We start from the raw sequence: 230686 nt of genomic DNA, 5'->3' as shown, positions 1-230686 counted from the left end.
AGTAACGTTTACACTTATTATCTCTTTTAAGATTCTCCATTCATGCGGGAGCTATGTGCATGAGACGAAACTTGGCGCAGAAGTAGTGGTTGAGGTTCCTCGACAAGAAGCGTACAATTAGTACGAATTGAAAGGCCTACAAGCAATGACGTGCTTGTTCTTCATAGGAGAGCGCACCGATAAAAGGAGTCAATCATCATGTTAAACGACTGGCGTATGTATACAGATGGAAGTGGAATGGAGCAAAAGCATGTAGCTTGGCATGAAGTGTTGAAGGAAATCGCTCAATTGGATGGAGTAACGCGGACATTGGTTCACGCTGCATATGGAGACCATGTGGATTTGGTCGTGGCAGGCGGGAACAACGGCAAAGTATTGGTGCAATGGAAAGAACACGAGCCGGCGGAGCAGCACTTTGTCCTTGCGGCAGACAAACAATCGGCGGTGATGTCCACGCTTGTCATCGAGGGTAGTGAAGTTGCCTTTCCCCTTTCCTGGTGTGTTCCGCTTGAGCAGGTTGTTCCTTTGTGCGGAGATTTGCTACGAACATGTGAAAAAGGGGAGCCGACCGAACTCGAATGGCTTCCGGTAGAAATGTAGGCAGGAGGGCAGCATGGAACTACAAACGTTGCAGCAGTCCATCCTCATCATGGCCGTCATCATTGGGATCGGTAGCTTAATCGGCTACCGGCAACCCTTGACTGCGGACTCTCGCCAACTCGTCATCACGATTATTGTAAACGTAGCCATGCCGTGCATTATCTTAGACGGGATCTTTCAGACAACCATTGATCAGCAAATTTTATACCAAATTTTTGCAATATTCTTCATTTCGATTATCCTGAACTGCCTGGGCATTTTTATCGGCTGGTTAGGTGCGCGTGCACTACCTCTTCCGGTGAAAAAACGTCGGGAGATCGCGCTCTTGTCCGGCTTGGGGAATACAGGCTTCATCGGTTTGCCGCTTTGTGCCGCATTGTTTGGGCCAAAAGGGGCGCTCTTGGCAGCTATTTTCGACGCAGGCGTGGATGTCGTGCTATGGACAGTAGGAGTGATGATGCTCCAGGAAAAAGGAAGCTTCTCCTTGAAAGGGCTCAAGACACTCATCAACATTCCGATGATTGCGATTGTATTTGGACTGGGTTCTGCCATCATCGGGTTTGTGCCGCCTGAGCCTGTGAAGCAGCTGTTTGGAACGCTGTCCAAGCTCGCCTCTCCGTTAGCCATGATGTACATTGGTATGCTCTTGCCGATGTTTTTGCGCAACAAACCGCAAGTGTCATTGAAGCTTTTAAGTATGCCACTCACGTTTAAATTAGTTGTTTTTCCGCTGATGACGGCGGTTCTTTTGTCCGTTTTTTCAATCGACAGCGATATCGTCAGCGTTTCCCTTGTGCAAGTAGCAATGCCCACCCTGACATTGGCCTCGATCTTGTTCGGGCGCTATGCGGCGGATGAGGAGATGGGCGCCATGACAACGGTTTGTTCCACCTTGCTGGCGCTCTTGTCTATCCCGGTTGTTCTGGTCATGGGAAATTGGCTTTTGCACTAATCTCTCGCCAATCTCAGTCATAGTGAAACGAATCAGAGGAACCCTATGTCTAACAAGTAAAGAATGACGAAAATGATGATCAGGGATGGAGGAACAACAATGAAAGGCAAATCGATTTTGGCTGTTGCCCTGACACTGCAAGTGTTGGCGGCTTATCCTGTGCAGGCGGCAGTGTCTAGCACACCCCAAACAACGACTGCTCCGATACTGGTAAACGGAGAGCAATCTTCCTTGGCAAAAGCACCGATTCTCGTCCAGCAGCGTACGTATGTCTCCGCTGAGGATGCGAGCCGGATTTTAGAAGGTACTTGGAAACAAGATGCAACGAATGGAGAAATGAAGCTGGCAAAAGGTACGCTGACGTTCCACCTCGTTACAGGAAAAGTAGCGTTGAATGGCAAGTGGCTACTAGATGGGCAGGGCGCAATCGTGCGTGACAAGCAAGTGTATCTGCCGTTGAGATGGATGGCAGAGCAGGCCGGACATCAAATCACGTGGAATGCCGAGAAAAAGGCGGTGGAAATTGTGATGGCTGGGGAAGAGAGTACGTTTACGCTTGTCGATGCCGATAAGCTGACGGAACAGGAACGTACGTTTATTGACTCGGTAAAAGAACAGCAAGGCATTCACAAGCAGGGAGATCTTTACGTCATCGCACGCGGGGCCTCACCGAACCCTGGCTACGGACTGCAAGTAACCAAAGTCGAGCAGGGCTGGGAGCAGCTTTTTGTGTATGTCAAACAAACGTTGCCTGATCCGGGCAGAATGTACCCGCAAGTGATTTCCTATCCGTATTTGGTGGCAAAAGTAAAGCTGCCGCCTTACACGACGATTGTATTCCTGGATGCAGAGACGAAGAAGCCGTTGTTTGCCACAGAAGGCAACGGAAGTCGATAAAAAAATCGGGTAAAAGATGTAGAGGGCCTGCTAGCGAGGAGCACGTAGCAGGCCCCCTTGTTTTTGTGTGACGCCTGATGTAAGATATGGTTGTGATTTCCTATCCCTTGAGAAATGGAGGTGTGTGTACGTGTTCGGAACTCTGCAAGCATGGTTTGTGGTAGAAACTTCCAGTATGACGCATGATTTTGCATTCAACGGGACCAGTCTGTCCTTTTTTGCGCATACAACTGAACGGAGTTTCCATAGGCGTACCATGCATCGATCAGGGGCGGTTTGTTCTTGTCTATAATGGGTAACTGACGTAAGGTCGGTCCCTTTCACGATGCCGCAGGTAATGGCCTGCGGCTTTTTTGCGTCCACTCGCACGTGCGGTGTGGTCTTCAAAATTGTGCCGGGGCCACCAGGAAATCCATTGTTTTGAACCGTTACCAACTTTTCAAGGAGGAAATAATCATGATTATTGTCGCGACACAGCAATTGCAGAAATCGTACGGAGCAGATCCGGTTTTACAAGATATCACATTGGAAATCAAAGTAGGAGAACGCGTCGGGATCGTCGGACCGAACGGAGCAGGCAAAACCACGTTGTTCAAGCTGCTGGCAGGCATCGAAAGCCCTGATTCTGGTGAGCTTTTTCGGGCAAAAGGAACGATATGGGCGTACCTGCCGCAAACGCCGCAGTATCCGGCTGAATGGACGGGGGCGGATGTCGTAGCCAGCGCGTTTGCCGATGTCATCAAGCTGCAAGAGCAGATGCGCGAGCTCGAGCAACAGATGGGATTACTTTACGAGAATGAACAAGAGCTAAACCGCCTCATGCTGCGCTATCAAAAGCTGCAAGATGAATTTGAACAACTGGATGGCTATCAGTGGGAGACGAAAATGACCCAGGTGACACAGGGCTTAGGGGTTAGTTCAGAATTGTTAGCGACACCTTTTGCCCAACTCAGTGGTGGGGAAAAGACAAAGGCTGGCCTTGCCAAGCTACTCTGCCAACAAAGCGATGTTCTACTTTTGGATGAGCCGACCAACCATCTGGATGTGGAGTCGATGGAGTGGCTGGAGGAGTTTTTAAAAAATTATCAGGGCACGATCCTGATCATCTCCCATGACCGTTATTTTTTGGATGCCGTCGTCACGTCTGTCTATCATGTGGACGGAGGAGAAGCCGAATTTTATATCGGCAATTACAGCGCGTTCGCTACGGAGCGTGAAGAGCGCTTGCTACGCCAGTTTGCCGCTTATCAGGAACAGCAAAAGCAAATCAAGAAAATGAAAGAGACAATCAAACGGCTCAAGGAGTGGGGCAATCGCTCCAATCCGCCAAACGAGGCTTTTCACCGAAGGGCAAAAAGCATGGAAAAAGCGCTGGCGCGAATTGAGCGTATCGAGCGACCGAAAATGGAAGCGGATCGCATGGGCTTGCAGTTTATGAAGACCGACCGAAGTGGGCAGGATGTGCTGAAAGCGACAGGGGTACAGAAAACATTTGGCGGAAAACAGTTGTTTGCGGACGCTAGCTTTTTATTGCGCTACGGGGAGCGAAAAGCGCTGCTTGGACCAAATGGCTGCGGTAAATCTACGCTGATTCGTATGCTGCTTGGTGAGTTAGAGCCAGACGCAGGTACGCTGAAAATTGGTAGCAGCGTTAAGGTAGGTTACTTGTCACAGCAGGCTTTGGAAGGGGATCAAAATCAGCGGCTGATTGACGTTTTCCGTGAAGTAGCCAGAGTGACGGAGCCAGAAGCACGACATTTGCTGGCACGGTTTATGTTTTACGGCGAACAAGTTTTTAAGCGGATCGGGCAGTTGAGCGGTGGAGAGCGGATGCGACTGCGCTTGGCGCAAATGATGCATCAGGAAATCAACCTGCTCATTCTGGACGAACCGACCAACCATCTGGATATCGAAGCGCGAGAAACATTGGAGGAAGCGCTGGCAGATTTTCGCGGGTCGTTGTTCATCATCTCGCATGATCGCTATTTCCTGCAAAAGATGGCAGATGGTGTGTTTTGGGTAGAAAATAAGCGGTTGGTTCACGATGTGGGTTCCTATGAGGAAGCAAGGGAAAAGCAAAAACAGCGGATCGCTGCTCGTGCCAGTAGGCCGGAGGATATAGAGCGAAAGCAGCCAGCCATCAAGCAAGTCCAAGAGACGGCCGTGACGAATGCGACAGCCAAACGTCCGAATCCATATAAGCTGGCAGAGCTTGAACACAAAATAGCTTCATTAGAAGGAAGAAAAGGTGAACTGACGTCCTTGCTCCAGAGTGAAGGCGCCGATTACGAGCAGTTAGTGGCTTGGCAACAAGCGATCGATCAGGTTCAGCAGGAGATAGAGGTAACCTTTTCGGCATGGATGGAGCTACAGGAACAGTAGGCTGCCATAAAAATAGCACCGCCAGCAAAGTGTAGAATGCTGGCGGTGCTGCCATTTGTATGGCTTACGATTGCACTTGTGTGCCTGGTTCTGGCAGGCGACGATAGCTGCTAACGAACCAGAGGAGGAGAAGTACCATCAAGACTCCTCCGAGGAAGAACGGACCGCTGTGCGAGACTTGGTAAACCGCTCCACCAGCTAATGGACCCAAGATGCGTCCAAGGCTGTCCATCGAGCTGATTGCCCCACTCGTCACGCCTTGGCCTTGCGTGGTTCGTTGAGTGATCATTGCTGTAGCTGTCGCTCTGATCATCCCTTGACCCGCTCCGAATAACGAGAGAATCAGCGCCAGCACCCAAAAGTTACCCGACAGTGGAATGGCAAAAAAGCCAATACCGTAAAGTATCATCCCAATGACGAGGACACTTGCTTCCCCTAGCTGTTTGACCATTCTTCCGATGAGTCCGCCTTGTACCGCGGCAGCAATCAAGCCCATGACGAGAAACATATAGCCGAGGTCTTTGGAGGTAAAGCCGTACAAATCACTTATGTACAGGGCAAAAGTCGTTTCCAGTCCGGAAAAAGCAAAGGAGACAGTGAACAAAATACCGTACAGCAAGGACATGGAACCAAACAAAGAGACAAGTGGATTTTGGCGCTGTTCTTTTTGCAGATTCGCCCGTTTTTCTTTCGGCAAGCTCTCTGGCAAGGCAAACAGGATCAGGAAAAACGTAAGCAACGCCACGATACCCGAAGCATAGAAGGGAACGGCAAAGCCGAATTCACTGAGGAGCCCACCAATTACCGGACCGAACACAAAGCTAAGTCCAATCCCGGCGCCAATGACTCCCATCCCTTTTGCCCGTTCCTCTGAAGGGAAGAGATCCGCCACCATAGCGGTTACGGTTGGCAATGCGGCAGCCGAGACGATCCCACCCAAAATGCGATACAGGAGCATTTCTGTATAACTGTCAGCTAGTCCAAACAGGATAAAGGTGATGGAAAAGCCGAACAGCCCGAATGAGATGAGTGGCTTTCGCCCGATTCTGTCTGAAAGTGCTCCCCAAATCGGTGCAAACACCAGCTGCATAATATTGTAGCTGGCAAAAAGCACGCCGATTTGAAACGAAGTCGCACCCAATTTTTCCGCGAAAAAGGGAAGAATGGGGATAATGATGCCAAAACCGAGCATGATGAAAAAAGCAATAAAGAACAAGAGGGCAAGGTGCTTCTTATTCACTACGTCTACCTCTTTTCGCACAAAAATCTGTTCAAGCGGATTGTTTACTTTTTCCACCTTACGTGAAGGAAAAGGCGAAGTCAAGCCAGCAACGTGGGCAGTTATTGCGAGACGTGCTATAATAGAAAAGAAATAAGAATGGCTACCTATATTGTCAAGTATATATCCATGAGGTGTTTGTTACATGTCTACTGCGATGCTTTACTACCTGGCCTGGCAAGAAGATGATTGGCTAGATGAAGTGCTCGATCGTTTTCCTGAGATCAATGCCATTGTTCCTTCAGTCAAAACGTTTGAGTTGCTGGCTAAACAAAGAGAGTCCGGAGAAATTGAGAGAGCTGTCCTCGTTCTGAATGCGGCTGTCGAACAGGAGAGATGCAAGGAGTTTTTACGCCTGTGTCAAGAACACCCGCAGTTGTCCGCGGACCCTTTGTATATCGTCGGATTGAAACCGGAAGAGGAGGAGGCGTGGCAAGAAGCGTATCCACACGCGAAGATCATCGTCATTACCGGCTTTGCTGTCGAGTTTGATTACGATGCCGTCCTCGCAAGGATGGAAATCGATCTGGAGGGAGCTCATTGAAAATAAACCCGAATGAATTCGATTTGAAGGCGTTTCTGCACCGTTTCGGATTGGTTATTTATACAGGCGATCCTGAAGGGGATTTGCTGTTGATAGAAGATGAAATTCGGGAGCTATATGAGCTGAATGTCATTGACAAGGAAGAGTTCATTGAAGCCATGTCAGCGTTGCGCAGCAAGCGTAAGGCTGAGGGAAGAGAATAGAATAAAGAGTAAGAACGTGTTTGCCAAGCCGTGTGTATACGGGAGATGGTAAACACGTTTTTTTATTGGCGATATCCAATAGTGAAATGTAATTTCGCAACTTTCTACCTATTTTTTCTAATTAGTTCAGTGTCCGATATCTATTATGTGGGCATTATTTCCTTATTTATATATAGATTGGATTTCGGTCGTCATCTCTTAGCACAAGCATCTTCCATCTGTATAGGAACCCTTACAGAGAGGAGGAGACTGTATGCCCAATATTGAAGGTATCTCTGTCCAGAAATCGAATGCCGAACGTAAGAGTTATGTGGTTGTTGGTGCCATTTTATCATGCAGCAGCGGAAGTCAGTTAAGTCGGCTGAAAATGCCATTCAGTCATGGTGTTTTTGTAAAAGGGAAGCCGCAAATGAATATCATGGACTTCGTTTCCAACGTTAATATCATGCCATTTGGAAAGTGCAGCAGCCTAAAGAATCCCGCTGTAGCCTCAGCCACCGCTGCCAATAACGGTGTACTCACGCCAATGCCTTGCACACCAGTGATGACGATGCCATGGATGGATGGAAAAACGGACAAAGTAGTCGGTGGACACCCCGCATTGCTGAACAAATCCACGAATATGTGTTTCCATTGTGGACTGATCAAGATTGAAGATGATGGGCAGGATTTAGGTGGTGTAACGATAGGGAATCAGTCGTCAGCAAACAGTAGACCTTCAGATGTCGGTTTTGGACAAGGACCAGCTTGCGAGAAGCCTCAGGAAAAGCCAACCATGTGGGACAACTTCGTCAAAGGGATATCAAAGCTGGGAGACGTTCCTGCTGCAATGCAAAAAGCGGCAAGTGAGCTACCAGGGGCTTTGGAGAAAGCCGCAAATGATTTGCCAAAAGGTTTGCAAAAGGCGGCAGAGGATTTACCTAAAGGTGTTAACGTGTTTGTGCAAGAAAGCTATGTTAAGCCAATACAGGAAGACTGGAATACGTTGCGGGATGATCAGCTAAATTTCGCCGATGCCGATGCAGTCGGTGGGATTGTTTTAGCGGCACTTACGGTGGGAAGAAGTAAAAATGCTGAGGATTTATGGGATGGGTTAGCGAATGTAAATAAGAGGAAGGTTAATGTTAATAAGAATACTAAATTTTCCGAGATGGGCGAAGAGCAACAACTTAATATAGCAAAAGAGTATAGAAAGAATGCACCAATCGAAATACCTGAAAATGCAAATATGAAAGCAAAGTCAATGAACGATGGCTACGAACAAATAACTTACAAGTGGAATGACGGAACATATAAATATGAAGTTAGGTGGCATACAAGAACCTCTGGAGCGCCGGTTGAACAAGGAAACACCTGGGTAATTCAAAGAACTATTCCTGGCAGTGGAGGACAAAAGCCAAAGTCATTTTATAAAATTGGAGAAAATGAATGGGTGGAAGGGTACAAGTGGTATGAAGCAATAGCTGCTAGAAAAGCGGGAACCGCTACACCTGAACAAGTAAGAATATTAGATCAAGGTCATTGGAAGGAGTAATATCATGAAATCAGAAGTGATAAATGATTTATATTATGTTGGATTTGAAGGAGAGCCTGAGATAATCTTTATGTATGAAAAATCAACTGAAGTTCAAGTGCTCAAGCTTTGGAATGGGTATTTTGAATCATTGCTAGATTGCTTGGTTCAACAGCGTCCCGTTCATGATGGAATTTTACATGAATATTACTTTCATGAAGGATGGTATGAAGAAAGCCCTTGGGAAATCAAAGATGTTGAAAAAGCAATACAATTGTTTAAATCATTTGATGTTAAGAAAGTTACAGAAAAAGAATCGAGTAATATCATTCCAGTTCTCCCTGATATTACAATGAATATTATTAGCTTTTTAGAGCAAGCAATTCAAAGTGGAAATAGAGTGTTTATTGTGTACGAATAAGTGAATTTCTATCATTTTATGTAGATCAGTTTATACAATCCAAACCAAACAAAAAACTTGAAAACCCCTCATGATTCACCTAAAAAGCTCATTCCACTTTAAACACAAAGGAGGAATGAGCTTTTTTGCACACTTCGTAAGAAATTCTTCAGAAATACTTATCCTTTTCTTAAGGATTTCTGTCTTCTTTTGAAAGGTTTACCCGTTAGGATAGAGTGCAGAGAGAAAGGAGGCGGCACAAGTGGAGCTTACAGGGTATTACGAGCTATTCCGGGAGATGGTTACAGGCATGCTGGGAAAATTCATTCCTGATGAGATTACGGTCATGACCGTGGGGGCGCAGGTTGCCAATACAGGAGCGGACTTTTTTACAGCATATGCCGTCATATACCCCGTTTTTTTCATCGTTTCTTGCACGGGGTACTTGCTGGGAGCGAAGGCATTTGGCTGGATGGCCCGGAATCTGGGCTTTCGTGCTGATTTGCTGTATGCATTACGCGGGTCAATGGGCTGGCTGCTTGCTTTTGGTATCTTTCTCCCGATTATTCGTCATATCGTGCCGATCCTCGCCGGTGCTAGCCGAATGCCGTTTCGGCAGTTCCTCCTATTCTTTTTGCCGAGCAGTATCGTTTGGACCTTGCATTACTTTGTGGCAGGCTATTGGTTCTTCGATCAACTGGAAATAATGGTTGGGGGAGTTTATCAATATAGCAAAATTACGTTGACGATTGTTTGTTTCGCAGTGTTTTCGTTCCTCATGATTCGCCAATTGCAGCGTCTTGCTGAAATGAAAGAAGCGAGAACGAATAAGCAACCACCTGTTTCGTAATCGATACGAATTCCTAGAGTGCGGCGTCTACTATCCACGAGCTTTTTGGATGGGAGGTGCCTTTTTGTTATGTGGATGGATTGTCGTTATGTTCTGATGTTTTGAAAAGTTTGTAAAGAAGTAGTTTACAAATGGTAATAATGGGGTAGATTACCAAATGTCGTCGTGTTATAGATTTCCATTTTTTCAAACTGTGTGATTGGAGGCTTTTGCATGAGGAGCATAAAAAATGTGTTGGTAACCATTTTGGCTGCCATCACCATCGGTATTTTTATTCTTCAGCTAGTGTTTGGTTTTCTCCAGTTTGAGCAAATTATCTCGAATGAAGTAGAAGCAAAGCTACAAATGCAGGTAGCCAAAGAGGCGGCTTATCTGAATGGGATGCTGGACAAGACAGGCAAGCTCTCGGAAACACTCACTTATTCTGTCTCGCATGGCTCCAAGGAAACAATCAAGCAAATGGAAGGGACGCTGGTCGATGTCGTAGCATCTGAACCTTTGATTGTGGGTGGTGGATTTTGGATGGAGCCATACAGCTTCGACAGCTCGCAAAAGCTGTATGGCAGGTATGCTATCCGCAATAACGACAAGGTAGAGCTCGATCCGGCTTACAGTGACGGCAGCTATGATTATCTCGCACAGGATTGGTACAAGGCGGGGATGGTGGACAAACCATATGTGTGGACAGAGCCGTATGCCGACCCCATTTCCAAAGTTCCTATGGTTACAGCAATTGCGCCCATTAAAGTGGGAGGAAAGATCAGTGGTACGACGACATTGGATATCGGGCTTACGGAGCTTAACAAAAGCATCGAAAATCTGAAGGTTGGCGAAACAGGTTATGGTTTTATCGTTTCCAAGTCGGGTATTTACGTTTCTCATCGCGATGCACAAAAGAACTTGCAGGTGAAAATAACGGACGAGTCTGAAACGGGATTGCGGGATATTGCCAATCAAATAACAGAAGCAACCGCTACGGGTATGACGCAAGCAACCATGGCTGGACAAACGCAATATGTTACCTTCGCTCCAATCGGGGAAACAGGTATGACGCTAGCTACTGTCATGCCAGCAGCAGAGATTAACGGACCGATTACCCAATACTTTTACATCAGCCTGATTATTTTTGGTGTCTCCATCAGTATTTTCCTCGTGCTCTTGTATTGGTTTGTCAATCGACAGGTAGCACGTCCACTGTTGCAACTGAAAGCAAGCATCGTGAACTTGGTGGAGAAAAAGGATTTAACCCAGACGATCCCAATCCGGCGCAAGGATGAGATTGGCGACGTAGCGACAGCGGTGAATGCATTCATTACAGATCTGCACGGAATGATGCAAAATATTAACGGCTATACCGGTCAAGTAGGAACAGTCTCGGAAACCTCCGCGAAGAAGGCCCACGAAGCCCGACTTGCCTTTGGTCAGGTTGCCTCGTCGTTCCAAGAGGTAGCAACCGGCACGGAGAATCAACAGCATAGTGCCGAAGAAAGCGCCCGGGCTATGGAAGAGATGGCGATCGGTATTCAACGTATTGCCGAAGCTTCCTCCACGATGGCCGAGTCATCGAAACATATGGCAAACGAAGCAGTGGCGGGCAACCAATCCGTAGAAAAGGTGTCAGGACAGATGGATTCGATCAACCGATCTGTAAGCCATTCTGCCGATGTCGTTCGTTCGCTGGATAGCCGCTCAGCAGAAATCTCACAGATCGTGGAAGTAATCGCAAGCATCGCTTCCCAGACGAATCTTTTGGCACTCAATGCGGCGATTGAAGCTGCACGTGCAGGTGAACAGGGAAGAGGTTTCGCAGTGGTAGCAGATGAAGTGCGCAAGCTGGCAGAGCAGTCCAACGACTCGGCCAACCAAATCGCCAACCTGATTACCGAAATCCAACGGGAAACGACTTCAGCGGTACAAGCCATGGATGAGGGAACGCGAGAGGTCGAAGCTGGAATCCAGATCGCCCATGAGACAGGGGAAGCATTCCGCCGGATCATGGATTCTACCCAGGATGTAGCCGATCAGGTTCAGGAGATTTCCTCCGTTGCGGAGCAAATGTCAGCGGCAACGGAACAGGTGACGGCATCTATTTTGCAGTTGTCCTCGATTGCAAAGGAATCTGCCGAAAGTGCATCGAGTGTGGCCGCTTCAACGGAAGAGCAACGCATCTCGATGAACCAGCTCTCTACATCCGCAGAGCAGCTAAACCAGATGGCAAAGGAATTACAGCAAATGATCAACCGTTTCACCCTCTAACCACTTGTTTGTTTGCAAAAAAATGCAAAATGATGAACTGCTGCTGTCATGCGATGGGAGCAGTTCATTTATTGACAGAAAAATACAAGTCGGAATATAATGAATACTACACAAAGCAAACTAAAGCAATATTTTGCAAACAAAAAATCCGAGGCTGGTGGAACAGAATGCAAAACCATAAGTATGACGTTGTGGTGATTGGTGGTGGAGTAGTCGGTACAGCCATATTACGCGCCCTTTCGTTTTATCAACTGAGACTGCTTTTAATCGAGAAGCAGCCTGATGTTTGTGAAGGGACAAGCAAGGCGAACAGTGGGATTGTTCATACCGGGTTTGATGCAAAGCCAGGCACGGTTGAGGCAGAGTGCCTTCGCCGCTCCCGCAGCTTATGGCCGATGTTGGTTGAGAATCTGAGAATCCCCTTCCTTCCATGTGGCGCCGTCATGGTGGCGACAAACGAAGAAGAAAAGCAGATCATCGAAACCACCTATGTTCCCCATGCAAAGGCGAATGACGTAGATGTTCACTGGATGTCTGCTGAGGAGATTCTGGAGATGAATCCCGCTGTGACAAGCAACGTAACAGGCGGATTGGCAGTACCGGGTGAAGCGATCTGCGATCCATTCTGGGCCACCAGAGCCTTCGGAGAGATAGCAGTGCTAAACGGTGCGGAGGTTGTGCTAGGGCAAGGCGTCTCCCGCATCGAGACTGTACCGGATGGAGAGGACTTGCTCCTTACGCTGGAAAATGGTGAAACGGTCACGACCCGTTATGCGGTGAATGCGGCCGGATTATGGTCCGATGAAATTGCCCGGATGGTGGGAGATGAGAGCTTCTCGATTTCACCGCGTAAAGGCCAGTTTATCCTGACCGAAGAGGCGGTATCCATCTCCTCAATCATCTTGCCTGTTCCTACGAAAACCTCCAAGGGCGTGCTGGTTTCGCCAGTCGTGTTCGGCGGTTTTCTGCTTGGGCCAACGGCGGAGGATCAAGCAGACAAATGGGATCGTTCCACTTCACAGGCAGGCATGGAATCGGTACTGGCAGGCTGTGAGAAACTGGTTCCCGACTCTCGAAAGTTTTCTACGATTCGTCAGTTTGCCGGGGTCAGGGCAGTTTGCAGCGAGGGAGATTTTATCATCCGTCCATCCGCTGTACAGCCACGCATGATTCATGCCGCCGGGATTCGTTCCACCGGACTCTCTGCTTCTCCTGGCATCGCAGAGCTGGTAGCGGAAACTCTCCAGAAAGCCGGGCTTGAGCTGCAAGCAAACGAACAGGCACAGCATGCCCTGCCGGATCTTTTTTCAGAGGAGCAGGAAACAGGAGAAATCATTTGTCTGTGCCGCTCCATTACCCGGAGTGAGATCGTCCAATCCTTGAAGCGTCCCCTCACCCCGCAGACCATTGATGGAGTAAAGCGACGGACGGGCGCCACCTTAGGAGAATGCCAAGGAAACTGCTGTATTCCCAAAATCATCGATGTTATGGCCGAGACCTATCCTGAACACACCGGGAAGCAGCCTTTAAAAGGAGTAAGAAACTCTTATCTAGCTGTCGTACAAGGAGAGAAGCGGGCATGAGGTATGATTTGGTGATCATTGGAGCAGGAATCTCGGGATTGACGGCAGCCCTTTCAGCGTGGGAAGGAGGAGTCAGCTCTGTTCTGATGATCGATTACCAGAAGAGAAGAGGTGGCTTCACCTTACCGTATTGGAGCTCAGACGAGTTTGCTCCAGAACGGGAGCTTCTGGATAAAGCCGCGTCGCTTCCCTACGAGATTCACGAACAATCAACAGTCGTCGGTTTTTTCCCAGGCGGAAACGGTCAATTGCATCAGTTGTACGTCCAATCGCCGATGGGCACCTATTCTATTGAGGCAAAAAAGGTACTGATCGCCTCAGGCTCACTGGAAAAACCGCGTGAGGCGCATAAAATCCCGGGGACACGTCCGGCAGGAGTCATGACCCCGATGATGGCGATGCAGCTGATAGAGCGAGGATATCAGCCGGGGCGCAAGATTGTGTTGATCGAGAATGGCAGAATCTCTCGCAGTACAGCGACCCTTCTGGAAAAAGAGACGAGCAATCTGGTCAAATATGCTGAGTCAGATTGGGAGCTTACCTCTATCAAGGGATTGTCTCGGGTAGAAGGAGTACAACTGCGGAATCGGATGACGGACGAGATAGACGAAGTGGCGTGCGATACGCTCATTTTTGCAAAGGGTCGGGTGCCTTGCACGTTTTTCTTGAAAGGAACACCAATCGAGCGAGATCATACCGGTGCGATTATCGTAGATGCCACAGGGAAAACGAATCTGCCAGATATTTATGCAGCAGGAAGCTGTACCTGCCTTGGCGACGATGATCACACGAATTCGTTGGAATGGGCAAAAGAAACAGCCAAGCACCTCTTGTAAAACGAGCATCAGAAGGGAGAGTTTACGATGAAGCTATCCGACTCGTTTACGATTCAAGCAAGTAAAGCAGATGTATGGTCCGTCTTTATGGATGTTGAAAAGCTGTCAGGTTGCGTACCAGGCTGCAAAGAAGTAAAAATGAGCAGTCCCACCCGTTATGAAGCGAACATGGAAGTGAAGATACAGTTTATGACGATTCAATTCCGCGTGACGGGGGAATTAAAAGAAGCGGTAGACGGAGAAGCGCTGCAAGTGGAGATGACCGGACAACCGGTAGCGTTGGCAGGCGTTTTCCGCAATCAATTGCACCTTCAGCTAAAAGAGGAGCAGCCTGGAACCACACGAGTGCAATACGAGATGGATTTGCAAATGACAGGGCGACTGGCATCGTTAGGAGATATACTAATGAAGGGGACTGTGAAGAAAAAGGCAGAAGAATTTGCGACGAACGTCCAGACCCTGTTCCAGTCTAGTCAGGAGATTTACAATTAAGAGAAGATGGTGATCATCCATGCTACAAGAAGAAAGACAGCAGCTAATCCTGCAAATGCTACAAGAAAATCAATCCGTTCGTATTGCAGAGCTATGCAGCCGATTAACGGTGACACGCGAAACAATCAGGCGGGATTTGTATGAAATGGAGCAGCAAGGACTACTCAAGAAGGTGCATGGTGGCGCTATTCTGAATAAAACCAACGTGGAGCCTCCTTATGCCAAGCGGAGTGGATTAAACTTGGCGGAGAAGGAGGCGATTGCGGTCGCCGCAGCCTCCTTGGTGGAGGACGGCGACGCAATCTATATTGATTTGGGCACGACGACACAATTGTTCGCCAAACACCTTTATCATAAAAAGGGGATTACGGTGATAACCAATGCGCTATTGGTGGCATTGGAACTATCTCATCACCCGGATGCGAAGGTGATCATGAGTGGAGGTGAATTGCGCGCAGGGGATCTGGCCATGTCCGGTCCGATCGCCAGGAAAAGCCTCGAGGGCTTGTTTGTGGACAAAGCGTTTATTGGTGTGGGGGGATTGGCAGCAGAAACTGGTTTTACGGATTACCATGTGGGCGAGTCAGACATCAGGCAGTTGATGCTTACAAACGCCAAAGAAACATATGTACTGATTGATCATTCCAAAATAAATGTAACCGCTTTTATGAGGGTGGCAGAGCTATCCGACATCGACGTAGTCATTACAGATGAGGAACTACCCCAATCTCTTGCTGGGCGACTCGCTCAGGAAGGATTGCAAGTCATCGTTGCTAAGACATCCGTGTAAAGCAAATGGTGAGGGAGGCAATCCATGGTGAAACAATCGGTACAAGCAAATGATTCGCAAGATATGCAAACGTATCATTATAAGCAAGAATTGAGACGGACATTAAAACTGTTCAGTTCGTTTGCCGTCGCGTTTTCTTTTATTTCCATTACCACAGGCATTTTTAGCAATTATGGATTTGTGCTTAGTACAGCTGGGCCGGCTGGTATCTGGACCTGGCCGATTGTAACCATTGGGCATTTGTTAGTAGCCATTATTTTTGCAGAGCTGGCTGGACGAATTCCATTGAGCGGCTATTCCTATCAATGGGTGACACGTCTCGCTAACCCGGGGCTGGGTTGGTTTGCTGGCTGGATTGCCTTTTGCTTTCTCGTTATCGTAGTTCCAACCGTCGACTATGCGCTGGCTCCCATCATTGCCGAGATGTTTGGCTGGGATACAGGCTCCAAGACACTAGTCTGGATCGTGATTGGTACGCTAGTCGTACAAGCCTTATTAAACATTTTTGGAGTGAAGCTGGCTACTCGCATTAATGATATCGCCGTGTACACCGAAGTGATCGGTATGGTTGGGATCGTTGTGGTGCTGGGAGCAGTTGTGATGTACAACGGGGCAAATTGGAGCATGCTGACCGATATCGGTACGGCTGCGACTCAATCGGACGGCTCGTACCTAGGTGCTTTTATCATGGCTGCCCTGATGGGTTCCTTTACATTGGTAGGCTTCGAGGCTGCTGCGAATCTCTCCGAGGAGACGATCAATGCGAAGAAAACGGTGCCTCGTGCCATGATTTTATCCGTATTACTGAGTGGTGTGATTGGTTTCTTGCTGTTGATCGTGATTTCTGTTGCCATTACGGATCTGCCGACTGTACTCGGTGCAGCGAATCCGATTCCGTACATATTGCAAACAAGTCTTGGCTCCGCTGTATCCAGTTTCTTTCTGGTGCTTTGCCTCATTTCCATCTTCGCGTGCGGCTTGATCATCATGGCTTCCGCTTCCCGACTCATCTATGCGTTGTCACGCGACAATGTATTCTTCGCTTCCTCCGTCTTCAAGAAGGTATCACCTCAGACTTCCGTACCAACAAACGCCGTTTTACTCGTTTTAGTGCTAGGCATTCTCGCTGTATTATTCGCCGATTCCCTGACCCTTCTGGTAGGAGCCACCTCGGTACTGCCAGCCCTTCTCTATCTGACAACGATTGCTGCTTATGCATGGAAGCGCAAGGAACTGCCCAAATCGAAGTACTTTGACCTGGGCAAGTGGCGCACACCGCTCACTTTCCTTGCGATCGCATGGCTGATCTTTGAAATTGGCATCCTGACCATTCCGGAAAATTTCCATAGCGTAGCGATCGTGGCAGTTACCTTGCTGGCTATAGGTGTCATTTTGTATCATCTGCTGTTCCGCAAAGGGATTATGGAGGGCCGTATCGGCATAAAAGACAGAACATTCGGATTTGATGAAGAGAAAGAAGATCATTCCGCCTAGAATAATGAAAAAGGAGCCTGCAGTATGGAGAAGTATTTGCTGTCGATTGATCAGGGGACAACTGGGACCAAGGTGCTGCTGGTAAATCACCATGGACGGGTTGCTGCTGAAAGCTATCAGAAGCACACGCAATATTATCCACAGTCCGGATGGGTGGAGCATAACCCGGAGGAGATCTGGGAAAAGGTCTTGATGGGAGTGGCCGACGTGCTGCTCAAGGGACGTACCGAACCTGAGCAGGTGGAAGCGGTAGGCCTGGCCAATCAGGGGGAAACGGTCCTCTTCTGGGATTCGGTAAGCGGAGAGTCGCTTTATCCGGCTGTTGTCTGGTCCTGCCGTCGCTCCGATCAAATCGCAGAGCGTTGGAAGGCGGATGGCGAATGGGCACAGAAGGTGGCCGAGAAAACGGGACTTTTGATTGACCCGTATTTTTCTGCGACGAAAATCAGGTGGATGATGGAGGAAGTGCCCCTGGTGCAAGAAAAGATCCGACAGCGGCAGGCTTATTGCAGCACGCTTGACTCTTGGCTGATCTGGCAGATGACAGGAGGCGCCTCGTATGTAACGGATGCTTCCACTGCTGCCCGAACGCTGTTGTTTGCTCATCGGCAGGGGAAATGGGATAAGGAAATATTGCGGTATTTGGGAATAGAGGAAGACTGGCTGCCGCAGGTTCGTCCAACAGTTGGTTCTTTTGGTAGGACGAATCCGGATAAATTTTGCGGCATCCAAGCACCGATTCTTGTCAGTCAGGTGGATCAACCAGCGGCCCTTTACGGTCATCTCTGCATTGAGCCGGGTATGTCCAAATGTACGTATGGCACGGGCTGCTTCGCTTACATGAACGTCGGAAACGAGACGCCTGCTACGAACGGGAGCGGACTTTTGACGACGCTCGTCTGGAAACGCGGGGCGCAACATACTTATGCACTTGATGGCGCGATTTATGCGGCGGGGTCAGCCGTTGAATGGGGAAAAGAGCAGCTTGGGCTGTATCAGGATATAGAAGAACTGCAACGATGGTCGGAGCAGTGGTATGAAGAACTGCACAAGGGAGAAGCCCCAACCAACCTTTTATTTATCCCGGCATTGAATGGGATCGGCACACCGTACTGGAACTCGGAGGCGAGAGGGGTGTTTCTCGGACTCTCCCAGCATACTGACCGACCGCTACTGGCAAAAGCGATGCTGGAAGGGATCGCTCACCGTGTAGCGGATGTGTTTGTCACAATGGAACAGGCAGTCGGACAAAAGATTTCCGTTTTGCGGGTAGATGGCGGCTTGACGGATAATCCGTATTTAATGCAGTTTCAGGCAGACCTGCTGGGTGTTCCGGTGGAGGTGCCGCAGATCAATGAAACAACAGCGATGGGGATTGCGTTTCTACTCGGGGAAGCGTGCGGCTGGTGGTCGGTGAAAGAATTGGAAGCGCGAATGAAGGTAGGGCGTCGCTATGAACCGACACTTGATGAAGCAGTGAGGAATAGACTGCGTGGGCGTTGGAACAAGGCGGTTCACCTTCTGTTACAGGTAAGCGAAGGATAACGTAAAAAAAGCAACCAACTGCCAAAGCGAGCATAATGCTTTTGGCGGATTGGTTGCTTTTTTTACTTCTTCAACTCGAACGCAGGCTCCCAGCCAAAGCTGTCAAACCACTGCTTTCGTCTAAAGTTCGAGAGAGCTTGTCTCACATAAGGAATGACGTTCGGGGGTAATTTATCCATGTCCACCCATACGAGCTCATCGCATTTATTCGGCTCGGCATTGATAATTTCTCCGCGCCATTTTGTGGCGGCGACAAAAAAATCGATGCGCTCATCATTGGAGCGGCGATGCATGACGCCTACGATCTCCAAGCTCGCTGGATCGATGTCAATTCCGCATTCTTCTTTAGCCTCGCGGATCGCGGCAGTCTTTACTTCTTCATTCCCGTCCAGATGTCCAGCGGGAACACTGTAATTGCCGTCTTCGTAGCCGGTATTGTAGCGGCGTAATAACAAGACCTGCGCATCCTTCACCAGGAAAAGGTGAACGGCTACCTGCATCGAGAAGCGCTCTTTTTGCATGCGAATTCTCCTCTATTAATGATATTCTTCCGGGCGATGATTCTCGGCAGCTTGTCTACGGCGTTCCATTCTGTTTTTTTTCAAAATCGGAGAGCTGGTCAAGGCAAAGAGCAGCATACCAATTCCAGCAACACCTAAAACGATCCCGATAGTAAGATACAGCCAATTCATTGAAAAAGACCTCCTTAATTCATGCAAAGCGAACATGATTATGAATGGGAACTATGCTATAATGGCACAGTGTGTTTTTACCTGATTCTCGGTAGTAATTTCTAGAAAACGCAGGGAGGATTTTGCGAGATGACTCAGCAAACGTCTGTTGATCAGCTATCCATTAATACCATCCGCACGCTGGCGATTGATGCCATCGAGAAGGCGAATTCCGGTCACCCGGGAATGCCGATGGGTGCAGCTCCTATGGCACATGTACTGTGGAGCCGCTTTATGAAAGTAAATCCGAGCAATCCAAAATGGATTGACCGTGACCGTTTTGTCCTCTCAGCTGGACATGGCTCTATGCTATTATACTCGATGTTGCATCTGATGAAATACGATGTTTCACTGGAAGACCTACATAACTTCCGTCAATGGGGCAGCAAAACGCCTGGTCACCCTGAGTTTGGACACACGGCGGGTGTCGACGCGACAACGGGTCCTTTGGGACAAGGGATCGCGATGGCTGTCGGTATGGCGATGGCGGAAAAGCACATGGCAGCTGTTTACAACCGCGACAATTTTGACATCGTTGACCATTACACATACGTAATCTGCGGCGACGGTGACCTGATGGAGGGTGTATCCAGCGAGGCTTCTTCTCTGGCTGCTCACCTGAAACTGGGCAAAATGATCGTGCTCTACGATTCGAACGATATCTCTCTGGATGGCGAGCTTTCCCGTTCCTTCTCTGAAAACGTAGCGGGTCGCTACCAAGCGTATGGTTGGCAATACATTCGCGTAGAAGACGGCAATGATCTGGCTGCTATTGACGCGGCTATCGCAGAAGCGAAAAAAGATTTGGATCGTCCTACCTTGATTGAAGTAAAAACCGTCATTGGATACGGAAGCCCGAACAAAGGCGGCTCCAGCTCTTCTCACGGCGCTCCGCTTGGAAAAGACGAAGTGAAGCTGACAAAAGCAAACTACGAGTGGCACCATGAAAGTGAGTTCCACGTACCACAAGAAGTGACTGATTTCTATGCTGGCTTGGCTGACGCTGGAGAAAAAGCAGAAGCTGCTTGGCGTGACCTGTTTGCTGCATACGCAAAAGCGTATCCGGAACTGGCACTGCAATTTACGACTGCACAAGAAGGCCATCTGCCTACTGGTTGGGACAACCATATGCCAACGTATGAAGCTGGTGCGAAGCTGGCGACACGCGTTGCTTCCGGTAATGCGATCAATGCATTGGCAAACAGCGTTCCATTCTTCCTAGGCGGATCTGCTGACTTGGCACATTCCAACAACACAGTGATTAAAGAAGCGGGCAACTTCCTGCCAGGTTCTTACGATGGCCGTAACATTTGGTTTGGTGTTCGCGAATTCGCGATGGGTGCAGCCCTCAACGGTATGGCTCTCCACGGTGGCGTTAAAGTATACGGCGGTACATTCTTCGTGTTCTCCGACTACGTGCGTCCGGCGATTCGCCTTTCTGCACTGATGAAGCAGCCAGTTGTCTACGTATTTACACATGACTCGATCGCAGTTGGTGAAGACGGACCGACGCATGAGCCGATTGAACAACTCGCTTCTCTGCGTGCGATGCCAGGCTTGACCATTCTTCGTCCGTCTGATGCAGTGGAGACGAACGAGGCTTGGAAATATGCTGTATCTCGTACAGATGAGCCAGTCGTTCTGGTACTGACTCGTCAAAACCTGCCAGTTTTGCCTGAGACCTTGGAGAAAGCGGCAGAAGGCGTGAGCAAAGGTGCGTATGTTCTAGCAGACGCGCCAAGCGGCAACCCGCAGCTCATCCTGTTGGCAACGGGTTCTGAGGTATCCCTCGTGATGCAGGCGCGTGAGCAACTCCTCGCGAAAGGTATTGAAACACGCGTTGTTTCCATGCCGAGCTGGAACCTGTTCGAGCGTCAACCGAAAGAGTATCGCGACACTGTGATTCCACCGGCTGTAAAAGCACGCGTGGCAGTAGAAATGGGCTCTCCAATGGGGTGGGAGCGTTACGCTGGCGATAGCGGTACAGTCATCGCAATCGATCAGTTTGGCGCATCTGCACCAGGTGAGCGAATCATGAAGGAATACGGCTTCACGGTAGAAAACGTTGTGGCTGAAGCAGAAAAGCTGCTGAAATAAATCATAAACCTTTAGGAAAAAGCCTATCTTCTGTTTCAGGAGATAGGCTTTTCCAGTGACAAATAAAGTTCAATATGGAATGATAGACTACGACCCAAAACAGAAACTTTTTTGAAATGGGACCGTCTATATAAGATGTGGGGGAGAGAGAGAAAATCAGGAGGTAAATAATGGCAACAAAGGCCAAGAAGAAAGTCAGGAAGAAAAAGAACAACTTGCTGATGATTGCCGTATCGTTTGCAATATTCCTTTTCCTTAGTGTGATCGGAGGCTACTTCGCCCTGTTGTATGCGGGAGACCGGATGATTGAGCAAAACGTACAAAAGCTACAGGACTTGAAAGCAGAACCAACTGTCATATACGACAAAAACGGGAAAGAGATGACGAGTCTGATTCGTCAGAAAAACCGTGTATACAAACCGATTAATGAAATGCCAAAGACTTTGATCAATGCTTTCCTCGCTGTTGAGGATAAGCGCTTTTACGAACACAAGGGCGTCGATATGGTTCGGATCGGTGGCGCCATTGTCAATGATATTAAAAAAGGATCGTTAGCTGAAGGGGGAAGTACCATTACCCAACAGCTAGCAAGAAACGTCTTTCTCACCCTAGACCAAACGTTCTGGCGTAAAACAAAAGAAATGAGTATCGCGATTGGCTTGGAGCGCAAGTACTCCAAGGATCAAATTTTAGAGATGTACTTGAACCGCGTTTATTTGGGCGAAGGGGAATTTGGGGTAGAGGATGCTGCCCAGTATTACTTCGGTAAATCGGTAAGCGATGAGAACTTTACCGTTGCGGAAGCAGCGATGCTGGCAGCTATTCCAAAAGCACCGACCACTTATTCACCTTTTAACAATCCAGAAAAGGCGAAACTGCGTCGAGATACGGTCATTCGTCTGATGCATGAGCAAGGAATCATTACCGATGAGCAAAAAGAGGCAGCACAAGCAGAGCCGTTGCCGAAAGAGCCGCATGAAGTAGCGGGTGCGAGCTTGAAAAAAGGCTATCGCGCGTTTTTTGACAATATGGTAGAAGAATCCGAAGCCAAGTTCGGCGTGACAGAAGAAGAACTTTACCGCGGGGGCTGGAACATTTACACGACCTTTGACCCGAAAGTACAGGATGCCATGGTAGAGGAATATGCCAATGCCAAAAACTTCCCGAAAGATGGCGCCAAGCGCGGTGTAGAATCATCGATGATTGTCATCGACGCGAAAACAGGCGGAATTGCCGGGATGATGGGCGGACGCAACTATGCGCCAAAAGGCTTTAACTATGCGACAGACATGAAGCGTCAACCGGGCTCCAGCTTTAAGCCGATTGCCGTGTTCGCTCCAGCAGTCAATAAAGATATCAACAAATGGAACGCGAATTCGCAACTGAGCAACAAAAGGCAGAGCTTCAATGGCTATGAGCCGCGCAACTACAATAACCGATACACGGAAACAATGAGCATGAACCGGGCGATGATCGACTCCGCGAATATCCCGCCGGTTTGGCTGTTAAATGAAATTGGTGTACCAGAAAGCTTGGAATACCTCAAGAAAGTCGGTATTGAGCTGACTCCGAACGATCGAAACCTGGCAATCGCCCTTGGGGGATTGAGTGTAGGTACGTCTCCGTTGGAAATGGCTCAGGCGTACACGCCTTTTGTCAATGGAGGGGTAGTGTCTGAGACGCACTCGATCACGAAGGTGGAGAACAAGGACGAGGGTGTTGTCCGTGAATATAAGCCTAAACAAACTGAGGCACTGAAGCCGGAAGCAGCTTGGGAGATTCACACCATGCTGGAGAAAGCGGTCCAGGAAGGTACAGGGAAGGCAGCGCGTATCTCTGGCCGCCATGTTGCAGGTAAAACCGGTACGACACAATCGATTGCAGGAGATAGCAAAGCAAACAAGGATGCTTGGTTCGTTGGATATACTCCGGAATATGTCGGTGCCGTTTGGATGGGCTTCGATCCGGAGGACAAACAGCATTTGATGCACCAAGGAAGTAGCATGACGGCACAAATGTTCTCCAAAGTGTTGGCAACAGCGTTAAAAGGTGTACCGTCATCGGACTTCGTTCGACCAGAAGGCGTGGTACAACATAAACAAGAGGAAGTTGAACCAGAGCTTCAAATGGCTGCAGACATGTCATTGGACCCAAGTACGAATAAATTGATGGTCGTGCTTAGCTGGATTGGTGGAGCTGACGGCAATACGTACGATCTGTACCGCATTAGCGAAAACGGCGAAAGACAGCTCATCTCTGCGGGTATGAAGGAAACCTCTTATGTAGATGTCCTGGATAGTCCGAAACAGTATCGTTATCAAGTCGTGCCGCGAAATGCACAAGGTGAGGAAGGCACACCTTCAAAAGAAGTCCCAATCGACTCCAAAAAGCTGGAGAATATGCTTAATGGAGATCCTGGTCATAACGAGGAAGGCAACGATCAGGGGCAGAATCCGGGTGGTACCGAAAATGGAAACGGTGAAAATCCACCTGACCAAGGTACCGGAGAAGCTGGTGAGCATACAAATAATGGAGATGGTGGGCAATCGCCAAATCCGGGAACAGGTGAGGTTCCACCGGACATTGTGAATCCAGATCCTAGTCAGACAAATGGTTCCTCCAATGAAATTCAATTACCGCCACCTCCACAAGAGGAGGGGCAGAACCAGTTCCCAGATGCATCAAACGGCTAAAGATTAGCCCAGCAAGAACGATTCAAAACCGATTCGACTATTTGCACAGCTTCTTTCGCGTGGTACAATACCAGTAAATCGGGAGACAGGGGGGACAGTCCATGTCTGGCTACGCACAAAGAGATCTACCCACATTTTTCAAAGAACAGTTACGACAAACCAAGGTGAATTTTGAGCGAGCTCTTGACTGTAAACACACCGATTTCGATGATCTTTACCCATACATGAACGAGCAGCCACAGTTCTTCTGGTACAAACGCTACGTGGCTTGGTCAGAATTGTTGACCGTCGTACGTCTAGCTGAACAATTGGGTATTGAGTGGACAGAGGATTTCAGTGAGCAGCAGGTAGAATTCATTCAAGGCAAGGTTCTGCAAGGAAAAGTGCTCGATTATTGGAACCCGGAAGAAGGACAAGAAGAATCGATGAGAGAATTGGAAGAAGAAAAATAAATGTGATCGTAAAAACATGGCGCGTTCCCACTTGCGGGAACGCGCTTTTTTGCGTGCGCTAAGCAAAGCTCACTTTTGATAGTCACAGTGTCTAACGTTTCATACATGTTCATGAATTTTTGTAAAAAAATGTATACATCTTCCCTCTTCTTTTCAGTAATATGTATTGGCACCATAATTGCAATTCTAACAACGTGTATTTTATTACATTCCAAATGGAGAGAAGGTGAACTTGGCCCACTCCAAATACGGCTTCCACGCAACAAACGAAAATACGGTTTCCATTCAAAGGAGGTTTGCTCATTCATGAAGAAAAAGCGTCACACAGTACACACAGGCCGCATAATGGCTGGTGTCCTTCTCTCGACATCATTTTTATTGGGGACGGTTGGAACTCCTGTCCAAGCCTTGGCAGTCAAAGATTATTCAAGTGCGCTCGCTAGGGATGGGAGTCAAAACGTTCCGCCTTCTGGAAAACCTGTGGAGAGAAAGCTGGACCCAATCACCTCGTTTCAGCATCAATCCAGTGATGAAGCAGGGGAATATCCTCATCCAGTAGAGCCGACCTGGAGTGTAGAGGAGCAAGAGTCTTCTAACGAACAGCAGCGGAGCATGAAGGCAAATGTCGAAAAGTACACGATGTCCGATTTGAATAAGCTCAGCTACGACGAATTAGTCAATGTACTGGTGACAATCAACTGGGAGCAGATTCCTGAATTATTCGACTTTACTCCTGATTCGTATGCCTTTTATAACGATCGTCAGCGCGTTCAGGCCATCATTGACGCATTGCAAGTCAGAGGCACACAATACTCCAGCAGCGATTCTAAAGGAATTGACACGTTGGTTGAGGTGCTTCGCTCTGGATATTACCTCGGGTACTACCATCAGGAATTATCCTATCTCAATCAGAGAAGCGAGCATCAAAAAGTGTTCCCTGCTCTGCATGCCATTGCAGACAATCCGAATTTCAAATTAGGGACAGATACTCAAAATGAGGTGATAGGTGCATTTGGTGGACTCATCGGAAACACTTTTGTAAGCGCTTCCCTCGTAGAGAAAGCTGCACCGATCATCCGTCAATACGAGGAACAAATGGACACTTTCATTCATCAGCGCAGTGCAGGTGATGCTGTTTTCCGTATCATGAGCCAGTTTAGCTATATTTTAATGTGGAGAGTGGATGAACCAACCAAACAACAGGAGTTTTACGGCAAAATAGATACGTATTTGAACGGGCTGGGAAATCTCGCCTTGCATGGCGATACAGATGAAGCGAAAGAATGGGTCCTCGACAATGGTTTTTATCACAGTGCTTATTTGGGAGAATACCATTCCAATCCGAATAAGGGCAACGAGGTGCTCACAGAAGCGTTAAAGCTTTATCCGTATGTGGGACTTCAGTATATGCAGGTAGCGAAGCTGATCCAGACGGTCTATGGCGGAAAAGATGCGCAGGGAAGGGACATTCAGTTCAACAAGATTCGTGAGGATGCCATGGAAAAGTATCTGCCCAAAGAGTACACATTTGATGACGGGAGCGTCGTCATGAAAACAGGCGGAGATGTCACAGAAGAAAAAGTCAAACGGTTATATTGGGCGGCAAAAGAGGTAAAAGCTCAGTTCCATCGGATGGCAGGACGAGATGAACCGATGGAGAAAGGGAACCCCGACGATATTTTGACCATTGTCCTTTACAATAGTCCTTCAGAGTACAAGATGAACAACCCCCTGTACGGCTATGAAACGGACAACGGAGGCATGTATATCGAGGGGAAAGGAACCTTCTTCACCTACGAGCGAACACCGCAGCAGAGTACGTACACACTGGAAGAATTGTTCCGCCATGAATTCACGCACTATTTGCAGGGGCGCTACGCTATCCCTGGTTTGTGGAATGAAGGTCCGATTTACCGAGACGAGAGACTGTCGTGGTTTGAAGAAGGCGGAGCGGAACTTTTTGCAGGCTCCACGCGAACAACAGGTGTTCTGCCTCGAAAATCCATGGTCAACAATTTGATTCGCTTTGGACAAAATAATTGGTATACGGCGTCTCAAACTTTGCACGCACGCTACGGCACATGGGACTTTTATACGTATTCATACGCCTTGCAGTATCACATGATGAAAGAGGACTGGAACAAGCTCGATGATATCATGGATTACATAGAGGCCAATAACGTGGATGGTTATGACCAGTTAATCCGTACGCTCAGCAATGATTCAGAGCTGAATCGGGATTACCACCGTACCATGGAATCGTTGGTAGACAGCTATCCTGATCTGACCGTGCCGCTGGTGTCGGATGACTATCTGGTCACGCCAGACCCCAAAGCAAGTGCAGAAATCTTTCAGGAAATAGAAGATGTCACCGGATTGCAAAATGTATCTACCAAAAGGCACGATTCAGAGTTCTTCCAAACCTTTACGTTAACAGGCACGTACACGGGTACGCAGGCAGAAGGGGAGAAGCAAGACTGGGAGACGATGAGTCGCATCACAGACGAGTTTTTAACCACGCTTACTTCCCATCCATGGAACGGCTACAAAACCGTAACCGCCTACTTTACCAACTACAGAGTAAATGCGTCCAATCAGTTTGAATATGATGTCACGTTCCATGGGGTATTTCCAGAACAAGGAAATGGAGAGAATCAGCCGCCTGTTATTGTCATGAACGGCCCGGCAAAAGCAGCCGTAAACGAGGAAGTGACGTTTAGCAGTACCGGAAGCTCCGATCCGGATGGCAGCATCGTATCTTATCTGTGGGAATTTGGAGATGGCAAAAGCAGCAGTAATCCCAATCCTACGCATGTCTACGAAAATCAGGGAGAATATACCGTGAAGCTACGAGTAACGGATAACAAAGGAGCCGTTACTGCGAAATCGATTACAATTACGATCGAGGAGCAGGGTGGAGAAATTGGGGAAAAGGAACAAGAGCCAAACAACAGCTTTTCAGAGGCAAATCGGTTGAAAAGCAATGTGGAGTTGAGTGGTCAAACAAGCAAACAAGACGACAAGGACATTTTTGCCTTGAAGGTATTGAGCAACGGAGCGGTGAAAATCAACGTAACGAGTGAGCACGATACCGGTTTGAACTGGGTCGTTCACCACGAGGATGATCTGCATAATTATTTCGCTTACCCCAAAACCTCAGGAAAAACGCTTTCCGGTGAGTTTGAAGCAACTCCGGGCACCTATTATTTGTCCGTGTACAACTTTAACGGTGAAACCATTCCATACAAAGTTACCGCGGAATTGCCAGAAGAAGAAACAGAACCAACCGAAACGGAGCCGAACAATTCATTCGATGACGCGAATGCGCTACAGTTGGGCGAAGAGGTAAGTGGTCAAACCGATCGTACAGATGACAAGGACACGTATATCATTCAGGTTGAAGAGGAAGGGATCGTTCAAGTTACGGTAAGCAGCGAGAAGGACGAAGGCTTAAACTGGGTGGTGTTTCATGAAGATGATCTCGAAACCTATTTCGCCTACCCCGAAAACACAGGTAAGAAACTGACGGGAGAATTTGAGGCAAAACCAGGGAAATACTACTTGTTGGTCTACAACAATAACAACACGAAAATTCCGTACAAAGTGATCGTGAACGCAGAGTAATCTCTCCATTCAAAGGAAAAAGCCTTTCTACCCCTTTTTTAAAAACGGGATAGAAGGGCTTTTTTCGTTTGATAAGCGTCTGGTAAAAATCAGTGCGTAACGGTATGGCGTTCTGCACGTCTTTTCTTTACGTAACCCAAGAATTAATGGAGCCAATTGTAAATGACTTGTGGCGTCTCTTCCTCAGGGCCAGCCGGGAGAACGAATGGAACAGGATTGCTCCAAGGCTGGGCAGAGGACGGGGCATTGGAGATAATGAACTCTGTCCCCAATGAAACAAAGGTGTACAGCTCCTCGACAGCGGCATTGTACAAGCGAACACATCCGAGTGAAACAGATGAGCCGATGCTCTCGGGATGGTTCGTCCCGTGGATGGCATACCCGCTCTCCTGAAAGACCATCCCCCTCGTTCCATAAATATTGTCATGTCCGCGAGGCTGATTGATTTTTTGTTGAATGGTATAGTAGCCTTCGGGTGTTGAACCGTTTTTGCCTATGGCGACGGGATAGCTGCGCACCAGATGGGAACCGCTGATGAGCTGCATCGTATGTGTCGAGGTAGTCAAGTGAAGCTGTAACGGTTCGAAAGGCGCCACTGGCTCCGGATAGCTGGGAAGCGGCAGCACATTGCGCAAGCTGTCCCATGCGGACTCTGGCGAGAAGGCTTTGGGATGATACGGATAGCTTTTTAACAAAAGTCTTTTTGGTGGTACTGGAATTTGCGGCAAATAATTGCCTGGATAAGCGCCAGCCAGATCAGACAGTTGGGCAGGCAATGTACCCGTTTGCTGATAATAGCGGTACAAGGCGTTTCGCAAGATCAGTACATGCTGGAGGGTTAGCTGCTCATCCGTGAGTTCTGCCTTACCTGTGGCAAGTGTCGGTTCTCGTTCCAACTGCACAGGTTTATCCCACCATTTTTCACTGAGAACAGTCCGACTCGTCGGATTGTAACGCAAGATGCCTCGGACTTCGCGCGGCTGATAAAACAGCAAGGGACGGAACAACGGCGAACCAGGTACTTCTGGGACAACCATCACCGTAAAAGGCTGCGTAAGAGCAGGACGCCGGGACTCTACATAGCGCCGGACCTGTTCAGATAGCTCACGGGCACTGAGTGTAGGAGGGACTGCGATGACCTCGACATGTGGCTGCGTTTGAGCTGTTGTCGGTACGGGCTGTTTGGCAGCTTGCGGCGTTGTCTTGGGTGACGCATCTCTCAACGGTCCGGGCGAAAAAGCGAATTGAAAATAGAGAAACAAGAGCGAAGCCAAGAGTAAACGTGTTCGATTGCCCAAGGAATTGCGCTGTCGCTCCCGCAGCAGTCTTTGATAAGCGTCACGCGTCTCGTTGTAATACGAGCCTTGCTTGGATACGAGACCACGTCTGTACGCTTCGAGAGCCTGTTTTGAGTTGCCTTGTGCTTCTCGTTCTTGGCCAAGGTGAAACCAGCCGATGGCTTCGTTTGGATACTGAGTCGTATACCACCGGTAAAAGGCGAGGTCGCTCTGATCCGGATATTTCATATGAAATGTACTTTTTTCCTGAAGAAAGGAAACCTTGTCCACGGATACTTCTCCCCCAAATAAATGAGCGTTTAAAAAGGCGCCCTTATAAGGATGTATCGGCGGGAGACGGGAAAATAATGAGAGTGGAGGTCAAAAATGGTTTATTTACGAACGATCAAGCTGCTGAGAGAGGATTTTCCGAACACGAAAGAATATCCTTTTCACCTGCCTTCCTTGCGTAAGCTGGAAGCAATCGAGCTTGATAGCAGTGTCACTTTTTTTGTAGGAGAGAATGGCTCGGGTAAATCTACGTTGCTTGAGGCTGTTGCCTATCAATGTGGTTTCCATACGGCTGGCGGATCGCGTAACAATTTTTATGAAGTGCATCGCTCGGAGGCGAGTCTGGGTGACTACATACGCCTCTCCTGGCTTCCCAAAATAACGAATGGCTTTTTCTTACGGGCAGAGAGCTTTTATCAGTTTGCCAGTCATATAGATCAGACGGGCTCCGAAAGCTATAAAAACTACGGCGGACGCTCGCTGCATGAGCAGTCGCACGGAGAATCTTTTTTCGCGCTGTTTGCCAATCGCTTCAACGGCAGGGGAATCTACCTGCTGGATGAGCCCGAGGCTGCTCTTTCACCCAAGCGCCAGATTGCTTTTCTTTATCTCATGCGTGATTTGATAGAGGAAGGCGCCCAATTCATTATTGCGACGCACTCGCCGATTCTGTTGGGTTATCCCGGAGCGACTATCCTCAATTTTGACGAATCGCCCGCTCAAGAGGTGAAATATCGGGATACAGAGCACTATCAATTGACGCGTCGTTTCCTGGAGAAGCCCGATCTATTTTTCGATGAAAAATAATTTTCATTCTTCCTGTCACAAAAATCTCCTTGGCGGTTTCTATTAGATGAACGAAGCAGTAGAGGCATTCGTCAATAGCGCACGCAGGAAGGAGGAATCCAGTGGAGGTGCAAGCAAACCTGGTGATGAACCATGCTCGAGTAGAGGATCATACAGATTCCTTTCAAGAATTGTTTACGACCTATTATCCGTTTGTGGTCAGACAGATCATGCGAATTGTGAAAGATCAACAGACGGCAGAAGATATTGCACAGGATGTATTTCTCTCCTTTTACCATACCGATCGCACGGTGATCGAACATATCCCGGCATGGCTGTCCAAGTCCGCACTCTACGCAGCGTACAATTATCTTCGTTCAGAAAAACGCAGGTACGCAAGACAAGAGCGAAGTGCATCTGAGCAAGAACATGTCAGCCCTTCTTCAGAAGAGATGTGGCTTGCAAAAGAGTCCCAGAGTGTCGTCCGTGATGTGCTAGAGCAGCTAGACGAGCGGGAACGAACCTTGCTGGTCATGAAATATTCCGGATTTCCTTATGCGGAGTTGGCGAAAGCGACCGGCACGCAGATCAGCTCGGTGGGAACACTCCTCGCGAGAGCGAAAAGTAAATTTCGTACCATATATGGCCGGATGAGGGGGGAAGAGGAATGAAATGTGCCGATACAGGCTTTATCCAGGCGTTCTTAGACGGTGAGTGCAGCTCAAAAGAAAGTGAGCAATTCCTGCTTCATCTGGAGTACTGTGTAACCTGCCGCACACAGCTAGACGAACTGTCCGCTTTGGATAGCTGGACGCGTGAGAAGATGGAGCATGCTTTTTCCGAGACAAACGATGTGAGGGTCAATACGGAAGCAGCGTGGCAGCGTTTTTCGCAAACAATCGAGAAACCGACGAACACAAATGCACAAGATCGACAAGCGATAACCAATCGAGCAACAATCAGAAGGAGCTGGAATCAGATGAACAAGCAAACCAAAAGATGGGTGACAGGTGCTTCGGCAGCAGCAGTATTAGCTGTGTCCCTGTCTTTCCCACAAGTACAAGCAGCAGCGAACGATTTTCTGTCCATTTTCCGCATGGATAAAGTTGAGTTTGTCAAAGTGACGCAAGAAGATATGCAAGAGCTGGAACAATGGATCGCAAACGGCAATTGGGGCGAGACGGAACTGCCTGGGATCGGAAAAATCTGGATGGATGAAAGCGATCAAGAGAAACTTGAGCAAAGAAGCTATTATTACAACAACAAGGAATCCGCTGAAAAGGCTGGCGTGAAGCTGCCACACCTGCCGCAGGACGTCACGGTAGATAGTGTAAACATCCAATCTCCTTTTACCATGCACATGGAGATCGATGCCGATCGTGCAAACAAGCTACTGGCGCAATTGCAGGTAGAGGCGCGCTTTGATGAAAAGCTGAGTGGCAAACGCTTCTCCTTGAAGATTCCACAGATGCAGCAGGTCTGGATGATTGTCGGAAAAGAAAATATTGGCTACTCTGTCGTAGACGCTCCTGAGCTAAGCGCACCAGAGGGAGTCGATCTGGCACAGCTTCGCGAGACACTCTTGGCCCTGCCGTTCATTCCAGATCAAGTGAAAAAGCAGATGATTAGCATCGAAGACTGGCAGCATACCCTCCCTGTGCCATACATGGCAGACGGCGAGAGCCAGATGAAGGAAGTAAAAGTGAACGGTCAAAACGGCATGCTGATCACAGGTAAATACAATACACATCTGATGTGGCAGCAGGATGGACAGATTCACATGCTGGAAGGCAGCGAAAAGAACGCGGATGGGCTGTTGGATTTTGCAAATCAACTGAAATAAGTAAACAAATAGTGGGGTATTGGCAGAGTTTTCCTGAAGAAGGAGGGCTCTGCTTTGTCCCGTTTGCAATGGGGAAAGTGAGGTAAGCGATGTCAGATTATGTGATAGAGACCTGGGAGTTGACCAAGCAATATAACGGGAAAGCTGGCTGCAAAAATATTACACTACAAGTACCGCGCGGCTCCGTATTTGGTTTCCTCGGGCAAAATGGAGCGGGTAAAAGTACCTTTGTCCGAACGATGCTCGGGTTATTGCACCCAACGAATGGCAAAGCGGTTATGCTTGGGCAGCCGATTGGCAGTGTAGAATCGCGAAAAAAGGTAGGGTACTTGCCAGAGCTGTTTCGCTATCCAGATTGGTTGACGGGCCAGCAGCTCTTGGAACATCATGCCGAGTTGTGTGGATTAACATATCGTGAGAGCAAATCCGTGATAAAAAATGTCGTTGAGCTGGTTGGAATGGCTGGACGCGAGCGTGAACGTATTCGAGGCTATTCCAAAGGCATGCAGCAGCGTATCGGGATTGCCTGCGCTCTTTTATCCGATCCAGAGCTGATCTTCCTCGATGAGCCGACCTCCGCGCTGGACCCAATCGGGCGGAAAGAAGTACGCGAGCTGATTGCGCGGCTGCGTGACCAGGGAAAGACTATTTTTCTCAACAGTCATCTACTGAGTGAAATGGAGAGCGTGTGCAACTACGTCGGGATCATTCACCGCAGTGAGCTGGTCGTACATGGCGACTGGCGCAAGCTGAGCAGCGTCCAACCACAAATTGAATTGACAGTGGACAAGGATAGCGCAGGTTTTCATAACGAGCTTCCTTCCTTCGTCACAGAGAGTCGTCTCGTAAGACAAGAGGAAGACCGTGATACATGGTTAATGACGCTGGATCAGGACGATCGGGTACCCGCTCTGTTGCAACAGTTAATTGCATCCGGGGCTGGGGTACACGAAGTCGTGCGCAAGCAGCAATCACTCGAAGACGTATTCCTGTACTGGGTGCAGAGAAAGGAGGGGGAACGACATGTGGCCGATCATCAAAATCACGTATAGAGAAATGATCTCCAAGCGTATTTTCACGATTACGCTGATCATGTCGCTGGCCTTCCTATTGCTGTTTGGACTTGCCACAGGCTATGCGGTTAAAGAAATGAAAGATATGTTAGGGGACGCGGGCGTGGAGAGATTGTTGGAAAAGCAGGTTCTCTCCACGCAGATGCTGGGCATGGGCTTGTACTTTGGCTCTGTCATTACGGCACTCCTGGCAATTTTGAGCAGTGTAGGAAGCATTGCCTCTGAAATCGAAAGCCATCAAATCGATACGTGGCTGGCACGCGCACTCCCTCGCTACAAATATGTGCTGGGGAAATTTTTCGGGTTGGCGAGTATGCTGGGGTTGTACGCACTCCTGATGTTTACCGGATTATTGGCGATTAACCAATGGGTGGGGGAAGGTATGCTGGCTGTTCAGGTGGATGCTAGCCAAATCCTGAAAGCAGGTGCTTTCTTCGTTAGCATGCCGATCATTCTTGTCTGTGTAGCTATGCTTTTAAGCAGTATCACCACCACGGTGACGGGTGGTATTATCCTGATCATTCTGTACGGGATCAGCTTCGTTGGCGGCTTTATTGAGCAACTTGGTGCGGTCTTTAGCAATAGCTCGCTTACTAACATCGGGATTATTTCCAGTCTGCTCTTCCCAGCAGATTCATTGTTCAGGCAAGCGACACTTTCGTTATTTGATTCGGCTGACGATCCGCTGTCCTTTGCTTCGCAAGGCATTTTCGGTACGACTTCGCCTCCAAGTACTGCCATGCTCATCTACACCATTCTTTATGGCGTCGTAGCGTTGGGGCTGTCCATTCGGGTTTTTCAAAAGAGAGATGTATAAAAAAACAAGAGAACGGCTGATTCGTGCCGTTCTTTTTTTTTCGCCCTTTCATGGGCGATCACCATATGCGCATTTCGTAATTTTTATGATGTTAATAGAGGAAATGCGGTTAAAACAGTTTATGCGCATATTCTATTCGGATTTTTACGAACATTGTTATAATGACAGCACAATATGAAAGCGCATTCGTCATGGTTGCTACAACATCATTGTAAGCGCATTCTTGCAAGGGGGAACTAGGATATGCTGGCATTACTTGGATTTCTCATGGTAGCCGTTTTCATGTACTTGATTATGTCGAGACGGCTTTCGGCATTAGTTGCTTTAATTGTTGTTCCTGTTGTTTTTGCGTTGATTAGCGGATTTGGTACAGAAATTGGCGACATGATGCTTGCAGGCATCAAAAAAATTGCGCCTACGGGAATTATGCTGTTGTTCGCCATTCTATACTTTGGAGTCATGATGGATGCAGGTCTGTTTGACCCATTAATTAAGAAAATCGTGAAAATGGTGAAGGGTGACCCACTGAAGGTTATTGTAGGTACAGCGATTCTCGCTACCTTGGTTGCACTGGATGGAGATGGGACCACGACTTATATGATTACCGTTACGGCGATGCTGCCTTTGTATCGCAAGCTGGGAATCAGACCGATGATTTTGGCGGTCATGCCGATGCTCGCACTCGGTGTCATGAACATGACGCCTTGGGGTGGACCAACAGCACGTGTCATGAGTGTACTCCATATGGATGTTTCCGATATTTTCGTCCCTGTTATTCCTGTGATGATTGGCGGAATTGCGTGGGTGATGATCGTAGCCTGTATTCTGGGCAAACAAGAGCGTAAGCGTCTGGGGATTATGGAGATACCAGATGAAGATTTGCAATCGCTTGCAGGACAAGAAGTAGCGGCGACGGATGAGACTGCTGCACTGAAACGTCCGCGACTGATCTGGTTCAATCTGTTGTTGACAGCAGCCTTGATGGTCGGTCTGATTACGAGCTTCTTGCCATTGCCGACGATGTTCATGCTCGCTTTTGCCATTGCCCTGTTTATTAATTATCCGAAAATGCAAGATCAGAAAGAGCGAATTGCAGCCCACGCAGCTAACGCACTGGCTACCGTGTCCATGGTTTTCGCTGCGGGAATCTTTACAGGCATCCTGACCGAAACGAAAATGATCGATGCGATGGCGAGCACACTCGTTTCCTGGATTCCGGATTCACTTGGTTCCCATATGCCTCTACTCGTAGCGCTGACAAGCATGCCATTCACCTATTTCATGTCAAACGATGCGTATTACTTCGGGATCGTTCCAATCCTGGCGAATGCAGCAGCAGCTTACGGAATCGATCCTGCGGAAATTGGTCGCGCTTCCATCCTGGGTCAACCGCTGCATGTACTCAGCCCGTTGTTTGCAGCACAATACCTGTTGATCGGAATGGTTGGGGTCGATTATGCGGAAACCCAAAAGTTCATCCTGAAATGGGCGTTTGGAACATCGATCGTGATGATTGCGCTTGCTCTTCTTACCGGAGTCATCTCGTTCTAGTCAACTATAAAAAGGAAGAAATAAAGAAGAGGCCTGCTCATGGCCTCTTTTTTCGTCATCGAGCGAAATGAGATACAATGAGAAGAAGAGGAGGGAACGATGTGCGTTTTCACAGCAAGCTGATGTTGATTATTTGCTCGCTCCTTTTTGGCGTGATTGTCATACTCGGTACGATGTTTGAACAGATGCTGGCGGGCGTATTGGAGCATGAGATCGGGACGCGCGCACTGCATACCGCCAAGACCGTCGCGCAGATGTCCGAGATCAAACAGGCGTTTGACGCAGAAGATCCTGCCAAGATTATCAATCCAATCGTGGAAAAAATACGCGTGGACACGAATGCGGCATTTATCACCGTAGGAAATTTGCAAAGCATCCGCTATTCACATCCTGATCCAGAGCAGATTGGCAAAAAGATGGTGGGAGGCGACAACGAAGCAGTATTTGAGGGGCAATCCATCATCTCTGAAACAGTCGGTTCGCTTGGCCCCGGATTGAGAGGAAAGACTCCGATCTATGATGAGGAAGGAAAGGTGATGGGGGTCGTTTCTGTCGGCTTTTTGTTTGAGGATATAAATGAAACGATCGAATCGTATCGCAATCGAATCTTCGTCATCGGCATCGTCACCTTGCTCTTGGGTGTGGTGGCTACGCTCATTCTTTCACAAAATGTAAAAAAAGCGATATTTGGTTTGGAGCCTGAACAAATCGGGCGATTGTATCAGGAAAATCAAGCTGTACTGGAATCAATTCGCGAAGGCATTGTGGCAGTCAATAAGGAAGGAGCGATCACGCTCGCAAATCAGACCGCGCTCCATATGCTGGGGAAAGCGAAGGATAAAGACAGTATCATGGACAAACAGGACGAGCTGGTTCGTTCGCTGGGCCTTCATGAGGTGATTGAGACAGGGAAAGCCGAATTTGACCGCGAAACGAATGTGGACGAGCATGTATTAGTCGTGAACCGGGTCCCGATTATGGATAAGGAGCGCCATGTAATGGGTGCGGTAGCGAGCTTTCGCAATCGGTCCGAGCTGTTCGAGGTCACACAGGAGCTGTCGCGCGTGAAGGAGTACGCGGAAGTCCTTCGTTCCCAGACGCATGAGTATTCCAACAAACTGCATCTCATATCGGGCCTCATCCAGCTTGAATCGTACCAGGAAGCCATTGAAACAATCTCTGCTGAGTTGAATGTACATGTTCACAATACGACGTTTATTATGCAAGAAGTCCCCGACCCGCTGATAGGTGGCTTATTGCTCGGGAAGCTGAACCAAGCCAACGAACGCAAAGTGGAATTGAAAATTGATCCAGAAAGCAACTTCCGTGACATTCCAGCCTCGATTGATCGCTCGCAACTGATTGTCATTCTTGGCAATTTGATAGATAATGCGATGGATGCTGTAAAAGCGCCAGGTGCATTTGCACCAGAAATCACGATCTTTTTGCTCAATATGGAAGAGGTCTTGCTTATAGAGGTAGAGGACCGAGGACCAGGCATCTCCGAAGAAAATGCTGAACGAATCTTTGAGCTGGGCTTCTCTACCAAACAACAGCAGAATCATGGCTACGGATTGCACTTAGTCAAACATGCTGTTTTACATGTACACGGCAGTATTTCGCATACGGGAAATCCGGTAGGCGGAACGATTTTTACTGTGACGATACCAAAGGATGCACGCACGGCAGAACGGAAGGAGGCCGTAAGAGGTGATACGGGTACTCATTATTGAAGACGACCTGAGAATTGCAGAAGTAAACCGACGCTTCGTGGAAAAAGTAGAGGGGTACGAGGTGATTGGCATTGCCACGAATGGGCAAGAGGCCAAGGATCAAATGGAAATTTTGCAGCCTGATCTTGTGTTGCTCGACATTTATTTTCCGGATATGGACGGCCTCGATTTTTTATCGATCATAAAGGAGCAGTTCCCTACAACAGATGTCATCATGCTGACTGCTGCCAAAGAAGTGGATGCGGTTGTAGAGGCGATCCGCTATGGCGTATTCGATTTTATTACCAAGCCACTTATCTTTGCGCGCCTGCAACAAACGTTACGGAATTATCAGGAGTTCAGGCAAAAGGTAAGCGATTGGAAAAAAGACACCGATCAGATCAGTCAAGCCCAAATCGATGAGCTCATTGCCCGGACAGGCCAAAAAAAGACAACCGAGACAAGGGCAGTTAAAGGGATCGACCAAATTACCCTGGACAAGATTTCAGGTTTTCTCATGCAGACACAGGAGGCCACGACCGATTTGGTCAGCAAAGAAACAGGCATTAGCCGTTCAACAGCAAGGCGATACCTAGAATATCTGGTAGCCAAAGGAGACGCCATCGCAGACCTTTCGTACGGTGTCGTCGGCCGTCCAGAGCGCGTATACAAGAGCGTCGGGCGGCAAAAAGAATAAAAAAATAACCCTTCGCGCCCGCAAAAGTAAGGTTCAAAGCCTACTTGAGAGAGCGTGAAGGGTCTTTTTTTATGATACGCATTTAAAAGGTTCCGATAAACCAACAAAGCTGGGCGAGAAGAAAAAGCACAGATCTCGCAGACCTTGACAACGCCTACCCAGTCGGAACTTCAAAAAGGGGACCACGCTTGTCGAACACTTCTTCCTTGAGAAACTTCCGCCCGTAGGGTGGCTTTGGCTCGACGGGCCCCTTTTTGAAGTGGAGACGGACATTCAATCCCCCTTGCGGGCGTGTCAGAGTCGAAGAGAACTGTGCTTTTTCTTCTCCTGCACTATGTTGACTCAAACACTTACTTAATCACACAGCTCGCTTCCACCCGATAAATGCGCTGCCCACGAGAAGAAAAGCGCTCCTCATACTCCGTCATCACATTATCCGCCGCCAGCTTGGAATGGTGCAGGTCAAAGGTGATATTGCGCATCTGGAAGCGCTCCGCAGCGAATTGGTTGAGTGAAAACTCAAAAAGGTTCTCATTGTCTGTCTTCATATGAAGCTCACCGTCTGCCACAAGCACCTGACGATAGGTGTTCAAGAAGCTTTTGTAAGTAAGACGGCGTTTCGCATGACGGGTTTTTGGCCACGGATCACTAAAGTTCAGATAGATGCGAGAAATTTCGTGATCGGCAAACAACTCGGTCAACTTGGAAGCGTCGAACTGGACAAAAGCCAGATTCGGAACAGCTTTGTACTCCGTACGCTGGACAGCGCGCAGAACGACCTCCGCCTTCAGTTCAACCGCAATGAAATTGATGTCAGGGTGACGCTCGGCCAATGTATTAATGAAACGTCCTTTTCCGCAGCCGATTTCCACGTGAATCGGATTGTTGTTCCCGAAGCGTTCCTTCCAATTTCCTTTATAGGAAAGGGGATTGTCTACGAACGTCGGATATTCTCTCAGGGCCGCTTCGGCACCTGGAATGTTACGCAGTCGCATATGTGCCTCCTTCAAAACGAACTCCTATCTACTTTACGATGACTCCCTGCTAGTTGCAAGTAGAGAGAGAAGAAAGGGAAGAGAGATTCCAAATGCAGATTACGTGAAAAAGGAGGGAAAAGGGGTTTTTTGTAAATGAGACTAGGACAAAAGTCGCATAGAACACGGGTTTTAACAAATGAGGGCTGGATAAATTTTGCCAATTTGCGAGGGACATTCTGGTAAGGAAATAGACTGAAAATTTGAGGAATGCCTGTTAAATCAAGCGTGAAGGCGTCAAGCGGTAATCGTATCCAGTTGAGAAAATAGTTTTTGGTAAGTTTTTGGTAATTTCATAGAGGGTGAGCTTTGGTAAAGTAGAGAACAAGTGAGAGGTCAGCCAAACTTTGCATAAAATGGTCCCTTGTTGAGCAGGGATCTTTTTTCAAAAGAAAAGGGAGGATGAACAGCATGAAATTACAGAAAGCCCTCATAGGAATCGTAATGGGAGTAACATTGGGAGTCACAGCGATTGTCGCTCCACTGCCAGGAGAGCAAAATGTAGCGGAGGCTGCATGGACGCAATCCAAGGCGGACAAGGTCATTGCCACGGGAAGAAAGTATATGGGTACTCCTTATAAATTCGGTGCGAGCAGTAATACCACAGCCGTATTTGATTGCTCTTCCTTTACAAAGCGCGTTTTTAAAGTCGCAGTCGGCAAGAGCTTGCCACGCACTTCTCGCGATCAAGCCAAGGTAGGAACGAGTGTGTCCAAGTCGAGCCTGAAAAAAGGAGACCTGGTGTTCTTCAAGGCGAGTACAACGACGACGTCCAAACGGATTACACACGTGGCGATTTATGCAGGCAACAACAAACTCTTACATACATATGGAAAACCAGGAGTGACGTATTCGACCTTTAAGGGTACGTCCTGGGAGAAACGCTTCGTTTCGGCACGGCGAGTCTTGTAATCTACTCGTTTGGCTCTCTACTTACTAATACGTCTCGCAAACTGTAAAGTTGCGATGAGCGAAGAGGCAAGTTTTGTAAACATGATAGGAAAAAGGGATGATCCATTGCAGATCATCCCTTTTTGCTTTCGCGCAAAACTCAATCGGATCTCTTTGCAGGCCGAGCGTACTTTTGCCGCCAATAAAAGAAACAGGAAGCAAGAAAGAGGGGGATGGAGGCAAGCAGCATCACTTCCTTGGCCGTAAGTCCGCATGCGATCAATAGACTCGTCATCGCCTGTGAAATCGGCTGCAAGCCTAAAGAGGAGAGCGAGACCAAACTCATGACTTTCCCTAACGAGGCTTGTGGCACCTTTTCCTGAACAAAAGAGAGAATCGGAATATTAATGAGAGAAAATGTGACGCCGAGGGTAAACAGAATAAGCAAGCTGAGCCAGAACTGTTCGGTGAGACTAAAAGCAAAGAAGACAAGCGCTTGCATCATCATGAAAAGAAAGGCGATCTGCAACCTGTTTTGGCCCAGTGTCGTGAGTGCGAGCACGATTGCCCCGGCAAGCATGCCAAAAGCGAGTGCCCCTTCCAAAAAGCTGTACTGCAGGGTAGAGCCAGACAACACCTGATCTACAAAAATCGGCAAGCCGATGTATAAGGGGCCCATCAAAAATACGTTCAGGCAGATGATGGAGGTCAATAGCAAAGGAAGGAAATCCGATTGTCTGACATAACAGAAGCTTTCCTTGATAGATTCCTTGAGCTTTTGCTGTGGTTTGGAAAGAACGGCTGGTTCTTGTTTCGGCATGCACCATGCAGATACACTTGCAACCAGAAGAAGCAAGCCAACAAAGGCGTATAAAAGGGGGTAACTTCCCCACTCAATCACAAAACCGGCAAGAATAGGACCGAGGAGCTGTGAGGTTTGGCTTGTCGTTTGCAGCACAGAATTCGCTCGCAAAAGGGAAGAAGAGGGTACGATTGACGGTATGAACGAATTTTGAGCTGGCCAATAAAAGGCATCAATGGTACCGAAGAATAGAGCGAACCAAACAAACAGCGTAAGCGAGGAATACCCCGACCAGATGATTCCTCCAAGCAACAGCATCAAAAATGCTTTCAGCATGCTTGTGATCGACAGGATTCTCTTTTTGCTCATCCGATCAGCGAGCGTTCCGCCTATCAGCATGAAGACGATTCTGGGAATCGTTGCCGCCATAAATACGAGGCCTAATGAGGCCTCCTGAGATAAGACCTGGATGATATACCAGGTTTGCGAGAAAAGAAAGAGTGAGATACTGAGTCCGGAACAAAGGGCGGACAACCACAGAAGGGTAAAAGGTTTCGTAAACAAGCGGGATGTATCCGCTGAGGGAAGGCTAGATTGCTTGGGGACAGCTTCCATGGAAACTCACTCTCCTTATTATTAACCGGTTAAAAAATATTAACTGTATGTCCGAAAGAAAAACCTACTCGAATAGGCTTTTCATACACATGTGGACTTATGGTCTTACATTTTCCTTTGTTACTCCTGTCCATCCCTTTTGAATAATGGTTCATCAATTTGAAATCCCGTAATCATCAGGTAGTAATCCTGCTTCGAAGATGGGTCATCCAGGGAGCTTTGCTGCAATTCGTGGAGCAGGCTCCGGTATTTTTGCAAAAAGGACACAAACGCTTGCTCACTGACTCTGACTTCAGACTGTAGGGAGATGCGCGGCCATTTCTCGACTTCCGTTGATGTCAGTGCAAAGGCTTCATCAGGAGCACAGAGCGCTCTTGTTTTCGCCCGTTGCAACACTTCGACATAGGATTGTCTGGTAGCCTCCTTCGACTCCGTATACGTGAGCAGATGATCAGCGGGTATGAAGCCTCTTGCCACAGCCTGATAGTATTTGAGAATGTTGCCGCCCTTTTCTTCTTTTTTAACCAACTGGATGATGCCATGCTTCTCCAGCTCACGCAGGTGGTAAAGAATTTTCGCGCGGGACAGTCCAAAAAGTTGGGAGAGTTGTTGCCCCGTGTGCGGCTTTTCTACCAGATGCATCAGCATTTTCGTGCGTAACGGGTCACTGATCACTTTTAGTTGATCGTAGTTTTCGATGATAAAAATCGACTTTTGCTCCAATATCTATCACAATCCTTTTAACCAGTTAAAAATTATTAACTTGATTGTAAAAGGGGATAGCTGGAAAAGTCAATACAAAAACCCTTCCTGAGTGAAGGTGATTCACAGAGGAAGGGTTTTACCTTTACTTGTAACACTAGATTTTCAAAATACCACCCATGCTCGCATTCGTTACCATCTTGGAGTAACGAGCCAGATAGCCTGTTTTTACTTTTGGCTCGAATTCTTTCCAGCCTTCTTTGCGGCGAGCCAGCTCGGCTTCATCCACCTGTAGCTGGATCGTGCGCTCCTCGAGGTCAATCGAGATGATATCTCCGTCCTGTACGAAGGCAATTGGACCGCCTTCTGCCGCTTCTGGAGAGACATGGCCGATACTGATCCCGCGGGAAGCACCGGAGAAGCGTCCGTCTGTAACGAGAGCGACTTCTTTACCAAGGCCCATACCCACGATTTGCGAGGTAGGAGCCAGCATTTCTGGCATGCCTGGACCGCCTTTAGGTCCCTCGTAGCGGATGACGACAACATGACCGGATTTGATTTTGCCAGCAGCGATTCCTGCCAGAGCATCCTCTTGGGAGTCGAAGCAGATGGCTGGACCTTCGTGCTTTTTAATAGAAGGATCGACACCGCCTGTTTTGATGATCGAGCCTTGCGCAGCCAGGTTGCCGAACAGAACAGCGAGACCGCCGGAAGCGCTGTACGGGTTGTCCAGACGACGAATGACTTGATCGTTTTTGATTTCGGCGTCAGCGATGTTTTCGCCAAGGGTTTTGCCCGTGACAGTGATACGGTCTGGATGGATCGCGCCTGCTTTTTTCGCGATTTCTTTCAAAACTGCTGATACGCCGCCTGCCTCGTGGCAATCCTCGATATGATAGTCGGAGGAAGGCGCCAGCTTGCAAATATGTGGAATACGCTTCGCTACTTCGTTGATGCGCTCGATCGGGTATTCGATGCCTGCTTCTTGTGCGATAGCCAGTGTATGGAGAACGGTATTGGTTGACCCACCCATCGCCATGTCAAGTGCGAATGCATCGTCGATTGCCTCGAGTGTCACGATGTCGCGTGGCTTAATGTCGCGTTCAATCAGATTTTTCAGTTTTTCAGCAGATGATTGTACCAGCTCGCGACGTTCAGGAGAGACAGCGAGTACGGTACCGTTGCCAGGCAGAGCCAAACCGATGGCTTCAAGCAGACAGTTCATCGAGTTTGCTGTAAACATGCCGGAACAGGAACCGCAAGTCGGGCATCCATATTGCTCCAGCTCTTCGAGTTGCTGGTCGTTGATCAAGCCTGCTTGGTGAGCTCCGACACCCTCAAATACGGAGGAAAGTGAGATGGAGCGGCCATCACTCGTTTTTCCGGCTTTCATAGGACCACCGGTTACAAAGACGGTTGGAATGTTGACACGAAGCGCACCCATGATCATCCCAGGCGTGATCTTGTCACAGTTCGGAATACAGATCATGCCGTCAAACCAGTGAGCAGCGACAACGGTTTCCAAGCTGTCTGCGATGATCTCGCGGCTCGGGAGGGAGTAGCGCATCCCGATATGTCCCATAGCGATTCCGTCGTCAACACCAATCGTATTGAATTCGAATGGAACCATGCCAGCAGCACGAACGGCTTCTTTGACCAGTTTTCCAAACTCCTGCAAGTGCACGTGACCTGGAATAATGTCGATGTACGAGTTGCAAATGGCGATAAACGGTTTATCGAAATCCTCATCTTTTACACCTGCTGCACGGAGCAAGCTGCGGTGCGGTGCGCGGTCGAATCCTTTTTTGATCATGTCACTTCGTTGTCTGGCCAATTTGAAAAACTCCCTTCCAATGCGGAAATGCCTGTCTTATATTTTGAACTATCTTATCAATTTTTAATAACAGAAACAACTGTAAAAGTCTGAACATTTGCTCAGTCTCGAATGATTCGGACAGCTGCTCTCGATTGCCATAAGCTTAGGAATCATAGCGAAATCAGCTTGTTTGGGATAAAATAGAAGAATCGATTCTATTTCGGTTGGAGTGAACAAAATGTTAGATGAATTAAAAAATATCTGGTCGGACGGGAATGAAGAGGAGCGCCGCATTCTCGAGCTGGCTGTTGCTGCCATTCATCAAAAGCGGGAACGGAATAGCGCGTTTATCTCTGGATTTCTTGGATTAAAGGGAGAATTCATAGACGAAGAAAGACAGTCGTATCGCTTCGAATTGCCTCTGACCCCTTTCATGCACAATTCAGGGCGAGTTGTTCATGGAGGAATTCTCGCGACCTTGATCGATTCAACGATGGGCTCCTTGATCAATCGGTCCTTGCCACCCAATCAGTATGCAGTGACGACAGAGCTAAAGATCAATTATTTGCTTCCGGGAATCGGGGAGCGGCTTCGCGCAGAAGCGAGCTTTTTACACCGCGGAAACACGCTGGTCGTCATGGAGAGTAGTGTCTACGATGATCGGGATAGGCGGATCGCTCACGGTACAGGAACGTTCATTGTGCTATCCAAAAATGATCGGAAATAAAAAACCCTTGCTCCACACCAAACAGGTGAGAACGAGGGTTGACGGTGCTATTTGATGATAACAAGACCGCTGTATTCCGAAATATACGTGAGCATTTTGGTGGAAAGCGGCACGATAAACTCCATGTCTTCTTTTTCGACGATACCGGATCGCGAAACAATCCGCGCCCACTTGACGGTCAGCTTGTAGTAATCGGAACCAAACGAGGCGTGAACCGTCTCACTCTGATGCCGAAACGTGACAGGGCTAGCGTCCAGCTTCAGCGGAACCATGCTGATGATATCCTGCAAAAACAAATGGTAGGTCATGTGTGGCTTGAAAAAAACGAGCTCCTTTGTGGTGACAGAGAAGCCGTAGCTATTGTTCATTTGGGTGAATTTGAGTTCACCTTCCATATTTTTCAGCCGAATGAAGTCGGTGTTCATGTTTATCCCCCCTCCTTCGGGTGTCTTTCTATATTAGTAATGTTTCCTAGGCAAGTGCAAGTGGAAGGTTGTTCAAAAAAGTGTTTCAAAGAGAAAAAGGAGCGAAATGTCATGATCGAAATTGCTAAAGAAGCAGCAAGTGTCGCGGGAGCGTTTTTGAAGGAACGTTTTCTCGAACAGCTCGTGCCCGATGAGGAATTGCATAACGACGTGAAGCTGCCAGAGGATAAAGGCAGTGAACAGCGCATCATTGAGGTACTGCATCGCCACTTCCCGACACATACCATTTTTTCAGAAGAGGTCGGTATGGTTCCCCGCGAGGAAGAGTATCTGTGGATTATCGATCCGTTAGATGGAACGAATAACTATTTTATCGGCTATCCGTATTTCTCGATCTCGATTGCGTTGCAGCACAAGGGCGAGCTGGTGCTAGGCGTCGTCTACAATCCGGTAGCGGGTCAAATGTTTTGGGCGGAGAAAGGAAAAGGAGCCTATTTGAACGGAAAACGATTGAATGTCAATCACCGCCAAGACCTCACTCGTGCAGTCGGTACATACATCCGTGGACGTGACACGGTAACGAAGGAAGAAGAGATGGCGTTTACGGAACCGTTTGTATTCCAGACCAAGCGTCTCATGCGAAATATTGCGCCTGCACTGGACTGGTGCTTGCTGGCAAACGGATGGCTCGATTATATCGTGATGCAACGATCCAATATTATGGATGTGGCTGCCGGAATTGTCATCGCCCAGGAGGCGGGTGCAACGATTACGGACTGGTCTGGAAAACCGTATCAGCATGAGCCATTCCAGCAAGATCACACTCCTTCATTAGTGGCGAGCAACGGACCTTTGCATGAAACGATTCGCAGTATGATTCGACAGTAACGGGTACAAAAGAAGTAGGACGAATGTAGCGGTTTATGGCTCTGCTGGATTTCTTTTCATTTATTGGCAACCAAATGTTTCAACGCACGTATAAAATTGTTGCGAATGATTTGCTATTCTGTGATAGGTAAAAGAGGTGAGAAAAATGGCACGAATGGAATATCGGCTGCTGGATGAGGCGAGAGGATACCCTGTTCAGTTTTACTACGACAACGTGAACAAAGATGAGGTCTCCTTGCGTTTCGCTTGCGATTATTTGGTGAAGGGGCATGTCGTTTATGAAAAGACGTCCTGTGCAATCGAGAACGGCACTTATGTCATCTACGTCAAGCGCTCAACAGAAGAGCAGGCTGTCGATTACGCGGAGGCTGTGACTGCACGCTGGGGCAGCATCCAGATCGAAATGCGTGAATATCAAGAAAATGCAAGCGTTTATCCGCTCGTACACACGTTTTACTTCAAGGACGATGACGATGCTCTCTTGCATTTGCAAAGTGACTATTTGTACGTGAATGGACGCGAATGGGAGAAGACATCAGCCGAGGTGGATGAAGATCGGCAGGTTTATGTTTACTACGCGAAGCCAGTGTAGGAGGAAGAAAAATGGCACAAACGAAATCGAAGAAAGTAGTCGGTCTGTTCGTCGCAGCCGCACTTGCGATCAGTGGTTGTTCTTCCGGGGATGACTATGATGATGATTGCTACGATAACGACAATGACGGCTATTGTGACGATAGCAGCAGCGGTGGGGGTTCGAGCTCTACTTACAGGTCTTACAAGGGCAAATCCGGAGTATCGAGTGGGATAAGCACGAGCAGCTCCAAGGGCGGTATCGGCAGCTCGGGCTATTCCAGCTCCGGGTGAGGTGAGGGAAGTGGAAGACCATAACCGACGAGAACGAGAGGCACTGTATGGCCCGATGCGGGAAGAGGGCGTTTTTACCTGGGATTGGATGTATGGCGAGGAGTATGCGCTTTATGATATCCACCTGATCCCTTCCTCCTTTCGTGAGGAAATCAAGAAGGCAACCGAGCGGCTTGGGCAAATCTTTACCAAGGTCGTCCCGGTATTGCAGCGAGCAGAGGACTCCCTGTTGTTGGAACTAGGAGTGCCAAAGCAGGCATTGCAGGCAGTCAGGGTCGTCGTTTCCCAAACAGTGCCGACTGTGATAGGACGCTTTGATTTTGCCCAGACGACAGAAGGTTTGAAGATGCTTGAGTGCAACAGCGATACCCCTACAGGAATCGTCGAGGCTTTTTATGTGAACGGTCGTGCTTGTCGTCATTTCTTGCGTGAGGACCCGAATGAAGGGATGGAGCAGCAGTTGCGTTCAGCGTTCAGCAAGGTGATCGACGCGTATCGGGCGCAGGGCTATGACACGGATTCTGTCTGGTTTAGCTCGCTCGACTGGCATGAAGAAGACAAGGGAACGACCGTGTACTTACTGAACCAATCGGGTCTTTCTGCCCGGTTTGCCGCTTTGGAGCATTTGCGTGTTTGGCAAGATCGTCTCTATGTAAAGGAGAATGAGGAGCTACTGCCAGTTGATGTGCTGTACCGTCTGCATGCTTTGGAAAAGCTGGCGGTAGAACAGGATGAAGATGGCTACCCAACTGGTGAGCATGTGCTTTCGTTGATTGCCCGCAAAAAGCTGGCCATTATTAATCCTCCTTCTGCGTTTCTCATTCAGACGAAGGCTTTGCAGGCGCTCATCTGGAACTTGCACGAGGCGAATGAATTTTTCACTGAAGAGGAGCACGCGATCATCAAAGCTTACATGCTGCCGACTTATTTTGAAAATCGGTTTGCAGGCAGGGAGGACTACGTCACGAAGCCGATTTTTGGACGGGAAGGTGGCGGTGTCATGCTTTTTGCGTCAGATGGTACGCTGCAAGAGAAGGATCAGGAAGAGTTCTACTGGGAGCAGCCGATGATTTATCAGAAACGGGTGGAGCTTCCAGAGATAACAGTTCAGACGATGAAGGGAGCTTATGCTGGACGGCTGCTCTGGGGGTCCTTTTGGATCGGTACAGAGGCATCAGCAATTGTGGCCCGTGTCGGGGGACCGATTACAAACAACCTGTCATATTATTTGCCGGTCGGCATAGACAAGTAGCGAAAGGAGAGGACAACTTACATGTTGGGACAATTGGATTACGTAGTAAACTTTTTAGCGTATTTGGCAGTGACCATTCCGATATTGGCTGTGGGGATTTTTGTATTTACGATTACAACTCCTTACAAGGAGTTTGATCTGATCAAGCAGGGAGCACAGACTGATGATCCGAAGAAAATGGCAGCGGCAAAAGCAGCCTCGCACGATTTGGGAGGGAAAATCATCGGTTTGGCAATCGTCCTCGCTTCGGCTGTATACCACTCCGTTAACTTGTGGGATTTGGTCATCTGGGGTATTGTAGGAATGGTATTTCAAGTCATTATTTTTTATTTGTTCGAATGGGTCACACCATTTAAAGTCGTGTCTGAAATTCCGAACGGGAACGTATCCGTCGGTATTTTCGCTTCGCGGTTGAGTATTGCTGCGGGCTTGTTGATGGCTGCGCTGATCAGCTACTAAGCATGGAAAGAGGCGTTCACCTTCGAAGTCTGGTGCTCGTGTAGGTTCTCTACATTTAGCTCCTCCCGCTTCAGGTTCTCGCCTCTTTTTCGATGCAAGAACAGATCAATTTTGAACAAGCACTTATGAGCACAGGGAGGAGTCTTTTTGTTCTGGCGCGTCATGTATGAGATTTTTATCATTATGCTAGTGATTACGTATGCGATCCTGTTGTTCGCAGACTTCTCTAATCACCCTCTGCTGACTGATGAATTGATGGACAAGGTAGACAATGGACTGATCATCCTGTTGATTGCCGAGTATTTGTTCCGGCTATGGAGGGCGAAAGACAAGCGAAAATTCGTTTTTGCTAACTGGTTTGATCTGATCGCAATGATTCCATTGGACTCTTATTTGTATTTAGCCAGAATCATGCGCGTGCTTCGGCTGGTGCGCATCGTGCGTGCTTCGCCATTTTTACTGGGAATTATTCGATCAGGCCCGATGCGTCAAGTATTTGGCGTCGTCACGATCATCATGCTGTGGAGCTCGACTGCTATTTATTTGCTCGAATATGGTGTGAACGAGAATATCAAAAGCTTCTCTGATGCGTTGTGGTGGTCGATAGTGACAACCACGACAGTCGGCTACGGTGATATTTCGCCTGTGACGGCAGGTGGAAGGATCATGGCGACGATCTTGATGATAACGGGGATCGGGATGCTGGGAGCTTTGACGGCGAATTTTGCTACGCATTGGACAGAGACACATGAAAGCAAAAGCCAGAATGAGAAAGATCGTTTGACCGAAGAGATCAAAAAGCAGTCGATCGCCAATATCCAACAGATCGAAAACTTGACCGAGCGCGAGTATGAGACACTCAAAGAAAGTATGGATTTGCTGTATCGTCGAACGAGGAAAAAGAGTGAGGAATAAGGGGAGAGCTGTCAGGTAATAGGCCTGGCAGCTTTTTTCGTGTGAGTAAGAGTTCCGCGAACGCAGGATGTACACTTATTGTTTTGCTTGAGCGTAATGCTGCACGACGAATTCACGAAAAGCCTGTGCAGCAAGTGACAAGTAGTGTTTTTCATGCCACAACAAATGAGGAGTCCATTGGCAAACAGGTTCCTCAATATGAAGGAGCGTAAGCGGTGGCAATTCCTTTTTGGCGTCGACGGGGATAAAAGCAACACCAAGACCAGCTCGTACCAAGCCGCTGATGGCAGCAGGTTCGTCCCCTTCACATACGATTTTAGGGATAAAACCAGCCTCTCGACAGAAAGCATCGGTGATCTCACGGAAGCTGTACCCCGGTTTTAAACTGATGAACGGATCATGTGCTACTTCACTGAGACGGATACGCTGGCGGCCTGCGAGACGATGTGTACTCGGCACAGCCAATACAATTTCTTCCGTCAATAAGGATAGATTACAGATTCCCGGCCGATCAATTGAGGAAGAAGTGAGGCAAAAGTCGATTTCCCCTTTTTCGAGCAGTTGAACCTTCAATTCCTCTGTTGTTGCTTGGGTTATGCGAAAATTGATGTGAGGATATAAGGAAAGAAAAGGTGCTAGCAATGCAGATACCCGATTCAAGGTTGTTGTAGCCAACAAAACACTTCCACGTTCCAATCCAGCCAGGTCTGAAATTTCGCGTTTCCCGTCTTCTAATGCCCCAAGAGCAATATCTACCTTTTTGAGAAAAGCTTTTCCGAAAACATTCAGGCGGATTTGTCGCCCGACACGATCAAATAAAGGTACTCCTAATTCTTCCTCCAAACGTGCGATGGTAACACTGAGAGCGGGTTGGGCTATGCGGAGCTCCTGTGCTGCTTTTGTCATATGCTCCGTACGAGCAACTGCTTGAAAATACTTGAGTTGGAGCAATTCCATCTTACGTTTCCACCTCATATTCATATATTCAGGATTATTAATATGATAATTAAATATATATTTTTATTTATCAATGATCAACCTTACAATGAAGATACGAATCAAAACATTATAAACAATTAAGTATATAAATGGAGGAGAAAGATAGATGGACACTCAAAAATATCTAGAACGAATTCAGGCGCAGAGCCAAAGTGAGCAGAATCTCGCGTATTTGTCCCATCTTCAAAAACAGCATGTACTCAACGTTCACTTTGAGAATCTCGACATTCTTGCAAGGAAACCGCTCTCTTTGCGTGAAGAGGATCTTTATCAAAAAATTGTCCACGCAGAGAAGGGCGGCGTGTGCTACGAGTTAAACGGAATCTTTTATTTTCTGCTAAGGGAACTGGGTTTTGAGCCTTACCTGATGGCAGGAACCGTATATGTAGGAAATGGAGTCTGGGCTCTTGAAAATGCCCATATATTCAACATCGTAACGCTAGATAACAAGCCATACTTGGTGGATGTAGGCTTTGGCGGTAATTCACCACGGCTACCTGTACCACTAAGTGGTGATGAAGTTGTTGATAGTGATGGTATTTACCGCGTCTATAAGGATGAAGCCGAATCGCTCTACTACATGCAAAAGAAGACCGATGAGGAGTGGGAAACCCAATATCGTTTTGAGGAACCCTCTAACCACTGGAACTTTGAAAATATCCATCCAATCTGTATGCTAACGGAAACATCCCCTGAGTCCATGTTCAACAAAGTGTATTTCCTTTCGAGAGTGACGGAAACGGGGCGTATCACCTTGTTGGGAAACACGTTGATCATCGTCAACGGAAAAGAGAAAACAAAACAAAAGCTAGAAGAACAGGAGATTGAGGAAACCGTTCGTCGCTACTTTCACTTCTCCATTTGATGTGAGGAACCACAGCCATCCGCGAAAAGGGGTGGCTGTGGTTTTTATCATTCGAAAGATTTTGTTATTGACGAGGCAATCCATCCCAATTATAATTCCGAGTAAACATATATGAATTACAAAATAAGTTTGGATAAGGGGATTATCCGATGGCGAAAACGGCGGTTTTGGTAATTGCTCACGGTTCACCCGATCCTGACTGGTTGGCGTTGGTGGAATCAGCCGTTTGGCAGTGCCGCACTGATTTGCCAATTCGGGTAGCTTACCTGGGAGGAGTGGAAGGACGAAGCATCAGCGACGAAGTGAAACGTCTGGAAGCATCAGGAGCGACAACGATTGTCGTCGTTCCCCTATTCGCTACAGCAGGAAGTAATCATGTAGGGGAAATCCGCGCGATGCTTGGACTAGACCCATGGCCGACAGGAGAGACTGACCTGATTCGCGTTCCGGTTCAGGCAAGAATTCTCTGGTGTCCGCCATTGGAGGATCACGGAAACGTCGAGCAGATCGTAGCAGAGCGAATCGCAAGTCTATCACGCTTGCCTAGTCAGGAGGCTTTGTTGCTCGTCGGGCACGGCAGTGACTTGCCTGGATGTCATGAGCGCTGGGAAAAGCTGCTCTTGCGCCTGACATTCCGCTTGCAAAACCGCTACCAATTTGCCGCTGCCGGATATGCGACACTGAGGCCCGATACACTGTACGATCAAGCTTGTTCACTGGCACAAAAAGGGGATGTTCTCGTGCTTCCTCTGTTCGTAAGCCAGGGCTACTTCACGCGACAAGCAATCCCAAAACGGCTTGCAGGCTTGGCTTATCGCTATGAAGGCAGCGCGTACCTGCCCCATCCATTGATTGCGGACTGGATGAGCCAATCGATTCAAATGGCATTGGTAACTGACATCTTCACACAAAGGAGCATGTACGAGCATGGCAGAGAGAAAGCAGTGGAAGTGGGCTGCTGATCCATCCCTCAACAAAATGGAGTTTACGAAGCTGGAAAAAGACGGACTGGATGTCATCGAAACGATCGTAAACACCTATTCCAAAGAAGGCTTCGCATCGATTGAATCTTCTGATATGGATCGCTTTAAGTGGGCAGGCGTTTATCAGCAGCGACCAAAGGACGGCCACTTCATGATGCGCGTGCGCATACCTGGAGGCATTTTGAACAGTGAACAAGCTCGGGTGCTTGCCAAAATCGCGGAAATTTATGGACGTGATCTGGTGGATGTGACCACACGTCAGGCCGTGCAATTTCACTGGCTCACGGTAGAATCGCTCGCTGACATTTTTGATCGGCTCGCATCAGCGGGACTATCCTCTTTTGAAGCATGTGGAGACTGCCCGCGGCAAATCATGGGGAACCCACTGGCAGGTATTGATCCGCATGAAGTGCTGGATACACGTCCCATCGTAGCGGAGTTAGAAAAATTCTTCTTGCTCAATCGCGACTTCTCCAATCTGCCACGCAAGTACAAAATATCAGTTTCTGCTAATATCCATAACGCCGCGCATGCGCAAATTAACGATCTGGCTTTCACTCCGGCTAAAAAAGTCATAGCTGGCGAGGAAGTAATCGGCTTTCATGTATGGGTAGGTGGCGGCTTGTCAGCGAAGCCATACTTGGCGAAGCAACTGGATGTTTTCGTGCGACCAGAAGAGGTGGTCAAAGTAGCGGCAGGAGTTACGACTTTGTTCCGCGATTTCGGCTACCGTCAAAAACGTACGCATGCACGTCTTAAGTTCTTGGTCGCTGACTGGGGACCGGAAAAGTTCACGGAGCAATTACTGGAGCTGGTGGGCGAGCTTGAGCCGGGTGGTATCGATTTAACCTCGGGCTGGAATGGCGGATATTTTTACGGCATTCACGAGCAGCGCCAAGCAGGACAATACTACGCAGGCTTGTCTGTTCCCGTTGGGCGGATGAATGCAGGGGAGCTAAATGAACTTGCACGTCTGGCAGACGAATATGGCGATGGGACGATTGGCACCTGTAACACGCAAAATGTCCTGATTCGCAACATTCCCGAGGCGAAGATCGTAGCTTTCCGCGATGAGCCGATGATTGTGAACCGTTTCAAATGGCAGCCCAATACGTTTGTCGGGTATTCCGTATCATGCACGGGTACGGAATATTGCAATCTGGCTATCGTGGAGACCAAGGAGCGGATGCGTTCGCTGGCTCAATATTTGGATGATACAGTCGTTCTCGAAACACCGCTTCGCATTCATATGATTGGTTGCCCGAATTCTTGTGGTCAGCGTCAAATTGCGGATATCGGCCTGCAAGGCGCATTGGTCAAGACATCGAACGGGATGGTAGAGGCGTTTGACATCTACGTTGGCGGGACACTGGAGGAGCCGCAATTCAACCGCAAGCTCAACGCGCGGATTACTGTGGACAGACTCGGTCCGTTCCTTGCGCAATTGATCACGCTGTACAAGGCGGATCGTCAGGTAGGCGAACCATACTGGCGCTACGTGGAGCGGGTAGGACTTTCCCATATCCAAGCACAGGTTGACGCCATTCTGCAACCAGCGTAATGCTCGTGCGGGTATAGCCAGGTCAGGGGGGACATGTCATGGGAGAGGAACAAGCAGAGAGCTACCTTTACAAGCTGGAAGCTGTGCTAGAGGAAGGGCGGTTACTGACAGTTGTGGTGATCGCAAAAACGGATGAGCGTGCCTTCTCTTCAGCCGAGAACAATCTCTTGCGACATACGATAGCGCCACCTCGTATCAAGGAGCTGAGCCTGGTGGAAAAGAAGCCGCTCGGACGCCAAGGAGTCGGGTACGTAGTGGAAACCTCTACATTTGCTTAAAACGTTCAAGACTCTTCCTGTGAAGGAACAAAGCAGCAAGGAGGACGGATTTGGAATGAACACAGGCAGAGTCGTCTTTGTCGGAGCAGGGCCTGGTGACCCCAAGCTACTGACGATTCGCGGCATGGAGTCACTTCGCCTTGCGGATGTGATTGTGTACGATCGCCTGGCAAGCCCGCAGCTTCTCTCGTACGCAAAAAAGGGAGCCACCCTCATCTATTGCGGGAAAGAGGCCGATCATCATACATTGCCGCAAGAAGAGATCAACCTCCTGCTCATCCGGGAAGCTCAAAAGGGGAAATGCGTCGTTCGACTGAAAGGCGGGGACCCGAGCATGTTCGGGCGGGTAGGAGAGGAAGCGCAGATGTGCCGCGACCATTCTATTCCGTTTGAGATCGTCCCAGGGATTACTTCCGGGATGGCGGCTCCGCTCTATGCGGGTATTCCGCTGACGCATCGTGACTACAATTCTTCCGTTGCTTTTGTCACCGGTCACTTGTGTGAAAAAAATGCGGGAAAGGAGCCGGACTGGGCAGCCCTCGCCTCGATGGAAACATTGGTCATCTACATGGGTGTGAAAAATCTGCCTCGTATCAGGGAGCGCCTTCTTGCGCATGGAAAAGACGCTCATACGCCCGTTGCTCTCGTGCGCTGGGGGACGGTGTGTAAACAGGAGACGTTGATCGGCAAGCTTGGGACGATAGATAAGGAAGTCGAGCAGGCTCGTTTTACCGCACCCGCTATCATTATCGTAGGTGAGGTCGTACGTCTGCGGGAATCGCTGAACTGGTACGAATCGCGCCCCTTGTTCGGTCAACGAGTAGCCGTTGCAAGAAGAGCAAGCGAGGAAGGAAATAGCGAGCTCGTGATTGCCTTGGAGCAGTTGGGAGCCGAAGTCATGCCGATTCCTTTGATCGAACGCTGCACGTTTGACACACCATTGGCAGAGCTTGCTACTTATCGTTGGCTCGTCTTCGAGAATGAGCAGCAAGTATCCTTTTTTACTTCTGCCTTGCGACAACAGCGTTTTGATGTACGGCGCTTGACGAGTAAGCTGGCTGTTTGTGGACAACGGGCTTTTGAGGCTTTTGAGAAACGGGGGATATATCCGGACTTGGTGCTGGATGAAAACACACCTCTGCTGGCATTCCCCGAGCTGCTTGCCTTGGAAAAAGAAGAGAAGGTGCTTTACGCAGGGGTAAGGAAGCCGCAAAGAATCACGCTGGACCACGGCAAGGTGATTCAAGTGATCCAAGCGGGCACGCTCGAATGGGAGCAGAAGCACCTCGGTTCGAAAAAGGAAGAATTGTCATTTGACTGGCTAGCGACGGATGACGCCCATACGCTCTTTGCGCTGGCGCAATTCGCTGGCGATGCCTGGTCAACGACACCGATCGTATGTGTCGGAAAGGAAGCAGCAGATACGGCGAGAGAAATGGGCTGGCAATCTGTGAGCAGCCATGCAGGTAACGTGATCCATACAAATGAGCTCATGGCGTGGCGCGAGCATGCCAAGCATGGGTAGACTCTTGTCTTGTCGACGACTGCTTCGCAGGAAGGATCTTACGCTGAATGATCAAGGAGGGGGCACATGAGCCAACTGAATTATGCGTCAGCTACAGAGGAACAACTCGCTTCCATCAATAATAGTCTCACAAAGGGCGACACCATAGATGTAATCAAATGGGCCTATAAAACGTTTTCAGATGACTTGATTTATTCGTGTAGCTTTGGGGCTGAGGCCATGGTGCTGCTCGATATGATCAGCGATGTGAAAAAGGATGCCAAGGTCACTTTTTTGGATACCAATCTCCACTTTTCCGAGACGTATAGCTTGATTGAGCAGGTGAGAGGGAGGTATCCCGCGCTGCGGATAACGGTCAAGCAGCCGGACATCACGTTGGCACAGCAGGCAGACCTCCATGGCGATGAATTGTGGAGCAGGCAGCCGGATATGTGCTGCCATATCCGCAAAGTACAGCCGATGGAAAGTGTGCTGACCGGAGCGGTTGCCTGGATGTCAGGACTACGCAGAGAGCAGTCGGCCACGAGAGCGGATGTCGAGTTTGTTAATCGCGATGAAAAATTCCAGTCGCTAAAAATTTGCCCGCTCATTCATTGGAAGTCGGAGGAAGTATGGCAGTACATTCGGACATTTGAATTGCCGTACAACCCCCTTCACGACCAGAGCTATCCGAGCATCGGCTGCGCTCCTTGTACTCGTCCTGTAAAAGAGGGCGAGGATTCGAGAGCAGGGCGCTGGGCACAAGCGGGGAAAACGGAATGTGGCCTGCATCTCGCAAGGTAACGAAAAAGAGAAGAACAAACCAAGGATAGGAGGGGCTTTTGTATGAGTGGGAAACCTCACGGGGGAGAGCTGGTAAACCGATTTGATCCACAGGCAGACCTGTCGGTGACTACGCATGAGGTAGAGATAGATGCATTTGCACTCGCAGATTTGGAGTTAATCGGGATTGGGGGCTACAGTCCGCTTGAGGGGTTTTTGAATCGGGCGGATTATATTTCTGTCGTAGAGCAGATGCGACTGGCAGATGGTACCGTTTGGAGCATTCCGATCACGCTTCCGGTCTCGACCACGGTCGCAGGAGCCTTGCAGATCGGAGACAAGGTACGGTTGAGCCATCAAGGTACGGTTTATGGCATTCTTGCGATCACTGATATTTATTCACCTGACAAGGAGCGGGAAGCTCGGCTCGTCTATGGCACTGACGATATGAATCATCCCGGGGTGAAAAAGCTGCTGGAGCGTCCCGCCGTTTATTTGGCTGGCCCAATTACGTTGGTAAAGCGCACCGAAAAAGGTCGCTTTGCTAGCTATCACTTCGATCCGGCACAAACGAGAGAACGATTTGCCGAGAAGGGCTGGAAAACGATTGTCGGCTTTCAGACACGCAACCCAGTCCACCGCGCGCATGAATACATCCAGAAGTCAGCTCTCGAAATCGTCGACGGTCTCTTTTTGAATCCTCTCGTGGGCGAAACGAAGGCAGATGATGTCCCTGCTGATGTGCGGATGAACAGTTATCAGGTATTGCTGGAAAAATACTATCCGGCTACCCGGGTAGAGTTGGCTGTGTTCCCGGCCGCCATGCGTTATGCAGGACCGCGAGAAGCGATTTTTCACGCATTGGTAAGGAAGAATTACGGCTGCACTCATTTCATTGTAGGCCGGGACCACGCAGGTGTTGGCAACTACTACGGGACTTACGATGCCCAGCATATTTTTCGCCAGTTCCAGCCAGAGGAGCTAGGGATTACGCCGTTATTTTTTGAGAACAGCTTTTATTGCAAGAGCTGCGAAAACATGGCTTCTACCAAAACGTGCCCGCATGATAGTGAGCACCATGTCGCGCTGTCCGGGACAAAGGTGAGGGAAATGCTGGCGCGCGGGGAGGCTCCGCCACCTCAATTTAGTCGTCCTGAAGTCGCGCAGGTACTGATCGAAGGGCTGCGACCGGTGTCCGTATAATCGGCTAGAAAAATGCGGTTGTAAGAGAGGAGAGAGACGATGAGTAGAGAGGGCACCGCGAATATCGTATGGCATCCGACGACGGTAACCAAAGAAGACCGTCAGAAGCGTGCAGGCCACAAGAGCTGTGTCTTATGGTTTACGGGGCTGTCAGGTGCTGGAAAATCGACGTTGGCCAATGCAGTCGAACACGAACTGCATCAAAGAGGGCTAGCCAGTTACGTACTGGATGGTGACAATATACGTCACGGCTTAAACCGCGGATTGGGGTTTGGGGCTGAGGACAGACAAGAAAATATTCGCCGAATTGGCGAGGTCGCGAAGCTATTCGTAGATGCAGGTGTGATTACCTTGACGGCGTTTATCTCTCCTTATCGGGAGGACCGGGAGCTTGCGCGTAATCTCGTAGAAGCGGGAGAATTCATCGAGGTATATGTAAAATGTTCATTGGATGAGTGTGAGCGCCGGGATGTGAAGGGATTGTACCAAAAAGCGAGAAGCGGAGAGATTGGTCAGTTTACGGGGATTTCGGCACCGTATGAAGAGCCTCTTCAAGCAGAACTGGTCATTGAGAGCGACAAGCAGACGATTGAAGAATCTGTCCAGATTGTCCTTACATACCTGGAGGAGCACCAGATTCTCTAGTTTTATGGATAGGTAAAAAAAGCACGACGCGAGTGGCGCCGTGCTTTTTTCGTGAGGAAAAATATTACTTCGTAGTGGTCGCTGCTTCTTCAGCTTCCAAATCCTCAGTCAATTCTTCCATCCATTTTTGTTGATCAACCATGCTCTCAGCGATTGGACGAACAAAGCCTTTGTCGCTAAAGCTGTTGATTGCTTTTTCATCTTTCACCAGTTGTTCTACTGTCAGACCAGCATCTTTTGCTGGTGCATTGAACTTGGTTGCTTTTCCGAAGTTGTATGCATATTGATCAGCAGCCAGACCAATTGTTACAGCTTGCTTCATTTCAGGAGCTTGGAAAGTTACGCTCAGATCGCTTGTTTGTTTCACAGGCATTTTGTTGCTGTCGATGTAGAAGTCGAGGTTCCAAGCAAGCTTGTGGAAGCCTTCTTTTTTCATTTCTTCTACGATTTTTTCAGGTGTGTATTCCTTACCTGTTTCTTCCAACCATTTTTTCGCTTCAGCCATGCCTTCGTTTACCATTGCTTCTGCATTTGCGCGCTTCTCAGCTTCTGTAGTTTTCTTGCCCAGTTCTGGGTACAGATCTTCTGTCATGGAAGTGGTCAGTACCATCATATCGATCGCAAAATCTTTTACTTCTTTGCTAGCTACTGCATCGTTAGCTGTGAAGAAGAACATTTTCACCAATTCTTTTGCGTCGATTTTTACAGTTACGTGAGTCGCTTCTACTTTTTCGCCGTTCGGCAATGTAACGGATTGTTTGCCATGGTTTTTCGCGTCTGCCAATGTATAGCCGTATTTACTTACATACTTTTTAACAAAGTTGAAAGTAAGGTCGTTCATTTTGTCTTGGTAGTCTTTCAGCTTTGCAGCGTTAGCAGCATCGGAGTCAACCCCAGCCATGAAAGGATTGGATGCGTTCGAATCGATTACCAGGTATTTGCTGTCCAGTGGAGACTTCACGTAGACTTTGTCTTCGTCCACGATCGTTTCAACAGATGCTTTTTTGTCACCTGTCCAGAGCTTGTTGTCGCGCAGGAGCTTGTCGTCTTTTACTTCTACTTCAAACTTCACAGTGTCCAGATCCAGTTGGGAGCCTTTTACTGTTACGCCTGCTTTCAAAGCGGACAACAACGCCTGTCCTTCTTTGTCGGCCGGTTCTCCGAAAGCTTCAGGCAATTTTTCAATGTCGCCTGTCAGCTTCAAGGAGCCTTCAAAATCATAGTTTGGCTTGTCAATTGTCGCTACGATAGAATCCCGCACCAGGGATGCCTCGCCTGCACAACCGGTCAGCAGTACTGTACCTGCTACCAGAAGGGCGCTACCTTTTTTCCACATGATGTGTTCCTCCCCTATGTATATTATTTTTTATTCCCCCTTTGTTCTACGCGCAAATAAAGAAAAGGTTTCGCAAAAACGGAAAAAAATCACAATCCAGCTAATTCTGCCCCCTTTTCGTGGTAAGATGAAGGGGAAAAGATGGTTAGTGAAGAAAGGGCGTTGCAACATGTGGTCGTGGCTTCAAAAGCTGATGAACTTTTTTCAGGGAGAAAGAGAAGAAGAAATAGAGGAAGAAGGACGTCCAGCAGGTACCAGTAACCCAACAGGTAATCCCGCTCCCCGTCAGCCTCAGGCGAAAACAAAAAGTATATACCCAAAAGAACGGGTAAACAATCGAGATATAGAAGACAATGTGCGTCAAAGAAGAGACCGTCAATTTCGTTTTCCAGTTGTCCCGGATGACTATTTGGAGAAGAAGCGTAATCAAAGCGTAACTCCTGCCGAATCGAATGAACGCAGTCGCCAGCAGGCACCTCGTGAGCGATTCGAGCCCAAGCGTGAAACGGTGCGGCCAGCAAATGAACGCGTGCTGGAAACAAAGACAGAGCCTGTTTTCGAGAAAAAGAAACCTGAACTTGTCAAAAACAACATCGAGATACCGCAGCGTCCAAACCGTATGCCGCAACAAAAAGAAGCGGAAAAAGTAACGAGACCCGTTTTTTCTCCAGAAGAAAAGCGTGTTTACCAGCCGTCTGAAATTGTTTCCCCTGTTTATGGGAAGATAACTCCGGCGACGCGCGAGGCAGAGCATCGGATTCATACGACTGCGGGAATCATTTATCCGCGTCTGGAGCAAGAAGAACATTTGCAGCAAATGAAGCAGTGGGAACAAGAAATGAGCGAGCGGTATTTTCCAGAGGAGCAAGAGACTGCTACTGTTGAGCAAAATGAACCGCAGCATGTTGTTGTTGAAGATGAATCTGTACATAACGAAAGAGAAGAGACTGCTTCGGATTCTGCTGTGGCAGAAGCACTAGATTCAGAACAAGAGGTTGTTGCTTCCGTACAAGTGGAAGAGACGGTAGCAGAAGAGCATGAGGAAGAACAGGCACAAACTGAAGAGATAGAACTTGGAGAACCAATGGCGAGCGTGAATGTCGAAGAAGAGGTATCGGAGTCTATTGGGCAACCAGAATCGACAGACGACACTCTACCGATGGAAGAGCGGCTAGCCCATGAGGAAGCCGAGCATAGATTGATCACTACAAGCAGTGCGGTTGTGCAGGTGGAGAGCGAGAATGATGGCGATAACATACAGTCTCCTTCTGTTGGGGAGGAGAACCAAGCAGTCGAAACGGAGCTAGAGGGCGATGGCGTCGAAGAGCCTGCCTATGCATCTGCAATTAGCCGTTTGCTAGAGAGAGCAGAAGTTGATTCACCACAAGAGCTCAGTTCAGCAGGATTGGTTTACGAAGAGACGCCAGAGCAACCAGAGCAATCAGAACCAACTGAGCATGAGTCCATTGCTCAACCAGTAGTGGAACCGATTGTAGAACCAGTTGTGGAATCTGTTGAAGAAACCGTAGTAGAAACCGTCCCAGAAACCGTACATGTCCCTGTCTCGGCTTCATCCGCTGCACAGTCCGTGAACATGTCTCAGGCATCGATTACTAGGCAGCCTGCTGTTCAGGTAAAAGCCCCGTCCAATGAAGCTGACCAAGGAGCAGAGTCCGCACAGCCGCCATACGCCTTGCCGGATTTGGGACTGCTGAATCCGAGCCCGCCGGTCAGCGATGACGACGATGAGCATACCCAAATTCAAAAGCTGTTATTGGAAGAGACGCTTGCGAATTTCAATGTCAGCGCTCAGGTAGTAGGGATCGTCAAAGGCCCATCCGTGACACGCTTTGAATTGCAACCGGCTCCTGGGGTAAAAGTGAACAAGATTACGGGATTGATTGACGATATCAAGCTGAATTTGGCTGCAAAAGACATCCGCATCGAGGCACCGATTCCAGGGCGCAATGCCATCGGAATCGAAGTCCCGAATATGTCCAGCCAGCCTGTATTAATCGAAAAAATTATCAGCTCAGACAAGTTTCAGGAGCATTCATCCCCGTTGGCGGTCGCACTTGGTATGGACATTGGGGGAGAGCCGATTATTGCGGATATTAAAAAGATGCCGCACGGTTTGATTGCCGGCTCGACAGGCTCGGGTAAAAGTGTCTGCATCAACTCTATCATTGTTAGTCTGCTTTACAAGGCGACTCCTGAGCAGGTGCGATTGCTCTTGATCGATCCGAAAATGGTAGAGCTCGCCCCTTACAATCATCTGCCGCATCTGGTTACGCCTGTCGTGACGGAGGCCAAACAGGCAACGGCTTCTCTCAAGTGGGCCGTGGAAGAAATGGAGAAGCGCTATGCGCTATTCGTAGATGCGGGTGTTCGTGACATCGACCGTTACAATCAGACGACAGATGATCAGCTACCTTATATCGTGATCATCATTGATGAGTTGGCGGACCTGATGATGGTCTCGCCGCAGGATGTGGAGGATTGCATTATCCGGATTGCTCAGAAGGCACGTGCTTGTGGTATTCATTTGCTTCTGGCGACACAGCGCCCATCCGTGGATGTCATTACTGGAAACATCAAGGCAAACGTACCGACTCGTCTTGCTTTCGCCGTGTTCTCCCAAGTTGACTCGCGTACGATTCTCGATCAGTCTGGGGCAGAACGACTGTTGGGTAGAGGGGACATGCTATTCCTTGAGAGCGGCACGACTCCGGTTCGTCTGCAAGGGAACTTCGTTTCGGATGACGAGATTGAGCGAATCACGCACATGATTAAAAAGCAAAGAAAGCCTGCCTACATTTTCAGCAAAGAAGATTTGGAGCAGCAGGTTGCATCGTTTGACAGCGGAGATGATCCGTTGTATCTGGAAGCGCTGGTGTTCGTGGCTGATCAGGGACAAGCTTCTGCATCTGGATTGCAACGCCGTTTCCGCGTTGGATATAACCGTGCTGCCCGTCTCATCGAAATGATGGAGGCAGATGGGTACGTCGCAGGACAAAGCGGCGGTAAGGCTCGCGCCGTCCTTATTTCCAAGGAGGACGCACAAGCCGTAGTGGAGGGGTCGACACTCCTGTAAAAAACGAGGGTCTTGCATGGAGCAAGGCCCTTTCTACACGGATGAGTTGCCTAAATATTCAGTAAGGTAGTATGCTATAGAAATAGATGTGAGAGGGAAAGGACCGATGACGATGAATCCGCTAGCGAAAAAGTATCAGGAAATTGACGACAAGATTGTCTTGTTCAATGAAGAGTATTATTTGAGCGTGGAAAAAATCGACATTGCCGCAATGACGCTGGAAAAAAGGGAGGCGCTCTTTAACCAACTGTACGATTTCGACAGTTCGGACATGGAACTGGAGATCGATGTCTCCGAGGAAGAAAAGGGCGTTTGGTACCTGCAATTGCTCGTACCGCATGTATTGACACTGCCTGAGGCTGCCAAAAGACGCATCGAAAATGGAACCAATCAACTCACCCAGCATTTGAGTGAACAGGCAGATGAGCTTGTGAGAACACAATTGCTCGGGGAAGAAATTTATACCTATGTGAAACGGTACAATCCGGATTTGGAGCGTATTGCCTAATAACAAACATCCATCTATCCCACAACGAGGGGCAAGATGGATGTTTTTCATTACCCTAAGCTTTTGGCCGTTTTGGTCGCTAGCCAGGTGCAGGCAGTCTTATTTGTCGTAGTAGCAATCCATTCGCACGGTTGATTGTTTACAGGAGTGATCAAGCGTAGAGTATCGCCTTTGAGACCGCCATATTTGACGGAGGCGCTGGGGGCTGTTGCGACATACACTACACGTTCGTTGATGGAAACAGTTGGGATATAGGAAGAGTTTTCGGATTTGTAGCCGCTAGTGAGGGAAACAGGAACAGGGAGGTTTTTCATGGAGAGGGTTATTTTATCCGAAGTCTTGTGATAAAACATTTTTCCAGTTACCTGGCTGAAGTCGCCTCCATCCACGGTGACTACCAATGGGTACGTTCCGGTGCCGTAGAGCATGATCGCGTGATCAGAACCGGAATAACGGTTGTTTATGAGGGAGACATTTCCGCAGCGGTTCAACGAAATGTTTTGGATTAGCCGAGGGTCAAACGAACAGTTTCTCACGGTAATTTGTCTCTCGGCGAGCACATCCCATGGCTCCAAGCTCAAGGCGTAGCCGCCGATGGAAGTCGCTGTATCATTGGCCTCGAAGCTACAGCCATCAAATACAAGACCTACATCCGAGTAATCCACGGTCAGACCGGTACCAACCGTCTTTGTACCTCCTTGTGCGGTCGTATGCAATACCCAGCGACAGTTGCTGAAAGTCATGTTTTTCATAAAGTTCACCCGATTTTTCTGATCAGGTGCCGTATAAAAAACCGAGGAGCTGATACAGCCTGTCATGCCAGTAAGACTGAAGCTGGCGAGCGAAACCAGATTACTACCTTGCACGACCATCGGGGAGGACAAATCTCCTTCCAAGTCGAGCTGTTGACGGCAAGAGATATTGCTCAGGTTTACGAACATGGGTGTGGCTCCGTCGTACCCTTCATTGAGCTCGACCTCAAAACGATCACAAGCTACATTCGTTGCATTCAGCCGCTCTAGGCCACCCGTCACCGTAATGTCTGAGCGTGTACGCTTGCGGTTGTCGCTGTAAAAATCGGTAACTTGCACAGTGCGGACATAGCAGTTCGTTTCCCCGGCAAAGTAAAAATGGTCGGCGACTCCATCCGTACACCATACTTGTCGTAACGCTACGTAATTGATATAGCTGTTAGGACCGGCACCACGAATGTAGAAGTCGGCGCTATGCTCGTAATCGTAAGGATCGGGAGGCAGCGGGTTTGCTCGGGCATTGGAATCAATCTTTAGGTTGTTGACCACAAAGGAATCCGCATCACCACCCGTGGACGTAATCGAGAACAGCCAGCGCCAATCTGCTGCTGTTGAATTGGCTTTCCTTTTTAACACGGAAAAAGGACCGATTCCCTGCATCACTAGGCTTTTTCCTGTTCCTAGGATGACCTCCAGATTGTTTGGTTCAATGACATAGGTGCCAGCAGGGAAAAATAATGGAATTTGCAGGTTCAGAGCAGCAGTCAAGCCAGCCTGGATTGCTTGGGTATCGTCGGTCACTCCATCCCCCTTTGCTCCGTACGTTTTTACATCAATCCACATAAAAGCATTCTCCTCCAAAAAATGGGTAGACAAGATTGTCTTCTTTTCATTTCATTCAACCATTTCTCAAATGTTGACAACCATTTAGTAAAAAGGGCATGGACTACGCAAAAATGTGTTCCATAAACTTTGGGCAACCACTGGCATATTTGTCCTAGAACCTCCGTATGAATAAGCAAAGAGGTGGATAGTATGTCGGTTTTGGTGACAGGATCAGCTGGTTTTATCGGTTTTCATGTTGCACGACGGCTTTTGGAACAAGGACAGACGGTGTGGGGGGTAGATAATTGCAATGAGTATTACGACCCGGTCTTGAAGAGCAAACGACTGGAAATCCTCCAAGCGTATCCAACCTTTCGTTTTATCAAAGCGGATATTGCAGATCAGGGCAAAATGGACGAGTTGTTCCGAGAAATGGAGCCGGAGATTGTCATTCACTTGGCCGCTCAAGCGGGTGTCAGGTACAGTCTGGAAAATCCTCATGCCTATACGACTTCCAATATCACCGGGTTTCTGCACATTTTGGAAGGATGCCGACGGTCGAGAGTCAAGCATTTGCTCTACGCATCCTCAAGCTCCGTCTACGGAGGGAATACAAAGCTACCATTTGCGGAGTACGATCCCGTAGATGAGCCGGTCAGCTTGTACGCAGCAACGAAAAAAGCCAATGAACTGATGGCCTATACCTATAGTCATTTATACGGCTTGCCTGCGACGGGACTTCGCTTCTTTACGGTATATGGGCCTTGGGGCCGACCTGATATGGCGCTCTATACGTTTACCAAGGCGATTTTGTCGGGAGAGCCTGTCCGCATTTTCAACTACGGCAACATGACAAGGGACTTTACGTATGTGGACGATATCGTCGAAGGGATGCTGCGACTGATGAACCGAAATCCCCAAAGGGAGGGGGATAAGGCGCCGCATGAGGTCTTCAACATCGGGAATCACCAGCCGATCGATTTGCTTACGTTTCTCTCGATTCTGGAAGAGAAGTTGGGGAAAAAGGCTATTCGCGACTATTTGCCTATCCAGCCTGGGGATGTTCCTGCCACCTATGCGTCCGTGGAAGCTCTGTATGAGGCGACAGGCTTTCGACCGAAAACACCAGTCGATGTGGGGATATCTCGCTTTGTAGACTGGTACGTCAGCTATTATGGTGTCGCGCATGCGTAAAAAAGTGGGAGTAGTAGGTCTTGGGTATGTAGGACTTCCTGTCGCGATTGCTTTTGGCCAAGTGCTTCCTGTGGTGGGTTTTGACATAGACGGAAGACGCATACGCAGTCTGGAGAGCGGAATGGACGAAACGGGAGAGATGTCTACAGATGAGCTGATTCGAGCTAATATCACGTATACTGATGACCCCGCAAGTCTCGCAGCGTGTGACTTTATCATCATAACAGTACCCACTCCTGTCGATTCTGCGAAACGGCCCGATATGCGGGCACTCATTCTCGCTTCTGAAAGCGTTGGGCAACATCTCGCTTCAGGAACCATCGTCGTCTATGAATCGACAGTCTATCCAGGGGCAACAGAAGAGATTTGTATTCCTGTATTGGAACAAGCGTCTGGAAAGCTGGCGGGAATTGATTTTTTCGTCGGCTACTCACCTGAACGAATTAATCCGGGGGATCAGGAACGGAGATTGTCCCAGATCGTCAAGGTCGTTTCAGGGCAGGATCGCCAGACGTGTGAAACGATTGCCGAGATGTACGGGTTGATTGTAGAGGCAGGTATTCACAAAGCGCCCTCGATTCAGGTGGCTGAGGCAGCCAAGGTGATTGAGAATACGCAACGCGACATCAATATCGCCTTGATCAATGAGCTCTCGATTATTTTTGACCGCTTGGGCATTTCTACGGCAGATGTGCTCCAAGCCGCTCGGACCAAATGGAACTTCCTTCCGTTCTCTCCAGGACTCGTCGGTGGTCATTGCATTGGCGTCGATCCGTACTATTTGACATACAAGGCGGAGAGTGTTGGTTATCATCCGCAGGTCATACTGGCTGGACGACGGATCAATGACGGTATGGGCAAGTTCGTCGCGACCTCACTCGTGAAGCAAATGATCTGGCAAAATATTGCGATTCAAGGCTCGCGAATTACGATCATGGGCATCACCTTTAAAGAAAACGTGTCGGACATTCGCAATAGTCGGGTCATCGACATTATTCAGGAACTGAAGGAGTTCGGGGTAGAGGTCCAAGTGACAGATGAATTGGCTTGTCCAGAGCGAACGAGAGAGGAATACGGGATTCAATTGCGAGAGTGGGAAGACCTGCAGCCTGCCCACGGAATCGTATTGGCCGTCCCTCATGAGCGATATCTGCACCTGGGATGGGAGGAGCTTGCAGGGCTCTTGTATCAGGGGCAGGGTGTCATCGCAGACGTGAAAAGCGTACTAGACCGCGAAACATGCCCAGCAGAAATTAGCCTGTGGCGTTTATGATGACCATTCTTTGAATAACGATCACCTGGAGCGGATGAATATGAGCTACCGGAAGAGAAGATTCTGGTTAAGCTTATCGGACGCAGGAATTATCAGCTTGGCTGTCTGGTTGGCCTGCCTGGTTCGATTTGATTTTTCTTTCACAGAGATAAGCGAATATCAACCTATGTATTTGATGATGGGCCACGTACTGTTCGTCGTGACAGGCATGCACTTTGCTCAACTTTATCGACCTGTTTATCGCTATGTCAGTGTTCGCGAACTGGTCTCGATTTTTTCAACCACGAGCATCTCCATTTTGGCTCTCTACCTGGTACTGAAAATGACGTACCTGCTTGGTTGGTCCATCCGATTTCCCACCTCACTCTTTCTCATGACGCTAGCCTTTGTTTTGCTCGGGATCACAGGCTCTCGGTTTGTATGGAAGTGGTGGTATGAAGAGCGGGAGAAAAGAACGCAGGATCGCAGGCGCACATTAATTATCGGGGCAGGTAGCGCAGGTGTGCTCGTAGCCAGAGAGATGAAAACCTCGCCTTTGTCGGAGCTGCGTCCCGTTGCCTTTATCGATGATGAGTCCAGCAAACAAAATCTGCGTGTGTACGGCCTGCCCGTTGTGGGGAATCGGGCTGACATCGCCCGCGTCGTGCAACGACTTTCCATATCAGACATCGTAATTGCCATGCCATCCGCTTCCCGGCAGACGATTAAGGAGATTTTCGACATTTGCAAAACGACGAGAGCGAGCGTCAAAATTTTGCCGCATGTAGCAGACATCATTAGTGGAAAAATCACGATGAATATGATTCGGGATGTAGCGTTGGAGGATTTATTGGGGAGGGAGCCTGTTCAGGTCAATCTGGAAGAGATTACGGGGTACTTGCGGCAGCAAGTTGTACTTGTGACAGGAGCGGGCGGCTCGATTGGGTCGGAGCTTTGCAGACAAATAGCTAGATTTGGCCCAAGGAAACTTCTTCTCTTGGGGAACGAAGAGAACGGCATTTTTGAGATGAGCCTGGAGCTCTCGCGTTTGTTTCCTGAGCAGGAGACGGTCAGCTTGATTGCGGATATACGTGACAGAAAAAGAATTGCATCGATTATGCATGAGTATCGTCCCGCCGTGGTTTTTCATGCGGCAGCTCACAAGCATGTACCGTTAATGGAGAACAACCCGTGTGAGGCTTTGAAGAATAACATTCTGGGTACGAAAAACGTTGCGGAATGCGCGCTGGAAACTAGCGTCTCTCATTTCATCCTGATCTCGACGGACAAGGCAGTGAATCCAACCAGTGTGATGGGTGCTACGAAAAGGATCGCTGAGCTTTTGATCCAGGGCTATAACCATTTCGGACTTACCCGGTTTGCGGCTGTTCGTTTTGGAAATGTCCTGGGGAGCAGGGGGAGTGTCGTTCCCGTTTTTCTCAATCAAATCCGGGCAGGTGGACCGATTACCATTACACATCCAGATATGGAGAGGTTCTTTATGACGATTCCTGAGGCGGCCCAGCTCGTCATCCAGGCGGGAGCACTCGCTCAGGGAGGGGAGATATTCATCCTCGATATGGGGAAACCGGTCAAAATTGTCGATATGGCCCTCGACCTGATTCGCTTGGCAGGCTTGGAGCCCGGGAAGGATATTCCGGTTGTATTCACGGGAATTCGTTCGGGTGAGAAGTTGTACGAAGAAATTTTAACGGCGGAAGAAGGCTTGTCGTCTACTTGCCATAATCGCATCTTCATTGGGAAGCCGCTCGATTTTTCCTGGAATGAACTCTTGGCAGGGATCGCCCGATTGGAGCAAATTGCAGACAAGGGAGCGACGCTGGAGGACAAACAATCCATCATCGAGATTTTGCAAGGGATCGTTCCAGGCTATCATTCCACTTCTTACGTAAAGGAAGAGTCTACGCCAGTCCCTTATCAAGTGGCGATCGGATGAGCGTCAGCCAATGGAAGGAAAAGATCGCCACGATAAAGTGGAAGCGGCTGTTTGTATGGGGAGGGTTGATTTGTCTCATCAGTTTGAGTGGTTATGGTGTGTACGTCTATCTGTCGTTAAAAGAAACGGCAAGCAAAATGTACCTCCCTATCCGCACACAGAAATCTGTCGAGGTACCTGTAGCAACTGAACCAGCATCAGTGAGGCAATCGCCGACCGTGAATTCCCCAGAAGCAACTACACCACCTGCGGCTGAAGTGGAGAACTCCGCTATCTTGCCCAAAGAACCAATCACCCTGCTGCTTCTTGGCGTTGATGAACGGGAGAATGACAAGGGGCGCTCTGATGTGATCCTCGTACTCTCCGTCAACCCAAAAACGAAATCTGCGTTGCTCATCAGCATACCACGTGATACGCGAACCGCTATGGCTCACAAAGGTACCCAAGATAAGATCAATCACGCCTATGCATTCGGCGGCGTGCAGCAGGCAGTAGACACCGTGGAACAGTTTCTTCAATTTCCCATTGATTACGTGGTGACTGCGAATATGGAAGGATTCGCAGGTGTGATCGATGCACTGGGTGGAGTGGAGGTCAACAACAAGCTTGCCTTTACTTATGCCGATTACACCTTTCCGGTCGGTCCTATCCAGTTAGACGGGAAGCAAGCCTTGGTCTACGCTCGCATGCGCTACGAAGATCCGAGAGGCGACCTCGGTCGCAACGAAAGACAGCAGGAAATCATCAAGGCATTGCTGGATAAAGGTGTAACCCTTGCATCGCCTACTCGATTGAATGATGTGCTTACGACGATGGGGAAATACGTGAAAACGAACATGACCTTTGATGTGATGAAACAGCTTGCCCTAAGCTACAGCACGGCAGTTACCTCCGTCGAGACGATTCGTTTGGAAGGAAAGGGTCAAATGATCAATGGAATCTACTACTATATCGTCAGCCCGCAAGAGCGTGAGAGGTTGACTGAGAGTCTTTCAACTTTTCAAAAACAAATCGAACCTCCCGTACAACTGCGGAAAGAAGGAAGTGACAGCATAGCGGGGCAAAGGGGGAAGCAGGATGAATGAGGAGCTTAATCTTCGTGAAATACTCCTGATGTTGTTGAAGCGATGGAAGCTGATCCTTTTGATTACCTCTTTGTGCACCATCGGAACAGCGCTCGTGAGCTTCTATTTACTGACACCGATTTATCAGGCTAAGACGGAAATATTAGTGAATCGCTCGCTGGATTCAACCGTAGAGAGCATGCTATCTGTCGCGGAAATTGATTCCAATCTGAAATTAATTGAGACCTATCGCGTGATTATTGAAAGTCCGCGGGTAATGGAACGCGTGCTCGAAGTGATCGGGACCGGCGCTACGATGGAGGATCTGCTGCTTCAGACGAAGGTAGAGCCAGTCAAGGACTCGCAGGTCATTTCGATTACGGTAGAAGACCCGGATCAGGGCAGAGCTGTGCTTATTGCCAATACAATTGCGACGACCTTTCAGGGAGAAGTCGTCAAAATGCTTAGCATGAACAACGTGCATATTTTGGCGGAAGCCCGAAACAATCCGGCGGCCATTCCAGTAAGCCCAAAACCGATCCTCAATTCGGTGATCGCCTTTGTCCTCGGGTTGGCAACGTCTATGGTCGTCGTCTTCTTGCTCGTGCAGATGGATACCCGACTTCAATCGGAAAAAGAAGTGGAGGAGTATTTAGGCTTACCTGTACTGGCAACCATTGCGGTGATTGACAAAAAAACGCGGAAGGCATTTCGCCAGCCCAAGGTGGAGGAAGTGAGGAATGAGTATGAGAAGGCAGAAGCCTGATGATCGTTACCAAAAGCTGATCGCCCATTGGGAGCCACTGTCACCGCTGGTAGAAGGCTACCGTACCCTTCGCTTAAACATTCAGTTTTCCATGGGCGACAAGCTGATGCAAACGATTTTAGTCACCAGTCCAGGGGCTTCTGAGGGAAAAACGATCACCGCTGCCAACCTGTCCTTGATGATGGCAAAGGATCACAAAAAAACGGTGCTGCTTGATTTTGACTTGCGCAATCCGCGCGTACATTTCACCTTTGATATGCCGAATCTGTACGGGATCAGTTCTTACTTTTCGGATATGTGCCAAATTCCTGATATCATCCAACCGTCTGGGGTATCAGAGCTGTCGATCATTACGGCAGGGCCGATCCCCCATAATCCAGCGGAAATGCTCGGGACGCCACGGCTCTTGGAATTGATGGCATACCTGCGCCAGAACTATGACTTTGTGATTGTTGACAGCCCGCCATTAATCGTAAGCGATGCAATGGTGCTGGCGAGGGAAATGGACGGCTGTGTCATGGTGGTGGATGCAAGCAAGACGAAGCGGGATTCTGCTGTCAAAGCGGTAGAGCAATTAAAAGCGGCAGGCGCCAATCTGCTCGGTGTTGTTCTCAACAACAAAAAGGTAGGGAAGAGAGAAGGCTACTACGGATACGGGTACAACGCATAGCGGAAAGTGGGGCGTTTGTAAGCATGCATGCCCTCAAATTAGCTTGGCAACGACAATGGAACCGTCTGCATAATGATCGCGATGTTCACGAAGTGATTCGCGGCTCGGCCTTCACGTTTTTGTTTCGGCTCCTTGGCTTCGTACTGCTCTATCTTTTGCAGTTCTACATTGCCAGAGAGTATGGAGCCGAGAGCCTGGGCATCTATTCGCTGACGATCACCCTGATGAACATTGGAATGGTGCTGGCCGTTTTGGGGACAGATACAGCCATAATCCGCTTTCTCTCGGAGTTTCGCGCGAAAGGCTCGCTTTATCAGATTTCCGAAGTATTCAACAAAGTAGTGCTGTGGGCGACACTGATTTCGATTGTGCTTGGGGTCCTTTTGCATGTGTTCTCAGAGCAGGTGTCTGCCTACGTGTTTGCAGGGGAGCTGCCAGCAGAGGCACTGCGAGTCGTCGCTTGGATGCTCCCGTTTGTGTCACTCGCAAGGCTGTATGCATCTGCATTTCGGGCACTTCATCGGGTTGTCATCTCGATCACTGTCGATATCGTCGGTATGCGTTTTCTGCACTTGGCGTTTCTTTTTATCGCCATTCCTTTTTTTGAACCCAGTACGATGCTCTTGATTCAACTGCTCGCAGTTGCTGTTATTTTGAATGCCGTTTTTGGGATGGGGCAGTGGTTTGTGACGAGCCGAGGTTTCCGTAACGGTGTACAGCCGACTGCGGGAGAGCCTGGTGTTGGGTTGAGGGAAATTATTGCAGTCGCACTCCCGATGTATCTCAGTGCGTCGATGGAATTGATCATGACGTGGACAGATATGATCATGCTGGGCATTTTTACGGATGCAAAAACAGTCGGAGTATACAGTGTGGTCATTCGTCTGGCAATGGTGACGGGCTTTGCGCTGATTTCGATCAATACGATCCTCTCTCCGAAGTTCTCTGAGCTGTACGCACGTAATGATATGGACGGCTTGAAAAAGATGATTGCGTTTGCCAATCGGCTCATTTTCTTCACCTCTGCTCCTCTCAATCTGCTAGTGGCGATATGTGCGGTTCCATTGCTCACTTTTTTTGGCGAAGAGTTTGCGAGTGAGAGCCTCGTCCTTGTGATCCTGTGCATGGGGCAGTTTGTCAATTTTTGCACAGGAAGTGTTATCCCCTTATTGACGATGACCGGGCATCAAAAAACGGCCCGGAATATTCTTATCTGTTCAGCTACACTAAACATAATCGGAAACGCTTGTCTCATTCCGCTGTATGGAATTATTGGGGCCGCCATTGCTACTTCAATCAGCCTGATCTGTCGAGATCTTTGTGCTTCGTATTGGGCATCCAAATATTTTGGCTTTCGTACGTGGTATATCCCGTTTTTATCCAAAAAATATTCCGTCTCGCTCCAGGAGACGAGGTCATGAAGAAGGTGGCTTACCGTGAAGGATGAGCTGTATCCGTCTATGTTTTGGGATAGTGAAGAGACACGCCATTGCCGTGTGCAGGTGCAGAAGCCGTGGAGCAGAGAGGAATTTTGGTCGTACTACTTCACACGTCGCATCTCCATCTACGTGAGCTTATTGCTGACCCGCAAAACACAAATATCCCCCAACGCAATTACAATCGGGGGGATTATCGCCGGACTCCTTAGCGCTGCAGCATTTATGTACGGAACGGCGGCATCCTTTCTGCTCGGCTGCTTTTTCTGTCAGGTCAGCTACTTGGCGGATTGCGTGGACGGGGAAGTAGCTCGCATGCGCAACCAGAAGAGCAAGGGAGGAGAATGGCTGGACATCGGGCTCAACTATGCGCTCTATCTGGTGTCCTTTGGTGTGATATACGGCATCATGAATCATCACGCGATATGGGGGCCGTGGCTGCTCTATTTGATTCTGCTCACGATTTTTGCAGAGATTTTGGCGACCAATGGCTCCGATCTCGTCTTTAGTCAAGGGAAAATCTCTCACGAAACAGTCTCTATGAGAAAGCGCAGCAAATCGATCGATGCTTTGGTCTTCCTTTTTCTTACCCAAACGGGCTATCAATTGGGCGTGCTTGTTACCGCATTTCTGTGGGCAATCAGCGGTCAGATGCTATTTTTGCTCCTATGGACCTTCTACCACCTGTTCGTCGGACTGGCCAGATCGATGTACAAGCTGAAGCTGAACATCAAATACGTCATGCCATCTCTGAAAGAAGGAGGGGAGTCGGATGAAGGCACTACTCATGGCAGCAGGTCTCGGGTCACGAATTAACGAGCACATTGATGGAATTCCCAAATGTACAGTAGACATCGGAAGCCAATCACTCATTGAAAATACGATAACGGAGCTAAGGCGCCACGGAATTGAAGAGATCGCGATGGTGGTGGGCTATCAAGCCAACGTGATTACCCAGTTGCTTAGAGATGAACCTATTCGTTTTTATCACAATCCTTTTTATGATCGGACGAATAGTATGGTGTCCCTCTGGTTCGCCCGCGAGTTTTTGCAAGGAAGCGACTGCTTGCTGTTGAACGCCGACGTTTACTTTGAATCGAAGGTACTGGAAGTTGTGTTGCAAGAGACCCTGTGTCCCGTCATGTTTGCTGATCCAGTCCGTCGTTCTGAAGGGGATTATAAATTTGGCTATGAAAACGGACTACTACTCCGCCATGGAAAGGAGCTCTCACTGGAAGAGACTACTGGCGAATACGTTGGAATTGCCAAACTTCAAGAGAGTTTTCTGCCGATATTTTTGCCGCGCTTACAAAGGTTGATTCAGGAGAAACAGTATGATTTGTGGTGGGAAAATGTTTTCTATTCTTTTTTGGGCGAAAGGAATGTGTATGTCGCACAAATACCACCGGGATTGTTTTGGGCAGAGGTTGATACGTGGGAGGATTATCGGCGAATCCTGCAATTCACCAACCAACTGGCGCACAGGTAAATGATGATCAAGGAGAAGCTCTCACCGGACAAGGTCCTGCTTTTGCTATATGTGGTGCTTAAGCCCTTCTACTTCTTCCCAAGTGGCAATCCGCAAATCGCCGATTTTATCATGCTCATCTTGATCACCTACAGCTTCTTGTTTCGGCTGGGTCGGGTCAACCGCAGACTCGGACTCTTTCTCTTCCTTACCCTTCTGTTTTTGTACGACATTATGATGGTGAATGGCATATGGACGATTGCACTCGGTGGGGAAATGGATGTATTCAGCTCGACCAAGTGGTATTTGTACAACGGAGCCGTGATGCTTGCCTTGATTATTTTGTTCAGGCGCAACCCTCAAGAGTACGTCAAATGGGTCTTCTTGGCTACGTCCACTTCCTTGCTCGTTCAGGCATTCATTCTCGTGTCAGGACTGTCACCGGATAGCGGAGAGTTCAGGCAATCCTTGTTCTTCAACAATCCGAACCAGCTCGGCTATTTTGGACTTTTGTGCATGGGGATATGCCTGCTGTGCGCTCGCTTCGTGTCTGTGAAGACCATTCCTCTCTTTCTTGCGATTGGCACGGCGTTCAGCATCATTGCCGCGTCCTTGTCGAAAGCAGCGATCATTAGTGCTGTAGGGATGTACCTCGTTTTTTTGCTCCTCTCCATCAAAGAACGAACGGGCTTGTTCTGGATGAATCTGCTATGCGTGCTCGTCTCGTCCTTCACTGTCTTCTTCATCTATTTGTACACCAACGAAAACGTGCTGAGCGATGCTTCTATTTACACACAAATTGAAGAACGAATGGTAACACTCGGTGAAGATTCGGATGACAATTTGGCGGCGCGGGGCTATGACCGGATTGCCAACCATCCGGAGTACATTTTGTTCGGAGCAGGGGAAGGGATGTACGAGCGATTTAACAGCAGCATTTCGTTGGAACTCCATTCTACCTTAGCCAATCTGTTCTTTTCCTACGGCGTAATGGGCACAGTGTTGTTCATTCTCGTGATTTATGGGGCGGCCCGTGGGCATCGATTGGTTGCTTGGTATCCACTTGTCTTCCAAATTTTGTACGGACTCACTCATAACGGAATTCGCGAAACGTTTTTCTGGATCATGCTCGCGCTGTATTTCGTGACAGCCGAAATCAATACGCGTCAGACCAAAAATGGCGGTGATCTGCTTGAAAAAAATCTTGCAAGTATGCGCAATTGACCGCTCTGTAGAAAGTTTATTGTTTCCCTTGATTGAAAAGCTGATGGGTGACGGCTACGAAGTGCATACCGCGTGTTCGGATACGGGGCGCTTTGATGTGCTAACAGCAAAGGGATTGACGCTCAGAAGAATCCCGATTAAGCGAAAGATCGACCCGATTTCCAATTTGATGACAATTTGGGCATTGTATCGGCTGATGAAAAGGGAGAAGTATGATGTCGTGCATGTTCATACGCCGATTGCCGCTGTTCTCGGGCGCGTGGCAGCAAGGCTGGCAGGAGTACCGCATGTCATTTATACAGCGCACGGCTACTTCTTTCATGAGGGCATGAGCAAAAGTACGTATCAGATGTACTACACGCTGGAAAAATGGTTTGCCCGGCATATGACCGACTATCTTTTCCTTCAGAGTCAAGAGGATTATGAGTTGAGCGTGAAGGATGGCTTCTCCTCCCAGACGGAGCGGATTCTGCACATTGGCAACGGCGTTGATCTTACGGAACGCTTTCATCCGCGACACATAACGAGAGAAAAGGTCCATTCTATCAAGTCCTCACTGGGGCTGCAAGATGATCATGTGGTGATCACCTATGTAGGACGCATGGTTTCGGAGAAAGGAATTTTTGAGCTGCTGGAAGCCTTTCGCAAGCTGGCGGGTGAATTTCCGCGCCTGCGCCTCTTGTTGGTGGGGGACGTGTCTTCCAGTGAACGCGATCAGCGAGGTCAAGACTTCGAGGAGCTTTGCCGACAGCATCCGCAAATCATTTTGGCTGGATTCCGCACAGACATTCCAGAGCTGATGGCCACAAGCGATATTTTTGTTCTTCCCTCTCATCGCGAAGGGCTGCCTCGTTCCATCATTGAGGCGATGGCGATGGGAAAACCGATTGTCGCCACGAATATTCGTGGATGTCGGGAAGAAGTCAGGGACGGTGTCAACGGATTTTTAGTAGAACCGAAACAGGTATGTCCCTTGTATACAGCCTTAAAAAAGCTCGTAATCGATTCCAGACTCAGAGAAGCATTCGGGCAGAACAGCCGCAGCATCGCGCTCGAGCACTTCGATGAGCGAACGGTCCTTGCGAAGCAAGCGACATTATTTGCCCAACTGACTGGTCAGGTACGAGAAGAAAGAGGGCAGGAGAAAGGAGGCAGCGGAGAAGATTGGACAAGACGGGAGCATTCGTCATTTCCCTAGACTTTGAACTTTACTGGGGCGTCCGAGACAAGAGAACCATTCAGTCCTATGAGCAAAATTTGTTAGGCGTTCGTCAAGTGATCCCCGCACTTTTGGAGCTGTTTGCCAAGTATGAAATGCACGTCACCTGGGCTACTGTCGGCTTTTTGTTTTGCGAGTCGCGCAAGGAGCTTGCAGGCGTCGTCCCACGGCATCTCCCGGCGTATTCCGATGAAAAGCTGTCACCCTATCCCTATTTGGACACAGATGCGATTGGAGAGCATGAGCAAGTCGATCCGTATCATTTTGCTCCTTCCTTAATCAAGCTGATATCCTCTTACCCGCATCAATTCATCGGAAGCCACACCCTTTCCCACTATTATTGTCTAGAGCCGGGGCAGACTCCCGAAGCTTTTGCTGCTGACCTTGATTCTTTTCATAAAGTGACGCGCAAAAAAGGATACTCCCCTTCCAGCATCGTTTTTCCACGAAATCAGGTGCAGTCTGCCTATTTATCTTTGTGCAAGAAAAAGGGGTTCCGTTCCTATCGGGGCAACGAGCAGTCTTGGATGTATCACACAAGAGGGGCTGCTGAAGAGACATTGTTCAAACGAGCCATGCGACTGATGGATGCGTATGTGAATCTCTCCGGTCATAACAACTATGAATCATTGCAGCGTAGTCCAGAGGGAATGGTCGATGTTGCATCCAGCCGGTTTTTGCGTCCTTATTCTCCTCGGCTACAGCGGTTGGAAAAATGGCGCATGAAGAGAATCAAATGCGACCTCACTCATACCGCGGAGCACAAACGCTTGTATCATCTGTGGTGGCATCCGGAGAACTTTGGGAACCACATCGAAGAGAATCTGTCCTTTTTGGAGGAAATACTCCAGCATTACACCATGTTACGCGAGAGGTACGGCATGCAGAGCCTCAGCATGGAGGAAGCGGCAGCGAAGTGGAATCAACAGGAGGTGCGGCATGAAGTCCTTGTTTGATCGTTGCGTTTCCTTCCTGATGCTCGTCATTCTGTCCCCACTGATTTTGCTGGTGAGTCTGCTTATTCGCTGGAAGCTGGGGTCTCCTGTTTTGTTTGTACAAGAGCGACCAGGTTTGCATGGAAAACCATTTTTCATCTATAAATTTCGCACGATGACTAATGAACGCGATGAGAGTGGAGGGCTTCTCTCTGACGAGGAGCGACTGGGATCTTTCGGAGTACTTTTGCGCAAATATAGCCTGGATGAACTGCCGCAATTGTGGAATGTGCTTCGTGGTGAAATGAGCCTCGTAGGGCCGAGACCGCTACTAATGGAGTACTTGCCCCTGTACACGCCGCGGCAGTTGAAGCGACATGACGTAAAGCCGGGGATTACAGGCTGGGCGCAGGTCAATGGGAGAAATGCAATTGACTGGGAGCAAAAGTTCGAGCTGGACGTCTGGTATGTAGAAAATGGCAGCTTTTTTCTGGATATGCGGATTATCGGTCTGACGATCAAGCGCGTTTTTCAATCGACAGGCATAAATCAGCAGGGCAGCGTCACGGTAGAAGACTTCAGAGGGAGTGAAAACAGAGAGCGCGCTGGGAGGGAAGCATGTGAGCCTGATCGTACTTTCGGAACAGGATGATTGGACCGAATATTTGCGACGGTTTTTAAAATTAGATGTGTCCTACACGAAAGAATACGTACAGCTATACGCGAAAATGGAGCAGGGCACGCCAGAAGCTGTTTTTTTCAAGAGTGGGGAGAATGAGGTTTTCTACCCGTATTTGGTCAGACGTCTGGATGAGTGGATTCCCGGCTATGCCGATTTGGTTTCGATAGGATACGGAGGGCCGTTCGTTGTGGGGGGTCAGACGGCTGCCCGATTGTTCCAGGAGCAATTCCACGTCTACTGTCGGTACAAAAACTATCTGACGGAAACCGTTCGCTTTCATCCGTTGCTGGGGAATGCGGAGCTATTCGCGGGTCAAATGCGACTAGATCTGGTGAGGATGGTAACGGCGGTCGATTTGCGCCCCACACTTGCCTACATTCGTGCCCACTATACGCAAAATGTAGGGCGAAATATGAGGAAGGCAGCGGCAAACGACGTCCGGATTACATTGGGCGGAACTGAGTGGCTTCCTTCTTTTATCCAGCTACATCGGGAGACGATGGATCGCAATCAAGCCGCGGCGCTCTACTACTATGCACCGGAATTTTTTGTGGGACTCATGAAAAAAACAGTGTTGTGCAAGCCGCGGCTTCTACTTGCCATGCATGAGGATCGGCCGGTGGCGGGCGTACTTTTGCTCAGTGGAAATCAATTCGCCCATTATCAGCTAGGGGCATCCCATACGGAAGACATGGCGCTTGGCGTCAACCACCTCCTCTTCGACGCCATGATTCAGCAGGCAAAGCTGGATGGAGCACAGTTGCTTCTCCTTGGAGGCGGGAATCTGGATGGAGATGGTTTGTTCCGTTTCAAGTCCTCGTTTGCAAATGGCAATCATTTTCCTTACTGGATGGGCAAGAAAGTTCACGATGAGGAAGTGTATTTGGCTTTGTGCCAGAAATTACAAGTCGATCAGGCTGGCGAGCAAGATTTTTTTCCTGCCTATCGCAATGGGGGGACGTCGAAATGAGTGCGCAGCAGCGGATCTTTTTATCACCGCCACATATGGGGGAGGACGAGCGGGACTTGGTGGCAGACGCCTTTGCCTCCAATTGGATCGCACCGTTGGGGGAACACGTCGATGCTTTTGAGCGAGAGATTGCCCAGTATGTGGGCGTAAAAGCTGCACTGGCTGTGTCCTCTGGTACAGCCGCTATCCATCTCGGGCTAAGGCTAGCAGGCGTTGCTCCGGGTGATACGGTGTTCTGCTCCAGCCTCACCTTTGTCGCCAGTGCCAATCCGATTCTGTACCAGGGAGCGACTCCAGTATTCATTGATTCCGAGGAAGGGTCTTGGAATATGTCTCCGCTGGCATTAGAGCGAGCCCTGCGGGAAGCGGCAGCAGCGGACAAGTTGCCCAAGGCGGTCGTCATCGTCAATTTATATGGGCAGAGCGCAGATATGGGGCCGTTGATGGCGCTTTGTGAGCAGTATGGGGTGCGCGTGGTGGAAGATGCAGCAGAATCGTTAGGGGCTGTATACAAAGGGAGAATGAGCGGTGCCTTTGGGCATGTTGGAACCTTTTCGTTTAATGGAAATAAAATCATGACGACTTCAGGTGGTGGAATGCTCGTCTCCGATGACGTTGAGACGATCGAAAAGGCACGCTTCTGGTCTATGCAGGCGAAGGAGCCAGCCAGGCATTACCAGCATGAAGAGATGGGCTACAACTATCGGTTGAGCAACGTACTGGCGGCAATTGGCCGGGGGCAACTGCGTGTTTTGGAGGAGCGAATCGAGGCGAGGCGAGGGATTTACAGGCGTTATGAACAAGCCCTCGGACCATTGCCTGGTGTTTCGTTCATGCCTGAGCCTGCGACAGGGCGATCCACCAGATGGCTGACCGTGCTGACACTGAATCCAGCCGACACAACACTCTCTGCTGCACAACTGATCGATGCACTGGGCAAAGAAAATATCGAAGCCCGTCCCGTGTGGAAGCCGATGCATCTGCAACCGTTGTTCGAGCAGTGCCAATATTATCCGCACCAGCCCGATGAGAGTGTATCCGATCGGTTATTTGCCCAAGGTGTTTGCTTGCCGTCCGGTTCCAGCTTGACCACTGAACAGCAGGAGCGAGTCATCGGTGTTATCACGAATTGCCTCCTGAACCAGCAACAGGGGGTGCGCCATGTATAGTCATGAGCAGATAGAAAAATGGCGCAGTCTCTGCTCGTCTTCTTTTTACGTACTGGACACCGTAAAGCTCGCCGAGAACTATCGTCGTTTCCAACGGGCTTTTACTCGACGCTATGAGCATGTGGTCGTGGCGTATTCGTATAAGACCAATTACTTGCCGTTTTTATGCCAAAAGCTGCATCAGTTAGGGGCTCATGCAGAAGTCGTTTCTCGACTGGAGTACGAATTGGCACGAAAGCTCGGCGTCGATCCTGCGTCCATCATTTTTAACGGCCCGCTCAAAACGGAAGAGGACATTCACCTTGCCTTGGAGCAGGGGAGCCTGATCAATCTGGATTCTTTTTCGGAAATACCGTGGGTGGTGGCCTACGCCAAGCAGTATCCCGAGCATACGTTTCGGATCGGGCTGCGGATTAATGTGGATTTGGCCAGGGGTGGAGTGAGTCCTCTGCAAAATGGGTACGAGGTCAGCCGATTTGGTTTTTGCGTCGAAAACGGCAATTTGGAAAAAGCCCTGAGCCAGTTGGCTGTCGTGCCGAATGTGCATGTAGTCGGATTGCATGGACACTTTTCCACCAATCGCAGTGTGGGTGTGTATCGCCAAATTACGCGCCATCTATGCCGTTTGGGGAAGGAGCATTTGGGCGAGCGGCTTGCTTTTATCGATATTGGAGGCGGATTCTATGGGGAGCTCCCAACCACGTTCGGGATGACGGCAGCACCGACCTTTGAAGAGTACGCCGAAGCGATTACGTCTGTCGTGAAGGAGGAGCTGGCAGAGCTGGATCATGCGCCGCTGCTGATTCTGGAGCCAGGTATTTCACTCGTGGCAGATGCCCTTGATTTCGTTTGCCGAGTCATCGATGTAAAAGAAAACAGGGGAGAGCGGTTTGTTCTTGTGGATGGAAGCATTCACAATGTCAAGCCGACGATGCACGCGCACCTCTTGCCAGTCCGACTTGTGTGCAACCGCAAGTCAGTTCCCGAAGCGAGCTACCATGTCGTCGGGTATACATGCATGGAAAAAGATTATTTGCTGCAAGGCTACACGGGGCCTTTGCCTGATATCGGGGATTATTTTGTCTTCGGACACGTAGGGGCGTATACGCTCGTCTTTAATCCACCATTTATTCGGGAGAGGCCGCCTGTTCTTGCCATCGATGGAACTGAAGCGTTCATTGTGAGGGGAAAAGAGACTCTTCAACAATTCATTCCCGAATCGGTTTATCGTTTTCACGTTGACAAGCAGGGGGTAATGAACTGAATGAACGTACTTGTGACCAGTGTAGGCAGACGGGTCAAGCTGCTCCACTATTTTGTACGCGAATGGGGTGATACTGGCAAAATCATAGCAGTCGACTGCGATCTGACGGCCCCGGCCCTGTACGCTGCCCATCATTACGAGCAGGTGCCGCGTATCGATGATCCTGGTTATCTCGATGCCCTGCTGCAAATTTGCCAACGATACGAGATCAAGGCAATCCTCACTTTAATAGACCCTGAGCTGACGTTGTTGGCAGCGCATGCAGATCGTTTCTACATGCAGGGCATCGAGGTGATCGTGTCCAGCCGGGATGTAATCGAGATGTGCCTGGATAAGATGGCTACGTATGATTTTTTGTCCGCGCACCAGATTCCTGCCATTCCCACTTATACAAAAATGGACGAGGTACAAGCAGCACTTTTGGCAGGGCAGATTACGTATCCATTGATCGTCAAGCCACGGTATGGAAGTGCCAGTTTGGGCATCAAACGTGTGGAGAATGATCAAGAATGGTCCGTGCTCATGGAAAAAACGGAGGATGTCGTCATTCAACCGTTCTTACAGGCAGAGGAGTACGGAGTCGATGGCTATGTCGATCTGATCTCGGGAGAGCTGGTGACCCTTTTTACCCGCAAAAAGCTACGCATGCGGGCAGGGGAGACGGATCGCTCCCTCGCGGTAAAAGATCCGCGTTTGCTGTCACTAGCGAAGGAACTCATTCGTGTCCTAGAGCCGCGTGGGCCCATTGACATCGATTGTTTTTTGGTGGGAGATCAGTACGTTGTGTCGGAGATCAATCCCCGTTTTGGCGGCGGGTATCCGCATGCTCACGAAAGCGGAGTGAACAGCGTGCGTGCGCTTTTCCAAAACATAAAGGGTCTGGTGAATATGCCAAAAGTGGGGGAGTACAAGGAAGGTAGCATCCTGATGAAATACGATGAGGTCATGCTACTGGAGTGAGGGCAAAAAATTCCTTCAGGAGCGGGAATGGGCAGGGATGCTAAAAACATGACAAAGACTGCGTACCTGCCCATATTGTATCCTGCCTGTATATTGCTGAAATGTGCTACAATTGTAGTTGAGCGTCCACGTGATGCCTACATCATCAAAAAGCAGGAGTGTTACAGACCATGATCATCCAGTTCATTCGTCTTCGGTAATGTGAGGTACAGATCAACGTAATCCCGCATTTTTTTGAAAATGCTTGGGGTTTATTTGACTGTGCCTTTTTTCATTCACCGAAATACGAATGAATGGGGTGCTTTTTTTGATGTCTACAGCTATTTCCCAGCATGTGGGGATTTTTCGTTGTCCAATTTGCCAGGCGGCTATGCAAAACGTACCTGCAACCAGTTTGGTATGCAATAATCATCATTGCTTTGATTTATCCAAGCACGGCTATGTTCACTTGGCTGCGCGAACCTACAAAACAAAGTATGACAGGCAATTGTTTGCAGCGAGAAGGGCGATCATGGAGCAAGGTTTTTTTGATCCATTGTATGAGGTGTTGAGTGAGGTCATCCTGCACACGACAGAACCTGAGGAAAGCCGGATGTACGTACTGGATGCAGGATGTGGCGAGGGCTATCATCTGACGCAGGTTCGGAAGAGGGTGATGCAAACAAGCGAAGCCTCCTTTATCGGAGTGGGTGTCGATCTCGCGAAAGAGGGAGTTATGCTTGCGGCAAAGAACGATCCAGAAGTAGTTTGGTGCGTCGGTGATTTGACGAAGGCGCCGTTTGCCGACAGACAGTTCCACTCCATTTTAAATCTGTTATCTCCGTGTCATTCCAGAGGCCAACTATTTGCGAGAGCTACGAGAAGTCTTGTATCAAGAGTCACCCAAAACAAAATATGCGAATCATCGTACGATCGAGCACTTCAAAGCCAGCTTCCAGCTAATCGGCAAGGAACGGGTTCAGTATCAGTTCCGACTGGATGAAGGAAGTCTTTCCTCTTTGCTCCAGATGACTCCGTTGGCGTGGGGGGCGACACCTGAGCAGTTGAGCCGGGTGTCTGATTTGGCAGGAGTGGACATGACGATAGACTTGGTTGTGTTGATTGGCAGGAAATAAAGCAGCGACTGTCCTGAGCGGGAATAATCCGTTCTGGACGGTCGCTTTTATATTTTTACATGGTCTTTGTTGACAGCGTTCTTTATTTTTTTGAAAATGAGTATGAATAGTCGGAAAATTGTCGGAGGGATCGTATGGGGGCGGATCAGGATGAGGCTTCCTTTTTGCGTGTAAAACCTTTTCTCGCGGATATCCAAAAGCATTGCTTGTCCCTCACGAAAAACGACTGGGATGCGCAGGATCTCCTGCAAGATACATTGACGAAGGTGTATCGTTCCTTACAGAAGGCTCCAGACAGAGAACTAACCAAGGCATTTTTGAGGCAAATTGCCACGAATGCTTGGATCGATCATTGCCGAAAAGTAAAGGCGAATGAGCATCCCGCTCTGTTTGATGAAGCGAACTATCTGCATCAATCCACTGTATCCGATACGTTTGTGCAGAGAGAGATGTTCGAGCAACTGGCTGATCGTCTAAATGCCAGACAGATGGTGCTGATTCTCATGATGGACATTTTTTCGTTTACGGCGCAGGAAACAGCCACATTGCTACATACGACAGTAGGGGCAGTGAAAGAAGGGTTCAAGAGGGCTCGCCAGCGCTTGTTCGTGTTGGCTGAGCAAACCAGACAGGATGAAAGCCCATCCAGCAAAAAGAAAATCGACAAAGCTGGACGTCGTGATTCATCCGAATTTATTTCAAAAGAAGGGTTCGAGCAATTTTTGGCTGCCTTTCGTGCGGGGGATGCTTATGCGATTTGTCAAACGTATCTGCGCCTCGCCGAACAGGGCGTGAGCGTGGAAAAGGTTTCGGTAGCAGGCGATCGCCTTTTCTTTGCTGTTCGTGACCCGGATGGACATTTGCTGCATTTTTTTCAGAAATGGTAGAGGTACCCGTTTCTTTTTGTTCTTTTCTTTCGTTCATGAGGGTGAAAGTACATATTTGAAATAAAGGAGCGAACACAAATGAGTATCCATGTGCGTAATTTTGCGGTTGTACAGCTACCTGTCAAAAACTTGGAGGTATCCGTAAAGTGGTACCGCGATGTACTCGGCATTCCGTTTACTTTCGAATTTTCACCTGGAGACAATGAAGCTTGGTTGAACGTAGGCGGAGTAGGTCTCGGGCTCATTCGTTGTCCAGAAGTTCCGCGTTTGGATTTTACTGATATGTCAGGACAAGCCCAGCCAATCATCTCCTTGCAGGTAGACCAAATCCATGAGGTTTATGAGGAGTTGAAAAGCAAAGGAATCGAAGTAAGTGAAATGACGTATAAGCGAGGCGGAGGTTACAGCTTTAGATTTCGTGATCCAGATGGGCATGTGAACCACCTATGGGGTGGATGGCCTTCCGCTGAGGATGAAGAGAATAACGCATAGAGTTCTTCTATCACTCAAAATGCCACCTGTGAGAGTTATGCAGGTGGTTATTCTTGTCAACGGGGCCGCGGTGGAGAGAAGAATACTTCCAGTCTATGCCCCGGCAGGAAAGGTTTTCATCTGTTATCACGATACCGGGGAGATCAAGTTATTAGCGGATTCATTCGAAGCGCTGATCGAGGAAAACTTTTATGAATGGTGAGTAGTCAAGTTCGGTCATAAGCAAAAAAGACTGGCGGTAAAGTGCCGCGGCATATGTAAATATAAAGTCTTACTGTAAAGGAGTGTTTGCTGGTGAGCACCATATAAGGAACAGCGGACAGGAGCCATGGCTAAGACAGTTAAGCATGATCATGCATCACTTGAAAAGTGTTTGGAGGTCATCCGGAAGATGGACGGCTTCCTATGCAGCCAGATCAGTATTCAACATATGGATAAGATGATCATGATCGGCGGAGGCAGTCACCAGTTCATCGTTACTGTTGAGACAAACACGGCGATTCATAACCTTCTTAGTTTACAGGAGGAAGAAGAGGAATGGGGGCTTACGATGTATTGCTGGGGAAATTCACAGCCTTTGCCCCCTACGGTAGCGGCAATCGAATTTAAAGAAACTTGCTAGGACGATGCTGTGAAACCAAACAATAAAAATGGAAGCGACTATTAGGCTTACTGAAAAGTCAACATATACATCGAACTCAAAAATGGCCATCCGGCAAAAGATGGCCTTAAAGCTTAAAACGTGCTATCAACATTGCTTCACTTTATTCAGTAATTGCGTGCTGCGTCGAACCAGCGTTGAGCCATCTCCTCCGTAATAGGCTGGTCGATTAGGTGGTCAGACTGGCTTAGTTGCCATACAGCTTCACCGAGGTCTTCTCGTTCAATGGTCTCGATACCTTTGAGGGTGTTGAAACGCACGGTGAAGGCGGTAATGGCTGCCTCCGCATCAGCAAGGCTGCGGGCCTGGGCCAAGTCCGCTTGTGCAATGTCATAGGCTTCATTAGCCAGCTTGGCCAGACGTTTAGGCCAGGACGAAAATGGGCGGCCAAACTCGGTTGTCCACCACTCAGGCTTCCGTAATTGGCTCACGGAAGCGTAGCCCGTCCACGGGCGGGTGTTAGCTCGCGCTTTCATTTGCTGTCTCAGCCGCTTGCCCGTAATCTCCTCCACGTTAAAGGCGATAAATCTGTCAAGCAACGGCCACACATTTATTGGCGGCAAGTCACCCAGATCAGGCATGAAGCGCAGCTCCAAATTCGTTAACTGGGTCTGACGAGCTAGCAACTCCAAATCGCAGAAATTCCCCCATAAACTCAGTGATGTAAGATTCTGAAAACGTTCTATGCACTCCAGCGAGATAGGCTGTGCCAGCGGTTCGTTTTGAAGTGTTAAACTCGTGACCTGGTGCAGTTCGCCAAGATCGGGTAGCAAGAAGGGATCATTATTCTTGCGGCGGCTGGTACGCGGCTTCAGTGTCAGAGAGTATGGCATGTCGCCATCGACAGAGAAACGCGATAGATCGCCAGCTACACTCAGACGGAAATATTCAGAGACCTGGCGTTTCGGGAGCTGCAGATGCAAACGGCTTTCAAACTGGTCGAGTTCGATATGCAAGCCGTGCAATTTGGACAGGCTGGCGTCGACGTCTATGTCTTTAGGTAGGGTCGGAACCCATGACATTTCTTCAATGGGGCGTTCTTTGGCCCAGTCGAAAAAGCCCACATCGCTACCCGTGTAGTACAGAAATCGCGGCCATGGCGAGCCGGCTGGTGTGGCAAAGGAATCGAATACGTTCCAATTGATGGGCGTATAGGGATCGACGTGCAGGTCTGCTTTATTGCCCGATTGTGAAGGTCCAATGGAAAGACTGCCTACACCGGGCTTGATAACCAGTGTGTGGCTGTGAGGACCAGTCAGGTCGATGGGATAACGACCTTGCTTATGATTTGGCATTTTCTTCATCCTTTCAACCATATCAATACCTTGGAGTTTACTAAAAATATAGCATATAAAGCCAAACCGAGTTTGTCGTTACTAAAGTGGAGAGAAGAATATTTCCAGTCTACGCTCCGGGCTACGTCCTGCTAGGAAGTGTAGACTGTCCGCTCCGCAGCGATTTGCGGGGAAATGCAAAAGGGGTAGCCGCCTCGTCGCGTAGGCACGTTGCATTTCTTTTGCCCGCAAATCACTGCGAAGCTGGAGCGTTTTCTCCTGTTTCCTCCCACCACAGCAGCCGGAATAATAAGTATCAAAAAAAGACTCAAAGTATCAAATTGATACAATTCAATCTCATTTTGATACGATTACCACCGAAACAATAAGCCATCCACACCTCATTACCGTTGGCACGATCCTTGCTATATCAAGAAGGATGAAACCACCCAAGGAGGAACACATCTGATGGAAAAACGTCATCAACCACCAATCTACGTCGTAAAAAATAAGAGAAAAAATAGCGAGAGCTCTCGCATTCCTACCTATTTGACCGAAAAAGAAACCCGTTTTGCCAAAGCTTTTCACCAATCTCTCGCAAACTACGAGCCGACTCCCCTCGTTATATTGCCTGCGTTAGCGCATGAGCTGGGAGTAGGACAGGTCCTGGTAAAAGATGAATCCAAGCGATTTGGGCTCAATGCCTTCAAGGTTTTGGGAGCTTCTTACGCGATGGCTCGTTTCTTGTGCGATAAGCTGGGGAAATCGACAGAAGAGATGACCTTTGAAGCATTGTGTTCTCAAGAAATGAGAGAGCGAATCGGAGAAGTCACCTTCGTCACTGCGACAGATGGCAATCACGGACGGGCAGTTGCGTGGGCTGCCAAGGCGCTCGGACAGCATGCCGTTGTGTACCTGCCCAAAGGCTCCGCCCAGCAACGGGTAGATGCGATACGCGAGGCCGGGGCACACGCTCACGTCATCAATGGAAACTACGATGAAGCCGTGCGTCTTTCTGAACAAATGGCCAAAGAACGTGGTTGGCAAGTGATTCAAGATACGGCATGGGAAGGCTACACGACCATTCCCGCGTGGATCATGCAGGGCTATACAACAATGGCAGCAGAGGCCATGGAACAACTCTCAGCCCTCACCGACGCCAAACAGCCGACACATCTGTTCTTGCAGGCAGGTGTCGGTTCCATGGCCGCCGCAGTCTTGGGACATTTCGTAGCGGCGCAAGCAAACAAAGACCTGACAACCGTGATCGTCGAGCCGCATAGCGCCAATTGCATGGTCCTCTCAGCAGAAGAGAATGACGGGCAACCACATGCAGCTACGGGCGAGCTCGGAACCATCATGGCGGGTCTGGCATGCGGAGAACCGAATCCGATGGCATGGGAAATCTTGCGGGAGCATGCAGACTTCTTCGTCAGTTGTGCCGATTACGTGGCGGCAAACGGCATGCGTATACTTGCGGCACCGACTGGAACCGATCCTTCCATTGTGAGCGGGGAAAGTGGAGCAGTTGGGGTAGGTCTACTCGCTGCCTTGATGAGCAAGCCCATGTATCATCAACAGCGTGAGCAGCTTGGCTTGAATGAAAATTCCATTGTTTTGTGCTTTAGTACGGAAGGGGATACGGATCGGGATATCTATAGACGTATCATCTGGGAAGGCGCATGTCGACAAAAGGAGGATATGACAAAATGAACGTGACGATCAATCGAGACGAACTGATTTCATTGGTGCAGGATTTGATTCGGATTGATTCGGTGAACCCGTATCTGGATGAGGATGGACCGGGCGAAAAAGTGATCGCGGCTTTTATTCGCGAGCGTTTGGAGGCGGCTGGACTGGAGGTCCATGTCACACCTATTAACGACACAGCGGTCAATGTCGTCGGGACCCTACGGGGGACAGGCGGCGGCAAATCCTTGATGCTCAATGGACATATGGATACGGTAAGCGCCAAACGCATGGAGATTCCCCCGTTTGAGCCTACCCTTATGGACAACAAAATTTTCGGCAGAGGCAGTCAGGACATGAAGGGAAGTCTGGGGGCCATGATTGCCGCAGTAGAGGCAATCGCACAAGCAAAGGTTCCGTTAGCAGGAGATGTCATTTTGACTTTTGTCGCTGACGAGGAATATAAAAGCATCGGCACGGAGGAGCTAGTAAAGGCGTACAAAGCAGATGCGGCGATATGCTGTGAGCCTTCCGATCTGGCGATTGGCGTCGTTCACAGAGGATTTGCCTGGGTCAAATGCGAGGTGCTGGGAAAGGCAGCTCACGGAAGTCGTCCAGCAGAAGGGATTGATGCAATCGTTCGGGCGGGCAGAGTCCTGCAAGAGCTGGAGCGTCTCTCGGACAGGTTGGCTCAAGGCCCGGTTCATCCGATACTTGGTGCGGCATCTGTCCATGCTTCACTCATTCAGGGTGGAACGGAGCTGTCTACCTATCCAGACTATTGCCGTATCGACTGGGAGAGAAGGACGTTGCCGGGCGAAACAGAGGTAGACGTTGCAAATGAAATAAAAGCATTACTACAGAAGCTGCGTACTGAAGATGAGACGTTCCAAGCAAGCGCCGAGCTGTCATTTTTGCGAGAGCCGTTTGAAGTCGGGCTGGATGAACCTGTTTATGTAGCCCTTCAGGCCGCATGTAAGAGTGTGATGGGAAAGACACCCGATGTATGCGGATTCTCGGGATGGACGGATGCAGCATTATTGCAGGAAGCAGGAATCCCTACTGTTTTGTTTGGACCAGTGGGAGCTGGTCTGCATGCAGCAGTCGAATATGTAGAGGTGGATAGCGTAGTAGACATGAGTGCCATCTTGGTGGAGGCGATTTGTGATTTTTGCCGGTAAAAAATGCATAAGGGCAGGCTTCTCCTGTGATGCGCTATAATGGAGGCAAGAGATTGACGGGAGGGGAAGCCAGATGCCCTTGCGAGATATTCAAGAAAGTGTGCAACAGATTGCTTCGGCTGTTGCATCCGTTCTGCGCGTAGAGGTAGAGATTGCGGACAGTCAATTTTTACGGATCGCAGGGACGGGGAAGAATGAGGCTGGCGTTTTGCGGACGATGGCAGGAGAGGACCATATATACCGGGAGTCGTTGCTCGCTGGGCATCCTGTTGTGATTATGCATCCGGGGCAGGATGAGCGGTGCCGTCCTTGTATGCATTATGGAAATTGCAAGGAGACGGGAGAGATTTGTTGCCCGATACAATTAGACAATGAAAATATAGGTGTGATCGGCCTGCTCGCTTTCGATGAGGAGCAGCGTGAGCGGTTGTTTGCGGATGTGGATGCGATATTGACCTATTTGCAAAAAATGGCCGAGCTGATCGCCATTAAGCTAAAAGAGCACTATTTGTACGTCGAGCAGTTGCATACAGTAGAAAAGCTGCGTGTCGTCATGGATGAAATGGACAAGGCCATGCTTCTCGTCGATCAAGACAATCGGATCATTCAGGCGAACCAGCGTGCCCGGCAATATTTGCAGCTCGATCACGACGACAGTCAAACGGCAGAATGGATAGATGCTATTCGCCGTGCAGATGCCGCGCAATCTGCACCTAAGCAGGTCGTTTTGTCCATCGGGCAGGAAGCCAAGACATTTTTGTTTGCTATCAAGCCCATTCTACTGGCAGGAACGGTCAAAGAATGGGTGATTACGCTTGATGATGTACAGGAAGTCGTGCAAATTGCAAGGCAAGTGAGTGGATACTCGGAGCCAGACCCTTTTCAGATGATCGGTGGAAACAGTCCTGCGATCGTACAGGCAAAGGAAGTGGCAAAACGTGTGGCAGCCAGTGATTCGACTGTCCTGCTCCAAGGTGAAAGTGGTACTGGCAAGGAGCTCTTTGCCAAAGCCATTCATCAGGCAAGCCCGCGCCGAGACGAACCGTTCCTCTCGATTAATTGCGCGGCAATTCCTGAGCATTTAATAGAAAGCGAATTGTTCGGTTATGAGGAAGGCTCATTCACAGGAGCGCGAAAAGGTGGAAAGCCGGGATTGTTCGAGGTCGCAGGAAAAGGCACGCTGTTTCTCGATGAAATCGGGGATATGCCTATGCATTTACAAAGCAAGCTGCTGCGCGTGTTGCAAGAAAAGGAGCTGTTCCGAATCGGAGGTAACGGCAAGGCCATACGCTTAGCAGCAAGGATCATTGCAGCGACCCATCTGGATTTGCAGGAGCGGGTAGACGCGGGGTTGTTTCGGTTGGACCTGTACTATCGATTGCATGTGATTCCCATTTACTTGCCTTCGCTGCGAGAACGTAGAGAGGATATACTGCCTTTGGCAAACGATATCCTTTTGGCTCATGCGAATCGAGCGGGGAAGAAGATGCACGGCTTTTCCCAAGAGACGCAAAACGTCCTGTTTCATCACGATTGGAGAGGAAATGTCCGAGAGTTGGAAAATGTAATCGAGTACGCGGTCAATATGGAAGCAACTTCTTGGGTTCAGCCTGCGAGCTTGCCCATTCGAACGGGAATTCTACGAGAATCTTCCCCACATTCCGTAAAAGAAAGTCAGGGGCCATTCGACTGGCAAAAGCAAGGACTGATGCTGAAAGAATTGGAACGAGCAGCAATCAATACCGCGATGCAACAAATCCGGGATAGAAACGGACGAAAAGAAGAAGCAGCTACGCTATTAGGGATAAGTCGGGCAACGCTGTTTCGGAAACTGCGCGAGTACGGTCTCACCTGAACTTTGCTTCTGGCCAATTTTTTGGGATTGGGCGGATAATGTGTTATGATGGTTTCGATACGGGAAAATAGAATGGTAAAAGGAAGGAGTGCCAAAAGAAAATGAGAGAAGTTTTAGGATGGATTCGATCGATAACTTTTGCTGTCGTTTTCGCTCTTGTCCTCGGAATCTTTGTATTTCAACCGTTCAAGGTTGATGGGCATTCCATGGACCCAACCTTACAAGACGAGCAGCGCATATATGTGTCAAAACTATCACACACGTTTTCTTATTTGCCAGATTACGGCGATATTGTCGTGATCGACAGTCGGGTAGAGCGAGACCGTACTTTGATGGACGATATCGTGGGGCATCCATTGGTATCGCTGGTCACAGGTCAGGGCGATGACCACACAATGTATGTGAAGCGGGTCATTGGAAGACCAGGAGACGTACTAGAGTTCAAAGACAACAAGGTATATCGAAACGGTGAGGCATTAAACGAACCATACATCAAAGAAACGATGGAATACGTAGCGGACGGAAAGATCACGGTTCCAGCCAATCATGTTTATGTCATGGGGGATAACCGGAATAACAGCACAGATTCCCGCGATATTGGCTTTATTCCACTGGATCATGTGATGGGAACCATGATCGAAAATCCTCTTAAGAAGTAAAACGTGAAGGAGAAAAGGTTGTCCATTTATGGGCAACCTTTTTTTCGATGAAACAAACCTCTTCTTTCCTCGTCTTACGGGTAATAAATATGAGGGGGAAGAGGTGTAGTCCTTGAAAAAACAGTTTATCTTCACCAAGCTTTTATTAATAGGGATGCTTGTTTGTGCAACTACTGTAAGTGCACACTCTTCAAGTAACTCAAATGCGGGGTCCCACTATCATTTCATCCCGAACGCGAAACCAACCGACTGGCAGGACGCCAAGATCATGCCACTTCCAGATCCCGATGAGTGGAAGACCCATGTAAGACTTTTGAAGACGGACTGATAGCAGTCAATATGGTAAACTAATACCAGCCCCATTCTCTTTAGGGCTGGTATTTCTTTTCCGATTTAATTAGGTAATGGTCGAGGAGGACGGCTTATGCCCAGCATTTTGATAGCGGATCGGGACCAGAACGAACGAATCGGGATCGGATGGCTCGTCAATAGCTATGCCATTCCGTATGACAAGGTGCATAGTGCCGGGACCATGGAAGACGTTTTCGAAATGATGGAAGCGCATACACCGGAAGTGCTCTGTATTGAACTGGACATGATCGGGCGCGGGCAGTGGGACCGGCTGAAGCTTTTGGTGGATCAGTATCGTCCGACCGTTGTGGCGACCACATCAGAGGCGACGTTTGAGCGGGCAATGCAGGGGATTGGGCTTTTTGCACGCGATCTATGGCTGAAGCCACAGACACCGGAATACATCAGGAGAATCCTGACGAGATGCTGCCAGGAGCGCTTGGATCGGAAGCGAATGAGCGAAGAGAAGGGAACGGGATCGGACAATGCTAGGGATGTCTCGTATCTTGACCTGTTTTTCCCCGGGCATGCACAAGCCAAGTCTTATTCACTCATGCTGGCTCAACTGGAGGATCCGAAAAGGCATCCGGAACTGCTGCGCTTTTTTGAGGAATATCCGTTTCGCGACAAGCCCGATCTTTTGCCGCTAGGGGAGGCCATAGTGGGGGTATTTCCAGTGGATGCTGCGGTCTCGCCATCTACGCTCCACCAAATGGGCAAGCGTTTGCTGATGGATTGGGAAGCAAACCATGATGCGCCGCTCTTTTTGGTTATGTATGACGCAAGCAACCATGAGCAGAGCTTGAACGAAACGTATGAGGAAGCGAGCGAAGCGCTGCAAGTCCGCTTTTTCAAAGGATATCGGCAAGTGACAGTCGTGGATCATCGTGTGAATTGGACGATGATAGATCCATTTTTGACGCCAGCCGAACAGCGCGCGTGGGTTGAAATGCTGGATGAAGGCAATCGGGAAGAGTTGAAGCAGTGGCTGTATACACACTTCTTTTACAAGGAAGAGCCTTATCCAGAGCCGGGATTGTTGCGTATTCGGCTGACAAGTATTTTGGCCCAAGTCAGGCGCTACATGATATCACGAGGTCTTGACTCCGCATCTTTGGAAGAGGAGTATCACCGGGTTTTTGAAACAATTCTTTACTCGCCGATCTTGTATCGGATCGTGGTGGAACTGCTGCTGTTCATTAATCAGCTTCTTGATGCCGCCCATCATTCTGTCGACGAGTCTCGTGTAGATGTCGTGGAACAGGCGATTCGCTATATAGAAGGACGTTACACCGATCCTGCACTGCGCTTGGAGGAAGTCGCGCGTTATATCGACCGTAGCCCTTCCTATTTCAGTACACTGCTCGCACAAAAGCAAGGAAGCTCTTTTCGCCAGATACTCACATCCTTGCGAGTAAAAGAAGCACGCCGATTGCTTCTCGAGACATCCTTGTCTGTCCAAGAGGTGGCAGAGCGATGTGGTTTCATTAACGCCAATTATTTCAGTAAAATTTTTAAGGAAAAGACAGGGACAACTCCACGTTTGTTACGAAATCAGAAGAAAAGATAGAAATCGAAAGAAAAGACAGATTTTTTCGTCAAACCATGAATGCGGTTGCAAATGAATCGAAAATAGAGGCACCAAATCGAAAGCGCGGTGCCTTTTTTGTCTTTCCTTGCTTTTTTACAATGGAACTAAGAAGTACATCCTTTTAGAAAAGCAGGTGGGAATGATGACGACGACACAATCCGTTGAGCAAATGATCCAAGCCTTTTCAGGTACCCAATTACACACAAAGGGATGGGTGCAAGAAGCGGCGTTACGCATGCTTTTGAACAACCTCAATCCTGATGTAGCGGAGCGTACAGAGGATTTGGTCGTATACGGCGGAATTGGCAAGGCGGCACGGAACTGGGAATGCTTCAATGCGATTGTCAAAACATTGCAAACATTAGAGAGCGATGAAACACTCCTCATCCAGTCCGGGAAACCGGTTGCTGTATTCAAATCGCATACGGATGCGCCGCGTGTGCTGTTGGCTAACTCGAATCTGGTGCCTGCCTGGGCGAATTGGGAGCATTTCCACGAGCTGGACAAAAAGGGTTTGATGATGTACGGACAAATGACAGCGGGAAGCTGGATTTACATTGGCAGCCAGGGCATCGTGCAAGGAACGTACGAGACGTTTGCAGAACTGGCACGCCAGCATTTTGAAGGCACGCTGACCGGAACGATTACCGTGACTGCAGGCTTGGGTGGCATGGGTGGTGCGCAACCGTTGGCCGTATCGCTCAATGGTGGTGTCAGCATCAATATCGAGGTGGACCCAACCCGTATCCAACGCAGACTGGACACGAAATACCTGGATGTGATGACAGAAAGTCTGGACGAAGCGATCCGTTTGGCGGAAGAAGCGAAACGCGACAAAAAAGGCATTTCCATCGGGCTGTTAGGCAATGCACCTGAAGTGCTGAATGCCATGCTGGCTCGCGACTTTATCCCGGATGTGCTGACGGATCAGACCTCCTCGCATGATCCGCTCAACGGCTACATTCCCATCGGCATGTCACTGGAGCAAGCAGCCGAACTGCGGACACGCGATCCGAAAGCGTACGAATCTCGCGCAAAAGCAAGCATCGCTGAACACGTTCGCGCCATGCTCGCCATGCAGGAAAAAGGAGCAGTCACCTTCGACTATGGCAATAACATCAGGCAGGTGGCAAAAAACGAGGGTGTGGAGGATGCGTTCCGTTTCCCTGGCTTCGTGCCAGCCTATATCCGTCCGCAATTTTGTGAGGGCAAGGGGCCGTTCCGTTGGGTAGCACTGTCCGGTGACCCTGAGGATATTTACAAGACAGACGAAGTCATTCTGCGCGAGTTTTCCTACAACACGCATCTGTGCAACTGGATTCGCATGGCGCAGGAGCGCATTCAATTCCAGGGACTGCCTTCCCGCATTTGCTGGCTAGGCTATGGCGAGCGTGCACGCTTTGGTCAAATCATCAATGAGATGGTGGCGCGCGGTGAGCTATCAGCCCCTATCGTCATTGGACGTGACCATCTGGACTCCGGTTCTGTCGCTTCGCCAAACCGTGAGACAGAAGCGATGAAGGACGGTAGCGATGCGGTTGCAGACTGGCCGATTCTCAATGCCATGATCAATGCGGTAGGCGGAGCGAGCTGGGTATCGGTACACCATGGTGGCGGCGTTGGCATGGGCTACTCTCTCCACGCTGGAATGGTCATCGTGGCTGACGGAACACCAGAAGCAGCACGTCGTCTGGAGCGCGTCCTCACGACAGATCCAGGCATGGGCATCGTCCGACATGTCGATGCAGGGTATGACCTCGCGATTCAAACTGCCAAGGAAAAAGGCGTCCACATTCCGATGATGAAGGAGTAAGAGCCATGACTAAACCTGTATGGATTCGCCACGCCAGTCAGCTTGCCACGCTGGCTGGTGGCTCCTCTTCCCCTGTAGTAGGAGCGCAAATGAACGAGTTGTCGATCATCGAGGATGGAAGCATCTGGTTGGAAGACGGCGTTATCCAGCGTGTAGGAACAGATGAAGAGCTGGCGCTTTACTATCGAGACCGTGTGCATGAGGCGCAAATCATCGATGCTTCGGGTAAGCTGGTCACGCCAGGGCTGATTGATCCGCATACACATCTGGTGCACGCGGGCAGTCGGCAAAACGAGTTTAACATGCGGCTAAACGGTGCGACCTATATGGAGATTATGAACAATGGCGGCGGAATTCACTCGACTACTGCAGCGACACGCGCAGCTACCCACGAAGAGTTGTTTGCCCAGAGTAAGCAGCGTCTCGATCAATTTCTGCTGCATGGGGTCACAACCGTCGAGGCGAAAAGCGGCTATGGCCTGACATTGGAGGATGAGCTAAAGCAGCTCGAGGTCGCTAAGCAGTTGCATGAGGAACATTCCATCGACATCGTCAGTACTTTCATGGGTGCACATGCGGTGCCGCGCGAATACAAGGAAAACCCGGATGCATTTGTAGACGTGGTCATCGAGGAAATGATCCCAGAGGTCGCTCGTCGCAAGCTGGCTGTTTTTAATGATGTGTTTTGCGAAAGAGGTGTGTTTACCCCGGAACAGTCCCGACGCATTCTCGAAGCAGGGGTCCGTCATGGGTTGCTGCCGAAGATTCATGCGGACGAAATCGAACCATATGAAGGAGCAGAGCTGGCAGCTTCGGTTGGCGCGGTATCTGCGGATCATTTGTTACGTGCCTCTGACAAGGGGATTGAACAGATGGCTGAAGCGGGTGTCATCGCTGTGTTACTGCCCGGAACGGCGTTTTTCCTGATGGCAGAGTCTGCAAATGGCAGGAAAATGATTGATCGTGGTGTGGCTGTCGCGATTTCGACGGACTGCAATCCGGGCTCGTCTCCAACCGTTTCGCTCCCACTCATCATGAATCTGGGTTGCCTGAAAATGGGGATGACGCCAGCCGAGGTGCTGACGGCAGCTACTATCAATGCTGCTCACGCAATCCGCTGTGCGCATGAGGTGGGCAGCCTTGAGGTCGGGAAAAAAGCAGATGTCACGATTTTTGACGTTCCTGATTTCATGACCTTGCAATATCGATATGGAATCAACCACGTAAACACAGTAATCAAAAACGGAAATATTGTCGTTGCTGGGGGCAGACTGGCGTAAGACGAAAGAGAGCAAAAGAAAACGGATAGAAGTGGGGGAGACCGGCTTGTCTTTAAAATGGGGGGACATGTATGGGCAATATTTCAAACAGCAATCTTGCACCGCATCCTAGGCAGCAAGCCGTATCCACCACACATGCTTGGAAGTTTTTTGTTTTTAGTCTCATTGGCATTTTCGTCTTTTTTATCCCTGTTACGATTCATAACACGAGCTCGATTATGCTGGATCATATCGTGACATGGGTTCGGCAAATCATGCCGAGTGCGATACCGGTATATGCCTTGCTTGTAATTGTGCTTGGGGCCATTTATCCGTTTGTAACGGGCGGTTGGAAGCTGAGCAAAGTAAACCTCGTCTTTTCCGCGCTAAAAGTACTGGGCGTGCCAATCGCTCTATTGATCTATTTTCAGGCGGGTCCTGCATGGCTGCTGGACAAGGATATGGGGCCATTTCTCTTCGAAAAACTGGTGATTCCCGTCGGCATGGTGGTTCCGATCGGCTCCGTGTTCCTGGCTCTGCTGGTTGGCTACGGGCTTTTGGAATTTATCGGTGTAATGGTACAACCGATCATGCGCCCGATTTGGAAAACACCTGGCCGCTCTGCAGTAGATGCGGTGGCTTCCTTTGTGGGAAGCTATTCGATCGGTCTTTTGATCACGAACCGGGTCTTCAAAGAAGGCAAGTATACGATTAAAGAAGCAGCCATTATTGCAACGGGCTTTTCCACCGTTTCTGCGACATTTATGATCGTCATCGCGAAAACATTGGATTTGATGAATTACTGGAATCTCTACTTCTGGGTGTCGCTCGTAGTGACATTTCTCGTAACCGCAGTGACGGTGCGTATTTGGCCGCTGTCCAGCATGAGCGATGCGTATTACCAGGACAACGGCGATCCTGAAAAAGTAATCAAGGAAAAGCGGTTGCGCCAGGCGTGGACGGAAGCGATGGAAGCGGCGGAAAAGGCGCTGCCGCTAACACGGAACATTTGGGAGAACTTGCGGGATGGCTTCATCATGACCATGAGTATTCTCCCGTCCATCATGTCGGTCGGTTTACTCGGGTTGGTGCTGGCCGAATTTACCCCTTTGTTTGACTGGCTTGGTTACTTGTTTTATCCGATCACATGGCTCTTGCAAATTCCAGAGCCGATGCTGGCTGCAAAAGCGTCAGCGATCGAAATTGCCGAAATGTTTTTGCCAGCGCTTCTTGTGGTAAAAGCGCCTCTGGTCACCAAGTTTGTGATTGCGGTTGTTTCGGTTTCTTCCATCCTGTTCTTTTCAGCAACGATTCCTTGCATTTTGTCCACTGAGATTCCGATTAGTATTCCAAAGCTTTTGGTGATTTGGGTGGAGCGTACCATCCTAACCCTATTGCTGGTGACCCCTCTGGCATTCCTGCTTCTGCCATAATCCCGATAAGCGAATGGACAAATATGGTATGATGAGGGCAGGTTCGAACAAGCAGAGGAAAGAGGGATTAGTCATGTCAGGATTCGGAATATTCCGTGATGTGATCACGTCAGAGCAGCAACTGCGCGAAATGGTCGGAGAGCCAAGTCGTCTCGTACAGAACAAGGCGATAACCCAACTGGATGACCATAGCCGCAATTATATTGCCCAATCGCCATTTCTCATCTTGGCCACAGCAAACAAAGATGGCCATTGCGATGCTTCGCCACGTGGAGATGCGCCTGGCTTTGTGCATGTCATCGATGATCACCATCTCGTCATCCCTGAGCGCCCAGGAAACAAGCGGATGGATTCCATCACGAACATTTTGGTCAACCCGCATATTGGGCTTATCTTTTTCATTCCTACGCTGGAAGAGACGTTCCGCGTGAACGGCAAGGCTTGCATTATTCGCGATGAAGAAATACTGGCGAAGATGGCGGTAAACGGGAAGGTGCCTACGCTTGGGATCGGCGTAAAGGTAGAGGAGTGCTTCGTCCACTGTGCGAAGGCATTTATGCGCTCTGGTCTATGGAAGCCGGAGTCATGGCCAGCAGAGGGGACGACTCCTAATGTGGAGCAAATGCTGGCGGACCATGTGAAGCTTCCCGGTGTGACGGCAAAAGAAGTGGCAGAGGGCTTGCAAGACAGCTATACGAAGCGGTTGTACTAATCATGTCAAAGAGAAAAGGCAGCCCTCCATTCAGCGTGGCTGCCTTTTCGTCATGTTATTCGCGAACAGGATCATCAACCAGCCACCCTGCACCGATTTCACCCAAGTAGTAACACTCCAGCGAATACGCTTGCATATTCGAATAGCGGATGTGTTCAGGGATAATGAATGCGGGATTTACGCCACCTGTTCCACCTGTGGGTGTACCTTTGGTGATGCCGCGGAAAATGACCTTGATATTGTAGTTCGGAAGATTGTACATGCTACTCAGTCTTTGAATAACTCTTTGCTTGAGATCACCTAGCTCCTGAGCGGCTCTGTTTTCAGCGGTTGTGTAAGGCCAAGGGTTTTCAGGATGATACTTTTGAATGACAATCACATATTCATCGAATTGATCCGTATCACGCCGTTTGTCCAATTGAACGATTGCTTCGTGAATGCGGGCGTTAATTTGTAAATCATCATGGGAGCTGATCGTCTTGATCTCGGTAGCAACGCGTTTATTCTTGTATAAATTGCTGGAATTATCCTCGTCCATCATGTGGACTCCCGCGTCGTCATCGTTGTCCTGCTTCTCCAAATAGCTGTAATCGATGTCAGGATCGTTATCCTTATCTTGACCGAAATAGGGAGTGATCTCTTTTTCGAAAAGACGCTGTGCTTCTTCCAACTCTGTATAGTTCCCGCCTGTAACCGAGAAAATGTCGGAAATTTTGGAGTGCAGACTGTAGCTGTACCGCACTTTGTCAAAGTAAGACAAGTAGTTTGTCTGGTCAAAAAGTTCATTGATTGTTCCTTCATGCAAATCATTGGTTTTTGCCACATGTTTCTTCCACATTCTGCGTGCATCTAACAAGGCTTCGTCCCAAGTGCCTTGGATAATCGGGGATGATACAGAACCAGTAGCATCTGTACCTGTGCCATCTGTCATGGTGCCTGTGGCTGCCAGTGAACCATAGCGATCAGCTTCAGCTTCGAGGGAGGGATCGTCATTGATGGGCAGGCTAGCATCCGGAACGTTCGCCTTTACCCGCCCTTGTCGTTGTTGGACCACATGTGTCAGCTCATGGCCGAGTAGTTGCTGCCCGCTTTGCGTTTCCGGCTGATAGGTGCCGGGAGCGAAGTGAATATCATTCCCTTGGGCGAAGGCAACAGCCCCGATTTGGGAGGCGACAGACGATTCTGGATGAATCTGTACCTCTGAAAAATCAGTGTGAAATGCCTTCTCCATTTTTGCTTGGACGGAATCGGGGAGTGAGCGACCGCTGCCGGAAGAGAGATTCTCCGATTTTTGCAAGGGAGTCCTTGATAACATGCGCTGCACCGCCTGATTACCAAGAGTCTTTTGCAGAGAAAGGATGTGGGAAGAGTGACTCGCCTTTCTTTGGACCTGGCTCGGTTGGAGCATGGGCTTGGAAACAGGTGCTTTTGGTTTTTCATGAGTCGCATCCATAGACGGCTTGCTAGATTCATAGCGTCGCATTTTTACACCCCCTCTGCTTTTGTCACGTCCAATTGAACGGGTTCCTTTTGCTGTGCTTGATAGAAATAGAGATACAGATACGGGTCGACCAAATCGCTTATGATTGCTCCGGTACGATTCGTGTACGTGGTCGACGTCTTGGGCAAAATGGCAGATTTGCTGTCGAGCTCGTTCCGATCTTCTTTGACGATCGAGATGACCTGTGGGTGATAGACGTGGACGGCAGTGACAATCTGCTTGGTAGGGTGTCCTGGCGCCGGTTCAAGTGTAAACGCCATGTTCATTTCACGATACGCAAGTTTTTGCGGCGATAAGGTGGGATCCTTCGCTGGTGGAGCTTCGGGTGCTTTTTGATTGGCAGGAGGAGGGACAGCATCTTCGCCTTCTTTCGGCCCGTCATCGTCGGGCTTGCCCATAATCTCTTCCAGCTTGCTCCTGGAGATACCAATGAATCCTGGCAAATAAATACGGCCTTCACGGAAGTACCCCTTGTATAGCGGCAAGCCTTCCTTGTCGTAGAGTACCCCGATGCCGTCGTAGGCACCTGCCCGAAATTGCCCTTGATACAACAGAGCGTCTTCAGCAGAACGAAGCTCTCCCGTTCCGTGATAATGCCCTTCTGCAAAACCGCCTTTATACAGCGTTACGCCACTTGCATCTCTCAGCTCGCCCTGCCCGTGATACACGCCTAGCAAAAAATCACCTTGATAGACGATGCTGCCACTGGTGGAGAATTTGGTTCCGGCTCCATTGAAGTGCCCATTTCGAAAATGACCTTCATACACGAGCTTGCCATCCCGATCAAAAAAACTTCCGGTCCCGTTGTATCTGCCGTCCACAAATTGCCCTTTATACTGCAGGAGCCCGTTTTCGTAGTAATCGGTACCTTCACCGCCGTAGAAGCCATTGTCAAACAGTCCGTCGTAAAGCAGCTTTCCATCCTTCGTAAAAAGTCGGCCAGCTCCGTTGTACACGCCGTTTTTAAAAGCACCCTCGTATTTGCTTGCGCCGTTTGTGTACAATTCCTGACCGGCTCCATCCAGCTTCCCATTTTTGAATTCTCCCTGAAAAACGATTTGCTGGTTGTCGTTGTACAACGCCCCCTGACCAGCGTAAACGCCATTTTCAAACCCGCCTTGATAGACGAGAACGCCTTTCCGGTATCCTTTGCCTAAGCCTTGCGGAGTGCCACTTTTGAACTCGCCATTGTAAATGAGCTTCCCTTTGTCGTCATAGAGCTCTCCTTTTCCGTCATACAGACCATCCACGAGCTGGCCAGAATAGATCATCGTGCCTTCCGGGTTGTAGATGATCGCCAGACCCGTGTCGGAAATTTGTTGATTGGGAGTTTTTAGATGAATGACGATAGGACGTTGCAAAAAGCGGTTAAGCGCATCGGGAGGATTGATGAACAGGAAGTAGGCCAGGACAAGGAGCAGTAGTCCTGTCAAAATGAGAAAGCGTTTGGCGATGTAAAAACGGCCGATATGCACGTAATCGTTGAGTGAAGTTTCTTTTTTGGTGAACAGTCCGGCAATGCCGTTCTTGATCCAATCGAGGGCTTGCTTGGGGAGGGCGGCTCCTTTTTTGATCCAATCTTGCACCCATTTTTTGAGCGGATTGGTGAGCGGTTCTACAATGGTTTGTTCTGTTAGTTTTTGGAGTTGTTTGTCCATATGTTTCCTCCCTATCTGTCAGGGAACCTGAATCGTTGCTTGTCCGGGGTTCGTGATCTGAATGACGCCACCCCAGTTGCACATGAGCTTGGAGGTTTGATTGAGGGCGGGCATGTTAGCCACGAGAACAGTAGGGGAGCCAGGAACCCAAGGGGCGGCGGTGACAGGAACGCAGGGGACCGGAGTGAAAACGCCCAGCTTCGCCGCTGTGGCTGCTGCGACCTGAGGGTTGGACATCGTATTGCACATCCCGAATGGAAGGACGTTTACCATTGGTTTATTGTCCATAATGTTTGCGATCGGCATACTGGTTGTGACGCGATTCACCGGGAGCACCATGAGTGAACTGGGAGCAGCACCGAAGCTGCACTGTAGCATGGCTCCTCCGCAGACGAGTTGTCCCATGAAGCCAACTCCTTTTCATAAGTCATCTGGTAAGATATTGAAAATCAATCTGTATAGTAGTATAAATGTCAAATAGAGAAGATGTATAGCGAAATTTGTAATTTTTAGTATAATGTTGCTTGGTATCATTTTCGAAAATACGTTTTCGAGAGATGGGAGAACCGCAAACGATGGGAAATAACAAGAAGGTTTCCCGGTTGACCGGACTGCTGATTGTATTTGTTGGGATCGGCTTGCTGCTCGCTTGGAACATGGATAGGAGCGGGAAGCAGGACGAACCGTTTCAAGGGATCGACAGCATCGCGGTCAATCGTCAAAAGGATGTCGTCCTCATAACGGATGGACACCAAAAGCTGACTAGCCTGTACCCCGATCGGACGCTAAGGTATCAGCAAGTACTGGAGCAAAATCCAGAAGAGGGCTTGGAAAATTTCACAGAGGTAGCCATCGACGAAGAAGGATATGCGTACGTGCTGATTACAAAGCTCGATAGCTTTGGATTGCGGACCGTATCCGAGAGAATCGTGCGAATGGCGCCAGATGGAGAAATCGTACAAGTCGTGTATGAAGATGCATACGGAGCGAACAGCTCGTTCAAGCGAATTGGCAAGGTACGCTCCCTGCAAGTCGAGAAAGATCGCCTTTATTTTTATGTTTATCAACATCCTGAAGTGATTGCCTATCAATTTGTACCCTCTGATTCATCCCCCACACAACTCTATCAAATCCAATTGCCTAATCAAGTATACGTCAATGAAATCACAGGAGTAGACCCACGGCATACCTATGTCACTACCAAGCGTGGAGAGTTTTTCCAGGTCGATGTTCCCCAAGGAAGCGGGGAAGCACAAGTAAAAGGTCCGCTCTACATTCACTCCGAACGCTCGGAAAAGAATCGTACCGTCCCCGATCATGTCAAAGTGGGACCAGCAGGTCGCCTTCTTTTCTACAATTCTGATCAAAATGTCATTGAACGCTTCGATCCCGCACATCCAGATGAAATCGCCTTGATGGTGCCTTCCAAAACATTCGAGCAGATCAAGTCGAGTGATAGTAGTGCCTTAACGGCGTTTGCTGTAACTCCCCAGTATGAGATCGTAGTAGCCACAGATAGTCAACTCGCCTTCCTGGATCAACAGGGAAATGTGATGACCAAGCTCACGTCCCCGTCAGTATCCGAAAAAGACCGCTTGAAGGAATGGACCTGGTGGGTAGGATTGGGTGTGGAAATTCTCCTGTTTTGCGTCATTCAGTTTCTGCTGTTTCGCCTCTTCCGGATTCCGTTGATTATCAAGCAAACGATAGTGATAGCCCCACTTATTGTTGTCCCTGTATTCCTTCAACTGGAGGGAACGAAGCTGACCTTCTCGTTTATGGAGCAGGAGAATCAAACCGATCTTCGTCTCCAAGCCTATGTGATTTCTACGCTGATCGAAGGGGACAAGCTGGATGGAATCAATGGAGCGATTGATTACATGAATGAGGACTATCAAGCCGTACAGGCCAACCTGAAAAAACTGGAGGTCCCAGATGATGTGAATGTGAACAGGGGGCTGTACAAAACGATTTACAAATACAAAGATGGCGAATTGTTTCTCATGATGGATGACAATGACAGCGCAGAAGTGTTTGAAAATGTGTCCATTGATGACGAGTTCCGCAGTGTGGTCATGAAACGGGAGATCGTCTCGGGTAAAGCCCAGGATCGGACAGGCTACTGGATGTACGCGATGGCCCCGATCTACAACTCCGCAGGCAAGCTATCGGGTGTGTTGGAGCTGGGCAGAGAAATGAACGGGGTCCGCATACAGCACACCGAAATGTCCCGTGAGCTCGGCCGTGGAGCTGCGCTGGTCTGGTCAATTTGTGCGAGTCTATTCTTCCTTTTCTCGTGGCTGACATACCGAAACATCCGTAATCTGCAAACGAACGTCTCTGATATGGGAAAAGGCGACTACAGTGTGGTGGCCAGGGTTCGCTCCATGGATGAAATTCAAAAGCTGGCAGAAAGCTTCAACCAAATGGCAAAGCGCATTCGTCAGTACATCTCGAATATCACGAGGATGAGCGAGGCGAACAATCGCTTTGTGCCGCAGCAGTTTATCCATTTTCTCGGGAAGGAAAGCATACTCGACGTGGAGCTGGGGGATCAGGTGGAGCGGGAAATGGCCGTCATGCGGATGAGTCTGCAATCGTTTCATGCCATCTCACATCGTCTGCGACCAGAGACGACATTCCGCGTCATCAATGCGTTTCTCAAGCGTTTTGCTCCGATTGTGAATGAGAATCAAGGGATGATTACCGAATATCTCGATCCCGGGGTGCTTGCTGTTTATCCAAAAGAGGCGAAAGACGCGTTGGATGCGGCGGTACAAATGCGCCGTACGTTAGCGGACTATAACGAGCAACGGGCGGAAAAAGGGTACGATCCGATTGAATTGCGGGTTGCTCTGCATCACGGTCCACTCATGCTCGGCATTATAGGCGAGGCGACTCGTTTGGAGGCTGCGATCATATCGGATCACGTCCGCGTGGTGGAGAAAATGGAAAAGATGGCGGAAACGCTCGGGGCCTGCATCCTGATGTCCGATTCGCTGTTTTCCGAGATGGGAGAGAGCACGCCGTACCGATATCGTGATTTAGGCTGGGTGCACATCGAGGGAGAGGCTCAGCCGATGCATTTGTACGACGTATACGAGGGGGATGCTGACCAGATTCGTGCGCACAAGGATGAGACGAAGGAATTGTTTGAGCAGGCGATTGCGATGTATCAAAATGGGAGGTTTCACGATGCGCGCTCCGCTTTTCTGTCCGTCATCAAGCAAAACCGCTGGGATCAGGCGGCGCGACAGTATTTCTATCTATGTGACGAATACGCCCAAAAAGGGGCCGAACGAGATTGGTCTGGTGAGTTGAAAATATCGTAGGAGCGGTGAAAAAGCGTAATGACGAGTCCCAAACCGAATTACAACCAGTGGAACTATTACGAAGAGATGCTGCAATGGCTGGATATTCATTTGATGCGCTTGCTGGCCGTACGAGCAGAGCAGGGGGATGATTATCCGCTTGATCAAATGAGGGGGGTGATTGTCACAGAGGACGAGGTCGTACAATTGCTAGAGGCAGCTCCGCCAGCAACGCAGCTATGGGAAGTCTTCACAGAGCGGCTGGTAGCATGCGAGGAACGACTTCATGCCCTACACATGCACGAAGCGGGTAGCATACCGATTTTGGCAGTGGCAGACGCTTTTTCACTCAACTGCTTCGAGTTGGGATGTTTATTTCTTTGCCTGGCAGTCGAGCTGGATCGGAAGTACGAAAAACTGTTTGGCTACCTCCTCGATGATATTACGTGCAAGTCACCTACTCCCGCATTGGCGATGCAGCTATTTTGCCGGACAGCCACTGAGAGAATAGAGGCCTGGACAGCGTTTGCGCAAAAAAGCAAGCTGGGCCGACTGCTGCTTTTTACCGAGGGGGACATGGGGGGCAGCGGCTCTTGGCTCTCTCGGCCGTTAAAGCTGGATGAACGTATGCTGCACTTTTTGACGACAAGGAATGGAGGTGATGCCACTCTGCCGCCGTGGCTATCCTGGAGCTTGCCAGATCAAGAGCTGGAGCCGTTGGTAGAAGAGAACGCGATTCATTTGCAGGAGCGTTTTGAAACATTGTGGGAAACGGCAGGAGCAGATTCAGAGCGGCTTCTCCTGCATTTGCATGGTCCGACTGGCGTTGGCAAAAGGCATCGAGTCAAGCATCTGTTTCATCGCGTCAGGCGACCAGTGCTGTTCGTGGATGCAGAGCGCTTGATCCGGGAGGAAGCTTTTTCACGAAGATTACAGCAGGTCTTGCGGGAGGTACAACTGCGACGGGGTGTGCTGTGCTTGCATCAGTTCGAGGTTTTTCTGACAGAAGAGATACAAACAGTTGGGCGCAAGCAACTGATGATGGATGAACTCGAAAGCTTTTTAGGCCCGATTGCCATTGTGGCGAAAAGTCAATGGAAGCCGGAAAATGCTCTGGGGAAGCGGATTTGGCTGGAAATGGAGGTGCCTAATCCAGATGAAACGGAAAGGAGGCGATTATGGGAGACGGGCAGTGCAGGCATGAGCTTTTCTCAAGAGATTGACGCAGGTGTTTTGGCTGGAAAATTCAAGCTGAATGCCGGGCAAATCAACCAGGCGCTTCACAGAGCAAATGAGATGGCGATGCAGACGAAAGACAGGATCATTACGAAAACGCATCTCCACGAAGCTTGCTTCCTGCAAATGAGACATGCGCTAGAAAAGCATGCCACGCGATTGAGGCCCAAATATAGGTGGGAAGATCTGATTTTGCCAGAGGAGCAACTGACTTTGTTGCGGAACGCCTGCAATCAGGTGACCTATCGAAATGTTGTTTTGGGAGAGTGGGGCTTTGGACGAAAGCTCTCTTATGGCAAGGGCGTCAGCATGTTGTTTGCAGGTCCTCCGGGTACGGGCAAGACGATGTCGGCGGAAGTCGTGGCGAACGAACTGGGTCTGGAGCTTTTTAAAATAGACCTGTCGCAAGTGATTAGCAAGTACATTGGGGAGACGGAAAAAAACCTCCACCACATCTTCTCGGAAGCGAGAATCGGCAATGCCATCCTCTTCTTCGATGAAGCCGATGCCCTTTTTGGCAAGCGCTCAGAAGTGAAAGATTCGCATGACAAATACGCGAATGTGGAAACGGCCTACTTGCTGCAAAAGATGGAGGAGTACGAGGGGGTCTCCATTTTGGCGACGAATCTCCTGCAAAATTTTGACGAGGCCTTCATGCGCAGAATCAACTATGTGGTGAAGTTTCCTTTTCCCGAACCGTTCTATCGCGAAGAAATATGGCGCAGCATGTTCCCGGCCGATACGCCGCGAGCTGCTGACATCGATTTTGAGTTTCTCGCGTCCAAGCTGCACATTGCTGGGGGCGGGATCAAAAATGTGGTTCTCGCTGCCTCTTTCTTGGCTGCATCGGAAGGCACGCCTGTTTCCATGCGTCATTTGATTGAGGCTGCGAAGCAGGAATTAAAAAAGACGGGTAAGCTGCTATTGAAAGAGGATTTGGGGGAGTATGCCAACGGGTAGTGCGTATCGAGGGAAATGTGTAATTTTACAAAATTAGATAAAAATTCATGTAAAACCATTAATTTCAATGTTATGATAGGGATATTCTGTCAAATAATGTCGAGGTGAACGGGTATCAGCCAGTACACCGCCATTGCTGAAGTAGGAGAGTCGCTGCTCGCTCTTTTGCGAAAAGAGATGACGCCGGAGCCGATTAGCCAACCGGAGTTGATTGGTCTAAGCTCGCCTGCTCAGTCAGGAGATTTGGCGTTAGCCTTGTTTTTATACGAAATCCGGGAAAGTCAGGAGAGGCAGCACATGATGATCAGTGAAGGTACTGATCAGCTGCGATATCCCCCAATGACGGTCAATCTATCCTACATATTGACCGCCCATTCCCCAGCAGAACAGCATACCCGCATGCTGGACGAGCATCGCATCCTCGGGCGTGCCATGCAGGTTCTCTACGACAACGCCATTTTGCGTGGCGATCAGCTTCAAGGCTCCCTTGCCAACATGGATACAGAGCTTCGTGTCGTCGTGGAGCAGCCTCCCGTTGATAAACTCATCCAACTCTTTCCACATGTTCCGTACAAGCTATCCATCGGCTACTCGGTAGGACCGGTTCATATCGATTCCACCCGAGTTCGTTCAACGAAGCGCGTACTGGAACGGGATATTCGCATACGAGGGGAAGGTCATCGCTAATGGATCAGCATTTCCAGGTGCGTATTCGTTCCGTCTTCTCGTATGCCGTCCGTCTGGTGGACATGTATACAAGAGGAGCCCCTTTTCGATCGAGCTTGTCTGTTCGCTTGGCAAACCATCCACAAGTGCCCGTATGCAAAGGGGACGGATGGTATATCTTTTCTGACTTGCCTGATGGGATTTACACGCTCACCATAAGCAGCCGGGAGTATATCGATCGCTCCGTGTCCTTTTCCGTGATCACTGGGCGCACATCTTACACGGAGTCAGTCATCTACTTGCATCCGAGTCCAGCCTATCCATTTCGGACAGGAGACTCCCTTATTCGAGGGAGAATTTTCGTGGAGGATGGTTCCCCAACTGGCGGTGCCTATGTGCAGGCTGTCATCTCGTATGAACGAGATGCCCCGGTGAGATTGGCCGAGGACGCAGACAAAGAGGCTACGGAGCTAATCATTGCCAGTAAAAAGGGTCAAGTCGATTTGGCTGACGCTTTTCTTCTCGAAACACCCACATGCAAAGGGACGATCATTCGTTTTGCAAGTCCCCCAAAAGGTCGGGTTTACCCCTTGACCGAACCTCTTTCTTTTGCCTACCCAAGAGGCACTGTCTTACTCCCACTGCTCGAAACGTATTGCGACGACAGAGGGGAATTCGTAGTTGCCCTTCCGTTGTTTCTGGAAAAAACTCATGCTCGTATGAAAATTGAAGTGCGGCGGGAAGAAGCCGCTGGTTTTGCCGAGCTTTCCATTCAAGCCGGTACGACCCAATCCATAGGTACCATCCAATTGAACAGACCCAAATAGGGTGATCCGGCAGTTGTTTGGCTTCGGTCCATAACATCCTGCTGCCTGATTATAGAGCAAGACTCACGTATCAAAACGGCATTTTTATAAGTGGTAAAGCAAGTGATGAAATTATTCGGAGGGAGGGACTGATTGCAGGTTTCTGCTGCTGATACATGCGGAACTCTCCAATCAGGTTACGATGCCAGAGTACTTATCACCAGGGGTGTATGTCGAGGAATTTGATAGTGGCCCCGTTCCCATGGAGGGAGCGAGTACGAGCACGGCCGGCTTTATCGGGTTGGCGCAAAAAGGACCCGTTGCGGGATTGCCTGAGCTGATTACAGGTGTCAATGATTTCCGCAAATTGTTCGGTTCCTATTTGTCTGAGAATGCGTTTGGCGAATACCGCTATCTCGCCTATGCGGTGGATCACTTCTTTCTGAATGGAGGCTCCCGTTGTTATGTGATGCGGGTAGCGCCAGCAGATGCGAAGCCAGCTTCCAATGAAGGTAACAGCGAAGAGGCTGTCCTTCGGATTACGGCCAAAAATCCGGGGGCATGGGGAAATCAGATCCGCGTTCATTTGATTCCGTCGAGCAAGGCAAAAACGCAGATTTACGAGCAGCTAGGCGAAGCTCCTAAGTACCGTGTGAAAAACAGTGCAGGCTTTCAACCAGGTGATGTCGTTTCTTTCTATGACGGTGAAACCAAACAGTACAGTGAAGTGGTTTCGTCTCAAGACAATGTGATCGAGCTATCTGCTGTGCTTACAGGAGACGTCATCGATAACAATCTGCTGCCCGTCAAAATTTTGTCCACATGCGAATTCACGGTGCAAGTTTTCTACAACGATGAAGCAGAAGAGTTCGACAAATGCTCGCTCAATGTTTCTGCTGCCAATCATGTCAGCAAGCTGCTGTCCAAGAGCAATATCGTAGAGGTCGAAGCGGGTGCTGCCCCAGCGAGCCCGGAAGTCATCCCGCCTTTTACCGTCATTTCAGGGATAGCGGAAGAAACCCAATCCGAGGGCGGTAAGACGGAATTCGGTCTGTATCAAATCTCTTTGGCAGGGGGCAGCGACGGTTCTGTCGCCAATCTGTCTGCGGGCGAATACATGGGGGAGGATCATGGACCCGGCAAACGTACCGGAATCCAAGCCTTCATCGATAATGACGAAGTGAGCATTATGGCCATTCCAGGCGTGACAGACCCGAATGTGCAGCTCGCGCTTGTGGCTCATTGTGAAAACTTGAAAAGCCGCTTCGCCATCCTCGATATCCCACGCGACAAGAAAAAAGTAAGCGATGTGTTGACGCATCGCAATATTTTCGATACGCAATACGCTGCCATCTACAATCCTTGGCTACAAGTGTTCGATCCGCTTGACAAGCGTAACATCTACATTCCGCCATCAGGCTCCATGGCTGGTATTTACGCGCGCTCGGACAATACCCGCGGCGTCCACAAGGCCCCGGCAAACGAGGTCGTGCGCGGCTGCACCGGACTGGATTGCCAGTACAATACGGGCGAGCAGGATATTTTGAATCCGAAGGGAGTCAACCTGATTCGCGCATTTACAGGTCAAGGAATTCGCGTCTGGGGTGCACGGACGATGTCATCCAACGGGCTATGGAAGTACATAAACGTGCGCCGCCTGTTCATTTTCCTCGAAGAATCGATCAAAAACGGGACAAACTGGGTGGTATTTGAACCAAATGACGAGAGGCTGTGGGCCCGTGTCCAACGCACGATCGATTCTTTCCTGACGCGTGTCTGGCGAGATGGCGCATTGATGGGCTCAAGCCCGCAGGAAGCCTTTTACATCCAAATCGGAAGAAGCACGATGACGCAGGATGATATCGACAATGGCAGATTGATCTGCGTGATTGGTGTAGCACCTGTCAAACCGGCAGAGTTCGTCATCTTCCGTATTACGCAAAAAACATCTGATCAGTAATAATTCACGGGGAAAAAACAGTGTGAAGAAAGGGGTACAGTATGGCAGATCGCAAGGATCCATACCGCAAGTTTCGGTATCGGGTAGAGATGGACGGCATTCAGCAGGCAGGCTTCAGTGAGGTATCAGGCTTTGATGCGTCTGTGGACGTAGTCGAGTATCGAGAAGGCAATGAAGTGATTACACCGCGCAAGCTCCCGGGCTTGGCGAAGTACGGGAATATCACGCTGAAATGGGGCGTGACGGATTCAATGGATTTGTACAACTGGATGCAGGACACCATCCAGGGCAAGGTCGCACGAAAAACGGTAACGATCATTGCCATCAATGAGGCAGGGGATGATGTCGCTACATGGAAGGTCATTGAAGCATGGCCGACCAAATACACGGCGCCTGATTTTAACGGTACGTCCTCAGAGGTAGCGATTGAACAGTTGGAAATTGCCCACGAAGGAATGACACGCACGAAATAATAGAAGATCCCGACGCCAAAGAGTGGCAAGGAAAAGGCTTTTCTTTGTCACTCTTGCTGGCCTAGGGTGATGAGGAGGATGACACCATGGCATTTAAAACGGAATACGAATTTGAGCTCCCGCGCGGCTATGTGGATGAAGAAGGAAACCTGCACAAACGGGGCGTCATGCGTTTGGCGACGGCTGCCGATGAAATTTTGCCGATGCGTGATCCGCGTGTCCAGCAAAATCCCGGCTACTTGACGATTATTTTGCTGACGAGAGTGATTACCAAGCTGGGAGATGTACGGGGAATTGACACAAGAGTGGTAGAACGGCTATTTACGGCGGATCTCGCGTATCTGCAAAACTTGTACCGACAGATCAATGAATTGGACAGCTCGATGTTCCAGACATCTTGCCCGAAATGCGAGCATGAATTTCAGGTAGACATGGCTTTTTCAGGGGCGCTGGAGGGAGTATGAGTGGATACCCCGTCGACAAGATCTATGAAGAAGCCGCCTTCATCGCCTACTATTTTCACTGGCCTCACGACGAGATCATGTCGATGGAACACAAGGAACGGCGCCGGTGGTGCGAGGAGATATCCGCGATCAATCGCAAGCAAAATGACGAACCTGAAAATGTTTTTGATGTGTTCAAGCGGAGGTGATTCAGGTGTTCGCCAATGAGAATCCGTATTACACCAACCTCCGATTTCGTGTGGACTTTCTTCCGTTTGGATTGGAGATGGATGGCATCTGGGTCGCTGGATTTAGTGAAGTGTCCGGTTTGGCCGTCGAAACAGAGCTGGAGGAGTACCAAGAGGGCGGCGTGAATCATTTCGTCCACAAGCTGCCGAAACGCAGCAAGTTTCCCAACCTGGTCTTCAAACGAGGATTTGTGAGATCAAACGAGCTGTGGAGATGGTATGAGGACTTCCACTTTGGCCCGCCAGAAAAGCGCAAGCGCAAGCAGGGGGCGATCATTCTTATGGACCCAAACGGAAATGACGTGGGAGCTTGGGCATTTGAAGGGGCTTATCCGGTCAAGTGGGTTGGACCGGAGTTCCGGGCCACGCATGGAGAAGTGGCCATCGAGACATTGGAAATCGTGCACCACGGCTTAAAAGCGTATTTTTAAGCCTTATCCCGTCTGCAAGGAGCAAAAGAAACGATGATAACGATCAAGGCGCTCCCACCTTCGCGTCGTCCATCACTGCTGCCAAGGGCGTCCAGCCAAGGCTTTGCACAAAGCATCATGCAGAAGTATCGGCACGAGGAAGGTCGCGATCCCGCCTACCTTGCTTTGATCCATCGTGATTTTTCGCCGAGTATCGGAGGGCAGGAAAACCACTTTCATCAAGCCTTCATTCATGTACGCATGCAGGTACAAGTGGACTCCTACCTCGGATTGAATCGAGAAATGTTGCCGAACGGACAGGCTGGCTTCCCAGGGACAAAAGAGCGTGTGGTGACCACGCAAGCATCGGGATCAGGACGAAAAGTACGACCAGGTACTTTGATACATGAGCTTTTGCGGAAGTGGGAGTCATCCAAATTAATCGAGAAGGTCTACCTGACTCGGATCACCGTTGTCTCGAATGGAAAAGAAAGATATCGCTTGTCCAGTTATGTTCAGTCTTCGGTTCAGCGAGCGAGCTTCCTTGAAAAATCGCTACCGCTGGGACGGTTCAGCGAGCAGATAAGCACGGTCGATTTTGCTTCGCCTCTTTTGAAAGCAGCACTAGTTTCAGATAACAAGGAAGCCGTACATGAAAGGTTTTGGACGCCTGGGACTTCCTATAGTTCGCCTGGATTTTTGGTACACACGGCGCGAATTGGTGAGCCTGATGGACTCAAGAGTATGCAAAATGCACGTGAGCGGATACGGCTCGAAACAGCGACAAGAGTAGCTGCGATCTCGATTTCACGTGTCGGAGCGACGGGTTTTGCAGCTAGCCGATTCGAACGGTTTGGGGTTCGCGATTTTTTGCAGTTGATCGGTAGAGGGATGGAATCAAAGGTTGGGACGTGGTCTTTTCCTGTTTTGCTAAAAAGAGCAGAAGGACGGGCTGCAAGCTTACCTTTGGATCGCTCGGTATGGACAGAGAAAGCCGGAATGGACGGCAGAGAATTCGCAAGACAAATCATTCATGAAAGTACACGTTGGTCTGTAGTTTCTCAGCAGACTGAGCTTTGGGAGCGCTGGTGGGAAAACCTGAGTCTGTACTGGCAGGAAAGTCGAGCAACTTGGCTGCCTAGGACGATGACCCCGAAACTACGGCCACGTGTTTTACTGCCAATTGTTTTCGCGAGTAGCCGTCAACATCCGCAAGCGAAAAGCGAGTGGATGCTAGAAACGCTGTCTGAAGTCTCTTCTAGCTCATTGGAACGGAAGATACTTCAAATCATTGAGTCTTCGAAGATGTTCTCGTCCGTATTGCCTGGCATGCTTCATCGAGCGGATGCCAATAGGAACAAACAACTGTTCCATTTAGCTCAACAGTTTTCGACGATAGAAAGCGAACGTGGGCTAGCAGTGCTTGGTTCTCGACAGAGGTTGAAGCAGATAAAGAGCGGGCGGGAGGAACAGTCGAGCACTTTGTTGTATTGGTTGCGCCAGCTTGTCATAAGTCGAGAGCGACAAGCAACTATGCTTGCATCTCGGGTAGAGCAGGAGCAAATGAGTAGCATTACATTTCCCCCTTTGCAACTGCTTCCTTCTGAATCCATCGCAACAAGGAATCAGCTGACATTACAGGAAGCTAGGTTGAACGAGATTGTCAGGGGGCAGTGGGAGCAGTCCATTCGCTTGAGATCAAGCCATGGGCAAACTCATTCGGGCAAAACGAGCATGATCCCGGTTGCCTCCCGTGCCTCATATCAGCAGTCTGACATGCTACAGCATGAGTGGTGGACGGGTTTGGCGTTACACGTTTTACACCCCATGCAGGGGCAACCGTTCCCTTTGCATATGACACCTGTCACGGATAGCTCCCGAATAGTTCCGCTTCTCTCGCAGTCAGTTGTCAGGAAGTCGATCGCTGCTTATTGGATACAGAGCTTCCAGTCCGCCAATGCTCCTGTTTTCTTTGAAAAACGAGGATGGTTGAACCAGCCTTGGATCAAGGAATATCTTGAAACTCATAACGAAATCGAGCGTGAGCCAGCAGGTATAGCTAGTACTGCACGATTTGTATGGAATCGCTTCGTACCTGTCTTCCATACGAATCGTCAACGCTGGCAGACGCTACAAAATCGTATCGTAAGTTCTACCCGTCATGAGACGAACGAGAAGTCTGTGATGGCGTGGGTGCATCTTCAACAGTTGGTGGCAGAACAGCTCAGAGCAAGGGAGATCCTGGCTACTAGCACTCATGCAAGGAACCTTCTGAATGAGCCGGAGAACCAATCTCCGTATCCTGCGGCAACAAATACGCCTAGTAGATGGTTGATGCACCTGCGGAATGTTCTGACCAAAGAGAGCGCATCCCAAGGCATCTCTCAACCATTTTCCCAGCCAACTATTCATTATCTGCAAAATAAGCACCTTATTCAGATGTCATACGAGCTGGTACGTCAGCTACTATTGTTTCAGGGTGGGAAGGACAAGCATACAGATTTTGCTTTCTCTTTCTCCAAGAATCAAGAAAAGTTCAGCCTGCCCGAACGAAAAGCGACGATCTCGATGGTACACGAGCATGAGTATCGTCCAATACGGCACACCGTCTTCCTAAATAATGAACAGAGTACAAGTCGAGCATTCGTGCATGCTCATCGCCATGAGCGGGAAGCCGTATTCCTCAGGCTGAACCGCTTTGATTCTGCAATGCTTCGTGCCACAGAGTGGATTGGACTTGGAGAAGCTGATCATCAGCGATTGTACGACACGTCTGTGAAGCCGTTTTCTATCACAGAGAACGCCTCTGACAGAAAATCATTGCGACGGATAGCTGCTGGATGGAGTGCGGAACTAGGACTCACGATCCTCTTACAAAAAAGCGCGAAGCTCGCAGCGATGAGCGAGTTTGCAAAGGTAGGCGCAACAAGCACAAGTGGGAAAGCTCCCCCGAGCAGTGAAAAGCAATCGAATGATCAGTCAAGGTCTCTCATGGGCGAAAGCAATCCATTACGAGAAAGCCGACGATCCCGTGAAAGACGCCACTCCCTCTTCTTGCAGCAGACCGCCAGCCTGTGGACAAACTCCGTTGCCCTACGTGCTCACGCCTTTCTTCAAGTCATGGAGCAAATCAGAAAGGCTACCAAGACTGATTTCCGGACGGAAGCATATGTCCAAAACCATCACTCACTCTCGGCAGTTCTGAATCGACACGATGCACAAATGGTTGTTCAGAAACGATGGGGACCATTCCCTAGCCTTGTGCATGGTCAAAGCATGGGGGTGCTCGACAGTTCCGTTCACGAGAACAGAAGCAAACGTGCAGCAGAGCGACTACCACAAAAAGGTCGAGTTAACAGCTTGGAGCCATTTTCTCACCACCGTCCAATCAAGTCTGGTTCATTCGCGAGAGAAAAATCCACTGATGTTGTCTTGGATAGGTTGCATTCACGACAGCGTAGTAGCCGCAGCCGTTTTCAACAAAGCAACCATGAGCAGATTCTGACAGTCAATTCGAAGGCACAGACGATTAAACAGCTAACTCGTAATGAGGCACAGGAGGTCGAGATTCAAGACGCTCGACTCACCCCCCTGCAAAGACTAAGGCTGTTCAATCTGAGGTCAACAACACTGGCAATGCAGCCTCCACTCCTGCAACGAATGCAACAAGCTCAAAGAGCGCCTGGAGAATCCGAGCAGCGCTCCCTGTCTGAAAACACAACCCATATTCATCGACAAGCGTTACGAACAGCGGACAGTCACGAAAGCCCTGCTGCTACCGTTCAGTCACCGCCATCCATGGATTATCTGCGAAAAAGCAACCAGTCTCAAGAAACCGCAGTGCAGCAGACGACAACACTTCCGCTCCAACGACAAGTCGATCTACACGTGCAAGAGAGGGCTGGCAATCAGGCGTCGTTATCCCCACAAGAGGTAGATCGATTGATGGATAAAATGATGAAGGAGCTGGACAAGCGCCTCACTCAAGAGCGGCAGCGACGAGGTCTATAAGCAGGAGCCGCCGCATTCACAGACGACTATTTCTTCGGTAAAGAGAGGCAGAAGCCAATGATGGGTCAGGAGAAAAAGGCCAAAATTTTAGTGGATCGCAACGGGCAAGGAGACTTCAAGGAGAGTATTTCCGTTCTCTTTAACCCTTCGGAATACAAGGTAGATGCTTCCAATAACTACTCTTGGCAAAAGATACTGGGGCAATCGGTACCAGTCGGAATGTTCACGAGCGGTGATATCGAGACATTATCGGTCGACTTGTTTTTTGATACATACGAGGCTGGAGTGGATGTGCGTGCCTTCACGAATCAGGTGCTGGGATTGATGGCCGTAGAAAAGAAAATCAGTACGCCACCCCTTTGCAAATTCGTCTGGGACAGCTTTCAATTCACTGGTGTTGTCGAGAAGGTTTCACAGCGGTTTACGATGTTTCTCGACCAAGGGACACCGGTAAGAGCTACGTTAGGCGTCACCTTTAAAGGCACGAGCGTGAAAAAGTCTGCAGACGATATCGGGGCTGCAAGAGAAAAGGTCGCACAACAAACAGTCAATCAAGGAGACCAACTGTATTTGATGGCATATCGCTCGTACAGTGATGCGTCGAAATGGCGAAACATTGCGAACGCCAATCAGATCGACAATCCCAGACTGCTAAAACCGGCTAGTACCCTGCATGTGCCACTTGTGAGGTGACGAAAGCATGAGCGAATTGAAATTGACGACAGACCGCCATACCTTCGATGACCTGCGCCAAACGTACAACAACTTTCATTCCCCAGCCTTGGAAATACTCGTTGGAGGGAAAAAACTGATCAGCCAAGTAGGTGTCGCCATTACCAAAGCGACGATCAATTCCAGCTTGGAAGGCAAAGCGGATACGTTCTCGTTTTCGGTGATCAATGCTTTTGATACGGCAAAGTGGGAATTTCGCTGGGCAGATGATTATTTGGTTCCTGGCAACGAAATCGAGATTCAGTTGGGCTATGGAACCGAGCTATCCAGCCTCTTTTACGGGCATATTACAGCCGTTTCGTTTGCCTGTGAGGAGACGCCAACCATTACGGTAAAAGGGATGGATAAATCGTTCCTGCTTATGGTCGATAACAAGTCTACTTCCTGGAATAAAAAGAAATACAGCGACGTCGTGAAAGAGCTGGGACAGAAATACGGCTTGTCGACGCATGTGGATGATACGGTTCATACAATCGAGACCATTACAAAGACGGTCTCCGAGACTGACTTTCAGTTTTTAAATCGTCTTGCAAAAATTTGTAACTACGACTTTTTTATCGTCGGGAAGAACTTATATTTCCGTAAGCCACTGAGCAACATGACGCCGGTCCTCACCTTGATCTGGGGAGTTTCCTTGCGTAGCTTTTCCGTTGATGTCAACATTGCTTCCCAAGCTTCCTCCTATACGGTGAGATGGGTAGACAATGACAAAACAACGGTGCTCCAGGAAGCAAAAGCAACAAGCACAGATATCGGGAAGCTCGGGACCAATTCGAAGACAAGCGCTGATCTGCTGAAAGCAATCGGTGATTATTTTGATAAATACGAGTCTACGAAAAAGCTGGACTCACCTGAGGAAATAAAAGCAGTTGCCAAAGCACGCTTGAATCAACTCGCCATGAACCTTCTCGATGGCAACTGTGAAGCAGTCGGTCTGCCAGAAATTCGTGCTGGCCGCTATATCATGCTAGAGGGCATGGGGAAAAAACTGAGTCAGCCTTATTACATCACATCTGTCACACATACCATCGATGTGGCATCTGGCTATGTTACGACGTTTCATGTGAAGGGAAATACGATATGAGCTTTGATCATTGGTTCTACCAGGATGAAATAACAGAAGAAGAACGGGCAAGAATTCACGGTGTCATTGTCGGTATTGTGACGAACAATGAAGACCCGGAAAAACTCTCTCGTGTGAAGCTGAAGCTGCCTCTGGTTGATAATGAGCGGGAGACGGATTGGGTGCGAATCGCCACGCTATTTGCAGGAAAAGATCGCGGCAGCCTGTTTATTCCGGAGGTAGGCGACGAGGTGCTGGTCGCGTTTCACTGGGGAGATGTACGCGAGCCGTTTGTAATCGGGATGCTCTGGAATCAGGAAAACAAAGGTCCGGAAATGGCAGAGAAAAACAACATCCGAAAAATTACGACTCGTGCAGGCCACGAAGTGATTTTTGGCGATGACCCGAATGACGGGAAGATCACGATTGCCACGAAAAAAGGACAACAGGTGGAGCTGTCGGACAAGGATGAAAGCATTGTGCTTACGGAGAGCGGTGGAAACAACCAAATCTCCATTAAAGGCGGCAGCACGGGCGAGGTTACGGTGAAGAGCGGCTCAAGTACGATCACGTTGAATGCAAAAGGGCAGGTAACCATTCAGTCAGACACATCGCTGACAATCAAGTCCACGCAACTGAATCTGGAGGCGCAGGGAGCCATGTCGATTAAAGCAGGAGCGTCCCTGAACATCAAATCTGACGGAATTGTTGCCGTCAACGGTTCGGTGATCAAATTGAATTAATTCATGGGGGGATTCCATGCAGCAGCCATTTGGTGAAAAAGGATGGAAGTTCCCTATTCAGGTGGATCAGGCTACAGGTCGTATTCGTTTGTCCGATTACGAGGATGACATCGCAGAAGCCATTCGTATCATTCTTTCCACAGCAAAGGGGGAGCGTGTGATGCGACCGAAATTCGGGAGCGGATTGCAAGGCTTCATGTTTGATGGTACGGACGGAACGAGCCTGGCTTTGCTCCAGTCGGACATCGCAGAAGCGATCATGATCTGGGAACCGCGTGTGCGGGATGTGCAGGTGGAGGCCAATGTCGACAAGACTCATTCTGAAATGGTGAACGTTACGATCAGCTATACGGTACGTGCGACAAACAAAGGCTATCAGTTGTTGTATCCTGTCCATCGTCTCGGTCCACGTGGATAGCGCAAGAGTCACAGCCGCGTGAAGAAAAAAGGAAGGGAGGTGGGTAACGTGAAACCACCTTTGGTCGATCCGCGGGACATGCAGGCAGTCATCCGAAAAATGCGCGAAATGGTGCCATTCTATACCCCAGAGTGGCGATTCACTCCAGAAGATCCTGATTCGGGTACGGCTTTATTTCTCCTTTTCGCAGACATGCTGATGAATAATCGTGAGCGTTTGAATCAAGTGCCCGAGCGAAATTTTATCGCTTTTCTCAATATGCTCGGTACAGGAATGGCTCAGGCACGACCGGCAGAAACCTTCTTGACATTTGAATTGAGTACAGGTGTGCAAAAGCCGGTTTGGATTCCGGCGGGTACAAAAGTTTCGGGTAAGTCTGCCCTTGGCGATGAAGTGGTTTTCGAAACAGATCAGCCTATGCTGGCTACCCCCTCTCTCCCGACAGATCTGTTGTTTTCCAATGGCAGTCGAGACTTTTTAACAGATGTAACGAGTTGGCTTGGAACAAATTCCCCCCTCTCTCTCTTGGACTGCAAGGCTTTGCCTAATCATCAGGAGCATTGTTGGTATTTGGGACATGAGGACTTGTTTTGTTTAGGAGATCGTGCTTCGATCCAGCTCACGATGGTTTCCAATCAGGAACGCTATTTGGAATCCTTGCTGACAGAGAAGCTGGCGAATCCAGAGCTGGTCGAGTGGACGTATCTGTCAGAGGGCGAATGGATTTTGTTCGACAAGATCGAGGCTGATCAAAATCGGCTGCGCTTGGAAAAAAAGCAGCGGAAAAAATGGGAGTCTAGCCAAGTGCAAGGAATCGAAAATCGTTGGCTCCGTTGTAGAGTGAAGCCAGATATGATTCATGAATGGATGAAAAATGGCGGGAGCACCTCTCTGACCCAAATCCAGATGAAGACGGATTTTTTGCCTACAGACGATTCGAACGGCCTTGTACCCGACATGCTTTTTTCCAATGATGTACAGGTTTCCGGGAGTGGTTGCCTTGCATTTGGCGAGCAGCTCGCACCGTATGGCATGTTTTTTTTGTCCTGTGAAGAGGCGTTGACGAAGCCTGGTAGTACAGTCGCTCTTCATTTTCGGATGAAAACGGTGCCTTATCCCGCTACGCATCTCTCACAACCGGAAACGAAATGGAAATGGATCATGAAGGAATCTTCCTTTGACCCTCCTGCGACGACACCCGTCACGGTCAGCAAGGTGGTATGGGAATACTGGAATGGCAGCGGATGGATAGTGCTCCTGTCAGGAGAGGATCGTGAGAAGCTGTTTGCTGGCACCGATTCGGATGAAGAGATTGAGGTTGCCTTTACGTGTCCAGATGATTTGCAGCCGACAACCGTCCAATCACAGTTAGGTTATTGGATTCGTGTGAGAATTCTTCAGGTGGAAGGCTTATATGGCCCGAATCCTGTATACATGGCCCCGTGGCTGGAAGACATGCGCCTGACCTACTCGTACCGAGAGTCGCTGCAACAACCGGAAGTGATTCTCACTCAGAACGACTTGGATTGGCAGCAACCTGTCAGTACAGGCAATCATCAGGCTAGCTTCCAACCGTTTTGGCCTTCCGAATGCCTGCATCCCGCCGTCTACTTTGGATTTGAGCAGCCGCCTTTACAAGGACCCCTCTCTTTCTACTTTTCTTTTCTACCTATGGAAGAATCCCTGGGTGCTGCTCCGGTTGTGCAATGGGAATACAAGCGCAAAGAAACAGGAACAACGTCGTGGGCCAAGCTGCAAACGATTGATCAGACCGCTGGTTTTACGGAAAGTGGTACCGTCCGTTTCGCTGGTCCTTTTGATATGGAAAAAAGCAAAATGTTTGAGCGGGAGCGTTATTGGATTCGCGCCGTCAACGTAGACAATCGTCTTGGAGGAGGCGCTTTGGATGCAAAATTTCCCGTGCTAAGCGGCTTTTATCCGAATACGATACGAGCCATTCAACAGGAGACGATTCGCAATGAAATGGCAGAGCGGATAGCAGAGGGACCACAAGCCGAGTACAGACTCATCCGCCCTCCCGTCATGGGCGAAGAGGTATGGGTAGATGAAACAGGCTTCTTTTTACCGAGTGAACGAAAGAGCTGGCTGGAACATCCAGAAAATCGGGTGGAACTTCTTTATGATTCTGAGGGGAACGAGCAAAAATGCTGGGTTCTCTGGAAGCGAGTAGAGCATCTACACGATTCTGGCCCGGATGATCGCCATTACTGCTTGGAGAGCGCTACCGGAAAAATTTTGTTTGGCGATGGCCGACACGGGAGGGAGCTTCCTCAATCCGGACTCGGTTCCGTGAGGGTGACGTATAAGGTTGGAGGGGGAACAGCAGGGAATCTTCCTGCTGGGCAGTTGAATCAACTGGAACAATCGATTCCGTTTGTCCAAGCTGTCAGCAATCCGGTGCCTGCGATTGGGGGGAGTGATCGAGAGTTGCTGACGGAAGCCTTACAGCGCGGTCCTCAAACAATCAAGCATCGCTATCGAGCTGTGACGGCTGAAGATTTCGAATGGCTCGTCCGTGAAGCGCATCCGGAGATACCCAAAGTGAAGTGTTTGCCGAATCGGAACAGCCGCCTGCAAAGAGAAGCAGGGCATGTCACTGTGATCGTATTGCCCGCAGCGGGCTGCTACGGTACGCAATTTTTGGAGCTTCGGCGTTCTGTCACGAACTACTTGCTTACACATGCGGCAGCGACGGTAGCCTCCCCCGAGCGAATTCATGTCAGGGAGCCAGTCTACTTGGAAATTGCGGTGACGGCAGAGCTGGCAGTGGGGGCTTTGGACGAAATCGTTGAGGTGGAGCTGGAGACACTCGGCAAGCTCGCGCGATTCCTTGACCCGATATCGGGAAATCTGCACGGTGGGGGGTGGGAAATAGGCCAGCGCGTGCACCCTTCGCTCTTATTTGCGTTGTTGAAATCCGTGAAGGGCGTCCGCTTTGTGGATCATCTGACCTTGGCTGTATTTCGAACGGAAAATGGACAACGAAAGGAAATACTCGCTTCTGAATACGAAACGATCGTACATGGGATCGTCACAGAGGGTGCGCATCGAATCAGCGTCCGCGTTCACGAAAGCTAGGCTTTCTCCCCACCCAAACATTGAAAAAGGAAGTGCGCGCTATGCTTCCATCCAAGAATCTGGATGATCGCCACTTTGAGGAGATCATCGAACAAGCAAAAAACGCGATCCCCAAGCTACAGCCAGAGTGGGGTGATCACCGTCATCACGATCCGGGCATTACGATTTTGGAGATGTTCGCGTGGTTGATGGAAATGCAGCAATACTATCTCAACCGGATCACAGAAAAGAACGAACGCAAATTTTTGCAGCTCATGGGTGTACACCCAAAGAACCAGTCATGTGCGACGACGGATGTAACGTTTTTTGACGTGTCAGAAGAAGCGATCCTTCCGGAGAAGACGAGATTGTTCGCGGGGAATCTTCCTTTCGAGACGGAACATTCGCTTGTTCTGGTACCAGCCAGCCTGGAGCGTGTTCTGGTTCATACAGAAAGCGGGACGACCGATGTGAGTTCATCCAATGCGCATAACGGTGTTTCCTACTACGCATTTGGCCAGGAACCAAAGACAGGGAACAAGATTTATTTAGGCTTTGATCGGCCATTACCAGTGGGGAAGGCAGTCTCCATCGGTTTGCGTCTGTTTGAAGATTATCCTGTCCCAATCGTCCCGCTTACGCCCACATCGCTTTTCGTTCCATCGGCTACTCTCGAGTGGGAGTATTATGGACAGAACGAAGGCATGAACGAAACGGGTTGGAGTCCGTTGCCACGAGTCTCGGATGAAACGATGAATCTCTCCTTTTCGGGACGACTCCTGATTGAGCTGGAAGGGACAATGAAGCCGCTCATGCTTTACCCCGCCAATGATCGGCCTCGATTCTGGCTATGTGCGACATTGCGTGCAGGTCGATTCGAATTGGCTCCACGCATGGAAAAAATCGAGCTGAACACCGTGAACGCCATCCAACGCGAAACCTTCAGCCAAGTGTGGGAGTACGATGGAACGGGTCAAGTGGATCAGAAGATCGTCCTTGCAAGCTCGTTACCATATGAAGGCACAGTAGAGGTTCAATCCAAAAAGGGGCATTACTGGCAAAGTGGATGGAATCAAGATGAACCAGGCCAAGCCGATACAGGTGTATTTTCATATCGCGTTTCGCGGGACCCAGAACAGGGCGCAACGATAATTCGGTTTGGGAGTGCAATGCCTGAAGGCCTAAGAAATATTCGGGTCATCGCCTATCGGAGTGATTTTGCAGGGCAGAGGTTGATTGGAGAAAGCAGTGGATTGCCACATCAAGTGTTTCGGTTGAATGTCCAATCGATCTTGCCAGAAACGTTTGTCATTCAGGTGGCACGTCAGGTAGAAGGCAGTCCGTTTCCGGTCTGGGAAGACTGGTCGCTGGTCACTGATTTTGACCGATCGGGGCCTCAGGATCGCCATTTTATGCTGCATGATGCGGACGGGGCAGAAATTGCGTTTGGTAACAATGAGCACGGAGCCATTCCTGAAAGGCTGGAAGGCATGGTGGGCATTCGGATCATATCTTGTCAGACAGGCCAAGGTGCGAAGGGGAATGTACAGGGCGGCCAAATTACTCGATTCCTCCCGCTTGCCCGGCAGCGAACCCTCGCGCAGGTGACGAATCCCCGTCCAGCCAGTGGGGGAAGCGAGCGCGAAACGATCGATCAAGCCAAACGCAGGATGAGAATGGAATGGAAAAAACCACAGCGGGCCGTTACAGCAGAAGATTATGAGGCCATTGCGCTAGCTACTCCCGGATTGCGAGTGGCCCGCGCGAAGGCAATCCCCCTGTATAAAGTAGGGGAAATGGGAGCATCCGAGCAAAGTGCAGCCGCTCAAATGACCGTGGTCATCGTCCCGTTCAGCGACCAGCCGACACCACTGCCAAGTGAAGGTTCCTTAAGGACCGTTCGCCACCAATTGGAACAGCGAAGGCTGCTGACGACAGAAGTCCATGTGGCCGCTCCCGCCTATATCAAAGTGACCGTTTTCTCCACAATCGTGGTAGAGCCTGCGTTTGCAGACAAAAAGCAGATCGTGCTACAGGCATTGAAGCAGTATTTGGCACCATTGAATGTCCAAGATTCTTCGACTCATCAAGGAAAAGGATGGGAATTCGGACGGCCTGTTTATAAAAGCGATCTCTACGAGGTATTAAACCAGATCGAGGGTGTGCTGTACGTGACGGATTTGTGGGTTTCCGCGGAGGGCACAGGCATCATCAGGGATGAAGGGGGAGATATTCAGATACCACTTCATGCGCTGGTGTACTCAGGAGAGCATGTTCTGGAGCTCATTGTGGATAGAGAAAGATAGCCGGGAACAAACGGAGGAGTGGGCGTGGATACAATGAATCGTTTCTTTTCCCTGAACAATCCGTCCGATTGGCAGCAGGGGGTCTGGTATAACCTTCACGTCTCCAACGAGGGGATCGCGCTGAACAAATCGCCCGAATATGTGATCGATCATGTGCATCTGGCTGGGACGACACATCACTCTCGCCTCTTGGATTTTGCCATTGCACGGGTTGGCTCGTTGCTTTGGTTGGATGAAAGCGGTCATATCACGCATTACGATGACAGCAACAACTTCAAGGAGACTGTGTTTCGCGCTGGACGCGGGCTGTTTTCCAAAGACTCGTTTCTCGTCGCTAACGATGAATACGTGTACATTATCGACGCCGAAGCGAGGAGAAAAGTCGGAGCGTATTCCATAGCCAACGGCCAGTGCATTTGGAGCTGGGAAGAGGGGGAGGGACAGCAGCTTTTTCCTTTGGATGCAGGGTTGGATGAAGAAGGACATCTTTACATTACGACACCCGTGGGCGTGGATCGAGACGAAGAACGGAAGGAAATCGCGGCGGGAACACAAGTCGTCGTCCTTCGATTGAATCGGGCAGGTAAGATTGACGCTACATACACACATGCGGAATTGAAAGTAACAGAGACAGCGACCCTTCGTGAGATCAGGCGAAGAAGGTTGTTTCGCCTGTCCGTTGCCGAAGCAGGCAAGGTCTATCTATTTTGGGCACAGACGAATCAAGTGTTTCGGTTCTCTTCGGAAGGCTCCGATGTGTGCACTCTGGCGATCCCGCCAGGAACCAAGCCCGCGGGATTTGCAGTAGGTCCAGGTCCTATTCTCTACGTGGGTGATAGTCGTTCTATCGATTCGGCTCATGATCATACCCGATTCATTTTGCGTTTTCACCCGACGGGAGAAGCACTTGCGCCATTGACCAACTATCACGGACGTGCAGACAAGCTCGTTTTTGACAATCAGCAGCGGCTGTATGTTTGGGACGCACAGAAAAATGTTCTGACCATGTTGAGACTCGTCTCGCGGACGTCCAACCTGGATGAGACAGGAATACCGATGGGCATCTACTTCTCTCGTGCATTGGATAGCGCGGAATTTGAAACGGTGTGGCATAAAATCAAGCTGGATGCAGACATACCGGAAGAAACGCAATTACTCCTCTCGACGTTTTCTTCTGATCGAAAAGAGCATGTGATTCATGGAGCCGTCCACAATCTGGATGATTTTTTGCTGGCAGACGACATGGACTGGAAAACCAAGCTGCAAAGGACGGCCAATCTATGGTCGGAGCCGGTAATCAACGCCTCAGATGCGTTGTTTCATTCAGCAAAAGGCCGTTATTTATGGCTCAAAATCGAATGGCTCGGTACTGATCGCCATTCTCCGTTGCTCAGGCAAATGCGGATTTACTCGCCGCGCGACACATTTTTGCGTTATCTACCAGCGACTTATCAAAGTGATCCTGCCAGTGCAGATTTTTTGGAGCGTTTCCTCTCCCTTTTTGGGACGTTTTACTTGGAGCTGGAGGAACAGATTGATACCATCTCGCGGTTGTTCGATCCAGATACGACACCTGGAGAGTTCGTCCCTTGGCTCGCTTCCTGGTTGGGGATGGGCAGGGACGAGCATTGGACAGAGGCGCAGCGACGAGAGCTGATTCGTCGCGCACCGGAGCTGTATGCAGAGCGGGGCACTCGTGCGGGCTTGGAAAAGATGGTAGAGCTGTATACCGGGGAGCGCCCGATGATCGTTGAGTATTTTCAAATCAGGGACATGAAGGCGATCCCGGAGCTGCACGAGCTGATCTCTTCCTTGTACATGGATCATCCGTATCAATTTTGCCTGATCGTTTCGCAGGAATGCGCGAAAACAGAGCGGGAGCAGTCGGTTCTGCAAAAGATTTTGGAAGATCAAAAGCCTGCTTTTACAGAGGCAAAGCTCATCGTTTTGCGCCCGGGCATCTACGCCGACATCCATAGCTACGTGGGGATTAATTCTTATTTGACGGAGCCATCATTCCTTACACTTGATCAAAATTTATCCATGCCATACAACACGGTGCTAAGCGGGAAGGACCGCAGCAGACGAATCGATTATGACACCAGGATTGGCCTGGATGCAGAGCTGGAGTAAGAAGCCGAGATTTTTACGCAAAGTGAGGTGTTCGAGATGAAGAATCTGCGTTATTTTCCACATGAACGGAATGTGTATTTCAAAGGGAAGCTGTTGACCGTCAGAGATTTCGAATCAGAACAGCGCTATTTCAATGACAAACGCCGACTCACCAATCGATTGCTTCACGGGGGTGGAGTGGTATGCGGTTTGCAGGTGATCGCTGTGGACGAAAAGCAGATTTCGGTTGAAGCTGGAGTCGCTCTAGATTATCTTGGGAGGGAAATCGTGCTTCCTGAGCCTGTGAAGCTGAAGCTGTCTATGATGGAAGGCTTTAGCAACAACGACTATGCGAAAAATGTGTACGTCTGCTTGGCCTATGATGAAAAAGGCAAGGAACAGGTCTTCTCCGTCTCTGAAACCGTCGAGCAGGAAATGGCTGAATACAACCGGGTGGCAGAAGGATATCGGCTTTTTATCAAAGAGGAGGCACCGCATCCTGCTTCCATCGAAGGGGTGCAACTGGTAGAGCACAGAGTGCTGCTCTATGCAGATCCACAGGTGCGCATCTGGCAGGCTACCCCACGATACGTCAATCCGGGTGAAGTATTTTCATTGCAGTTACACATCGAGAAGACGGTACAAACGTCACGCGTGCAGTTCCAATACAAGCTGGATGCACCAGGGCTGACAGTCATGGAAAGCAGTGACGGTAGTGTATCCTTCTTAGAGCCTGTTGACGCAAAAGAGACGGATTACGTCGTCTCCATTCCGATCAAGGCTGGTTGGGATCGCGGTACGGTAGAGCTGGCAGTGCTGGGGGGCAAGGCAGAGGTTCGACTCGGCGATCGCTTGGTGCATACCGATCTCGTCTCTGTAGGAAAAATCGAAATCACGCCAGACGATCTGGTAGAGCGGCTCGTGTCCGATTACTACAGTCGCAAGCTGGATCAGGTGACACATGCGAACGAACAGCCTTTTCTTTATTTGGCAAAAGTATGCTTGCTGCAAATGAATGCGACCTATGTGATTGAGAAGGTTGTTCCTGTTCCGTTTGGGGAGTACGTGTATACACCAGCACTTTTGCAAAAGCTTGCGTTGCGTGCGAAGAAAGGAAAGCCAGTCGAGCAAGGCTCCGATGCAGATTCCTTTCGGGTGACCACGCGCGTGAAAGAAATAGCGGCAGGCGATAAGCCGCAGTTCGATGTGAGCTACGATAATCTGGCGTCTGTCTACCAGTTTGAGCTTGGACTGCCCCGGCCTGGAAAGGCAAATGAACAAGTAGCAACGGGCGTGGTAGAAATACCGATTGAGCCGTACTTGTCCAACTGGCCGTTTGGGGTCAAGATCGGCAATCGTTATTTTTCTGAGGAGCTCAAGCACTCCCTCGGGAAAGGCAACGTGTATGTCAGTGCAGGAATCGAGGATTTTCATGCAGATGTGATCGATGAGTTGCTTTCCCAGCATGAGCAAGTGATGTACGGGCATAGCAGTGTGTTTGATGATTCGGAGTATGCAACAGATGCAGCGCATTTTGCCGTAGGGGTCATCGTTTATCCGCAGAAAGGAACGTTTCGGATCGGTGTTCAGGTGAAGGGACCTGTTCAGACAGATCGGGTAAGGATCAGATGGTGGGCGATCAAACCGCTGGCAGCAGGGACAGAGGACGTGGTGTTTCAAGATTCGCAAGAGTAGCAAGGTTTGCCTCATTTTGTAATTATGCTACACTATCTTAATGTAAGTACATATCAGCGTAAGACGGGAGGAGATCCAATGGCAACACATATCACAGATCATTCCGTTTTGAACAACGGGGTGAAGATGCCCTGGCTGGGTCTGGGAGTCTGGAAGGCAAAAGACGGAAATGAAACGTTGGCCGTCCGTTCCGCGATTGAGGCGGGTTATCGCAGTATAGACACGGCAGCTATCTACGGCAACGAAGCCGGCGTAGGCGAAGGAATCCGTCAAGCTGGGATTGATCGCGATCAATTGTTCATCACGACAAAGGTGTGGAATGCGGATCAAGGCTACGAGTCAACGTTGAAGGCTTTTGATGAAAGTATGAAAAAATTGGGTACCGATACGCTTGATTTGTACCTGATTCACTGGCCCGTAAAAGACAAGTATGTCGATACATGGAGGGCCTTGGAAAAGCTGTACCGCGATGGATATGTACGAGCAATTGGTGTCAGTAATTTTCATAGCCACCACCTCGAGGATTTACGCCAACATAGCGAGATCATTCCAGTTGTCAACCAAGTCGAGTATCACCCGTTGCTTACCCAAAAAGAATTGCATGCGTATTGCAAAGAGCACCAAATTCAACTAGAAGCATGGAGCCCGTTGATGCAAGGAAATCTCGATCATCCTCTCTTGGTAGAATTGGGACAAAAATATGGCAAGTCGCCTGCACAAATTGTGCTTCGCTGGGATTTGGAAAACCAAGTGGTCACGATTCCTAAGTCGATCACACCAGAGCGGATTCGCCAGAACGCAGATGTTTTTGACTTCACCCTCCGTGCAGAGGATGTAGAAAAAATCACTGCCCTAAATGACAACAAGCGTTTTGGGCCAGACCCAGATCATTTTGATTTTTAAAGGGACACTGATAACGAAAAAAGGGGAGCCGCAACAGGTCGGCTACCCTTTTTTTCGTTCCTGTCTTTGTACGGACCTCGGATTCGCTCTTTACTATGCTTTATTTTTTCGTATACTGAAAAGTAGCATATTCGTTTCATCAGATGAAACGATCGGAACAAAGTAGGAAGCAGGTGTCAAACACTTATGGAAGAAGAACAAAAAGCAAACGTTCGAGCAGTCGATCGGGCTTTGGATATCCTGCTCTGTTTTACGGACGCTACGGATCTAGGCCTGAGTGAGATAGCGAGTCGACTCTCCTTGCATAAAAGTACCGTGCATCGTTTGCTGGCAACGCTAGAGAACAAAGGATTTCTGATACGAGATGTTCAGACAGAGAAGTATCGACTTGGGTTTCGGGTTTGGGAGTTATCCGCCAATTTGTCGCAAAACGATGATCCAGCAATATTGCTACTGCCAGAGATGGAGCGACTGCGGGATTTGGTGGAGGAAACGATCAGTTTGTACGTGCGAGATGGAAACGAGCGGATACGCGTACAGGCAGTCCAAAGCAAGCAACCGATTCGCAGGGTGGCGCCAATCGGGGCGCGTATGCCACTCACGGTGGGGGCATCCAGCAAAGTACTTGTTGCATATGCAGAGCCTTTCATTTTGCAGGAAGTTATCAGCGACCCGAATTGGCCTGACTATGTGAACAAGGAGTCTTTTATTGAGCAATTGGATCAAATCAGGAAGCAAGGCTTCGCGACAAGTGTGGAGGAACGGGAGCTGGGGACAGCAGCCGTTGCCGTCCCGATATTCAACCGCAACGGACAATTGGTAGCGTCTATTGCGGCGTCAGGTCCTTCCAACCGCCTGACTCCTGAAAAAATGAGCCAATACGCACCTTACATCATGGAAGCAGCCTATCGGATGGGCAAAATGATGAAATAACGAAGAAGCCAGCACGCCGTCACGGAGGTGCTGGCTTTTTGTTACTCAAATAAAAAACTTTACTCAAGTTAATTTATATACTATGATAAACACAAGCAGAAATATGGAAAAGGAGTACAAGATGGCAGAAGCATTATCACTACGCGAGAAAAAGAAAACAAAAACCAAATTCGCCCTTCTGGACGCTGCCTTGGAGCTAATAGGCGACGGGAGCTTCCGGAATGTACTGGTGGATGACATTTGTGAACGAGCAGAGGTGTCGAAGGTCACATTCTTTAAATTTTTCCCGCAAAAGGAAGAGCTCTTGATTTATTACATGAGCGTATGGCAAGCAGAGTGCTTTGTTGAGTTGCGAAGTACTGGCAAGCGGGGATGGGAAGCCGTGCGGCATATTTTTGCCAAGGTTACGCGCGATAGCCAGAAGCAGCCTGGGATCATGCTTAGCCTTATCAGCTTTTTAGCCGAGCAAAAAATGCACCCGTGTGTACCGCTTTTATCTGATGCTGAATTGTATTTGCGCTTCCCCAAGGAAGAGGAGAGAGAAGCCATTAGAGCTACTGATCTGCATCAAATATTGCAAAAGTGCGTGCAAGAAGCATCCGAAGATGGTCAGCTTGCCCTTCATCTGTCGGAGGAGAAGGCCGTAATTCTGTTATTCTCGATGTTTTACGGAGCTTATCTGACGGCACATTTGTTTCATGTGTCTGATTATATGGCGTGTTACGAGCTGCACCTCCATTCTTTGATAAGGTAGGGGAGTCGGATGGCAAAAGTAGTTCCGGGGCGTTTTACAGCACAAATAGAGGGACCTTTCGTCGTATTTATCATCGGGATGCGAATCAACCGTATGCTTGCGGTTCACAAGTGGATGCCAGTAGCCAACGCCATGGGAGGCATGATGCGAGAATTGTATCAGCACCCGGAGCTCGGATTGTTAGGTCACACTTCGCATTTTAATCTGCGTGAAATCACTCAAATCCAGTACTGGCGGTCCTATGAGCATCTGGAAAATTATGCGAGAAAAAGCCACAATCATCTGAGCGCGTGGAGGAAGTTCAACCAAGCAGTTGGAACGGATGGAACGGTGGGGATTTTTCACGAGACGTACTTGGTCGATGCGGGAAAATACGAATGTCTTTACGGAAATATGCCTGTCTGGGGATTGGCCAAGGCAGGTGAGCATCTGCCGGCAGTGGGAAAAAGGGAGACGGCACGCCGCCGTTTGGGCGGTGAGAATGAGCCAGCAGTTCCTACTCCTACACAATAAGAGAAGATACCTCAGAAGCTATTACATTTTTGTCGCAAACAAGCGGCCCTTTCTTCCTTGTAGAGCGATGTAGCATTGGATTAATTGTCCAACTGTTGCAAGCTCTAAGGAAGAGAGGGCCGTTTTGTTCGAGAAAAACATTAAAGCTGCATGACGTAATGCTTCGTGTTTCTAACAGTAGTCAAAGGGGTATTTTTGCAATAACCTTGGCACTTGCATGAATGTTGTAAAGTTGATCATGCAGGTCAGTCTTCGTTATTGAAAGGGACTGACATTTCATTCATGAAGGAGGTTTTTTTGCATGAAAGACTTGATTCGCATTCGGGGAGCAAGAGAAAACAACTTGAAAAACATTTCTCTCGAGATTCCCAAGCATCGTCTCGTGGTGGTAACCGGACCATCTGGATCGGGTAAATCGACGCTAGCACTTGATATTCTGCAACGAGAATGCCAACGACAATATATGGAGTCCAGTGGAATGTCATCTGAATCACTAGCGAAGCCTCGTGTGGATTCGATCGAAGGACTGTCTCCCTCCATCGCGATCAGTCAACATGTGACCAACCGTAATCCCAGATCGACAGTTGGAACCGTCACAGACATGTATACCTATCTGCGGACAGTCTATGAAAAGAAGGGGGAGAGACGATGCCAGAAGTGTCACGCACCAATAGCACCTGCTACCAATGGAGGAGAAACAGAAGTAGTCACGTGCCCGGTATGTGCCTATGTCCATCTCCCTCTGACCAAAGCTGATTTTTCGTTTAATACCCCCCAAGGTGCTTGCCCGACTTGCAGTGGATTGGGAACGGTTGTCGATATTGATGTGGAAGCCGTGTTTGATGAAGCAAAGAGCATACGGGAAGGAGCTGTTACCTTTTGGTATGAGGCGATTAATGAATATCAGGCTAGCGTGCTTGCGGCGGCAGGAAAACACTACGGCTTGCCGATGAATCTGCCATTGAACGCGTACAACGAAGCGCAGTGGGATCTGCTCAAATATGGCGTGGAGAGCGATGAGTTTTCTCAACACTTCCCTTCTGTTCAGCCCCCGAAAACGGTAGGAAAGGGAAGGTTTAAAGGTGTCATCACAGGCATGTGGCAACGATATAGAGAAAAAGATGGACAATCTGGCGAAGCTGCTTACTTTCTGACCCAACCTTGTCACGACTGTCATGGTGAGAGGTTAAAGGAGGAGAGTCGGCTCGTTACAATCGAAGGCAGGACGCTGCCAAGCCTATCCAAGAGCTCGTTGGAGGAGCTGGGGGACTGGGTGGAGAGTGTGCATGTACGAGCTACCCGTGAAGGAGACACGATTTTGGAGGCTGTCCTACATGATTTGCTTATCAAGATCAGGCGTGTCATCCATGTGGGGCTGGGCTACTTGACCCTCGATCGACAGGCCATCTCACTTTCTGGTGGTGAAGCACAGCGATTGCGGCTCGCTTCCATTCTCGGCTCTGGCTTGACTGGCGTTCTTTATTTGCTGGATGAACCAACCTCAGGTCTACATCCAAAGGACACGGATGGACTCGTGAAGGTCATGAAGGAGCTGCGTGATTTGGGCAACACGGTGCTGCTCATCGAGCATGACCAACGAGTCATTCAAGAAGCGGATCACGTGATTGATGTGGGGCCAGGAGCAGGACGTTTTGGCGGCGAAATCGTCGGACAAGGTTCGCTGAAAGAATTGCTGAACCAACCGCATTCTGTCACAGGCCGCTACTTGAAAGAACAGAGAGTGCTGTCGTCCAAAGAGCGCAAGGGAACAGGTGAGTGGATCACGATTGAAGGGGCAACATTGCACAATTTGCGCGATGTGACGGTATCGTTCCCACTAGGAAGGCTGGTAGCAGTCTCAGGTGTCTCTGGCTCGGGTAAGTCGACACTCGTCTACGATTTGCTGGCAGCGGCTGCCGAGAAGCGCACCGGAAAAGCAGCAGGATGCCGTGCGATTACGGGACTCGAGGCCATTCAAAGCGTCATTACAGTGGATCAGTCGCCGCTATCACGCATGCAACGCTCCAATGTCTCCACGTACGTCGACTTGTATACGCTGTTACGGAAAATATACGCTGCCTTGCCAGCAGCCAAAAAGCGTGGTTTGGATGCCAAGCACTTTTCATTCAATACGCCGGGCGGAAGATGTGAGCGCTGTGAGGGACTGGGGCGAGTGGAAGTGGACATGCATTTTCTATCCAACTTGCAGGTCGTCTGCCCGGATTGCCGCGGAAAACGATTTCGTCCAGAGGTCTTAGAGGTAACGTACCAAGGCTATACTATTTCCGATATCTTGATGCTTAGTATGGAGGAGAGCCTCTCCTTGTTCAACGAGCAAAAGAAGATGAGGCAATTGCTGATCCTGCTGTGTGAAGTAGGACTCGGCTACTTGCAATGGGGGCAGTCCGTGACGACCTTGTCTGGTGGTGAAGGACAACGGTTGAAGCTGGCTAGGGAACTGAGTGCATCTTCGACAGGGCATACGCTGTATCTACTGGATGAGCCATCGACAGGATTGCATCCGATTGACGTCGAGAAGCTCCATGTACTCCTGAGCAAATTGGTCGACGCTGGAAATACCGTGATTATGGTCGAGCACAACACAGAACTGATCGCTGCTTCTGACTGGGTGATTGATATGGGACCAGGAGGGGGTACTTCTGGAGGGAACGTGGTTGCGAGAGGAACGCCAAAAGAAATAGCAGCTACGAAAGAATCGATTACCGGAAAGTTTATCCACTAATCCAATACGCGTCGATACAAAAAGGTCGCCCCGTTTCTGCCGTGGGCGACCTTTTTGCCGTCAAAAGTCAGGAAGACGATCCAAATTGTTTTCCTTGATCCCGTCTGGCTCACTCCGCAGAATGTCTCTCCCATACTTATGAAACACGTCTACATGAGCCAGCTTGCCAGCCTTTGCGTCGTTGAGTGCGGTGATATAGTCGAGCTCACGACCGGAGTCTGTTTTAAAGGCGATCAAGTCTCCATCGTCGTTTTTTCTGACGGCCACGATTTGCTCTTTTCCTGTATTCGTCAGTGGACTGTTATCATCGTTTTCCTGGATCGCCTGTTGTTCTCCAGCATTTTTGTAGTCTTCATAAATTTGTTCAAAGCTCCGTTGATCCATGCATCATTCCTCCTCATCAGTAAATAGTTGTCTCACTCATTCGGTTGTCAGGCGCAGCAGCCAATCTTTCAAGTCGACGATACGCAAAGTTTTGGGCCCCGTGGTTGTCCCGGTTACCAGCAGGGGAACGAGTGAGTCGACCTCGTGCAAGGAACCGTGTGCCGCTCCGCCGATATGGGTGGGGGAACTTTCCGTAATGAGCTCATGCCCAGGCCGAACAGTAACGACCACATATCTGCCTTCATGCGAATTCATTGCGCCATAGAGCCTCGCTAGAACGTCCGGGTATTTCCCATACGTCATCCGGTTGTTCTTGATGGTCATATCGAGCAGACGCGGATCACCATCGAAGGTCCATGTTTGACCATATGGATCAGTATAGGGACCGTTTGGCTGGTAGGAAAACTGTCGATTGATCTTGCCTGCGGTTACGACAATCTTTTGGTCTTCCTTACGCGCAATGATGTCCAGCTTAGGTTCACGCTGCAAGCGTTTTACAATATCGGATAACGGAATACGTGAGTCCAAGGCATAAATATAGGCCATTCGTTCGTTGGTCGAAATCACGACTTGGTCAGCAGGAGTGACAGGCTTACTGATTTTGGCTATTTGATAGTCGGTCAATAAGCTGCGCAAGTCAATGGTAGCGGCCTTGCGATCATCCAGAACAGCGCTCTGGCCACTGTCCCCCATGACGATCCACCGCGCTTCTTTGATTGCCTTGTCCCACGAGCCAAATGCATCGAATACGCCTTGAAGTGCCTGATCCGCTTTTTCAATCCCTTCGATCGTAGCGGGTCCCTTCTTATGTACTTCCATATCATTTTCCGGCAAGTAGGCGATGGTTAGAGGGGGGAGTTTCTTGTGGGCGATGAGATAGGCAGCCTCCTGCGCGGAAAACTCATCATTCATCCCGTATTTTCGCCAAATGCGCTTTTCGCTCTTTTGCTTCGGATCAAGATGGGCAAATGCCGCATACGACATCAGTTTGGGTCCGGTCACATTTATCTCGCTTGGCAAACGTGTGCCGAAATCAATGAGACGGGGGATTTGTAAGGAGTGGGGCGTTTTGCCTCGCCATAGAATCGCATTGATGGAAGCGGTATCCTTGCCTTTTTTCGCCAATTCTTCATGGATGGTTTTCGTATGCGGATTGAGCTGGGCTAGGTTTAATTGATGAAGGATATCTAGCAGCACTTGTGGCTGATCGATCTTCAGACCCTCTTTGGGACCATACCCGTAATAAATCATCCGCTTTTCCTTGTTGCTGAACCAGGATAATCCCGGTACATGATGCTCATTGGCATACGTCCCTGTAAGGAGGGTGCTGTCGATGGTTACCGACATGGTGGGAAAGGAGCTCACAACTTGCGGGTAATAGCGCCCGTTTGCAAGCAAATAACCCAAAGCGGGAGCTCGGCCTTGCCGGATCGCTTCTTGCAGTGGTTTGTCCATTAACGAATCAATGAGAATGAGCAGGACAGGCTTTTGCGATTCATTTCTCTCAGCTAAGGGTTGAGCCTTAAGGCTATGCGGACGAATTTGGGAAGCTGAGTCTGGCTTGCAGCTAATCACAGTCAGACTCAGCGCCAACAGGAGAAGGATGGTGTATGTGAATCGCGACTTCATGTTTCCATTCCTTTTTTGGCGAATTTGGTTTTCCTTATTTTTTGTTTTCGCGGAAAAAATATTCTCCAAGCCTGCTTCATTTAACCTTCCGGCAACAGATGAGAGATCTCTACAACAACCCCTTTTTCCAAAAACAAGCGAGGGATGCGATTACTGAGGGTGGCCACGACTTCATAGTTGATTGTTCCGAGCATTTCGGCAATCTCATCGACAGGAATCTCGCGGTTTCCTTGCTTTCCGTAAATCACGACCTCATCGCCTTGCTTTCCATTCCCGCCTTCTCCCAAGCTGACCATCATCTGATCCATCGTCACTCGCCCCGCGATCGGCAACCGTCTGCCTTGATACAGAACAAATCCCCGGTTTGAGAGTGCGCGCGAATAACCGTCGGCATAACCGATTGGAATCGTCCCGATGACCTCTCCGCGTTTTGCTATGTATGTAGCACCATAACTGATGGTAAACGGTGGCGTCAGCATTGTCTTTACATAGGAGAAGCGCGATTTCAAGCTGAGAGCCGGAACGAGCTTCACACGATTGAGCTGTCGGATATAAGCGGATGGATACAGCCCGTACATGCCGATGCCGAGGCGAATCATATCGGCACTGAATTCGGGAAAAGCAATGGTGGCAGCGGTGTTGCACATGTGTACGGTCGGAAGCTCGAACCCTTTTTCCTTCAGATAGCGAAGATACTGAACAAATAACTCATGTTGCGCTTTGGTCAATGTTTGATCAGGCTCATCCGCAGTGGAAAAATGAGTGAAGATTCCGGTCCATGCAAGGGAAGAGCTTGACGTTAGCGCCTTTACGACTGAAAGCAGCCCAGATTTTGATCGTACGCCCAAACGCCCCATGCCGGTGTCTACATTGATATGGATATTTAGACGATTGGAGAAAGCCGTTGATTTGACAATTTTATCGGCTTTTTTGATCCACTCGGTCTGGAAGGCAGACAGCTCAATATTCCAAGCGACCGCCTCTTTGACCCGTGAAAGGGGAGTGAATCCCAGCACGAGTATAGGTGCTACAATTCCCGCCTTTCGTAAGACGATGCCTTCTTCCAGGATGGCGACTGCGAGGGAAGTAGCCCCGTACTCGAGGGCATGGCGTGCTACTCCGACAGAACCATGGCCATAGGCATTCGCTTTTACAACCGCCATGATTTTCGTCTGTTCAGGAATATGCCGGCGTATCGCCCGAATGTTTTTCTTGATGGCATCGAGATTTACCTCAATCCAGGTTTCGCGAAACAACTGTTTCATCACGAATTCCTCCCTTTTTCTGGGAAACACTTCCCTCTTCCATGCGTATTCACCGCTTCTCCCACTTAAGCGTGGCCCATCAGGAAGAGAAAACAAAAAGCAGACCATCGGTGATCCTGCAAACGACAAACCACAACCATGCGTCTGGCTGGAAACGTAAAAAAAGAGCAGACTGCCGAATACTCGGAGTCTGCTCTTTTCGTTGGGTGGGTGCTGATACGAACTTATTTTTTATTCGTTTGCTTACGCAGTTACTGGTTTACCTTCATCCAGCAATTGACGCAGAACCGTTTGCAGGATACCACCATTGCGGTAGTAGTCTACGTCTACCATGGAATCGAGGCGCACGATTACTTCGAATTCGAAAGTGCTGCCGTCTTTCTTCGTCGCTTCTACTTTTACGCGTTGGCCAGGCTGAACATCATCGGAGAGGCCCACAATGTTGAAGGACTCAGTACCGTCGATGCCGAGGGACTTCCAGCTTTGGTCACCAGCGAATTGCAGAGGCAGAACACCCATACCAACCAGGTTAGCACGGTGGATACGCTCGAAGCTCTCAGCGATAACCGCTTTGATACCCAAGAGGAATGTACCTTTTGCTGCCCAGTCACGGGAAGAACCAGTACCGTACTCTTTACCAGCCAGTACAACGAGTGGAGTACCGTCTGCTTGATACTTCATGGAAGCATCGTAGATGGACATTACTTCGTCAGTTGGCAAGTATTTGGTTACGCCACCTTCAGTTCCAGGAGCTACTTGGTTGCGGATACGGATGTTTGCAAATGTACCGCGCATCATTACATCGTGGCTACCACGACGAGCACCGTAGGAGTTGAAGTCTTTGCGTTCTACGCCGTTTGCTTGCAGATACAGACCTGCTGGGCTAGTTGGCGAGATGTTACCCGCTGGGGAGATATGGTCAGTTGTCACAGAATCACCGAAGAGTGCGATGGTGTTCGCTGCTTTGATGTCTGCGATCTTAGCGATTTCTCCAGCCAGGTTTTGGAAGAATGGCGGTTCTTGGATGTACGTGGATTTTTCATCCCACTCGTACAGGTCGCCAGTTGGAACGTCGATTTTGTTCCAAGCTTCGTTTTGCGTGAACACTTGGCCGTACTCAGCGCGGAACAGAGCAGGATTCATCGCTTTGTCCATTGCAGCTGCGATCTCTTGTGGAGTTGGCCAAATGTCTTTCAAGAAGACAGGTTGACCGTCTTTGCCAGTGCCGATTGGCTCTGTAGCCAGGTCGATATCTACAGTACCTGCCAGTGCATAGGCGATAACCAATGGAGGAGAAGCGAGGTAGTTCGCTTTTACCTGTGCATGGATACGACCTTCGAAGTTACGGTTACCGGAGAGTACCGCTGCAACTGTCAGATCTTCGTCTGCGATAGCTTTGCTGGTTTCCTCTGGCAATGGACCGGAGTTACCGATGCAAGTGGTGCAACCATAACCTACTACGTTGAATCCGATAGCATCCAAGGAGTCGATCAGACCAGCGTCAGTCAGGTATTGCGTAACTACGCGGGAACCTGGAGCCAGGGAGCTTTTTACGAAAGCAGGCTTTTTCAGGCCTTTTTCCACAGCTTTTTTCGCCAGGATACCTGCACCCAGCATTACGCTAGGATTTGATGTATTGGTACAGGAAGTGATCGCTGCGATTACAACCGAACCAGTTTTCAGCGTAGCTTTTTCACCGTTTGCATAAGCAACTGGTGCGCTAGCTGCGATTTTCTCTTCGGAGAGACCAAATCCGCCTTTGTCGATCGGCGTACGGAGGCTGTTATTGAAGGATTCCTTCATAGCAGTCAGTTCTACGCGGTCTTGAGGACGTTTTGGACCAGCCAAGCTAGGTACGACAGTGGACAGATCCAGTTCCAATGTTTCGGAGAATACTGGGTCAACAGTCTCGTCAGTACGGAAGAGGCCTTGTGCTTTGGTGTAAGTTTCAACCAAGGAAATGAGGTCTTCTTCGCGACCGGTTTGACGCATGTAGTTGAGTGTTTCAGCATCTACTGGGAAGAAGCCCATTGTAGCGCCGTACTCAGGTGCCATGTTTGCTACAGTAGCGCGGTCAGCCAGCGAGATGTTGGACAGGCCTGGTCCGTAGAACTCCACGAATTTACCTACAACGCCTTTTTTACGCAGCATTTGCGTAACAGTCAGAGCGAGGTCAGTTGCAGTTGCACCAGCATTCAGTGTGCCAGTCAGTTTGAAACCAACTACTTCTGGTGTTACGAAATACAGAGGTTGGCCGAGCATTCCTGCTTCTGCCTCGATACCACCAACACCCCATCCAAGAACACCAAGACCGTTGATCATAGTGGTGTGGGAGTCAGTACCTACGAGAGAGTCAGGGAAAGCAACCAATTCGCCATCTACTTCACGAGTAGCGATTACAGTTGCGAGGTACTCCAAGTTTACTTGGTGAACGATACCAGTAGCTGGAGGAACCGCACGGAAGTTGTCAAACGCAGTTTGTGCCCAACGCAGGAAGCGGTAGCGCTCTTGGTTGCGTTCGAATTCCAATTTCATGTTGTTGTCCAGAGCGGACGCGTTACCGAAATCGTCAACCATGACGGAGTGGTCGATAACGAGGTCAACTGGAACCAATGGGTTGATTCGTTTTGGATCTCCACCAGCGCGCTTCATCGCGATGCGCATCGCTGCCAAGTCAACTACAGCCGGTACACCGGTGAAGTCTTGCAGAACGATACGAGCTGGCATGAGAGGTACTTCTTGGTTTTCGTCGCGGCCTTTTGTCCAGGTCGCCAATTGTTGTACGTGTTCTTTCGTGATCGCGCGGCCGTCGAACTGACGGACAGCAGCCTCGAGCAGAACTTTAATGGAGAACGGCAGTTTGGAAACATCGCCCAATCCTTGTTCTTCCAACCCTTGCAGGCGATAATAAGCAAAAGACTTGTCGCCTACTTGCAGGGAAGACTTTACTTTGTAAGCATCTTTGTTAGCCAATGTATACAACCTCCCTATAATAACTTGGAGTTTCATCTGGTGAAACTTTGTTTCGTTTCTTCATTACGAACCTATTATATACGATTTGTTTCCCGGCTTCTACCCCAAATTCATCATTTATATACAAAAATCATAGGTAAAGAAAATTGGCTCACGAACGTCTTCTTATTAGAAAGAAGAAAATTGCACGCACTTCAATATTATCCCGTTTATATTTCGTTTACATTCATGCAGTATCTTATCACTTGCAAGTGAATGAGTGGAGGAAAAAGGGGAGAAATGAACGAATGGAACAAACCAATAGTGTAGGGAAATGGGGAAACTGGCGGCCTTTCTTTCGATTAATAAGGGAAACAAAGCCATCCAAGCTAAAAATCGGTGTCGCGTTGTTCATGAGCATCGCCACCACGCTGGTGAGCTTAGTGATTCCGCTATTTACAAAGGATTTGGTGGACAGCTTTACTCTATCTACGATCACGACACCACAAATCATTCTTTTGATCGTTGCCTTTATCGCACAAGCCATTGCGGGAGGGCTGTCCATCTACTTATTAAATCATGTCGGCGAGAGTGTGGTGGCCTCACTCCGTGAAAGACTCTGGAAAAAGCTGCTCATCCTGCCGATCTCTTATTATGATAGCAACCGGACTGGTGAGACGATCAGTCGAATGACCAACGATACAGGTGTCGTGAAAAGCCTGATTAGTGATCATCTGTCCAGCTTTTTCACAGGATTAATCACGATCATTGGTTCTGTGGTGACTTTGCTCTACCTCGATTGGCAAATGACGTTAACCATGCTCGTTGCTGTGCCGCTGTGCGTCGGGATTCTCGTGCCGCTTGGCAGTCAAATGTACAAAATTTCGAAAGGTCTGCAAGATGAGACCGCCAGCTTTACGACGATTATGAATCAAGTGCTCCAAGAGATGCGGCTCGTCAAATCTTCCAATGCCGAAACCCACGAACTGGGAATGGGAACAAAGGCAATCGGGAATCTATTTCGATTCGGGCTGAGAGAAGGAAGAGTCCAAGCGGTCATTGGGCCGTTAATGTCCTTTATCCTGATGGTGCTGCTCGTGGTTGTGATCGGCTATGGTGGCATGCGCGTGTCCACGGGAGCATTGACAGCTGGTGAGCTGGTCGCGTTTATTTTGTATCTGGTGCAAATTGTCATACCGCTGGGGCAATTCACACAGTTTTTCACCTCCTTGCAAAAAGCCATGGGGGCAACTGAAAGAATCATTGCGACACTGGACGCCGAAGAAGAAGATCTTTTGACAGGACGGACTCTTGAAAATGCAGGCCTGCCCATTCATTTGAACCATGTGAGCTTCGCGTATGAGAACGGGGAAACGATACTCGATGATGTCAGCTTTACGATTGGGGCCGGAAAAGTAAATGCGATTGTCGGACCGAGTGGCAGCGGCAAGACGACGTTGTTTTCCCTGGTTGAAAGGTATTACCAGCCACTGAGTGGAGAAATTAGGCTGGGCAATGATCCCATCACAGATTTTTCCTTGAAGTCGTGGAGAAGCCAAATCGGCTACGTGTCCCAGGAAAGTCCATTGATTGCCGGAACCATCCGAGAAAATATTTGCTACGGGATTTCACGGACGATTAGTGACGAGGAACTGAAGCAAGCGGCAGAGATGGCCTATGCGGATCAATTTATTGAAGAATTGCCGAATGGCTATGAGACAGAAGTAGGGGAGCGAGGCATAAAGCTATCGGGAGGACAGCGCCAACGAATCGGCATTGCCCGAGCACTGCTTCGGGACCCGCAAATCTTGATGTTGGATGAAGCGACCTCTAGCTTGGACAGTAATTCCGAGATGATCGTCCAGAAGGCGTTGCAAAACTTAATGAAGGGACGTACCACCCTCGTGATTGCCCATCGGTTATCGACCGTGGTGGAAGCAGATCAAATCATCTTTTTGGAAAAGGGAAAAATCACAGGTATGGGTACACATGAAGAGCTTTTTCAAACTCATGGAATGTACCGCGAATTAGCTAGTCAGCAATTGCTCGTAAAAGAGAGGGTGTAGAACGTGACCACGATTATGGTAGTCGACGACGATCCGCATATTCGCGAGCTCGTCAGCGTCTTCTTGCGCAACGAAGGCTTTACGATAGTGGAAGCAGCAGACGGACAGGAGGCACTGGACAAATTGGAGTCGGTTGCCGCACAACTGGTGATTCTTGACATCATGATGCCGAACATGGACGGCTGGGAACTGTGTCGAAAGCTTCGCAAGCATTATGATTTTCCCTTGCTCATGCTGACTGCAAAGGGTGAGACGTCGCAAAAAATCAAAGGCTTCGAGCTAGGGACAGATGATTATTTGGTGAAGCCGTTTGATCCGCAGGAGCTGGTCGTCCGGGTAAAAGCGCTGCTCAAGCGTTACCGGATTGCCGCTTCGCATCAGGTTCAAGCAGGGCGACTGCTACTTGATCGTAAAACGTTTGCAGTCGCTAGTGGGACGAAAACATGGACCATTCCACTCAAGGAGTTCGAGCTGTTGTTCAAATTGGCCAGCTATCCCGGGCAGACCATTTCCCGCGAGCAGTTGATCGAACAAATATGGGGTTATGATTTTGAAGGAAATGAGCGTACGGTAGACGTGCATATCAACCGATTGCTGGAGCGTTTTCCGGAAGCGATGTACGGCTTTTTGATCCGGACAGTCCGGGGACTTGGTTATCGTTTGGAGATTGTCGTATGAAAATGAGGCGAAAAAAACATTCCCATGCTTTGCTGAAACTCGTAGGCGTGGTGGGCATATGTGCTGTTTTTGCCTTGTGCGGACTAGGTGCATACGCGATTACCACGCTCTTTTATGGCTATATGGGCTATCATCCCAATGATTTTGTAAAAGTGTTGGTCCATTCCGTTTTGAACTGCATATTGTTCATTGGGGTAGGCATGATCATTTCTTTTTTCACTATGCCAAGGCATCGAGGCAGGTTTCAACCATTGATTGATGCGCTCAGACGGATTGCCATGGGGGATTTTCGGGTCAATCTCGATATCAAGCTGGCGCACGAATGGGGGGAGCTGGTGGATGGCATCAACCACGTGGCGGAGCAATTAAATGAAATGGAGAAGCTGCGGCAGGAGTTCATCTCCAATGTTTCCCACGAAATTCAATCGCCTTTGACGTCGATCAGCGGGTTTGCTCGGGCCCTGCATAATGAAAGACTAAGTCCAGAAGAGCGTATTCGTTACTTGGAGATTATCGAGTCGGAAAGCAAGAGGTTGTCCAAGATCAGTGACAACCTGCTTAAGCTCACTGCGCTAGAGGGCATCCAGCATGAGTTAGAGAGGAAGCCGTATCGGTTGGACACGCAGCTACGCGCAATCATCCTCGCATGCGAGCCGCAATGGATGGCGAAAGAGATTGAAATGGACATAGACTTGGAAAAAGTTGAAATCGTCGCCGACGAAGATATGCTGAGTCAAGTCTGGACCAACTTACTTGGTAACAGCATCAAATTCACGGAGGCAGGCGGGAAAATTAGCGTAAAGCTGGAGACGGTAAACGGCGAAGTGCTCGTGAAAATAATCGACTCGGGAATCGGGATATCCAAGGAAAATCGGGAGCGCATTTTCGAAAGGTTTTTCAAGGCGGACCCATCGCGGAACCGAGCCAATTCGGGCAGTGGCCTGGGCCTGGCAATCGTGAAAAAAATAATCGATTTGCATCATGCCACAATCGCCGTTGAGAGTGAAGTCGGGAAAGGTACCACGTTTACGATTACATTTGTTCAATCAGCATAAAAAAGCTGCCCCTTCGTCCGGGTTGACGGTCTGGGACAGCTTTTTTCATGACGAGTAACCAGTTACGCGCCGATATATTTGGCATGGAGCGAACGTGCCAGGCTGATGTCATCTGTGCCTTGCACGAGTACGCGACCATCCGGGAAAATGACGAGTGTGTACGTATCAACACGGAAACGCAGTAAAAACTTGTTTTGCTCGATTTGACCTAAAGGGGAAAGGCGATCAGCCAATGCATTCAAATCAAGTGTCATTGCAGTGGCGGGCGAGATTTGTACGGTGTCTCGACCGCAAAGCGAAACGGCTTGTCCATCCTGGGTATCCGGTTGCAAAAACGAAAATTGCTTGTGCCCACATGTCGGACAGTCGTCTCGGCGGGCATTGACCACCTTGATTTGCTGATGGCGGTTATGCCAAATCTCAAAGTGCTCCAGATTCGGATTGAGCTCATCCATTGCGCCTACTAACAGCTTGAATGCTTCGGTTGCCTGATAGGAGGCGACGATGTGAATGATTGGTCCGATGACGCCAGCCGTGTCACAGGTAGGCATCTCACCCGGGTTTGGCGCTTCAGGGAAAAGACAGCGCAAGCAAGGTGTGATCCCCGGACGAATCGCGGTAAAAGTTCCGGTCGCACTCACAGCGCCACCGTACACCCACGGGATGCTATGTTTAACGCAAACATCGTTCACGAGATATCTCACCTGAAAGTTATCCGTCGCATCCAGAACAAGATCGACATCTGCCAGCAGTTCCTCCGCATTGTAAGCGGTGAGGTCTGCAACAATCGGATCGATGGTGACGGCTGAGTTGATCTTTGTCAGCTTGGCGTGAGCGGCGATTGCTTTTGGCAAATGTTCGGCTGCATCGGATTCGTCGTAGAGCATCTGACGCTGTAAGTTGCTCGGCTCGACGAAGTCGCGGTCAATGATGCGGACAAAACCTACACCAGCACGGACCATATGATTGGAAAGAACGGTTCCGAGCGCTCCCATGCCGACGATCGCTACACGGCTTTGCCCGAGCTTTTCTTGTCCACTGCGCCCGATTGGATGAAACAATATCTGACGGGAATAGCGAGTATCCAAGGCGTTACTCCACCTTTCCTTCTGGCATCGCAAGCGGATTCCATGGTCCTTGCTGATGTCCCTTCCATTCGCTGCCATCTTCCCACATTTCTTTTTTCCAAATGGGGACGATCTGTTTGAGTCGCTCGATGGCATAACGGCCTGCTTCAAACGATTCATTGCGATGCGCTGTTGCAACGGCACAAACAACCGCAATCTCTTCCACAGCCAAATGACCGATACGATGGTGCATCGCGACTTGCGCTCCCGGCCAGCGTTCCTCGATCTCTGCTGCGACTTGCTTCATTTTTTCAACAGCCATAGGGGCATAAGCTTCATAGGACAAATACACGGTGCGCTGACCATGGGTAAATTCCCGAACAGTTCCGACAAAAGTAAGGATTGCGCCTGCATGCGGGTTGCTCACCAGACGAACGAGCTTGTCCGCGGAAATCGGCTCCTCGGTAATGGCAAAGCGCGGGTCTTCTTCTCCGCCGCTTACAGGAGGTAAGAGGGCAATCTCGTCGTCGGCTGAAATGACCTGATTTTTCGCTGCATATTCATGATTGATGGAGACAAAGCAACTGCCTAAAAGCGCAGAGAGCGCAGGATATTCTTTTTCCACTGCTTGCAGAAGATCGCTTACGGTCGCGCCTTCAGATAGGGTCAACTGTACTTCCCGGGCATTCGCACGTTCAGCGAGTCCGGCAAATAACAAGATCGTAATGGTCAAGACAATTCCTCATTTCCCTGGATGATACTACTCTCTAGGCTAGACGATATCATAAACCGATCAAAGTTGCCAATGAATGGGGTGTTACAATCAGCCGTTACTTCTAAGGGGCGAAGCCTTCCTGACTCAAATAGATCTGATCCGGGGGAAAAACACGTAATAGCCGATCATAGACGATTCGATAGGCGGAAGGATCATACCATTGTTCCAATCCAAGCTTTTCATAGAGTACGGGTATGCCGTTTCTTTTCGTTCGTTTACCGCCGCTGCCATCTCCCATATAAAAATCGTCGACACAGACACGTGTGACCAAGGAGCGCAAAATCTCCGGGAATGACTCACTACTAGGCAAAACAGGGGCAATTGTTGCTTGTGTAGGGATGCCTGCTTCCGCCAAATGCTGGAGTGTTTTGAGCCGCGCTTGAATGGGGGGAGCCTGTGGGCTAAAGTGCCTGCGAATCTCCTCCAAATCGGTCTCGACAGTCATGCTGACGCGGACGCGATCCCCCAGCAGGAGCAACAAATCGGCATCCCGCCAAACCAAGGGGCTTCTCGTCTGCACCAGCAAAAAATCGGGTGGATTCTCTACCATGACTTCGAGTAAAGACCTCGTTACCTTTTCCGTTTGTTCGACTGGCTGATAAGGGTCTGTACTCGAAGACATGAAGATGGTCACCTTTCCTTTTTTCTTTGCCCGCAGTAGCTCCTTGCGTAATAAGTCGGCAGCTTGCTGCTTAATGTCAACCCACGTGCCCCATTGCTCGTTGCGAAACAAAGAGACAGGCATTTGCCGAACATAGCAATAGGAGCAGGCGAAAGAACAGCCCGTATACGGATTCAGCGAGTGGGTGTAATCCGCAAGAAATCCGCTTCCTTTATTGAGGAGGGTTTTCGGCATTTTATAGGAAAGGATGCTTTTCATATTGGCGTTCCTCACTTTGCATCATGAAAAATAATTCCGAGGCTGTAGCGCGTGCCCGAGGTAATCGTGCTGACACCGTGACGCAGCGTGTTTTTATAGTAGCCTCGCGTTCCCTGCACAGGACGATAGGATGTCGGGAAAATCAGGCCAGCGCCTTGCTCCAAGGTTATCACATGTCCCCGGCTCTGCGCGCGCGGCCGTTGCTCCATCAGCAGAAATTCTCCGCCCCTGTAGTCCTTCTCCTTTTGATTCAAGGCAAAAACCACTTGAAACGGGAAGAACACCTCGCCGTACATATCCTGGTGTAGACAATTGTAGCCGCCCGTTTCGTATTTCAAAATCAAGGGAGTGGAGCGTAGCTGACCCTGATCGTGACATTGCGCCAAAAATTCAGGGAGGGTAGCAGGATAGATAGCTTCGCGTCCAAGCATTTCCAGCCACCGATTCGCAGTCTGCGCAAGCATCGGATAAAAGCCTTCGCGAAGCTCCTGCAAGAGCGAGGGAAGGGGCGCCTGATAATAACGATACTCCCCTTCTCCGAAACGGTACCGTGCCATCTGGATCGTATTGCGAAAAAGGTCATCCTGTCCATACGTAGCGATTAATTCTTCGCACGCATCCGCGCTTATTAAGGAAGGAAAAGCAGCATACCCTTGTTCGTCCAACTCCTGTTGTATGGAATGCCAGTCAAGTGCAGCGATCCTTTCTGTCACCAATTTAGCCATGCTTCACACTCCGATTCGTTTTTTTCTCCAAATCAAGCAGAGTTGTCTTCATGGGCAGTCCTCCGCGATAGCCTGTCAGTGAACCGTTTTTACCGACGACGCGGTGGCAAGGGATTGTAATGAGAACGGGATTGGCACCGATTGCGGCGCCGACAGCACGAACAGCAGCAGGCTTTTCAACTATGTTCGCAATGTCGGTGTACGATGCCGTTTGACCATATGGGATTTGGCGTAGTGCCTCCCAGACAGCGAGCTGAAAAGGCGTTCCAGACAGGTCGCAATCCATGGAAAAATGCTCGCGCGTTCCCTGCAAATATTCCATCAGTTCTGTTGCAAAAGGCTTTAGCCATGGATCGTCTTGCACCAATGCACTTTGTGGGCGATGCTTTTTAACCCACGCTTCCAATTCGGAAAAAGGCTGGTTGACCGAGCCAACATAACAAAGCCCGGCAGCCGTGGCAGCTAAATAAATGGTCCAATCACCATGCACAAGCATTGACCAACGTATCGTTTGATCCTTCATCGTTTCCATTTCCATACGCCTCCTTTGAGCTGTGTACGCACAGTATACCTCCAGCATTTGCTCTTCGTACGTTTTAAGGAGTGGATGAGCAAGATAACGAAACAATGTCGTCTACATTCCCATTGCTTTTATCCAGCGGCGGGAGTAAGGTAGGAGGAGATAGAGGAGGAACGATACTCGTATGACTGATCAATTAACACATTTTAATGAACAAAATCGAGCGCGGATGGTAGACGTGTCTGAGAAGGACGTCACAAAACGGGTGGCTGTAGCCGAGAGCCAAATCAGCATGAAACCCGAAACCCTCGCCCGAATCCGCGAAGGTCGAATCGAAAAGGGCGATGTACTCGCCGTAGCGCAGGTAGCAGGTGTCATGGCTGCCAAAAAGACGTGGGAAATCATCCCGATGTGTCATCCGCTGCCATTGACTGGCATCGACATACAGTTTGCTTTTGTAGATGAAACGACGCTTGCGATTACAGGAACCGTGAAGACGACAGGGAAAACAGGCGTCGAGATGGAGGCGTTGACCGCTGTCAGCGTAGCGGCTTTGACGGTGTATGACATGTGCAAAGCCATGGATAAAGAAATGATAATCGGTCCGACCAGTTTGCAATCCAAAACAGGCGGAAAAAGCGGCGATTTCCATCGGGGAGAGAAGTAAGGCATGAGGCAAAAGTGGGAATCCTATCCAAGCAGCATTCGTTTATTGGCGATTGCTGCCGTCATTTTTTCTACTGGAATGGCGTGTATTTGGCCGCTAGTCACGATCTATATTCACAACCATCTCGGAAAGCCGCTGACTGTAGCCGGCTTCTTGTTGCTTTTAAATCAAGGCGCATTCCTGATCGGGAGTATTGTCGGCGGGATGATGTTTGACCGCTGGGGCAAAATGCGCACCATCATTGTCGGTTCCATCGGCGTTATTCTGATATCGATCGGCTTAGGTGTTACACAAGATTTTACGATTTATGTTGCGTTGCTTCTGCTGAATGGACTTTTTTACGGAACACTTTCCCCTGTGATGAATGCACTGGCCGTCGTGTTATGGCCGGACGGAGGACGGAAAGGAATTAATCTGATTTATGTCTCCCTCAATGTGGGGGTAGCTGCCGGTTCTGCGTTGGGCGGCTTCTTGGCAAGTGTGTCATTTGCCTGGACGTTTTTCGGTAATGCCATTTCACAAGTGATCGTTCTCGCCATGTTCATGCTCATTTTACCGCGTCAGTTAAAAATGGTGGAACAACAAAGCCGAAACTCGACGACTGGACAAAGCATGTCTGAGCAAGCAACTGGTGATGTGCTGCGACAACCACAGCAAGAGTCAAAGGTGGTATGGGGGGCTCTGCTGCTATTATGCGGGGGGCTATTAATTAGCTGGATTGTCTATGTACAGTGGACGACGGTGCTGTCGACTTACATGCAATCCCTGGGCATTACACTCCGTCAATACAGTCTGTTGTGGACGCTGAATGGTGGTTTGATCCTGTTCGGTCAGCCGTTGATTGCGTGGGTCATTCGACGCTTTGCCCGTACGCTAAAAGCTCAAATGCTCTTGGGTGCTTATATTTTTGCCTTGTCGATGCTGATTTTGTCTCAATCAACGGCTTATGCAGGCTTTGTGGCAGGCATGTTCATCATGACGCTGGGAGAAATGCTCGTGTGGCCAGCGGTGCCGGCTGTTGCTGCACAGTTTACGCCAGAGGGACGAGAAGGCTTCATTCAAGGGCTGATAGCAGGGACTGGATCAGCTGGACGGATGCTCGGACCATTGCTTGGCGCATTCATTTTCCAATCGATTCATGCGCAGGGACTATTGTTCGTGATGGCAGGCTTGTCGTTGGTGTCTGTCGCATTCTTTGCCTTCCACACCTCTTTTCAAAAAAGAAGGCATCAAGTACCCGTACAGAATCAAGTATCTTGACACGGTATACGTGCTCAAGTAGTATGATATAGACGAAAAAACAGTATATTCCGTGTGTTTGACTTATTCAGAGAGGTGGAGGGACTGGCCCTATGAAGCCCGGCAGCGGATCTGTTCCATGTGATGGACAGATGCTGTGCCAATTCCAGCAGGATTTTTTCCTGACAGATAAGGACGTGACCAAGCTGATCTCCCCCTTTTTCTGTATGGAAAAAGGGGGTTTTACTGTATTGGGCCCCAAGAAAGGAATGGAAGAAAGATGCGCATTCAACCCTCCGACATGATTGATCGACTCCCTACCCAGTTTTTTGCGACCCTGGTTGCAAAAGTAAACAAGGTCATTGCGCAAGGCCATGACGTCATTAACCTGGGGCAGGGCAATCCCGATTTGCCGACTCCGCCGCACATTATTGAAGAATTACAGGCACAAGCGGCACAACCACTCCATCACAAATATCCGCCTTTTCAGGGACGTGTGGAACTGAAGCAGGCAGTGGCTCATTGGTATAAGCAAGAATTTGATGTGGACCTCGATCCGGAGGAAGAAGTAGCGATATTGTTCGGCAGCAAAACCGGACTCGTAGAGATTTGCCAAGTACTCATGAACGCAGGCGATGTTGCACTGGTTCCGGACCCAGGCTATCCGGATTATTGGTCGGGGGTTGCTGTCGTAAACGGACGGATGGCCATGATGCCGCTGAAGGCGGAAAATGACTTTTTGCCAGACTACAGCCAGCTCTCCCAAGCTGATTTGGATCGAGCGAAACTGATGTTTCTCAACTATCCGAACAATCCAACAGCAGTCAACGCACCACTTGAGTTTTATGAGGAGACCATTCGTTTTGCGCGAAAACATGAAATCGTCGTCTGCCACGACTTTGCCTACGGGGCGATCAGCTATGACGGGAAAAAGCCAGTCAGCTTCATGCAGGTTCCTGGAGCAAAAGAAGTGGGCGTAGAATTCTATACCTTGTCTAAAACGTACAACATGGCAGGCTGGCGTGTTGGTGCCATGGTAGGGAATCGCGAGCTGGTACGTCTGATCAATCTCATTCAGGACCATTACTTCGTCAGTCTGTTCGGAGCGGTACAGATGGCGGCAGCCAAAGCGATGACGGAGTCGCAGCAGTGCGTTCGCGACCTCGTCGCTGTCTACGAAAGCCGCCGCAATGCCTTGTACTCCAATCTGCATCGGATTGGCTGGCAGGCTCCACCATCACAAGGTTCGTTTTTTGCTTGGCTTCCTGTTCCAAGCGGCTTCACATCCGTGGAGTTCTCTGACCTGCTTTTGGAAAAAGCGCATGTTGTCGTAGCGCCGGGAAATGGCTTTGGTCCGACAGGTGAGGGCTATGTGAGAGCGGCTTTGTTATCCAGTGAAGATCGTCTCGCAGAAGCGGTCCAACGGATTGAGCAGTTAGGGTTATTTACGAAAACCAAATAAAAGCGAGGCAAATTGGCCACACTACCATATAAATGGAGTGTGGCTTTTTTCTTCTAGAATAAAAATCATTCTCATTATTGACAGATAATGATTTTCATTATACGATGTCATTGTTGTTAATGATAATTAGTCTCAGCGAGAGCGGGAGGGTACCATGCGCTATCAGATTAACGGTTACACGGATATGTATACGGTGATCTCCAACGAGCGGAAAATCGGCGGAGCCATTGAAGCAAGCCAGATTCGCTTGCGGACGGGAGAAGTTTACGCCAATGCTGTTCTCACTCGGTTGGAAATGTCAGGTGCGCATTTTTGCTCGATCGGATTTGTAACAGAAGAAGGCAAAAGACTGATTGTCCATGTGAATGATATCAGCATGATCGCTGATGCTCGTCACGTTAACGTTTGTGAGCTGACGAACGAATGCATGAGAGTGGAGAAGTCCGCAGAGAGACTGAAGCGATTGAAGCGTCTCTGTGAACTGAATGAAGGAAGCTGTACGCCGACCTTCCAGGAAGAGGCATTGCTGTTGGCAAGCGATATTGGTATGGAAGAAGCGTCCGCGCATGTAGACCTCTCTTTCCTCCCACACACAGAGAAACCACGTGTGTTCCGAATCGCCTAGGATGATATAGCCCATACATATGGACCCCTTTTCGTTTGATACGAAGAGGGGTTTTTTGCATGAAGTGTGTCAAGACTAACGATTGAACAACCGCTCGACATAGTCAAAACCTATCTGCTCATAGCTAGCAAGGATTGGACTTACGCTGTTGACAGTGATAAAACAAGGATAAGCAAAATCAAGGGGGAACGGAACATGGAGTACTCATTTTCAAAATCTGTCGAAGCACTATCCTCCTCGGCTGTCCGGGAAATCTTGAAGCTGACCCAAGGCAATCAAGTGCTCTCGCTCGCAGGTGGACTGCCAGCAGAGGATTCTTTTCCAATCGCAGAGATGCGTGAAGCGTTCAACCGCGCATTCGAACAAGGAGCAAAAGCTCTTCAGTACGGATTGACTGATGGATACTTGCCGCTTCGTGAGTGGATTGCATCTCGCATGAAGCAAAAGCATATGAACGTCGGTGCAGATAATATGATCATCACTACGGGCTCTCAGCAAGCAGTAGACTTGTTGTGCCGTGTATATTTAGACGAAGGGGATGTCGTTCTCGTAGAAAACCCTACTTATTTGGCAGCCGTTCAGTTGTTCCAATTCCGGGGGATCAAAGCGATTCCCGTAGACGGTGATGCCGATGGGATGAATCTGGACGATCTGGCGAAAAAAATAGCTCAGTATCGTCCGAAAATGGTGTACGTCATTCCAACCTTTGCCAATCCGACAGGAAAGGTATGGAGCCTCGAACGCCGTCTCGGATTGCTTCGTCAATGTAAGGCCCAAAACATTCTCATTCTGGAAGACGATCCATATGGAGAGATCCAATTCGATGGGGAAGCACCGTACCGCTCGATTTTCTCACTGGATGAGCATCCGACTGATTCCTGTGTGGTGTACACCAGTACCTTTTCCAAAATTGTCGCGCCAGGCTTGCGTACCGGATGGGCCATTGGAGATACACGCGTGATTCAAATGATGGTGAAGGCGAAGCAAGCTGTTGATTTGCAGTCGAGCACAATCGATCAGTACGCTTTGTATGAGCTGTTGTCCCGCTTTGATCTGGAGAGTCACATTGAGAAAATCCGCGAGTCCTACAAGGCGCGCATGGAATGGATGCATGAGCTCTTGGTTGCGCAAAACTGGGAGGGTGTACAGTGGGAAAAACCAAGGGGCGGGATGTTCCTCTGGGTGAATCTTCCTGAGCACGTTGATGCAGAGAAGCTGCTGGCCCGCTCCGTACAGGAAGGCGTGGCATTCGTACCAGGAAAGCCGTTTTATGCAGCAGAGCCGCAATTCAATACGATGCGCTTGAACTATACACTTCTAAACCGGGAAGACACAGAGCTTGCGATTTCACGACTGGGCAAAGCATTCCATGCCTACAGCGAATCTCTAGTGACAAATGTTTAATGGAAGAAAAAAGACAACCATTCTCATGGAGCTGGTTGTCTTTTTTCATGCATGTTTACAAGGAGAGCTCTCTTTGAGCCCGATCCAGCCATTCATTCACAAGCTCTGTAAACAGAAGTGGCTGCTCAATCTGCAAGTTGTGTCCGGCACAGTCGAGTGCGGCAAATGAAGAGCGGGGATAGCCTTCGATGATATCCCAAATATCGCGATAGCCGACGGAATGATCTTGTTTGCCCACAACAAAAAGACTCGGGTGGGGGAAGGGGGCTGTATCCAATGGGAAGGACACGCCGTATGACTGTCTGATTTTACTGAGGAAAGAAGGGTCGGACAGCATGTAGCCGTCGACAATCTCTTTTTTATAGCGGTTCCACGTATACTCGGTAGCTACTACCGCCATCGACTCAAACTCCACTCGTTCCGCCTCACTCAACTGCTCCCAGAGAGAAGGCTCCTTTACTAAGAGGGGTTTATCCGGCAGTGTGCGTATCTGTTTATCAGGAATGATGTTCGGGCAGATGAAAAGGGCGCCCTTCACTTGATCCCGGCGCTTCTCGATAACCGCTCGTGCAAGATATCCGCCGTATGATTCACCTGCAAGGAAAAAGGGCTCCCCTGGAATGAGTTGATCGATGAACGCGAGGACAACCTCTAGAATATCGTCCGTGGTGTGGATATGTTCGTAGTTTTCCGTTTGTCCCATTCCAGGCAGGTCTATGTAAAGTCGTCGGTATCCCGGACGTTTCTCAAAAATTGGCTCCAGACAACCTGTCATACAACGGTGATCTAGTGAAAAACCGTGAATCATCACGACAGGAAAACCGCTTCCGATCTCCTCGTAATAAAGGTTGACGCCATTGACCTCGCATCTCATAAAAAGCCCCCCAACGACATTTGTGTCAGATTGTTTTGAAAGTTTGGAACGTACGTTCTTATTATAAGTGATCTGTTACATATTTCAAGGACGAAAAAACACACCCATAACGAGATTCGTTAATGGGTGTGTCAAGGAGCTTCCTATTCTTCTGTTTCTTCCAAGGTGCAAATGGCGCTTGGACGCTTGATGCGCAATACAACGCACTCATATACACGGAACAGACTGTTCATTTGCTCGTCTCCGAGGAATGCGGAGTCGAAGTCTTCTGCAATCGCCAGGTCGAGATTATGGCGGCCAGTCGCTACCAATACGCCGGAACGGCCTTTAATGGTAGGAGATTGGAAGACACCATCTGTAACGAGATTGCGAACATGCTCGATCTCAAGCACGTTGGTGCCTTTGTGCACGCGGTGCAAGAGAGAGTAGAGCTCAGGAGAAACAACCAGTGCATACGGACCGCTGTGGCCCATTTTCAACAGCTTGTTGCGCGCTTCCACGATATCGGCAAATGCATTGCCAGATTCCATCCAATCGCTCTTCAGATGAGTGAGGCGGCCTTTTACGTTCATCAGGCCTGGGAGGTCGAATTCCGCAGCACCGTTGAAGATCAGATCGTCTTCCATCAGTGCACCACCAGCAGCTGCATTGGCAGCCGCGCTCATGTCCAAAGGCATGCCTAGTGTGCGTGCTTGGGCAACATCGCGCCAGTAGAGCATGAAATCCTTGTACAGGATCGGAATCGTCATGCTGACACGGCGGCTAGGCTGTGTCATCTCTAGTGACTCGCCTCGGAGGGAGAGACCGCCAAAACGGGATTCCTCATATACATCGTTGGTAATGGTTTGGATACCTTCACCCAATGGTCCATAAATATCGATAAAACGCCGTCCTACCAGTTGGCGGCGAGCCATGTCAACGACAGTTGCGTCCAGTTGGTTCCATTCTTCAGTCGTCAAGGGAGAGTCTGGGTATTTACGAAGCTTGTCCATCGTGTAACCTCCATGTCATTTCAGGATTTCCGGTTCTTTACATTCCTTTCAAGCTGCCAACTGTCAGCCCTTTTTTGCCAGAAACTGCAGGGGCGGAATGCTTGATCACGGAAGCAACACCGTGAGGAGCGGAAGCCGAAGCTTTCAAATGATCTACCTGGTGAATGTCGTGCCCCTCATCGTGATCAGTGAGATCAGGATGAGCCGCATCAGAGAATCGTTGGCTCATGTTTGCCATGATCTCTTTGACTGTCAAATAGTCTGTATGCGTCTTTTCACGCATGCCATCCAGGAGCTGACGTGTTTCGTCATCCTTGAATTCATACAGAGACAGCTCCAGATGCTCGCGGAAATTGTGCAGTCCAAAACGTTCCAGATTCACATCAGACAGCATTTGCGAGAGGTCGCGATCACTGAGCTGATCCAAGCTTTTTCCTGAGGACAGTTTCTCCAGGTAGGGAACCAATTCCTGCAAGCGACCCATACGCTGTTCTTCTTCTTCCAAAATATGATGGTAGTAAAGACGAGTATGCTCGTCCGTTGCCGCGTCGATAATCGGCTGGATAACGCCCATGAAGCTGTTGATATAACCTCTGGTGCGATCAAAAATGGCGTGCAGCTGTGTAATTTCTTGCACCCTACGCCACCTCCTCATTCACAATCTATTTTTTCATTATACCGTTGGAAAAAACACCCGGGCAACACCTATGTACATTTTCTTATGACTGCGAAGAATATGATGCGGTGTAATTTGGAAAAGAGGGCGGGAACGCTAGAGCGCCGTGGCTTTGCTTACAGGCTTAGTCTCTAGTTTTGTTTTTTGACAAAAAAGTTATCATGGAGAGTATTGTCAAAGACAAATGGGAATGATAATATTTATCAATAAGAGTGATATTCATTATCAATTAGTATTCAGAGAAGAAAACATAAATCTTACATTCACCTAAATTTTAAGGAGGTAACAAGTTATGTCATCGATTTTAGTAATAGGCGGAGATCGTCTGGGCAATATTATTGAATTACTTCAAGGGCAAGGCTTCAAGGATATTCACCACGTAACTGGACGGAAAAGCTCGCAAACGGGAGTGAAAATTCCGGCTGGTATCCACATGATTTTGGTGTTGACTGATTTCGTCAATCACAACTTGGCCAAAACGGTGAAAAACCAAGCCAAAGATCGCGAGCTGCCCATCGTTTTCTGCAAGCGTTCGTGTTCTGCGATTGCCAAAGCTTTTGATCTCACTGCGTAAATACATACTCTCCAAGTTGGGCAGACTACGATCGTGAGTCTGACACCAACGGAGGAATGACGCGCATGGAACAGAATCGTTTGAGTGAACTGCCTATCGCACAGCTTACGGCCGCTCAGCTGCAACAATTAAAACAGGCAGAAGAACAAATCAACACAGAAGGTCCAAATGTATATCTTATTGCATTAGAGAAGCAATCCCCGTCCTCCTAGACGGGGTTTTTTTGTTGAATCGTTTGCTTCTCACTTGAATACGTATTGCTCCAGTTGCATTTTAAGGGCGTCAATTCCGATGGCGAAGCCCAAGCATTGGCTGGATTGAATGATGAATGCATTGAGACCAACGACTTCCCCATTCAAATTAATGAGTGGACCTCCGCTATTTCCTGGGTTAATCGCAGCATCCGTCTGAAAAATTTCCTCGTACATTCGCTTCGCTACCTGTAAGCGGCGGTTTTTGGCACTGATGATCCCCGCTGTCACAGAATTTTCCAAACCAAGTGGGGAACCACCTGTCGTCATACAGGCAAAATCAGGGGTAACTTTTAGTGAAATGACAACAGATGTAGGCAGACCTCTCGATTTTTCTGACCAGAGGCAGCGTCGTCTATTGCTTCCGCGTCAACACGTTGGATGAGCGTGCATACGAGAAATCGCCGTTCATTTTCATTTGCATGCGTCCAAATGAGATTCCAATTGGAAAGAGCTTCTAGATCAAGCGGTTGTTCTTTTGAAAAAGAAGAGTAAGTCCGTTCCTGTTCTTTTGCAGCCAGCTCTAACGCACTGATTTTCTCTCGTAAGGCAGGGAGAGTAAGGAATCCCTCTTCATAAGCTTGCTCCCAGCGCTGCCTCCGAATTTGCAGTTGTTGCTCGGTTTCTTTCGCGGGAGCACGGGATTTCGTTTGTAATACAGTCTGATACACTTCCTTCAACGCAGCGATAGACTCTGGCGAATGCTGCATCAACTCGTGCACAATGGCTTTTTCCAAGCGATCCTCACGTATGGCGGGAGCATCACACGTACCAGCCAGCTTATTTTTACATAAATAGTAGCGGTGCGTGTAACGTTTTTCTCCTTTTCCTGTGATTGTGGTTGTTTTCCCGCGCATAGAGGAACCGCAACGCGAGCAGTACAGCAATCCGGAAAAGAGATAGCGGGAGCTCAGAACGCGAGGATGGCTTGTGCCGCGAGCACTCATCCGCTCCTGCACCCGCAAGAAACATGACTGATCGATGATGGCGGGGTGAGTCGCCTCTTCGACAATCCATTCCTCAGGGTCATTGCGTTGTTGATCAGCGTCGGTATAATTCCAGCGCAACGCACCATGATAGACCGGATTTTTTAACAGGCGAAGTACGGCACTAGCACTCCATGAAGCACCATTTTTCCCACGCAATCCAGAATGATTCGCCCATTCAGCGATTTGGCGAGGGGATTCACCTCGATCATAGCGCTCGAACATGCTGCGTACGCCAGCAGCTTCCCTTTGATTCACAACCAGCGTTCCTCGCACCAGATTGTATCCATACGGTGCAGGTCCTCCTGGTCGTTTTCGTTCTCTTGCCATCTGGCTCATTCCCAGCTTGACCCGTTCTGCCAAGTTTTCCCGTTCCCATTGTGCGAGGGCTGCCACTAAGGTAATAAACAGTCGCCCGATTGCCGTAGTCGTATCGTATACCTCGGTGCAGCTTTTAAAGTGTACTGCATGTCGATCGAACTCCTGCAGGAGCTGATACAGATCAAGGACAGAGCGAGTGAGTCGATCAAGTCGATAAACGAGGACGACATCGATTTCACCTGTTCGGATATCCTGGAGAAGCAGACCGAGTGCGGGGCGATTCGTATCTTTGGCACTCACGCCTTCATCTGCGTAGACTGCATGGACTTCCCACCCTTGGGAGTGAACATACGCCAGCAGCTTTTCCCTTTGGGCGGGGATCGAAAATCCTTCGCGTGCCTGATCCTCCGTACTGACACGAATGTAGACGGCCGTTCGCATCACCCGTCCTCCCTTCACCATGGGTTGCTAGAGTGTACAGCAAAAGGGAGGAGCTTATGCCTGACCGTAAATAAAAAACCCCGCTTATCCGTCTTGGACAAGTGGGGTTATGCTACATCCATTTTTGGCCCCATTCGTGAATGGAATCAATGACAGGACGCAGATCTTTTCCTTTTTCGGTCAATTCGTACTCAATGCGAACTGGGATCTCCGGATACACTTTGCGCTCCAAAATCTCGAGCTCCTCCAGCTCCTTCAGCCTTTCAGAGAGCATTTTATCGCTCATATGCGGAACCATTTCGCGAATATCTTTGAATCGTACAGTTCCACGTAGCAACACATGAATAATCAGGCCGGTCCAGCGCTTTCCAAGGACGTTCATTGCACATTCATATTTTGGACACATGTGTTCGCCAGCAAAATCTTGACTCATATCGGCGTCACCTCTATCTAGCAGCATTATTGTTGCCCTTTATTCTAACAGATTAGCTTGAAAAAAGTAAGTAACGAAAAGTTGGAATGACACTTTTGCCAATGGCTGAGAAGTCAAGCCCGTTTTTATGGACAAATGTTTCCCTATAAGGTGTCCACACATACACTAATCGCGAAAGAAAAGAAGTGAAGAGGGTGTTACGATGCTTCCAAAACGGGTAATCGGCATTTTAACCTGGCGGGAGGGTGTGCGCTTTGAGGAGCCAGATTATTTGCGTAAGCTGGTTCAAACAGGGCGAAAGCTAGGCGCAGAAATCTACCTGTTTTCGCATCAGGACGTCAATGTTCCTGCCAGAAAGATCAAAGGTTTCATCCCCAAACGGGACGGGGGCTGGATGAGGAAATCATTCCCTTGGCCAGAAGTTGTAATCGATCGGTATCGACGCAGAGTAAAGGAGTATATCCGGCTGCGAAATAGCGATCTGTTTTTCTTTGCGAACAGTCCGTTCAGTAAGAAATGGAGAGTAACGAATCTGCTCGCCTCGGATGAACGAGTCAAACACTGGATTCCGGAGACGCATGTTTACGAAAAAGGCTTGGTCCGAAACATGCTCGCACGCCATGGCCTCGTCTATATTAAGCCAGGCAATGGTACAGGGGGAAGAAGTATCCTTAGAGTGAAGAGCAGCGGTAAGAAGTATAGCCTCTCTGGACGTGACAAAAAGCATAAATATCATGCGGCTCGGATTGATTCAGTGGAAGGCGTGGAAAAATGGGTTCAAACGTGGGTGGAGGAACAGCGCATTCGCGATGGCAATTTCCTGGTGCAGCAAGGATTGGACCTGGGACTGCTACGCAAGCATGTCGTCGATGTACGGCTATTAATTCAAAAAGATGAGCGTGGGGAGTGGGCAGTGACAGGCTGCGCAGTACGTATGGGAGAGAACGGCAGTGCTACTTCCAATTTGCATGGGGGAGGCAAAGCGATTCCCTTTGAATGGTTTATGTCCAGGCGATTTGGAGGAGAGCGGGGAGAGCTGATCAAACAGGAATGTTATCGGCTTGCGCTCGATGTAGCAAACACGCTAGAGGACTATTTCGGCCGCATGATGGAATTCGGACTGGACATAGGGGTGGATGTGGACGGACGTGCGTGGTTAATCGAGGTGAACCCCAAGCCGGGGAGAGAGGTTTTTCGCCAAATGGGTGACATGGCGCTATACAAGAAGGCGATAGCTCGTCCCGTTCAATTTGCGCTGTATTTGGCCCGGAGCTAGGCTCGTTTTTTGTCTCTTTGAACACAGGTGGAGAACCGACGCTAATGACCCATTCTCCTACTTTTGTATGAGAGGAGTTGCCTAGTGGCAGCGGATATAGCTTGCAGTCTGCATCAATTTTGATGACGGCGTAATCCCGGACTCGATCAGCTATAATGCGCTTGGCTTCAAACACTCTACCGTTATATAGCTTCACGAAAATGTTCTTGGATTTGCCGATGACATGCTCGCTCGTCAAGATATACCCTTTCGGATGAAAAAGAAATCCGGAGCCAAAGCTTCGTTCCATGGGTGGAGAATTATCTTCATGATCAATGAGGCTGCGAATTAACGAATCCACGTCTTTGGAATGGGGAGCATCCTCGGTTACGATGGAAACTACTCCCTCTTGAACGCGCTCGACAATGGGAACGAAGAAATTGAATGGGTGCAGACTGCTGCTGCTCACAGGGTACTTTACCCGCGTATATTGGGACCATTTTTTACTTTTCACCGATCTCTCCCCCTACAGCAGATAGGTATGTATCATCTTATGGGGAGTGGAGAGGGAAGGGACGCCCAATTTCTAGTCGAGTGTATGGATATATCATTAATTTTGATTGATATAATAAAGAAATAGCATTGGTATAATTATTTGAATGCATTTATAATAACATGTAGTTAAAGAATATTTTGAACATAAAGGCTAAGTCCTAGCCGCTAGAGAGAGAAAAAGAACGGTAACGGAGGATGCAACGAGATGGATGTAAAAACGATCATACTGGGTTTCTTGAGCTATGGGGAAATGAGTGGCTACGATATTAAGCAAGCGTTTACAAACAGTATTGGATTCTTTTATGACGCTAGCTTTGGTGCTATTTATCCAGCATTGCGCAAACTGGAGGAAGAAGGCTTCGTAACGAAGCAAGAAATCATTCAGTCTGGCAAGCCGAACAAAATTTTGTACCGTATTACAGAAGCCGGAAAACAATCTTTCCGTCAAGAAATACAGACGCCTATCTTGCCGCCAGTATTGCGTTCAGACATGCTGGTTAAGATTTTCTTCGGCAAGAGCCGCACGTTCGACGAACAAAAGGATTTGCTAGAGGGCTGTTTGGATACGCAACGTCAATTGCTCCAACAAAGTAAGGCCTCTTATAAAAAGCTGGAAGTGAATTTTGACGAATATCAACGTTTTTGCTGGGAGTATACCATTCATCATCTGGAGTCAACGATTTCCTTTATGGAACAAAAAATGACTTCCTTGTTGAAACAACCAGCTTATTCCGTTTAACCACATAAAGCGAAGGGCTCATGTCTTGTGAACAATGAGCCCTTCGTTTTTTTCATTTATTTAAGGTTTTCTGGGTTGAGGCATTCGAGCTCAGGTACAACGAAACGTCCGTCTTTACGGATCAGGCGATCGTCAAACCAAATTTCTCCACCGCCCCACTCAGGGCGTTGAATCATAACCAAGTCCCAGTGCACGGAGGATTTGTTTCCGTTAAACGCTTCATCGTATGCCTGTCCTGGTGTAAAGTGGAAGCTTCCATCGATTTTTTCGTCGAAGAGGATGTCTTTCATTGGGTTTTGGATGTACGGATTCACGCCAATCGCGAATTCCCCAACGAAACGAGCACCTTCATCCGTATCAAAGATTTCATTGATCTTCTCTGTATCGTTTGCAGTTGCTTCGATGATTTTGCCATCCTTGAAGGTCAGCTTGATATTGTCGTAGGTAAAGCCTTGGTAAGGAGATGGTGTGTTGTACGCGATCGTACCGTTGACGGAATCACGTACTGGAGCAGTGAATACTTCTCCATCAGGGATGTTGGCTTCACCTGCACATTTGATAGCCGGAATATCTTTGATGGAGAAGGTCAGATCGGTGCCTGGCCCTACGATACGTACCTTGTCGGTTTTCTCCATCAGCTCGACCAAGCTGTCCATGGCTTTATCCATTTTGCCGTAATCAAGCGTGCACACTTTAAAATAGAAATCTTCGAAAGCAGCGGTGCTCATATTAGCCAACTGAGCCATGGATGCATTTGGATAGCGAAGCACGACCCATTTGGTATGTGGTACGCGAATGTCTATAACAGGATGGGTTAACAGCTTGGCATGAAGCTGTATTTTATCCCCAGGGACATCAGAGAGCTCGCTAATGTTGTCTCCGCCGCGGATGCCAATATAACAATCCATCTGCTTCATAAAAGCAACATCTGCTTCACGCATAATACCCAATTGTGTTTCGTTGGCACCCATCAAGAGTTCGCGCTGAACGGATTGGTCAATCAGTTGGACAAACGGATTTCCCCCAGCTTCGTATACTTTGGCAATGACGGCTTTTGTCAGATCGGTAACGTTGCCAATGGAGTAAATTAAAACGTTTTCACCAGGCTTGACAGTCACCGAATAATTGACGAGGACGTCAGCCAGTTTTTCAATTCGTGGATCTTTCATAGGAAGGGGATCCCTCGCTTTCCATATCATTCTTACCCATTGTACACAACTCAAACAGAAAAAAGCTACCCACTGACGAGGGTAGCTTGCGGAGGAAACGCGCTTGAAGGATTCGGTACTTCATGTATATGCAACGACCTGCTAAATATGGCTATATCTTCGGGGAAGAAAGATTAGTCGCAGCTGCACCCGATAATAACCAGCAGGATGAAAAGAATCAAAACCAGAGTGAAGCCGTCGAATTCTCCATTAAAGATGCCGCTCATCGAATAAACATCCTCCTCATATGTGTGTTAAGCCTCTTGTGCTTACATCTACAACATATGGGTGATCGTATAGGACCGAACCGGGCATCCGCCCATTTTTGAGAAAATTGTTTAGGGAATCTCTCTTTTTTCATACTCTTGCAGTTCTCGATGTTTATTATTCTGAAAAGCAGGAAAAGCTAGAGGATACCAAAAGACTTTGCAAGTATGAAAGGATGTTTATGTGATGCAAAGATCATTATCTAGCATGCAGCATGATCTGGTACAAATTACGATTAATGTTGGAGAAGACTTTAAATCCATTGTGTGGAAAGCGCAATACGACATGGACTTCAATACAGAATGTCTCTTTTGTTTCTCCGAACAAATTACCGGCTACCGTGTAGAAGACGAAGACGGAAAAGCGGGGAAAGTCGCCGTTTGTCCGCATTGTGAAAAAGTAAACGCCATCTACGCGTAAGATTGAAGTTTGATGGCAAAGAAAAGACGATGTTTCTTGCAAGCATCGTCTTTTTTACGTTCTTTCAAGATTTAGAAGGTACCGATGAACGCCCACAACTCGTGAGAAGAAAAAGCACAGGGCTCGCAGACCTTGACAACGCCTACCCAGTCGGAACTTCAAAAAGGGGACCTGGTTGTCGAACACTTCTTCCCTGAGAAACATCCGCCCGTAGGGTGGCTTTGGCTCGACGGTCACCTTTTTGAAGTGGAGACGGCCAGTGAATCTCCCATACTGGCGTGTCAGAGTCGAAGAGAACTGTGCTTTTTCTTCTCTTCCACCATGTTGACTCAAACCAAAAGGACTTTTCCGTCCCTTCTCAGTTAGTCTTTCTTAGTCTATATCTGACTCTATATCCACCAAGTACCACCTACTCTTTAGCAGGATTGAAAGGAGGACCCTCGAATAGTATGAGAGACATACATAAGTAGATAGGTAGGGGTGAACACCGTGCAAAAGAGATGCAACCGCTGCGGGAACGAAATGGAGATCGAACTGCGCAACGTCGTGTACCGAAAACGGGTTAAAATCATGAATGTACCTGTACACGTCTGCGTGGACGAAGACTGTGACCATTCCCAAGTGGTAGATGTGATTAAGAATGATTTGAAGTCACTCATGGAGGAACTGGGCCAACATCCGCAGCGCCAGGCAATCGAATTCGAAGAAATGTCAGAGTTATCCAACTTATTGGTATTGATTGCTAATGAGAAGGTGAATTCGACCGTAAGAGAACTACTTGGTGAAAAAGTCAACGAGCTATTGGATCTGTTTTTGTTGGCGCAGTCCCTTGGCGATGAAAAATGGATGCTGGAGCTACGCGAGCGTCTAACGAAAATTATGGTGTAAGGATAAAGAGATGCCTAGAAGAAAGGTATCTCTTTTTTCATTTCTCCCCTGCACCGCAAATGTAGACTTTGCCGCTTGGACTTATGTATACTGATAGGCACATAAGATAAGGAGAGATGAACGATGTCACAAAAACAACTTCACTCCATAGAAGAACTGGATGAGTTCGTAGTGAAAAATGGGAGAAGGCTTTTGTTTAAGCATAGCACGATCTGCCCAATCAGTACGTCCGCTTATGAAGAGTTTCAGGCGTATTTACAGGACAATCAAGTGGAATCTGCGGTCATTCTGGTACGGGAGGATCGCCCTGTCTCCAACGCCGTAGCGGATCGTTTTTCCATCAAGCACGAATCCCCGCAAATCTTTTTGCTGGAAGACGGCGAAGTAAAATGGCACACGTCTCACTGGAAAATTACAAAGGACGCGATTGGTCAGGCGCTAAAGGCATAATGATTGATAAAGGAAAAGCGCTGTTGATAAAATGGTAGAACCCCCCTATATAGTACAGGGGTTAAGCAGCCAGTTGTTGGGATTCAACCCGCGACTGGCTGTTTCGTTTTGTTTGAATACGAGCGTCAAGTCTCGAGCCCTTAGCCAAACCAAAAAACACCTCCAAGTTGTCCCCATATCTTACGACATGATTTCATTCTCTTGAGGGTGTTTTGATTTGTCCCATATTACGGGAGTAGTCCCAACAATAGATGAACAGCTTTTTATTACGGAAATAACATCATCAAACAAGTGAGACCTTACTCTTTAGCATGATTATGTTTGCATGCAATGCTTCCTGTAAAGGTTTTTTAATATTGTTTAAAGTGATGTTATTAGCCATTAAGAGTTCTTTTACAGTAGATTTTTCATCAATTGAAATTAAAAAATGAAACCAATCTACATTCTCAGACCGTTCGACCAAATAAGTTAGTTCCCCATCTATCAAGATATACATCTTCTCAAATGAGGCTGATAGAGGCTTAAGGATCTCAACATTCTTGTTTAGTGACGCAACCAAATCGGTATTTACTTTGGACGGAGATTCGAATAAGCTAGCTGCCTCCGTATCCCATTCATTGATTTCTACAAAGGGGTGTAACACAATTTCGTGGGTTAACTTTACGCTTGTATCTAAACTTTTAGCCATATTATTTAGAAGGCCCATATTAATTAATCTGGTTAAAAATTCAATGTTTTCATATTCGGAATCTCTGTTGATTTTCTGGGCAATTGTTACAATCGAGTTGACATCAAAAAAATCACTAGATGATCCAAATGCTTCTTCGATGAGGCTGTAATGGTTTTGGACAATGATATTCATCATGATTCTGTGTGTAGAATTTGCATCCTCTCCATAAAAGAAAGGGACTTTTGGTCTTTGTATAAAGTGGTTAGATAAATCGGTTTTTTGCATTCCTTTTCTAAGAATCTGTTTATTCATAAATAATTCTGGATAAAGATGTTTAGGTGTGCCTAAAGAGAGCTCGATGATTCGATGGTCCAAAAAAGGCACCCTGTTCTCGATATGGTTCCCGGCTGCTGTGCGGTCTTCGTGCCAACAATTGTACATTTGGATATCTCTGTACTTTGAGTATAAATAACGGAGATATTCATGGGGACCCAATTGTTCGTTTGCAAGTGCATACAAGAAGTCTTTTTTGAAAGGCGAGAAGGCGAATATACGATCCCATCTGGAAAAAGGAGGAGAGAATCTATTTAATACTCTTCCGCGCTCAAGCATTTCAATTGAAGAAATGAATTCTTGCCAATTGTTATTTTCAGTATAAAGTTTGCTGTAGCCTCCGTTAAACTCATCACTGCCTTGACCAGTAAGTATCACTTTTAGTCCAGGATTCAATGATTTTGCAAACTTGTGTAAATGATATTTGTAAAGCTGCTCGGGTCCAGTCATTGGATTTTCACATAACCACAACAATTTTTTCCAGTCCTCTGAATGATATGCTAGTTCACCTTCCCGAAAGAGAACCTGATAATTTTTCATGCCAAGTTCTTTAGCCGCTAAGTAAGAATACTTTGCATCGCCGTTTGTCAGCGTACTTCTGCTTAATACCGAAAATGACGTAATCTCTGCATGGGTTGACGCAAATTTACTAACAGCAATCGAGTCTATCCCTCCACTTAAAAAAATGCCAATCTCAACATCGGACATCAAGCAGTTTTTGACTGAGTCCTCAAGCAGAAAGATATATTCGTCTATTAATTGATTGGCACTATACTGGTTTTCTGGTATCGAGCGGATATCCCAATATTTCTCGATCTTATATTCTTTAGTTTTTAGATCCATGATCAAAGCTGAAGCGGCAGGTAAGTTTTCGATTCCATAAAAAAAAGAGGGGGGTAGATCAAGGGTAGTTGCTTCATCGGCAATCATCCATGGATCTTGCAGGGCTGCTTTCCAGTCAAATTCTCGTGGGCATCTGTAGTATGGAAACAAGCCTTTTATCTCCGAACTAAAAATAAAAAAGTCGTCTCCAGAGTGAAAAAACAAAGGTTTTATTCCAAATCTGTCTTTCGCAAGAATTAATCGATTATTTCTCATATCATATATGGCCATGCTGTACATGCCATTTAGATGTTTTAAAAAATCCAACCCCATTTCCTCATAGAGATGAACGATAATTTCGCAGTCTGACTCACTTCGAAATACATGCTTGTTTTTTAACCTTGTTTTCAACGCAAGATGATTATAGATCTCTCCGTTGACAATAACGCAAACTGTTTTATCCTCATTATAAAAAGGCTGACCTCCACTACGAAGGTCAACGATCGACAATCTTCTAAAAGCAAGAGCAATACGCTCATCTTGAAAGAACTGTTCATCATCGGGGCCTCTATGACTGATTGCCTTGGACATTCTTTCTAATGAATTCAAATCTGCGTTTGTAATGCCTTTTATGTTAAAAATTCCAGCAATACCGCACATAAATGAAACCTCCGTTATTCAAGGAAAACGCAGCAAGTTCGCTGTACCTAGATAAATGAATTCTTGCTAACATTTTTATTATGATTTATGAAAGGTAATCTTAAAGTTATTGTTGAAAATACCACCGTGATCATCCCGAATCCGATTAATACCCATTGCGGTGAAATCATTGTTACAAGAAAGGAGGATACAGCTCCACCAGAGAGTAATGCTACGGATTGTACTGTTAATACAGTGCCCGTTACTCTTCCTAAAACATCATTTGGGATATACTGCTGAATCATTGCGTTCCAATTAACCACAATAAATACGGCTGCAGCGTTCAAAATCATGCCTGATAAAATTACGATAGGATAAAGTGTTGAGATCCCGATTCCTATTAAGGAAAATGCATAGAGAAAAGAACCACCGAGCACTACCTTTTCCATTTCGTATTTTTTTCCAAGCAAAGGTGCGTAATATCCTGCTATTAGCATAGGCAGAAACTCGAATAAGGCAAACGATACTCCAAACAGTGCTCCTTCAATACCAAGAGTATGACGCAGATAGTATTGAATAAGGCTACCTACGCTTCCAGAACCAAGGAAAACACCAAATGTCAAGAACATACCGTAAAGCAACCATTTTGTTCTTTTCACTACATTCAGCCCGTGACTTAATTCCGATAGAAAGCCGTTTTTTTGTGTTGAATCTTCCAATTTGACAGTATTGCTCGTCCTTATACGCCCTATTAAAACAGCTGAAATTAAGAATGAAATCGAATTCATTATAATGTTTATCCAAGGACCCAACATGCCAATAAGCATACCTGCGATGATAGGCCCTCCTAGACTCATGAATGATTGTGCTACGCTAAACATTCCATTCGCTGCGAGGAGATCATCTTTCGTCACAAGGGTGGGAATGCTTGCCCGAAATGATGGAAGATAAACTGAGTTAATAGAGGACAAGATAAAGGTTAAGACGAAAAGATACCATACTTGTAAGCCCATTGGACTAATGTGAAGAATCACTATCAACATGGTGAAGAAGGCAGCTAAAATGTCACTGACAATCAATATTTTTTGACGACTATATCTGTCAGATAAAATTCCACCTATCAAGCCAAAGAAAAAGCCGGGGACTAGAGATATAGTAAAGTTGACTGCCATTAGTGTCGCTGATCCAGTAAAATCGTAAACAATCCAAGGTAAAGCGAACCTATGCATTTGAGTGCCAAACATAGATAATATGCTTGCAATAAATAATTTTCGGAAATTAGGGTTTCTGATTAATACTGAGCTGTATTCCTGCCTGAATGCCAATTTATTTAGAATAGCTTTCATCATTGATCACTTTTCTTCAAGGAGATGGTAATCCCATCTCTCAATGGGATAATGGTTGTCAATAACATTGCATAGGTAGATACGATTTGATTGTATTTTTTGATAACTTCAGTATTTTCATCAATGTAATCCCATCTAACCCTTCCTGCCCATAAAGTATTATCTGCAATGAGTAACCCACCATCTTTAAGTTTAGGCAAGGCCTTCTCGAGTGCATCCAAGTACAGAGATTTGTCAAGATCAATAAAAATAATATCGTATTGATCTGTTGAATTATCCAAGTATGCTAACGCATCCCCAATGTGGTATTCAATTCTGTGCTGTAAATTGGCTTCGCTTGCCAACGACTTTGCAATCGCTGCATTTTTCGAATCTAAGTCAGTATAAATAACCTTTCCATTTTCACCGACCGCATCGGCGAACCATAACGTGCTGTATCCGATTGAAGATCCCAGTTCCAATATTTTCTTCGCCGAAGAAATTGCACACATGACACGCAAGAAATTGCCTACTAGCGGGCCAACTATGGGGGCATTCATCTCTGAAGCCATTTCTTCCGCTTTTTTAAAAATGTGTTTTCTCTGTTGTATATTTCCTTCAAGATACTTCTCAATCCCTGGTAATGAAACAGATGGTACCTTTAAATCCATGGGTAACCTCCTAGATGTTTAGGTGTTTGTAAAACATTAAAAGACAATCGTAGTCATGTATATCTTCTGTCAATGAGTTATCTCTTAGGTCGTATTTCAAGAAGAAAAGATTGATGTCATTGTATTTTTCTTCGTTATAGAAAACAAAAATATTTTGATTGTTGAATACAATCTTGTCGTACAGGGTATAAACTTTTTCATTACCATTCGGATCTTCAATTAAAATATGATCGAATTCCATGGAGGAATAAGCCTCCTTTTAGTAGCTTTTTATTGGTTTGGTCTTGATCGAATGCTTTAATTCCAAGGCGTCTACATGATTTTCATCGCGTGATAAGATTGCTTGGATATCTGCAAGAGCAGCTTCAAGTTGTCCCATCTCGCTATACAAGTAAGCACGGTTATACAAGGAGTCCACGTTGTCGTCTATCTTGATTGCGTTGTTGATTATTTCCAGCGCTTTGATTTTATCGTCCTGTATAAAATAGGCTGTTGCTAGATTAATAAGTGCAGTGTAAAAGTCTGGTTCCAGATTTAACGCCAGATGAAAACTGTGGATTGCACTGTTAACATCATTTTTTTCCATAAAAACCAGACCGATGTTATTAAATACTTCATGCTGGATGTTTGTCTCCAGGAGGGAGAGTTTGTTAAAAACCTCCAATGCATGATCCAACTCATTCTCGTTTAATAAAATAACGCCATAATTAAGGAGGCTATCTACATGATTTGGATTGAAATAAAGCGCCTGTTCGTAATCTGCTTTTGCCTGATGCAACTCTCCCATTACTTCATACACGATCCCTCTTGCACAATAAAGGCCTTCCGAAAAGGGATTTAAGGCCAGTGCTTGTGTGTAGTCATGGACTGATTTATCGAATTGACCAAGCTGTGAATAAAGGTTAGCTCGGGCTACCCAATAATTAGGGTAGTAGGGATCCAATTTCAACAAATAATCGAACTGATCCAGGGCTTGGTCAAATTTTTTTAAGGCAGTCGCGGTAATCGTGCTGTTGTATATCAAAACGGAACGATGAAGAATATGTTGGAGAGGGCCGTATGTATTTAAGATTTGTTCATGACCATCGATACAATAGTGATGGGCAGTTTCAAATTCACCTTTGCGATGGAGGAGTAGCGAAAGACCGTTTCGGTTAAACACTTTATGGAAAGTATAACTTTCTCCTAGTTCGTCTTTATTTTCTTCTATCAGTGATCTTGCTGTAAGTAAATAATTTTCCGCTTTTTTTGCGTCTAACTTTTCGACTGGATGGTGTCGGGAATACAACATTGATAATTTGTATAGAACTTCTATTTTAATTTCAGTGTTACATTTTTGATCGAGGACAAAATGATAGTAATTTTCTGCTAGATGCGGGCGATCGTATAAAACATTTGCTATGCCGATCTTATCTGCCAAAAAGCACTTATCATTGATAGTGGTGGCTAAATGAAATAATTCAGTTCCTAAGCGAATTGCATCCTCGTACAAAGCTAAATTCATTGCTCTTTGAAACATTTTTTCCTTATTGGATTTGTCCCAAAAGTTTTTTTGTTTTACTTTCGGTGTATGATTTTGATGTGTATTTTTGCTTACATAGGCAGCGTTTTTGATTTTTGAATTGCACTCATCGAAATATAAGGTAATATTATTTGGAATATTACTTAGTCTATCTATAAAGTGATCAACTAGCATGACATCGTATTCTAACATTTCGTTGCAATTATAGAAATAGATCTCTAGCCGATCCTCTTTTTTTTGAACGGTATCGATTAAAAAATGAAAGAAAAAGTTAAAAACATGATATACTTTTTGAAAATGAAAGAATCGTATTCGATGCTTAAACTCTGCAGCAGATGTTATGCTTAGTTTTGGATTATCTACAAGTTTGTCAAGACCAGGATTTAGATACCTGGAAAATTCAAAATAATCTTCAACCAAAATATTATTGGTGGAGAATATATAGTCTGATAGAGGTGTGAAACTTTCAAAGGCTAAATTTTTTTCCGAAAATACAATATCGAATCTCATAATGATTATCTCCTTATAAAGAAAGAGAGCCATTATTCCATTGGCTCTCTTTTCTTTTGATTAATAACCTTCATTAATGCGAGCAACTGTGCTCCCTTTTTTTACCACGATTTTTTTCATACACGAATTCACTCCTTTCAATATGTATTTTTACATATTGAAAAAGTTTTTTTAACAGAAAACTTTTTCTTTCTTTAGAATATCCAGAATAAATAGTTTTGTCAATTTAAAAAATCAATAAATTATAAAAATTGTAAATTAGTTCCTGTAAATAACAAGAAAGTATTTTCCTTATTATAACATATAATGGTTTTCTTTTGAAAATTTGTAAAGTATGATTCGGTATCAAGTATGTTGCTCCTTATTGCTTGACCAAAAAAGCCGGTACACCTCAAGTGAGATGAAACCGGCTTTTTCTCGCTAGAAATCAAATGGGGGAGCGGGGCCTATTCCCAGAATAGCTCCAACTTATCTCCACTTTTCAATTCTGTCTGGAAGTTGGCTTGTTCGCCGTTGACGAGCATGACGAATCCGGAGATGCTCTCACGGTCGGGCTTTTCCAAGGACACATCGACAAAACGGAAGACGTCGCTAAACACTGGTGTAGACGCAGGTGAGGATTTTACCATGATGTTGGCACCTTCGCTCACGGGATCGGAGGCATTCGCCGCCTTTCCATCTACTGTAATCGTTACCTGTGCGACAGGCAATACGACTCGTTCACCATTGAAGTGGACGGTCATTGTCTCCTGTACCCATTCTTCCAAGGGGATGACATCCTGAATGGAAGGGGCAGGGACTTCATCTTGCCGGTATACAAGGACATCGCCTTGCCGGACGACATCTGTCAAGGCAGCTTGCCTTCCGTTCAGCTCGATCACCTCGATATGGGACGGAATCGTGTAATCTTGTCCATTCACAGAAAAATGCAAGCCTGACTCCACTGATGCTTTTAGTTTGGCGAGCTCTAATACCTCATATACTGTGCGGGGGAGACGGATGTCCACCTCGGCACGATCAGCAATTAAAGTATCGAGTGTCGCAACCACTCCGTTAACATGTACGACTGGACCGAGTGAGTAGGGACGGTCATTGCAGATCACTTCAAGCGTGTCCACCTCTGCGAATAAATCTTTGGCAAACACACGTGCATCCTCGCCATTTGTACCTGCCACTACGGTGATTTGGTCCCCGTCATTGATTGGCGTGTCGAGACTAACGCTCTCTTTGTTGCGCTCAATTACCGGCGCCGTACCATGACCACCCGGAATCATTTTCATTCGTCCGTTTACGGTGACTGTCATCGCCATTCCGGGGCGACCATACAGACGGCGGATATCCAGTCCAGATGCAATGAGCGCATCACCCAACGTCATTTTTCGCAAATCGAAAATGCGTACAGGAGAGTCATTGACTGTAACGGTTACATAGCGCAACGGATGACGGCGCGCAGCAACAGCAATACCCACTGGCGTTACGAACTCAGGCCCACTGAGCGCAGGATTTTCTCCGACGTACTGTTTGATCGCATCGCCGCCTCTGACAGCAACACGGGCGGCAGGAATATTCAAGACTTGAGCGACTTTTCCAGTAAGCCCAGGGGTGAGGCTACCGCCGCCGATCAACATGACCGCTTGCGGAGCTTTTCCGTTGAGCTCCAATATTTTGAAGGCAATTTTATCGGCGAGCTGCTGGATGTCTGCTTCAATCGCACTTGTTACCTCGGCCGCGCTCATCGTATGCGCCATGCCGAGAATGTCGGTGAAGGTGACGGACTCCTCGGTGGATAAGACACGCTTCACTTCTTCTGCCATCGGAAAATCCATGAGAAAAGCGTTCATGAGCGCATCCGTGATTTCATCTCCTGCAACAGGCACCATGCCGTAGGCAGTAATGGCCCCTTCCTCAGTCAGCGCTACATCAGAAGTACCTGCCCCAATGTCCACCAATGCAATATTCAGTCGGCGCATAGTCACAGGAATCAGGACATTAATCGCCGCAATAGGCTCAAGCGTCAATGCCTGCATTTCCAGATCGCATCGTTTCAGAGCAGCGATCAGCGAGTCGACAACCACGCGTGGAAGGAAAGTCGCGATCACATCTGCGCTTGCTATGTCACCCCGCTGGTCAATCAGACTCCCGATCAACTCTCCATCCAGATGGTAGTTGACGACGCTGTAACCGACGCAATAATAGCGGGTGACGTCTTGATCCTTTAGTTCTTGGGCTAATGCGGCTTGGGCCTCCTGTACAGCAGAAAACTCCAAAGCGACAACATCTTCACGCGAGATGAAGGCATGTCTGGCTAACGGCATGTCCACACGAACGCGGCGGGTGCGCAATGACCGACCAGCAGCAGCGACTGCTACCTGATGAAGTTTGCCGTATTTTCCTTCCAGCTCTTCTTTTATCTGTTGAATCACCTTAGCTACGGCGACAATATCGTGAATTTGCCCATCGAGCATGGAGCGTTCATCGTGCTCTCGAATTGCGCAGTCCAATACGCGGTACTGTTCGCCGGTCGTTTCCACGATCAGGCCGACGACGCTGCGCGTTCCAATATCTAATGAAAAAATAAGCTCAGGGGCTATGATGTCAGACAAAAGTAGGTCACTCCTTGTAAGAGGTTGTTCAAAAAGTCTTTACAATACTTATCGGTGTTTTTGGACTGAAATGGAAAGGAACATTCACTTTTAGCTAGAACATATATCCAAAACTATTCGATTTATAAGGGAAAGAATCCTGTCGAAGCAAGGAATCTTCTTCGGTTTGACGAATAATTTGAAAAGATAAAAAAACAGAAAAAATTTACTTTCGCGCTTTTTGGCGCTAAACTGCTGACAAGGGTGTTTGAATCGATTATAATTACCCTAATTTATCGATAAATCCCTATATAAAAAGAGGAGAGTGGAGAGAGATGGCACACGATCAAATCGAAACCATGCGCAAGCAGATAGACGAGATCAACCTGCAAATTCTTGAATTGGTCAACAAACGAGCTACCTTGGTTCAAGAGCTCGGCAAAGAAAAAGAAAAACAGGGCAGCAACCGTTTTGACCCAGAGCGTGAGCGCCAAATGCTCAATCTGCTCGTTGAAAACAATAAAGGTCCTTTCAATGACAATGCTATTCGTCATTTGTTCAAGCAAATTTTCCAGGTTTCCTTAGATCTGCAAGACGACGATAAGAAAAAAGTACTCCTCGTTAGCCGTAAGAAACAGGCAGAGGATACAGTTATCACTGTAAAAGGCGTAGAGTTCGGTGGAAAAAATCCGATTCTCATCGCAGGCCCTTGCTCCGTGGAAAGCTACGAGCAAGTAAGAGCAGTAGCAGAAAACCACGCAAAACGCGGACTGCGCACATTGCGCGGCGGCGCATACAAGCCTCGTACGTCGCCATACGACTTCCAAGGACTGGGTGAAGAGGGCTTGCAAATCCTCAAGCGTATCGGCGATGAGTTCAACCTCGTAACGATCAGTGAAATCGTGACGCCAGCAGATCTTGAGATGGCGACGAAATACATCGATGTCATCCAAATCGGTGCTCGCAATATGCAAAACTTCGAGCTGCTGAAGGCGGCAGGTCGTGTGAACAAGCCGATCCTCTTGAAGCGTGGCCTCTCTGCTACTATTGAAGAGTTCATCTACGCGGCAGAGTACATCTTGTCCGAAGGTAACACACAAGTCATGCTGTGCGAGCGTGGAATCCGCACGTATGAAAAAGCGACACGCAATACGCTCGATATTTCTGCAGTACCACTCCTCAAGCAGGAGACGCACTTGCCAGTGTTTGTAGACGTGACGCACTCTACAGGTCGTCGTGATCTGCTCTTGCCTTGCGCGAAAGCAGGTTTCGCAGTCGGTTCTGATGGAATCATGGTAGAGGTTCACCCAGATCCAGATGTGGCACTGTCTGATGCGAAGCAACAGTTGAACATTCCACAGTTCAACGAGTTCGTTGATGAGCTTCTCGCTTCTGGTTTGTACAAAGGCGAGATTGTGGCAACGAGAGCATAAGAATACCTTTCGGGTACGATTTGAAGGTCCTTCCTGCGCGCGGAAGGACCTTTCTCATTTGACGAACCATTGGCGACCAAGTAAGCTAGAATTACGTGCTGATATTGGTGAAGGAGGAGAGGCCATATGGAAGACAACCATCAATGCTGCTCGACTGATCGGTCCACCGAAAGGCCGGATAAAATCAAGTCTAATCTCATCTCCCGTCTGAATCGGGTAGAGGGACAAGTTCGCGGAATTCGCGGAATGGTAGAAAAAGATGTCTACTGCGACGACATTCTCAATCAAATTGCGGCTGTGCAGTCTGCCCTGAATGCGGTTGGGAAAATGCTCCTCGAAGGACATATGAAAAGCTGTGTGATGGATCGCATTCAGCAAGGCGATCATGAAGTGATTGATGAGCTTTTGAAAACGATGAACAAACTCATGAAGTAACGGGTGCACAAGCCGTCAAAAACGATTGCATCGGCATACGGCTTGTCGTATCATAGGTGCATATATTTATGAAAACGCTTATGAAAACCAAAAAATAGGGAAAGTGAGGGTGCATGATGCCGGTTACTATATACGACGTAGCAAGAGAAGCGGGGGTGTCGATGGCGACAGTTTCCCGCGTAGTCAACGGGAATCCCAACGTAAAGCCTTTGACCCGAAAAAAGGTATTGGCTGCGATTGAGCGCTTGGGATATCGACCAAATGCGGTTGCTCGTGGACTCGCCAGCAAAAAAACGACAACAGTTGGTGTCATCATCCCGGATATCTCCAGTTTGTTTTTCTCCGAATTGGCCCGAGGAATTGAAGATATCGCTACCATGTACAAATACAATATCATCCTGTGTAACTCTGACCAACGGATGGAAAAGGAATTGCAGCTCATTAATACTTTGCTCGAAAAGCAGGTGGACGGGCTTCTGTTCCTGGGCGCAGAAATCAAAGAAGATCATTTGCAGGCATTAACAAGCACCTCTGTACCGACTGTACTCGCGGCGACGCGCGATGCGGACAACGTACTTCCGTCGGTTAGCATTGACCATTTCCAAGCGGCATACGATGCGACAGAAGCATTGGTTGCACGCGGGCACAAGCGGATTGCGATGATCGCGGGTCCTGCAAACGATCCATTGGCAGGGTTGATGCGCTATGAAGGTTATAAAAAGGCATTGAAAGATGCGGGTATCGAGCTGGATGAAGAGCTGATCGCGACAGGCAACTACTTTTATGAATCTGGCTTGTCCACTACAAAAGCGTTTCTTGCCCTTAAAAATCCGCCGACGGCGATTTTTGCAGCAAACGATGAGATGGCCATTGGTGCGATCCATGCTATTCAAGATTCTGGCCTGAACGTGCCAGGTGACATCGAAGTCATTGGTCACGATAATATTCGTCTGGTTGAAATGGTACGTCCACGACTGACTTCTGTCGTACAGCCAATGTATGATATTGGTGCGGTGGCAATGCGCCTGTTGACCAAGTACATGAATAACGAGAATGTCGAAGAGCATGTTGTGCTGCTGCCGCATCGAATTGAGTATCGGGAGAGCACAAAACCCGAGCAAGCTTGATCATAAAGGGACGTAGGCAATTGACAGCAAGAGGGGGATGGGAAATGCGTTACGGAATTATCGGCGCGATGGATGAAGAAATCGCGCTTTACTTGGAAGCGATGCAAGAGACGACTACTGCCACCAAAGCAGGCATTACCTATTACACAGGTAAAATGGAAGGCAAAGATGTCGTGCTGTGCAAATCAGGTGTCGGCAAGGTGAATGCTGCCGTGACGACACAAATTCTCATCGATTCCTTCCAAGTAGAACGTGTCATTTTCACAGGTGTGGCAGGAGCTGTTCACCCTGAATTAAATATTGGTGACATTGTGGTTTCGACGGATTGCATCCAACATGACATTGATGTGACACCACTTGGCTTTGAGCCAGGACAGATTCCGTTTACAGAGCAATGGACCTGGCAAGCGGATGCTGAGCTGATGCAGCAAGCGATTGATGCGGGCCAGGAACTGGAAGCGGGCGTTCAAGTAGTGAGCGGGCGTATCTTGTCCGGCGACCAGTTCGTTGCCAGTCGGGACAAGGTGAAATGGCTGTATGAGCAATTTGCAGCACATTGTACGGAAATGGAAGGGGCATCTGTAGGACAAGTATGTGCGATGAATGGCGTACCGTTTGTTGTGGTTCGCTCGATGTCGGATAAAGCAGACGGCTCCGCGCATGTTAACTTCGTGGAATTTACCAAGCTGGCTTCCCAACGCTCCTATGCGATTGTCCGTAACATGTTGACAGCTTCAGCAGCATCGACAACTGCGGGAGTGATCGTCTACTCGACGAAAAACTGTGTGGATTGCGACATGGTAAAGAATTGGCTGACAGCAAAAGGTGTTTCTTTTGAGGTGCGCGATGTCATGACGAGTCGTGTCTATCAAGAGGAAGTGGAGCGCTTTGGCTTCATGGGTGTGCCTGTAACAGTCGTGGGAGATAAAGCGGTAAAAGGCTTTGCACCTTCTGAGTTGGAAGAGCTTGTGAAATAGCGTTTTGGAACAGAAAAAGCGTGCTGACCAGTACCAAAAAGGTACGAGGGCAGCACGCTTTTTTTACTTTTCTGATCCAATAGGTGCATACAGCATTGCACGTTCTAACGTAAGCCGATTTTTTTCCGTGATCTCTGCTCGTCGTGGGATTGTTGGGAATGGTTCATCAAAAAGCCGAGATGGCAAGGGCAAATCCGTCTCAGGTTGCCAGCGCTTGAGCCAGGCTTCGGGAAGATCACCGTCCGTAAGAGGCTGATCGCTCATCTCACTCCAGACCAGGGTCCACGCCCGCGGCACTACCCGCCAAATATCGTAGCCCCCGCCGCCTACAGCAATCCAGCGACCGTCACAATATTCATGAGCGAGACGGTGAGCAAGACGAGGAATCGCCTGATAAATCTTCATTGAGCAAGACAAATGGGTGAGGGGATCGTACGCATGAGCGTCACAACCATTTTGGGTCAGGATGACATCAGGTTTGAAGCCAGCCGCTAGCTTTGATACCAGCTCTTCATATACTTCCAGAAAAGAATCGTCTTCTGTGAAGGCATCGAGCGGAACGTTGACAGAATAACCGTAACCGCTTCCATCTCCACGTTCAGACAAATTCCCTGTGCCTGGGAAGAGATACTTTCCCGTTTCGTGAATGGATACAGTCAGTACATGAGGGTCATCGTAAAACGCCCACTGTACCCCATCTCCATGATGGGCATCTGTGTCGATATACAGCACGCGCGCATTCCAGTTTTTTCGCAAATAAGCGATCGCGACGGAGCAATCGTTGTAGATACAAAATCCAGAGGCGCGTCCACGAAAGGCATGATGCAGTCCACCAGCGGGATTGAAGGCGTGTTCTGCCTGTCCACTCATAACCGCGTCCACTGCGTTTAACGTACCTCCGACGATCAGCGAGGACGCTTCATGCATGTTCGAAAAACAGGGAACATCCTCTGTTCCCAAGCCATAACTGGCTGCCTGCGGAAGCTCGTGTTCACTATGGCCCTGATCGCGAACAAATTGGATATAACGCGGGTCATGCACTAGGGCGAGTTCTTCATCTGTCGCCGGTCGGGGAGTCAGGATGTCTGAGTCTTTGAGTATTCCGTAACTGCTCATCAGATCATGTGTAAGGAGCAGACGACGCTGGTTGAACGGATGATCATCATGAAAATAATATTGCGTGTAGTCTGGAGAGTAGATCAGACGAGCATTTCGGCTCACTGGGGTATCCCTCCTTCCGTAGGTCCGATTACGGAAAAGCCCTTTTCAAGGAGCAATTGCGTCACGATACGAGGATCAATTGTCTGTACCCGAAAAACAAGGTTCTTTTTTGCGTGCTGTTTCCCAGGAAAAACCACGACGCTCGTGACATTTACTTGTGCATCGCGAAAGACTTGACTGACTTCTGCCAGCATGCCAACGCGGTCATCTACTTCGACTTCGATATGGGAGCTGGGTTTGTTAACGCCGAAAAGTTCGATCAGGCTAGAGAAAAGATCCGATTCTGTGATTAATCCTACGAGCCGATTCCCTTCGACGATGGGTAGTGAGCCGATTTTGTGCTCGTATAGTTGGAGGGCTGCGTCTTCGATGAAATCTAGTGGGTGGGCAGTGATGACTTGTTGATTCATGATATCGGCTACAGGCTTGTGCAGGACGGTGTCGTCATCGTCATGTGTCAGCAGGCGAGAGGGGAGAGCGTCTCGCAGGTCACGGTCCGAGACAATACCTACGAGTGAGTCGTTTTTAATGACGGGTAAATGCCTGATTCTGTTTGCACGGAGGAGAAGAAGCGCTTCTCCGATTGTAGTGGATGGCTGGATCGTAACAATTTTTTTTCGCATAATCTCTTCAATACGCATAAGAGTGACCTCCTGGAATCAAAAGGCATCCAAACTAGTAAAGAAAACGATTTTGAAACCGCATAGCATCAAAGGCAACGACTGTTTCTGGCGGTACACGCTTGCCGATTTTTGCCATGAGACAGTTGGCGGGATGTGAGCATATTTCTGGATCGTCTGTCGCCATCCAGCTCAAGCCTGCGCTACCCATGACCTTTTCCATGACCTTTCTGTATTGCCATACATCGAGTCCTGTTCCTTTCAGGTCCCAATGCCAATAATATTCCGTTGTAATAATGACGTAGTCTTCCATGGCGTCGTCCAAGAAGGCGACTTCCAGTAGCTTTTTGCCTACGCCACCCGCTCTCACTTTATGACTGATTTCAATCGCGCCCAGCTCCAGCAAATCGGGCAGTTGGGCTTGTGACCATCGCTCCAGTGGATCGGGGTGCAGAAAGGTCACGTAGCCGAGGACGAGGTCTCCTTCGCGTGCAATAATAATGCGCCCTTCAGGCAAATCCGCGATTTCGATGAGAGCTTCATGCTGCTGTTCAGGGATACGAAAAGCTTTCAGCCCCTCATCAAAGCGTAATGAGGCCAGATAACTTCCTGTAATCGGTCCTTCGACGAGCAGCTCCTTGTTGTTCACCATTAAGCTCAATGAATGATAGCGTTTGACGTGCTCCATCAGTTCCCCCCCTTACGTTTGTAGAAAAACAGAGATGGCGTCTAACCATCTCTGTCAGTTGTCATTCCAGTTTATTCTGTGGTGTTGGCAGTTACGATGTTAGAATGTGGCGATTCTCCGTAACTGTTGACTGCGGTAATGTAGTAGTTACTGCCATTCGGTACTTCTGCTGCGTGTGTAAAGTTTGTGCTAGAGACAGTACCGAGTAACAAATAGCCGCTTGCTGAGTCTGGGCTAAAATATACGTTGTACATCTGCTCAGACGAGCTGCTTCCTTTCCACTTTAGCTGCCAACCGTTAGGCGTGTTTTTGATAGACAAGGATTTCGGAGCAGCAGGTGGTGAAGCGGAATCTGTGTTTGTATTCGTGCCTCCTGATCCATCTGCTGGGTTCGTCACAGTTCCATCTGGATCTGTTTGACCATTCCCGTTATTGTCCATCGGATTCGGGATGCCTGTTTCCGTACCTTGATTTGGATCAGGCAACTGCCATGTCTGTGTAGATCCGACAGAAGCGATTGCGGAAGGCTGCGATTCATTACCAGCGATATCCACAGAAGTGACATAATAGCCTAAATCTCCATGGTGTGCAGTCGTATCGGCAAAAGTCAATTCCGATGGATCTTTCACAGTCGCTACTTTGACAAAGCCGTTCTGCACATCAGCGCGGTAGATGCGATAACCGACCAAGTCAGCTTCTTTGGCTGATTGCCACGTAAGCGTAATTTGCTTGCCTGAGCCTGTAGCCGTTACACCGCTTGGAGAAGAGGGCGCTCCACCTGACTCTGTGCGAGGGTCTTCCTTGTCAGGCAGGCGTTGCTCCCAATCCGGTGGTTGGGTGGCGACCCTACTGTTTTTCGCTTGAATTTGCTCCTTGGTAGGCAGCGGATCAGGTGAGCGGTAGAAGACGCCTTCGGTAACAAAATCTTCAGGTGTTCCTTCCTTCGCCAAATACCGTTCGCCATTATACGTAATGACGCGTGCTTTTTGGTGGGAATCGTCCACCTTCGTCGGAACGAATTTGCTGTTGAATATATCAGTGATCAAATGGCCAGCTTCCTTTGAAAGTTCACTTGGCAAAAGACCTGATTTCGAGTCAACAGTCGCGCTCACAATTCCTGCTGGCTTTTTAAAGGTGGAGTCAGGAGGTGAAAGGTTCGGATGCTTCGCAATGACATCCTTCATAACCTTACCCCATACGACCATCGGAACATATTTGTCCGCGTCCGGCATTGGATATGGCTCGTCAAAGCCAACCCATACCCCCATGGACAGCTCTGGCGTGTAACCGACGAAATAGAGGTCGTTGCTGTTGTTCGTTGTTCCGGTTTTACCTGCCACATCGACTTTGCGCGGCACGTATTTGCGGATGTGTGTACCTGTACCGTTATTGACGACGGAACGCATCATATCAGTGATCAAGTATGCTGTTTGCTCGCTGTACACTTGCACAGGGCTGGTTTCATGACGATAAATGACTTTACCGGTGTTATCTTCAATTCGGTCAATCAGATAGGCATCCACGAAAGAACCGTGATTTGCGAATGTCCCATAGGCGTTTGTAATTTCTTCGACAGTTGTTCCGTAGGTAAGACCGCCAATTACGCCAGTGGCAGCATAGTTGTCAGCATCCACCAATGTTGTGATTCCCATTTTCTTCACGTATTCAAGAGCCGTTGGAATGCCAACTTTCAAATACGTCTTGATCGCCGGAATGTTCCAGGACATCCGCAGCGCTTCGCGGGCACTCATCATCCCTTGCCATTTGTTGTTCCAGTTCTTAGGTAAATGGGAACCGTTCTGGCCGTCAGCGAGTAGCACTGGAGCGTCATCGATTGGAGATGCTGGCTGGAGCAATCCCAGTTCAAAAGCAGGAGCATAAGCTGCTAGTGGCTTCATGGCCGAACCAGGCTGGCGTGGTACGGTGGCGTGGTTCGTCTGTTCCACCTTGAAGTCACGTCCCCCGATCATGCCGAGGATAGCTCCTGTTTTGTTGTGAATCAGCATTGCGCCGACTTCTTCCAGAGCATTTTCGATTTTTTCTGTTTTGCCGTTTGAGCGACGAATCGTATAGGTACGATTCTTACCGAAGTTTTTCGGGTCGGCTGCAACAGCCTGCATGATGTCATATACGCTCTTGTCGATCGTGGTATGTATCTTGTACCCTTTTCGCAGTATATCGCGACGTTTCTCTTCAACCAACTGTCGGTATTCGTTGCGGCCGATGGTTGATTTGTCTCGTCCTTTTTCCAAGAGGTCTGCATCCACAAGTTGACGTGCGGCACGATCTTCAATTTCCATCATCAAGAAAGGCACTTCTCGATAAGCTTGCTGCGTCGGTTTTGCTAACTGTGCCTTCAAATCACTGGCGAGAGCTCCATCGTATTGAGTTTGTGTGATGTAGCCATTTTCCAGCATGCGATCCAGCACCATTTTTTGGCGTTCCTTCCCGCGCTGATAGCTTTCTGCACGGAATGGAGAGTAGGCACCTGGATTTTGAATCATGCCCGCAAGATAGGAGCCCTCAGCGAGCCCGAGCTCTTTTACATCTTTGCCAAAAATCCCTTTCGCGGCAGCCTGAACGCCGTATACGTTTGAACCGTTGGCGTTTTTTCCAAAGTAAATTTCGTTCATGTAGGCTTCTAGAATCTGATCTTTGGAAAACATGCGCTCGATTCGAATCGCGGTAAAAATTTCACGTGCCTTACGTGTGTGGCTAACTTCAGCAGAAAGGATTGTATTTTTTACAAGCTGCTGTGTAATCGTACTACCACCTGTTACGACAGGCTGGTTGGTAATTTCCTGAATCGCTCCGCGCATAGTAGATTGAAGCGAAACTCCGGAGTGGTGGTAGTAGGTTTTGTCTTCAGTTGCGATGATGGCATTAATTAAATAGGGAGAAACGTCTGCTTTCTTCACCAAACGTCGATCGCCTTCTTCGGCCCGCAATTGGCCGATCAGAGAGCCGTCGTTGTAGTAGGCGAATCCAGTCAGATAGTTAGTGAAGATTTTATTCTCCAGTTCCTCCTTGCTGCGCACAGGCTCGTCCTTCACGAGTGCGGCAACATAACCTGTCACGATTCCTCCCGCGACTGCAGCTCCCATTAGCCCGAGTACGAAGACGATTTGGAAGATGATCCAGAACGTTCTACCACGGCTTCTGCGTCGCTTTTTCTTCTTCGGTTCAGAGGAAGATGTGTGGTTATTCGACATAATCTACGACCCCCTAGCATACCACCTGATTATACCATACGAGGAACCTAGAGGATAGAAAATGCGTAGGAATTAGCAAAATGTGTCAAATACCGTTGAAAGTTGTCGGGTGCATGAAAGCAATAAAAAAAGAGCAGGCCGACAAGCGGCACTGCTCTTTTTCTTTTTATCCTCAGACGATTAACGGCTGTAGAACTCAACGATCAGAACTTCGTTGATTTCAGCTGGCATTTCTTCACGGTCTGGCAGACGAGTGAAGGTACCTTCAGCAGCAGCATCGTTGAATGTAACGTAGTTCGGCAGGAAAGTGCGACCTTCCAAAGAGTCCTTGATCAGTTGCAGACCACGGGACTTTTCACGAATGGAGATTACATCACCCGGTTGTACGCGGTAGGATGGGATGTTTACTTTTTTGCCGTTTACCAGGAAGTGACCATGGTTTACCAACTGACGAGCAGCTGGGCGAGTTGGAGCAAAGCCCATGCGGTATACCAGGTTGTCCAGGCGGGATTCCAGCAATTTCATGAAGTTTTCGCCCACTACGCCAGCCATTTTACTAGCATTGTCGAAAGTGCGGCGGAATTGTTTTTCGTTAAGGCCAAACATGTGGCGCAGTTTTTGCTTTTCTTGCAACTGGATTCCGTACTCGCTCAGTTTACGACGGTTGTTGTGACCGTGTTGACCTGGAGGGAAGTTGCGTTTGATGTCTTTTCCTGTACCATCGAGGGAGATACCCAGACGACGAGCCAGTTTGTGACGAGGTCCTGTGTAACGTGACATGTTTTCATTCTCCTTTAATATGGATTCGCAGGTGTTTACTTCCGGCAGGTTAGTTCCTACTTTATCTACACGAACTTCGGACGGTAGCGTTTCCGCATCGTGCTCCTCACAGATGATCAGCCGCAGTCTGTAAAGGGAGGGAACTAAGAGGGTACATCCTTCCGTTTTTACCTACAATCAATGCTACCCTGTACACATACATTCAATAATACTAGGCGCGATATAGTAAAGTCAAGGGAAAAGAAGCACGCCATCCGCCGCAAGAAGTGGGATGGATGGCGCTTTTTGGGTTTTATTTTCGCAACAAAGTAACCGGACCGTCTGGATTATCCCGTTTTTCGAGGAAACGGGTAAAGGTAATGGCTGCATCGGCACGAGGGACGAGGCTTTGTGGCTGGAACTTCTGCTTGTCAGTTGGCACGATACCGAGTGTAGTCGCGATGATGATCGAACCGCGGTACTTCGAATTCGCAATGTCTGAGAGCTGGGACTGGAACATGCCAGGGAAGTCCGTCAGTTTTTTGTAGCCGAGTGCACGAACAATCATATCAGCGAGCTCTTCACGTGTAATCGTCTCATTTGGGTTCAGCTTGGAAGCATTTTTATCGAGAAGACCGCGATCAACAGCACCTTCTACGGCAGAGAAGAAGCGCGAACCATTTGCCACATCGCTATAAGTGGCCTTGCGTTCCAGAGAGTACTGTGGGTAGTGATTGCCTTGGTTGAGACTGATCATGAGCATTTCAATCATTTCGCCACGTGTGATCGGTTTTTGTGGCATAATTTTGCCGTTTTCAAGCGTGAGTGCGTCGTATTCATACATCAACAAGAGTTCCTTTTCCGCCGGATGACCCTCCAAATCGGCAGGAGCAGGACGATGAAGCGCAATCGTTTTGCCAGTAGAGGTAGAGCTCCACTCGCCTGTTACAGCATCAAGGTAATACGGCTGCTCAAACGGCGTCATTGTCGCGCGATAGACGATCTTGGCAGTTCGCTTCGGTGTGTAGGAAGGCTGCTCTTTCGCGCGTTTGGCATCCTCAGGAGTAAGAGGGACGAGGGCGTATACTTCCTCTGCTTTTGTCTCTGTCCACCATTTTTCGCTCGCTTCGGCAGCAGGCAGATGCTTGGGAACTTGTGTCGGGTATGTTTCGCTGCCCAATTCAGTACTGTAACTCATTAGATCGCCTGTTTCTGTGTCAAACGTGAAGTAGGCAGAACCGCTAGCTGCAGCTATTCCATTGATAAAACGCTCAAATCGGATCTGCGTCCGCTCGGAATCAACGGGTTGGTTTTGGATTTCCTCTTCAAAGCGCTCTGTCCAGTAAAGCTGGTGGGCCATGGTTGGCGCCAAATCACGAATCGCTTCCATCGCTTTTGCCTTGAATTTTTCCATGTCTGGTTTTTTAGAAGCGCTTGTTTTTTCTTTACGGTCACGGAAGTCCTTGTTCAATCGGTAGATGTCCCCGGTTACAGCATCCACGGAGACATACGCAAATCCGTCTTCGCTATTGCCCTTTTCGCCGAATTCGAGATCCCAGACAGGACGATTGCCACGGTAGTCTCTTTCATTGTAATTGGCAGAACGAAGCTCGTAGTTGGACAACTTCAATGCTTTCGATGCCCATTGTACAGCTTCCTCTTGGGAGAGCGGTTGTCCGCTGCGGCGTGCAGATAGGACTTTGCTGCTTACAGGCTCAGGATCTTTCGCTGGTTGATACGGAGTTAACGATTGTGTCAATGCTTTCCCGGTCTCCGCATCAATGTAGAAGGTGAAAGGATTCATATACCCGAGAGACGGCTTGTTATTTTGAGTCTCCATCCGATCCCACGGCAGCAGGTAAACTGGTTTTGGATTCGCTTGTTCTTTAAACAGTTTCTCAGCTTCTTCTTCCGAGATTGTCGCATCCGTGTCCTCGAAAGTCACGTCGTTCCACGACAGAGAATAGTTGGTCACTGTGCCGGAAGCATCTACCGTGATATCTGCGCCGTTATCAGGAAAGAGAATGCCGTCCACGTCACGAACAAAGCGGAAATTATAGTAGACTTCCGAGTTCAGCGGAGTTTTTGGCTCTGGCATATCGCGCGTATACAGTCTTGTTTCCGCTGCTTTTCCTGCATTGTTTTTCTCGAAAAAGCGCTTCGCCTGCTCTTGCGCCTCTGTATAGGAAATTCGTTTTGCATAAGGAAGCGAGGAGGCTTCCTGCTCTTGACGCGAATAGGAAGTCAGCTCGCCTGTATTGGCGTGGATACTGACGCTATATGATAGAAGGACTTTTCCATTTTCCGGATCTTTCTTCACCCAACTAAATGACCATTCTGGAAACGGGCGCCAGCTATCCGCTGAACGAAATGACACATTCTGCACCGTCATTCCGGCGGTGGGTACTATTTTTGTAGCGAGTGCCAAGGCTGCTTCCTTGGACAGCTTTGCTTTGGCCTGTGCCACGGAGTCTGCTTGTGCCACAGTAGTCGCCATTTTATTGGTACTCACATGAGGTGACTGTGCATGCGCTTGAGTCACAGGCAGCAACAGACTGGCAGATAGAACAAATGAGCTGGACCGAATGATCCACGGTTTCATAGGAACCCCTCCAACGATGTCATATTCTTCTTATCACCTCTGACGAGAGGAAGTAAAAGTTCGTTTCAGTTCAAATTCACGAAAAAAGCACCCGGCATTTGCAGAAAGGAATGAAATATAGGAATTTTGTACCAAATGTTTTTTTATCAATCTAGAATTGTGAACATGCATCTTATATAATAAGAAATACTATCCATAGAATACAGAACGGTAAGGAGATAATTCGTTTTGGAAACCATTATGTATCTCATTCGTCATGGAGAGACGGAGTGGAATCAGGTTCGTCGTATACAAGGTCACAGTGACATCGCATTGAACGAGCTCGGGGTACGTCAGGCCGAGCAAGTAGCAGGCAGATTCCAAGGTGAGACGATTCACGCTTTTTATTCGAGTGATCTTAGTCGGGCACACGATACGGCTGCCAAGATTGCTGGCAATTTCCAATCCTCTGTTTCTACGCGGACAACCTTGCGTGAGCGCTGCTATGGGGAGTGGGAGGGGCTCACCTATGAAGAAATACGTGAGCGGTTTGAAAATCAGGATGAAGCCTCCTGTGGAATTGAGACATTCGAAGACATGCAGCGTCGAGCTGTAGCTGCCATGACAGAAATAGCAGGGAGTCATCCAGGTGAGGCGATTGTCGTTGTCTCGCATGGCGGTCTCATTAATAGCTTCTTGCATTATGTGACGGTAGGAGAACAAGGAACGGGTATCACACGTATTGATAATACCGGTATTACGATATTTCGGTATGTAGATCGCAGGTGGGAAGTTCTATCCGTTAATGATACAGACCATTTGAAAGCTTGAGAAAATGCTGAGAGAGGGAGTTTCTCGTGTCAAGCAAAATGTTGGGGAAGTTAGAGACAGTCTTTTCCTACACGGCCCATTTTATCTTACAATCTTGGCCGGAAAAGCGCCCAGGCATCCTTTTCTTGACAGATTCCGGGGGCCGCGTAATCAACTTCATGGAAATGCAGGTTGGTCCATCTCGGAATTCTCAAGGGCTTACCCTGCAACACGATGTATCGATTGGCAAAGTCTTTGATTTTATTGAAGAGGCACTTTCCTCCAAAGAGATCGTAGTTAAAACGAGAAGGGAAACGAACAACGTATGTGGAGCCTTTCCTTTGTGTGAAGAAGATGGAAGGGTTCGAGCTGTCATTGGCATGATAGCGCCCGAAGACCAAATTCATTTCGATTTGTCATCCTACATGCGCGGGCTAGAGCCGTTGATTCGCATGGGATATGATGCGTATATTCAACACGTCACCAGCCAGATCGTCATGGATTTGACGTTGCATGATACGACCAAAGAGCTGCTGCAAAGCTTGACGGGTCAGGTCAGTGACATTATCCAAAAAGGCTATTGTTCGGCCGTTAAGCTCGCGGACAATGCCACGTTGATTCCGCAGGAGAACGTAACAACGCAAGAGGCGGAAGTTGGACAAACCCACATTGCTCAACTGGTTTCGAGATTCGGTACGACGCAAATCATGCCTTCCATTTTGGATGACCACAGGCTTGTCGTCGTTCCTGTCTCCTTGAACCAAACACCGCTCTACGCATTGTTTTTGCATCTGCCACCCGAAGAGACAGATTGCGTGTACGATGAACGGGATGTTGCTTTTTTGCAAGAAATAGGCGCGAAGGCAAGCTGTGCGCTTTGGCGTTCGATCATGTCGGACGACCTGCGTCGTGAAGCGAGCAAAAAAGATTTGTTGTATCAGTTGATGTCAAAGATTCAGGCATCGATTGATGTGAATGATGTTTTGCATGAAATCGTGACGAGCATTCCCAGTCTTTATCCGTACTTGTCGGCAGAGCTTTTCCTGACGGTTGAACCCAATGCAACCACCCCGGTCAAACAGCTTTCTTTTCAAGAAGTAGAGCCGTCTACCAGTACCAAGGCCTATTTGGAAGGACGTCTCATTGCCGAAGAAGTGGGGGAAGGGGAGCAACAGGTGACGGTGATCGCAGCGCCACTCTTGGGCAAGCAGGGCATCTACGGTGTATTGCAAGTGACGTCCGATCAGCGAATCACCCTGAATCAGCATGAAAAGGACTACATCTCCATCTTGGCGGATACTGCTGGCACTGCGTTTGAAAACGCACAGCTCTATCAGCAATCGCGCAATTTGATTCGAGAATTACGTTTGATTAATGAGATGGCGCGCCAGTTGAACAGAAGTCTTGATTTAAAGGAAATTCTCGATTTTGTTACGACAATGATGCGGGCTACCTTTGATGCGGAGTTTTGTGCCATCTTGCGAAAAACGCCAGGCGAGGATTGCTTCGATGTACTTTCTTCCTCCATTCCAGCGTTCAATGGCATGGCTATCGATTCAACAGAAAAGCCATTTCAGCAAATCTTGCAAAACAAGCAGGCGTTGTTGCTGGCTCAACCGGGGGCAGGACCACTTCCTTTTTCGCTCTTTACGTGCTGTTCCTTCATGGGGGTTCCGCTCGTTGTTGAGGGTGAGATTAGTGGAGTCCTTTTAGTCGCAGATTCCCGTTATCATTTTTTTAGTTTTGACGACTACAAACTCCTCGAAATATTTGGACAACACGCGAGCTTGGCAATGACCAACGCCGTCCTGCATAATGAAATGGAACGAATGGTCATTACGGATAATTTGACAGGTCTGTACACGAGAAGACATTTAAATGAACGAGTAAGAGGATCATTACAAAAAGACAACTATGGCTCGTTGATCTTGATCGATATTGATTATTTTAAAACTGTGAATGATACATTTGGCCATCAGGTAGGGGACGAGGTACTGATTCAGGTCTCCAATCTGATTCGACATAGCATCCGAGACAGTGATATCGCAGCAAGATGGGGTGGAGAGGAACTCGCTGTTTATTTGCCGCGTGTGGACAAAAACACCGCGCATTCCGTGGCAGAGCGCATACGGGAATGCGTCGAGCAGGAGACGTCTCCGCAGGTCACGATCTCGTGTGGACTAGCGAAATGGAGCAGGGAGATGGATGTAAACCTGAGTGTAGAAGCGCTGTTCCATCAAGCAGACATTGCTTTGTATGAAGCCAAAAATTCAGGTAGAAATCAAATTGTTCTCGCCTAGAGCCAAAACAATGGCTCTTTTCTCTTTTCGGAAAAAAAGGCAAAAAACTTGAGAGGTAGATAAAAAATGACAAAAAACGATGACAAGCAAAGGATTGCAACGCAAGTAGCACCTGATATTTTTTGTCTGGAAATACCTACGCCTTTTGATGTGGGGGCAGTAAACGTCTACTTGCTAAAAGGGGAACACTTGACCTTAGTTGATGTGGGGCCATTGACCGACGATGCGTGGGCGGCCTTAACAGAAGGTTTAGAATCGATTGGGGTAAGCGTGCAAGATATCGAGCAAGTCATACTAACGCATCATCATGTGGATCATTGCGGGCAGTTAGAAAAAATACGGGAAACATCGGGAGCGAAGACGTTTGCCCATCCACAGGCAACCCCTTATGTACAGCAGGATGAGCAGTTTATGACTTTTCATGATCAATTTTTCGAAGAGCTGTACATCCAGAGCGGTGTACCAGAAAAAATGATGGTCATTATCTCGAAATTTCACAAGCTGATGAAGACGTTTTCTGCGCCAAGCCAGATTGACTTTCATCTGAAGCATGAACAAAAGGTTCCGTACTTGGAGGACTGGCAGGTACTGTATACACCAGGACATAGCCAAAGCCATCTGTCGTTGTATCGGGCAAAGGATCAAGTCATGATTGGTGGAGACCATATCATCAAGCGAATTTCATCCAATGCCTTCATTGAACCACCACGGAATCGTTCGAGTACAAGACCACTGACCTTGATCCAATACCGTACAGCGTTGCAAATGTGTGCGGACATGGAGATCGAACAGGTCCTCAGTGGACACGGTCAACCGGTTTACAATCATCGAGAGCTCATACTCGCCCGTCTGCAAAAGAACTGGGAGAGGACAGACACACTCCGTAGGCTTCTTGCAGATGGAGAAAAGACAGCTTTTGAATTGAATGCTCTCTTATTCCCAAACTTGTACAAAAAAGAATTGCCATTGACGCTGTCCGAGACATTAGGGCACATTGATTTATTGATGATTCTCCATCAGATTGAAGTGAGAGAGCAGGATCAAGTCTTGTATTACCACTTGTAAAACCTGATCGTGCAAGAGAAGCTTGCAAGTAGAATAAGGCTATTCCTCCCCGGAAACGCTAAAAGGGACTATTACCCTGGGACCCCACATGAGGCTGACCCAGGGTAGCCGAGGGAGGGTAGCATCTATGCAGAAGTATTTGCCCATTTGCGCGATGGCTCTTGTGTGTACAGTTGTTGTAGGTGGCTGTAATCAAATGAATGTGAAGCAGGATGCGAATACAACGTTTGAACAGGTACGTGACAAGTTCGAAGCGCAGAAATCGTATGCGTTCTACGGCCAAACCAAGCTGTTGACGGCGAATAGTGCCAATGCGAACATGGTTAACTTTTCAGGCAGAAAGGACGGAGAGGCTGTTTACATGAACGTGAAGCTCTCTGTCCCGGAAGAAAACAGAGTGGACAACTTATCCTTGCTCAGCCATGGGAACAAGCTGTATACCAAGCATGATCAAAATGAAAGCTGGAAACATGTCGCAGGGGATAGCCCGGCCTTGCATCAAGAAATGAACAACTGGAACCCCATCGCTTCCTTTCAGCAAATCGACAACATGAAAAGAAACGTCCGGATGCTGCCTGATGAGAATCCAAAAGACGATTTTGAGGCGTTCGGAGTCGTATTGGATTCTGCCAAGCTAAAGAGCTGGCTTGTCACCCAAATGCAAGAGCAAACAAAATCAGGAGCAAAAGTCCAATCGATAGCAGGGCGAGAGAAACCCTACATACCGAAGCTAAAGCTAGCGATGTCTCTCTCGGAAGGCAATTGGAGGGGGACGCCTGCCCATCATACTGGACCCACGATTCAGTCCAAGAAAAAGGTGGACGTAAACGAGCTCGTGAACCAGATGGAAGTAGAGGCAGAGTACACGATTCACTACAATAAAAAAACGATGCTTCCCACAAACATGACGATGTCCATTCGATCTGCGTACGATTTGAACGATCAGCGTGTAAAAGAGCATACGCAGGTAGAAACATATTTGCAGCAATATGGAACAGTAGCCCCCATCACAGCTCCAGAGGAAAAAAGCAAATAGGGAGTAGGAGTAATCAAGTAAGACGTTCCTCTTGCAAAACAGACAGGAGCGTCTTTTTTTTCTGTCAGGGAAAATTGAAAAATGGAGGTAACGTGCTCGATGCTTTTTACGTACTTCTTATGTGAAAGAAAAACTAGGCGATAGCGGTTTTTTTCGATGGAATCAGCATTTCGAGAAGGAATACTGGAAAACATTGTCGAACATACAACAAGACTATCTTTTTTCGTCGAATAATCTGTACAATAGGAAAGATGCCTGATGGATCAGACGAAAATGCGTATTTTATCCGCAGCAGCGAAGCTTTTTGATGTTCATGGCTACAAAGGGACCTCCGTAAGACAAATTGCCTCTGTTGCTCAAGTAAATTCCGCGCTGATTTCCTATCACTTTGAAGGGAAGCAAGGAGTCCTGGAGACGTTGATTGCTTCTTACTTTGAGACGTTGTTTCGCCTTTTGGAAGAACTGGAAAACGAGCAGGAAAACATCCCTGCCTATCAACGATTGGAACAAGTTGTGCAGCTTTATTTGCAATTTCAATGTGAGCATGCGCCTATCACGCGTTTGATTCATCGTGAGCTGAGCGTAGAATCCATGCTTGCACGTGAAGTGATGACACTTTACATGAGCCGATGGAAGCACGGGCTTTCGCGCGTCATCGAGGGCGGTGTCGTCTCGGGTGAGTTTTTGCCCGTCTCTATTGATCGTACAGTACTGGCTATGACGAGCCAGATGATATATCCATTTTTGCAACCACAAATGGTTCGCCAGGTCTATGATCTGGAACCATCTTCCGAGGAGTTCGTCCAATGGCTGCAAACCTCGATTATGTGTTATCTGCGAGGTTCTTTGCTGCCCGCTTAGGCGTGGCCTCTCCCAATGAATGATTCTAGTAAGGGGATGTATGACAAGTGAAACGAAAACTATTCATGCTCTGTTTGGCAGGCATGTTGCTATATACGAATCCGGCTTATGCGACGCCGTTTCCAGATAAAAAAGACGAAGTTGTTCAGGACGCTGACAACTATTTGAAAAAAGAAGACAGGACGGCCTTTGCAACTTCATTGAACGGCATACCAGGCAGCTACAAAGTCGTGGTCGTAGAAAGCACTGCACCAGAAGCCGAATCTCCAGATATCTACGCGCAAAAGCTGTTTGACAATTACAATTTAGCCGACGATGCACTCATGATCGTACTCGACATGAACACCGAGCAGTTGGGGATTTATGCTGGTCCTAATTTGCAGGCAAAAGGTGCCACGATGGCATTACTGCATGACAAGGTCGCGTCTTTCTATGAACCATTCCGTACACAAAAACAGTATTTGACCGGGATTCAGACGTTAATTGCGGAAGTAAACCAAGAGCTTAGCCGCATTGAAAGCAAGCAAGCAACAGCAAAACCGGGTGCGACCGACGCTAGTAAAGCGGAAGAAAGCGAAAGCAGTAGCGCACTCGGAGGTATTCCATGGTGGATTTATCTGGTTGGAGCAGTATTTGCTGGGCTATCGATCGGCTTGATTTACGCGATGATCAGACGCCGTGCTATTTTTGCCCAAGTAGATGATGTAGAGGATTGGAAGGAAGAGCTCGTTGAAAAGATCAATGTCATCGAAGTAGAAAAACCGCTTCGTCGTTCCAGTGGCATGACAGAAGTACGTTATCACCACTTGGCTGACAAAAAAGAAAATCTGTTGCGCATTCGCATCCCTGATGTGGAAATGATGATTCTCGATGCAGAAGAGGCTTGCGATCGCTTCCGTTTTACGTTGGCACTTGGCATGCTAAATGAGGCGAGAGAGGCTATTTCAAAAATTGAGGAAGAGCTGAATGAGTTAAAAACAGACACTTCCAACGTGGCAGTTACCAAGCAAGAAAACAAGGTTGTTGTTCCTGAGATCGGAAAGCAAGTGGAGCAGATGGAACGACGATTGTCCGATTTGCGTCTGGAGTACGGATTGTCTTTCCATGAGCTAAAAGCATCACTCGATGAAGTAGACACGATGCGAAAACTCGTAAAAACTTCGCGGGCGGCAGGGGACGACATTGCGGCGTACGAAACCACACAAAAAGCTCAGCAAGTGCTAGAGCAGGTGGGACAAGCGATGGAGCTCATTCCGAAGCTTGTGCAACGCGTGAAAAAAGAAATGCCGGAAGAATTCAAGCATCTGGAAGAAGGAATTGAGCAGGCCGTTCGTGATGGCTTTGATTTAAAACAGGATTCCTTGGACAATGCCCTCTTGCAGGCGAAGCAATTGGTCATGTCCGCGAAAAGCGCTTTGGAAGAGGGCAGCCTGGAAATGGTGTTGACCCATGTCAAAGCGTTCGAAGTACTCCTTGATGCGACGTATCAAGCGATAGAAGATGGCGTTCTTGCCCGTGATGAAGCAGCAGCGACGGTATATGCAGAAGCGGAACCGCAAGCAGAAGTGAATCAAGACAAAGATGAAGCAGAATTTATACAGGTAGAAAAGAGAGCTGAAGTAGGAGAGGTGGAACAGGATGATTCGCTACAGGAAGTAGCTGCGACATCCGCGGCTGTGGAGCGGGAGATTCGTATACCTGAGCCGACTCCAGCTAGCGAGACCGAGCATTCTACCAGCGAGGCAGTTTCTGAAAAGCCGACGCCTCTCCAGCAGTCAAAAGTAGAAGAAGAGCGAACGGTGCGAGGAAAATCCTCAGAGCTGAGTGAAGCTGAACGTTCTGTTTTGTTGCAAGCAATTCCTCAGCTTTTCAATAAAAAAGCACAAAAGCCTGCTCCAGCAGCTAAATCTGAGGAGCCTGCTTACGAAGAAGAAGAAGAAGAGTATGAACTGGTCATGCCGAAGAGTCAGCCTGAACAGGAAGAGATAATTCCGGAAGAAGAAGAGCAAACATATTTGGTCATCGAAACGGAAGACGATGCGCTGGATGAATTGGAGCGAATTTCTAACACATTAGTCCGCGTCCGTCAGCAAATCAAGCGCAGCTACTTGCCGGGGATTCCGGATCAATTGAAATACATGTTTGAAGAAGTCGTGCAAACGTTGGGCCGCGTGCAAACGATCATGGAGCAGTACCGCTATGATCTGGAAGAGGTGGCCATGCTGGTTCAGGACGCGAGTGATTTGGTCGACGAAACAGAGCGGATGGCAGAACGTATTATTACAACTTGTCAGATGGCAGAGGGTGCCATTCAGTATACAAACCGTTACCGTCGCCAAAATCGTCAGGTGAATGAGTTGTTGACAAAGGCAGAGATATCATTTCGACAACTGGCTTTCGCAGAAGCCTATCAGCTTGCCGAGGAGGCCCGTCTGGTAATCGAAGGCGCACCAGCCGAAGAGGACAACCGTTGGCTTCTCCGCCGTAAGAAAAAGGGATGAGTCCGATGATGATCTTTCCTCTGTTCTTATTGGTAGTTGGCATTATCGTCATGGTACAGCCACGGACAAAACGCTGGCAATCGCGGATGAACACCTATTTTCAAGGAGACGAAAGGCGCATCAAGCAGCGTGCCAACACGTTTTTTCTGTTGGGCTTAGCCTTTTTGTTCGCTGGATTTGCGTATTTGTTCCGCCTTGTCGGATAAACCAATAATGAATAGTAAAGCACCTGCTAGGAAAAGATGGACGTGCCTTCTTTTGTAGCAGGTGCTTTTTGTTGGGCAAAAAAAAGAAGCATCGCTAACGTAGGCGATGCCCCATCTAGGAAGATAAAGGGAGTAAGGTCTGTTAAACCAGCACATTACAACTAGGGGGGAGTAATGTGCTGATTTCTCTTTTCATGAAAAGAGAACCTGATTCATAGTTTCCCCAATCCCTCTTGGTCTAAACGTCATTCTCGTAAAAAAATTCAAATGCTTCCTGCGCACTATGTGTACCCGCAGAATGGCCGGACGAAAAGGCGATGGTGATGTTGTAGCCACCGGTATGGGCGTGGACGTCCATGACCTCACCAGCAAAATACAGCCCATCCATGAGCTTGGATCTCATCGAACGTGGATCGATCTCTTTCACGCTCACGCCGCCACCTGTAATGAACGCTTCCTCAAGAGAGAGCGTTCCCGTAATCGTGAGTGGAAAAGATTTGATCAAACTCGTGAACGTGCTCCACTCTTGTTTCTTCATATGGCTGTAGGTCGTTTCTTCCGAAATTCCTGCCATCGCAAGCAAGAGAGGAATAATCCGTTCGGGGAGGAAGCCTTTGATTGCATTTTTTACTGCCTTTTTTGGCTGCTCCTCAATCAGTTGCCAGCTTTCTACGGTGATTTCCTCGGCCGTTCTGTCAGGCATGAGATCGATCGTCAGAGATAGAGGTACCGCTCCGTATTTTCGTTGCGACACAGAGACATAGTGCCCCATTCGCAGGGAAGCGGGTCCTGATATTCCGAAATGAGTGAAGATCATATCGCCTTCTTGGGTGTTGATCTTTTTCCCATTGGGCGCATACAAGGTCATCGTAATATCACGCAGCGACAGACCCTGAATGGATTTATCACGAATAAAAGAGTCATTGGCTGTAAGCGGTACTTCAGTAGGATACAGCTCTGTGATCGTGTGCCCGGCTGCTTTCGCCCATGCATAGCCATCGCCTGTAGACCCTGTCTGTGGTACAGAACAGCCTCCGACAGCAATAATCACACAAGGAGCGGTGATTTTCTCACCGGACTGAAGCATGATGCCGCCGACTCTCCCTTCCGAATAGAGAACTTCTTTTACAGCGGCATTTAAATGGATGGTGGCACTTTGGCGCTTCAATAAATCAATCAACGCTTGAGCGACTGTCACAGCTTTATCTGTGACGGGAAACATACGGCCCCGATCCTCTTCTTTTAACGCGACACCCATCTCCTCAAAAAACTGGATGATCTCTCGGTTGCCGAATTGGGTGAGAGCACTGTACATGAAGCGGCCATTTCCCGGCATTTGTTTGATTAATTCATCTTGCTCCTTGGCATTGGTTACATTACAGCGACCGCCACCAGAAATGATGAGCTTGCGTCCGAGTTTCGAGCCTTTTTCCACGAGACAAACTCTTGCTCCTTTGCCAGAAGCAGCAATAGCAGACATCAGCCCAGAGGGGCCGCCGCCTATGATGATAACGTCATAATTGTATTGTGATCGATTCATTTCATTCTCGTCCTTTGTTGTATAGGGTTGGGCAACCACCATTTTACCACAACCTGCTCACGGGGCGCGCAATTCTAGTTAGGATCGAGAGGACGAGGCACCTAAAATATCAGTCAATGGCTGCTTTTCTAAGACGTAACGTACGGTGGATTGACCACGGAGGATATTCGAGACGACATATCCTTTGGCAAAATACGCTGTGAACAATTCGCGCGTCATCTCTCTCCACAAAGAAGCGACGGCCATATCTGCTCGTTTTACATCCTGGAAGAAGGCAGGGACAGGGAGCAGTACAATAGGCTCTTCGCATGATAAATCTATTTCAATGGGATGTGGAATGCCATCCTTGATTTCTAAACGCAACAGGTCAGGCACCTGTTCAAAAGAGGGAGTAGAGTTCTTTCCTGCCTGACGCGATTCCACACGATCGCTTCCGATAAACCATTCTACGAGAAAACGGTCTGTCGGTAGTCCACGATTGAAGTCGTCATCGAGCTGTCCGTAGCAGTTTGGCAAGTAAGTGCGAACGATACCGCCGAGCTTGGCTATGTTCAGAACACCATTTACGGTTTCAAGCGGATCGTACGTCCATGTTATTTTGGAATAGCCTGCTGCCACCGCTTCATCTTTTTGCAGCCATTTCATTTGTACGCCCAGCCCTTGCTTGCGATACTCTGGCAAAAAGCCGAGCATGTGCGAACAAAGATGGGGTTCTCCGTTGGTGAAGCCCGGGAAGCTGTACAAAAAGCCGATCATTTCCTCGCCATCGAACGCCCCTAAAAACAGACCGCCAAACTTTTGCATGGTGAGTGTCATATGGTGGGGAATAGCAGTAGATGGGTCCCATATTTGCCCCTCCATTGCTTCTAATTGTTCAATCTCACTGATTTCGGCCAACTTTCGTAACGTGATTGCCATCTACGATTTCCTCCTCAAACGATTCGTGTTTTTTTTCTTCATTCGGGACAAGCTCTCGCATTCCTGCTTGGGAGTAGTTGCGTCTGCATTCTCTCTCGCTGATAATAGAGAAGGACAACAGGCATGAAACTAGGGTCGAGGAGGATTTTTGGCGATGGAAAATAAATTTCAGGTTGAACTGTGGAATCGTTTGACGCAAGCACCAGGAGCGCCTGGCTTCGAAGGTCCGGTACGCGAGATTATGCGGGAATACATAAGCAGCTATACGAATGAACTCATGTACGACAATTTGGGCAGTATTTTTGGTGTGATGCGTGGTGACGAGAACGGTCCCAAAATTATGGTAGCGGGTCACATGGACGAAGTCGGCTTCATGGTTACTCGAATTTCTGATAAAGGATTTATTTCATTCCAGACGTTGGGAGGCTGGTGGGGGCAGGTCCTGCTCGCACAACGTGTACAAATTATTACGGACAATGGACCCGTCGAAGGCGTAATCAGCTCGATCCCGCCGCATGTTTTGAGCGATGATCAGCGCAATCGCCCGATGGATGTACGCAACATGTACATTGATATCGGCGTGGATTCACGTGAGGAAGCAGAACAGGTAGGGATACGGGCTGGCCAGCAAATCGTTCCGGTTTGTCCGTTGCAGGTCATGGCCAATCCGCGCCGCATCATGGCTAAAGCATGGGATAATCGCTATGGTTGCAGTTTGGCAGTGGAGCTCGCAAAAGAGTTGCACGAAAAACCCGATCATCCGAATGTCGTCTACGTCGGGGCCACTGTACAGGAAGAATTGTCTGGGCAGCGCGGCGCGAAAACTGCCGCAGCATCCATTGATCCAGATTTGTTCTTGGCATTGGATGCGAGTCCAGCCACAGACATACCAGGTGTAAAAGATGACGGCGGCAAGCTCGGCGGTGGACTTTTGATGCGCATCTACGATCCGATGTACGTCATGCCGGTAGGATTGCGTGAGCTTCTTATCTCCACGTGTGAAGAAGAGAACATTCCGTACCAGATTTATGTGGCAAAAGGTGGGACGGATGCAGGGGTCGTACAGTACCATGGCAAGGGAGTGCCGTCTGCCGTTATTGGAATTCCTTCCCGATACATTCACAGCCATGCTTCGATCATTGATCGCGAGGATTACGAGGCAGCCAAGCGTCTCTTGTTCAGTGTCATTCGCAAGCTGGACCGTGCGACGTGGGAATCCATTTTGCCGAGATAAATGGTCTGGAGAAAATCGTCGAGGAAAGAGAAAGCGGAGGAGTGCTTTTGAACGCGATCATATTGTATACACGGCGTCAGGGCGAAGCGACGTCCTTTGAATTTAATGTGTTTGACAATCAATTCGCTACGGAGAATCTGGCAGTGCGCAAGGTGCTGATGGCAATGCTTGCAGCCGTTTCCAACAACTTGACCGATCTGGAAGTGGAGTACAACGACAGCATATTGGTGGAAAAGGTCGGGGCGAAGCGTGCCGGGGAGCTGCTTCGTTTTCTCGGGGCAACTAAAGAGAACATGCGGGAAAATCTGAGCAATGGTGTAGTCGTCAGCCGGACCTTTCAAGCGCCTTTAACACAGGAGCGCTATGAATACTTCTACAACTTGACGGACATCGCACAACTGTCACACTATCGCTTGAAAGACGGCAAAGAAGATCGCATCGTGTTTTATTTCACACGCTATCTCCAACTGATTGTGCCTGATGAAAAGTCTCGCCAAGCATTTTTGGACAGATTGGAAGAATTTTCACTACCCTACAAGCTCGTACCGATTGCGTAAATGAAATGAAAAAAGTCATTTTGCCCTTGCATGAAGGCGCAAAATGACTTTTTTTATTGATTGCCTGAGGCTAGGTGGAAGGACGATTTGGCCCTTCCAGTTTTTTGTCTCCATAGCCCGGTGCATCGTTTTGAACGCTTTTGGGCTGGCGATTGCGCTCGTCTGGTTGATTTTGCTGTACAGAGGAATCCTTGCTTTGCTTGGTCATATAACTACCCCTTTCTCAGAACCATGGCTGCCAAGTCGAATTTGTTTTTTGGGAAATGCGGGAGGATACATGGTCCTCCAATTGGATGAACAGGGAGGTGAGCGGCACTCGCCTAAGCACTTCCATTTGCTTTTCGGGTTGATGCTGTGCGTGTTCCTCTGTGTTCATGTGGCCCCCTCCTTTCTGCGATTTTTTGAGGATGAGTCAAGCACATTGTTTTTGTGGCGGGGAATTGCATATACGGCAAACAGACCAAGAATGGCCGCCAAAAACAGCGTAATCACTCCATAGCCAATCCACGGATATTTACTGCCGACTCCCCCTAGCTTTTCAACCATTGCTCCACCCAATCCCGTCCCAAGAGCCGTCCCAAGACCAGATACGAAATTGGAAAAGCCGAAATACGCTCCCAGCCATTCTTCTTTTGCGAAATGAGTGACGAGACTGTCCAGCATCGGCATAAACAGCATCTCGCCCAAAATGAAAAGAAGCGCTGCCCCGCACAGTGTGAGAAAGTGGTTCGCCCATCCCATGAGCGTAAGCCCTGTACCCAACAAGATCGTTCCCATTGTGACAGACAAGTACGGATTGATGCGCTGTAGAACAAAGCGTGAGATCAACCCTTGCAAGACGACGACACTGAGCGAGTTGATCGTCCAGATGAGACCAATCATCGTAGCAGAATGCAGGACATGCTCTCCCCGCAGTGGCAGGATCATGGCGAATTGAGCGTAGACTGCCCAGATTAAGAGCGAGATCACGGAAAAAAGCAGAAAGCTGCGATGGGTCAAGATGTGACGATACTCCTTGATCGGCGTTTGCTTGCAATCTGTTCCCACACAGCGATCATCGGGAAGGATGAAGCGAGAAAAGACAGCAAGTGCTCCGTACACAAAGGCAGCAACGAGAAATGGCTGTTTCCCACCCGCAGTCATCCACGTAATGACCAAGCCTGCGACAATGATCCCGCTGTGAGCGAGTATCCCTCTCCACGAGAAGGCAGCGGTTCTTTGGCTCTCATCCACTTCATCCGCGATCATGGCTTTAATGGTAGGAGCGAGCAGGCCAAGACCCAAACCGTTGACAGAGGAGAATAACAAGAAGAGACCATAGGAATGGCTGAAGTGATAGCCTGCCATGGCACATCCTTGAAGAAATGCCCCCAAGGCTAGGATGGAGCGTCTGCCCCAGCGATCGGACATCAAGCCGCCTGCCAGGCTTCCGATTTGGTATGTGATACTTCCCGCAGCCAAAATGATGCCGACTTGGGAGAGAGAAAGAACCCGTACCTTTTGCAAAAAGACTGGAAAGACGGGAATGACCAGATAAGAGGCCATGTGCATGAAAAAAACGGCTATCAGTAACAGCAAGTAAGGCTTGTTGCGTAACAGTGATCCAGTAGAGGCTGTCATGTTCGGCTCCTCTTTGATTCATTCCTCTCTAGTATGCTCATCCTGCTTTATGAAAAACGTCTAGTCGTTTTTCACAAACCCAAAGTAGGCCACCACACAAAATCGATATGAGGGCAGGCAAGCGTCCAATCCAACAAACGTGGAACCACATATACCTATAGGGAAAGGTACCATGGGCGGTATGGAATGGTGCGAGGAGCGTTTGGCAGGATGAAGGGGGGATCTGACGTGAGAGGATTTGGTTTCTTCAACGAGGAAGGTTTCGAAGTGATCATCTGGATCATCGTGATCGTTTTTCTCCTCGTTATATTTTTTGACGAAGGGATAGATTAAGATGAGTGGAAATAGGCCGGTTCGGCAATTGAATCACTATTACAAAACAAACGAAGCTTTCAAGAAATGGATAAAGGCCAATGAGCAATGGTTCAAGCAAAATCCAGAGGTTTTTAACCAGATGCTGCGGAATCCGAAAATGGTTAACTTGTTTACGGATCTCATGATCATGAACTCGCCGCGCATTGAAAAGAAACTGAAGAGATGGAGAAGGAACCAACGCTGATCGATCCGGCATGCTGCCAAATAGAGCATGCCGCTTTTTATTTGGAACGCTGACGAGTTCTGTTATAAAACCGGGATGACGAGCGTAGGGATAAGCATATGCTGCTTGTTCGAAGAAAGGATGAAGCACAACATGGCACAAGTCATTTTGACGTTTTTCGTGGCTTATGGCATTGTGGTCGGCGGCGCTCTTTCAGGTGGGGTGGGTGCCTTTCTCACAGAAAAGCCTCCGCTGCTATCTATGGCCCAATTGGCTGACCAGCTCAAAATATGGGGATTGGTTGGGGCGTTGGGTGGTACCTTTGATTCGTTTTTGCAGATCGAAAAAATACTGATGGGAAATTTGACACCTGTCTTTAAACAGCTTGTGATGATCGTCGTCGCATTCTTGGGTGCCCATATCGGAACGATTTGTGTGCATTGGCTGGTACAGGTGCGCTCATGAAGGTGATTCTTTGGAAACGTTACCTCGCTCTTTTGCTCATGGGGTGCGTGTTGGGCGGAACCGTGATTTTATTTACATACGGACGCGAAATGGAGCAGATGATGCTGATCAAGAAAAGCTTGGAGCTGCAAAACAAAAAACTGTACGAGGAAAATCTGGAGCTGAAGCAAAATCAGCGCGTCTATCGCAAAAAGCAAGAGACTGTCATCGAAGACGTACGCGCTTCTGTACTCACAGCGGATCAGAAGCAGCCGCTTCATGCCACGATTGTGGTACAAGTAGTCGACCGCGTGGAAAAGGATCTCGCTTCGTTAAAAGGGAAGAAGGTTGAGCAGGTTGCTGAGGTCCATCAGGTCTTGCATGAAATGCTGCGACGCCGCGAATATATTTTGTCTGATCGAACGACCGTGGAGGTACGAATCAAAACGGTGGTGATCAGTAGAACGCTGCATGTGTTCGTGACAGCGGACGTTATACCCGATGATGTTTGGCAAAAGATTGCGCGAAACTTTCTATTTCTTCCGCCGTATATTTCAATATAGAATATCTGATAGCCAGATCAGGTAGGTCTGGGTCGGTATAAAGGAGAGGCGAACACATGTCCATGTTCAAAAAATTATTGGCTAGTGTAGGTATTGGCTCTGCGCAAGTAGATGCACGTCTTGAGCAGGATTCACTCATTCCCGGAGATATGGTCAGAGGTGAGGTCCATATCAAGGGAGGAGATGTCGCCCAGGAAATCGACGAAATCTACATGTATGTCGTCACACACTATGAAAGAGAAATCAACGACTCTAAGACGAAGGAAGAATGCACACTTGTAAAATATCGTCTATCTGAGCGGGTACAATTGAAACCGAAAGAAGAAACCGTTCTGCCATTCGCTTTTCAATTGCCGTATGAGACGCCATTGACGATGGGGCGTCAACCCGTTTACTTGCGGACAGGTCTTGATATTAAAAATGCGATTGACCCGGGGGATTCCGATTTCATCGAGGTTCGCCCACATCCGTTAATGTCCAAAGTGTTGGATGCTGTTCAACAGATCGGATTCCAGCTATATAAGGTAGACTGCGAATACAATCGTCACCTTGGTCGCAATCATCCGTTTATACAGGAATTCGAATTCCGTCCGACAGGGCCATACCGTAGCCAATTGGAGGAGCTCGAAGTCGTCTTCTACCTTCGCGATGGCGAATTGGAAGTTTTATTGGAACTGGATAAACGTGCACGAGGCTTTATGGGAGCATTTGAAGAAGCGTTTAATCTCGACGAACGCTATATCCGTTTCCGCTTAACGAATGCAGACGTGAACAAACATACGCATGTCATTGCAGAAGCGATTGAAGCGCTCATTAAGCAGCAGCTTCGCTAGAGAATAATACAAAAAAAGGCATGACGGGGTGAATTTACCACTCTGTCAGCCTTTTTTTCTTTATGGAGATCATAATCATCGCCCTAGCAGATAGTCACTGAGATCTATCAATTGGTGTAGAGGCCTCTCCCTAAATTCCTGTACACAACTCTCTTTCTAATTTTTCGATTTGCATGTATAGGGCTGGATTTTTCTGACAATACTGTGAGCATGAAGAATCCAGAGGAGGATATTATTATGAATTTGTTAGAAAAAACGCGAAAAATTAATGTGATGCTTCAAAAAACAATGGGTGGAAGCGGTGTAGCCTTCCAAGATCTCGCAAGGCTTTTATCTGAAGTGATTTCTGCAAATGTTTACATCATTACCGCAGATGGCTCGATCCTGGGAAGTGGAATGAATCAGGAGATTTCCCTGCAAGAAGAAGGTCGTTCATCCACGCAGCTACAGGAAGGTGTACATCAGAAGCTGCTGGAAGTTACACAAACCTTGGCGAACGAGCCGATTACCAGTCCGTACAGCCTGGTTCCAAAAGAGTTGAATTCGATCTTCCCGCAAATGATGACGACGATTGTTCCTATCAATGCAGGGGGAAGCCGTCTTGGCACATTAGTGCTGCTGCGTGCTTACGGTCAGTTTGAAACAGAGGATCTGATTTTGGGTGAGATCGGTGCTACCGTGATCGGTATGAAAATCGTTCGTCAGCGCACAGAACAGATTGAAAATGAAGTGCGCGACAAAACATTTGCCAAAATCGCACTCTCTTCGTTGTCCTACAGTGAACAGATCGCGATTGAAAAAATTATGGAGCAGTTGGATGCACGTGAAGGCTTGCTAGTAGCGAGTCAGCTAGCAGATCAAGCTGGCCTGACACGTTCCGTCATCGTGAACGCTCTTCGCAAGCTGGCAAGCGCGGGTGTGCTGGAATCCCGTTCATTAGGGATGAAGGGTACATATATCAAAGTGTTGAATGACAAATTCCCATCTGAATTGGCGAAATGGAAAACCTCATAAATGGCATGAACCACACAGAAGCTCTCCCTGTACGGGGAGGGCTTTTGTTTATGATTCAACAAGTATAGCAGAATCGATAAAACGTTCATGATTTAGCGATTGAATAAATGATTTTCTTCCCTTTATAATGTCCACAAAGGTTTAAACTTCAAAAAATTCAAAAATTAAAGTCCATACTTCAATAACGAATGGAGGGTCTAAGAAATGAAGGTGATAATTGGTGGGATTGCGCATGAAACGAATACGTTTTCCAATGTGCCTACGACGCTCGAGATGTTTCAAAGCTATGAGTGGGATTATCATGAAACGATTGTGAATCGCAATCGGGGCGTTCGCAACTTTCCGGGTGGGATGGTGGATCGCGCCGAAGAGCTGGGCATCGAGCTACTGCCGACCTTTCTCACCTTTACGTATCCAGCGGGGACGATTTTGCGGGAAGCGTATGACCGGATTAAAAAGGAGCTTCTTGACACGATTGCTGCGACAGAAGGGGCAGATGCCATTTGTCTGGGGCTTCACGGAGCGGGGGTCGTAGAAGGAATGGATGACCTGGAAGGCGACATTCTGGCATCAGTGCGTCAGTTGGTCGGTTATGACATTCCCTTAATTGTTACGCTCGACCTCCATGCAAACATGACACAAAAAATGGTGGATGAGGCAGACGCGCTCTTGGGTGTTCACCTCTACCCGCATGTGGATTGCTATGAACGCGGAATGGAAGCAATCGATCTTGCGCACAAGATGGTCACGGAAGGTATCAAGCCGACCATGCATTTGACCCGACTGCCACTCTTGATTCCGACATCAGCTACTCACCATTCCCCGGCACGCGAAATAAATGAAGCCTGCTGGGCATGGGAAAAGGAAGAAGGCGTCATCGACTGTGCATTCTTCCACGGATTTCCGTACACGGACATTCCAGAGCTGGGCGTCTCTGTTTTGAGTGTGACGAATAACGATCAGGAGCTCGCCAAAAAAGTGAGCGAAGATGTCGCCAGTCTGATTTGGGAAAAGCGGGATGAATTCGAGCTGAACATGCCCACTCCTGCCGAGGGAATTGCGATGGCACTGGAAACGGAAGGCATGCCCATCGTCATCAATGAGACCTCAGATAATCCAGGTGGAGGCACACCCGGAGACGGAACGCATTTACTGCGGGCAATGCTGGATGCCCAACTGACAAATGCCTGCTTTGGTTTTATTTACGATCCCGAAGTGGTCCAGATTGCCCATCAGGCTGGCGTAGGCGCTACCATCCAACTATCACTGGGTGGAAAAACAGACTACTTGCATGGAGAACCCCTTGAAGTAACTGCCTACATCAAAGCTTTGACCGATGGAAAATTCATTGCGACGACGCCGATGGGGCAAGGGGGTCATGAGAATTTTGGCAAGTCCGTTCGTTTGCAAATTAACGGGGTTGATGTACTGGTTTGCTCCGTGAAATCGCAAGTGCTGGATGAGCAAATTTTTCTGTTGCACGGAATTGATGTGACCAAATACAAGATCGTGGCCTTGAAATCAAGCACACATTTCCGGGCATCCTTCGAACCGATCAGCGCACGCGTCATTACCGTCGATTCGCCGGGACTGACGACGCTCAACTTCCGCTTCTTCAAATACGAGCGCGCCATTCGTCCGATTTATCCGTTAGACCCAGCCACAGAGTGGAACCTACATCAATTGACAAGGAAGTAGATGATCATGGAATCCGTACAGGAGCGCATCCGCAAGCATTATCCGGAATTGACCAACCAACAAAAACTCGCAGCCAAATACATTCTCGCCGAGCCGAAGACCGTTGCACTGCAACCAGCCAAAGTTGTCGGGGCATTGAGCGGCACAAGCGAAACGACAATCATCCGACTATCTTACGCTCTCGCCTACTCCGGGTACAGCGAATTGCAAAATGAGATACGCAGCTCCTTATTGGAAAAAGTTCCAAAAGCTGATGCCATCCACAGTTTCCGAGCAGCGGCTGTGGAGATGAAGGGAAAACAAGACCTGATTTCTTATAACATGGAGCAGGATGTTGCGTATATTCGGCAAACGTTAGGGGAACTGCAAAAGGACCATCTTTTGCAAGCGGTTTCAAGTGTTATGGCAGCCAAACACATTCTCGTTGTAGGGTTTCGCAGCTCCTATGCTCCAGCCCATTGGCTCGCCTTTACACTGAATGTCGTCAGAGGAAACGCGCATCTGTACAATGGGCCAGTTGATGACGTCAACTATCTGTTGACCCAGATCAATCAGGAGTGGCTCGTGATCGCACTCTCCTTCCCCCGTTATACGAGTGAAACGATCCTTTTTGCAAAAGCAGCCAAAGAGAGGGGCGCCAAAATCATCGGGATTACAGACGATGAGCTATCTCCGATCGGGCCGGTAGCCGACCAAATTTTGAAAGTCACCGCACCTGCTCCTACCGCCTTAAAAGGAATGACAGCGATCTTTTCCATGCTGAATATTTTGATCAGTGGTGTGGTTCAAGCTGATGGCGAACAGGTACAACAAAGACTAAAAGAATACGAAGAGACAAGTCGACAAATATACCCGTTTGTGGAAGGGACAGAAGTGTAACGGCAATTGATAAGGGGGACGGGACATGAAGATTCACAAGTGGAAGCAAGGGGCCTTGAGTGTATTTGTGGCAACGGCGTTAATTGCAGGCTGCTCCTCACAGCCGAGCAATCAAGCGGGGAATGACACGTCGGCCAAAGGTAACACATTAGTCATCGCTTCCTTGACGGACCCAGACTCGCTTGATATGCACAAAACGAGCTGGCTGAGCATGGAAAACAGTTTAATATATGAGCCTCTATTGACCCGTGATGCAACAGGCAAACTCCATCCGGGTTTGGCAGAGAAGTACGAAATCTCGCAGGACGGCAAGGTGTGGACATTTATCCTCCGCAAAGATGTCCGCTATCACTCTGGCGATCCAATGACGGCAGCATCTGTAAAGGATTCGTTTGACCGTTTGCTTGCCATTTCGCCTGTGAAGGGGCTTGCAGGTCCGATTGAAAAAGTGGAAGCAACAGACGAGTACACGCTCAAGGTGCATTTTAGCCAACCATTTGCCCCTTTTGTTAACGTCATTGTCGGTGGATTAGTCTCGCCTCTTGACGCCAAAAAGGCAAAAGAATTAGGAGATGGCTTCTCAGATAATCCATCTGCAACGGGGCCGATCATCTTTGACAAACGCGAGCGGGGTGCATCGCTCACCTACAAGAAAAATCCTGATTATAACTGGGGACCGGAGTACGCTGCCAACAAAGGCCCTCTGCAATTTGACAGCTTGATGTTTCGACTTATGAAAGACGACGATACGCGGCTGATGGAATTCAAAAAGGGTACGGTCCATGTGTTGTATGATGCGCCGGCGAACTCAGTTGCGGAGCTTGAGACACTGCCCGGAGTCAATATTGAGAAAGTGATGGACGTTGGAAACAAATACATCGCTTTTAACAACAAGCACCCGTTGTTTTCAGATGTCCGTCTGCGCAAAGCAGTAGCCCTCTCCGTGGATCGGGATCCACTTGTTCAGGTAGCATTGAACGGATTTGGCAAGCCGGTCTATGGTCCATTGGCCCCCACGATTTATGGCTACAGTGAAGCGATTGAAAGCAAGGCGAAGCAGTTGTATACGAGAGATTTAGGCAAAGCCAAGCAGTTGCTGGCGGAAGCAGGCTGGACGGACAGTAATGGGGATGGCATCGTAGATAAGGACGGAAAACCGTTGTCTGTAGAAATGCTCGTCTCACAAGAGCCAGCGTTTCAGCGAGCGGTGCAGATTTTGCAGAGCCAGTTGAAAGAAGCAGGTATTGATATGAAAATCAGCGTACAAGAAATGACGACCATAAAAGATCGCATTTCGAAAAAGTCGTATGACATGGCTTTGATGTACTACGGCTGGTTTGATGCAGATATCTTGTACCTCATCTTTGAAAAGAGCAATTCAACAAGCCGTACTCATTACACAAACCCTGAGTTGGATGTATTACTAAACAAAGGACGTCTGGAAATGAATGAACAGGCGCGTCTCAAGATTTACGAAGATGCACAGGAGATTTTGCTGAATGACCTGCCGTGGGTTCCGTTATGGGTGAGCGAGACGGTGGTAGCGACACGCGGTGTCAAAGGCTTTACGGTCAACCCGTACACGCAGGGCATTACGTTGCATGATGTCACGCTCGAAAAATAGACAACGGAGGTGAAGGCATGCGCCGATATGTAATAAAAAGATTACTTTCCCTGGTGGGGACACTGCTTGGCGTATCCGTCCTGATCTTCTTGATGGTGCACCTCATTCCGGGCGATCCCGCAACACAAATACTCGGACAGTTTGCAACACCAGAGGCCATCAGTCAAATGAGAGCGAAGCTAGGTCTTGATCAACCACTGTGGCAGCAATACATGCGGTTTGTCGGAAATCTGTTCGCTGGCGATTTGGGAACATCGTTATTCACTGGCGAAAAAGTATGGGATCAGATTATAAACCGTTTCCCAATCACCATGCAGCTTGCCATCCTTAGTGTTATTATTGCCGCAATATTCGGCATCTTGTTGGGCACGATTGCTGCCGTCAAGCAAAACACCATCATCGATCGACTTGTGGTGCTTACCTCGTTACTCGGTATTTCGGCACCCGGCTTCTGGATTGCCTTGTTTCTCATCTGGATTTTTGCTTACAAGCTGGCCTTGTTTCCGATTTCCGGCTATGAGGGGATTCACTCCCTGCTACTGCCAGCGATCACCTTGGGTATGGCAGAAGCGGGGATGATCGCCCGTATGACCCGATCCAGCATGCTAGAAGTCATCAAGCAGGATTACATGCGGACAGCCGAGGCCAAGGGCGCGGCGCTTTTCCGAATTATAGTGAGCCACGGTCTGCCGAACTCCATAATTCCTGTTGTCACGATGTTAGGCTTGCAGTTCGGTTCGCTCATGGCTGGAGCTGTGGTGGTGGAAACCGTGTTTTCTCTGCAAGGGATCGGCAGCATGGCGATTGAGGCGATCAGTAAACGGGATATGCCGACCATACAGGGCATGGTGTTTTTCATGGCGTTGATTTTTGCCTTAACCAATTTGGTCGTGGATCTCATTTACAGCCGGATTGATCCGCGAATCCATTTCGACTAAGGAAGGAGCAGATGGATGGTGAACAGTAATCGTCCGGAGTCGTATTGGGGAGGGATGGGCAAACGGCTGAGACGCAATAAGACAGCAATGGCGGGTGTGGTCATCCTGATCGTCTTTACACTGGGTTCGCTTCTTGCTCCAGTCATTGCCCCTCATCCTGTCGAACAAATGAACTTTAACAGCCGATTAAGCGCTCCGAGTTTGACTCATCTTCTCGGAACGGATGATTTTGGCAGAGATATTTTTTCCCGTTTGTTGCACGGGGGGCGAATCTCCTTGCTGATGGGCTTGATAACGGTTGTACTTTCTACCTTGATAGGTGTAACGCTCGGAATTATCGCTGGCTATTATCGTCGGGTGGATCTGTTTATCATGCAGGGCATGGATATTCTCATGTCACTTCCCGCATTGCTTCTGGCGATTGCGGTCATTGCGGTCTTGGGTCCCGGTTTAACGAATGCCATGATCGCGGTAGTCATTGCCGTTATTCCGTCTTATGTGCGGGTCGTTCGCTCGGCGGTCTTATCCATACGGGAAAAAGAGTACATTGAGGCTGTTCGCGCTCTGGGGATCAGGGATTGGCAGATTATGCTGAAACATGTTTTACCCAATATTCTCTCCCCAATCATCGTGCTTTCCACCATTCAATTCGGTGTGAGTATTTTGGCGGCAGCGGCCTTGAGCTTTCTCGGACTGGGTGCGCAACCGCCGATGCCAGAGTGGGGAGCCATGGTGTTTGTCGGCAAGGCATTCTTGAGTCAGGCCTGGTGGATGTCCATTTTTCCTGGATTGGCCATTATGCTGGTTGTCCTTGGCTTCAATCTGTTAGGTGACGGATTACGGGATGCATTCGACCCGAAAACGAGGTAATGGATGAAGGGGGCACGAGCTGATGAAAGAGGTACTCTTGGAAGTAGTTGATTTACGCTTGCAGTTTAAGACGGATAAGGGCGAGCTGCCAGCGCTGCAAGGCATTTCTTTTCAACTGAAAAAAGGTGAGACGGTCGCGTTGGTAGGTGAGTCTGGCTGCGGAAAAAGCGTGACGTCCTTGGCAATCATGGGGCTCTTGTCCCGGGCGAATGCGCAGATGGAGGGAAGCATTCGGTTTCGTGATACCTTATTGAACCAGTTGAGTGCGAGTGAACTTCGCAACATTCGTGGAAAAGATATCGCGATGATTTTTCAGGAACCGATGACGTCACTCAATCCGGTCCATACGATCGGACGACAGCTGGAGGAAGTGTATCAGTTGCATACGGATTTATCGAAAAAGGAACGCCAAGCAAAAGCAATTGAGATGCTCAAAAAAGTAGGCGTGCCGCGGGCAGAAGACATCATGCGGGAATATCCCCATCAGCTATCAGGTGGGATGAAGCAACGTGTCATGATTGCGATGGCGATGGCTTGCAACCCGGATTTACTGATCGCGGACGAGCCGACGACTGCACTGGATGTGACCATTCAAGCGCAAATTTTGGAACTGATGAACGATCTGAAGGAGAACGATCATACCTCCTTGCTACTCATTACGCATGACTTGGGAGTCGTCGCTGAAATGGCAGATCGTGTTCTTGTGATGTACTACGGGGAGATCGTAGAGGAAGCTGATGTCGCCAGTCTGTTTTCGCATCCGAAGCATCCGTATACGATTGGGCTTTTGCGCTGTATCCCCGATCTGGATGAGGAAGAGAAGGTTCGCCTCGATCCGATCGAAGGCAGTGTCCCGCTCCTGGGTGAAGTGACACAAGGGTGTGCATTCCGCTTCCGCTGCTCGCAGGCCGAGGAGCGATGTTACCAAGAAAAACCGCCGCTTAAGGCAACGGGCACAGGCACACAGGCCGTTCGATGCTGGCTGTACGAGAACAAGGAGATGGCGGTATGAAGGATATCTTGTTATCGGTAAACGATTTAAAGACGTATTTTCCTATTAGTAAAGGACTGTTTCGCAATAGTGACGAAATGATCAAGGCAGTCGATGGAGTCTCTTTCCAGTTGCGAAAAGGCGAAACGCTTGGGTTGGTAGGAGAGAGCGGTTGTGGCAAGTCAACGACTGGTCGCAGCATCATGCGACTCATTGAGCCGACGGGTGGAACGATTGAATTTGAGGGGCAAAACATTTTGGATATGTCGGCTGCACGTTTTCGTCCACTCCGCAAACGAATGCAAATCGTGTTTCAGGACCCATATGCTTCGTTAAATCCACGGATGACCGTGCAAGGGGCTTTGGAGGAAGCGTTAGGCGTCAAAGATCCGCAGATGTCTGTGAAAGAAAGGCGCGATCAAGTAAAAGAACTGCTTCAGATGGTCGGACTGAATACTCAATACGCTACTCGCTTTCCCCATGAGTTTAGCGGAGGGCAGCGGCAGCGGATCGGGATCGCTCGCGCACTGGCGGTAGAACCTTCATTGATCGTAGCAGATGAGCCGGTTTCAGCACTTGACGTTTCCATTCAGGCGCAGATTGTGAATCTTTTGCAGGATTTGCAACAACGTCTAGGCTTAAGCTATCTGTTTATTTCACACGATCTCGGTGTCGTTCGCCATATCAGCGACCGAATTGCGGTCATGTATCTCGGACGAATCGTCGAAATCGCCAGCAAAAAGGATTTGTTTACGCGACCGTTGCATCCGTACACGGAAGCGCTGATGTCAGCAGTTCCCAAAGCCAATCCGTTTCGGAAGAAGGAGCGAATCGTTCTTTCAGGGGATGTTCCCTCGCCAGCAAATGTTCCAATTGGTTGTGCGTTTCATACCAGGTGCTCATATGCTACGGATGTTTGCCGCACAGTGCGTCCTGTCGCTACACTTGCTTCGCCACAACATTATGTTGCTTGTCATTTATATGGAACAGAAGGGATGAAGTACATTGAAAATCGAACGAATTGAATTGCAGCAACTACACATGCCACTTCGTTTCCGTTTCGAAACGAGTTTTGGACATACGACCATCAAGGAGCTCATTCTGGTCAGTGTGTATGGAGAGGGAGAGGTCGGGCACGCGGAAAGTGTGGCAATGTCCGCCCCTTATTATAGTGAAGAAACGACAGAAACAGCATGGCACATGATGGAAAAGTTTATGATTCCGAAGCTGTTCACGAGTGTGATCGAGACACCGGAGGATGTGGATCGGCTGTTTGCACCCATTCGCCGCAATAACATGGCGAAGGCGGCTTTAGAAGGCGCAATCTGGGATCTCTACAGCAAGCAAAAAGGAATCTCTCTCGCCAAAGCATTAGGAGGAGAGAAATCTGTCATCGATGTAGGGATCAGCATCGGTATTGAACCGACTGTCGATCAGGTTTTGGCAAAAGTAGAGCGCCATCTTGGTGAGGGCTACAAGAAGATCAAGGTAAAGATCAAGCCGGGCTTTGACGTAGAGGTGATTCGAGCAATCCGCGAACGCTTTGGCGAGGGTGTCCCGCTGATGGCGGATGCAAACTCCGCTTACACGATGGAGCATTTGGATGTGATGAAGGAGCTGGATCAATATGGGCTGATGATGATCGAACAACCACTCGCCCATGACGACATTATTGATCATGCCAAGCTGCAAAGGGAGCTGTCCACTCCAATCTGCCTCGATGAAAGTATTCACAATGTGGATGATGCCAGAAAAGCGATAGAGTTAGGCAGCTGCGGCATTATTAATATCAAGGTGGGGAGGGTCGGTGGATTAACAGAGTCCAAACGCATTCACGACTTGTGTCAGGCACACGACATTCCGGTTTGGTGCGGAGGCATGATTGAGTCGGGTGTTGGCCGTGCGCACAACATTGCGATTACGTCTTTGCCGAATTTTACGATCCCAGGTGATACAGCCGCCTCCAGCCGTTACTGGGAGGAAGACATCGTGGAGAATGGTGTAGAGCTGATGGCTCCCGGTCAATTGGCAGTTCCAGATACCCCGGGCATCGGTTATACCCTGAACCAAAAGGCGATCGGCAATTATGTGATTCGTACGGCAAACTTCCGGCCTTAAACCAAAAGCTTACATGAAAAGGGGAGAAGGAACATGGCGGATTGGGTACAGTCGTTTGAGGAATACGCACAAAAGCTGCTTGCAGAGGCAAAAGTAACAGGAACAGCAGTCGGATTGGCAGAGCAAGGAGATCTGAGGTATTTCCATGGCTTCGGTTTGGCAGACAACACAGAGGATGCAAAAGCATTAACTCCTGATACGGTGTTTGGCATCGGTTCCGTGACCAAGTCCTTTACATGTGTGGCTATTATGCAGCTTCAGGACGCAGGAAAGCTATCCGTTCATGATCCGGTCATCAAGTATCTCCCAGAGCTACGCACACCTAATGAAGCTTATGCTCGCGAGATGACCATCCATCATCTGATGACACATACCGCCGGCTTTCCCCCTTTGGATACATTAGTGGGTGCAATGAAAAGAAGTATAGTGGAGGGAGAGGACATAAAGTCCTTTAGCTCCGGTCTTGAGTTTGATCTTGAGAAAGCAGAAGAGATCAATACAAAAGAAGAATTTATGGCCTACATTGGCAAGCTGAACTATGAGTTTCTAGGTGCGCCTGGAACGGAGTTTAGCTACTCCAACGACAGTTATGCCATGCTCGGTCTGATTATTGAACGAGTGAGCGGGATATCTTACGAGCAGTTTGTGCAGGATCATATTTTGGTGCCTGCCGGGATGAAAAACAGTGCTTTTCTCGTCGAGGATTTGCCAGAGGAAGCAGAGGTAGCTACGCTATTCACCCGAAAAAGCCCAAAGGATGGCGGTGAGGTATACCGTTCCCCTTCATGGTGGGATTCACCATCGATGCGTGCAGCTGGTTTTCTGAAATCGACGATTCACGATCTATTGCGTTACACGGAAATATTCAGAACGGGTGGAATGGTGGGCGAGAATCGCTTGCTCTCACCGGAGAGTGTGCAGGCTATGATGACGCCTCATTTCTCGATTTCGCCGTTTCAAGCATACGGCTACGGATTGTTTGTAGCCAATTGCCATGATGGAACACTCGTCGAGCACGGTGGAGCGGTCAAGGGAGTTGCGGCACAAATTTTTGTTTTACCGGAGCGAGGCCTGACAGGAGCCGTACTGATGAACACGGATGGCGGGCCAATGGCAGATTTGATGCATGGCATTTTAAATGCAACCAATGGGCGCTCTGCGAATACAGTGCCGTTCCAATATCCGGATTATGAACTTTCTGTAGATGCACTCGCTACATTTACAGGGGAGTACCGCTCGTCCGAAGGGGCTACTGTATCGGTAGAAATCGAAGAGAACGAGCTGGTAGCGAAGAGTAATGGAACGAATATTCCGCTTCGTTCAGTGGGAGAAGACAGCTTCGTCATGAAGCGGGGAGAAACGGATATGTTTATCCGCTTCGTCCGCGATGAGGCAGGAGTAGTTACGCGGATGGGCTTCGGGGCTCGTCAACTGATAAAGGTCCTTGCCGAAAAAGAACAAACCGTATAAAAAGCAAAACGCGTACCTGCAAGAGCTCATGCTTGCGTGGTACGCGTTCTTTCTATTTATAAGAGAAACTAAGAAGAAAGGGTAGCAGGAAGCCGCTCCTCCTCCATTGAGGGTTTCTTCCAGTTCGGATGCTGCTCCATTTGCCGGAACGAGTGGAAAAAGAACAGGCTGAGGCTGACACTTGCAAATATGATACCGCCAAAGAATAATAGAAGCCCCGGTGTTGCGATGTTTTTGGCGAGAAGAAAGGAGCACAGTGCATAGCTGACTGGCCCGAAACCAACGGACATCAAGGAAAGCAATGACATGACACGACCGAGCATGTTGGCAGGGACGATACTTTGAATGTAGGTAATAAACGGAATATTCGTCATACTGAGTGCCATTCCGATGAGAAAATGAGAGACAAGTCCAAAGGAAAGCTCCTCAATGAAATAATACAAGCTGATTCCAACTCCCATACATCCGAGAATGACAGGGAGTAACATAAATTTTCCACGGAATCCTTTAAACAATCCAGTCAACATACCGCCGACAATCATGCCGACTCCAAGTGAGGTAATAAGTGAGCTAAAAGCACCCCCGTCCCATCCGAGGTCATTTACATGAATAGGAATGATCATGTTAACTGGGCCGGAGAACATCATGTTGGTGAATAGGGATGTTGTTAAAATAATCGCAAGGATCGGGATTGAATACGTAAAACGAATTCCTCCCACGATATCCTTGAAATATGAGCGTGCCATTGAATCTGTTGTAGACTCTGAAGTCGTGTCTTTGGTGTTTGAGTGTGAATGGAGAGAGAGTACAAAGAGTGTTCCTATGAAGAAGGTGCATGCCAAGATCATAAACATGATCGGGTAACTAACGGTTCCAATGAATAAGGCCGTAATTATCGGTCCGGCAACCAAGCTAATCTGATGGCATAGTTCCATTAAGCTGTTAGCTGGCGCAAGTTGTTCTCGAGAGACAAGAGAGGGCAGAATCGAGCTGCGTGCTGGCCAAAAAAATGCATCGACTGTTCCGAATAAAGCTGCCATGACGTACAAACTCACTGGGAACCAGGTGCCATTTCCTTGAAGCATAAGCAAACTGAAGCAGGCTAAAATAATTCCCCTAACCAATAGGGAGGAAAACATAATCCATTTTCGATTGAAGCGATCAGCAGCCACCCCGCCTGCCAGCATAAAGAGGAGACGGGGGATGGACAGACAAATCAAAGTCGTGCCGAGGATTGCTCCTGAGCCCATGGCATTCACGATATACCAGTTGAGCAGGATGAAGAAAGCTCCGTCAGCCATTGCCGAAAATAAAGTGCCGCACCATAAGCGGACAAACGAGCCGTTTTTCCAAAGGGAATTATTTGTCGCCAGCGTGCTCATCTCCATTTTCCTCCTTCTTTTTCTTCACCACAATTTTACCGGTGAAATGCTTGGATTCAGACTGTTGGTGCTCATAGTTATCTGGCAAGGAATCGTCTTCTGCGACGTAGAAACGTTCATTCGTCATGAACCCGACAGTGACCATGTAAAAGTTTTCAACCGTATCCTCCGCTTCTCCAGCAGCAATCCTCTCTAAGTAGCGATCTTCCATTTCGGATAGCTCATCAAGCAAAGCCTTATATTTATTGAGCCAAGCAACTATTTCTTTCCGAGGTGCTTTCACTTCAGAGTTAACTGCAATGGCAGGAGGGCGATCCTCTTGATCCGAAAAGAGCATGAATGACTCGTCTGGTGCGTTATAGAGGCGATTCATGCTAGAGCGCAGGTGATTTAGCATCGTTTCCTGCAACAGGATACTGTCTTCGCGCAGGGAGGGCAGCAAATCTTCACTAACCTTGAAATCGTAAGCAACAGCCCGATAAAATTTTTGCACGATCCCGTTCTTTTCTTCCGTACGCACGACCTCAACGAAGCCGTGGCTTTCCAATTCCTTCAGGTGATAATGCACTTTAGAGGGAGAAAGGGAGAGAAGGGTCGCGAGCTGCTTGCCTGTGTATTCCTCCTTGACCAGCATCGTGATGATCTGTAGGCGCAAGGAATCGCTGACAGCTTTTAATTGATCCAAAGTTTCTACAACTACGTATCGTTTCAAGTCGATCAACCTCGTTTCGCTGAACGTGAATGTTTTCTTATTTTTAGACGTTCAGTTTTATTTGAACGTATTGTAACAACAAAAAGATCTGTTTCGCAAGATTGATTTGCGCTTATTTTTCGACAAATGCTACAATATTGAAAACGGTGAGAGGGTGCATTCCTGTGGCGATCCTGCAACATCCCGTCTTTCGCCGTTTGTATACGGCCCACATTGTACACATCATCGGAAATGAATTTACATTTATTGCGGTCGTTGGACTTTTACATGATTTAAGTGGATCGGGTCTTTCTTTTGCGGCAGGGACTGTGTTTCGCATGATCCCCTATGTATTTGCCAGCTTTTTCGCAGGGACGCTTGTGGAGAATTGGGATAAACGGCGGGTCATGATTGTCGTCAATCTGCTTCGCGGCATTCTCGTCAGTTTGTTTTTCTTCATCACATCTGCGACCTACTTATGGGTGGCTTTTTTGTTATTGATTCTGGTCAATATTTGCAGTGCTTTTTTCCAACCAGCCATGCAAGTCGCGATCGTACAATCCGTGGAGGAAAAGGATAGACTGGCTGCCAATTCCCTTTTGCAGGGGACGACTTCGTTTCTCATTATTGTTTGTCAGGGTGTGGCAGCAGTTCTGGTTTACTTGTTCTCTTACCGTTACAACTTTTTGCTTGATGCCGCTTGTTATTTGTTGTCGCTGTTCATCTTGCTTCCGCTCCCTCATATCGCCAACGCTGTTGCATCGAAAGCGGCTGTACCTTTTATGGAAAGGCTAAAAGAGGGCTTCCGCTATATCGGCAAACATCGGGAAATTGGCAGTGTGATCGGCTATCAGATGGCGGAACGGGTATGTGGCGCCTATTACATTATGCTGATGTACTATGTTCTTACGGAGCGGGGAGAGGGCTTGTATGTATTCGGACTCTTGGACATTCCGCTGGGCCTCGGAGGTGTGGTCGCTGGAATTGCCGTGAACAAGCTGTCTGATAACCTGAGTGATAAAGCAACGTGGCGTGTCCAAGGATGGGCACTCGTAGCGATGGGATGCTCGATTATCGCCGTGTTTCATACGAAACCACTACTTGGACTGGCAATCGCTATCCTCTTTGCATCAACGGCTCAGTTTAGCTCATCGATATTGTCTGTGACGAAGCTTCAGCGACTGTCTGATCCTGCTTATTTGGCTCGCGTTTTTTCCATTCGGGAAATGGCGACCATGGGAAGCTTTTCTGCGAGCTGCTTGATTCTCGGTTTCAGTGCGGAGCAAGTCGGGAGTGCTGCTGTCTCCGTGTGGCTTGGTTTCTTTGGGGTTGCAGCAGGACTCCTGTGGCTTTGGAGTCGTCGCAAGTTGCAAAGGATCGCAGACGTCAGGATAGATTCCTCTGCTTAATGGAGCAGAGGTTCTTTTTTTATATAAAATGAAACTTTTAGATATAATAAATATAATTGTTGAAAAAGTATGAATCGAATTATACAATGAATGGAAAAAAGAGAAAAAGGAAGATGCAGCATGAAGGAATTATGGCGGCAGCGATCATTTCGCTGGTATTGGCTGGGGATGTTCTTGTCTAGTCTGGGGGATCAGTTTGGCTGGATGGGCTTGACGTGGTTTGTCATGAATAAAACAGGCTCACCTGCTGCGATGGGTGGGGTCGTTCTTGCGTATATGCTCCCTGCTGTTTTTGCTGGTTTGGTAGCGGGAGTTTTGCTGGATCGGTTTGATCGACGCAAGCTCATCATGATGGACAATGTGGCGAGAGGACTCATTTTTATAGCGTTGGTCGTATTATTGCAGATCGATCAAGTCCCGCTATTTGTGATATACGTGCTGATTGTGATTGCAGGAATTCTTTCTCCGTTGAGCACAGCCGGGGCGCAGACTTTGTTGCCGAGAATCGTTTCGGACAAAAATCAATTGGTCAAAGCGAATGGCGTGATGGAAACGCAATGGCAAATTGTTTATATGTTTGGACCAGCACTCGCGGGTGTTTTAATCGGATTGATTGGGGAAGCTTATGTTCTGTTGATCGATGCGGCCAGCTTTTTTGTATGTGCTTTTTGCTTCTCCCGGCTGCCGCGAGAGCTTACGAAAAGTGCGAATCCTACAACGATTGCAAAAGGCCAAATGGGAGCGTTCTTTCGTTCTCTCTTGAGTGACATGCGGACAGGGTATCGCTACATATTTGGACGAAAGCAATTGATTATTTTGGTTTTCTTCACGTTTTTGTTTAACATGTCGTACGGCCCCATTGAAATTGCACTACCCCTGTATGCGAATCAGGATTTGGCAGGAGGATCTGTTGCATTAGGGATGCTGTGGTCTTCATTGGCAGTCGGGGCATTACTGGGCTCTCTCTTTTTCTCGACGGTTACGTGGAAACTTCCATTGGGTTCGACGCTTGCGGGAATTATCGTGGCGTGGGGATTGACCACATTGCCGATCGCATTATTCTCGAGGTTGGAGATCGCGATGGCTTCGATGGTTGTGGCAGGCTTTTGCTTCGCTCCTTATAACATCATGTACAGAAGCTATCTGCAAAAGCAGGTGCCCGATGCTCTCTTGGGGCGGGTATTGACCAGTGTTCGCACGATTACGGGGACAGGGATGCCCGCGGGAGCGGCTGTCTCTGGCTTCCTCATACCCTTATTGGGCGTTCAAGGGATCATTGGAGCCGGAGCAGCCGTATGTATCATTTTCGGTCTCCTTGCATTCGGGGCATTGAAAAACTTGGAGGATTCCTCATCACTTCCGATTGAGGAGAGGTGAGATGAGGTGTTTTAGCCACTGAGGCAATAGGAAGTAAATGCGGGAGAACGCATGCAAACGAAATGGCATGGCAACCTCTGGACGCTTTGCTTCCGCCGCTCGATAAATAGCCTTTGCCGTTTGTTCCGGTGTCAACAAATACCGACTCACTTTGCTGCGATAGCTACCCGTTTTGTCTGCCTTATCCAAAAAGGGTGTGTCGATCGGCCCAGGCATTGCACACGTCACAGCAATTCCAGTGCCTTGCAGTTCGTGGCGCAACCCTTCACTAAAACGGATGACGGCTGCTTTGCTGGCTGCATATACAGCAGCTTTCGCTGTTGCGACCTGACCGGCAAGTGAGGCAACCGTGATAATATGACCTTGCTTTTGTTGAAGCATCATCGGCAAAAAGGCACGGGTCGTGTAGAGAACGCCGGAAATATTTGTTCGCAGTGTTTCTTCCAGCTCCTCTACGCGCATTTCAATCAGCGGTTCAAAGACGGCCATCCCGGCATTGTTGTAAAGAAAATCGCAACGTTCAAAACGGATATGTACCCATGCAGCGAACTGCCGAATGTCTTCGTTGCTGCTGACGTCTACCGGGTAATAATGGAGATGATTCGGATAAGCGTTTTGTAACAAAACGAGTTCCTCATTGATGGCTTTGCGACTCGTGGCAATGACACAATCTCCTTTTTCCAAATGAAGTCGTGTCAAAGCTAGACCAAGGCCACCAGAAGCCCCGGTGATGACGACAATACGGGGAGTCGACATGTCATCCACTTCTTTCTTATGTAGAGTATTGATTTCCACTGGGAATGGCAAAGTATAAGCCCCCGAGTTGTTGTGAAGGCTAGCCTCTAGGGGGTGAATGCACATGCCAGCAGTAAAATGTTCTGTAGCAAACTGTGAGTACTGGGCGCAGGGCAACCTTTGCAGCGCCGAAGAGATCATGGTAGAGATTGACGCACACGCTACCGTAAACCTGAAAGAAGAATTCGCAGGCGAGTACGGTCAAAACACGCAGCATCAGGATCAGGCGAAGACATCTTCTGAGACCTGTTGTCTGACGTTCAAGCCGAAGACCTCCGAAAAGAAATAACGCTTCGGCGCAAAAAGGACGTATCCCTCAATGGTGATACGTCTTTTTGCTATTTGACCTATACGCTTGTCGTGGCCGGAAAAAGCTCGTTGACTTTTTGGGCAACCTCTTCCCAAGAAGTGACTCGATGAACAAGTGGGGGAAGGGAAGCTTGATTATACGGAGTGTCAAACAAGAACACAGGAATTTGCAGCGCTTCTGACAATTGCAAAGCGTTCTCCAAACGATCCTCCAAAAAAAGGTCCACGCCCCATTTGCGAGCAGCTGACAGCTTGTCGTGGCTCCCAATCAAATCCACTTCATGATGAGGGATATTGTAGCGAGCAAACCATTGCAAGGTCACATCGCGGTGACGATCCTCACGAGCACTTATATATACCAGCTTGTGGGAGGTAAACCAATCGCGCAAAACCTGATCGGCAATTCCGTGAACAGGCGCACCATCATAAAGGCGCTCCCCGTTTTGATCCAGCCACATTTCAAACTCTGCGTCCGTGATTTGATACACGTTGGCTAAATTGTACTCCACACAATCTTCATATCGTAAATCTCTTCCAAAGCTTTCATTCATCAACGGAACAATACTGCTAGGTGATGTGACTGTACCGTCAATATCAATGCCAATGGTTAGGATTTTGTCTGGTTTCATTCTCTCGCCTCCCGTTTAAATTGTACAACGTAGGCAGACAATAAGGCTACTTCCTTCACTTAATTAATCCTTTACCAAAAAAGGGGCTGAGCATGCTATGTTGGATCGACGTGAACGTAATGATGCGAAGCGGAAGGAAGATACCGGTTTTTCCGAGACAGTTGATCAGCACGACAGGGAGTTTACAGCGAATACTTGGACACAGGCCGTCTTTGACGAAGAGGAAGAGCGGTCGAGGCGCAGGATTCACTATGACCCCCATTCCTTGACAGAGCGCTATACAGGCGAACTGGATGAGGAGCGAAACGACTTTTCGGAGCGTTTGGATGGCGTTGTCCTGACAAAAGAGGATCGTTCTCCGGTCGCCAAAGTCAGAGATGACGACATTGAGGCAGCGGCGGAAATCGCCGAGCCGTTTCCGACAAGTCGTGCTGCCAGTGAGATCGACACAGACGAGGACAGCCGGGAAAACGGGGCCACCGGTATTGGGATGACTGGCTTGGGCTTATCGATCCTGTCCCTGTTTCTCATGCCGTACTTGGTGGCACCAATTGGTATGGTGCTCGGCTACCTGGCGTATCGACGCAACTCGAAGACACTGGGTGCCTGGGCGATGATCGTAGGTGCTATTGCCATTTTGGGCGCATTAGTCATCTACCCGTACTATACGGCTCGCTAAAGCATCAAACCACAAAACCTCTCCGGTTCGTTTAGCCGGAGAGGTTTTTATGTTTTCACCACTGCTATTTGTACAAGGAGGAGGCGAAAGGCGTAATCGCTGCGATAACGGCGTCACAAAACACATCGGAACGACGAACACGATTATCCGTTAAGAGGGAGTAGGCGCCGCCGCGATGATTACTGCCGACGGTTTCCCCCCATTCATCTATGATGGTACTGAGCTCAATTTGCTCCTGCTGGATTCGGTGAACGGCTTGATTCGGGATGGGAAACGCCAACCCCTTTCCAATAAATAGCTCACTTCCATTCCAGGCTGCGCAGATGGAAATCAAATACCACTGCTTTGTAAACTGCTCATCGTACATCAGTCCGCCTTCCAAGCCTAGCCCAATGTCTGCTTCTGGGGTTTGACTACGTGCAGCTTTTGCTCGATTGATCGCTCCTGTTATCGTCTCTTCTTCACTCATCGGCTGAGCCGCTACGCCCGAGGGGACAGATATGCAGAAAGGTTCCGTTCCGGTTGCTTTTTGTACAGCGAGACGTTTTGCTTCATTTTTCGTTCCGAGTGCATAGCGGAAAATATGATAATCCAACGGTTTGTTCCACCTCTTTCCATCATCGATGCTAGTGGTAGTATACCACCTTTTGATTCGACCGCGATTCTCCAGGTTGTGATAAGATAATGCATAGAAAAGAGTCAGACCTAGCATACGAAAGAGAAAGAGGAGTGGACGATGAAATTTACAAAGCTGCATGGCTTGGGTAATGATTACGTTTACGTCAACTGTTTTGAGGAAGACTTGTCGGGTGTAGATTTACCCGAATTGGCAAGAAGGGTGAGCGATCGGAATTTTGGCATTGGGGGCGATGGACTGATCCTCATTATGCCATCTGAGCGAGCAGACTTTCGCATGCGGGTATTTAACAATGATGGCAGCGAAGCAAAAAATTGCGGAAACGGATTGCGTTGTGTGAGTAAGTACGTATACGATCACGGTTTGACTCAGCAAACAACGTTTACCGTGGAGACGTTGGGAGGGAACGTTACTCCTGTCGTATCGCTTGGAACAGACGGTAAGGTCGATCAAATAACGATAGATATGGGAGAGCCTCGTTTTGAGCGAGCAGCAATTCCGATGACAGGCATTCCTGAAGAGCAAGTGCGAGAAGAGGGAATCGAAGTTGGTGGAACTGCGTTTACGATGACTGCTGTTTCGATGGGCAATCCTCATGCTATCCTTTTCGTGGATGAAGTGAAGGAAGAAGATGTTCGTCACTACGGACCAATGATCGAGTATCATGAATGGTTTCCTGAACGAACAAATGTCGAATTTATCCAAATATTGAATCAAGAGGAAATTCTTTTCCGTGTATGGGAGAGGGGATCAGGTGTCACGCTTGCCTGTGGGACAGGTGCTTGCGCTGCTGCAGTAGCTTCCCACTTAAGTGGAAAGACCGGTAGAAAAGTCACTGTTCACCTGGCAGGAGGCGATCTCTTTATTGAATGGAAGGAAGCGGATAACCGCGTCTATATGACGGGGCCAGCTACTGAAGTTTTTTCTGGTAAGTATTTGGGGGAGATCCCATTTAAATAATAGTTACCCAAAACCGTTCCGTCGAGATCGACAGGAGCGGTATTTTTTTACAAAAAATAGCGTGGTCACGGCGAATCCATCATGCCGTCACCACGCTATCGAATTCGAATAAGTGTCACGCGTTGTACACCTCATTTAGGTATGCGACATCTGTGCGATCATACTGAGGGGTATTTTTGCTCATCTTCGCCAGTTCCGCTTGCAGTCTTTTCAATTCTGCTTCCATCTTCTTGATTTCTTCTTGCATAGCTTGTGCTGTCATGGTGGTTCTCTCCTTGTTGTTGTTTTTTATCTAAATTTATTGACTATTCTAACGAAAGGCTAAAACAATGTAAATAGCCTATATCTGGATGTAAGCGCTTTATCCGTGAATACTCTGTGAACGGTTGTTCAGATTGTCTGATTTGGTCTTTTGAGAGCAACGCACTCGGGGAAAAATAAGGTCGAGAAGTGTAATACTTTGTATGTTCTTTACGAAAAGTCATGTTATGATGAAGCGTAGTATTCGGGCATCTTGCCCTTAGGAAGGTGTGTACTGGTGATTTACTTGGACAACAGTGCGACTACCCGGCCTCATCCTCAAGTGATTGAAACCGTTAGACGCGCGATGGAAAGCTACTATGGAAACCCGTCTTCTTTGCATCAAAAAGGTGTAGAGGCGGAAAATGTACTGAAGCAGGCGCGAAAGGTTGCCGCTCAGTATTTGGGCTGTAAAGAAAGTGAAGTTATTTTTACTTCAGGTGGCACGGAAAGCAATAATACGGCGATCAAGGGTATAGCCTTTCAATATCAAAACAGAGGGAAACATATTATTACGACGCAGGTAGAGCATCCGGCTGTTTACGATGTTTGCAAACAGTTGGAAGGCCTTGGGTTTACTGTGACGTATCTGCCTGTCGATCGTGAAGGCCGCGTATCGGTAGAAGCAGTCCAGAAAGCAATGCGTCCGGATACGATTCTCGTTTCGGTCATGCATGTGAACAACGAGCTGGGAACCATTCAGCCGATCTTGGAAATCGGACAATGGTTGAAGCAATTCCCGAAAGTCTTGTTTCATGTCGATGCTGTCCAAGGAATTGGGAAAGTTCCTTTGCGCATCAAGGATTCTGGGATCGATCTGTTGAGCGTCTCTGCTCACAAGTTTTACGGCCCTAGAGGAGTCGGCATTTTGTATAAACGGGAAGGCTTGATCATTCACCCATTGATGATGGGTGGCGGTCAAGAAGCCGGTGTTCGCTCAGGAACGGAAAACCTCCCAGCCATCGCTGGTATGGCAAAAGCAATCCGGATTCTAGAAGAACTGGGTAGCGTCGAGATGATCAGGCTGCAAACCTTGAATCAACAGCTTCGTGAAGGGATTGCAACGATTGAAGGCTGTATAGTGAATACCCCGGAAGCAAATACGGCTCCCCATATTATGAACTTGTCAGTACCAGGAGTAAAAGCGGAAGTCCTGTTGCATGCTTTGGAGGAAAAAGGCTTTCTGATATCCACCAAGTCCGCATGCTCATCCAAAGTCAATGAGCCGAGCAGAGTTCTGACTGCGATCGGTATCGAGCGGGATTGCGCGTTATCGTCTCTGCGGGTCAGTCTGGGCCGGGAAAATACAGCGGAGGACATTCAGCAGTTTGTGAAGGCGTTAGAGGAATGCGTCAGTGTGCTTCGTACTTATATCAAACAACAACCTGCCCCCGCTCATAGAAAATAGTGTGGACAACTAAAAGGAGATAAACATGAACTACGATGTTATTTTAATTCGTTATGGTGAGTTGGCGCTTAAAGGGAAAAACCGCGATCAATTCGAAGAGGCACTTGTAAAAAGTGTGAGAAACGTATTGCGCTCGTTTTTTAAAGTAAAAGTTCGACGCAATTACGGTCGGATGTATGTGGAACTGCACGGCGAGGACGCTTATGCGGTTATGGAGCGTTTGAAGCGCGTTTTTGGTATTTCTTCCTTTAGTCCGACGATCCAGGTAGATCCTGATATTGAAACGATCAAGGAAAAAGCGCTGGAGTTGGTTCGTCAATTGAATCCACAGCCACGTACGTTCCGGGTGGTTTCCCGTCGCGCGGATAAACGCTATCCGATTCCTTCTATGGAAGTTAACCGAATGGTGGCAACGCACATCCTACGTGCTCTGCCAGCTATCAGCGTAGACTTGCACGAGCCAGATACCATCGTGAATATAGAAATTCGCACAGAGGGTACTTACATTAGCTGTGAAACCATCCAGGGACTAGGTGGCTTGCCAGTTGGGGTGAGCGGAAAGGTACTGCTGCTTCTATCTGGGGGTATCGACAGTCCTGTAGCTGGTTGGATGATGTTAAAGCGTGGTGTGACGCTTGAAGCGATCCATTTCCACAGCTATCCGTTTACGAGCGAGCGCGCTTTGCAAAAAGTACGTGACTTGGCTCATAAGCTGACGAAATGGGGAGGAACTGTCCGTCTCCACGTCGTACCGTTTACAGAAATTCAGACCGCTATTCGTGAAAAATGTCCAGAAGACTATTTGATCACCATCATGCGTCGCTTCATGATGCGCATTTCGGAGCGTGTTGCGGAAAATACCAATGCCAAGGCACTCGCAACAGGGGAAAGCCTCGGTCAAGTCGCGTCGCAAACCTTGGAAAGCATGGACACGATCAACAAGGTGATTTCGATTCCAATCCTGCGACCGCTCGTCGCCATGGACAAGGTAGACATTGTGGACATTTCTCGCCAAATCGATACGTACGAGTTGTCTATTTTGCCGTATGAAGACTGCTGCACAGTGTTTACACCGAAAAATCCTGTGACACGGCCGAAGCCTCGCCTCGCAGCAAAATTTGAGGAAGCGCTGGATGTAGAAGCGTTAGTAGAGGATGCGGTAGCAAGAACGGAAATCGAAGAGATTACAACGAAGCCAAAAGAAACGACAACCGACCTGTTCTAAATTCAGGTATAGAGAAAATCGCGACACGGGGGAGAAGGAACCATGATAATCCGTTATGAGCGCAATGGTAAGGTGAAGCATGGCTGGATGGTGGAAGAGGATCAGAAAGTACGCGTGATTGAAGGGGACATTTACAAAATCCATACAGCAAAACCGATCATGACGGGCCTTGAGCTGCCTTTGGATGAGGTTACTTTGAAGGCGCCAAGTGATCCAAGCAAGGTCGTATGCATCGGATTGAATTACCGGGACCATGCGGCTGAGATGGGGATTGACCTGCCCAAAGAACCGTTGATGTTTTTGAAGCCGTCAACAACTGTCATTGGACCTGGTGAGCCCATCGTCTATCCAAAGCTGACGCAGAACCTTCATTATGAAGGCGAACTCGCCGTGGTGATTAAGAAAGAGGCTAAGAAGATCAAGGCTTCGGATGCGGACGATTATATTTTGGGATTCACTTGTGCGATTGATGTGACTGCGCGCGATTTGCAGATGAGCGATGGGCAATGGACACGGGCAAAAGGCTTTGATACGTTTTGTCCACTTGGACCTGCTATTGCGGCCAAACTGGATTATCATAACTTGCGTATCGTGACACGAGTAAACGGGGAAGTGCGTCAGGATGCTCGCACTGACCAATTGATTTTTTCGATTCCGCAGCTGATTGAGGCTGTATCTGCGGTTATGACGCTTCGCCCTGGCGATGTTATTTTAACCGGGACTCCATCTGGCGTAGGTGAGGTTGTTCCAGGTGATGAAATTTCGGTAACCATTGAAGGGATCGGAACCTTAACAACGCATGTAGTGGCTGAGGAGTAGTCATACATTCTTTGATAAGATCGACCAAGCCCCCTGCTTGTGTGAAGTGGGGGCTTGGCTTTTTTTATTCTTCTTTGTTCGGATCATCATGAATGGGATGCGCGGATGGGTCTTGTCGAGGAAGGTCTTGATGCATCTGCCGTGTTTCGTAAGTGAATCGAGTGGTGGTGGAATGTTGTCCGGGCTCCCAGCCTGTTGCTTTCCCTAAACGAGTTTCGTTGGTGGCAGCTCCAAATGGCCCCTCAGGGAATTCTTCTTGAAGGATTTCATTGCGCTGCGACTCTACAGTAGATAATTCACTGTAATGGTCGTTTTCGTATTCTTCATAGGTTGGTTTTGGATCCATAGTAACACCGCCGTTTATTTGTTGGGTACTTCACGGTTACGCAGCTTAAACGCCTAGCGGTTATAGTGTGAAATAAAAAGAGAATCGCTATTCGTTTTTCCTGTTGACTCCGTCACTAAATTCATTTATATTTAAATTCTGCTTAAAACAATCAACACAAATAAAAAATCACGAATAAAAAAGTGAAAGAAACACTTGACTTATATTTGGTGATTTTGTTATATTAGATCTTGTCGCTACTGAACGAGGTAAAACGGTTTAAAAAACCTCTTGCAAAAACGGTTGCGATATGATAAGATGGAAAAGTCGTCTTTGGGCGAATGACACAAAATGTTCCTTGAAAACTGAACAGCGAAAGCGTTAATGAGTCTATCATTA

204 protein-coding genes, 2 pseudogenes and 1 riboswitch are annotated in these 230686 nt (G+C 48.5%); of the genes and pseudogenes, 149 read left to right on the top strand and 57 right to left on the bottom strand.

What is annotated here, in order from left to right:
• Nucleotides 1–198: 198 nt before the first annotated feature.
• The 4 genes from ASG16_RS17345 to abc-f all read left to right on the top strand — a co-directional run bounded on the left by ASG16_RS17345 (nucleotide 199) and on the right by abc-f (nucleotide 4831).
• On the top strand, nucleotides 199–600 hold the full coding sequence (locus ASG16_RS17345; RefSeq protein ID WP_056489624.1) for a hypothetical protein: 402 nt from the start codon (nucleotides 199–201) through the stop codon (nucleotides 598–600).
• 13 nt (nucleotides 601–613) lie between these two features.
• The gene (locus ASG16_RS17340) at nucleotides 614–1552 is read left to right on the top strand and encodes an AEC family transporter (protein ID WP_056489623.1); all 939 of its coding nucleotides are present in this window, start codon (nucleotides 614–616) and stop codon (nucleotides 1550–1552) included.
• 99 nt (nucleotides 1553–1651) lie between these two features.
• On the top strand, nucleotides 1652–2449 hold the full coding sequence (locus ASG16_RS17335; protein ID WP_056489621.1) for a stalk domain-containing protein: 798 nt from the start codon (nucleotides 1652–1654) through the stop codon (nucleotides 2447–2449).
• Nucleotides 2450–2905: 456 nt separating this feature from the next.
• Complete coding sequence (gene abc-f, locus ASG16_RS17330; protein ID WP_056489619.1) at nucleotides 2906–4831, top strand: ribosomal protection-like ABC-F family protein; 1926 nt, start codon at nucleotides 2906–2908, stop codon at nucleotides 4829–4831.
• 64 nt (nucleotides 4832–4895) lie between these two features.
• Here the strand turns inward: abc-f and ASG16_RS17325 are convergent, their stop codons facing one another.
• Nucleotides 4896–6233, bottom strand: coding sequence for an MFS transporter (locus tag ASG16_RS17325; RefSeq protein ID WP_370444401.1), 1338 nt, complete (start codon nucleotides 6231–6233; stop codon nucleotides 4896–4898).
• Between the two features lie 22 nt (nucleotides 6234–6255).
• Here ASG16_RS17325 and ASG16_RS17320 point away from each other — a divergent pair, with 22 nt between their 5' ends.
• The 12 genes and pseudogenes from ASG16_RS17320 (at nucleotide 6256) to ASG16_RS17265 (ending at nucleotide 18616) form a co-directional block, all read left to right on the top strand.
• Nucleotides 6256–6654, top strand: a complete 399-nt coding sequence (locus ASG16_RS17320; protein WP_056489615.1) for a hypothetical protein — start codon at nucleotides 6256–6258, stop codon at nucleotides 6652–6654.
• Nucleotides 6651–6857 carry a YqgQ family protein gene (locus ASG16_RS17315; protein WP_015892550.1) on the top strand — a complete coding sequence of 69 codons (207 nt, stop codon included), beginning with the start codon at nucleotides 6651–6653 and terminating at the stop codon, nucleotides 6855–6857. The genes ASG16_RS17320 and ASG16_RS17315 overlap by 4 nt, the downstream gene beginning before the upstream one ends.
• Nucleotides 6858–7110: 253 nt before the next feature.
• A pseudogene (locus ASG16_RS31630) lies at nucleotides 7111–7530 on the top strand (DUF4280 domain-containing protein); the annotation flags it as partial.
• A gap of 865 nt (nucleotides 7531–8395) precedes the next feature.
• Complete coding sequence (locus ASG16_RS17305; protein WP_056489613.1) at nucleotides 8396–8791, top strand: hypothetical protein; 396 nt, start codon at nucleotides 8396–8398, stop codon at nucleotides 8789–8791.
• A 241-nt stretch (nucleotides 8792–9032) separates the two neighbouring features.
• Nucleotides 9033–9620 (top strand): DedA family protein, encoded by a 588-nt coding sequence (locus tag ASG16_RS17300; protein ID WP_056489611.1) that lies wholly within the window; start codon nucleotides 9033–9035, stop codon nucleotides 9618–9620.
• 213 nt (nucleotides 9621–9833) lie between these two features.
• Nucleotides 9834–11876 (top strand): methyl-accepting chemotaxis protein, encoded by a 2043-nt coding sequence (locus ASG16_RS17295; protein ID WP_056489609.1) that lies wholly within the window; start codon nucleotides 9834–9836, stop codon nucleotides 11874–11876.
• A 167-nt stretch (nucleotides 11877–12043) separates the two neighbouring features.
• Nucleotides 12044–13459 (top strand): NAD(P)/FAD-dependent oxidoreductase, encoded by a 1416-nt coding sequence (locus tag ASG16_RS17290; protein ID WP_056489607.1) that lies wholly within the window; start codon nucleotides 12044–12046, stop codon nucleotides 13457–13459.
• A complete protein-coding gene (locus ASG16_RS17285) occupies nucleotides 13456–14295 on the top strand; it encodes an NAD(P)/FAD-dependent oxidoreductase (RefSeq protein WP_056489605.1) in 840 nt (279 codons plus the stop codon). The genes ASG16_RS17290 and ASG16_RS17285 overlap by 4 nt, the downstream gene beginning before the upstream one ends.
• 27 nt (nucleotides 14296–14322) lie before the next feature.
• Nucleotides 14323–14787 carry an SRPBCC family protein gene (locus ASG16_RS17280; RefSeq protein WP_056489603.1) on the top strand — a complete coding sequence of 155 codons (465 nt, stop codon included), beginning with the start codon at nucleotides 14323–14325 and terminating at the stop codon, nucleotides 14785–14787.
• 19 nt (nucleotides 14788–14806) lie between these two features.
• Entirely contained in the window at nucleotides 14807–15577 is a 771-nt protein-coding gene (locus ASG16_RS17275) for a DeoR/GlpR family DNA-binding transcription regulator (RefSeq protein ID WP_056489601.1), read from the top strand.
• 24 nt (nucleotides 15578–15601) lie between these two features.
• The gene (locus ASG16_RS17270; RefSeq protein ID WP_056489600.1) at nucleotides 15602–17071 is read left to right on the top strand and encodes an APC family permease; all 1470 of its coding nucleotides are present in this window, start codon (nucleotides 15602–15604) and stop codon (nucleotides 17069–17071) included.
• Between the two features lie 24 nt (nucleotides 17072–17095).
• A complete protein-coding gene (locus ASG16_RS17265; RefSeq protein WP_056489598.1) occupies nucleotides 17096–18616 on the top strand; it encodes an FGGY family carbohydrate kinase in 1521 nt (506 codons plus the stop codon).
• A 62-nt stretch (nucleotides 18617–18678) separates the two neighbouring features.
• Here the strand turns inward: ASG16_RS17265 and ASG16_RS17260 are convergent, their stop codons facing one another.
• Together ASG16_RS17260 and ASG16_RS17255 are read right to left on the bottom strand one after the other, a co-directional pair.
• Nucleotides 18679–19137 (bottom strand): NUDIX hydrolase, encoded by a 459-nt coding sequence (locus tag ASG16_RS17260; protein WP_056489595.1) that lies wholly within the window; start codon nucleotides 19135–19137, stop codon nucleotides 18679–18681.
• A gap of 15 nt (nucleotides 19138–19152) precedes the next feature.
• Nucleotides 19153–19308 carry a hypothetical protein gene (locus tag ASG16_RS17255; RefSeq protein ID WP_235617525.1) on the bottom strand — a complete coding sequence of 52 codons (156 nt, stop codon included), beginning with the start codon at nucleotides 19306–19308 and terminating at the stop codon, nucleotides 19153–19155.
• A gap of 129 nt (nucleotides 19309–19437) precedes the next feature.
• On the opposite strand from ASG16_RS17255, the gene tkt reads away from it, so the two are divergent.
• The 4 genes from tkt to ASG16_RS17235 all read left to right on the top strand — a co-directional run bounded on the left by tkt (nucleotide 19438) and on the right by ASG16_RS17235 (nucleotide 28213).
• A complete protein-coding gene (tkt, locus tag ASG16_RS17250; RefSeq protein WP_056489593.1) occupies nucleotides 19438–21444 on the top strand; it encodes a transketolase in 2007 nt (668 codons plus the stop codon).
• Between the two features lie 170 nt (nucleotides 21445–21614).
• Nucleotides 21615–24137, top strand: coding sequence for a PBP1A family penicillin-binding protein (locus tag ASG16_RS17245; RefSeq protein ID WP_056489590.1), 2523 nt, complete (start codon nucleotides 21615–21617; stop codon nucleotides 24135–24137).
• Nucleotides 24138–24238: 101 nt separating this feature from the next.
• Entirely contained in the window at nucleotides 24239–24589 is a 351-nt protein-coding gene (locus ASG16_RS17240) for a hypothetical protein (protein WP_056489588.1), read from the top strand.
• 306 nt (nucleotides 24590–24895) lie between these two features.
• A complete protein-coding gene (locus ASG16_RS17235) occupies nucleotides 24896–28213 on the top strand; it encodes a collagenase (RefSeq protein ID WP_056489587.1) in 3318 nt (1105 codons plus the stop codon).
• 143 nt (nucleotides 28214–28356) lie between these two features.
• On the opposite strand, the gene ASG16_RS17230 is transcribed toward ASG16_RS17235, so the two are convergent.
• On the bottom strand, nucleotides 28357–29781 hold the full coding sequence (locus tag ASG16_RS17230) for a L,D-transpeptidase family protein (RefSeq protein ID WP_056489585.1): 1425 nt from the start codon (nucleotides 29779–29781) through the stop codon (nucleotides 28357–28359).
• A 96-nt stretch (nucleotides 29782–29877) separates the two neighbouring features.
• On the opposite strand from ASG16_RS17230, the gene ASG16_RS17225 reads away from it, so the two are divergent.
• The 8 genes from ASG16_RS17225 to ASG16_RS17190 all read left to right on the top strand — a co-directional run bounded on the left by ASG16_RS17225 (nucleotide 29878) and on the right by ASG16_RS17190 (nucleotide 38260).
• Complete coding sequence (locus tag ASG16_RS17225; protein WP_048034107.1) at nucleotides 29878–30588, top strand: AAA family ATPase; 711 nt, start codon at nucleotides 29878–29880, stop codon at nucleotides 30586–30588.
• A gap of 101 nt (nucleotides 30589–30689) precedes the next feature.
• Entirely contained in the window at nucleotides 30690–31238 is a 549-nt protein-coding gene (locus tag ASG16_RS17220; protein ID WP_082517216.1) for an RNA polymerase sigma factor SigX, read from the top strand.
• Nucleotides 31235–32410: an anti-sigma factor family protein gene (locus tag ASG16_RS17215; RefSeq protein WP_056489583.1), complete on the top strand. Its 1176-nt coding sequence runs from the start codon at nucleotides 31235–31237 to the stop codon at nucleotides 32408–32410. The genes ASG16_RS17220 and ASG16_RS17215 overlap by 4 nt, the downstream gene beginning before the upstream one ends.
• Before the next feature lie 89 nt (nucleotides 32411–32499).
• Complete coding sequence (locus tag ASG16_RS17210) at nucleotides 32500–33462, top strand: ABC transporter ATP-binding protein (protein ID WP_056489581.1); 963 nt, start codon at nucleotides 32500–32502, stop codon at nucleotides 33460–33462.
• Complete coding sequence (locus ASG16_RS17205; RefSeq protein ID WP_056489579.1) at nucleotides 33434–34300, top strand: ABC transporter permease subunit; 867 nt, start codon at nucleotides 33434–33436, stop codon at nucleotides 34298–34300. The genes ASG16_RS17210 and ASG16_RS17205 overlap by 29 nt, the downstream gene beginning before the upstream one ends.
• A gap of 243 nt (nucleotides 34301–34543) precedes the next feature.
• Complete coding sequence (locus ASG16_RS17200; RefSeq protein WP_056489577.1) at nucleotides 34544–35851, top strand: CitMHS family transporter; 1308 nt, start codon at nucleotides 34544–34546, stop codon at nucleotides 35849–35851.
• 101 nt (nucleotides 35852–35952) lie between these two features.
• Nucleotides 35953–37584, top strand: coding sequence for an ATP-binding protein (locus ASG16_RS17195; RefSeq protein ID WP_056489575.1), 1632 nt, complete (start codon nucleotides 35953–35955; stop codon nucleotides 37582–37584).
• On the top strand, nucleotides 37562–38260 hold the full coding sequence (locus tag ASG16_RS17190) for a response regulator (RefSeq protein ID WP_007721481.1): 699 nt from the start codon (nucleotides 37562–37564) through the stop codon (nucleotides 38258–38260). The genes ASG16_RS17195 and ASG16_RS17190 overlap by 23 nt, the downstream gene beginning before the upstream one ends.
• 350 nt (nucleotides 38261–38610) lie before the next feature.
• Here the strand turns inward: ASG16_RS17190 and trmB are convergent, their stop codons facing one another.
• Nucleotides 38611–39255, bottom strand: coding sequence for a tRNA (guanosine(46)-N7)-methyltransferase TrmB (gene trmB / locus ASG16_RS17180; protein ID WP_056489573.1), 645 nt, complete (start codon nucleotides 39253–39255; stop codon nucleotides 38611–38613).
• A 450-nt stretch (nucleotides 39256–39705) separates the two neighbouring features.
• Here trmB and ASG16_RS17170 point away from each other — a divergent pair, with 450 nt between their 5' ends.
• Nucleotides 39706–40206 (top strand): C40 family peptidase, encoded by a 501-nt coding sequence (locus ASG16_RS17170; RefSeq protein ID WP_056489571.1) that lies wholly within the window; start codon nucleotides 39706–39708, stop codon nucleotides 40204–40206.
• A gap of 139 nt (nucleotides 40207–40345) precedes the next feature.
• Here the strand turns inward: ASG16_RS17170 and ASG16_RS17165 are convergent, their stop codons facing one another.
• From ASG16_RS17165 to ilvD, 3 genes are all read right to left on the bottom strand, one after another.
• Nucleotides 40346–41602 (bottom strand): MFS transporter, encoded by a 1257-nt coding sequence (locus tag ASG16_RS17165; protein ID WP_056489569.1) that lies wholly within the window; start codon nucleotides 41600–41602, stop codon nucleotides 40346–40348.
• A gap of 120 nt (nucleotides 41603–41722) precedes the next feature.
• Nucleotides 41723–42325 (bottom strand): ArsR/SmtB family transcription factor, encoded by a 603-nt coding sequence (locus ASG16_RS17160; protein ID WP_056489567.1) that lies wholly within the window; start codon nucleotides 42323–42325, stop codon nucleotides 41723–41725.
• A 136-nt stretch (nucleotides 42326–42461) separates the two neighbouring features.
• The gene (gene ilvD / locus ASG16_RS17155; protein WP_056489566.1) at nucleotides 42462–44138 is read right to left on the bottom strand and encodes a dihydroxy-acid dehydratase; all 1677 of its coding nucleotides are present in this window, start codon (nucleotides 44136–44138) and stop codon (nucleotides 42462–42464) included.
• 220 nt (nucleotides 44139–44358) lie between these two features.
• Here ilvD and ASG16_RS17150 point away from each other — a divergent pair, with 220 nt between their 5' ends.
• The gene (locus ASG16_RS17150) at nucleotides 44359–44847 is read left to right on the top strand and encodes a PaaI family thioesterase (protein ID WP_056489564.1); all 489 of its coding nucleotides are present in this window, start codon (nucleotides 44359–44361) and stop codon (nucleotides 44845–44847) included.
• Nucleotides 44848–44894: 47 nt separating this feature from the next.
• Here ASG16_RS17150 and ASG16_RS17145 read toward each other — a convergent pair whose 3' ends face one another.
• A complete protein-coding gene (locus ASG16_RS17145; protein WP_048034094.1) occupies nucleotides 44895–45272 on the bottom strand; it encodes a hypothetical protein in 378 nt (125 codons plus the stop codon).
• 111 nt (nucleotides 45273–45383) lie between these two features.
• Here ASG16_RS17145 and ASG16_RS17140 point away from each other — a divergent pair, with 111 nt between their 5' ends.
• From ASG16_RS17140 to ASG16_RS17115, 6 genes are all read left to right on the top strand, one after another.
• Nucleotides 45384–46160: an inositol monophosphatase family protein gene (locus ASG16_RS17140; protein ID WP_056489562.1), complete on the top strand. Its 777-nt coding sequence runs from the start codon at nucleotides 45384–45386 to the stop codon at nucleotides 46158–46160.
• Nucleotides 46161–46305: 145 nt separating this feature from the next.
• On the top strand, nucleotides 46306–46752 hold the full coding sequence (locus ASG16_RS17135; protein ID WP_048034092.1) for a hypothetical protein: 447 nt from the start codon (nucleotides 46306–46308) through the stop codon (nucleotides 46750–46752).
• An 11-nt stretch (nucleotides 46753–46763) separates the two neighbouring features.
• Nucleotides 46764–47024, top strand: a complete 261-nt coding sequence (locus ASG16_RS17130; RefSeq protein WP_056489560.1) for a hypothetical protein — start codon at nucleotides 46764–46766, stop codon at nucleotides 47022–47024.
• Between the two features lie 10 nt (nucleotides 47025–47034).
• Nucleotides 47035–48276, top strand: a complete 1242-nt coding sequence (locus ASG16_RS17125; protein ID WP_056489558.1) for a glutathionylspermidine synthase family protein — start codon at nucleotides 47035–47037, stop codon at nucleotides 48274–48276.
• 21 nt (nucleotides 48277–48297) lie between these two features.
• A complete protein-coding gene (locus ASG16_RS17120) occupies nucleotides 48298–48735 on the top strand; it encodes a DUF350 domain-containing protein (RefSeq protein WP_056489556.1) in 438 nt (145 codons plus the stop codon).
• 147 nt (nucleotides 48736–48882) lie between these two features.
• The gene (locus ASG16_RS17115; RefSeq protein ID WP_056489553.1) at nucleotides 48883–49650 is read left to right on the top strand and encodes a potassium channel family protein; all 768 of its coding nucleotides are present in this window, start codon (nucleotides 48883–48885) and stop codon (nucleotides 49648–49650) included.
• Nucleotides 49651–49725: 75 nt separating this feature from the next.
• On the opposite strand, the gene ASG16_RS17110 is transcribed toward ASG16_RS17115, so the two are convergent.
• Nucleotides 49726–50607 carry a LysR family transcriptional regulator gene (locus tag ASG16_RS17110; RefSeq protein WP_056489551.1) on the bottom strand — a complete coding sequence of 294 codons (882 nt, stop codon included), beginning with the start codon at nucleotides 50605–50607 and terminating at the stop codon, nucleotides 49726–49728.
• A gap of 148 nt (nucleotides 50608–50755) precedes the next feature.
• Between ASG16_RS17110 and ASG16_RS17105 the strand changes: the two genes are divergently transcribed.
• The 8 genes from ASG16_RS17105 to cysC all read left to right on the top strand — a co-directional run bounded on the left by ASG16_RS17105 (nucleotide 50756) and on the right by cysC (nucleotide 58471).
• The gene (locus ASG16_RS17105) at nucleotides 50756–51514 is read left to right on the top strand and encodes an arylamine N-acetyltransferase family protein (protein WP_056489549.1); all 759 of its coding nucleotides are present in this window, start codon (nucleotides 50756–50758) and stop codon (nucleotides 51512–51514) included.
• Nucleotides 51515–51663: 149 nt separating this feature from the next.
• Nucleotides 51664–52476 carry a sirohydrochlorin chelatase gene (locus ASG16_RS17100; RefSeq protein WP_056489547.1) on the top strand — a complete coding sequence of 271 codons (813 nt, stop codon included), beginning with the start codon at nucleotides 51664–51666 and terminating at the stop codon, nucleotides 52474–52476.
• Nucleotides 52442–54058, top strand: coding sequence for a nitrite/sulfite reductase (locus ASG16_RS17095; protein ID WP_056489546.1), 1617 nt, complete (start codon nucleotides 52442–52444; stop codon nucleotides 54056–54058). Before ASG16_RS17100 ends, ASG16_RS17095 begins: the two co-directional genes overlap by 35 nt.
• Before the next feature lie 38 nt (nucleotides 54059–54096).
• The gene (locus ASG16_RS17090) at nucleotides 54097–54336 is read left to right on the top strand and encodes a DUF3906 family protein (RefSeq protein WP_056489543.1); all 240 of its coding nucleotides are present in this window, start codon (nucleotides 54097–54099) and stop codon (nucleotides 54334–54336) included.
• Nucleotides 54337–54391: 55 nt separating this feature from the next.
• Nucleotides 54392–55861: a uroporphyrinogen-III C-methyltransferase gene (gene cobA, locus ASG16_RS17085; protein ID WP_056489541.1), complete on the top strand. Its 1470-nt coding sequence runs from the start codon at nucleotides 54392–54394 to the stop codon at nucleotides 55859–55861.
• A gap of 66 nt (nucleotides 55862–55927) precedes the next feature.
• On the top strand, nucleotides 55928–56644 hold the full coding sequence (locus ASG16_RS17080) for a phosphoadenylyl-sulfate reductase (protein ID WP_056489539.1): 717 nt from the start codon (nucleotides 55928–55930) through the stop codon (nucleotides 56642–56644).
• Nucleotides 56645–56686: 42 nt separating this feature from the next.
• Nucleotides 56687–57826 (top strand): sulfate adenylyltransferase, encoded by a 1140-nt coding sequence (gene sat, locus ASG16_RS17075; protein WP_056489537.1) that lies wholly within the window; start codon nucleotides 56687–56689, stop codon nucleotides 57824–57826.
• A gap of 39 nt (nucleotides 57827–57865) precedes the next feature.
• Complete coding sequence (gene cysC, locus ASG16_RS17070; protein WP_056489535.1) at nucleotides 57866–58471, top strand: adenylyl-sulfate kinase; 606 nt, start codon at nucleotides 57866–57868, stop codon at nucleotides 58469–58471.
• Between the two features lie 64 nt (nucleotides 58472–58535).
• On the opposite strand, the gene ASG16_RS17065 is transcribed toward cysC, so the two are convergent.
• Nucleotides 58536–59807, bottom strand: coding sequence for a hypothetical protein (locus ASG16_RS17065; RefSeq protein WP_056489533.1), 1272 nt, complete (start codon nucleotides 59805–59807; stop codon nucleotides 58536–58538).
• A 169-nt stretch (nucleotides 59808–59976) separates the two neighbouring features.
• On the opposite strand from ASG16_RS17065, the gene ASG16_RS17060 reads away from it, so the two are divergent.
• Together ASG16_RS17060 and ASG16_RS17055 are read left to right on the top strand one after the other, a co-directional pair.
• Nucleotides 59977–62901, top strand: coding sequence for a DNA translocase FtsK (locus ASG16_RS17060; protein WP_056489861.1), 2925 nt, complete (start codon nucleotides 59977–59979; stop codon nucleotides 62899–62901).
• A gap of 112 nt (nucleotides 62902–63013) precedes the next feature.
• Nucleotides 63014–63409: a hypothetical protein gene (locus ASG16_RS17055; protein WP_056489858.1), complete on the top strand. Its 396-nt coding sequence runs from the start codon at nucleotides 63014–63016 to the stop codon at nucleotides 63407–63409.
• Nucleotides 63410–63459: 50 nt separating this feature from the next.
• On the opposite strand, the gene ASG16_RS17050 is transcribed toward ASG16_RS17055, so the two are convergent.
• Complete coding sequence (locus ASG16_RS17050; RefSeq protein ID WP_056489531.1) at nucleotides 63460–65004, bottom strand: glycosyl hydrolase family 28-related protein; 1545 nt, start codon at nucleotides 65002–65004, stop codon at nucleotides 63460–63462.
• A 192-nt stretch (nucleotides 65005–65196) separates the two neighbouring features.
• Between ASG16_RS17050 and ASG16_RS17045 the strand changes: the two genes are divergently transcribed.
• The 21 genes from ASG16_RS17045 to ASG16_RS16940 all read left to right on the top strand — a co-directional run bounded on the left by ASG16_RS17045 (nucleotide 65197) and on the right by ASG16_RS16940 (nucleotide 86332).
• Nucleotides 65197–66180, top strand: a complete 984-nt coding sequence (locus ASG16_RS17045; protein WP_056489529.1) for an NAD-dependent epimerase — start codon at nucleotides 65197–65199, stop codon at nucleotides 66178–66180.
• The gene (locus ASG16_RS17040) at nucleotides 66173–67453 is read left to right on the top strand and encodes a nucleotide sugar dehydrogenase (RefSeq protein WP_241970774.1); all 1281 of its coding nucleotides are present in this window, start codon (nucleotides 66173–66175) and stop codon (nucleotides 67451–67453) included. Before ASG16_RS17045 ends, ASG16_RS17040 begins: the two co-directional genes overlap by 8 nt.
• A 40-nt stretch (nucleotides 67454–67493) precedes the next feature.
• Nucleotides 67494–69389, top strand: a complete 1896-nt coding sequence (locus ASG16_RS17035) for a polysaccharide biosynthesis protein (protein ID WP_056489524.1) — start codon at nucleotides 67494–67496, stop codon at nucleotides 69387–69389.
• Nucleotides 69386–70474: an LCP family glycopolymer transferase gene (locus ASG16_RS17030; protein WP_056489522.1), complete on the top strand. Its 1089-nt coding sequence runs from the start codon at nucleotides 69386–69388 to the stop codon at nucleotides 70472–70474. Before ASG16_RS17035 ends, ASG16_RS17030 begins: the two co-directional genes overlap by 4 nt.
• Nucleotides 70467–71219, top strand: coding sequence for a YveK family protein (locus ASG16_RS17025; protein WP_056489521.1), 753 nt, complete (start codon nucleotides 70467–70469; stop codon nucleotides 71217–71219). The genes ASG16_RS17030 and ASG16_RS17025 overlap by 8 nt, the downstream gene beginning before the upstream one ends.
• Entirely contained in the window at nucleotides 71194–71889 is a 696-nt protein-coding gene (locus tag ASG16_RS17020) for a CpsD/CapB family tyrosine-protein kinase (protein ID WP_048034070.1), read from the top strand. Before ASG16_RS17025 ends, ASG16_RS17020 begins: the two co-directional genes overlap by 26 nt.
• A gap of 23 nt (nucleotides 71890–71912) precedes the next feature.
• The gene (locus ASG16_RS17015) at nucleotides 71913–73310 is read left to right on the top strand and encodes a flippase (RefSeq protein ID WP_056489518.1); all 1398 of its coding nucleotides are present in this window, start codon (nucleotides 71913–71915) and stop codon (nucleotides 73308–73310) included.
• 15 nt (nucleotides 73311–73325) lie between these two features.
• Nucleotides 73326–74141 carry a CDP-alcohol phosphatidyltransferase family protein gene (locus ASG16_RS17010; RefSeq protein ID WP_056489516.1) on the top strand — a complete coding sequence of 272 codons (816 nt, stop codon included), beginning with the start codon at nucleotides 73326–73328 and terminating at the stop codon, nucleotides 74139–74141.
• On the top strand, nucleotides 74098–74814 hold the full coding sequence (locus ASG16_RS17005; RefSeq protein ID WP_056489514.1) for a phosphocholine cytidylyltransferase family protein: 717 nt from the start codon (nucleotides 74098–74100) through the stop codon (nucleotides 74812–74814). The genes ASG16_RS17010 and ASG16_RS17005 overlap by 44 nt, the downstream gene beginning before the upstream one ends.
• On the top strand, nucleotides 74815–76017 hold the full coding sequence (locus ASG16_RS17000; RefSeq protein ID WP_056489512.1) for an O-antigen ligase family protein: 1203 nt from the start codon (nucleotides 74815–74817) through the stop codon (nucleotides 76015–76017).
• Nucleotides 75977–77215, top strand: coding sequence for a glycosyltransferase family 4 protein (locus tag ASG16_RS16995; RefSeq protein WP_241970784.1), 1239 nt, complete (start codon nucleotides 75977–75979; stop codon nucleotides 77213–77215). The genes ASG16_RS17000 and ASG16_RS16995 overlap by 41 nt, the downstream gene beginning before the upstream one ends.
• A complete protein-coding gene (locus tag ASG16_RS16990; protein WP_048034064.1) occupies nucleotides 77182–78192 on the top strand; it encodes a polysaccharide deacetylase family protein in 1011 nt (336 codons plus the stop codon). Before ASG16_RS16995 ends, ASG16_RS16990 begins: the two co-directional genes overlap by 34 nt.
• Nucleotides 78176–78823, top strand: coding sequence for a sugar transferase (locus ASG16_RS16985; protein ID WP_056489508.1), 648 nt, complete (start codon nucleotides 78176–78178; stop codon nucleotides 78821–78823). Before ASG16_RS16990 ends, ASG16_RS16985 begins: the two co-directional genes overlap by 17 nt.
• A complete protein-coding gene (locus tag ASG16_RS16980) occupies nucleotides 78792–79823 on the top strand; it encodes a GNAT family N-acetyltransferase (protein ID WP_056489506.1) in 1032 nt (343 codons plus the stop codon). Before ASG16_RS16985 ends, ASG16_RS16980 begins: the two co-directional genes overlap by 32 nt.
• Entirely contained in the window at nucleotides 79820–80992 is a 1173-nt protein-coding gene (locus tag ASG16_RS16975) for a DegT/DnrJ/EryC1/StrS family aminotransferase (RefSeq protein ID WP_056489504.1), read from the top strand. The genes ASG16_RS16980 and ASG16_RS16975 overlap by 4 nt, the downstream gene beginning before the upstream one ends.
• Nucleotides 80985–82256, top strand: coding sequence for a type III PLP-dependent enzyme domain-containing protein (locus ASG16_RS16970; protein WP_056489502.1), 1272 nt, complete (start codon nucleotides 80985–80987; stop codon nucleotides 82254–82256). The genes ASG16_RS16975 and ASG16_RS16970 overlap by 8 nt, the downstream gene beginning before the upstream one ends.
• On the top strand, nucleotides 82257–83216 hold the full coding sequence (locus ASG16_RS16965) for an ATP-grasp domain-containing protein (protein WP_056489500.1): 960 nt from the start codon (nucleotides 82257–82259) through the stop codon (nucleotides 83214–83216).
• Nucleotides 83217–83526: 310 nt separating this feature from the next.
• Nucleotides 83527–84198, top strand: a complete 672-nt coding sequence (locus tag ASG16_RS16960; RefSeq protein ID WP_241970773.1) for a putative RNA methyltransferase — start codon at nucleotides 83527–83529, stop codon at nucleotides 84196–84198.
• A 267-nt stretch (nucleotides 84199–84465) separates the two neighbouring features.
• A complete protein-coding gene (locus ASG16_RS16955; RefSeq protein WP_056489499.1) occupies nucleotides 84466–85218 on the top strand; it encodes an RNA polymerase sigma factor in 753 nt (250 codons plus the stop codon).
• A 78-nt stretch (nucleotides 85219–85296) separates the two neighbouring features.
• Nucleotides 85297–85710, top strand: coding sequence for a VOC family protein (locus ASG16_RS16950; RefSeq protein WP_048034056.1), 414 nt, complete (start codon nucleotides 85297–85299; stop codon nucleotides 85708–85710).
• Between the two features lie 328 nt (nucleotides 85711–86038).
• Nucleotides 86039–86332: a hypothetical protein gene (locus tag ASG16_RS16940; RefSeq protein ID WP_111914440.1), complete on the top strand. Its 294-nt coding sequence runs from the start codon at nucleotides 86039–86041 to the stop codon at nucleotides 86330–86332.
• A 146-nt stretch (nucleotides 86333–86478) separates the two neighbouring features.
• Here the strand turns inward: ASG16_RS16940 and ASG16_RS16935 are convergent, their stop codons facing one another.
• Nucleotides 86479–87675, bottom strand: coding sequence for a leucine-rich repeat domain-containing protein (locus ASG16_RS16935; protein ID WP_056489855.1), 1197 nt, complete (start codon nucleotides 87673–87675; stop codon nucleotides 86479–86481).
• Between the two features lie 438 nt (nucleotides 87676–88113).
• Between ASG16_RS16935 and dpaL the strand changes: the two genes are divergently transcribed.
• The 9 genes from dpaL (at nucleotide 88114) to ASG16_RS16885 (ending at nucleotide 100188) form a co-directional block, all read left to right on the top strand.
• Nucleotides 88114–89358: a diaminopropionate ammonia-lyase gene (dpaL, locus tag ASG16_RS16930; protein WP_056489493.1), complete on the top strand. Its 1245-nt coding sequence runs from the start codon at nucleotides 88114–88116 to the stop codon at nucleotides 89356–89358.
• Complete coding sequence (locus ASG16_RS16925; protein WP_056489491.1) at nucleotides 89355–90515, top strand: ArgE/DapE family deacylase; 1161 nt, start codon at nucleotides 89355–89357, stop codon at nucleotides 90513–90515. Before dpaL ends, ASG16_RS16925 begins: the two co-directional genes overlap by 4 nt.
• 73 nt (nucleotides 90516–90588) lie before the next feature.
• The gene (locus ASG16_RS16920) at nucleotides 90589–92370 is read left to right on the top strand and encodes a sigma-54-dependent Fis family transcriptional regulator (RefSeq protein ID WP_056489489.1); all 1782 of its coding nucleotides are present in this window, start codon (nucleotides 90589–90591) and stop codon (nucleotides 92368–92370) included.
• 101 nt (nucleotides 92371–92471) lie between these two features.
• A complete protein-coding gene (gene lepB, locus ASG16_RS16915) occupies nucleotides 92472–93029 on the top strand; it encodes a signal peptidase I (protein ID WP_056489487.1) in 558 nt (185 codons plus the stop codon).
• A 424-nt stretch (nucleotides 93030–93453) separates the two neighbouring features.
• Nucleotides 93454–94950, top strand: coding sequence for a helix-turn-helix domain-containing protein (locus ASG16_RS16905; RefSeq protein WP_056489484.1), 1497 nt, complete (start codon nucleotides 93454–93456; stop codon nucleotides 94948–94950).
• Nucleotides 94951–95113: 163 nt separating this feature from the next.
• The gene (hutU, locus tag ASG16_RS16900; RefSeq protein WP_056489482.1) at nucleotides 95114–96784 is read left to right on the top strand and encodes a urocanate hydratase; all 1671 of its coding nucleotides are present in this window, start codon (nucleotides 95114–95116) and stop codon (nucleotides 96782–96784) included.
• Between the two features lie 5 nt (nucleotides 96785–96789).
• Nucleotides 96790–98064, top strand: a complete 1275-nt coding sequence (gene hutI, locus ASG16_RS16895) for an imidazolonepropionase (protein ID WP_056489481.1) — start codon at nucleotides 96790–96792, stop codon at nucleotides 98062–98064.
• 71 nt (nucleotides 98065–98135) lie between these two features.
• On the top strand, nucleotides 98136–99476 hold the full coding sequence (locus ASG16_RS16890) for a YjiH family protein (protein WP_056489479.1): 1341 nt from the start codon (nucleotides 98136–98138) through the stop codon (nucleotides 99474–99476).
• A gap of 73 nt (nucleotides 99477–99549) precedes the next feature.
• A complete protein-coding gene (locus ASG16_RS16885) occupies nucleotides 99550–100188 on the top strand; it encodes a pyridoxamine 5'-phosphate oxidase family protein (RefSeq protein WP_056489477.1) in 639 nt (212 codons plus the stop codon).
• Nucleotides 100189–100243: 55 nt separating this feature from the next.
• Here the strand turns inward: ASG16_RS16885 and ASG16_RS16880 are convergent, their stop codons facing one another.
• The 3 genes from ASG16_RS16880 to ASG16_RS16870 are packed head-to-tail and all read right to left on the bottom strand — an operon-like array spanning nucleotide 100244 to nucleotide 103752.
• A complete protein-coding gene (locus ASG16_RS16880; protein ID WP_056489475.1) occupies nucleotides 100244–101671 on the bottom strand; it encodes an eCIS core domain-containing protein in 1428 nt (475 codons plus the stop codon).
• 2 nt (nucleotides 101672–101673) lie between these two features.
• The gene (locus ASG16_RS16875; protein ID WP_056489473.1) at nucleotides 101674–103347 is read right to left on the bottom strand and encodes an MORN repeat-containing protein; all 1674 of its coding nucleotides are present in this window, start codon (nucleotides 103345–103347) and stop codon (nucleotides 101674–101676) included.
• Nucleotides 103348–103365: 18 nt separating this feature from the next.
• Entirely contained in the window at nucleotides 103366–103752 is a 387-nt protein-coding gene (locus ASG16_RS16870; protein ID WP_056489471.1) for a DUF4280 domain-containing protein, read from the bottom strand.
• A 170-nt stretch (nucleotides 103753–103922) separates the two neighbouring features.
• On the opposite strand from ASG16_RS16870, the gene ASG16_RS16865 reads away from it, so the two are divergent.
• From ASG16_RS16865 to uvrA, 23 genes are all read left to right on the top strand, one after another.
• Complete coding sequence (locus ASG16_RS16865; protein ID WP_056489469.1) at nucleotides 103923–106679, top strand: adenylate/guanylate cyclase domain-containing protein; 2757 nt, start codon at nucleotides 103923–103925, stop codon at nucleotides 106677–106679.
• An 18-nt stretch (nucleotides 106680–106697) separates the two neighbouring features.
• Nucleotides 106698–108854: an ATP-binding protein gene (locus tag ASG16_RS16860; protein ID WP_056489467.1), complete on the top strand. Its 2157-nt coding sequence runs from the start codon at nucleotides 106698–106700 to the stop codon at nucleotides 108852–108854.
• Between the two features lie 114 nt (nucleotides 108855–108968).
• A complete protein-coding gene (locus tag ASG16_RS16855; RefSeq protein WP_111914438.1) occupies nucleotides 108969–109541 on the top strand; it encodes a Pvc16 family protein in 573 nt (190 codons plus the stop codon).
• On the top strand, nucleotides 109541–110347 hold the full coding sequence (locus ASG16_RS16850; protein WP_056489458.1) for a hypothetical protein: 807 nt from the start codon (nucleotides 109541–109543) through the stop codon (nucleotides 110345–110347). The genes ASG16_RS16855 and ASG16_RS16850 overlap by 1 nt, the downstream gene beginning before the upstream one ends.
• A gap of 181 nt (nucleotides 110348–110528) precedes the next feature.
• Nucleotides 110529–112286 carry a phage tail sheath subtilisin-like domain-containing protein gene (locus tag ASG16_RS16845; protein WP_056489457.1) on the top strand — a complete coding sequence of 586 codons (1758 nt, stop codon included), beginning with the start codon at nucleotides 110529–110531 and terminating at the stop codon, nucleotides 112284–112286.
• Between the two features lie 41 nt (nucleotides 112287–112327).
• Nucleotides 112328–112759, top strand: coding sequence for a phage tail protein (locus ASG16_RS16840; protein ID WP_007721341.1), 432 nt, complete (start codon nucleotides 112328–112330; stop codon nucleotides 112757–112759).
• A gap of 86 nt (nucleotides 112760–112845) precedes the next feature.
• Entirely contained in the window at nucleotides 112846–113223 is a 378-nt protein-coding gene (locus tag ASG16_RS16835) for a hypothetical protein (protein WP_056489455.1), read from the top strand.
• Nucleotides 113220–113411 (top strand): DUF6760 family protein, encoded by a 192-nt coding sequence (locus ASG16_RS16830; protein WP_007721336.1) that lies wholly within the window; start codon nucleotides 113220–113222, stop codon nucleotides 113409–113411. The genes ASG16_RS16835 and ASG16_RS16830 overlap by 4 nt, the downstream gene beginning before the upstream one ends.
• 5 nt (nucleotides 113412–113416) lie before the next feature.
• Nucleotides 113417–113881, top strand: coding sequence for a phage tail protein (locus ASG16_RS16825; protein WP_048034038.1), 465 nt, complete (start codon nucleotides 113417–113419; stop codon nucleotides 113879–113881).
• Between the two features lie 33 nt (nucleotides 113882–113914).
• Nucleotides 113915–117871 (top strand): hypothetical protein, encoded by a 3957-nt coding sequence (locus tag ASG16_RS16820; RefSeq protein ID WP_056489453.1) that lies wholly within the window; start codon nucleotides 113915–113917, stop codon nucleotides 117869–117871.
• Nucleotides 117872–117928: 57 nt separating this feature from the next.
• Complete coding sequence (locus ASG16_RS16815) at nucleotides 117929–118564, top strand: CIS tube protein (RefSeq protein ID WP_056489451.1); 636 nt, start codon at nucleotides 117929–117931, stop codon at nucleotides 118562–118564.
• 7 nt (nucleotides 118565–118571) lie between these two features.
• Nucleotides 118572–119687 carry a phage late control D family protein gene (locus tag ASG16_RS16810; protein WP_056489449.1) on the top strand — a complete coding sequence of 372 codons (1116 nt, stop codon included), beginning with the start codon at nucleotides 118572–118574 and terminating at the stop codon, nucleotides 119685–119687.
• A complete protein-coding gene (locus tag ASG16_RS16805) occupies nucleotides 119684–120409 on the top strand; it encodes a phage baseplate assembly protein V (protein WP_048034034.1) in 726 nt (241 codons plus the stop codon). Before ASG16_RS16810 ends, ASG16_RS16805 begins: the two co-directional genes overlap by 4 nt.
• A gap of 16 nt (nucleotides 120410–120425) precedes the next feature.
• Nucleotides 120426–120827, top strand: a complete 402-nt coding sequence (locus ASG16_RS16800; protein ID WP_056489448.1) for a gp25 family contractile injection system sheath assembly initiator — start codon at nucleotides 120426–120428, stop codon at nucleotides 120825–120827.
• A 48-nt stretch (nucleotides 120828–120875) separates the two neighbouring features.
• Nucleotides 120876–123926 carry a putative baseplate assembly protein gene (locus ASG16_RS16795; RefSeq protein WP_056489447.1) on the top strand — a complete coding sequence of 1017 codons (3051 nt, stop codon included), beginning with the start codon at nucleotides 120876–120878 and terminating at the stop codon, nucleotides 123924–123926.
• Nucleotides 123927–123967: 41 nt separating this feature from the next.
• On the top strand, nucleotides 123968–126211 hold the full coding sequence (locus ASG16_RS16790) for a putative baseplate assembly protein (protein WP_056489445.1): 2244 nt from the start codon (nucleotides 123968–123970) through the stop codon (nucleotides 126209–126211).
• A gap of 33 nt (nucleotides 126212–126244) precedes the next feature.
• Nucleotides 126245–128344 (top strand): phage tail protein I, encoded by a 2100-nt coding sequence (locus ASG16_RS16785; RefSeq protein ID WP_241970783.1) that lies wholly within the window; start codon nucleotides 126245–126247, stop codon nucleotides 128342–128344.
• A 36-nt stretch (nucleotides 128345–128380) separates the two neighbouring features.
• Nucleotides 128381–130018 carry a hypothetical protein gene (locus tag ASG16_RS16780; protein WP_056489442.1) on the top strand — a complete coding sequence of 546 codons (1638 nt, stop codon included), beginning with the start codon at nucleotides 128381–128383 and terminating at the stop codon, nucleotides 130016–130018.
• Between the two features lie 78 nt (nucleotides 130019–130096).
• On the top strand, nucleotides 130097–130921 hold the full coding sequence (locus ASG16_RS16775) for an aldo/keto reductase (protein ID WP_056489440.1): 825 nt from the start codon (nucleotides 130097–130099) through the stop codon (nucleotides 130919–130921).
• A 186-nt stretch (nucleotides 130922–131107) separates the two neighbouring features.
• Nucleotides 131108–131854: an IclR family transcriptional regulator gene (locus ASG16_RS16770; RefSeq protein ID WP_017250488.1), complete on the top strand. Its 747-nt coding sequence runs from the start codon at nucleotides 131108–131110 to the stop codon at nucleotides 131852–131854.
• Between the two features lie 121 nt (nucleotides 131855–131975).
• The gene (locus ASG16_RS16765; RefSeq protein ID WP_056489438.1) at nucleotides 131976–132608 is read left to right on the top strand and encodes a TetR/AcrR family transcriptional regulator; all 633 of its coding nucleotides are present in this window, start codon (nucleotides 131976–131978) and stop codon (nucleotides 132606–132608) included.
• A 9-nt stretch (nucleotides 132609–132617) separates the two neighbouring features.
• Entirely contained in the window at nucleotides 132618–133121 is a 504-nt protein-coding gene (locus tag ASG16_RS16760; protein ID WP_056489436.1) for a DUF4188 domain-containing protein, read from the top strand.
• 301 nt (nucleotides 133122–133422) lie between these two features.
• Nucleotides 133423–135864, top strand: coding sequence for an excinuclease ABC subunit UvrA (gene uvrA / locus ASG16_RS16755; protein WP_056489434.1), 2442 nt, complete (start codon nucleotides 133423–133425; stop codon nucleotides 135862–135864).
• Between the two features lie 60 nt (nucleotides 135865–135924).
• Here the strand turns inward: uvrA and ASG16_RS16750 are convergent, their stop codons facing one another.
• The 4 genes from ASG16_RS16750 to acnA form a co-directional block, all read right to left on the bottom strand.
• A complete protein-coding gene (locus ASG16_RS16750; RefSeq protein WP_048034023.1) occupies nucleotides 135925–136248 on the bottom strand; it encodes a DUF3892 domain-containing protein in 324 nt (107 codons plus the stop codon).
• 36 nt (nucleotides 136249–136284) lie between these two features.
• Nucleotides 136285–137877, bottom strand: coding sequence for an alkaline phosphatase family protein (locus ASG16_RS16745; RefSeq protein WP_056489849.1), 1593 nt, complete (start codon nucleotides 137875–137877; stop codon nucleotides 136285–136287).
• A gap of 80 nt (nucleotides 137878–137957) precedes the next feature.
• Complete coding sequence (gene alr, locus ASG16_RS16740) at nucleotides 137958–139142, bottom strand: alanine racemase (protein WP_056489433.1); 1185 nt, start codon at nucleotides 139140–139142, stop codon at nucleotides 137958–137960.
• A gap of 243 nt (nucleotides 139143–139385) precedes the next feature.
• Nucleotides 139386–142115: an aconitate hydratase AcnA gene (acnA, locus tag ASG16_RS16735; protein WP_048034021.1), complete on the bottom strand. Its 2730-nt coding sequence runs from the start codon at nucleotides 142113–142115 to the stop codon at nucleotides 139386–139388.
• A gap of 287 nt (nucleotides 142116–142402) precedes the next feature.
• On the opposite strand from acnA, the gene ASG16_RS16730 reads away from it, so the two are divergent.
• From ASG16_RS16730 to ASG16_RS16720, 3 genes are read left to right on the top strand one after another with little or no spacing between them, the layout of a single operon-like run.
• Nucleotides 142403–144160, top strand: coding sequence for an ABC transporter ATP-binding protein (locus tag ASG16_RS16730; RefSeq protein WP_056489431.1), 1758 nt, complete (start codon nucleotides 142403–142405; stop codon nucleotides 144158–144160).
• A gap of 3 nt (nucleotides 144161–144163) precedes the next feature.
• Nucleotides 144164–144838, top strand: coding sequence for a response regulator transcription factor (locus ASG16_RS16725; protein WP_056489429.1), 675 nt, complete (start codon nucleotides 144164–144166; stop codon nucleotides 144836–144838).
• Complete coding sequence (locus tag ASG16_RS16720; RefSeq protein WP_056489427.1) at nucleotides 144835–145893, top strand: sensor histidine kinase; 1059 nt, start codon at nucleotides 144835–144837, stop codon at nucleotides 145891–145893. The genes ASG16_RS16725 and ASG16_RS16720 overlap by 4 nt, the downstream gene beginning before the upstream one ends.
• Before the next feature lie 62 nt (nucleotides 145894–145955).
• On the opposite strand, the gene ASG16_RS16715 is transcribed toward ASG16_RS16720, so the two are convergent.
• The 5 genes from ASG16_RS16715 to ASG16_RS16695 form a co-directional block, all read right to left on the bottom strand.
• Nucleotides 145956–146981, bottom strand: coding sequence for a ThiF family adenylyltransferase (locus ASG16_RS16715; RefSeq protein ID WP_056489426.1), 1026 nt, complete (start codon nucleotides 146979–146981; stop codon nucleotides 145956–145958).
• A gap of 4 nt (nucleotides 146982–146985) precedes the next feature.
• Nucleotides 146986–147693: a molybdenum cofactor biosynthesis protein gene (locus ASG16_RS16710; RefSeq protein WP_056489423.1), complete on the bottom strand. Its 708-nt coding sequence runs from the start codon at nucleotides 147691–147693 to the stop codon at nucleotides 146986–146988.
• 103 nt (nucleotides 147694–147796) lie between these two features.
• A complete protein-coding gene (locus ASG16_RS16705) occupies nucleotides 147797–148615 on the bottom strand; it encodes an SPL family radical SAM protein (RefSeq protein ID WP_056489421.1) in 819 nt (272 codons plus the stop codon).
• Between the two features lie 11 nt (nucleotides 148616–148626).
• Complete coding sequence (locus tag ASG16_RS16700; protein ID WP_056489419.1) at nucleotides 148627–149340, bottom strand: 2OG-Fe(II) oxygenase; 714 nt, start codon at nucleotides 149338–149340, stop codon at nucleotides 148627–148629.
• Nucleotides 149333–149872, bottom strand: a complete 540-nt coding sequence (locus ASG16_RS16695) for a methylated-DNA--[protein]-cysteine S-methyltransferase (protein ID WP_056489417.1) — start codon at nucleotides 149870–149872, stop codon at nucleotides 149333–149335. The genes ASG16_RS16700 and ASG16_RS16695 overlap by 8 nt, the downstream gene beginning before the upstream one ends.
• 172 nt (nucleotides 149873–150044) lie before the next feature.
• Between ASG16_RS16695 and moaC the strand changes: the two genes are divergently transcribed.
• The 5 genes from moaC (at nucleotide 150045) to ASG16_RS16670 (ending at nucleotide 155257) form a co-directional block, all read left to right on the top strand.
• The gene (gene moaC, locus ASG16_RS16690; RefSeq protein WP_047071888.1) at nucleotides 150045–150527 is read left to right on the top strand and encodes a cyclic pyranopterin monophosphate synthase MoaC; all 483 of its coding nucleotides are present in this window, start codon (nucleotides 150045–150047) and stop codon (nucleotides 150525–150527) included.
• 3 nt (nucleotides 150528–150530) lie between these two features.
• Nucleotides 150531–151787, top strand: a complete 1257-nt coding sequence (locus ASG16_RS16685; protein WP_056489415.1) for an MFS transporter — start codon at nucleotides 150531–150533, stop codon at nucleotides 151785–151787.
• Between the two features lie 60 nt (nucleotides 151788–151847).
• Nucleotides 151848–151962: riboswitch (SAM riboswitch) on the top strand.
• 84 nt (nucleotides 151963–152046) lie between these two features.
• Entirely contained in the window at nucleotides 152047–153228 is a 1182-nt protein-coding gene (locus tag ASG16_RS16680) for a pyridoxal phosphate-dependent aminotransferase (protein ID WP_056489413.1), read from the top strand.
• Between the two features lie 154 nt (nucleotides 153229–153382).
• Nucleotides 153383–153853, top strand: coding sequence for a hypothetical protein (locus ASG16_RS16675; RefSeq protein WP_056489412.1), 471 nt, complete (start codon nucleotides 153383–153385; stop codon nucleotides 153851–153853).
• Nucleotides 153854–154048: 195 nt separating this feature from the next.
• Nucleotides 154049–155257, top strand: a complete 1209-nt coding sequence (locus ASG16_RS16670) for an aminotransferase-like domain-containing protein (RefSeq protein ID WP_056489410.1) — start codon at nucleotides 154049–154051, stop codon at nucleotides 155255–155257.
• A gap of 55 nt (nucleotides 155258–155312) precedes the next feature.
• Here ASG16_RS16670 and ASG16_RS16665 read toward each other — a convergent pair whose 3' ends face one another.
• From ASG16_RS16665 to ASG16_RS16655, 3 genes are all read right to left on the bottom strand, one after another.
• The gene (locus tag ASG16_RS16665; protein WP_056489408.1) at nucleotides 155313–156131 is read right to left on the bottom strand and encodes an alpha/beta fold hydrolase; all 819 of its coding nucleotides are present in this window, start codon (nucleotides 156129–156131) and stop codon (nucleotides 155313–155315) included.
• A gap of 143 nt (nucleotides 156132–156274) precedes the next feature.
• Complete coding sequence (locus tag ASG16_RS16660; RefSeq protein ID WP_007721249.1) at nucleotides 156275–157123, bottom strand: family 1 encapsulin nanocompartment shell protein; 849 nt, start codon at nucleotides 157121–157123, stop codon at nucleotides 156275–156277.
• A 37-nt stretch (nucleotides 157124–157160) separates the two neighbouring features.
• The gene (locus ASG16_RS16655) at nucleotides 157161–157760 is read right to left on the bottom strand and encodes an IMEF encapsulin system ferritin-like cargo protein (protein ID WP_048034009.1); all 600 of its coding nucleotides are present in this window, start codon (nucleotides 157758–157760) and stop codon (nucleotides 157161–157163) included.
• 331 nt (nucleotides 157761–158091) lie between these two features.
• Here ASG16_RS16655 and ASG16_RS16650 point away from each other — a divergent pair, with 331 nt between their 5' ends.
• Entirely contained in the window at nucleotides 158092–158373 is a 282-nt protein-coding gene (locus ASG16_RS16650) for a DUF2325 domain-containing protein (RefSeq protein ID WP_016742090.1), read from the top strand.
• Nucleotides 158374–158438: 65 nt separating this feature from the next.
• The gene (locus tag ASG16_RS30940) at nucleotides 158439–158585 is read left to right on the top strand and encodes a hypothetical protein (protein WP_017250462.1); all 147 of its coding nucleotides are present in this window, start codon (nucleotides 158439–158441) and stop codon (nucleotides 158583–158585) included.
• A gap of 30 nt (nucleotides 158586–158615) precedes the next feature.
• Here the strand turns inward: ASG16_RS30940 and ASG16_RS16645 are convergent, their stop codons facing one another.
• The 3 genes from ASG16_RS16645 to ASG16_RS16635 all read right to left on the bottom strand — a co-directional run bounded on the left by ASG16_RS16645 (nucleotide 158616) and on the right by ASG16_RS16635 (nucleotide 160805).
• A complete protein-coding gene (locus ASG16_RS16645; protein WP_048034008.1) occupies nucleotides 158616–158894 on the bottom strand; it encodes a S1C family serine protease in 279 nt (92 codons plus the stop codon).
• Nucleotides 158895–158917: 23 nt separating this feature from the next.
• The gene (locus tag ASG16_RS16640; RefSeq protein WP_056489406.1) at nucleotides 158918–160372 is read right to left on the bottom strand and encodes a recombinase family protein; all 1455 of its coding nucleotides are present in this window, start codon (nucleotides 160370–160372) and stop codon (nucleotides 158918–158920) included.
• 112 nt (nucleotides 160373–160484) lie between these two features.
• Complete coding sequence (locus tag ASG16_RS16635; protein ID WP_048034006.1) at nucleotides 160485–160805, bottom strand: winged helix-turn-helix transcriptional regulator; 321 nt, start codon at nucleotides 160803–160805, stop codon at nucleotides 160485–160487.
• 202 nt (nucleotides 160806–161007) lie between these two features.
• Here ASG16_RS16635 and ASG16_RS16630 point away from each other — a divergent pair, with 202 nt between their 5' ends.
• Nucleotides 161008–162081, top strand: coding sequence for a YheC/YheD family endospore coat-associated protein (locus tag ASG16_RS16630; protein WP_056489403.1), 1074 nt, complete (start codon nucleotides 161008–161010; stop codon nucleotides 162079–162081).
• Between the two features lie 31 nt (nucleotides 162082–162112).
• Here ASG16_RS16630 and ASG16_RS31240 read toward each other — a convergent pair.
• A pseudogene (locus ASG16_RS31240) lies at nucleotides 162113–162370 on the bottom strand (S1C family serine protease); the annotation flags it as partial.
• Nucleotides 162371–162820: 450 nt separating this feature from the next.
• Here ASG16_RS31240 and ASG16_RS16620 point away from each other — a divergent pair.
• The gene (locus ASG16_RS16620) at nucleotides 162821–163354 is read left to right on the top strand and encodes a PadR family transcriptional regulator (RefSeq protein ID WP_048034003.1); all 534 of its coding nucleotides are present in this window, start codon (nucleotides 162821–162823) and stop codon (nucleotides 163352–163354) included.
• 56 nt (nucleotides 163355–163410) lie between these two features.
• Here ASG16_RS16620 and ASG16_RS16615 read toward each other — a convergent pair whose 3' ends face one another.
• Both ASG16_RS16615 and ASG16_RS16610 read right to left on the bottom strand, forming a co-directional pair.
• Nucleotides 163411–164523, bottom strand: coding sequence for an aminopeptidase (locus ASG16_RS16615; protein ID WP_056489400.1), 1113 nt, complete (start codon nucleotides 164521–164523; stop codon nucleotides 163411–163413).
• Nucleotides 164524–164696: 173 nt separating this feature from the next.
• Nucleotides 164697–164789 (bottom strand): YjcZ family sporulation protein, encoded by a 93-nt coding sequence (locus tag ASG16_RS16610; RefSeq protein WP_017250455.1) that lies wholly within the window; start codon nucleotides 164787–164789, stop codon nucleotides 164697–164699.
• A 226-nt stretch (nucleotides 164790–165015) separates the two neighbouring features.
• Between ASG16_RS16610 and ASG16_RS16605 the strand changes: the two genes are divergently transcribed.
• The 3 genes from ASG16_RS16605 to ytxJ all read left to right on the top strand — a co-directional run bounded on the left by ASG16_RS16605 (nucleotide 165016) and on the right by ytxJ (nucleotide 166587).
• Nucleotides 165016–165249, top strand: a complete 234-nt coding sequence (locus tag ASG16_RS16605; protein WP_047071914.1) for a hypothetical protein — start codon at nucleotides 165016–165018, stop codon at nucleotides 165247–165249.
• Nucleotides 165250–165738: 489 nt separating this feature from the next.
• Nucleotides 165739–166137, top strand: a complete 399-nt coding sequence (locus ASG16_RS16595) for a hypothetical protein (RefSeq protein ID WP_082195972.1) — start codon at nucleotides 165739–165741, stop codon at nucleotides 166135–166137.
• Nucleotides 166138–166260: 123 nt separating this feature from the next.
• Nucleotides 166261–166587 (top strand): bacillithiol system redox-active protein YtxJ, encoded by a 327-nt coding sequence (gene ytxJ, locus ASG16_RS16590; RefSeq protein ID WP_056489398.1) that lies wholly within the window; start codon nucleotides 166261–166263, stop codon nucleotides 166585–166587.
• A gap of 283 nt (nucleotides 166588–166870) precedes the next feature.
• On the opposite strand, the gene asnB is transcribed toward ytxJ, so the two are convergent.
• The 5 genes from asnB to ASG16_RS16560 all read right to left on the bottom strand — a co-directional run bounded on the left by asnB (nucleotide 166871) and on the right by ASG16_RS16560 (nucleotide 175682).
• The gene (asnB, locus tag ASG16_RS16585) at nucleotides 166871–169072 is read right to left on the bottom strand and encodes an asparagine synthase (glutamine-hydrolyzing) (RefSeq protein WP_056489397.1); all 2202 of its coding nucleotides are present in this window, start codon (nucleotides 169070–169072) and stop codon (nucleotides 166871–166873) included.
• A 47-nt stretch (nucleotides 169073–169119) separates the two neighbouring features.
• A complete protein-coding gene (locus ASG16_RS16580; protein ID WP_056489395.1) occupies nucleotides 169120–170400 on the bottom strand; it encodes an MFS transporter in 1281 nt (426 codons plus the stop codon).
• Nucleotides 170397–171047, bottom strand: a complete 651-nt coding sequence (locus ASG16_RS16575; protein ID WP_056489393.1) for an O-methyltransferase — start codon at nucleotides 171045–171047, stop codon at nucleotides 170397–170399. Before ASG16_RS16575 ends, ASG16_RS16580 begins: the two co-directional genes overlap by 4 nt.
• A gap of 259 nt (nucleotides 171048–171306) precedes the next feature.
• Nucleotides 171307–173079 (bottom strand): tetratricopeptide repeat protein, encoded by a 1773-nt coding sequence (locus tag ASG16_RS16565; protein WP_056489389.1) that lies wholly within the window; start codon nucleotides 173077–173079, stop codon nucleotides 171307–171309.
• Between the two features lie 446 nt (nucleotides 173080–173525).
• Entirely contained in the window at nucleotides 173526–175682 is a 2157-nt protein-coding gene (locus ASG16_RS16560; RefSeq protein WP_056489388.1) for a cell division protein FtsA, read from the bottom strand.
• 314 nt (nucleotides 175683–175996) lie between these two features.
• Here ASG16_RS16560 and ASG16_RS16555 point away from each other — a divergent pair, with 314 nt between their 5' ends.
• The 4 genes from ASG16_RS16555 (at nucleotide 175997) to ASG16_RS16540 (ending at nucleotide 179633) form a co-directional block, all read left to right on the top strand.
• Nucleotides 175997–177094, top strand: coding sequence for a bifunctional 3-deoxy-7-phosphoheptulonate synthase/chorismate mutase (locus ASG16_RS16555; protein ID WP_056489386.1), 1098 nt, complete (start codon nucleotides 175997–175999; stop codon nucleotides 177092–177094).
• A 126-nt stretch (nucleotides 177095–177220) separates the two neighbouring features.
• Nucleotides 177221–177529: a metal-sensitive transcriptional regulator gene (locus ASG16_RS16550; RefSeq protein WP_007720961.1), complete on the top strand. Its 309-nt coding sequence runs from the start codon at nucleotides 177221–177223 to the stop codon at nucleotides 177527–177529.
• Nucleotides 177530–177645: 116 nt separating this feature from the next.
• Entirely contained in the window at nucleotides 177646–178656 is a 1011-nt protein-coding gene (gene ccpA, locus ASG16_RS16545) for a catabolite control protein A (protein ID WP_017250448.1), read from the top strand.
• Between the two features lie 44 nt (nucleotides 178657–178700).
• Nucleotides 178701–179633 carry a 5'-methylthioadenosine/adenosylhomocysteine nucleosidase gene (locus ASG16_RS16540; protein WP_056489384.1) on the top strand — a complete coding sequence of 311 codons (933 nt, stop codon included), beginning with the start codon at nucleotides 178701–178703 and terminating at the stop codon, nucleotides 179631–179633.
• 63 nt (nucleotides 179634–179696) lie between these two features.
• On the opposite strand, the gene ASG16_RS16535 is transcribed toward ASG16_RS16540, so the two are convergent.
• The 6 genes from ASG16_RS16535 to ASG16_RS16510 all read right to left on the bottom strand — a co-directional run bounded on the left by ASG16_RS16535 (nucleotide 179697) and on the right by ASG16_RS16510 (nucleotide 188735).
• Complete coding sequence (locus tag ASG16_RS16535) at nucleotides 179697–180854, bottom strand: acetoin utilization protein AcuC (RefSeq protein WP_056489382.1); 1158 nt, start codon at nucleotides 180852–180854, stop codon at nucleotides 179697–179699.
• Nucleotides 180851–181495: a CBS and ACT domain-containing protein gene (locus tag ASG16_RS16530; RefSeq protein WP_048033995.1), complete on the bottom strand. Its 645-nt coding sequence runs from the start codon at nucleotides 181493–181495 to the stop codon at nucleotides 180851–180853. Before ASG16_RS16530 ends, ASG16_RS16535 begins: the two co-directional genes overlap by 4 nt.
• A gap of 34 nt (nucleotides 181496–181529) precedes the next feature.
• Nucleotides 181530–182162, bottom strand: a complete 633-nt coding sequence (locus tag ASG16_RS16525) for a hypothetical protein (protein WP_047071930.1) — start codon at nucleotides 182160–182162, stop codon at nucleotides 181530–181532.
• A gap of 71 nt (nucleotides 182163–182233) precedes the next feature.
• Complete coding sequence (locus ASG16_RS16520; protein ID WP_056489380.1) at nucleotides 182234–185374, bottom strand: penicillin-binding protein 1A; 3141 nt, start codon at nucleotides 185372–185374, stop codon at nucleotides 182234–182236.
• Between the two features lie 180 nt (nucleotides 185375–185554).
• Nucleotides 185555–186154, bottom strand: a complete 600-nt coding sequence (gene rpsD, locus ASG16_RS16515) for a 30S ribosomal protein S4 (RefSeq protein ID WP_048033993.1) — start codon at nucleotides 186152–186154, stop codon at nucleotides 185555–185557.
• 292 nt (nucleotides 186155–186446) lie between these two features.
• Complete coding sequence (locus tag ASG16_RS16510; protein WP_056489378.1) at nucleotides 186447–188735, bottom strand: YcdB/YcdC domain-containing protein; 2289 nt, start codon at nucleotides 188733–188735, stop codon at nucleotides 186447–186449.
• A 228-nt stretch (nucleotides 188736–188963) separates the two neighbouring features.
• Here ASG16_RS16510 and ASG16_RS16505 point away from each other — a divergent pair, with 228 nt between their 5' ends.
• From ASG16_RS16505 to ASG16_RS16470, 7 genes are all read left to right on the top strand, one after another.
• Nucleotides 188964–189545, top strand: coding sequence for a histidine phosphatase family protein (locus ASG16_RS16505; protein WP_048033991.1), 582 nt, complete (start codon nucleotides 188964–188966; stop codon nucleotides 189543–189545).
• Nucleotides 189546–189583: 38 nt separating this feature from the next.
• On the top strand, nucleotides 189584–191824 hold the full coding sequence (locus tag ASG16_RS16500) for a sensor domain-containing diguanylate cyclase (protein ID WP_056489847.1): 2241 nt from the start codon (nucleotides 189584–189586) through the stop codon (nucleotides 191822–191824).
• Between the two features lie 66 nt (nucleotides 191825–191890).
• The gene (locus ASG16_RS16495) at nucleotides 191891–192889 is read left to right on the top strand and encodes an MBL fold metallo-hydrolase (protein ID WP_056489376.1); all 999 of its coding nucleotides are present in this window, start codon (nucleotides 191891–191893) and stop codon (nucleotides 192887–192889) included.
• A gap of 127 nt (nucleotides 192890–193016) precedes the next feature.
• Nucleotides 193017–193925: a DUF6612 family protein gene (locus tag ASG16_RS16490; protein ID WP_056489374.1), complete on the top strand. Its 909-nt coding sequence runs from the start codon at nucleotides 193017–193019 to the stop codon at nucleotides 193923–193925.
• Nucleotides 193926–194183: 258 nt separating this feature from the next.
• Nucleotides 194184–194786 (top strand): forespore capture DNA-binding protein RefZ, encoded by a 603-nt coding sequence (gene refZ, locus ASG16_RS16480; protein WP_056489372.1) that lies wholly within the window; start codon nucleotides 194184–194186, stop codon nucleotides 194784–194786.
• Between the two features lie 47 nt (nucleotides 194787–194833).
• A complete protein-coding gene (locus ASG16_RS16475) occupies nucleotides 194834–197287 on the top strand; it encodes a septation ring formation regulator EzrA (protein WP_056489370.1) in 2454 nt (817 codons plus the stop codon).
• Entirely contained in the window at nucleotides 197284–197493 is a 210-nt protein-coding gene (locus ASG16_RS16470; RefSeq protein ID WP_056489368.1) for a hypothetical protein, read from the top strand. Before ASG16_RS16475 ends, ASG16_RS16470 begins: the two co-directional genes overlap by 4 nt.
• A gap of 238 nt (nucleotides 197494–197731) precedes the next feature.
• On the opposite strand, the gene ASG16_RS16465 is transcribed toward ASG16_RS16470, so the two are convergent.
• Together ASG16_RS16465 and ASG16_RS16460 are read right to left on the bottom strand one after the other, a co-directional pair.
• The gene (locus ASG16_RS16465; RefSeq protein WP_056489843.1) at nucleotides 197732–199033 is read right to left on the bottom strand and encodes a BaiN/RdsA family NAD(P)/FAD-dependent oxidoreductase; all 1302 of its coding nucleotides are present in this window, start codon (nucleotides 199031–199033) and stop codon (nucleotides 197732–197734) included.
• A 78-nt stretch (nucleotides 199034–199111) separates the two neighbouring features.
• The gene (locus tag ASG16_RS16460; RefSeq protein ID WP_056489366.1) at nucleotides 199112–199951 is read right to left on the bottom strand and encodes a GNAT family N-acetyltransferase; all 840 of its coding nucleotides are present in this window, start codon (nucleotides 199949–199951) and stop codon (nucleotides 199112–199114) included.
• A 154-nt stretch (nucleotides 199952–200105) separates the two neighbouring features.
• Here ASG16_RS16460 and ASG16_RS16455 point away from each other — a divergent pair, with 154 nt between their 5' ends.
• Together ASG16_RS16455 and ASG16_RS16450 are read left to right on the top strand one after the other, a co-directional pair.
• The gene (locus tag ASG16_RS16455; protein ID WP_056489364.1) at nucleotides 200106–201185 is read left to right on the top strand and encodes a M42 family metallopeptidase; all 1080 of its coding nucleotides are present in this window, start codon (nucleotides 200106–200108) and stop codon (nucleotides 201183–201185) included.
• Between the two features lie 41 nt (nucleotides 201186–201226).
• Nucleotides 201227–201742 (top strand): hypothetical protein, encoded by a 516-nt coding sequence (locus ASG16_RS16450; protein WP_082517222.1) that lies wholly within the window; start codon nucleotides 201227–201229, stop codon nucleotides 201740–201742.
• Nucleotides 201743–201812: 70 nt separating this feature from the next.
• Here ASG16_RS16450 and ASG16_RS30935 read toward each other — a convergent pair whose 3' ends face one another.
• From ASG16_RS30935 to ASG16_RS16445, 3 genes are read right to left on the bottom strand one after another with little or no spacing between them, the layout of a single operon-like run.
• On the bottom strand, nucleotides 201813–201950 hold the full coding sequence (locus tag ASG16_RS30935; RefSeq protein ID WP_198674236.1) for a hypothetical protein: 138 nt from the start codon (nucleotides 201948–201950) through the stop codon (nucleotides 201813–201815).
• 15 nt (nucleotides 201951–201965) lie between these two features.
• The gene (locus ASG16_RS30930) at nucleotides 201966–202118 is read right to left on the bottom strand and encodes a hypothetical protein (protein ID WP_198674234.1); all 153 of its coding nucleotides are present in this window, start codon (nucleotides 202116–202118) and stop codon (nucleotides 201966–201968) included.
• Nucleotides 202115–203362, bottom strand: coding sequence for an MFS transporter (locus tag ASG16_RS16445; protein ID WP_056489363.1), 1248 nt, complete (start codon nucleotides 203360–203362; stop codon nucleotides 202115–202117). The genes ASG16_RS30930 and ASG16_RS16445 overlap by 4 nt, the downstream gene beginning before the upstream one ends.
• A gap of 334 nt (nucleotides 203363–203696) precedes the next feature.
• Here ASG16_RS16445 and ASG16_RS16440 point away from each other — a divergent pair, with 334 nt between their 5' ends.
• From ASG16_RS16440 to ASG16_RS16375, 14 genes are all read left to right on the top strand, one after another.
• The gene (locus ASG16_RS16440) at nucleotides 203697–203921 is read left to right on the top strand and encodes a hypothetical protein (protein WP_056489361.1); all 225 of its coding nucleotides are present in this window, start codon (nucleotides 203697–203699) and stop codon (nucleotides 203919–203921) included.
• A 132-nt stretch (nucleotides 203922–204053) separates the two neighbouring features.
• Nucleotides 204054–204365, top strand: coding sequence for a YtrH family sporulation protein (locus ASG16_RS16435; protein WP_007720892.1), 312 nt, complete (start codon nucleotides 204054–204056; stop codon nucleotides 204363–204365).
• Nucleotides 204362–204907 carry a sporulation membrane protein YtrI gene (locus ASG16_RS16430; RefSeq protein ID WP_007720889.1) on the top strand — a complete coding sequence of 182 codons (546 nt, stop codon included), beginning with the start codon at nucleotides 204362–204364 and terminating at the stop codon, nucleotides 204905–204907. The genes ASG16_RS16435 and ASG16_RS16430 overlap by 4 nt, the downstream gene beginning before the upstream one ends.
• Before the next feature lie 56 nt (nucleotides 204908–204963).
• Nucleotides 204964–205740 carry a sporulation protein gene (locus tag ASG16_RS16425; RefSeq protein WP_048033979.1) on the top strand — a complete coding sequence of 259 codons (777 nt, stop codon included), beginning with the start codon at nucleotides 204964–204966 and terminating at the stop codon, nucleotides 205738–205740.
• A 237-nt stretch (nucleotides 205741–205977) separates the two neighbouring features.
• On the top strand, nucleotides 205978–206754 hold the full coding sequence (gene codY / locus ASG16_RS16420; protein WP_056489359.1) for a GTP-sensing pleiotropic transcriptional regulator CodY: 777 nt from the start codon (nucleotides 205978–205980) through the stop codon (nucleotides 206752–206754).
• Between the two features lie 204 nt (nucleotides 206755–206958).
• Nucleotides 206959–208452 (top strand): M81 family metallopeptidase, encoded by a 1494-nt coding sequence (locus ASG16_RS16415; protein ID WP_048033977.1) that lies wholly within the window; start codon nucleotides 206959–206961, stop codon nucleotides 208450–208452.
• The gene (locus ASG16_RS16410; protein ID WP_056489357.1) at nucleotides 208453–209331 is read left to right on the top strand and encodes a MurR/RpiR family transcriptional regulator; all 879 of its coding nucleotides are present in this window, start codon (nucleotides 208453–208455) and stop codon (nucleotides 209329–209331) included. It abuts the gene before it with no gap.
• A gap of 25 nt (nucleotides 209332–209356) precedes the next feature.
• Nucleotides 209357–210955, top strand: coding sequence for an ABC transporter substrate-binding protein (locus ASG16_RS16405; RefSeq protein ID WP_056489355.1), 1599 nt, complete (start codon nucleotides 209357–209359; stop codon nucleotides 210953–210955).
• Nucleotides 210956–210972: 17 nt separating this feature from the next.
• Nucleotides 210973–211893 carry an ABC transporter permease gene (locus ASG16_RS16400; RefSeq protein WP_056489354.1) on the top strand — a complete coding sequence of 307 codons (921 nt, stop codon included), beginning with the start codon at nucleotides 210973–210975 and terminating at the stop codon, nucleotides 211891–211893.
• A gap of 15 nt (nucleotides 211894–211908) precedes the next feature.
• Entirely contained in the window at nucleotides 211909–212763 is an 855-nt protein-coding gene (locus ASG16_RS16395; RefSeq protein ID WP_056489352.1) for an ABC transporter permease, read from the top strand.
• 22 nt (nucleotides 212764–212785) lie between these two features.
• Entirely contained in the window at nucleotides 212786–213775 is a 990-nt protein-coding gene (locus tag ASG16_RS16390; RefSeq protein ID WP_048033972.1) for an ABC transporter ATP-binding protein, read from the top strand.
• On the top strand, nucleotides 213772–214779 hold the full coding sequence (locus ASG16_RS16385; protein ID WP_056489350.1) for an ABC transporter ATP-binding protein: 1008 nt from the start codon (nucleotides 213772–213774) through the stop codon (nucleotides 214777–214779). Before ASG16_RS16390 ends, ASG16_RS16385 begins: the two co-directional genes overlap by 4 nt.
• On the top strand, nucleotides 214760–215872 hold the full coding sequence (menC, locus tag ASG16_RS16380; RefSeq protein ID WP_048033970.1) for an o-succinylbenzoate synthase: 1113 nt from the start codon (nucleotides 214760–214762) through the stop codon (nucleotides 215870–215872). Before ASG16_RS16385 ends, menC begins: the two co-directional genes overlap by 20 nt.
• A 33-nt stretch (nucleotides 215873–215905) precedes the next feature.
• Nucleotides 215906–217342 carry a serine hydrolase domain-containing protein gene (locus tag ASG16_RS16375; RefSeq protein WP_056489348.1) on the top strand — a complete coding sequence of 479 codons (1437 nt, stop codon included), beginning with the start codon at nucleotides 215906–215908 and terminating at the stop codon, nucleotides 217340–217342.
• Between the two features lie 68 nt (nucleotides 217343–217410).
• Here ASG16_RS16375 and ASG16_RS16370 read toward each other — a convergent pair whose 3' ends face one another.
• Both ASG16_RS16370 and ASG16_RS16365 read right to left on the bottom strand, forming a co-directional pair.
• Complete coding sequence (locus ASG16_RS16370) at nucleotides 217411–218730, bottom strand: MFS transporter (protein ID WP_056489346.1); 1320 nt, start codon at nucleotides 218728–218730, stop codon at nucleotides 217411–217413.
• Entirely contained in the window at nucleotides 218702–219436 is a 735-nt protein-coding gene (locus tag ASG16_RS16365) for a transcriptional regulator (protein ID WP_056489344.1), read from the bottom strand. Before ASG16_RS16365 ends, ASG16_RS16370 begins: the two co-directional genes overlap by 29 nt.
• 164 nt (nucleotides 219437–219600) lie before the next feature.
• On the opposite strand from ASG16_RS16365, the gene ASG16_RS16360 reads away from it, so the two are divergent.
• Both ASG16_RS16360 and ASG16_RS16355 read left to right on the top strand, forming a co-directional pair.
• Complete coding sequence (locus tag ASG16_RS16360) at nucleotides 219601–220824, top strand: MFS transporter (protein WP_082517209.1); 1224 nt, start codon at nucleotides 219601–219603, stop codon at nucleotides 220822–220824.
• Between the two features lie 120 nt (nucleotides 220825–220944).
• Nucleotides 220945–222201 carry an MFS transporter gene (locus tag ASG16_RS16355; RefSeq protein ID WP_056489342.1) on the top strand — a complete coding sequence of 419 codons (1257 nt, stop codon included), beginning with the start codon at nucleotides 220945–220947 and terminating at the stop codon, nucleotides 222199–222201.
• On the opposite strand, the gene ASG16_RS16350 is transcribed toward ASG16_RS16355, so the two are convergent.
• Complete coding sequence (locus ASG16_RS16350) at nucleotides 222178–223008, bottom strand: SDR family NAD(P)-dependent oxidoreductase (protein ID WP_082517208.1); 831 nt, start codon at nucleotides 223006–223008, stop codon at nucleotides 222178–222180. The two genes, ASG16_RS16355 and ASG16_RS16350, sit on opposite strands and share 24 nt — an antisense overlap.
• Before the next feature lie 52 nt (nucleotides 223009–223060).
• Here ASG16_RS16350 and ASG16_RS16345 point away from each other — a divergent pair, with 52 nt between their 5' ends.
• A complete protein-coding gene (locus ASG16_RS16345) occupies nucleotides 223061–223285 on the top strand; it encodes a DUF1540 domain-containing protein (RefSeq protein WP_048033965.1) in 225 nt (74 codons plus the stop codon).
• A 58-nt stretch (nucleotides 223286–223343) separates the two neighbouring features.
• On the opposite strand, the gene ASG16_RS16340 is transcribed toward ASG16_RS16345, so the two are convergent.
• Nucleotides 223344–223934 (bottom strand): 5' nucleotidase, NT5C type, encoded by a 591-nt coding sequence (locus tag ASG16_RS16340; RefSeq protein ID WP_056489340.1) that lies wholly within the window; start codon nucleotides 223932–223934, stop codon nucleotides 223344–223346.
• A 97-nt stretch (nucleotides 223935–224031) separates the two neighbouring features.
• On the opposite strand from ASG16_RS16340, the gene ASG16_RS16335 reads away from it, so the two are divergent.
• Nucleotides 224032–224613, top strand: coding sequence for a YnaG family membrane protein (locus ASG16_RS16335; protein ID WP_056489338.1), 582 nt, complete (start codon nucleotides 224032–224034; stop codon nucleotides 224611–224613).
• A gap of 64 nt (nucleotides 224614–224677) precedes the next feature.
• On the opposite strand, the gene ASG16_RS16330 is transcribed toward ASG16_RS16335, so the two are convergent.
• On the bottom strand, nucleotides 224678–225208 hold the full coding sequence (locus ASG16_RS16330) for an inosine/xanthosine triphosphatase (RefSeq protein WP_082517207.1): 531 nt from the start codon (nucleotides 225206–225208) through the stop codon (nucleotides 224678–224680).
• 141 nt (nucleotides 225209–225349) lie between these two features.
• Between ASG16_RS16330 and dapF the strand changes: the two genes are divergently transcribed.
• Nucleotides 225350–226210: a diaminopimelate epimerase gene (gene dapF, locus ASG16_RS16325; protein ID WP_056489336.1), complete on the top strand. Its 861-nt coding sequence runs from the start codon at nucleotides 225350–225352 to the stop codon at nucleotides 226208–226210.
• 115 nt (nucleotides 226211–226325) lie between these two features.
• Here the strand turns inward: dapF and ASG16_RS30925 are convergent, their stop codons facing one another.
• The gene (locus ASG16_RS30925; RefSeq protein ID WP_173630927.1) at nucleotides 226326–226472 is read right to left on the bottom strand and encodes a hypothetical protein; all 147 of its coding nucleotides are present in this window, start codon (nucleotides 226470–226472) and stop codon (nucleotides 226326–226328) included.
• A 276-nt stretch (nucleotides 226473–226748) separates the two neighbouring features.
• Here ASG16_RS30925 and ASG16_RS16320 point away from each other — a divergent pair, with 276 nt between their 5' ends.
• The 3 genes from ASG16_RS16320 to ASG16_RS16310 are packed head-to-tail and all read left to right on the top strand — an operon-like array spanning nucleotide 226749 to nucleotide 229962.
• Nucleotides 226749–227918 (top strand): cysteine desulfurase family protein, encoded by a 1170-nt coding sequence (locus ASG16_RS16320; protein ID WP_082195968.1) that lies wholly within the window; start codon nucleotides 226749–226751, stop codon nucleotides 227916–227918.
• 25 nt (nucleotides 227919–227943) lie between these two features.
• A complete protein-coding gene (gene thiI, locus ASG16_RS16315) occupies nucleotides 227944–229143 on the top strand; it encodes a tRNA uracil 4-sulfurtransferase ThiI (protein ID WP_056489334.1) in 1200 nt (399 codons plus the stop codon).
• Nucleotides 229144–229185: 42 nt separating this feature from the next.
• Nucleotides 229186–229962, top strand: a complete 777-nt coding sequence (locus ASG16_RS16310; RefSeq protein ID WP_056489332.1) for a fumarylacetoacetate hydrolase family protein — start codon at nucleotides 229186–229188, stop codon at nucleotides 229960–229962.
• Nucleotides 229963–230026: 64 nt separating this feature from the next.
• Here the strand turns inward: ASG16_RS16310 and ASG16_RS16305 are convergent, their stop codons facing one another.
• Nucleotides 230027–230308 (bottom strand): hypothetical protein, encoded by a 282-nt coding sequence (locus tag ASG16_RS16305; RefSeq protein WP_056489330.1) that lies wholly within the window; start codon nucleotides 230306–230308, stop codon nucleotides 230027–230029.
• Between the last annotated feature and the right edge of the window lie 378 nt (nucleotides 230309–230686).

It is taken from the genome of Brevibacillus sp. Leaf182 (assembly GCF_001423865.2).
In the GTDB taxonomy this organism is placed as follows: Bacteria; Bacillota; Bacilli; order Brevibacillales; family Brevibacillaceae; genus Brevibacillus; species Brevibacillus brevis_C.
This window is presented reverse-complemented; position numbering and strand designations above follow the sequence as displayed.

Coding starts and splice junctions, on each gene's coding strand:
- ASG16_RS17345 (WP_056489624.1), top strand. CDS start 199: ATGTTAAACGACTGGCGTATGTATACAGATGGAAGTGGAATGGAGCAA.
- ASG16_RS17340 (WP_056489623.1), top strand. CDS start 614: ATGGAACTACAAACGTTGCAGCAGTCCATCCTCATCATGGCCGTCATC.
- ASG16_RS17335 (WP_056489621.1), top strand. CDS start 1,652: ATGAAAGGCAAATCGATTTTGGCTGTTGCCCTGACACTGCAAGTGTTG.
- abc-f (WP_056489619.1), top strand. CDS start 2,906: ATGATTATTGTCGCGACACAGCAATTGCAGAAATCGTACGGAGCAGAT.
- ASG16_RS17320 (WP_056489615.1), top strand. CDS start 6,256: ATGTCTACTGCGATGCTTTACTACCTGGCCTGGCAAGAAGATGATTGG.
- ASG16_RS17305 (WP_056489613.1), top strand. CDS start 8,396: ATGAAATCAGAAGTGATAAATGATTTATATTATGTTGGATTTGAAGGA.
- ASG16_RS17295 (WP_056489609.1), top strand. CDS start 9,834: ATGAGGAGCATAAAAAATGTGTTGGTAACCATTTTGGCTGCCATCACC.
- ASG16_RS17290 (WP_056489607.1), top strand. CDS start 12,044: ATGCAAAACCATAAGTATGACGTTGTGGTGATTGGTGGTGGAGTAGTC.
- ASG16_RS17285 (WP_056489605.1), top strand. CDS start 13,456: ATGAGGTATGATTTGGTGATCATTGGAGCAGGAATCTCGGGATTGACG.
- ASG16_RS17280 (WP_056489603.1), top strand. CDS start 14,323: ATGAAGCTATCCGACTCGTTTACGATTCAAGCAAGTAAAGCAGATGTA.
- ASG16_RS17275 (WP_056489601.1), top strand. CDS start 14,807: ATGCTACAAGAAGAAAGACAGCAGCTAATCCTGCAAATGCTACAAGAA.
- ASG16_RS17270 (WP_056489600.1), top strand. CDS start 15,602: ATGGTGAAACAATCGGTACAAGCAAATGATTCGCAAGATATGCAAACG.
- ASG16_RS17265 (WP_056489598.1), top strand. CDS start 17,096: ATGGAGAAGTATTTGCTGTCGATTGATCAGGGGACAACTGGGACCAAG.
- ASG16_RS17260 (WP_056489595.1), bottom strand. CDS start 19,137: ATGCAAAAAGAGCGCTTCTCGATGCAGGTAGCCGTTCACCTTTTCCTG.
- ASG16_RS17255 (WP_235617525.1), bottom strand. CDS start 19,308: ATGAATTGGCTGTATCTTACTATCGGGATCGTTTTAGGTGTTGCTGGA.
- tkt (WP_056489593.1), top strand. CDS start 19,438: ATGACTCAGCAAACGTCTGTTGATCAGCTATCCATTAATACCATCCGC.
- ASG16_RS17245 (WP_056489590.1), top strand. CDS start 21,615: ATGGCAACAAAGGCCAAGAAGAAAGTCAGGAAGAAAAAGAACAACTTG.
- ASG16_RS17240 (WP_056489588.1), top strand. CDS start 24,239: ATGTCTGGCTACGCACAAAGAGATCTACCCACATTTTTCAAAGAACAG.
- ASG16_RS17235 (WP_056489587.1), top strand. CDS start 24,896: ATGAAGAAAAAGCGTCACACAGTACACACAGGCCGCATAATGGCTGGT.
- ASG16_RS17225 (WP_048034107.1), top strand. CDS start 29,878: ATGGTTTATTTACGAACGATCAAGCTGCTGAGAGAGGATTTTCCGAAC.
- ASG16_RS17215 (WP_056489583.1), top strand. CDS start 31,235: ATGAAATGTGCCGATACAGGCTTTATCCAGGCGTTCTTAGACGGTGAG.
- ASG16_RS17210 (WP_056489581.1), top strand. CDS start 32,500: ATGTCAGATTATGTGATAGAGACCTGGGAGTTGACCAAGCAATATAAC.
- ASG16_RS17205 (WP_056489579.1), top strand. CDS start 33,434: ATGTGGCCGATCATCAAAATCACGTATAGAGAAATGATCTCCAAGCGT.
- ASG16_RS17200 (WP_056489577.1), top strand. CDS start 34,544: ATGCTGGCATTACTTGGATTTCTCATGGTAGCCGTTTTCATGTACTTG.
- trmB (WP_056489573.1), bottom strand. CDS start 39,255: ATGCGACTGCGTAACATTCCAGGTGCCGAAGCGGCCCTGAGAGAATAT.
- ASG16_RS17170 (WP_056489571.1), top strand. CDS start 39,706: ATGAAATTACAGAAAGCCCTCATAGGAATCGTAATGGGAGTAACATTG.
- ASG16_RS17165 (WP_056489569.1), bottom strand. CDS start 41,602: ATGGAAGCTGTCCCCAAGCAATCTAGCCTTCCCTCAGCGGATACATCC.
- ASG16_RS17150 (WP_056489564.1), top strand. CDS start 44,359: ATGTTAGATGAATTAAAAAATATCTGGTCGGACGGGAATGAAGAGGAG.
- ASG16_RS17145 (WP_048034094.1), bottom strand. CDS start 45,272: ATGAACACCGACTTCATTCGGCTGAAAAATATGGAAGGTGAACTCAAA.
- ASG16_RS17140 (WP_056489562.1), top strand. CDS start 45,384: ATGATCGAAATTGCTAAAGAAGCAGCAAGTGTCGCGGGAGCGTTTTTG.
- ASG16_RS17135 (WP_048034092.1), top strand. CDS start 46,306: ATGGCACGAATGGAATATCGGCTGCTGGATGAGGCGAGAGGATACCCT.
- ASG16_RS17130 (WP_056489560.1), top strand. CDS start 46,764: ATGGCACAAACGAAATCGAAGAAAGTAGTCGGTCTGTTCGTCGCAGCC.
- ASG16_RS17120 (WP_056489556.1), top strand. CDS start 48,298: ATGTTGGGACAATTGGATTACGTAGTAAACTTTTTAGCGTATTTGGCA.
- ASG16_RS17110 (WP_056489551.1), bottom strand. CDS start 50,607: ATGGAATTGCTCCAACTCAAGTATTTTCAAGCAGTTGCTCGTACGGAG.
- ASG16_RS17105 (WP_056489549.1), top strand. CDS start 50,756: ATGGACACTCAAAAATATCTAGAACGAATTCAGGCGCAGAGCCAAAGT.
- ASG16_RS17100 (WP_056489547.1), top strand. CDS start 51,664: ATGGCGAAAACGGCGGTTTTGGTAATTGCTCACGGTTCACCCGATCCT.
- ASG16_RS17095 (WP_056489546.1), top strand. CDS start 52,442: ATGGCAGAGAGAAAGCAGTGGAAGTGGGCTGCTGATCCATCCCTCAAC.
- ASG16_RS17090 (WP_056489543.1), top strand. CDS start 54,097: ATGGGAGAGGAACAAGCAGAGAGCTACCTTTACAAGCTGGAAGCTGTG.
- cobA (WP_056489541.1), top strand. CDS start 54,392: ATGAACACAGGCAGAGTCGTCTTTGTCGGAGCAGGGCCTGGTGACCCC.
- ASG16_RS17080 (WP_056489539.1), top strand. CDS start 55,928: ATGAGCCAACTGAATTATGCGTCAGCTACAGAGGAACAACTCGCTTCC.
- sat (WP_056489537.1), top strand. CDS start 56,687: ATGAGTGGGAAACCTCACGGGGGAGAGCTGGTAAACCGATTTGATCCA.
- cysC (WP_056489535.1), top strand. CDS start 57,866: ATGAGTAGAGAGGGCACCGCGAATATCGTATGGCATCCGACGACGGTA.
- ASG16_RS17065 (WP_056489533.1), bottom strand. CDS start 59,807: ATGTGGAAAAAAGGTAGCGCCCTTCTGGTAGCAGGTACAGTACTGCTG.
- ASG16_RS17060 (WP_056489861.1), top strand. CDS start 59,977: ATGTGGTCGTGGCTTCAAAAGCTGATGAACTTTTTTCAGGGAGAAAGA.
- ASG16_RS17055 (WP_056489858.1), top strand. CDS start 63,014: ATGAATCCGCTAGCGAAAAAGTATCAGGAAATTGACGACAAGATTGTC.
- ASG16_RS17050 (WP_056489531.1), bottom strand. CDS start 65,004: ATGTGGATTGATGTAAAAACGTACGGAGCAAAGGGGGATGGAGTGACC.
- ASG16_RS17045 (WP_056489529.1), top strand. CDS start 65,197: ATGTCGGTTTTGGTGACAGGATCAGCTGGTTTTATCGGTTTTCATGTT.
- ASG16_RS17040 (WP_241970774.1), top strand. CDS start 66,173: ATGCGTAAAAAAGTGGGAGTAGTAGGTCTTGGGTATGTAGGACTTCCT.
- ASG16_RS17035 (WP_056489524.1), top strand. CDS start 67,494: ATGAGCTACCGGAAGAGAAGATTCTGGTTAAGCTTATCGGACGCAGGA.
- ASG16_RS17030 (WP_056489522.1), top strand. CDS start 69,386: ATGAGCGTCAGCCAATGGAAGGAAAAGATCGCCACGATAAAGTGGAAG.
- ASG16_RS17025 (WP_056489521.1), top strand. CDS start 70,467: ATGAATGAGGAGCTTAATCTTCGTGAAATACTCCTGATGTTGTTGAAG.
- ASG16_RS17020 (WP_048034070.1), top strand. CDS start 71,194: ATGAGTATGAGAAGGCAGAAGCCTGATGATCGTTACCAAAAGCTGATC.
- ASG16_RS17015 (WP_056489518.1), top strand. CDS start 71,913: ATGCATGCCCTCAAATTAGCTTGGCAACGACAATGGAACCGTCTGCAT.
- ASG16_RS17005 (WP_056489514.1), top strand. CDS start 74,098: ATGAAGGCACTACTCATGGCAGCAGGTCTCGGGTCACGAATTAACGAG.
- ASG16_RS17000 (WP_056489512.1), top strand. CDS start 74,815: ATGATGATCAAGGAGAAGCTCTCACCGGACAAGGTCCTGCTTTTGCTA.
- ASG16_RS16985 (WP_056489508.1), top strand. CDS start 78,176: ATGAAGTCCTTGTTTGATCGTTGCGTTTCCTTCCTGATGCTCGTCATT.
- ASG16_RS16975 (WP_056489504.1), top strand. CDS start 79,820: ATGAGTGCGCAGCAGCGGATCTTTTTATCACCGCCACATATGGGGGAG.
- ASG16_RS16970 (WP_056489502.1), top strand. CDS start 80,985: ATGTATAGTCATGAGCAGATAGAAAAATGGCGCAGTCTCTGCTCGTCT.
- ASG16_RS16965 (WP_056489500.1), top strand. CDS start 82,257: ATGAACGTACTTGTGACCAGTGTAGGCAGACGGGTCAAGCTGCTCCAC.
- ASG16_RS16960 (WP_241970773.1), top strand. CDS start 83,527: ATGTCTACAGCTATTTCCCAGCATGTGGGGATTTTTCGTTGTCCAATT.
- ASG16_RS16955 (WP_056489499.1), top strand. CDS start 84,466: ATGGGGGCGGATCAGGATGAGGCTTCCTTTTTGCGTGTAAAACCTTTT.
- ASG16_RS16950 (WP_048034056.1), top strand. CDS start 85,297: ATGAGTATCCATGTGCGTAATTTTGCGGTTGTACAGCTACCTGTCAAA.
- ASG16_RS16940 (WP_111914440.1), top strand. CDS start 86,039: ATGGCTAAGACAGTTAAGCATGATCATGCATCACTTGAAAAGTGTTTG.
- ASG16_RS16935 (WP_056489855.1), bottom strand. CDS start 87,675: ATGAAGAAAATGCCAAATCATAAGCAAGGTCGTTATCCCATCGACCTG.
- dpaL (WP_056489493.1), top strand. CDS start 88,114: ATGGAAAAACGTCATCAACCACCAATCTACGTCGTAAAAAATAAGAGA.
- ASG16_RS16925 (WP_056489491.1), top strand. CDS start 89,355: ATGAACGTGACGATCAATCGAGACGAACTGATTTCATTGGTGCAGGAT.
- ASG16_RS16920 (WP_056489489.1), top strand. CDS start 90,589: ATGCCCTTGCGAGATATTCAAGAAAGTGTGCAACAGATTGCTTCGGCT.
- lepB (WP_056489487.1), top strand. CDS start 92,472: ATGAGAGAAGTTTTAGGATGGATTCGATCGATAACTTTTGCTGTCGTT.
- ASG16_RS16905 (WP_056489484.1), top strand. CDS start 93,454: ATGCCCAGCATTTTGATAGCGGATCGGGACCAGAACGAACGAATCGGG.
- hutU (WP_056489482.1), top strand. CDS start 95,114: ATGACGACGACACAATCCGTTGAGCAAATGATCCAAGCCTTTTCAGGT.
- hutI (WP_056489481.1), top strand. CDS start 96,790: ATGACTAAACCTGTATGGATTCGCCACGCCAGTCAGCTTGCCACGCTG.
- ASG16_RS16890 (WP_056489479.1), top strand. CDS start 98,136: ATGGGCAATATTTCAAACAGCAATCTTGCACCGCATCCTAGGCAGCAA.
- ASG16_RS16885 (WP_056489477.1), top strand. CDS start 99,550: ATGTCAGGATTCGGAATATTCCGTGATGTGATCACGTCAGAGCAGCAA.
- ASG16_RS16880 (WP_056489475.1), bottom strand. CDS start 101,671: ATGCGACGCTATGAATCTAGCAAGCCGTCTATGGATGCGACTCATGAA.
- ASG16_RS16875 (WP_056489473.1), bottom strand. CDS start 103,347: ATGGACAAACAACTCCAAAAACTAACAGAACAAACCATTGTAGAACCG.
- ASG16_RS16870 (WP_056489471.1), bottom strand. CDS start 103,752: ATGGGACAACTCGTCTGCGGAGGAGCCATGCTACAGTGCAGCTTCGGT.
- ASG16_RS16865 (WP_056489469.1), top strand. CDS start 103,923: ATGGGAAATAACAAGAAGGTTTCCCGGTTGACCGGACTGCTGATTGTA.
- ASG16_RS16860 (WP_056489467.1), top strand. CDS start 106,698: ATGACGAGTCCCAAACCGAATTACAACCAGTGGAACTATTACGAAGAG.
- ASG16_RS16850 (WP_056489458.1), top strand. CDS start 109,541: ATGGATCAGCATTTCCAGGTGCGTATTCGTTCCGTCTTCTCGTATGCC.
- ASG16_RS16845 (WP_056489457.1), top strand. CDS start 110,529: ATGCCAGAGTACTTATCACCAGGGGTGTATGTCGAGGAATTTGATAGT.
- ASG16_RS16840 (WP_007721341.1), top strand. CDS start 112,328: ATGGCAGATCGCAAGGATCCATACCGCAAGTTTCGGTATCGGGTAGAG.
- ASG16_RS16835 (WP_056489455.1), top strand. CDS start 112,846: ATGGCATTTAAAACGGAATACGAATTTGAGCTCCCGCGCGGCTATGTG.
- ASG16_RS16830 (WP_007721336.1), top strand. CDS start 113,220: ATGAGTGGATACCCCGTCGACAAGATCTATGAAGAAGCCGCCTTCATC.
- ASG16_RS16820 (WP_056489453.1), top strand. CDS start 113,915: ATGATAACGATCAAGGCGCTCCCACCTTCGCGTCGTCCATCACTGCTG.
- ASG16_RS16815 (WP_056489451.1), top strand. CDS start 117,929: ATGATGGGTCAGGAGAAAAAGGCCAAAATTTTAGTGGATCGCAACGGG.
- ASG16_RS16810 (WP_056489449.1), top strand. CDS start 118,572: ATGAGCGAATTGAAATTGACGACAGACCGCCATACCTTCGATGACCTG.
- ASG16_RS16805 (WP_048034034.1), top strand. CDS start 119,684: ATGAGCTTTGATCATTGGTTCTACCAGGATGAAATAACAGAAGAAGAA.
- ASG16_RS16800 (WP_056489448.1), top strand. CDS start 120,426: ATGCAGCAGCCATTTGGTGAAAAAGGATGGAAGTTCCCTATTCAGGTG.
- ASG16_RS16790 (WP_056489445.1), top strand. CDS start 123,968: ATGCTTCCATCCAAGAATCTGGATGATCGCCACTTTGAGGAGATCATC.
- ASG16_RS16785 (WP_241970783.1), top strand. CDS start 126,245: ATGAATCGTTTCTTTTCCCTGAACAATCCGTCCGATTGGCAGCAGGGG.
- ASG16_RS16780 (WP_056489442.1), top strand. CDS start 128,381: ATGAAGAATCTGCGTTATTTTCCACATGAACGGAATGTGTATTTCAAA.
- ASG16_RS16775 (WP_056489440.1), top strand. CDS start 130,097: ATGGCAACACATATCACAGATCATTCCGTTTTGAACAACGGGGTGAAG.
- ASG16_RS16770 (WP_017250488.1), top strand. CDS start 131,108: ATGGAAGAAGAACAAAAAGCAAACGTTCGAGCAGTCGATCGGGCTTTG.
- ASG16_RS16765 (WP_056489438.1), top strand. CDS start 131,976: ATGGCAGAAGCATTATCACTACGCGAGAAAAAGAAAACAAAAACCAAA.
- ASG16_RS16760 (WP_056489436.1), top strand. CDS start 132,618: ATGGCAAAAGTAGTTCCGGGGCGTTTTACAGCACAAATAGAGGGACCT.
- uvrA (WP_056489434.1), top strand. CDS start 133,423: ATGAAAGACTTGATTCGCATTCGGGGAGCAAGAGAAAACAACTTGAAA.
- ASG16_RS16750 (WP_048034023.1), bottom strand. CDS start 136,248: ATGGATCAACGGAGCTTTGAACAAATTTATGAAGACTACAAAAATGCT.
- ASG16_RS16745 (WP_056489849.1), bottom strand. CDS start 137,877: ATGAAGTCGCGATTCACATACACCATCCTTCTCCTGTTGGCGCTGAGT.
- alr (WP_056489433.1), bottom strand. CDS start 139,142: ATGAAACAGTTGTTTCGCGAAACCTGGATTGAGGTAAATCTCGATGCC.
- ASG16_RS16730 (WP_056489431.1), top strand. CDS start 142,403: ATGGAACAAACCAATAGTGTAGGGAAATGGGGAAACTGGCGGCCTTTC.
- ASG16_RS16720 (WP_056489427.1), top strand. CDS start 144,835: ATGAAAATGAGGCGAAAAAAACATTCCCATGCTTTGCTGAAACTCGTA.
- ASG16_RS16705 (WP_056489421.1), bottom strand. CDS start 148,615: ATGAAAAGCATCCTTTCCTATAAAATGCCGAAAACCCTCCTCAATAAA.
- ASG16_RS16700 (WP_056489419.1), bottom strand. CDS start 149,340: ATGGCTAAATTGGTGACAGAAAGGATCGCTGCACTTGACTGGCATTCC.
- ASG16_RS16695 (WP_056489417.1), bottom strand. CDS start 149,872: ATGGAAACGATGAAGGATCAAACGATACGTTGGTCAATGCTTGTGCAT.
- moaC (WP_047071888.1), top strand. CDS start 150,045: ATGACTGATCAATTAACACATTTTAATGAACAAAATCGAGCGCGGATG.
- ASG16_RS16685 (WP_056489415.1), top strand. CDS start 150,531: ATGAGGCAAAAGTGGGAATCCTATCCAAGCAGCATTCGTTTATTGGCG.
- ASG16_RS16680 (WP_056489413.1), top strand. CDS start 152,047: ATGCGCATTCAACCCTCCGACATGATTGATCGACTCCCTACCCAGTTT.
- ASG16_RS16675 (WP_056489412.1), top strand. CDS start 153,383: ATGCGCTATCAGATTAACGGTTACACGGATATGTATACGGTGATCTCC.
- ASG16_RS16670 (WP_056489410.1), top strand. CDS start 154,049: ATGGAGTACTCATTTTCAAAATCTGTCGAAGCACTATCCTCCTCGGCT.
- ASG16_RS16665 (WP_056489408.1), bottom strand. CDS start 156,131: ATGAGATGCGAGGTCAATGGCGTCAACCTTTATTACGAGGAGATCGGA.
- ASG16_RS16660 (WP_007721249.1), bottom strand. CDS start 157,123: ATGGACAAGCTTCGTAAATACCCAGACTCTCCCTTGACGACTGAAGAA.
- ASG16_RS16650 (WP_016742090.1), top strand. CDS start 158,092: ATGTCATCGATTTTAGTAATAGGCGGAGATCGTCTGGGCAATATTATT.
- ASG16_RS30940 (WP_017250462.1), top strand. CDS start 158,439: ATGGAACAGAATCGTTTGAGTGAACTGCCTATCGCACAGCTTACGGCC.
- ASG16_RS16645 (WP_048034008.1), bottom strand. CDS start 158,894: ATGACGACAGGTGGTTCCCCACTTGGTTTGGAAAATTCTGTGACAGCG.
- ASG16_RS16640 (WP_056489406.1), bottom strand. CDS start 160,372: ATGCGAACGGCCGTCTACATTCGTGTCAGTACGGAGGATCAGGCACGC.
- ASG16_RS16635 (WP_048034006.1), bottom strand. CDS start 160,805: ATGAGTCAAGATTTTGCTGGCGAACACATGTGTCCAAAATATGAATGT.
- ASG16_RS16630 (WP_056489403.1), top strand. CDS start 161,008: ATGCTTCCAAAACGGGTAATCGGCATTTTAACCTGGCGGGAGGGTGTG.
- ASG16_RS16620 (WP_048034003.1), top strand. CDS start 162,821: ATGGATGTAAAAACGATCATACTGGGTTTCTTGAGCTATGGGGAAATG.
- ASG16_RS16615 (WP_056489400.1), bottom strand. CDS start 164,523: ATGAAAGATCCACGAATTGAAAAACTGGCTGACGTCCTCGTCAATTAT.
- ASG16_RS16610 (WP_017250455.1), bottom strand. CDS start 164,789: ATGAGCGGCATCTTTAATGGAGAATTCGACGGCTTCACTCTGGTTTTG.
- ASG16_RS16605 (WP_047071914.1), top strand. CDS start 165,016: ATGCAAAGATCATTATCTAGCATGCAGCATGATCTGGTACAAATTACG.
- ytxJ (WP_056489398.1), top strand. CDS start 166,261: ATGTCACAAAAACAACTTCACTCCATAGAAGAACTGGATGAGTTCGTA.
- asnB (WP_056489397.1), bottom strand. CDS start 169,072: ATGTGCGGTATTGCTGGAATTTTTAACATAAAAGGCATTACAAACGCA.
- ASG16_RS16580 (WP_056489395.1), bottom strand. CDS start 170,400: ATGATGAAAGCTATTCTAAATAAATTGGCATTCAGGCAGGAATACAGC.
- ASG16_RS16575 (WP_056489393.1), bottom strand. CDS start 171,047: ATGGATTTAAAGGTACCATCTGTTTCATTACCAGGGATTGAGAAGTAT.
- ASG16_RS16565 (WP_056489389.1), bottom strand. CDS start 173,079: ATGAGATTCGATATTGTATTTTCGGAAAAAAATTTAGCCTTTGAAAGT.
- ASG16_RS16555 (WP_056489386.1), top strand. CDS start 175,997: ATGGCACACGATCAAATCGAAACCATGCGCAAGCAGATAGACGAGATC.
- ASG16_RS16550 (WP_007720961.1), top strand. CDS start 177,221: ATGGAAGACAACCATCAATGCTGCTCGACTGATCGGTCCACCGAAAGG.
- ccpA (WP_017250448.1), top strand. CDS start 177,646: ATGCCGGTTACTATATACGACGTAGCAAGAGAAGCGGGGGTGTCGATG.
- ASG16_RS16540 (WP_056489384.1), top strand. CDS start 178,701: ATGCGTTACGGAATTATCGGCGCGATGGATGAAGAAATCGCGCTTTAC.
- ASG16_RS16530 (WP_048033995.1), bottom strand. CDS start 181,495: ATGCGTATTGAAGAGATTATGCGAAAAAAAATTGTTACGATCCAGCCA.
- ASG16_RS16525 (WP_047071930.1), bottom strand. CDS start 182,162: ATGGAGCACGTCAAACGCTATCATTCATTGAGCTTAATGGTGAACAAC.
- ASG16_RS16520 (WP_056489380.1), bottom strand. CDS start 185,374: ATGTCGAATAACCACACATCTTCCTCTGAACCGAAGAAGAAAAAGCGA.
- rpsD (WP_048033993.1), bottom strand. CDS start 186,154: ATGTCACGTTACACAGGACCTCGTCACAAACTGGCTCGTCGTCTGGGT.
- ASG16_RS16510 (WP_056489378.1), bottom strand. CDS start 188,735: ATGAAACCGTGGATCATTCGGTCCAGCTCATTTGTTCTATCTGCCAGT.
- ASG16_RS16500 (WP_056489847.1), top strand. CDS start 189,584: ATGTTGGGGAAGTTAGAGACAGTCTTTTCCTACACGGCCCATTTTATC.
- ASG16_RS16495 (WP_056489376.1), top strand. CDS start 191,891: ATGACAAAAAACGATGACAAGCAAAGGATTGCAACGCAAGTAGCACCT.
- ASG16_RS16490 (WP_056489374.1), top strand. CDS start 193,017: ATGCAGAAGTATTTGCCCATTTGCGCGATGGCTCTTGTGTGTACAGTT.
- refZ (WP_056489372.1), top strand. CDS start 194,184: ATGGATCAGACGAAAATGCGTATTTTATCCGCAGCAGCGAAGCTTTTT.
- ASG16_RS16470 (WP_056489368.1), top strand. CDS start 197,284: ATGAGTCCGATGATGATCTTTCCTCTGTTCTTATTGGTAGTTGGCATT.
- ASG16_RS16465 (WP_056489843.1), bottom strand. CDS start 199,033: ATGAATCGATCACAATACAATTATGACGTTATCATCATAGGCGGCGGC.
- ASG16_RS16460 (WP_056489366.1), bottom strand. CDS start 199,951: ATGGCAATCACGTTACGAAAGTTGGCCGAAATCAGTGAGATTGAACAA.
- ASG16_RS16455 (WP_056489364.1), top strand. CDS start 200,106: ATGGAAAATAAATTTCAGGTTGAACTGTGGAATCGTTTGACGCAAGCA.
- ASG16_RS30935 (WP_198674236.1), bottom strand. CDS start 201,950: ATGACCAAGCAAAGCAAGGATTCCTCTGTACAGCAAAATCAACCAGAC.
- ASG16_RS30930 (WP_198674234.1), bottom strand. CDS start 202,118: ATGAACACAGAGGAACACGCACAGCATCAACCCGAAAAGCAAATGGAA.
- ASG16_RS16445 (WP_056489363.1), bottom strand. CDS start 203,362: ATGACAGCCTCTACTGGATCACTGTTACGCAACAAGCCTTACTTGCTG.
- ASG16_RS16440 (WP_056489361.1), top strand. CDS start 203,697: ATGAGTGGAAATAGGCCGGTTCGGCAATTGAATCACTATTACAAAACA.
- ASG16_RS16435 (WP_007720892.1), top strand. CDS start 204,054: ATGGCACAAGTCATTTTGACGTTTTTCGTGGCTTATGGCATTGTGGTC.
- ASG16_RS16430 (WP_007720889.1), top strand. CDS start 204,362: ATGAAGGTGATTCTTTGGAAACGTTACCTCGCTCTTTTGCTCATGGGG.
- ASG16_RS16425 (WP_048033979.1), top strand. CDS start 204,964: ATGTCCATGTTCAAAAAATTATTGGCTAGTGTAGGTATTGGCTCTGCG.
- codY (WP_056489359.1), top strand. CDS start 205,978: ATGAATTTGTTAGAAAAAACGCGAAAAATTAATGTGATGCTTCAAAAA.
- ASG16_RS16415 (WP_048033977.1), top strand. CDS start 206,959: ATGAAGGTGATAATTGGTGGGATTGCGCATGAAACGAATACGTTTTCC.
- ASG16_RS16410 (WP_056489357.1), top strand. CDS start 208,453: ATGATCATGGAATCCGTACAGGAGCGCATCCGCAAGCATTATCCGGAA.
- ASG16_RS16405 (WP_056489355.1), top strand. CDS start 209,357: ATGAAGATTCACAAGTGGAAGCAAGGGGCCTTGAGTGTATTTGTGGCA.
- ASG16_RS16400 (WP_056489354.1), top strand. CDS start 210,973: ATGCGCCGATATGTAATAAAAAGATTACTTTCCCTGGTGGGGACACTG.
- ASG16_RS16395 (WP_056489352.1), top strand. CDS start 211,909: ATGGTGAACAGTAATCGTCCGGAGTCGTATTGGGGAGGGATGGGCAAA.
- ASG16_RS16390 (WP_048033972.1), top strand. CDS start 212,786: ATGAAAGAGGTACTCTTGGAAGTAGTTGATTTACGCTTGCAGTTTAAG.
- ASG16_RS16385 (WP_056489350.1), top strand. CDS start 213,772: ATGAAGGATATCTTGTTATCGGTAAACGATTTAAAGACGTATTTTCCT.
- ASG16_RS16375 (WP_056489348.1), top strand. CDS start 215,906: ATGGCGGATTGGGTACAGTCGTTTGAGGAATACGCACAAAAGCTGCTT.
- ASG16_RS16370 (WP_056489346.1), bottom strand. CDS start 218,730: ATGGAGATGAGCACGCTGGCGACAAATAATTCCCTTTGGAAAAACGGC.
- ASG16_RS16355 (WP_056489342.1), top strand. CDS start 220,945: ATGAAGGAATTATGGCGGCAGCGATCATTTCGCTGGTATTGGCTGGGG.
- ASG16_RS16345 (WP_048033965.1), top strand. CDS start 223,061: ATGCCAGCAGTAAAATGTTCTGTAGCAAACTGTGAGTACTGGGCGCAG.
- ASG16_RS16340 (WP_056489340.1), bottom strand. CDS start 223,934: ATGAAACCAGACAAAATCCTAACCATTGGCATTGATATTGACGGTACA.
- ASG16_RS16335 (WP_056489338.1), top strand. CDS start 224,032: ATGTTGGATCGACGTGAACGTAATGATGCGAAGCGGAAGGAAGATACC.
- dapF (WP_056489336.1), top strand. CDS start 225,350: ATGAAATTTACAAAGCTGCATGGCTTGGGTAATGATTACGTTTACGTC.
- ASG16_RS30925 (WP_173630927.1), bottom strand. CDS start 226,472: ATGACAGCACAAGCTATGCAAGAAGAAATCAAGAAGATGGAAGCAGAA.
- thiI (WP_056489334.1), top strand. CDS start 227,944: ATGAACTACGATGTTATTTTAATTCGTTATGGTGAGTTGGCGCTTAAA.
- ASG16_RS16310 (WP_056489332.1), top strand. CDS start 229,186: ATGATAATCCGTTATGAGCGCAATGGTAAGGTGAAGCATGGCTGGATG.
- ASG16_RS16305 (WP_056489330.1), bottom strand. CDS start 230,308: ATGGATCCAAAACCAACCTATGAAGAATACGAAAACGACCATTACAGT.